We start from the raw sequence: 230,686 nt of genomic DNA, 5'->3' as shown, positions 1-230,686 counted from the left end.
GTTGGCCAGAGCGAGGCGTTCCACGTGGGCGACCTTCACGGACGCTATGTCGGACAGCTCGCGCTTGTCCGCGACCTCGCTGTACTCGCTGAACTCACCCTTGTCGGCGTCGGTCTTGCCTGCCGCCAGGTGGGTCGAGCTGATGAAGGTCTGACCGACGAAGTCGCCGTCCTCGTCGAAGGCGTTGACGACCACGGCGTAGTTGGCGGGTCCGTCGCCCTCGTTGCTGATCTTGTAGACGAACTCGTACGTCTCGTCCGTGTCCGCGTCGCAGTCGTTGAACGAGTAGACGTCGGTGTCGTCGCAGTACTCGTCGTCGCTTTCGTCCACGACGAGTTTACCGCCCGAGACTTCGACGTGGCCCATCGCGTCGTCGCCGTTGCCCAGAGCCCACCAGGTGACGCCGCCACCGGCGAGGAGCACCGCGACGGCTGCGGCGACTATCAGGGTGCGCTTGCCCGGACGGCGTCCTGTGGTGGTGGGTGCGGGCGGTGCCGTAGGAAGCGGGGGCGGGACGGGCGTGGCGGCCGGTCTCTCGGGCGGGTTGTCGGTCATGAGGCGCTCCGTTCGAGGGTGATGCGCACTGCGAGTGACGCAGGTCGGCGGTTGGTCAGAGGGATGTGGTGGTGTCCTTGCCGATGCGCAGGCCGGTTCCCGCCAGCAAGCACAATCCGGCGAGGACGGACACGACGCAGGCGGCTCTGAAGACGTCCGAGTGCTCGTCCGCGAACATGCCTGCGGCGGTGAGGCCGAGGAACACCCCGGAGGTCTGCCAGCCGGTTCCGGACGGCATAGGGCTTGCGGTACGCCAGCGGATGCGGGGCACCCACAGGCGCAGGAGCTCCGCGGTGGCTGCGAAGGCCACGAGACGGGACGTGATCATCAGGGAGAGGGAAGCTGTGTTGTCTCCGAGTTCGCCGACGCCGACGACGGCTGTGAGCGTGAAGTAGAGAATCGGGACCAACCAGGCGGGGTGCGCCCGGGTGCCGGGAACGGGGTGGGCCTCACTGGTCCGGTCGGTGACCTTGGTGAGGCTGACCGTGGCGGGAGCATCCCCCGCAGTGCGGGGGGACGGGATGCCGGAGAGCGGCGGTGCCTGGGGGATCGGCCGCAGGGCACGGTGCTGCGCGCGGCGGAGGCGGCGGCCGATATCGCCGTACGTGTCCATGTGAGCCGACAGTTGTGCTTGGAGGTCGAGCAGCTTCTCGGCCATGGCATCGAATTCAGCCCTGCGCACGGCAGCGAGCCGACTGGCCTCTTCTTCGACGGCGGTGAGTCGGCTGAGGCTTTCGGTCTGCAGTTGGGTGGCTTCCTTGCGCGCCTTGTCTGCTGCTCGCGGGGCCTCTGCCAGCTCCTTTCGCAGGCGGACGCGTTCGGCATCGATGATCTCGGCGATGCGGTGGCGTTCGTCCGGCGGCAACCGGTGTGGGGCGCGGGCCTCCGCGCGGGCAAGGACGGACTGACGCCACTCCAGGAGGGGACGGCCGCGGTGTTGGCCGATGCCGTTGATGTGGACCTTGGCGCCCTTGGTGCGGTGGATGTAGAGGACGTCGCCGCCCTTGCCGTTGGGTGCCTTGTCCCAGCTGACGCGCTCGAAGTCGGCGGCTGTACGGATGCCGTGGGCTGCGAGGTCGCGGATGAGTCCCTTGCCGATGCCGTTCACCTCGCTTGAGGTGAGGTACGTGCGGCTGAGCGTGCGCTCGATGGACTCACGGCGCAGGACTGCCAGGGCGCGCGTCTCCTGACTCTCACGCTTGCCGTCCAGGCCGTTGAGCTGTTGGTTGAGTGAGGCTTCCTGGCGTGTCTGTCGTTCGTGGATGCGCTGGAGGGCCTTGTCGTGGACCGCCTCGGCGCGGTTGCGGTCCCGTGCCTCGCGGTTCAGGCGTTGCTGGTCGGAGACCTCGAAGGCAGGTCGCTTGTCGAGGAGGCGGCGGAGGGCGCGGATGGACTCGATGAGTTGGCGGCGCTCTGCCCGGATCGCGGAGGGGGCGGGGACGGTGGCGGGCGGGACGGGGGTGGACCCGTCCCGCCGCATGGGCGTGCTGTCGATCAAGGGAGTGCTCTCAGCGGGCGGGGTGTCGAGGGCCGTGGCCCGGGGGCGGGGTGAGGGTGGAGGTGTAGTTTTCGCCGTCCACCAACGGGTTCTCCAGGGTGACGCCGGCTGCGGCCATGCGGTCGTATTCGGCGAGGATCAGTTCCTTGGTCCGGTAGGTGCCGTACTTGGTCTGGTCCTTGCGGCGGACGATGGGGAAGGTGTCGAGGAGGTAGTTCGCGTCCTCTCGGGAGATGCCGTAAAGGTGGAGGAAAAGGGCGTCCAGTTCGGCTCGGATCTGCTGGCGTCGATAGGCGTCCCAACGGAATGGTGTGTTTTCGTCACCAAGGTCGGCTGCGAAAGGCGCCATATCGGTCGCGGTGTGAGTCAATTCCAAGGCCCGAGGTGCAATGAAGAGGGCATGGGGCTCGACACTGGCTGGAGGCAGGACGGGCAGCTGTTGAGAGATGAAGAAGTTCAAGTGAGTTCCACCGACCTTTAGACGAGCGGTGAAATCGAAGGCCAAGGATGACACCATTGCTGTCACACAGGCGGCCAGGTTGCGGTTTTGAACGGTGAATGTGGATACAGGCAAATTATTGCCCACTGCTGTGCGGGGAAGGACAGCGACGATGGCGGTACGCTCATCAGTCGCACGGCAGATGTCTCGCCATCCGAGGAGCCAGCCGCGTGCACTCTGCTTGGCAGCAAGCTTGTCGTCCACTTCGTGCTTGGCCACCCAGTACCGCGGCAGCACCACAACGCCAGCGTTCTGCTTCTCCTCAAAGGACAAGTCCCGCGTAGAGCCGTCACTGTCATAGGTGGCCCAGCGGTGGTCGTAGTGGTGCAGCATCTTCGCCTCGTAAAGCGGGAGCATCTTCGCCCCCGCCCGTGTGAAGACGTTGCCCCTAAGCTGCCAACCCTCACCCTCCAACTCCTCGCGAGTCCGGAAGAGGTGCGAGTCGTTGGACATGTCGAACATACGCATGAACGACACGCCCCACGGGTTGCCGTTCGGGTCGTCTTCCTTGATGAGTACTGGGACGCGACGGTAGATACCGAGGGTGATCTCGGCGTCGCGGCGGGATCGGAAAACCGGGCAGGTGCCCGTGTTGGGGTTGAGGAGGGTGATCTCCTCGGGCGTGAGAGTGAACGCCTTATCTGCGGCGTCCAGTTCCGACGGGTCGTGGAGGAAGAAGGCGAATCGGGCGGCTCGTTCGCGCATGGCGCGCCCGGTGAGGGACAGGATGCTGAACTTGAACGAGCGATGCACACCGGGGAAGAGTGGTGCCGCGTTCTCGAAGTCGTACAGCGCCGCGATCGACCCGTTCTGAACCAGATCCTTGAAGAAGTATTGCGTCGTGGCATCCGTCGCGATGCCTGTCGGCACGATGACGCCCATGCGGCCGTGTGACCCCGTGATCGTGCGGTCCGTTTCGCTGAAGACGGCGTACGTGTTGATGTCACCCCGGCCGGTGAGCGGGTAACGCAGGGACAAGCGCAGGAATTGGCTCTCGCCCTCAGCTTGGCGCTTGGCTGCTGTGAACTCGGCGAACAGGTCAGGGTTCTTCCGCGGCAGGGCTGCGATGAGCCGTTTGCGGGCAGCGGCGTTCGGGGCGTTGGCGATCTCCGTGTCGCGCTGGGCGAAGAACTCCTGTTCCTGGAGCTTGATGCGCTCCCACGGCGGATTCCCCAGCACGCAGGAGAAGCCGCCGGCCCACCCCACGGATGGATCCACGTCGTCGCCCGCAGCCTTGGAGACCGCGAAGACCTCTGGGAACTCCAGGTACCAGTGGAAGAACTTGTGCTGCTCCGCGAGGCGAATGATCTCCTCGTTCGTGCTCACCGGGATGCCCGCGCCCGCGCTCTGGAGGTCACGGAAGACGCCCTCCGTGACCGGGGTCGGCGCGCCCTGGACCTTGGGCCACATGAAGGCTGAGCACCAGGCGTCGCCGATGTGCAGGGCGCGTAGGTATTCCGCGGACTGCTCCAGTTCGCGGAAGCGGCTCGACTGGAGGCGGACGTCGCGCAAAGTGTTGGCCCGAGTCGCAGTGATATCCCGCAAGCTCGCCGCGAAGGCCGCGTTGGAGACCCAGATGCGCTCCTCCGTATGGAAGCTCAGCTGGCCGCCGCGTTCCGCCGCGTTGCGCTTTTTGATGGCGGACGCGATCTTCTTGTCGTCGCCCTCGATCGGCTTGAAGGCATCGTCAGGGATGCCCTTCGCCAGCAGCGCCGGCGTGGCTCCAATCAGCGCGTTGCCGTGCTTGATGTGGGCGTCCAGGAAGCCCAGGGGCTTGCCCGGTTCCAGGGCCTCCAGCCACAGGGAGACCTTTGCCAGCTCGACCGCCATCGGGTTGAGGTCGACTCCGTAGATGCACCGCGCCACCACCTCGTGCAGGGCGTGCCGTACCGCGTCGATCGTCGGCTCCGGGTTCTGCTCCCGGACCGCAGCCACCCGCTTGGCGATCCGCCGAGCTGCAGCCACCAGGAAATGGCCCGAGCCGCAGGCCGGGTCGCAGACCGTCAGCGAAAGCAGTTCGCTCTCGATCGCATCGCGGGCGTCCGGCTCGCCCGAACGCGTCGCCCGGATCTCGCCCCGCTTCACCGCGTCGTCGATCACCGGGTCCAGCGCCGAGTCCAGCAGGCACTCGATCAGCGAGGACGGGGTGTAGTACGAACCCGTCGTCTTCCTCGCGTTGCCCGCCAGCTCGACCAGTTCGAAGGTGCGCTCCGTTGCGTTGTGCTGCGGGACCAGCTCAAGCAAGGACTCGTAGATGGAGCCCAGTTCCTCCGCGTCCAGGTGGCGGTAGTCGACCACCCGGTTGCGCTTGCTGGTGGTGTCCCGCACGATCGACAGCGCCCGTACCGCCTCCAGCAGGGGCTCGTTCGACAGGGACAGGCTGTGCAGGACCTTGTCCGCCTCCGTGTCGTCGAAGATGCCGCCGAGGCCCGGCAGGCCCAGCTCCGGCAGGCCGTCGTCGTTGCCCAGGCCCGACAGGACGAAGCGCAGCGCACGGTACAGGTCGCCGTGGGCCGTGCCCCGGCGGCGGTGAGCGTGCCGGCGTAGGCGGGCCGACGAGAAGTACGTCTTGTAGCGATCCTTCGCCGACTCCTCCGCCGACGGGGACAGCAGGACTTCCCGGTCCTCCGCGACGAACAGGAACAGCAGGCGGTAGACCATGCGCAGGAGGCCGTAGTGGAAGGTCTTGACGTCCACGGTCTCGCGCAGGTCGCGGTTGGCCGGGTGCTTCAGGAAGCCCGTGCCGAGGGTCGTGATCGCCCGCTGGACGCCCTTCCTGAGCTGGTCCAGGGCGCGCGTGCCCTGTGCGATCGCCTCCGTACGCCACTTCTCCAGCCAGCACGTCGACGGTGCCGCGTCCTCCGCGACCTCGAAGCGGGACACGTGCAGGAGCCGGTACAGCAAGACGAACTCGCTGAACAGCTCGCCGTCGAAGATCGCCTCCAGGTCGAACTCGACGTACGACGCCGTCGCCAGCGCGCTGGAGTCGCGCAGCAGGCGCACCTGGCGGCCGTTGGTCAGCAGGCCCCACAGGTGGGCCTCGGTCCGGTTCAGGCACTCCTGGAGCATCGACTGCGGCGGCACCGTGCCCGCGCCGCCGGGACGCTTGTCCAGGTTGGCGTTCCACGGGGTCTGGTGGATGAGCGCGTGCTGCCAGCGGTGCGAGACCTGGAAGTGCTTCTCCGTGTCCGAGTCGGCCGTGATGCCCTCCGCGCCGATCGGCGTCAGGCGGCCGAAGCCCAGTTCCCGCCACAGCGGGGCCAGCCAGTCGGCGACCGCGCGGCCCGTGGGATCGCTGGCGGGCTGGCCCGTCACCCGGTCCTCGGGGAGGTGCTTGCGCAGGTCGCGCCAGAGGGGCTTCAGGTACTCCCAGCTGCGTTCCGCCTCGTCGCGGACCGAGCGGGACGACGGCAGGCCGTAATCAGCGGGCTTCGAGCCCGGGACGTCCTTGCCCTCGGAGATGCGCAGCAGCATGTCGGAGGGGAGTAGACCTCCGACCGTGTGGACTGCGGTGAACACCTGGTGGCGGGTCGTGGCGGACATCAGGCGGACGCTCCAGAGGCAGCAGCGGGGTTGGCGGGGAGGTAGAGGTACGCGCCCAGGACGTCGGCCGGCTTCTGGGCCGTCACCGACAGGCCGCGGACGATCTCGCCGGAGGCCTGGCGCACCCGGCGGTGCGAGGCGTCCAGCTCGGCGGCCAGTTCGTCGCCGTACGACTCCAGGTGGCCGGTCGTTTCGGGGAGCTGGTCGAGGACGCGCTTCATCATGCGTTCGCCGAAGTGCGGGTCCGTGTTCTCGGACGCCGTCGCGCCCAGCAGCGCCGCCGCGCGCTCCTGCGGCAGCCACACCGCGTTCTTCGGGGAGCCCTCGAAGGCGAGCAGGCGCGCGTCCTCCGCCACGAGCTGCTTCTCGCCGCTCCGCGACGGCAGCGTCAGGTGGAAGCGGTAGCGGACCAGCAGCAGTGTCGTACGGGTCGACACCGCGTCCGTCGTCACCACGCCGCAACGACGTGCCGGGCGGGCGCCGTCCGCCTCGGTGTCCAGGGCCGAGTTCAGGACGTGGGACGCCAACGCGCCCACCACCGGGTCTGTCCGTACCAGCGCGACCTCGCCCCGTGCCACGGCCGGATCGTTCCGGAACGGGATCGGACGGTCGCGCTCGATCACCTCCGCGCCCACGGCCGTCGCGAGGGCGTCCCTCAAGCCCGCCGGTGTGCCGCCCACCTGCGCGGTGAAGTCGGACGTCGTCTCACCGGCATCCCGCAGCACCGCGCCGAGAGCGCCCAGGGACTCGCGGACGAACGTCTCCACCTCTCCCGTACCGCCCAGCGCCTCCCGGACCGCCGCGACCTCGCGGGCCACCTCCTCCGGGTGGATCGAGCGCTGCGCGAACCGGGAACGGGAGGCCGTCTCGCGCTCCGCCGCCGAGTTCCAGTCGCTGTCCAGCTTGGCCGTGCTCACCTTGAACGCGTCCGCGCCGAACAGCGCGCCGTCGTCCTCACGGCCGCGCATGAGCAGCCACTCGACGATCGCGTCCGTCACACCCGTCGACAGCTCGTCGGGGACGGATACTGAGATGCCCAGGTCCTTTTTGATCTGACGGTGCTTCTTGATCAATACCTCGAGGACCTTGCCGTCGATGCCGTTGTCGTCGCCGTACAGGGTGATGACGCGGACCTCGTCACGGCGCTGGCCGTAGCGGTCGACGCGGCCCTCGCGCTGGTCGTGGCGGGTCGGGTTCCAGGCCAGGTCGTAGTGGATCACCGCGTCGAAGTGGTGCTGGAGGTTCACGCCCTCCGACAGGCAGTCAGTGGCGATCAGGACGCGGCGCGCGGCGGCCTCCTCGCCGGCTTCCCTTGCCAGCGCCTCGATGTTGTCGATGCGCTGCTGGGGCGAGAGTTCGCCCGTGACCGCCTTGACGACGGTCTTCGCTCCGAGCGGGCCGCGCTTCTTGGTCTCCGGGTCGTTCGCGAGCTGCTCGGCCAGGTACTTGGCCGTGGGAATGTAGCGGCAGAAGACGATCGGGTGGTAGCCGTCGGCCAGCAGCGACTTGAGGTGCTTGATGAGGGCCTTCAGCTTGAGGTCCCTCGCCGGGCCCTCCAGCTCTGCCGCCCGGTCGGCGAGCTCCGCCAGCCGCGAGCGCGTGTCGTCCTCCGCGGTCTCCGCACCCGGTGCGACGTCCATGCCCTCCATCGAGTCGCTGTCCGCCGCGTCGCTGTTGAGCGGGGCGCCGAGCTTGTCGGCCTCCTCCGCCGACGCCGCGACCGCCGCAGCCGACCGCGTCCGCAGGGTCTGCGACGCCGCCCTCGGCGACGACACCAGCGAGCGCAGCAGGGCGATCGCCGACCACCAGGCGATACGGGCCTCGCGGCGGCCCCGGCCGTCCGCCTCCTCCACACGCTCACTCGCGTACGCGATCGCGTCGTCCAGCAGGGCCCGGTACTCCGGGGACAGCTTGTACGTCTCGTCCTTGAAGTAGCGGTCCGAGGGGAACGCGGTGCGCTCGGCGAGCGAGTCGTCGGCCAGACCGTCCGCCCTGGTGAGGTACCGACGGACGTCCGCGCGCTTGCGGGCCACGAAGTGCTGGGCCAGCAGCTTCCTGCCCGCCTCCGACTCCAGGTCCACGGCGGCCAGTTCGGGCTTGACCAGGCCCAGCAGGTTGCGGAACGCGGACTCCTTGCCGCTGTGCGGGGTCGCCGTCACCAGGAGCAGGTGCCGGTCCGGGTCCTCGGCCACCCGGCGCAACAGCTCGTAGCGCAGCTGGTTCTGGGTGCCGGTCCTGGTGTCGTCGGCGGCCACGCAGGTGTGGGCTTCGTCGACGATCACCAGATCGGGACAGTGCCGTACGAAGTCGTCGCGGTGGCGGGTGGACTTGATGAAGTCCGTGGACACGATGACGTGCGGGTAGCGGTCGAAGAGGGACTGGCCCAGGTCGAGGCCCCGCTCGAGACGGGTGACCGTGGAGGACAGGACCAGTTCCGCGTCGATGCCGAACTTGCTGCGCAGTTCCTGCTGCCACTGCTCCGCCAGGGCGGGGGAGCACAGGACCGCCAGGCCCGTCGCCTCGCCCTGCGCGAGCAGTTCGCTCGCGATCAGACCCGACTCGACCGTCTTGCCGATGCCGACGTCGTCGGAGATCAGCATGCGGACCGTCTTCTGACGCAGCGCCATCAGCAGCGGCACCAGCTGGTACGCACGGGGTTCCACCGCGATTCCGGCCAGTGAGCGGAACGGGCCCGCGCCCGAGCGGAAGCCGACTCGCAGGGCGGTGCGGAGCAGGCCGGCGGCCCGCTGGTCGCCGAGGTCGGTCGGTTCGGGAGCGGCGAAACGGGCCTCCTCGACCGTCTCGAACACCGGGAAGACGGCGGCGACGTCGTCGTCCGAGCCGCCGAGGGGGCGCAACACGAGCAGGTCGGGCTTGCTTTCGGGGAGTACCACCCATTCGCGGCCGCGCGCCTTCACCAGGGAGCCGGCGGAATACGTGAGTGCCATGTGTGTCGTCAAGTCCTTCGGTGAAGGTGATCAGTTGGCGGCAGAGGTGCCGAAGTAGCGGGCGTTCGCGGCGGCGATGGCGTCCCAGTCGGCGTCGTGGGCGAAGCGGACGACGTCCCAACTGGCGTTGAAGAGGCGGTCCTCGGCGTCCTCGTCGCGCAGGGTGTCCTGCTCCTGGCCGGGAGCGTCGACGAAGACGGCCACGTTTCCGCCGGGCAGCCGGTATACGAAGTCGGGTCGCGCGTTCGCCTCGGTGAGGAACGGCGCGGCCTCGTCGGGCAGGTGCAGTCCCCGTGCCTTCGCCCAGCCCAGGAAGTCGCCCTGGGCGGCGAGATCGGCGGCGGTCGACGTCTCCACCGGGGTGGGTGCCGTCGGGGTCCGGTCGAGCAGGCGGCGGAACTGCTCCGACCGCGACTCGCCGCGTGCCTCGCGCCTCGCCGTCGCCGACGCGAAACGCACCAGCAGGTGCCGGGCGGCGTGGCGGTTGATCCGGGCGTGGTCGAGCTGGTTGCCGTACGTCAGCAGGCACTCGTAGCAGCCGAGTGCGCACGGCCGGTCCGGGTGCGGACCGCCCAGGTCGGTGCCGTCGTCGTCGAAGTGGCAGATCGACAGCGCGTACTGGGCTGCCTTGGCCAGCGCGTCCGGCTCCGCCTGGAGACGGCGGAGTACGCCCGCGCCGCCCTCGGCGGCCTCCATGAACAGGAACCGGCCCCGCGGCCCGCCGTCCGGCGGCAGCAGTTCGCTGGACAGTTCGGCGTCCTCCAGCTCGAACGCGGCCTCGATGCCCCTCTCCAGCGCGTACATGAGGGACAGTGCCTCCGGCTCGGGCAAGGCCTCGTCGAGGGTGAGGACGAGGATGTTGCGGCGGTCCTCCACGTACGGGATGACGCGCTTCTTGCGGCGCCGCTCCTTGCCGTCCTCCTCGACCATCGGCAGCTCGCTGGAGTCACCGGAGGCCTCGGCGGCGTCCTTGTCGTTCATCCAGCGGCCGTCGGCGAGGTCGAGCCAGTAGCCCGCCGGTTCGTCCTTCTTGGCGCGGACCCGGCCCAGGTTGGTGATCCGGACTGTTGCCGAGTCGCCGTACGCCAGGTCGGCCAGCGGGACGCCCCCGCTGTCGGTGACGGACGCGTTGAGGCGGCCCTTGCGGGCGCCGTGGTCCTGGAAGCGGTACGACGTCTCCATGCGGTAGCCGGCGCGGCGGCGTTCCTCCTCGTCGGAGGAGATCCGCTCCCGGCGCGTGGTGTACACGGTGTGCAGCTGGAGCAGACCGTGGGTCGCCGCGCCGAGGGGCTCGTCGCACATGTGGCAGCGGTCCTGGCGTTCGGCCGGGTCGTGGTGGTAGCCGCAGTGCGCGCAGCGGCGGGCCTCGCTGGTCGCCAGGTCCCCGGACGAGTCCGGCGGGAGCTGGATGCGGGTCACCTGGTAGCGCGCGCCCTCGTGGTAGATGAGCGCACCGGGGCCGAACTCGCGGATGGCCAGGAATCGCGGGCGCTGGAGGTAGTCGCCCTCGCCGCGGCGGCGGCCGACCGTCGGGATGTACGCGGCCAGCGGCAGACGGGGGAAGCTGTAACCGGGCAGGAAGCCCTCGGAGGCGAGGTAGCGGTAGGGATTGAAGTCCGAGAGCACCGACTTGCTGTCGACGCTCTCGTTCATCAGCAGGTTGAGCTGCGTCTCCGCCTCGCGGCGGCGGGCGTTGGCACGGTTGCGGTCGAGCTCCGTGAGGCTGTAGTCCAGGCGTCGCCTGTTCTGGATGTACTGGTCGTCGAGCGCGGCGCGGAACAGCTGTCGCCACCGGTCGAAGGCCTGGTCGAAACGCTGGGGAACCGTGCGGACCCGGTCCTGGATCCAGTCATCGTGCCACCACGTCGTGTCGGCCGCGAATGCCGGCAGCAGCGGGCCGAGCACCCGCAGTGCCGCGTCCACCGTGCGGTCCTGGGCGCTCTCGTCCAGGGAGGCGTCGAGGATGTCGGGCAGCAGTCCCAGGGCCGGATTCGGGCGGTCGCCGGTGTCCGGGTACGACACGTCCAGGATCTCGGGTATCGCGCGGCCCAGCTTCAGGCCGGCTTCCGCGATCCAGATGCCCTGCAGGTGCGAGAGGACCAGGTCCTCGTTGGCCAGGTCCAGACGGGGTGGGGCCACCGCGCCCGCCACCATCCGCTCCGAGCGGCGGAAGTAGTACTGGTCGTGGCTGTTGCCCGTCGCGCAGTACGTCGTCACCAGCGCCGGCTGACCGCTGCGGCCCGCTCGGCCGGAACGCTGGGCGTAGTTGGCCGGAGTGGGCGGGACGTTGCGCATCATCACCGCGTTGAGGGAGGAGATGTCGACGCCCAACTCCATGGTGGGGGAGCAGTACAGCAGCTTCAGCTCCGCCTTGCGGAACGCCTCCTCGCGTCGCTCCCGCTCCTCGGGCGCGACCTGTGCCGTGTGTTCGCGCGCGAACATGCCGGACAGCGCGCTCGCCGCCTCCTTGTACAGGTCGCGGAAGAACCTGTTCACCCGCGGGCCGTCACCGCTGGGGTAGGTCCGCGTCAACGGGTCGTGCGCGCCCGTCTCGCCCTTGCCGGGCCGCCAGACCAGCGACTGGGCCGCCACCCGGTATCCCGTCCGGGCCTCCGCGGTGGGCCGGCGGTAGCGGCCGCCCGCCCGCTGCGGGGCCTCGGACACCTCCTTTACCAGGCCGTTCGCCGCCAGAACCTTGAGCAGCTCGGCGATGACGAGTTGCAGGTCCTCGGGGGAGAGATTCCTGAACGACGGGTCGGCGCGCCTGAGGTACTTGCCGAACTTGCCGCGCGCGGAGAGGAACAGGCCGGAGCGGTTCAGCCCCCGGCCGGTCGACGGTTGCGGGTAGGCGGTGCCGACGTTCGGCCGGTCGGAGGCCGACAGCACCCACGGATCCACCAGCCGTTCCTCGCTGGCCCGCTGCAACGCGTCGAAGTCGTCGCGGAAGTAGGCCACGTCGATGGCGAGGGAGCGGCGCATCTCGTTCAGCAGCGCCTTGGTGATCTCCGCGCGCAGGGCCGGGTCGGCGTCCCGCAGGGCCGCGTGCGTGTGCGCCCAGCGGTCCTGCTTTTCCGCCACCCAGTGCAGGTCCGCGTAGTCGATCTCCAGCAGACCCGTCTGCTCCAGGTTCGGCATGGTGATGCGCCAGCCGCGTTCCAGGTCGAGGTACAGCCGGAACGCGACCACGTCGCGCAGGGTCTTGGCGGCGGCCTTGGCGAGGGTCGGGGGCTGGTCGGCGTCCCCGGCGTAGTCCGCGGGGCCGATCGCGAGCGCGTTCGTCACCGCCGAGGCCAGTTCCTCGTGGGTGAGGCCGTCCTCGCCCGCGTCCAGTGCCGCCCGGAACAGGGCTCCGCGCAACTGGGTGATCTGCACGAAGTCGTTGAAGTGCCCGGCCTGGAGGGAAGCGTCCTGACGGTTGTCGACGAAGGTGAGGAGCTTGCGTGCCTCCTTGTCCAGGGCCTCCTCGGGAACCGACTTCAGCGATCGCACCACGGAGGCGGAGATGAGGGAGGTCGCCGAAGAGCGGCCCTCCTGGTCCAACGTCGCGAGCTTGGCGAAGTCCCGGCCGCGGGTCTGCTCGTAGGCCACACCGCAGTGGAGGCAGAACAGGAAGGGTGACGGGATGAACGCGGCCTGCAGCTCGCCCCGGCCCTCGTAGCCCAGCGGGTCCACGGTGACGGCGCGCGGTACCCGGTCGCGGTACGTCTTCTTGAGGACCTCCTGGCCCCTCTCGTCCAGCTCCAGCCAGGACTCCGGCAGGCGGCGGTCGTCGACGGCGTACTGGACGCTGGACGGCCAGGCCCGCTCCGGGTCGATGAAGAGGTAGCCGTCGCCCTGCCGTCCACCGGTCGCCGAGGTGTCACGGCGGGCCTCGTAGCGGACCTCGCCGTCCTTCTCGTCACGCCAGACGGTCAGGTACTCCTGGCCGCACTCCCGGCAGAAGGCCAACGGCATCAGCAGCTTGCCGCCGCTGCCCGGCTGCTCCAGCTGATAGGAACGGGTCAGATGGCGGGAGAGCTTGTCCTCCAGGGTGACGTAGACGGTGTCCCCCTTGGAGAGGAACTGGTGCAGGCGGAAGGCGAACAGCGGCCGGTCGGTGACCGGGTGCCGGGCCTGCGAGCCGGCGTCGAGGGTCGCCTCGACAGCCCTCGCGCAGTCCTCTTTGGTGACCCCCGACTGCTCCGACAGCTCAGCAGCCGCCGCGTCCAGCGTGGTCGGCCGCCGGCGCACCAGGCGGCCCGTCACCTCGTCCGTGGCCAGGCCGAAGCGGGTCTCGATCCAGCGGGCCAAGGGGTCCCGCACGAGGTCGGCATACGCGCGCGGAGCGGCCGGTGAGGTCAGCCGCTCGGCGGGAACCGTTCCCGGTGCCCCGTCGGTGGCGCGGACCAGGGTCTCGCCGATGACGTGTTCAGGGTTGACCGGCGTGCCGAACAGCCTGCTCGCCATACCGGCGACGACCTTCTTCTGATCTTCGAGGGTGCCCTCGGTCGACATGGTGGCCGAGGTGCCGATGCACTGCACGCCGGGTGCCTGGCAGGCCTCGCGGACCCGGCGGATCAGCAGGGCCACGTCGGCGCCCTGTCGGCCGCGGTAGGTGTGCAGCTCGTCGAAGACCAGGAACTCCAGGCCCTTGGCCATCTTGATGAGGCTGGCCCGGTCGGCGGGCCGGGTCAGCATCAGCTCCAGCATCACGTAGTTGGTGAGCAGGATGTCGGGCGGGTTGTCCCGGATCTCCCGGCGCTTGGCGTCGTCCTCCTGGCCCGTGTAGCGGGCGAAGGTGACCGGCTCGCGGCCCTGGCCGTAGCCGTCGCGCAGGTACTTCTCCAGCTCTTTGAGCTGACTGTTCGCCAGCGCGTTCATCGGGTACACGATGATGGCGCGCACCCTCTTGACGGCCTTCGGCCCTTCGGCGTCCCGTTCGTGCAGCACCCGGTTCACGATCGGGACGATGTACGACAGCGACTTGCCGGAGCCGGTGCCGGTCGTCAGCACGTACGAAGCGCCGCGCGCGGCGGCGTCGACGGCCTCGCGCTGGTGGCGGTGGAGCGTGAGCGGCCGGCCGTCCGGGACCGTGCCGCCCTCCGTCTTGCCGGCCTGGAAGATGCGGGCACATTCTGGGTGGATGACCTGGTCGCCGACCAGTTCGGCAACGGTGCCGCCGCTCTGGAAGAACGGGTTGAGGGACAGCCACGGGTCCGGCCACTGCGACTTGTTGTCGAGGTCCTTCTCCACGAACGCCGCGACGCGGTCGTCCCGAATGACGGTGCCGCCCTCGGTGAAGTCGCGATAGTCCTTGATGAGGGAGCGGTGTACGCCGAAGACGTCCATCGCGGTGCCGGAGGCAGTGACCGGCACGGGCCGCGCGACAGGTGTGGCCGGGGCTGTGCGGGCGACCGCGCCACGGGCGGCAGCGACCGCCAGCGGGCGTGTCGGGTCGAGAGCGCTCCAGTGGGGGAGTTGCGCGGCGTCCCCGTCCCGCAGAGCCAGCGGGTGCAGGACGTCGCGGACCTCGGCCGCGGTCGCGGGACGGTCGGCCGGGTCCTTCGCCAGCAGCCTGCCCACGAGGCGGATGAGCTCGGAAGGGATTTCCGTACGGATGACGCCGAGGGGAGTCGGCTCGGCCTCGAGGTGCTTGCGGGCAAGCTCGAACGGCGACTCGCTGACGAAGGGCGGTACACCGACGAGCATTTCGTACAGCACACAGCCGAGCGCGTACAGGTCGGCGGCCTGGGTGACCTGGCGGGCCTCGAACTGCTCCGGTGCCATGTAGCGGGCCGTGCCCACGCTGACGCCGGTGCTGGTCAGCCGAGCCTCGTCCGGATCGTCGACGATGCGGCCCATGCCGAAGTCGAGGACTTTGACGGTTCCGCCACGGGTCAGCATCACGTTCGCGGGCTTCAGGTCGCGGTGCACCACGTCGGCGGCGTGGGCAGCGGAGAGACCGTCGGCGATCTGCGCGCCGATCGCGGCCACCCACGACAGGGGCAGCTGGTGCTCCTCCTCGACGAGATCGCGCAGCGTCTCACCGTCCAGGAACTCCATCACCAGGTACGGCAGTCCGCTGTCCCCGGCTACCCCGCCCGCGATGAGTCGTGTGAGGTTCGGGTGCTCGAGCCGACGCATGATGCGGACCTCGCGCGCGAAGCGCTCCACCGCCTTCGTGTCCGCGGCGGTGTCGATCAGGGCGCCCGTGCGGCTGCGCAGGATCGTCTTCACGGCGACCGAACGCCCGGAGGTGCCCTCCGGTATCTGAAGATCTTCGGCCCGGTGGACCTCCCCCATATTGCCCTTGCCGATGACCTGGCCGTTGCGGAATCTGCCGTCGATCAGCTCGTGGCCCATGGCCGCCCCCTCATTCTTGGGCCCGCTGTTCCCTTTGGAACCGACGTGCCCCCGAGACTTCGCGCCTCCCTGACGTCGTTTCAGGTGACGCGGCGTGTGAACATTACACGAGGATCAATGCGTTGATACTGTCAACGCATCGAAGTACACTCGCCTGTGTTCGCGGGTTGGGGTGGAGATTGTGAGGCGCCACATGGTCGAGGGGTCCGACGCGCCCGTGTCGACAGTCGTGCTGGGCGAGCTGCTCAAGCGGCTGCGACTCGTCGCGGTCGGCGGTGTGGTGCCGGAGGCCGAGTTCACCGAGGGTGTGCGCACGCTCGGGCTGAGCGACGGCGAACGGGCTCGGTTGCGTGCCGAGCTGGCCCGGGTGGGCCTCCTGGTGCGGGGGTTGCATATGCACGTGAAGGTCGACTCGAGTAGCAGTGAAAAGGTTGTAGGCGCCCGTGAAGAAAATGTGACCACACGTGTTCTGCTCGCTCGAGGGCTGCTCTCCCGGTATGAGGACGGCACCGGATACCTGTCGGCCCGAGCGGTCGAGGGCGTGGTGCGACTGGCAGGGCTTGACGCCCGCGAGGCCGAGGAGTTGCGGGCGGGGGTCACTGTGCGACCTGCTGCGGACGCCGGGACGGCGGGGAATGCGGAGGCGCCCGAAGAGCCCCGGGAGGCCGCAGCAGCGCCTGCGGCCGGCACCGCTGCCGTCGTGACGGGGAATGACCTGGACAGTGCACTGGCGGCCGCTCGGGCTGTGCTGGAATCCGACCGGTTCGAACGCAGTCCGCACAACCGCCTGCTGAGCGCCGAGGCCGAGGTGGGGCTGACCGCGCTCCTGCGGGGCGGGGCAGAGAGGATCGCCCAGGAACCCGACGAGGACGAACTCAAGGCGCTGCCACGCGACGACGTTCGAGTCCGGGCACGCGACTGTCTGGTCCTTCACAATCTGCGGCTCGTGCACTCCCTCGTGCGTTCGCATCTGAACCAGGGCCTCGACTACGAGGACCTCGTGCAGCACGGCGTACTCGGGTTGATGCGGGCCACGCGGAAGTTCGACCCGACCATGGGCAACAAGTTCTCCACCTACGCCACCTGGTGGATCCGGCAGGCCGTCACCCGGGCCATCGCGGACGAGGGCGCGTTGATCCGGATACCCGTGCACATGCACGAACAGATGCGCAAGGTGGCCAGGGCCGAGCGCAGTCTGGCCGCCGAGGGACGGTACGCGAGCACGGCCGACGTCGCCGTGCGGTGCGACATGACCCTGCAGAAGGTGGAGGAAATCCGCCGCCTGACCCGTCGCACCGACTCCCTGGACCGCGTCATCGGCGACGGTGCGACCCTGGGGGACTTCGTGGCGCGGACGCACCTCCTGCCGTCGGTCGACCGGCAGGTGATCGGTGCCCTGTTCGCCGAGGCCGTCATGGACGTGGTGGACACGTTCACCGAGCGCGAGGCGCGGATCCTCGTGCGGCGGCTCGGCCTGGACGGGGACGAGCCCACGACGCTGGATGACCTCGGACGCGAGTTCGGCGTCACACGGGAGCGGATCCGGCAGATCGAGGTCAAGACGCGTCCTCTGCTGCGGGAGCGGGTGCGCGCGGCAGGGCTCGTCGGTCTGGACGCCCTGTGCGAGGAGGCCGAGCGCGCCGCGGAGAAGGCGGCCGAGGCCAAGAGGGCGGCACGTTACGTCCGTGCCACCCACGCGGCCCGCACGGCCCGAGCTCGGTTCGCCCTCCGCAGGGCCAGGGCGGAACGCCTGGCCCAGGTCAGGCGGGAGCAGGAACGGCAGCAGGAACGGCTGGCGGACAACGAGCCCGTGGCGGAGGCCTTGCCGCAGATCCCGGTGGCGGGGGAGAGGGAGGAAGCCGCAGACGTGTCGACCGCATTCGCCGAGGGAACCGGCCGGGACGAGGCTGCCGCGGAGCTCGGGGAAGCCACGGAGCTCGGGGAAGTCGCGGAAGCCGGAGCTTCGACAGCGATCGCCGCCGACTGGGAACGGGCCTGTCGGATGGCGGGAGCACCCGTCGACCAGGTCTCGTGGCTCGCCGAGTACGTGCGAACGGCGTTGGGAGACGAGGGTCTGGCCGCGCTGTTGGGACAGTCGGCCGCCGACATGGTGGTGCGGGACGCCCCGGGGAACGGACGTCTTGCGCGTGACGTGCTCACCGCGCTGGAGGTGCTGCGCCGGGTGCTTGACACCCTGGTGGAAGCCGGGCAGCGACCGGACGACTTCTTCGAACGCCCCGCCGAATCCCTGCGAGGGGCGACCCCCCGCGGCTATCTCGCGGCCAGGCCGCTGGTGAACCGTGAGTCGCGACTGGCCGTGCGTGACAGCCTGCGGGAGCTGCTCGCCGCGGCGCCCTCCGGTGACCGGGCGCTGGAGGAGCCGGAACAGACACGCATCGGCGCTCAGGCTCAGGAATCGGTGAACGGAGCCGACAAGGCCGAGCCGGCGCCGGTCGTGGGGGAGAGCAACGCCCCGGCCGCGCCGCAGACGACCGCCGACTGGGACAAGGCCCTGACACTGACGCAGCCGCCGCTGGGCGGGGGAGTCTCCTGGCTCGCCGAGTACGCGCTGCTGGCTCTCGGGCATCTGCAGTTGACCGTACTGCTCGGGCCTTCCGTGACGGATGCCGTTGTGCGGTCCGCGCGGCAACGGGGGATGCTCGACCGGCCCGTGGTGGAGGCGCTTGAAGTCCTCAAGGCGGTTCTTGACGCGGTCAAAAACGCAGGTCTGCGACCCGAGCACTTCTTCGAGCGGCCTGTCGCCGCGCTGGCCGGGGCGACTCCCCGGACCTACCTGGCCTCGACGCCGCTGGTGCGGGCCGAGTCGCGAGCCGCCGTCCGTGAGGCCTTGCGGGAGTTCGTCGCCGGTCGTCCGGCAACCTTCTCCTCGGTAGGACCCGTTCCGGCCGAACAACCGCCGGCCGTTGTCGAGTCGTCACCTGCCGAAGCCGGAGCCGGAGCCGGAGCGAAGACCGGAACCAAACCCGACGCCGCCTTCGACGCAAGCCCCGACACCGACACCGTGACCAACGCCCGCGCTCGGCACGAGCGGGCCCTCGCGACGCTCGCGCAGGAACACGAGCGACGGCTGGGCGAGGTTCGCGACGCCGCCGACGAGCGGGTGGCGGTGGTCCGCGCGGAGGCCGAGAGACGGCTCGACGCGCTCGAAGAGGAACTGCTGCACCGCGCCGACCGGGCACGGGAACGGCAAGCGGCGCATGCGCGGCGCCAGGCGGAGGCGCACGTCGCGGAGCTGGAGGAACGGCATCGCGAGGCCTGCGCGGCGTTGGTGCGCAGGGCCGAACTCGCGGAGGAGGTGGCCCTTGACGCGTCGGACGGGGAGCAGCGGGCGCAGGAGCTGGAGCGGCGGCTGTACGACTACCGCGAGGGCGCGGAGGCCCGGATCAGGGAGCTGGAGTCCCGCCTGAGGGACGCCGAGACGGTCGCCGTGGAGCGGGAACGCACCGCCGGTGCCTGGGCCGCCGAGCTGGAGACCCGGCTCCAGGCGGCAGAGGGAGCCGCCGAACTGCGGGAGCGGGCCGCGAAGTCGGCACTGGAGGAGTACCGCCAGGGCGCGCAGTTGCGTGTCGCCGAGACCGAGGCGCGACTGCGGGACGCCGAGGCGGCGGTCGCTCAGCGGGACCTGTTCGTCCAGGCGGCCCGCCGGCGTGCCGAGGAAGCCGAGCGGGAGGCGGCCCAGCGGATCGCGCAGAGCGAGCACAACACCTGGCTGCGCGTCACCGATCTGGAGACACAACTCAGCGACCTGCAGGCCCAGCTCAGCGATCTGCAAACACAACTCGGCGACGCACGGGGCCAGCTGTCCGCGGCGCAGGAAGCGGCTGCGGGCCGCACCTCGATCCGGGACCGCTGGCGCCGCACCTGAGTCGTCACCGCCCCGTTCGGCGCCGCCTGCGCCCCGTCCGCCACTGACACCTTCGCCCGTCCGAGCACCTCACGGACTCGACACAGCCCCAGGAACGCCATGGACCCCCGACAGGAACTCGTCTCCTACCTCCGGCGGCAGCTCGTCGGCCCGGCCGAAGGCGAACACGAGACACTCGACGCCCCGCCCGACCGGCAGTACCTCATGGGAACCCTCTATCCGCAGGAAGCCGATCTCCAGCGTCAGTTGGAAGTGGCCGCAGAGGAACTGGAAGGTTCGGGTACGGAGACCCGGGCCGAGGACGCCGCGCCGGCCTCCGACCCTGTCCCCGAGTCCAACTCGTGGCTGCCCTCCTCCCTGGGGTTCAGCTTCTACACCGATGCGGACACCGTGGAGGTCGACTGCTCGGCCGCGCGTTACGAGACCCGGGCCGGCACGAGCGAGCGGGGCCGTAGCTGGCAGCGGGTCCCCCTGCCGGCCGAGACGCACCGGCTCACGCCCGAACGCGAACAGGTCACGGTCCTGGACGGCCGGGCCGAAATCCGCGTGCGGCACCGGACGTTCGGCACCGGCAACCTCATCACCGTCGCCCTGGTGAACTCCGCCCGCCACGAACCCGGACTCGGCAAGTCCGCCCACTGGGACCGGATGCTGTTCCAGGTGGAGCTGCGGGCCCGGCCCGTGGACGGCAGGGTGCTCCAGTATCCCAGCGTTCGACTGGCGAGCCGCGATGCGGAGGAGCAGGAGCTCCGCCTCCAGTACCGCCACGTCCGCACCCATGCCGTCGGCCACGGATGCGCTGTGGCGGAACGGCGCGACGACGCCGGGGAGCAGGTGACCGAACTGAGCGCAGCCGTCATGCCGGAGGCCGAGGTCACCGGCGTACGGGCCGCGGGGCTCAGCGGTTCGCCGGTGCTCGATCTTCTCCACCTCGCCGACCCGGCCGTATCGGTCGAGCAACTGCGAGAGGAGCTCGCCGAGTTCGCCGCGCACTACCGGGCCTGGTACGTGGGGCAGCTGAACGAGGACGTTCCCGAATGGGGACGCGCGGCCGCCTCCCGGGTCCTCGACCGTATCGGCGCGGCCGTGACCCGCATCGAGTCGGGTGTCCGCACCCTCTGCGACCCGCGCCGCCCCGAACTGCTGCACGCCTTCCGCACCGCCAACCGCGCCATGGCGCTGCAGATGCGCCACTCCGCCGCCGATCTCGCGGGTACCCGGCGCTCGCCCGGCGAGGCAGTGCCGCCGGCCCCGGAGCCGTACCAGGGGGCCACTTGGCGCCCGTTCCAGCTGGCGTTCTTCCTGCTCGCGGTGGACGGCACGGCCGATCCGCGGCACCCGGACCGGGCCGTGACCGACCTGATCTGGTTCCCGACCGGCGGTGGCAAGACCGAGGCGTACCTGCTGCTGGCCGCCTTCGCCATGGTGCTGCGGCGACGCGAACCGGGCGGCGGAGGCACGGCCGTACTCAGCCGCTACACGCTCAGCCTGCTCACCACCCAGCAGTTCCAGCGCGCCGCCACCACCGTCTGCGCTCTCGAGACGCTGCGCCGTGCCGAACCGGCGGCGTACGGAAGCGAACCGTTCTCCATCGGTCTGTGGGTGGGTGAGACCACCACCCCGAACACGTACGACAAGGCCCGCACCGCCTACGAGAACGCGCGCCAGGCCGCCCAGCCCGACGATGTCTTCATCCTCGACCGCTGCCCCTGGTGCGGTACGCGCATCCTGCCCGCGCACAAGTCACCCGACGCGGGCGACTACGGGGTGCGTGCGACGGCCGACTCCTTCGCCTTCTTCTGCCCGCGACGTGAGTGTGTCTTCCACGACGAACTGCCCGTCGCCGTCGTGGACGAGCACCTCTACGACCGGCCGCCGACGTTCGTCCTGGGGACCGTGGACAAGTTCGCCCGGCTGGCCTGGGAACCGCGGGCGGGCCGGCTGTTCGGTGCGCCGAGCGGCGACGGCGCGGGAAACCTGCCTCCTTCGCTCGTCATTCAGGACGAACTGCACCTGCTCACCGGCCCGCTGGGCACCACCGTCGGACTGTACGAGTCCGCCGTCCTCGGGCTGTGCGTCGGGCCCGACGGCACCGGTCCCAAGGTCGTCGCCTCCACCGCCACCATCCGCCGCTCCGGAGAGCAGGTACGCGCCCTGTACGGCGGGAGCGTCCAGCTCTTCCCGCCGGCCGGTCTCGACGCCCGCCACTCCTACTTCGCCGAACCCGACACCTCCAGGCCCGGCCGCCGCTACCTCGGCGTCATGGCCCAGGGACACACGGCCGGCCGTGCCGCCGTGGCCACCGCCGCCGCGCTGCTCCAAGGGGCGTGGGAACTGCCCCTGGAACACCGGGACGCCTACTGGACGCTGGTCGCCTACCACCACAGCCTGCGGGAACTCGGCCGCACGGTCACGGCCGCGGCCGACGACATCCCCGCCCAGCTCGCCGGACTCGACACCGGCAACGCGGTTCGGGCTCTGCCGGACCACCAGGTGCAGGAACTGACCAGCAACCTCCCGCGAGCCGAACAGCCCGTGCTGCTGGACCGGTTGGAGAAGGGCTGGGACGACCCGCAGTCGGTGTCCTTCCTGCCCTGCACGAACATGCTGTCCGTCGGCGTGGACGTCAAGAGGCTCGCGCTGATGCTGATGCAGGGGCAGCCGAAGACGACCGCCGAGTACATCCAGGCCACCAGCCGCGTGGGCCGGCACACCGTGCCCGGCCTCGTGGTGACGTTCTTCAACGCGACCCGCCCCCGGGACCGTTCGCACTATGAGACCTTCGACGTGTACCACCGGTCCTTGTACCGGCACGTGGAGCCCACCAGTGTCACCCCCTGGTCGGTGCCCTCCCGCCGACGGGCCCTGCACGCCGCACTGGTCGTCCTCGTCCGGCACCGGCTGGGCCTCGCCGCCGAAAACCAGGCCGGGCAGGTCCTGGAGCGCATCCCCGAGCTGGAAGCGCTCGCCGACGAGCTGACCGCGCGTGCCGTGGCCGTCGAACCCGGCGTCGGTGACGAGGTGCGGGCGGAGCTCGCGGGCCTGATCACCGACTGGGAGGACGCGGCCCGCCAGGCCCACAAGGACGGCCGCGAGCTGTACTACCGCAGCCAGGGCAAGGGCCAGTCCAACCTGATCAAGAGCTTCGAACAGAACTACGGCCTCTGGGAGACACCGAACTCCATGCGCAACGTGGACCGGGAGTGCCAGGTGACGGTGAAGGGAGCGGACCTGTGAGCCGCACACTGCGGGTACGGCAGTCGCAGACGGTGGTGCCGTTCGGCGTCGGAGCGGTCTTCGACATCCAGGGTGAGTCCTTCGTCGCCACCGGCATCGGAGACTGGCCCACCAGGGGGAGACAGCGGGTCGAGTCCGCCCGTCTCGCCTCCCGCCTGGGCGTCACCGGGTTCTACGCCGCCCCGGCGACCGCGAACGACCGCTTCGACGCCCCGGACGCGCCCGGAGCGCCGTACATCCGCTTCCCGTCCTGGCTGTTCTGCGGGTCCTGCCGGCGGATGAAGCGCTGGCGGATCGCCGACGAGAAGCCCGGTCAGCCGCCGCGCTGCCCCTCCTGCTCACCGGCCCGGACGCTGGCGCCCATGCGGTTCGTACAGATCTGCCAGGCCGGACACCTCAGCGACGTCGACTGGTGGTTCTGGGCCCACTCGCGGCGCGACGCCGGTGAACGTCGACGTTGTGAGGAGCGGGACCGGCTGAGGTTCCTGGTCTCGGAACGGGCCTCCGGCCTCGAGGCGCTGTCCGTGACCTGCACCGCCAAGGGCTGCGGTGCGTCCCGCGACCTGCTCGACATCCTCGGCACCCACGGCATGCGCTGCTCGGGACGCAACCCGTGGCAGCGGGCGAACGAACGGGTGGAATGCCCCCGACCGGTGCAAATCGTGCAACGCACGGCCGGTAATCTGTACTACCCGATCGTGCACTCGGCCCTCGACATCCCCGAGAGCGACGCACCGGCGGCCCACGGCGACGAGGCCGTCGTGGCCAAGGTGCGGGAGCACGACCTGTGGGTCCCCCTGTGCCGGGTGGCCGCGACACCGCGGGCTGCGGCGTTCCGCACGATGATCCAGGAGGACACCGGCGCCGACGACGCCCTCCTGGACGCACTGATAGCGGAGGAGACGGGGGAGGCACAACCTTCCCCCCAGGCGCAGTCGTCTGATCCGCAGACCGGCCCGGCTCGCCCCGACCTCAGCCGCGAGGAGTGGACCGCCTTCACCGCGCCGAGCCCGCCCGCGACCCGGGACTTCGCGTTGCGCGAGAGCACCCTCGGCCTGGCGGGGGAGAGCGCCGACCCCTGGGCCGCGCTCGCCCGTCGCTTCGGCAGGATCGTCCTCGCCGACCGACTCCGCGAGGTGCGGGCGCTGTCCGGCTTCACGAGGCTCTCCCCGGATGCCACGGTGGTACCGGCCGACACCGCCCGTCGGCTCAAGTGGCTGCCGGCCGTGGAGGTGTTCGGCGAAGGAATCTTCCTCAGCCTGAATCCGGCCGAACTCGCCGGCTGGGAGGCGGACCGGGAGGTACGCAAACGCGTCAGCGGTATGCGGGCGGACCTGGACCGCTCCTTCCAACGGGACCGCCTGGAAGCCCTCACGGGTCCCGAACTCGCCCCCCGATTCGTCCTCCTGCACACGCTCGCGCACCTCCTCATCCGCCAGCTCTCCTTCGAATCCGGCTACACCACCGCGAGCCTGCGCGAACGCGTCTACGCCCGCCCCGAACAGGACCAGTACGGCATCCTCGTCTACACCGCTGCGGGGGACGCCGAGGGAACACTCGGCGGACTCGTACGCCAGGGCGAGCCCCCACGGCTCGCGGAGACACTGCTGCGCATGACCGAGGCCGCCGCCTGGTGTTCCGCCGACCCACTGTGCTCCGAACACACGGGCCAGGGCTTCGGCAACCTCAACCGCGCGGCCTGCCACGCCTGCGCCCTGCTGCCGGAGACCAGTTGCGAGACCGGCAACACCCTTCTGGACCGGACCCTCGTCGTCGGCGGCGAGCACGTACACGGGTACCTGGAGCCGATCGTCACCGCCGCACGGGCCGCCGCGGCAGACGCGTTGGAGGAATCGTGACCCTCACCTACCTCGACCTCACCCCCGACCAGCGGGCCGGTCTCGACGCCCTGCCCTTCGACGGCAACCACCTGGTCAGCGGACCGCCGGGCAGCGGCAAGAGCCTCCTGGCGGCTCAACGGGCCGTCATGCTCAGCCTCACCGGTCCGCCTGTCGCCCTGCTCACCCGGTCCAACCTGCTGCGGCAGTCGCTGGCCGCGACGGTCCACGCACTGGCCCCCACCGACCGAGGTGTACGGGTCACCACGGCGCACGCCTGGCTCGCCCAGTGGTACGACGGCAAGGCTCCGACCACCGCGGACGGCTGGTACGACTGGAGCGCGCTGTTCGACCGGGCAGCCGACACCGGACCGGTGCCGGACCTCACCCTGGTTGTCGACGAGGGTCAGGACCTGCCGCCCGAGTTCTACCGGCTCTGCCGAATGCTCGGCGCCCGCGTCACGGTGTTCGCGGACGAATGCCAGCGCCTGACCGACACCCACTCCACCCTCGCTGAGATCGCCGGACGCCTCGGCCGCTGTGGCCGCCACGACCTGGACGGGAACCACCGCAACACGGAACAGATCGCGTCCTTCGCGGCTCATTTCCGCACAGGACCCGGTACGCCGCTCCTGCCCGACCGGCAGGGTCCGCCGCCACGGCTGCACCGGTTCCCCGAGCGAGGTGCGGCCGATCTACTGGCGCTGCTCGCCGAGCGGCGCCCCGGGGACGCCATCGGTGTGATCGTCAATTCCAAACACACCCAGTTCTCCTTGCTGGGCAGCCTGTCGCGCAGGGCACCACGGCTGAAGCCCCAGCTCTATACGTCGGAGGCCAAAGGAGGTCAGTACCGCAATCTCGACCTCGGCCGCCCCGGCATCGTCATCGTCCACCGGGCCAGCGCCAAGGGCCTGGGCTTCGACACCGTCGTTGTCCCGGACACTCACACCGACGCCGCCACCGACCCGACCTCGGCGGCTCTGCGCATGACGTACTACGTCCTCGCGACCCGGGCTCGGCGTGAACTCCATCTCGGCTACGAAGGGGCTGCGGAACCGCCGCTGCTTGCCCAGGTGGGAAGAGGAGACCTGATGAGGGGATGACGGTCGTCCCAGCAGGGGAGGGTGATCGCGTATTTCCAGTTAATGCGTACGATGTGCAAGTGCGCACCACCGACTACAGCATCAGGACAGCCGCTCCCGCCGACCTCGACGCCGCCCGAGCCGTCATGCTCGACACCGTCTACCGCGACTTCGGCAGCGGCTATGTCCCGCGCTGGCACGCCGATGTGATCGACCCGGCCGGGGCGTACCTGAGCCCCGCCCGGCACACGCTCCTCGTCGCTGTCGCCGCCGACGGCGAGGTCGTGGGTACCGGAGCCCTCGACTCCCGGGGGCCCGCGCACCCGCCGAACCCGGCGCACGTCGCCGAGCGGTTCCCCTCGGGAGTGACCGCGCAGCTGCGGCGGATCTACGTCCGGCCCGAGCACCGTCGGCGGGGGCTGGCGCGGAGGCTCGTCGACGAGCTGCTGGCGTTCGCCGTCGCCGACGGGGGATACCGGGCCGTCTATCTGCACACCGACCCCGCTGTCACCGGGGCCGAGCCCTTCTGGCGGTCGTTGGCCAAGGTGGTGCACGACGAGCGGGAGGATGCCGGGGGCGGGCAGGGGATCGTGCACTTCGAGGTGCCCATGGCGGGATGGCGCGGGGCCAGGTAGGCGTGAAAATCGTTTCCATGTAGGCTCCCCGTGCGCTGCCTCGCACGCGCCCGACGCCCGATGCCCGACGCCACAAAACCACGTGCCCGCACCTGACTTGATCGATCCGAGGACCATGCGCTCCCACCGCCGCCCCCGGCTGCTCGCCCCCTTCCTGCTCGTCCCGCTGATGGCCGGCTGCTTCGCCTCCGGAGGGGGCGACGACTCCGCGTCCGGTGACGGTGGCGACGGTCACGGCGCCCGTCTCCGCGTCGCCCTCGCCTTCCCGCCCGCCGAGAACCTGTCCCCGTACGGCGCCGACGCCACGCTGCTCAGCCGCCTCGGCGTCACCGAGGGGCTCACCGCGCTGGACGCCAACGGGTCCGCCGCGCCCGCGCTCGCCGAGTCCTGGCGCCGGGACGGCGACAAGACCTGGGAGTTCACGCTCCGCGACGCCACCTTCCAGGACGGCGGCGACGTGACCCCCGCCGCGGTCGCCGCATCCCTCACCCGCGCCACCGAGGCCGAGCCCGCGCCCGCCGCCCTCGCCGGTGTCACCCTCGATGCCGAGGCGGGCGGCGACCGGGTCGTCCGGATCACCACCGCCGAGCCCGACCCCGTGCTGCCGCTGCGGCTCTCCAGCCCCAGCCTCGCCGTCCTCTCCAAGGGCGCCTACGGGAAGGGCAGCCGTGTCGACCCCGTCGGTCACGCCACCGGGCCCTTCGAGCTGACCAAGGTCAACGGCGCCACCTCCGCCTCCCTCGACCGGTTCGACGACTACTGGGGCGGCCGCGCGCAGGCCTCCGGTATCGACGCCCGCTTCATCGCCGACGGCACCGCCCGTACCAACGCCCTGCGGACCGGGGAGCTGGACATCGCGGAGGCGGTTCCCGTCGCCCAGGCCGCCTCGCTGGACGAGAAGACCCGGCGTGACACCGCCACCACCCGGACCACGAGCCTGCTCCTCAACGCCTCGTCGGGAACCTTCAAGGACGCCGGGCTGCGGGCCGCCGCCCGCGCCGCCCTCGACACCTCCGTGTTCGCCAAGGACGTGTACGAGGGGTACGGCGATCCCGGTGCCGGTGTCTACGGGCCCGCGGTGACCTGGGCGGAAGGGAAGCGGACCGCGCCCGTCGGGCGGGCGGCGGCCAAGAAGCCCGGGGACGGGGACACCATCACCCTCGCCACCTACGACAACCGGCCCGAGCTGCCTGAGGTCGCCCAGGTGGTCGAGCAGCAGCTGGAGAAGGCAGGGTTCACCGTCAAGCTCACCGTGCGGGAGTACTCGCGGCTCGAAGGGGACGCCCTCGACGGGAAGTTCGACGCCTTCGTGCTTGCCCGTAACACGCTCCTCGACACCGGTGACCCCGTCGCCGTCCTCGCCAGCGACTACACCTGCGACGGCGGCTTCAACATCGCCCAGCTGTGCGACAAGGGCGTCGACCGTGCCGTCGCCGACGCCGAGAAGATCGCCGACACCGCGAAGCGCCAGGACGCCGCCATGGCCGCCGAGGCGCGCATCCTCGGCAGCGACGCCGTCGTGCCGCTCGTGCACCAGCGCATCATCACCGGCGTCGCCGACTCCGTACCGGGCGTCGTCCTCGATCCGTACGAGCGCGCGCTCGTCGGCACCGGCACCCGGCGCTGAACCATGTGGCAGCGGGTGGCCGGCGCCGGGTGGCGGATCCTCCTCGCGGTCGGGCTCGTGTGCGGGGTCGGGCTGCTGCCCTGGCTCACCCGTACCGATCCCGCGTACACCGTCCTCAAGGCGCGGTCCGCCGAGCGTGAGCCCACGCCCGAGGTGCTCGCCGACATCCGGCGGCAGCTCGGGGTCGACGGCGGGCCCCTGCACGTCCTCACCGGCTGGCTGGGCGGGCTCGTGCGCGGGGACGCCGGGCGGTCGTGGATCTCCGGCGCGGACGTCCTGCCCGACGTGACGCGGGCGCTCGGTGCCTCGCTGCTGCTCATGGGTGTCGCGCTGCTCGTCGCCGTGCTCACCGCCGGAGCGATCTGCGCACGCACCCTGCGGCTCGGGGCCCGGCGGCGGCTCGGTGGGCGGCGCGGGGGCGGGAGCCTGTCCGCCGTGCTCGCCTCGCTGCCCGAGTTCCTCGTCGCCTCCGTGCTCGCCACCGTCGTCGGGGTTCAACTGGGGTGGCTGCCCGCGCTGGGGTGGTACGGGCCGCAGTGGACCGTGCTGCCCGCGCTCGCCCTCGGGCTGCCCGCGGGCGCCGTGCTGGGGCGGCTGCTCGACGATCTGCTGCCCGGTGCCTTCGGCGAGCCGTGGGCGCTGGCCGCCGCGGCGCGTGGGCTGACCGGGAGGTCCGTCGCCCGTCAGGCCGTGCGGCGGTGTGTGCCCGCGCTGCTGCCCAACCTCGGGCTGTTCGTCGTCGGGTTGACCGGCGGGGCCGTCGCCGTCGAGCAGGTGTTCGACATTCCGGGGCTCGGTCGCACCACCCTTCAGGCCGCCCTCGCTCAGGACCTGCCCGTCCTCCAGGCCGGGACCCTCGCCCTCGTCCTGCTGGCCGCGCTCGCGACCGGCGCCACCCGCGTCGCCGCACGGCTGCTCACCGGGCCCGCGCTGCGCGACGGCGCCCTGTCCTCGCTGCACCGGCCCACCCCGCCCGCCGGGGGAGTGCTGCCGCTGCTCTACGGTGCCCTCCTGCTCGCCGTCGTCGGGTTCGGGCTCGCCCGTGATCCGCTCGCCCTCGACACGGGGCAGCGGCTGCGGGCGCCCTCCCTCGACCATCCCTTCGGCACCGACGCCCTCGGGCGCGACCTGCTCGCCCGCGTCGGCCACGGGGCGCTGGACACGCTGCTCCTCGCCGCCGCCATCAGCGCCGCCGCCCTGCTCGTGGCCGTACTGCTCGGGCTCGTGCCCCGGGTCTCCGCCCCCCTCGTCGACACCGTCAACGCCGTACCGCCCGTGCTCGTCGCGCTGCTCGTCACCGCCGTCGCCGGGAGCGGGACGGCCACCCCCGCGCTCGCCGTGGGAGCCGTCGCCTGGGCACCGCTCGCCGCGCACACCTCCTCCCTGCTGCGGCAGGAGCGCGCCACGCTGCACATCACCGCCACCAAGGGGCTGGGCGCGGGACGAGTCCATCTGCTGCGGCACGAGTTGTTGCCCGCCGTGGTGCCGCCGGTCCTCCGGCACGCCCTGCTGCGGCTGCCCGGTGTCGCCCTCGCGCTCGCCTCGCTCGGGTTCCTCGGACTCGGCGCCCAGCCGCCGTCCCCCGAGTGGGGGCTGCTCCTCGCCGAGAACCAGCCCTACGCCGAGCGCGCCCCCTGGGCCGTCCTCGCCCCCGCCGCCGTACTCGCCCTGCTCGGCGCGCTGGCCGTCAGCGCCGCGGGTGGGCTGCGCCGACGGCCCTCTGGATCGTCCCCTCGTAAGACCGAGGCGGCCGAGCGGCGGTCCGCGGTGGAGACGGAGCGGGAACCGGCCGGAGCCGGAGCCCGGTGACATGACCTCCACATCCGCCGCCGCCGGCGGGCGGTCCGGGAAGGTACCCGGCCGTCGTACCGCCCCCTTCGCCACGCTCTCCCCGCTGCTCCGGCTGCTCATCCTCACCCAGCTCGCCTTCAACGTCGGTTTCTTCGCCGTGCTGCCCTTCCTCGCCGAGCATCTCGGGCAGTCCGTGGGCATGGCGGGGTGGCTGGTCGGGTTCGTGCTCGGGCTGCGGACCTTCAGCCAGCAGGGGCTGTTCGTGGTCGGCGGGGCGCTCGCCGACCGGTACGGCATCCGGCCCGTCGTGCTCGCCGGGTGCGTGCTGCGGATCGCCGGCTTCGCCTGGCTCGGGTTCGCCGGGCGGACCTGGGCCGTCGTCGGTGCCGTACTGCTGATCGGGTTCGCCGCCGCGCTCTTCTCCCCGGCCGTCGAGTCCGAGGTCGCCCGGCAGGCCGTCGTGTGGGAGGAGGAAGGAGGCGGGGACCGGACGCGGGTGCTCGCGCTGTTCACCGTCGCCGGGCAGGCCGGTGCCTTCGTCGGGCCGCTGCTGGGGGCGCTGCTGCTCGCCGTCGACTTCCGTACGGCCTGCCTCGCCGGGGCCGGGGTCTTCGTGCTGGTCCTCGTCGGGCACGCGTGGCTGCTGCCGCAGCGCGTTCCCGGGCGGGCCCAGGTCCGGATGAAGGGCGGGGCCCGGCTCGTGCTGCGCAACCGGCGTTTCCTCGCGCTGTGCTGCGCCTACGGTGCCTACCTCCTCGCCTACAACCAGCTCTACCTGGCCCTGCCCGCCGAGGTGGAACGGGCCGCCGGTTCGCAGGCGCCGCTGGCCTGGCTGTTCGCGCTGTCGTCGCTGCTGGTGGTGACCGCGCAGTTGCCGGTGACCCGGTGGGCGGGGGAGCGGCTGGCGCGGCGCCGGTCGATGGTGGCGGGGCTGGTGCTGATCGCCGTCGGGTTCGCCGTCGTCGGCCTTGCACGGCCTGCCGGGTGGACGGGGACGGGTGGGCTGGTGCCCGCCGCCGGGTTCGTCGTCCTGCTCACCCTCGGGCAGATGCTCGTCGCGCCCGTCGCCCGCGCCTGGGTGCCGGACCTCGCCGAGGACGGGCGGCTCGGGCTCTACACCGGGGCGCTGTCCTCGGTCTCCGGGCTGATCGTGCTGGCCGGCAGCTCCGCGACCGGCCTCCTGCTGGACACCGGCCTGCCGGTCGCCGTGCCGTGGCTGGTGCTGGCCGCCGTACCGCTGGTGGCGGCGGGGACGCTGCCCCGGTGGCCGCACCGGGGTGCCATGGCCACCGCACCTGTCCCGTCCGCGGCCGGGTCGGGCCGGTCCTAGCGGCGCAGCGTCGCCACCGCCTCGTCGAAGAGGCGCTCGGGGTCCTCCTCGCCGCCGGAGCGGTACCACGCGTCGACGGCCGCGTCGAAGCAGGCCAGGGCGGCGGCGACGAAGGCCAGTGCCCGGGGGTCCGGGGCGGCCGTCGGGGGCAGACCGAGGCGGCGCTGGATGTCCGGGGCGAGCAGCTCCTGCCAGCGCAGGTGCTTCTCCAGGTGGCGGGCGCGCACGGAGGGCGCCTCGTGGTGGATGCGGGCGAGGGTGAGCTGCTCCTCCGGGGTCTTGTCCGCCGGACGGATGGTCAGGAAGGCCGCCCGGATGGCCGCCCAGGCCGACTCGTCGTCCGGGCGGGCCTCCAGCGCGGCCCGTACCGACTCGCCCAGCGCCTGGGTGTCGCCCAGGACGAGGTCCTCCTTGCTCCCGAAATAGTGGAAGAAGGAGCGGCGCGAGATGCCCACCGCGCTGGTGATCTGGTCGATCGTCGTCGCCTCGAAGCCGTTCTCCGCGAAGAGCTGCATGGCGGTGGCGGTGATCTCCGCGCGCGCGGCGCGGCGCGCGCGCTCTCGAAGCGTGGGGGTGTCGGCCATGCACTCAGCCTATAGCTTTGCATGGAGCGCGCAGATGTTCATGGTGCGCAAGGTCGTGCAGTGAAGGCATGACTTGCACTGAGTGTAAAGTGCTGCCTACAGTGCATGACATGACTGCAATCGACTTCTCCGGTCAGACCACGGTCGTCACCGGCGCCAGCTCCGGGATCGGCGTCGCGTTCGCCCGCGAACTCGCCCGTCGCGGCTCCGACCTCGTCCTCGTCGCACGGCGGCTCGACCGCCTGGAGGACCTCGCCCGTGAACTGCGGACCCGACACGGCGTACGGGCCACGGCGGTGCGGCTCGACCTGAGCGAGCCGGGCGCGGGCCGTCGGCTGGCCGCCGACCTGGCGGGGCGGGGCATCCGCGTCGACGGCCTGGTGAACAACGCCGGATTCGGCACCAACGGCGCCTTCCACGAGGAGGATCCCGACCGCCTCACCGACGAGATCAACGTCGACGTGGCCAACCTCGTCGACCTGACCCGGGCGTTCATCGAGCCGCTCCGCGACTCCGGCCGGGGCATCCTCGTCAACGTCGCGAGCGCGGCCGCCTACACGCCCAGCCCCGAACTGGCGGTGTACGCCGCCTGCAAGGCCTTCGTGCTCAGCTTCACCGAGGCCCTGTGGTACGAGTCCCGCGGCACCGGCCTGCGGGTTCTCTCGCTCGCGCCGGGGCTCACCCGCACCGAGTTCTTCGACGGTTTCGAGGGCGGTGCCTACCAGGGCAGCTACCAGACCCCCGAGCAGGTGGTCGCGACCGCGATGCGCACCCTGGACCGCGGACGGCGGCCGAGCGTGCAGTCGGGGCGTCTGAACGCCCTCATGGTCTCGTTGCCCCGTCTCTTCACCCGCCGCCGGTCCGTCCTGATCAGCGGACGGATCTCGGCGCGCTCCTCGGGATCGGCGCGCTCCGCGGGGTCGGTGGTGGGCGAGGCGGCCTAGGAGGACGGGCTCACTGCGCGACGAGTTCCCGCACAGCCGCGGCAGGCGCCGCGGCAACCCGCGACCTCCGCCGCAGCCACCGTACGTCCCGCCCGAACGACCACACCAACAGGCCCAGTGCCACCGCCACCACCCCGGCGTTCCCCGGGCGCGGCAGCAACTCCGCGCCGGCGAGGAGCAGCAGGACGCCCTGGAGCGCGGCCACCGTCTTGCGGGCCGTGCTCGGCGGCAGCGGGGCGGTCAGCCACGGCCACACCCGGGCCGCGGCCACGAACACGTACCGCATGCCGCCGATCAGCAGTACCCACGGGCCCAGGTCCAGCGCGACGTACACGCTGAGCACCAGGATGAGGAACGCGTCGACCTCCATGTCGAAGCGTGCGCCCAGCGGTGTGGACGTGCCGGTGCGACGGGCGACCTTGCCGTCCACGCCGTCCAGGATCAGGGCCACGGCCGTCAGTCCGACGAGGAGGGAGACGGGCGGCGCGCTGCGGAAGGAGTCCGCGACCAGGGCGGTGACCCCGCCGACCAGGGTGGCCCGGCCGAGGGTGACCCGGTTGGCCGGGCCGAACGACGGCAGGCGGGAGCGGTGCAGGGCCCGGGAGAGCACCGCCCAGCTCGCGAACGCGAACGCCAGGCCGGTCAGCCAGCCCGCCGTGCCCATGCCGATCGCGGTGCCGAGCAACGCCAGGAGCAGGAGCTGCGCGCCCGCACCCGCCGCCGTCTCCTGCTGGACGGACCTCGCGGCACATACGTCGTACGCGTCGAAGGCGCCGTCCGTGTCGTCCGTGTGGTTCAGGTTGATCAGGGCCACCGAACATCCTCCGGCCGTGTGACAGAGTCGATCAACGCCGCTACCTTGTGCGCGGCTTGTGCATCCCTCGGTACGTGAGTGGCTTCCCGATCGTTCAGGAGGACTTCCGATGACCCGCATGGCACGTGCGTTCTGGCTCGAAGCGCCGGGGCGGGGCGCGATCCGCGAGGTGGAGCTGCCGGTACCGGGCGCGGACGAGGTGCTCGTGCGCGCCCTCTTCAGCGGGGTCAGCCGTGGCACCGAGACCCTGGTCTTCGGCGGCCGGGTGCCGGAGAACCAGTACACGGCGATGCGCGCGCCGTTCCAGGAGGGCGACTTCCCCGGACCGGTGAAGTACGGCTACCTCGGCGTCGGCGTGGTGGAGGAGGGGCCCGAGCCTCTCGTCGGGCGCACCGTGTTCTGTCTCCACCCGCACCAGACCCGGTACGTCGTCCCCGCCGCGGCCGTGACGCCGGTGCCGTCCTCGGTCCCCGCCGGGCGGGCCGTGCTCACCGGCACCGTCGAGACCGCCGTCAACGCCCTGTGGGACGCGGCGCCGCTGATCGGCGACCGGGTCAGCGTGGTCGGCGGCGGCATGATCGGCTGCTCGGTCGCCGCCCTGCTGGCCCGATTCCCGGGCGTACGCGTGGAGTTGGTCGACGCCGACCCGGCCCGCGCGGAAGTCGCCGAGGCGCTCGGTGCCGGTTTCGCGTCCCCGGAGGACGCCGCCGGTGACCGCGACCTCGTCGTGCACGCCAGCGCGACGGAAGCCGGGCTCGCCCGGTCGCTGGAACTGCTGCGGCCCGAGGGCACCGTCGTCGAACTGAGCTGGTACGGCGACCGGCGCGTCGCCCTGCCGCTGGGCGAGGCCTTCCACTCCCGGCGCCTGACCCTGCGCGGCAGCCAGGTCGGCACCGTCTCCCCGGCCCGCGCCGCCACCCGCACCTACGCCGACCGGCTCGCCCTCGCCCTCGAACTGCTCGCCGACCCGGCGCTCGACGCGCTCGTCACCGGTGAGTCCGCCTTCGCCGAACTGCCGGAGCTGATGCCCCGGCTGGCCTCGGGAGAGATACCCGCACTGTGCCACCGGGTCCGCTACGACGAGGAGGACACCGGCGCCTGACCTTGAGGCGCCTGACCTTGAGGAAAGACGTAAGACCCACTGAACAGGGGAAGACATCCAGCCGTAATAGACGGCACCCGCGCAGCGATCGGCGGGGGACCAGACGCGCCACACCTGGAGGGTCGTCCGTTGTTCAGCATCACCGTCCGCGATCACATCATGATCGCCCACAGCTTCCGCGGCGACGTCTTCGGGCCCGCGCAACGCCTGCACGGAGCGACGTTCCTGGTGGACGCCACCTTCCGGCGCGAGCAGCTGGACGAGGACAACATCGTCGTCGACATCGGCCTGGCCACCCAGGAGCTGGGTGCCGTCGTGGGCGCTCTGAACTACCGCAACCTCGACAACGAACCCGACTTCGCCGGCGTCAACACCTCCACCGAGTTCCTGGCCAAGGTGATCGCCGACCGGCTCGCCGAGCGCGTGCACAGGGGCGCGCTCGGCGAGGGCGCCAGGGGCCTGGCCGGGCTCACCGTCACCCTGCACGAGTCGCACGTCGCCTGGGCGAGTTACGAGCGCGCGCTGTGACCGGCACGACCGCCGCCGGGCGGACCCGGCTCGCCCACGTCCCCGCACAGACGTCCGCGACCCAGCAGTCCGGGCCGCCCCTGGTCACCGGCCCGAGGAACGGCGGCATCGTCCCCATGTCCCTGCGATCCGTGCACTTCGTCATGCCGGGCGGCGTCGACGACCCGGCCGCGCCGAGTGGCGGCAACGCCTACGACCGTCGGGTCCGGCTCGACCTGCCCGGCTTCGGCTGGCGGGTACGGGGGCTGCCCGTGCCCGGCGACTGGCCCCGGCCGGACGACGCGGCCCGCGCGGAACTCGCCCGCGTTCTGCGGCGGTTGCCGGACGGCGCGGTCGTCCTCCTCGACGGCCTGGTGGCCTGCGGGGTGCCGGAGGTCGTCGTTCCGGAGGCCGAGCGACTGCGCATGGCCGTCCTCGTCCACCTCCCGCTCGGCGACGAGACCGGCCTCGACCCCGCCGTGGCGGCCGACCTGGACGCCCGCGAGCGCACGGTGCTGCGTGCCGTCCCGGCCGTCGTGGCCACCAGTGACTGGGCGGTGCGCCGCCTCGTCTCCCACCACGGCCTCGACCCGGGCCGGGTCCACGTCGCCGCCCCCGGCGCCGACATCGCGCCCCTCGCGCCCGGCACCGACGGCGTCTCGCGGCTGGTGTGCGTCGCCGCGGTCACCCCGCGCAAGGGCCAGCACCGGCTGGTGGAGGCGCTGGCGGCCGTGGCCGACCTGCCGTGGAGCTGTGTGTGCGTCGGCGGGCTCGCACAGGACCCGGAGTACGTCGGCCGGCTGCGGTCGCTGATCGCACGGCACGGCCTGGCGGAGCGGCTGGTGCTCGCCGGGCCGCGGGCCGGTGCCGACCTGGACGCCGCCTACGCCACCGCCGACCTGATGGTCCTCACCTCGTACGCCGAGACGTACGGCATGGCGGTGACCGAGGCCCTCGCGCGCGGCATCCCCGTGCTGGCCACGGACGTCGGCGGCCTGCCGGAGGCGGTCGGACGCGCGCCCGACGGAGGCGTGCCCGGCATCCTCGTCCCGCCGGAGGACCCCGCCGCCCTCGCCGCGGAGCTGCGCGGCTGGTTCGGCGAGCCGGACGTACGACGACGGCTCAAGGCCGCCGCCCGTGGCCGCCGCGCCGCCCTGAACGGCTGGGCGAGCACGGCCCAGAGCCTGGCCGGCGTACTGCACCGGCTGCCGGGCGAACCGAGGAGGGCCGCATGAGCACGAGCAAGCCCGCCGCACCGGCCGACCGCACCGCCTCGGCACCGCTCGAGAGCGCCGTTCCGGCACCGGCCGAACGCACCGCCTCGGCACCGATCGAGAGCGCCGTTCCGGCACCGGCCGAACGCACCGCCCCGGCACCGGCCGAACGCACCGCCCCGGCACCGACCGAAAGCGTCGTCCCGGCACCGACCGGAGACGCCGGCCCGGTCCGGCTCGGCCCGTCGGACCCCACCGGCTCCCGGAACCCCGTCGTCCCCGTCTCGGGCCCGGCCCGCCCGGACGCCGGACGCCCTGTGGAGCGGCTCGCCTCCGGCCCCGGGGACGGTCCGGGCGAGGACTGGGCGGTCTCGTCCGTCGACCGGTCCGAAGGGGACCCGGCCCGCCCCGCGACCCCACGGCCGGACGGCGCCGCCGAGCGGACGGAGGACCGCGCCGAGCGGCCCTCCACCGGGCGGGTCGCCAACGGGCGGGGGCGGTTCGGCGCCGGGCGGTCCGCTGCCGGGCCGGTCGCCGACAAGGAGGGGCGGTCTGCCGCCGGGAGGTTCTCCGTCGGGCCGGTCGCCGACGGCCTCAAGCAGTCCGCGGCCGAGCGTGCCACCGTCCGCCTGCGCGGAGCGCCGGTGCGTGAGCACCCCGAGGAGCCCCCGCGCTACGCCCCCGAGTGGCTGCGACTGCGCGAGCCCGCCGATGCCGCCGCGCGGGCGCACGACCTGCTCGACCCGTTGCGGATCAGGCTCGCCAACCTGCCCGGGCGGGCGGACGGGCTGGTGGTGCACGACCTGGGCTGCGGCACCGGGTCGATGGGGCGCTGGCTGGCCCCGCTGCTCGACGGTGCCCAGCACTGGGTGCTGCACGACCGGGATCCCTACCTCCTGCACTTCGCCGCCGTCGCCGCCCCGCGCACCGCCGCCGACGGCAGCCGGGTCACCGTGGAGACGCGGCGCGGGGACCTCGCCCGCCTCACCCCGGAGGCCCTGTCCGGCGCCGCACTGGTGACGGCGTCCGCGCTGCTCGACGTCCTCACCACCGAGGAGGTCGGCAAGCTCGCCGCCGCCTGTACCGCGGCAGGCTGCCCGGCGCTGCTGACCCTCTCCGTCGCCGGACGCGTCGACCTCACCCCGGGCCACCCCCTGGACGCCGAGATCACCGAGGCCTTCAACGACCACCAGCGGCGCACCGGCATGCTCGGTCCGGACGCGGTCACCGCCGCCGCCGAGGCCTTCGCCGGGCACGGCGCCACCGTACGGGAGCAGCCCAGTGACTGGCGGCTGGGACCCGACGAAACCCAGCTCACCGCCCAGTGGCTGCGGGGCTGGGTCGGTGCGGCCGTCGAACAGCGCCCCGAACTGCGGGCGCGGGCGGACCGGTACCTCGAGGAACGCCTCGCGGCCTGCGCGGCCGGGGAGTTGCGGGTCGTCGTCCACCACACCGACCTGCTGGCGCTGTGCCGGCCGACGGGCGGAGCCCCGTGAGCGCACCGACGCTGCCGACGGCAGTACGCCCGTACGCCCGCACCGGCGTTGCGGCTCCCCGCCGCCGCGCCCTGCGCGCCCACCTCGGCACGCTCGCCGGCACCGCCGTCCTCGCCGTGCTCCTGTGGCGGCTGGGGACCGGCGCCTTCCTGGACGGGCTGCGCCGGATCGACGGGCCCACCGTGCTGGCGGCTCTCGGGATCGGGCTGGTCACCACGGTGTTCAGTGCCTGGCGTTGGGCCCTGGTCGCCCGGGGGCTGCGCATCCGGCTGCCGCTCGGGGCGGCCGTCGCCGACTACTACCGCGCTCTGTTCCTCAACGCAGCCCTGCCCGGCGGCGTCCTCGGCGACGTGCACCGCGCGGTGCGGCACGGACGGAGCACCGGAGACCTGGGGCGGGGCGTGCGGGCCGTCGTCCTCGAACGGGTCGCGGGACAGCTCGCGTTGACCGGTGTCGGGGTCGCGGTACTGCTCACGATGCCCTCCCCGGTGCTCGACGAGGTGCGGCACCTCGCACCCCTGGTGGCCCTGGCCCTGGCCGGCGCGCTCGCCGTCGTCCTCGCCCTGCGCATGAACCGGGCCCCCGCACGCCGGGGCCGGGCCGTGCGCACGGCGCTCGGTGAGGCACGGGACGGGCTGCTGTCCCGGCGGAACCTGCCCGGCATCGCCCTCTCCTCCGTCGTCGTGCTCGCCGGCCACCTCACGATGTTCGTGCTCGCCGCCCGGGTCGCCGGCAGCGCGGCCTCCGTCGCCGCGCTCATGCCGCTGGCCGTGCTGGCGCTGCTCGCCATGGGGCTGCCCCTGAACGTGGGCGGCTGGGGACCCCGGGAGGGCGTCACCGCGTGGGCGTTCGGCGCGGCGGGGCTCGGCGCGGGCACCGGGCTGGGCGTCGCGGTGGTGTACGGCGTGCTCAGCCTCGTGGCGAGCCTGCCCGGCGCCGTCGTCCTCGTCGTACGTCGGCACGCCGTGCGCTATCCGCGCTCGCCGTCGGAGCCGTCGGAGTCGTCGGACGCCGTCACCGTCTCCGCCGTCAGCAGTGCGAAGTATTCGCCGAAGGAATCCGCCAGGCTTGCCAGCAGTTCCTTCCCCTTTTCCGCCGAGCCCAGTGAAGGACGCCCGATGACACCGGAATCGGTGTAGGCGGACATACCGAGGGAGAGCAGATGACGCCGGTCGTCCGCGACGAAATCGGCGGCCTCGTAACCGGGCCTGACCAATTCGGGATGCTTGTGCAGAAGAATGGAGGTCTCGATTTCCCCCGCGTGCATGTCGGTGAGCAGCGAGGTGACCACACCCGCCCGCCGGCGCGCCGTCTCCCAGTCCTCCGCGGCCGGGAACAGCGCCATCCGCTCACCGCGTGCCGAGGACTCCTGAACGACGTTGCCCAGTACGTAGTTGCCGCCGTGTCCGTTGACCACGACCAGGGTCTCGACACCCGAGCGGCGCAGGGAGTCCGCTATGTCGCGCACCACCGCGTGCAGGGTCACGGCGGAGATGCTGACGGTCCCCGGCCAGTGCGCGTGCTCGTGCGAGCAGCCGATCGTCACCGGCGGCAGCAGGTGCACCGGATACGCCTCGGCCACCGCCCGGGCGACGGCGCAGGCGACGAGGGTGTCGGTCGCCAGCGGCAGGTGCGGGCCGTGCTGCTCGAAACTCCCGACCGGCAGCACCGCGACCTGTCGCGGAAGTCCCGAGCCCCGTTCGCGCACGTCTTCGCTCGTGTCCGCCGGCACCAGTGAAACATCCATTCCCGCACGGCCTTTCATCTCGGTTGAGCAAACTGTTGAGGAACGCGAGAATCATGACAGAAAAAATCGGTGTACTCGGCAAGAAGGCAGCACAGCGCACGGACGTGGAGCGGGTCGTCGTGACACCGCTTCCCACCGTGTACGGGGAATTCCGGGCGTTCGGCTATTTCGACCACGAACGCGGCGACGAGCAAGTGGCCCTCGTGCACGGCGACCTCGGCACCGAAGGCGTGCTCACCCGGCTCCACTCGGAGTGCCTGACCGGCGACGCCTTCGGCTCCCAGCACTGCGAGTGCGGCGCCCAACTCGCCTCGGCGCTCCGGCAGGTGGCCGACGCGGGCAGTGGCGTGGTGGTCTACCTGCGCGGGCACGAGGGGCGCGGCATCGGTCTGCTCGCCAAGCTGCGCGCGATGGCGTTGCAGGCGGAGGGCCTGGACACGGTGGAGGCGAACCTCGCCCTCGGCCTGCCCGTGGACGCCCGGGACTACGGTGTCGCGGCCCGGATCCTCGACGACCTCGGGGTGCGGTCGGTGCGGCTGATGTCCAACAACCCGCGCAAGCGCGAGGCGTTGGTGCGGCACGGCATCCAGGTCGCCGAGCAGGTGCCGCTGCTGATACCGCCGTGCGCGTCGAACATCACCTACCTGCGCACCAAGCGGGAGCGGCTCGACCACCACCTGCCGCACCTGGACGCGATGGCGCACGTCTCGTCCTGACCGCGGGGAGCCGGATTCCGCCGGGCCGGATCAGTCCGTGAGGGCCTCGTGCACGAGCCGCTTCAGGTCCGGGTAGACCGTGTGCGAGGACCTCGGCCGCACCTGGGTCATGAACTGCACCGTCAGATCACGGCCCGGGTCGACCCAGAAGGTGGTCGTCGCCACTCCGCTCCAGCCGTACGTGCCCAGCCCGGAGGGCGACCGGGTGCGGCCCGGGTCGGTCACCACGGAGAGGCCGAGGCCGAAGCCGACGCCGTCGTTGCCGGGTTCGTCGTGCGCCGGGCGGCTGCCGAAGGACCGCAGGTCGGCGCCGCCCGGGAGGTGGTTGCGGGTCATCAGGTCCACCGTCGCCGGGGCGAGCAGCCGTAGCCCGTCGAGTTCGCCGCGACGCCGCAGCAGTTCCGCGAACCGGTGCACGTCGTAGGCGGACGAGGCCAGGCCGCCGCTGCCCGACAGGAACCGCGGCCGGCCCCGCAGCGGCAGCCCGGGGACCGGCACGATGCCGCCGTCCTCCGTCTCGCCGTACAGCTCGGCCAGGCGGCCCGCCTGGGCGTCGGTGACGTGGAATCCGGTGTCCGCCATACCCAGCGGTCCGAAGATCCGCTCGGCGCAGAACACGTCGAGGGGCTGCCCGGACACCACTTCCACCAGCCGCCCCAGTACGTTGCTGGCCACCGAGTAGTTCCACTCGGTGCCCGGTTCGAACTGCAGGGGCAGGCTTGCGTACAGGTCGACCGTATCGGCCAGGTCGGCACCCGGCCGTACCGAGGACTCCACACCGGCCGCCCGGTACAGCGCGTCGACGGGGTGGGTGCGGTAGAAGCCGAAGGTCAGCCCCGCGGTGTGGGTCATCAGGTGCCGGACCCGCACCGGACCGGCGGCCGGGCGGGTGACGACGTCCGCCCCGCTCCCCTCGACGTACACGCGCGGCTCGGCGAAGGCCGGCAGATACCGGTCCACGGGGTCGTCCAGCGACAGCCGGCCCTCCTCCACCAGGGTCAGCACGGCCACGGACGTGACCGGCTTGGTCATGGAGTAGATCCGCCACAGCGTGTCGGCCGTCACCGGGAGTCCGGCCGCGACGTCCCGCAGTCCGTGCACGGTCAGATGGGCGACGCGGCCGCCGCGCGCGACGGCCACCAGGAACCCGGGCAGCCGGCCCTCGTCGACCTGCCGGGCGAAGTGCAGGTCGAGCCGGGCCAGCGCCCCGGGGTCCAGCCCGGCCGCACCCGCGTCGACCTCCTGCCGCAGGGGTGGCATCGCCATCGCCCTCCTTGATCGTTCGTTCGGGACGCGTCCGGCATACCCCGTACACGCCCGCTCGGAACTCCTGGCCCCCTTGCGGCGATCCTCACTGGCGGCTGACGGTGCGGGTCAGGCCGGTGATCACGGTCGTGGCCAGGATCCAGCCGGTGATGATCAGGACGTAGGAGAGCGTCTGGTACCCGCCCTCGGGCGAGAACGCGTTCTCCTGGCCGAAGGAGATCACCGGCAGCAGCAGGTCCAGCGTGTAGAAGACCGGGTTGAAACCGGGGGCCTCCTGAGGCTTGAGCGGCGGCGGGTGGTGCAGGCCGTAGGCGACCGAGCCGACCGCCAGCAGGGAGAGCAGCCAGCCGCCCGCGCGCAGCGGACGGAAGCCGTACCCGACCGCGATGTCCTGGAGGTGTCCCCACAGCCGGCCGTACCAGGGCAGGGTGCGCCGGCGCCGCCGCTGCTTGGCGAGCTGGACGAGGCGGGCCGCGTCGTCGTCACCGATCCGCCGGTAGGCCGCGGTCAGCTGCTCGTAGGTGAAGGGGAGGTAGCTGTCGCCCTTCTCCAGCATCGGCAGCCGCCGCTCGGCGGGCTCGTGCGGGATGAGCGACGTGTACGTGAGGTCGTTGAGCTGGACCCGGTCCGGCACCACCTCCGGTTGGAGGAACAGCACGTCCACCTGGGCACGGCGCAGATTGAGCGTCCCCTGTACCGGCGGGCCCTCCCGCAGCCAGAGTTCGCCGATCACGCAGCTGCTGGCGCGCAGCGCGGTGTCCCCGGCGTTTGCCAGCCGGGCGTCCGACAGGTCCAGCCGGCCGGGTATCCGGGCGCCGCGCAGCTCCAGCCGGCCCCGGACGTCCGCGCGCCGCATCAGCACGTCTGCCTCGGCGGCGAGCGTCTCGGCCTGGACCGCGGTGCCGCCCGGCCGGTCCAGCACCGCGTCGTTGAGGTTGACCGTGCCGGCCACCCGGGCGCCGTTGAGCCGGACCTCGCCGCCCGCGCGCAGCCCCGGTGCCCACAGGTCGGCGCCCAGCACCGCCTGGTTCAGCTGGAGCACCGGCCCGTCGGTGTCCGGCGCTTCGATGCGGGTGCTCTCCAGGTACAGGCTGCCGGTGACCTCCGCCCCCGCCAGCCGCACCATCCCGCCGAACCGGGCCCGGGTCAGCCGCAGTACGCCCTCCACCCGGACCGCGTGCGAGATCAGCCCGGGCAACACGGACTCGCTCAGGTTCAGCTCGCGCAGCCTCGCCCCGTAGAACCTCGGTGCCTCGTCGAAGTGACAGTGCCGCAGCCGCACGGGGTGGTCGACCGTCGCGTACTGCAGGTCCAACTGCCCGGTGACGCGGGCTCCGGCCAGGCTGAGCGCGGCGACCCGGCCCTCCTCCCGGGGGCCGTCCAGGAGGAGGGACCGCAGCACGCTCGCCCGCACGGTCCGTTCGGGCCCCCAGGTGCCGCCGTGAGCGGGGTCGTCGGAGTCCGCGCTGGGAGGGTCCGCGGCGGGGGAGCCCGGGGCGGAAGGGGCCGCGGCACGGAAGTCCACGTCGGTGCCCGAGGCGAACGCCCGCCAAAGACGCGACTCGGCCGGTGTCAGGTCGTTGATCTCCATCAGGGAGGGACTCTGACCCGAACCGGCCGAGCACGTCAACGCGCTTTCCGGACCGCCCGCTTTCCCGGACCGCCCGCTTTCCGGGCGGCTACTTCTTGGCCGACTCCACGGCGTGGCCGCCGAACTGGTTGCGCAGCGCGGCGACCATCTTCATCTGCGGCGAGTCCTCCTGCCGGGACGCGAACCGCGCGAAGAGGGAGGCGGTGATCGCGGGCAGCGGCACGGCGTTGTCGATCGCCGCCTCCACGGTCCAGCGGCCCTCGCCGGAGTCGTCGGCGTAGCCGCGCAGCTTGTCCAGGTGGTGGTCGTCGTCGAGGGCGTTGACGGCCAGGTCCAGGAGCCAGGACCGGATGACGGTGCCCTCCTGCCAGGAGCGGAAGACCTCGCGGACGTTGTCCACGGAGTCGACCTTCTCCAGCAGTTCCCAGCCCTCGGCGTAGGCCTGCATCATGGCGTACTCGATGCCGTTGTGGACCATCTTGGAGAAGTGCCCGGCGCCGACCCTGCCCGCGTGGACGTAGCCGTAGGGGCCGTCGGGCTTGAGCGCGTCGAAGATCGGCTTGAGGTCGTCGACGGTCTCCTTGTCGCCGCCGACCATCAGGGCGTAGCCGTTCTCCAGGCCCCACACGCCGCCCGACACACCGGCGTCGACGAAGTTGATGCCGCGCTTGCCGAGGTCCTCGGCGTGCCGCTCGTCGTCCGTCCAGCGGGAGTTGCCGCCGTCGATGACGGTGTCACCGGGCTTGAGCAGCGTCGCCAGCTGGTCGATGACGTGCTGGGTGGCGCCGCCGGCCGGGACCATCACCCAGACCGCGCGCGGCCGCTCCAACCGGTCCACCAGCTCGACCAGGCTGTCGACGTCGGCCCGGTCGGGATTGGTGTCGTATCCGACGACGGTGTGGCCGGCGCTGCGCAGACGCTCGCGCATGTTGCCGCCCATCTTGCCGAGACCAACGAGACCGATCTCCATGTCAGTGCACTTCCTTCAGTTCACGGTAGGCGGCCACCAGCGCGGCCGTGGACGGGTCGAGGCCGGGCACGTCCGCGCCCTCGGTGAGGGCGGGTTCGACGCGCTTGGCGAGCACCTTGCCGAGTTCGACGCCCCACTGGTCGAAGGAGTCGATGTTCCAGACCGCGCCCTGCACGAACACCTTGTGCTCGTAGAGCGCGATGAGCTGGCCGAGGACGGAGGGGGTCAGCTCGGCGGCCAGGACGGTCGTGGTGGGGTGGTTGCCGCGGAAGGTCTTGTGCGGGACCAGTTCCTCGGGCACTCCCTCGGCGCGCACCTCGTCCGGGGTCTTGCCGAAGGCGAGGGCCTGGGTCTGTGCGAAGAAGTTGGCCATCAGCAGGTCGTGCTGGGCCTTGAGTTCGTCGCTCAGCTCGGCCACGGGCCGCGCGAAGCCGATGAAGTCCGCCGGGATCAGCTTCGTGCCCTGGTGGATCAGCTGGTAGTAGGCGTGCTGCCCGTTGGTGCCCGGCGTGCCCCACACCACCGGCCCGGTCTGCCACTGAACGGGATTGCCCTCGCGGTCGACGGACTTGCCGTTGGACTCCATGTCCAACTGCTGGAGATACGCGGTGAACTTCGACAGATAGTGCGAGTACGGCAGGACCGCGTGCGACTGCGCGCCCAGGAAGTCGCCGTACCAGACGCCGAGCAGACCGAGGAGCAGCGGCGCGTTGGCCGGGGCCTCGGCGTTGCGGAAGTGTTCGTCGACGATGCGGAAGCCGTCGAGCATCTCCCGGAAGCGGTCCGGGCCGATGGCGATCATCAGGGAGAGTCCGATGGCCGAGTCGAAGGAGTACCGGCCGCCGACCCAGTCCCAGAACTCGAACATGTTGGCCGTGTCGATGCCGAAGTCCGCGACCTTCCCGGCGTTCGTCGACAGCGCCACGAAGTGCTTCGCGACCGCCTTCTCGTCGCCCCCGAGGCCGTCCAGCAGCCAGGAGCGGGCCGAGGTGGCGTTGGTGATCGTCTCGATGGTGGTGAACGTCTTGGAGGCGATGATGAACAGCGTCTCGGCCGGGTCCAGGTCCCGGACCGCCTCGTGCAGGTCGGCGCCGTCCACGTTGGACACGAAGCGGAGGGTGAGCGAGCGGTCGGTGAAGGCCCGCAGCGCCTCGTAGGCCATCGCCGGACCGAGGTCGGAGCCGCCGATACCGATGTTGACGACGTTGCGGATGCGCCTGCCGGTGTGACCGGTCCACTCGCCGGAGCGGACCCGGTCGGCGAAGCCGGCCATCTTGTCGAGCACGGCGTGGACCTTGGGGACGACGTTCTCGCCGTCGACCTCGATCACCGCGTCCCGCGGGGCGCGCAGCGCGGTGTGCAGCACCGCCCGGTCCTCGGTGATGTTGATGCGCTCACCGCGGAACATGGCGTCGCGCAGCCCGAACACGTCGGTGGCGGCGGCCAGCTCCTGGAGCAGGGCCAGCGTCTCGTCGGTGACCAGGTGCTTCGAGTAGTCGATGCGCAGGTCGCCGACGCGCACGACGTACCGCTCCGCCCGCCCGGGGTCCTGGGCGAACAGCTCGCGCAGGTCCGGGTGGGGCAGCGTGCCCTTGGCGTGGTCCGCGAGCGCGGTCCACTCGGGCCGCTGGTTGAGCTTCGGGGTGTCAGACATGGACAGGGGTCTCCTTGCCGGCCTCGCCGCGCAGGGCGACGGCGTACATCTCGTCGGCGTCGAGGCGCCTGAGCTCCTCGGCGATGAGTTCGGAGGTGGGGCGCACCTTCAGGGCGACGGAGCGCGAGGGCTGACCGGGCAGGGTCATCGTGGCGAGCGGGCCCTCCGGCCGGTCGACGACGATCTCGCCGTTCGCCGTGCCGAGGCGTACGGCCGTCACGACCGGGCCGTCGGTGACCACGCGGTCCACGCGGACGCCGAGGCGGGCCTCCATCCAGCGGGCCAGCAGCTCGGCGGCCGGGTTGTCCGCCTCGGCCTCCACGACCGCGGAGGTCACCGGCACCCGGGCCTGGTCCAGGGCCGCGGCGAGCATCGAGCGCCACAGCGTCAGCCGGGTCCAGGCCAGGTCGGTGTCGCCGGGGGCGTAGGCGCGGACCCGGCGCTCCAGGACCTCCATCGGCCGCTCGACCGTGTAGAGGTCGGTGATCCGGCGCTGGGCCAGCGCGCCCAGCGGGTCCTTGGCCGGGTTGTCCGGTGCCTCCACCGGCCACCACACGACGACGGGGGCGTCCGGCAGCAGCAGCGGCAGCACCACCGAGTCGGCGTGCTCGGACACCTCCCCGTACATGCGCAGGACGACGGTCTCGCCGGTGCCGGCCTCGGAGCCGACCCGGACCTCGGCGTCGAGGTGCGAGCGGGTGCGGTCGCGCAGGTTGCGGGGGTGGCGCTTGATGACGACCAGGGTGCGCGAGGGGTGCTCGTGCGAGGCCTCCTCGGCGGCCTTGATCGCGTCGTAGGCGTTCTCCTCGTCCGTGACGATGACCAGCGTGAGCACCATGCCCACGGCCGGGGTGCCGATGGCCCGGCGGCCCTGCACCAGCGCCTTGTTGATCTTGCTTGCCGTGGTGTCGGTCAGGTCGATCCTCATGGCCTGCGCCAGCTCCGTCCGTCTCGTGCGAGCATCTCGTCCGCTTCCCGCGGTCCCCAGCCGCCCGACGCGTACTGCGCGGGCTTGTCGTGCGAGGCCCAGTACTCCTCGATCGGGTCGAGGATCCGCCAGGACTCTTCCACCTCCTGGTGGCGCGGGAACAGGTTGGCGTCCCCCAGAAGGACGTCCAGGATCAGCCGTTCGTACGCCTCGGGGCTGGACTCGGTGAAGGACTCGCCGTAGGCGAAGTCCATCGACACGTCCCGGATCTCCATCGACGTGCCCGGCACCTTGGAGCCGAACCGCACCGTCATGCCCTCGTCGGGCTGGACGCGGATCACGATGGCGTTCTCGCCCAGCTCCTCCGTGGCGGTGGAGTCGAAGGGGGAGTGCGGAGCCCGCTGGAAGACGACCGCGATCTCGGTGACCCGGCGGCCCAGCCGCTTGCCGGTGCGCAGGTAGAAGGGCACCCCGGCCCAGCGGCGGTTGTCGATGCCCAGCTTGATCGCGGCGTAGGTGTCGGTGGTGGAGGCCGGGTCGATGCCGTCCTCCTCCAGGTAGCCGGGCACCTGCGCGCCGCCCTGCCAGCCGCCCGCGTACTGCCCGCGCACCGTGTGCTCGCCGAGGTCGTCCGGCAGCCGCACGGCCCGCAGCACCTTCAGCTTCTCGGTGAGCAGCGACCGCGCGTCGAAGGCGGCCGGCTCCTCCATGGCGGTCAGCGCCATCAGCTGGAGCAGGTGGTTCTGGATGACGTCGCGGGCGGCGCCGATGCCGTCGTAGTAGCCGGCCCGGCCGCCGATGCCGATGTCCTCGGCCATCGTGATCTGCACGTGGTCCACGTAGGAGCGGTTCCAGATCGGCTCGTACATCTGGTTGGCGAAGCGCAGCGCCAGGATGTTCTGGACCGTCTCCTTGCCCAGGTAGTGGTCGATGCGGAAGACCTGCTCCGGGTCGAAGACCTCGTGCACCAGCGCGTTCAGGTCGCGGGCGCTGTCCAGGTCGTGGCCGAAGGGCTTCTCGATGACCGCACGGCGCCAGGAACCCTCCGGTGCGTCGGTCAGCCCGTGCTTCTTGAGCTGCTGGACGACCTTCGGGAAGAACTTCGGCGGCACGGAGAGGTAGAAGGCGTAGTTGCCGCTGGTGCCGCGGGACGCGTCCAGCTCCTCGACGGCCTTGCGCAGCTGTTCGAACGCGTGGTCGTCGTCGAAGTCGCCGGGGATGAAGCGCATGCCCTCGGAGAGCTGCTGCCAGACCTCCTCGCGGAACGGCGTGCGCGCGTGCTCCCTGACCGCGTCGTGCACCACCTCGGCGAAGTCCTGGTCCTCCCAGTCCCGGCGGGCGAAGCCGACCAGGGAGAAGCCCGGCGGCAGCAGGCCGCGGTTGGCCAGGTCGTACACGGCGGGCATCAGCTTCTTGCGGGAGAGGTCACCGGTGACGCCGAAGATGACCAGCCCGGACGGGCCCGCGATGCGGGGCAGACGGCGGTCCTGCGGATCGCGCAGCGGGTTGCTCCAGTCGAGCGGTGTCACCGGCTCCACGGCCCGGTCGGCCGCACCCTTGCCCTTCGCCGCCTTGGCGGTGCGGGCCGGCCCGGTCTTCTTCGCGCTCCGGGAGGACCCGGACGCGCCGGCGGTCTTCGCCGCCCCGGCGACGCGGGCCTCCTCGGCCTCCTCGGCGAGCGGCGGTCCGGCCGCCTCCTGCGCCGTCCGGGCCTCCTTGGCTTCCTTCGTCGCCTTGGTCTCCCGGACCGTCGTAGCGGGAAGCTCCTCGCTCATTCCCCGTCAACTCCCTTGCTGTCGAGGGACTTCGTCACGGCGGCGAGCAGGTCCTGCCAGGCCGCCTCGAACTTCGCCACGCCCTCCTGCTCCAACTGCTCCACCACCTCGTCGTACGACACGCCGAGCCGCTCCACGGCCGCGAGGTCGGCCCGGGCCTGGGCGTACCCGCCGGTGACCGTGTCGCCCCGTACGTCGCCGTGATCGGCGGCGGCGTCCAGGGTGGCCTCCGGCATCGTGTTCACGGTGCCGGGGGCGACCAGCTCCTCCACGTACAGGGTGTCCCGGAATGCCGGGTCCTTCACACCGGTGGACGCCCACAGGGGGCGCTGGGGGTTGGCGCGGGCCCCCGCGAGGGCGGTGAAGCGGTCGCCCGCGAAGACGTTCTCGTACGCCTCGTAGGCCAGTCGCGCGTTGGCCAGTGCCGCCCGCCCGCGCAGGCCGAGCGCCTCGTCGGTGCCCAGCAGCGACAGGCGCTTGTCGATCTCGCTGTCGACGCGGGAGACGAAGAACGACGCGACCGAGTGGATGCCGGCCAGGTCGGTCCCGGCCGCCTGCGCCTTCTCCAGTCCGGCGAGGTAGGCGTCCATGACCTCGCGGTAGCGCTCCAGGGAGAAGATCAGCGTGACGTTCACGCTGATGCCGGCGCCGATGACCTCGGTGATCGCCGGGAGACCGGCCTTCGTCGCCGGGATCTTGATCATCACGTTGGGGCGGTCGACCAGCCAGGCCAGCTGACGCGCCTCGGCGACGGTGGCCCGGGTGTCGTGGGCGAGCCGTGGATCGACCTCGATGGAGACCCGGCCGTCGCGCCCGCCGGTGGCGTCGTACACCCCGCGCAGCACGTCGGCGGCGGCGCGGACGTCGGCGGTGGTCATCATGCGGACCGCCTCGTCGACGGTGACGCCCCGGGTCGCCAGGTCGGCGAGCTGCTCCTCGTAGCCCTCGCCGGAGCCTATGGCGGCCTGGAAGATCGACGGGTTGGTGGTGACACCGACGACGTTCTTCGTCCTGATCAGCTCGGCGAGGTTGCCGGACTCGATCCGCCGCCGCGACAGGTCGTCGAGCCAGACGGACACGCCCTGGTCGGCCAGGCGCTGCAGTGCTCCCGCGGTGGCGGTTGCTTCGGTCACAGTGATCATCTTCTCTTTCTGCCCTCGGATCGAGGTCGAAACGGGTCCGGACCGGGATGGGATCCGGTGGGATCAGCCGCGGGCGGCGGCCAGGGATTCCCGGGCGGCGGCGGCCACGTGCCCGGCGGTGAAGCCGAACTCGGTGAACAGGGTCGTGGCGTCGGCGGAGGCGCCGAAGTGCTCCAGGGAGACGATGCGGCCCGCGTCCCCGACGTACCGGTGCCACGTCAGGCCGATCCCGGCCTCCACGGCCACCCGGGCCCGCACGGACGGCGGCAGCACGCTCTCGCGGTACGCGCGGGGCTGCTCCTCGAACCACTCCACGGACGGCATCGACACCACCCGCGTGGCGGTGCCCTCGGCCTCCAGCGCCTCCCGCGCGGCCATCGCCAGCTGCACCTCGGAGCCGGTGGCGATCAGGACGACGTCCGGGGCGCCGGTGGACGCGTCGGCGAGGACGTACCCGCCGCGCGCCGCGTCCGGGTTCGGGGCGTAGGTCGGTACGCCCTGGCGGGTGAGGGCGAGGCCGTGCGGCGCCGGGTGGGTGGAGTGGCGCCGGAGGATCTCGGCCCACACCGTCGCGGTCTCGTTGGCGTCGGCGGGGCGGACGACGTTGAGGCCGGGGATCGCGCGCAGCGCGGCCAGGTGTTCGACCGGCTGGTGGGTGGGGCCGTCCTCGCCGAGGCCGATGGAGTCGTGCGTCCACACGTAGGTCACCGGCAACTGCATCAGCGCGGACATGCGCACCGCGTTGCGCATGTAGTCGGAGAAGACCAGGAAGGTGCCGCCGTAGATCCGGGTGTTGCCGTGCAGGGCGATGCCGTTCATCTCCGCGGCCATGGAGAACTCGCGGATGCCGAAGTGCACGGTGCGGCCGTACGAGTCGGCCCCGGGGAGCGGGTTGCCGGTCGGGAGGAAGGACGACGTCTTGTCGATGGTGGTGTTGTTGGAGCCGGCCAGGTCGGCGGAGCCGCCCCACAGTTCGGGCAGCACCGGGCCGAGCGCCTGGAGGACCTTGCCGGAGGCGGCCCGGGTGGCGACCGACTTGCCGGTCTCGAACACCGGCAGGGACTCCTCCCAGCCCTCGGGCAGCCGGCCCGCGACCACGCGGTCGAACAGCGCCGCGCGCTCGGGGGCGGCGTCGCGCCAGGCGGCGATCCGCTTGTCCCAGGCGGCGTGCGCCTCTGCGCCCCGGTCCAGGGCCCGGCGGGTGTGGGCGAGGACCTCGCCGGCGACCTCGAAGGACTGCTCCGGGTCGAAGCCGAGGACGCGCTTGGTGGCGGCGACCTCGTCCGCGCCGAGGGCGGAGCCGTGGGAGGCCTCGGTGTTCCGGGCGTTCGGGGCGGGCCAGGCGATGATCGTGCGCATCGCGATGATGGACGGGCGCCCGGTCTCGGCCTTCGCCGCCGTCAGCGCCGCGTGCAGCGCGTGCACGTCCACGTCGCCGCTCTCGGCGGGCTCGACGCGCTGGGTGTGCCAGCCGTACGCCTCGTAGCGCTTCAGCACGTCCTCGGAGAACGCGGTCACGGTGTCGCCCTCGATCGAGATGTGGTTGTCGTCGTAGAGGAAGACCAGATTGCCGAGCTTTTGGTGACCGGCGAGCGACGACGCCTCGGCGGAGACGCCCTCCTGGAGGTCGCCGTCGCTGACGATCGCCCAGATGGTGTGGTCGAAGGGCGACTCGCCCTCGGGGGCGCCGGGGTCGAACAGGCCGCGCTCGTAGCGGGCCGCCATCGCCATGCCCACCGCGTTGGCCACCCCCTGGCCCAGCGGTCCCGTGGTGGTCTCCACGCCCGCCGTGTGCCCGTACTCGGGGTGGCCCGGCGTCCTGGAGCCGTGCGTGCGGAAGGCCTTGAGGTCGTCCAGCTCCACCTCGTACCCGGCGAGGAAGAGCTGGGTGTAGAGGGTCAGCGAGGTGTGGCCGGGGGAGAGGACGAAGCGGTCACGGCCGGTCCACTCGGGATCGGCGGGGTCGTGCCGCATCACCTTCTGAAAGATCGTGTATGCGGCCGGGGCGAGGGCCATCGCCGTGCCCGGGTGACCGTTGCCCACCTTCTGCACGGCGTCGGCCGCCAGGATGCGGGCGGTGTCGACGGCACGCCGGTCGAGTTCGGTCCATTCGAAGCGGTCCGCGCTGTCCACTGTCTGCTTGCTCGACTGCGTGCTCATCTTCAAGAAATCCTCGATCGGAGCGTAGTAGCTGGTCTGACGCGTTCAAACTTAAAAGTCTGACTTTTGGGAGTGAAGGTCGTGGTGTGCCAGCCTGTGGTGAAACTGGGACAGGCCCCGGTCGCGGGGCGCACGGGCGGGACGGTACGAGACGGACATGGCGGACGAAAGACGGCAAGGCGGCGGCGACGGGATCAGAACGTTCCCCTTCCCGGTCGATCTCAGCCTCCTCGGAGTGGGCATGCAGGTCGGTCCCATGGGCGCCGGCCGCACCTGGCACGCGCAGGCCCCGCTGCACCGCGTGCACCGCATCGACTTCCACATCGTCATGCTTTTCACCGGCGGACCGGTCCGTCACATGATCGACTTCGCCGAGTACGAGGCATCGGCCGGTGATCTGCTGTGGATCCGTCCCGGCCAGGTCCACCGCTTCGCGCCCGAGGGCGAGTACCGCGGAACGGTGCTCACCATGCAGCCCGGCTTCCTGCCCCGCGCCACCGTGGAGGCCACCGGCCTCTACCGCTACGACCTGCCGCCCCTGCTCCACCCCGACGAGGCGCGGCTCGCCGGACTGACGGCGGCGCTCGACCAGTTGCGGCGCGAGTACGAGGACGCGACCACGCTGCCGCTGAGCCTGCACACCGCCGTACTGCGCCACACGCTCTCCGCGTTCCTGCTGCGCCTCGCCCATCTCGCGGCCGGTTCCGCGAGGGCGGCGCGTCAGGGGCGGGCGGAGGTGCCGCAGGACAGCACCTTCGTCCTCTTCCGGGACGCGGTCGAGCGGGGCTTCGCCACCAACCACAGCGTCAGCGCCTACGCCGACGCGCTCGGTTACTCCCGCCGCACCCTGGTGCGCGCGGTACGCGCCGCCACCGGTGAGACGCCCAAGGGCTTCATCGACAAGCGCGTCGTCCTGGAGGCCAAGCGGCTGCTCGCCCACACCGAGATGCCGATCGGACGGGTCGGCGCGGCGGTCGGCTTCCCGGACGCGGCGAACTTCTCCAAGTTCTTCCAGCAGCACACCGACCAGACACCGGCGGCCTTCCGGGCGGAGCTGCGTTGAGCAACTCCGCCCGGCACGACGAAGGGGCCCCACGACGCGTGGAGCCCCTTCGCCCTCCTGCGGGGGGCCGGTTGCCGCTCAGCGGCCGAAGCTGAACCAGTTCACGTTCACGAAGTCGGCGGGCTGCCCACTGGTGAAGGTCAGGTACACGTCGTGGGTGCCGGTCACCGAGGCGATGTTCGCCGGGATCGTCCGCCACGACTGCCACCCGCCCGTGTTGCCCACGGCGAAGCTGCCGACCGGCGTGCCGGTACGGCTGTCCAGGCGCACCTCGACCAGACCGCTGACCCCGGCGGCCGCACCGCTGGCCACCCGCGCCTTGAACTGGGTCGCCGCGCTCGAACCGAACTCGACGCCCTTGTACTGGACCCAGTCGCCGTTCGCGAGGGCGCCGAGGTTGCCACCGCCGCCCGAGTCCGAGGTGCCCTCGGTCATCGTGCCGGACTGGGCGTCGTACGACTCCGCCTCGATGGTGCCGTACGCGTCGCGGTCACCGCCGGTCGGCGGCGGCGTGGTACCGCTCCCACCGGCCGACAGCACCTGGACGTAGTCCACGAGCATGGAGTGCCCGGGCTGGGTGCCGCCGTCCGGGCCGCCGCCGAAGGCGTCCGGGAAGCCGCCGCCCATGGCGACGTTCAGGATGATGAAGTAGCCGTGGTTGGTGGCGTTCGCCCAGGTCGTCGCGTCGACCTGGTTGGCGCGGACGGTGTGGAAGTTGTTGCCGTCGACGTAGAAGCGGATCTCCTCGACGCTCGTCGAGCGGTCCCACTCCACCCGGTAGGTGTGGAAGCCCGCCTGGCAGGTGGCGCCGGGACACGGGGTGTTGCCGCCGATGCCGCTGGTCTCGTTGCAGGGGCCGCCGGGCGAGGTGCCGCAGTGCAGCGTGGACCAGACCGTGTTGAGGCCCTGGGTGTTCTCCATGATGTCGATTTCGCCGACACCGGGCCAGTTCCAGTAGTTGCCGCGGTAGGGCGCGCCGAGCATCCAGAACGCCGGCCAGTAGCCCTTGGCGGCGGCCCCGGTGACGTTCGGGACCTGGATACGGGCCTCCACGCGCAGCTTGCCGCCGGCCGGGGGCTCGAAGTCGGCGCGCTTGGTCTCGATGCGGCCCGAGGTCCAGTTGCCGGCGCCGTCGCGCTGCGGGGTGATCCGGAGGTTCCCGCCGCCGTCCAGCGAGACGTTGCTCGGGGAGGAGGTCATCGTCTCGATCTCGCCGGTGCCCCAGTTGGCGGGGCCGCCGGGGTACGAGGTGCCGGTGTCGTACTGCCAGTTCGAGGTGTTCACGCCGGAGCCGGCCGCGCCGTCGAAGTCGTCGGCGAAGACCTGCGTCCAGCCGGACGGGGGCGGCGGAACGGCCGCGCCCGCCGACGGGCCCGTGACGGTCGTCGCCGCAGCGGCGAGGCCGAGCGTGCCGACGACGGCCACCAGCGCCCGGCGCAGTGACCGGCGTCTGGACGGGTTGCCGGATGTCTCTCTCATGTGGGGGTCGCCTCTCGAAACGCGGGAGTGGGAAGCGGTACGCCCCGAGCGCGCTCCGCGGGGAGACGTGTGAGAGCGCTCTCAGAGTGCGGCCAATGTGCTCCGGGTCGCCGCCGCCGTCAAGAGGTGAAGTCGAGAAAGTCATTGCGGGGCCGGGGAGTTCAGCCCGTGAACGCCGTGAACGTCACGAAAGTGCCGGGCGTGGACGGGCGTCCGGCCCGCGCGCCTCGGCCGCGGTCCTCCCCACCCCCGTCGGGGAGGACCGCGGCCGGCCCGTGCGCCCGGCGTCTCAGCGCGCCGCGGGCTGCGGCGGAGCCGGAGCGGGGTCGGGGCCCTCCTCGCGCACCCCGAACCTCTCGTGCGCCCGGCGCAGCGGCTTCGGGGCCCACCAGGCGCGACGGCCCAGCAGCGCCATCGTGGCCGGCACCAGCAGCATTCGGACGACCGTGGCGTCGATCAGCACCGCCAGGGTCAGGCCGAGCCCGATCTGCAAAATCGGCGAGAAGCCGCCCGTCATGAAGGCGCCGAACACCACCGCGAGGAGCAGCGCGGCACAGGTCACCACCCGGCCGGACCGGCGCAGTCCGGTCACCACGGCCTCCCGGTCGTCGCCGGTCCGCTCCCGGGCCTCGTGCATCCGGGCCAGGATGAACAACTCGTAGTCCATGGCCAGTCCGAAGGCGATGGCGATGATCAGCGGTGGCGCCGTCAGGCTCAGCGCGCCCAGCCCCTCGGCACCGATCAGCCCGGCCAGATGGCCGTCCTGGAACACCCAGACCACCGCACCCAGCGCGGCTCCGAGACTGAGCAGTGTGGTCGCGACGGTGCGCAGCGGCAGCAGCACCGACCCGGTGAACGCGAACAGCAGCACGAAGATCCCGGCCAGCACGGTCAGCGCCGCCCAGGGCGCCCGGTCGGCGAGCATCTGCCGGAAGTCGACCAACTGGGCCGCGCTGCCGGTGACCTGGACGGGCGCGTCGCCGCGCAGGTCCCGGACCCGCTCGACCAGTTCGGTGGCCGCCGGACCGTCGGCCGCTCCGCCCGGCGGCAGTTCGAGCACGGTGGTGCCACCGGACAGATCGCGCGCGACCGTGCCCGGAGCGAGCGCGCGGATCCGGTCGGCGGTCGCGGCGTCGGTGCCGGGCCGCAGGACCACCGTGACCGGTGAGACGCCGGTGCCCGGCGGGAAGTGCGCCTCGATCGCGTCGTACAACTGCCGTGCCTCGGTGCTCTTCGGAAGCTGCCTCGCGTCCCCGAGGTTGATGGTCATGCCGGTGACGGGCAGCGCCAGCACCAGCAGGGCCGGGACGGCCACCGCCAGGACGGCCACCCGCCGCCGGGCGGCGAAGCGGGCGAGGCGGGCGAAGAGCCGGCCCTCCTCCTCCGGCCGTCCCTTCGCCGGGGGGATCCGGCCGCCGAACCGGGCCAGCAGCGCGGGCAGCAGCGTCAGTGCCGCGAGCATGTCGACGACGACCACCGCGGCCACCGCGAGCCCCATGCTGCGCAGGAACGTGCTCGGGAAGACCAGCAGCCCGGCCAGGCTCACGGCCACCGTCAGCCCGGAGAACAGCACGGTCCGCCCGGCCGCCGCGACCGTCCGGTGCACGGCCTCCACCACGTCCGGGGTGTGCCGCCGCTCCTCGCGGAAGCGGACCAGCATCAGCAGGGCGTAGTCCACGGCGAGGCCGAGCCCCAGCATCGTCGTGACCTGGATCGCGTACACGGAGATGTCGGTGAACCGGCTGAAGCCGAACAGCGCCAGGAACGCGCCCGCGATCCCCGCGACCGCCACCAGCAGCGGCAGCCCGGCCGCACGCAGGCCCCCGAACACGACCAGCAGCAGGACCAGTACGACCGGCATCGAGATCAACTCCGCGTTCTTCACGTCCTCCTGGGCACGCTCACCGAGCTGCTGTCCCAGCAGCGGTCCGCCGCTGACGTGGACCCCGGACACCTCGCTCCCGTCGATCCCGTGCAGCCGGTCGGCCGCGTCGTCCACCGCCGCCTCCTCGGCGTCGTCGTCGAGACCGCCCTCCAGGACGACGGAGACGACCAGGGCCCGTCCGTCCTCGGCGACCAGCCCGGGCGTGGCGTAGGGGTCGGGCACCTCGGCGACGCCCGCGACCTCCCGCAGGTCGGTCACGGCCTGCCGCACCTCGGCCCGCACCGCGGGGTCCGCGACGGCGGCCTCGACCACACCGGTGATCGAGTCCCCCGCCGGGTCGAGGCCGTCCAGGTGTTCGGCGGCGACCTGCGACTCGGTGCCCGGGACGTCGGGCACGTCGTCGGAGAGCTTCCCGAAGACGCCCGTGCCGAGGCCGAAGCCGAGCAGCAGGAACAGGCCCCACAGGAGCATCACGGTCAGAGGGCGGCGGGTCGCCGCCCGGGCGAGTGTGGACAGCACGGTCCCTCCCGGCGATCGGACTCGGTCTGGTGTCGTCGCCACCCAGAGTCGGGGCCGCCGGGGGTCTGCCGGATCGCCCAAGAGAGCGGTTCGCCCACTCGCCCGCACGGGGGATAGCGGCCGTCGCCTCACTCGGCAGGGGGAGCGTCACGGAGAGCCCGGAGCCACCAGACCGCTCTCGTACGCGCAGATCACCGCCTGCACCCGGTCCCTGAGACCGAGCTTGCCCAGCACGTTGCTGACATGCGTCTTGACGGTGTGCTCGCTCACGAACAGGGTCGTGGCGATCTCGGAGTTGGACAGCCCCCGCGCCAGCAGCCGCAGCGTCTCCACCTCGCGCGCGGTCAGCACCTCCAGGCGCCGGGGGGTGACGTCGGCCGCGGCCTCCTCGCGCCGGCGTCGCACGATGTCCGCGACCAGCCGGCGCGTCACCGCCGGGGCCAGCAGCGAGTCACCGGCCGCGACCACCCGCACCGCGTGCACCAGGTCGTCCCGGCGCACGTCCTTGAGCAGGAAGCCGCTGGCACCCGCGTACAGCGCCTCGTACACGTACTCGTCCAGGTCGAAGGTGGTCAGCATCACCACCTTGCAGGCGGAGCGCGCGCACACCCGACGGGCCGCGTCCAGGCCGTCCATGACCGGCATGCGGATGTCCAGGAGCAGGACGTCCGGAGCGTACCGCTCGACCGCGGCGACCGCCTCCGCGCCGTCCCCGGCCTCCGCGACCACCTCGATGTCCGGCTGCGCCTGAAGGATCATGCTGAACCCGCTGCGCACCAGCTCCTGGTCGTCGGCGACCACCACCCGGACGCTCACCCGAGCCCCGTCCGCCGGACGGCCGCGACGGGCAGGCGTACGACGACCCGGAAGCCGCCGTCCGGTCCGCCGCCGGTGAACGCCTCGCCCCCGCAGGCGGTGGCCCGCTCCCGGATGCCGATCAGGCCGTGCCCGCCGTCGCCCGCCCCGTCACCCGGGGCCGCCGGGCCACGCCCGTCGTCCGTCACCGTCAGGGTCACCGCGTCCTCCGCCCAGTCGAGTCCGACCGCCGCGCAGGAAGCGTACGCGTGCTTGACCGTGTTGGTGAGGGCCTCCTGCACGATGCGGTAGGCGGCCACCTCGGTGTCCGGGGGCAGCGCACACGGTTCGCCCGTCGTCCTCAACTCCACCCGCAGGCCGGCCGATTCGCCGACCCGGCGGACCAGCCCGGGCAGCGCGGTCAGGCCCGGCTGGGGCTGCCGCCGCGGACCCTGCTCCCGCTCCTCCTCCTTCAGCACCCCGAGAATGCGCCGCAGTTGGGTCATCGCGTCCCGCCCGGCCGTCGCGATCGCGTCGAACGCGGCCTCCGCGCGCGCCGGATCGCTGCGCACGACGACCGGTCCGGCCTCGGCCTGCACCACCATCAGGCTGACCGCGTGCGCCAGGATGTCGTGCATGTCGCGTGCGATGCGGGCGCGTTCCTGCGCCGTGGCCCGCGCGGTGTCGGCCGCCCGCTCGCGCTCCAGCCGCCGCGCCCGGTCCTCCAGTTCGGCGGTGTAGGCGCGCTGGGTCCGGGTGAGCGAGCCGAGGGCGTACGCGCACACGATGCTCGACAGCTGGAAGGCGTACTCGAAGGGCTCGGCGTCCTCCTTGTGGCTGATGGTGGCGGCGACCCCGATCAGCCAGCCCGCCAGCATCACCCGCCGCTGCCAGGGCCGGGCGAGGGCGGCCAGCGTGTAGAGGACGACGAAGCCGCCGTACATCAGGTCGGGCGGCGGCGCGTGGTGCACCGCCTGGGCCGGGGTGGCCACGGACACGGCACAGGCGGTCGCGAACGGCGCCGCACGCCGCCACACCAGCGGCACGGCGGTCGCGGCCCCGAGCAGCCAGCCCCGCCAGGACAGCGGGTCGTCCCCCTCGTCGGGGAACAGCCACTGCAACGAGACGGCGAACAGCACCAGCGCGGCGACGGCGGCGTCCACCGTGTACGGGCTGGCCGTACGCAGCCGGGCGAGGACGGGGGCGAGCGGGGAGGACAGCGGGGACCGGGCGGACATGGCGGCTCCTGGGGCACGGGCCGTCCCAGTATCAGGAGGAGTACGGGGGCCCGTCCTCACCGGTGCGAGGGATATTCGGGCGCCAGCCCAGCGCCCGGGAGATGCCGCGGGCCGCCAGCCGGACCGCCGGGACCAGCACCGGGACCTGCGCGTCGGCGTGCGGCACGACGACCGACACGGCCGCGGTCACGGTGCCGTCCGGGCCGTGCACCGGCGCGGCCACCGAGAGGGCGTCGTCGGTGATCTGCCGGTCGCTCACCGCCGCCCCGGTGCGCCGCACCTCGGCCAGCACCCGGCGCAGCCGTGCCGGGTCGGTGATCGTGAACGCGGTGAAGGAGGCGAGCGGGCCGGTGCGGTACGCCTCCTGGAACTCCGGTTCGCCGTGGGCGAGCAGGGCGAGCCCGACCCCGGTGGCGTGCAGCGGCCAGCGGGCGCCGACGCGGATGTGCACGCCGACGGACGAACGCGCCGCCAGCCACTCGATGTAGACGACCTCGCCGCCGTCCCGCACCGCCAGCTGCACGTTCTCGTGGGTCGCCTCGTACAGGTCCTCCAGGTACGGCCACGCGACCTGCCGCAGCGCGAGACCGCGCGGGGCGAGCGCGGCGATCTCCCACAGCCGCAGGCCCACGTGGTACACGCCCGCGCCGTCCCGCTCCAGTGCACCCCACCGGGCCAGGGCACCCACCAGCCGGTGCGCCGTGGTCAGGCTCAGCCCGGCCCGGCGGCTGATGTCCGTCAGGGACAGGGCCGGGTGCGCGTGGTCGAACGCGGCGAGCACGGCGAGCAGCCGGTCGGGGGCGGTGGGGGTGGCGGGGTCGGTCACCGGGCCGAGGGTAGGTGCCCGCACGCCCCCTGGACAGAGGAAAGGGGAGGCGCACGCGCGGGCGGCACCGGCCGTGCCATGATCGGCGCCGGACGGAAGTGCGGCCGGGCGACGGAAGGGTGCCAACGTGAGGCTGACGATGCTGGGCGGCGGCGGATTCCGCGTACCGCTCGTGTACGGGGCGCTTCTCGGGGACCGCGGCGAGGGACGCGTGACCGACGTCGTCCTGCACGACCTGGACCCGGCCCGGCTGACGGCGGTGACCCGGGTGCTGGCCGAACAGGCGGCCGGGGTGTCCGACGCGCCGGCGGTGACCGCGACGACCGACCTCGACGAGGCGCTGCGCGGCGCCGACTTCGTGTTCTCCGCGATCCGCGTCGGCGGCCTCCAGGGACGCGCCGACGACGAACGGGTGGCGCTCGCCGAGGGCGTCCTCGGCCAGGAGACGGTCGGCGCGGGCGGCATCGCCTACGGACTGCGGACCGTCCCGGTCGCCGTCGACATCGCCCGCCGCGTGGCCCGGCTGGCACCGGACGCCTGGGTCATCAACTTCACCAACCCGGCGGGCCTGGTCACCGAGGCCATGTCCCGGCACCTCGGCGACCGGGTCATCGGCATCTGCGACTCGCCGGTCGGCCTCGGCCGCCGCGTCGCCCGCGTGCTGGGCGCCGACCCGGACCGCGCCTTCGTCGACTACGTCGGCCTCAACCACCTCGGCTGGCTGCGCGGCCTGCGCGTCGGCGGACGCGACGAACTGCCGCGGCTGCTGGCCGACCCGGCGCTGCTCGGCTCCTTCGAGGAGGGCCGGCTCTTCGGCGCCGAATGGCTGCGCTCCCTCGGCGCGGTCCCCAACGAGTACCTGCACTACTACTACTTCAACCGGGAGACCGTCCGCGCCTACCAGGAGGCCGACCTCACCCGCGGCGCGTTCCTGCGCGACCAGCAGGCCCGCTTCTACGACGAGATGCGCCGCCCCGACGCCCCGGCCCTGGCCACCTGGGACCGCACCCGCGCCGAACGCGAGGCCACCTACATGGCCGAGAACCGCGAGACGGCGGGAGCGGGCGACCGCGAGGCCGAGGACCTGTCCGGCGGCTACGAGAAGGTGGCGCTGGCGCTGATGCGCGCCGTCGCCCGTGACGAACGCGCCACCCTGATCCTCAACGTCCGCAACCGCGGCACGCTCTCCGTCCTCGACCCCGACGCGGTGATCGAGGTCCCCTGCCTGGTCGACGCGAACGGCGCCCACCCGATGGCGGTCGACCCGCTGCCGGACCACGCCACCGGTCTGGTCCGCGCGGTCAAGGGCGTCGAGCGCGACGTGCTGGCCGCGGCCGGGACCGGATCCCGCGCGGCCGCGGTCCGCGCCTTCGCCCTGCACCCCCTCGTCGACTCGGTCGACGTCGCCCGCCGCCTCGTCGACGGCTACCGGGCGGTGCACCCGGGACTGGCCTACCTCAGGTGAGCCCCATGGGGGCGGACGACGCCGGTGCCGCCGCCCTCTCTGCCGCTGCCGCTGCCGCTGCCGGTGCGGGTGCCGGTGCCGGTGCCGGTGCCGCGGCGGCCGGAAGGTCCGCGCGCTGGTGCGGCAAGGTCACCGGGCGCAGCGGACGCGGTCCCGCCACCACCGCGTAGTCCTGACCCAGGAACGGCGGCTCCAGCTCGCCCGGGTCGTCGCCGAGGGCCAGCCGGACCGCCGCCCACGGCACGTTGACGCCGCACAGCGCCAACTGGTGCAGTCCGCCCGCCGGGCGGGTGTTGACGTCCATCAGGACGGGCCGGTCGCCGTACATCCGGAACTGCACGTTGGACAGGTGGTGCAGTCCGAACGTCTCGGCGATCCGCCGTGCCGGTGCCAGCCACTGCTCGTGCAGGGTGAACCCGCGGCGGCGGCCGTTCTTGGTGCGGCCCACGGCCAGCCGGACCCGGTTGTCGGGCCCGGTGAGGCAGTCCACCGACACCTCCGGCTGCTCCAGGCGCGGCATCACCAGCCAGTCCACGGGCTCGTCGGCCGCCCGCAGCGCCTCGACGACCAGGGGCAGCGGCACGGACGGGCTCGGGAAGCCGTTCAGGTGGGCGAGGGAGAAGGGGTCGCGGGTGACCGTCCGGAAGCCCACGCCGCCCGCGCCGGAGGCCGGCTTGAAGCACGCCCGGTGGCCGCCCGCCTCCAGTTCCTCCACCGCGAGGACGAGTTCGTCGGCCGTGCGCACCCGCCACCACGGCGGCACCGGCACGCCGACGGCCCGGACCGCCTCGTAGGCGATCACCTTGTCCCGGAAGACGGCCACCGCCTCGGGCGGCGGCGCCAGCAGCGCCGTACCCACCGCCTCGAAATCGGCGCGGTGGGCCACGATCGCCGACTGGTGCAGGCGCGGCACGAACACGTCGATGCCGCGCCGCGCGCACTGGGCCAGGGCGTACTCGACGTAACCGGCCGGGGAGAGCCCCTCGGGCTCCAGCTCCGCGGTGTCCGCGGCGGCCAGCACCGGGGAGTCCGGGTCGCCGTGCGTGGCATGGATCTCGACGGCCCGGTCGGCGGGGTTTCTCCGCAGCTGATCCATGAAGAAGACGTTCTCCGCGTACGTGCGGTTGAGCCAGACGCGTACGGGAGAAGCCATGCAAGCCGCCTTCCAGGGTTCGCGGGCAGGGCGAAGCGGGCCGTGCCCGGCCAGGGGTTTGGAGGGACACCGAGCCGCTCTGCGCGAAAGGAGAGTCGTGGCGGTGGTGTTGGGGCGATCATAGGGGTACGCGCGGCCCCGAGCGCAACGAGCGTCACACGGATGCCTCGGACCGGCCGGACGGCGCCCTGCAGGGGACTGCCGGGGCGCGGCCGGGTCGCCTTGTGACCCGGGCGGCGATGTGATCTCGTGGCGTCGAACGTGCGTCTGGAAGGGGTGGGGGATGACGACGAGGGCCGGCGCTCCGGGGAAGCTGTGGGCCATCAGCGATCTGCACATCGGATACGAGGAGAACCGGGCCCTGGTCGAGCGGACGCACCCCGAGTCCGACGACGACTGGCTCCTGGTGGCCGGCGACGTGGCGGAGACCGTCGCCGACATCCGCTGGGCCCTCGGCGTCCTCGCGGACCGCTTCCGCCGGGTCGTCTGGGTCCCCGGCAACCACGAACTGTGGACGCACCCCAAGGACGCGGTCGACCTGCGCGGCGTCGCCCGCTACGAGCACCTCGTCGAGATGTGCCGGGAACTGGGCGTGACCACCCCCGAGGACCCGTACCCGGTGTGGGAGGGCGCGGGCGGCCCGGCGGTCGTCGCGCCGCTCTTCCTGCTCTACGACTACTCGTTCCTGCCCGCGGGGTGCGCGACCAAGGCCGAGGGACTGGAGTACGCCCAGGGCACCGGCGTCGTGTGCAGCGACGAGTACCTGCTGCACCCCGACCCCTACCCCAGCCGCGAGGCCTGGTGCCGGGCGCGGGTCGCCGAGACCGAGCGCAGGCTCGCCGGAATCCCCGCGGACCTGCCCACGATCCCCGTCAACCACTACCCGCTGCACCGGCACCCCACCGACGTCCTGTGGTACCCCGAGTTCGCCATGTGGTGCGGCACCTCGCTGACCGCCGACTGGCACCGCAGGTTCCGGGTGGAGACCATGGTCTACGGGCATCTGCACATCCCGCGCACCACCTGGCACGAGGGGGTCCGCTTCGAGGAGGTCTCGGTGGGCTATCCCCGCGAGTGGCGCAAGCGGCCCGGGCCGCCGGGGCAACTGCGCCGCATCCTGCCGTCGACGCAGGCGTCCACGGCGCCGTCGCGCCAGGAGGTGACCCGTTGATCGAGGAACTGCTGCCGGGCACGGTCGTGTCCGTGGAGGCCTTCGGTCAGGACGACGCCGGTCACCTGCCCCTCTACCCGGAGGAGGAGGCGATCGTCGCGCGGGCGGTCGCCAAGCGGCGCCGTGAGTTCACCGTGGTGCGGTCCTGCGCCCGCCGGGCCATGGAGAAGCTCGGCGTGCCGCCGCAGCCCGTGCTGACCGGCGAGCGTGGGGCCCCGCGGTGGCCGGACGGCCTCGCCGGCAGCATGACCCACTGCGACGGCTACTGCGCCGCCGCCCTGGTCCGCCTGACCGACCTGGCCTCCCTCGGCATCGACGCCGAGCCCGACGGGCCGCTCCCGGACGGCGTCCTGGAGACCATCGCCCTGCCCGCCGAGGCGGCCCGGCTGCGACGCCTGGGCGGGGCGCGGCCCGGCGTCCACTGGGACCGGTTGCTGTTCAGCGCCAAGGAGTCGGTCTACAAGGCGTGGTACCCGCTCACCGGGCAGTGGCTGGACTTCACCGAGGCGGACATCGAGATCCGCGTGGACCCGGTCGACCCGCGCCGCGGCACCCTGCACGCCGCCCTTCTGGTGCCGGGACCGACCGTGGACGGCCGGCGCCTGAGCCGCTTCGAGGGCCGCTGGAGCGCCCGGGAGGGCCTGGTCACCACGGCGGTCACGGTCCGGCGCACCTGAACCGCGGCCGGTCCGCCCGCCCGTCAGGTGGGCGGGCACCAGTCCCGCAGCAGCCGGAAGAACGCCTCCTCGTTCCCCGTCAGTCCCGCGGCCCGCAGGGCCTGCTCCGCCTCGGCCAGCACGGAGGGCGGCACGACGGGCGGGCGGGGAGAGGCGCCCGGGCCCGTCGCGGTGTCGAAACCGGCCCGCACGGTGTGCAGGAGGCGCAGGTAGGCCTGGACGGCGGTGCGTTCGCGGTCGGTCAGTACGGCGGTGGTCATCGGTCGGCTCTCCCCACAACGACGTCAGCGGTCACGCGCCCCCGCACGGCGGCGGCACCCTCCCAGCTTGCCGTCCACCACTGACAATCCCGTCCTCACGACTCCGGCCGCTTGACGCTTTCCAGGAGCATGTCCAGCCACTCGGCGACCTTGTCGCGGTGCTGGTCGGTGGGCAGTTGCGCGGCCCGCCAGGCGATGCCGCGCACACCGTGGTCCTGGAGCAGGCGCTCCAGCGGGTCGTCGGCGGGGGCCGCCGCCTCCCGCTCCCGGTCGGCGAGCTGCTGGAGCAGCTCCTGCTCGGTGCGCTGGAGGGCGCCCGCGAGCGCCTCGGGGTCCTCGGCGGTGAGGAAACCGGCGTGCACCCGGAAGAAGCGCTGGATGGCGTCGCAGTGCTCCATGGTGGGGCGCCGGTCGCCGTTGATGAGCGCGCCTGCCTGCTGCCGCGACATCCCGGCGCCGTCGGCTATCTCCTGCTGGGTGTACTTGCGGCCGTTCGGCTTCAGCCGGGTGCGGCGCAGCAGGTCCAGGCGCTGCACGAACCTGGTCTGCACATCGGGCTCGCCCGTGGGCCGGCCCCCGAGCAGGGCCCCGACGACGGACTCGGGGACGCCGGAGGCGGCGGACAGCCGGCCCACGTCGAAGACCTCGGCATGCGGCACGTCGAGCCGCTCCGCGAGGGCGCCGACCCGGGCGACGACGGCGGCCAGCGTGGTGGTCGGCTCGGCGCCCGGACCTTCGAAGCCACCCGTCACCGACAGCTCTCCTACGTCTCTCACAGGCCTCACAGGCTTCTCACAAGCAGTTGCCGTGAACTTCCGGGAGACTAGCCTGCCGCTCGAACTCACATCCAGGCATCGCCACAACTGTGGCCTATTTCAGCCGTCAACAGGCACGAAATGCCACGATAGTTGACACGCCTCGCGCCGGGACGACAGGATGCGGGACGCCGCGAGAAGGCCGCATAGGCAAGAGGGGTGACCTCCCGATGGCATTTCAGGCAGGAGGGCAGCGGTCGGCGCCGCGGCCCGCCCCCGCGACCCCCGAGGCCCAGGCCTATCTCCAGGACTACACCGCCCTCCTGGAGGCCGTCCCCTTCCCGTCTCTCGTCGTCGACCACCGCTGGGACGTGGTGCTGGCCAACGGCGCCTTCCGGACACTCTTCCAAGGCGCCGGACCGCATCCGACGGCCATGCCGGACGACAACTTCCTCCGGTTCGTCCTCTTCCACCCGGACGCCGCCGCGGTCCTCGGCGAGCACGAGTCGAGCTGGTGCCTGCCCATGCTGGCGCACTTCGCCGCGAGCCTGGAGCGGTACGGCCACGACCCGGGACTTCAGGCAGTCCGCCGGGACATCGCCCAGGACCCGATCATGGAGGCGGCCTACCGCCAGGGCCTGCCGCACTGGATCCGTGCCGTCGGAGCACGGGCCGTCGAACACGACGGTGCCGTACGGCCGCTGCACCACCCCGACCCGCGCCGGGGCACCACCGAGTGCCGGGTCGTGGTCGAAACACCGGCCTCGCTCCAGGAGCTGGGCTACACGCGGTTGACGCTGGTCCTGCGGGAGCCCCGCCGCGCCGCCCACCGGTCACCGCGCGCCCGTCACGCCTCCTCGCACCTGAGAGTCGTCCCCGCCGCCGAGTGACGGGTGGTCAGTGCGGCGGCGGGACGGCGGACACCGCGCGCTTCGCCGCCTGGATCTGCTCGTACACGTGGGTGCGCAGCTCCGCGAAGCGGGGAGCCACCCGGGTGTGCACCTGGTCCCGCCCGTCCGGCAGGTCGACCCGGAGCTGCTCCCGTACGACGGTGGGGGAGGCGGACAGCACGATCACCCGTTCGCCCAGGTAGACGGCCTCGTCGATGTCATGGGTGACGAACAGGACCGTGATGCCCCGCTCCCGCCACAGCGCCCGTACCAGGTCCTCGAGGTCGGCGCGGGTCTGCGCGTCGACCGCCGCGAAGGGTTCGTCCATCAGCAGCACCTCGGGTTCGTACGCCAGCGCCCGCGCGATGGCCACCCGCTGCTGCATGCCGCCGGACAACTGCCACGGGTAGGCTCCGGCGGCGTCCGCGAGCCCGACCGAGGCGAGCGCGTCCACGACCAGCGCCTTGCGCCGCCCCTTGGCCAGGTCCTTCTGTTTCAGGGGCAGTTCGACGTTCTCGCCGACCCGCATCCACGGGAACAGGCTGCGCCCGTACTCCTGGAAGACGAACGCCGTCCCGGGCGGCGGACCGGTCACCCTGCGGCCTGCCAGGAACACCTCGCCCGCCGTCGGTTCGAGCAGCCCGCCCACGCACTTCAGCAGCGTCGTCTTGCCGCAGCCCGACGGGCCGACCATGCAGACCAGTTCACCGGCCGCCACGGTGAAGGTCAGATCGCGCACCGCCTCGACGCGCCGCCCCGCACCCTCGTACACCTTCTTCAGGCCACGTACGTCGAGCATGGACCGCCCTTTCACGAGTCACTGGTCACGCGTCACGAATCACGAGTCACGAGGCGCGGGCTTCACCGGGACCGCCGGGCGGCGGCGCGCAGGCCGTGGTACCAGCCGAGCGCCCGCCGCTCGACCAGCTGGAAGAGGACCGACAGCACGAAGCCGAGCAGACCGAGCAGCAGGATGCCGGTCCACATGTCGGGGATCGCGAAGGAACGCTGGAACTGCACGACGGTGAAGCCCAGCCCGTTGCTGGCCGCGAACATCTCGCTGATCACCATCAGGATGATGCCGACGGACAGCGCCTGGCGCAGCCCCGCGAAGATCTGCGGGCTCGCCGAGGGCAGCACCACGTGCCGCAGCCGTGCCGCGCCCGTGATGCCGTAGGACCGGGCGGTCTCGGCCGTCACCGCGTCCACCGCCCGCACGCCCTCGACCGTGTTGAGCAGCACCGGCCAGACACACCCGGTGGCGATGACGGTGATCTTCATCGTGTCGCCGATGCCCGCGAACAGCATGATCACCGGCACCAGCACCGGCGGCGGTACGGCGCGCAGGAATTCCAGCACCGGCTCGCACACCGCCCGCACCCGCCGGTAGGAGCCGATCAGCGTGCCGAGCGCGACACCGGCGACGCCCGCCAGCGCGTAACCGGCGGCGAGCCGCAGCACGCTGGGCAGCACGTCACCGCGCCACCGCTCGCCGGTCCACACCTGCGGGAAGGTCTCGACGACCGTCCGCAGCGGCGGCCAGTACACGTCCTCGCTGCCCGACGAGGTCACCCACCAGACGGCCACGAGGACCGCCGGCAGCGCGAGCACGGACACCAGCCGCAGCAGCAGGCGCCTCACACCGCCACCTCCCCGCGCACCGACTGGTGCCAGGCCAGCGCCCGCCGCTCCACCGACCGTGCGCCGACGTTGATCAGCAGGCCCAGCAGACCGGTGACGACGATCAGCGCGTACATCTCCGGCACGGCCTGCGAGGTCTGCGCCACGGCGATCCGGGCACCAAGGCCCGGCGCCCCGATGACCAACTCGGCGGTGACCGCCAGGATCAGCGCGACGGCCGCCGCCAGCCGCACCCCGGTCATGACGTACGGCAGCGCGGTCGGCCACAGCACGTACCGGACCCGCGCCCAGATGCCCAGGCCGTACGAGCGTGCCGTCTCCTCGGCGACCGGGTCGACGTCCTGGACGCCGTACAGCACCTGGATCAGCACCTGCCAGAAGGCGGCGTACACCACCAGAAGCAGCACCGACCGCAGCTCGGTGCCGTACAGCAGCACCGCCAGCGGGATCAGCGCGACCGACGGGATCGGGCGCAGGAACTCGATCGTGGACGCCGTCGCCGCACGCAGGTACGGCACCACGGACAGCAGCACGCCCACGACGATCCCCGCGCCGACCGCGACGGCCAGGCCCAGCGCCCAGCCGGTGAGGGTGTCGCCGAGCGCGGTCCAGAAGGCGCCGTCCGCGACCTCCGTGCCGAGTGCGTCGGCGATCCGGCTGGTGGGCGGGAAGTAGTCCTCCTCGACCAGGCCGAGCCGCGGCACCGCCTCGCCCAGGACGAGGAAGACCGCGAGCCCGGCCGCACCCAGTGCGGCGTTGGCTCCCCTCACGGCAGCAGCTTGTCCAGGTCCGGCGTCCGCTTGAACAGCCCGTCCGCCTCGCCGAGCTTCGCCAGCTCCTCGATGGCGGCGCGATCGGGCTCGGCCGGCCACTTCGGCAGGGTCACCCGCGCCAGCACGTCCGCCGGGATCTTCGTGTAGGTGGTGACGACCTCGCGGACCTCGTCGGGGTGCGAGTCCGCGTACGCGAGGGACTCGGCGGTGGCCGCCTGGAACTTCTCCACCACCTCCGGGTGCTCCTGCGCGTACTTGGTGGAGGTGAAGTACATGGCGACCGTCAGCTTCGGGGCGACGTCGATCATGGGGGAGGCGATCTCCCGGCCGCCCTGGCTCTTGATCGTGGCCAGCGCCGGTTCCACCACCATCGCCGCGTCGATCCGCCCGGCGTCCAGCGCGGCCGGCATCTGGTCGAAGGCCAGCTCGACCAGCTCCACCTCGTCCGGGTCTCCGCCCGCCTTGCGCACCGAGGCCCGCACCGCCGTCTCGTTGATGTTCTTCAGCGTGTTGATGGCGACCTTCTTGCCCTCCAGCTCCTTCGGCGACTTGAGCGGGCTGTCGCCCTTCACGGTGAGCGCCTCGAAGTCCTTGCCCACCTCACCGGTCGAGGCGATGCCGTTGGCCACGGCCTTCACCGGCACGTTGTTCGACTGGGCGATCATCAGGGACGTCATGTTGCTGAAGCCGAACTGGAACTGGCCGCTGACCACACCCGGCACGATCGCCGCCCCGCCCTGCGCGCTGGAGAACGACAGCTTCAGCCCCTGCTTCTCGAAGAACCCCTTCTTCTGACCGAGGTACAGGGGTGCGACGTCCACGATGGGGATGAGGCCCACCTTCACGTCGGTGGTGCCCCCGGAGGAGCCGGACCCGTCCGACGCCCCGGAGTCGTCGGACGAGCCGCACGCGGTCGCGGCGGCCAGGACGGACACGGCCGTGAGGCCGACGAGCAGACGACGCATGACTCCCCCTGGAGGAACGTGCTCAGTGGGAACGTGCTCAGCGGGAACGTAGGGCCGGGGCGCGGCCCTGGTCAATGCCCGTGCCGAGATGGGCCGTTGAGGTTTCAACCGAGCATGCGCCGCCGTGGAGTCACAGGTCCAGCACGAGCCGTCGGCCCCGGCACCGCGACACACAGATGAGCATCGTCTCGCCGGCGGCCCGCTCCTCCTCGGTGAGCACCGAGTCCCGGTGGTCCGGCTCCCCGTCGACGACCTCCGTCTCACAGGTCCCGCAGGTCCCCTCCGTGCAGGAGTAGAGCACCTCGGCGCCCGCCTCGCGGACCGCGTCCAGGACCGAGACGCCGGGCGGGACGGCGACCGTACGGCCGCTGCGCGCGAGCACCACCTCGAACTCCGTCTCCGCCGCGGCCGGTACGTCGGCCTCCTTCGGACGGAAACGTTCCACGCGCAGGCTCCCGGCCGGGCAGCGCGCCTCGACGGCGTCCAGCAGCCCGCCGGGCCCGCAGCAGTAGACGAGGGTGCCCGGCGGGACGTCGTCGAGCACGGCGGCCAGGTCCAGCCGTCCCGACTCGTCCTCGGGGACGAGCGCCACCCGGTCCCCGTACCGGCGCAGTTCCCCGGTGAACGCCATACCCGAGCGGGTCCGACCGCCGTACAGCAGGCTCCACTCGGCGCCCGACTCCTCGGCGGCGGCCAGCATCGGCAGGATCGGGGTGATGCCGATGCCGCCGGCGACGAAGCGGTAGCGCGGCGCCCGCTCCAGCCGGAAGGTGTTGCGCGGGCCGCGCACCCGGACCTTGTCCCCGGCCCGCAACTCGCCGTGCACGTAGGCCGACCCGCCCCGGCCGTCGCTCTCACGCAGCACCGCGATCCGGTACACCGCCCGGTCGGCCGGGTCGCCGCACAACGAGTACTGCCGCTCCAGGCCCGGGCCGAGGACGACGTCGATGTGGGCGCCGGGCTCCCAGGGCGGCAGCGGTTCGTCCAGCGGGTGGCGCAGGGTGAGGACGAGCACGCCGGCGGCCGCGGTCTCCCGGCGGTCGACGACGAGTTCGGCCTCGTACCGGACTTCGTTCCGGGTCATGAGCCGTGCCCTCCACGGTCGTGCCCCTGCGGGTGGGCGAGCATCCAGTCCCACATCGCGACCGGGTCCTCGGCGCTGTGCTCGGCACCGCAGTGGCAGGTGCCGTGCAGGACGTCGGTGCCGGGCAGCCAGTCGACGCGGTAGACCTCGCCGGTGCGCCCGCTCACCGGGCCACCCGCGGCCCCGGCCCGGCGCCCTCCTCGGCCAGCCGGGCCAGGATGCGGCGGGCGGCCAGACCGCCGGTGTCGATGTTGATGCTCAGTTCCTGGTATCCGGTGCGCTCGCTGCCGAGCGTGCGCTGGAGCAGGTTGAGCGCGTCGACGTCCTGCATGACGACCGTGCGGTTGTTCTTGTACAGGAAGTCCGTGACCTCGGCGTCGTCCGTCGCCCAGTCCCGCGAGACCGCCCAGAAGTCGTACACCTTCCCGTCGCCGGACGGCGTGATGGCGTAGGTGATCTCGGTGTGGAAGCCGTCCGGGTCGCTGCCGTCGGGCGCGGGCACGGTGCCGGTCGGCGCGACCCTGCTGTGCAGCACGTACAGACAGGGCGCGTGGTACTCGATGTCCTGCCAGCGGTCGATGCGCCCGCTGATGCCCGTCGACCTGGCGTAGAACGGCGGGCACTCGGCGTCGTCCATGTGCCGGCTCACCCGGACGATCCCCGCGGCCTCGTCGACCTCGGTGGTGATCGGCGTCTCGGCGACCTCGGGCGTGCCGATGTAACCGCCGTGCAGGTACGTCTCGTGGGACAGGTCGAGGAGGTTGTCGACCAGCAGCCCGTAGTCCGCGTCGATCGGCTCCATACCCCGGACCGTCACCCAGCCCGGCGCGTCCAGGTGCCGGGCGCGCGGCACCGCACCGGGGTCGGCGTGCGCGGGGTCGCCGATCCACACCCACACCAGGGAGTCCTGTTCGGCCACCGGGTAGGAGGCGACGCGGGCGGTGCGCGGGACGCGCTTCTGGCCCGGCACGTACACACAGGTGCCGGTCGTGTCGTAGGTGAACCCGTGGTACCCGCACACGATCCGGTCCCCGTCCAGCCGCGTCGGCGCCTCGGACAGCGGATAGCGGCGGTGCACACAGCGGTCGTGCAGGACGACCGGGCTCCCGTCCTCCTCGGTGCGGTAGAGCACGAGCGGTTCGCCGAGGATCGTGCGCCCCAGCAACTCGCGCCCCACCTCATGACTGTAGGCGGCGACGTACCACTGGTTCCTGGCGAAGGCGGTCATGTGCGGCATGCGCGGCTCCCGTCGTCCTCGACGTCGTGTGGTCACACCATCGCCACGCCGTCCCACCCCGGCAACAGCACTTCCGTCACGCGGAATTCTCCCGCTCCAGGAGTCGCGCCGTCGCGAAGTTACCTGTGCGTTCCGCACCTCGGAGTGGTGACAGCGGCAACTGTCCGGGGCGGTACGACGCGTGACAGCGTCGTCTCCGTCAGCGACCGGTGGGAGGGACAAGGCGTGAACAAGGGCTACGCCGTGTACTGCGACGAGGACCCGTACTTCTACGACGCCCCGCACCGCACGGCCGACCGGACCGGAGGCGCGCGCTCCCGGTACGCCGCCGCGTCCTCGCCCGTACCGGAGGGGTGGCAGCGCCACGAGAGCGGCGACTGGCTCGCGCTGCGCCCGGCCGACGCCGACCTGCCCGCCCAGGGATGGAAGATCCATGTCTCCGCCTGCCTCGACAACGCGGAGTCGGTGCTCGACCGGGTGTGGCGGCACTGCGTCAGCGGCGGTACGGCCTTCAAGTTCGTGCCCAGCCGCTACCTGCTGCACCAGCGCAACGCCAAGTACGCGGACCGGGCCGGCAGCGGCAAGTTCGTCACCGTGTACCCGGCGGACGAGGCGGAGTTCGAACGGCTCGTGGGAGAGCTGTCCGAGCTGCTGGCCGGTGAGCCCGGACCGCACATCCTGAGCGACCTGCGGATCGGCGACGGGCCGGTGCACGTCCGCTACGGCGGCTTCACCCGCCGCGACTGCTACGACGCCGACGGGGAACTGCGGCCGGCCGTGACCGGTCCCGGCGGGGTGCTGGTGCCCGACCTGCGCGGTCCGGTCTTCCGCATCCCGGAGTGGGTCGATCCGCCCGCCTTCCTGCGCCCGCACCTCGACGCCCGCTCCGCGGTCACCGTGACCGGCATGCCCTACACCGTCGAGTCGGCGCTGCACTTCTCCAACGGCGGCGGTGTCTACCTCGCCCGCGACACCCGCACCGGCGCGCGGGTCGTCCTCAAGGAGGCCCGTCCGCACGCCGGGCTGGCGGCCGACGGCGCCGACGCGGTGACCCGGCTGCACCGTGAACGCCGGGCGCTGGAGCGGCTGTCGGGGCTCGACTGCACGCCGGAGGTGCTCGACCACCTCACGGTCGGGGAGCACCACTTCCTCGTCCTGGAGCACCTCGACGGCAAGCCGCTCAACACGTTCTTCGCCCGCCGGCACCCGCTCATCGAGGCCGACCCGGGCGAGCGGAGACTGGCCGAGTACACCGCCTGGGCCCTCGACGTCCACGCGCGGGTGGAACGCGCCGTCGCGGAGGTCCACGCCCGGGGTGTGGTCTTCAACGACCTGCATCTGTTCAACATCATGGTCCGGGAGGACGACAGCGTCGCCCTGCTGGACTTCGAGGCCGCCCACCACGTCGACGAGGCGGGACGGCAGACCGTGGCGAACCCGGGGTTCGTGGCGCCCCCCGACCGGCGTGGGGTGGCGGTGGACCGGTACGCGCTGGCGTGTCTGCGGCTCGCGCTGTTCCTGCCGCTCACCAGCCTGCTGGCCGTCGACCGGCGCAAGGCGGCGCACCTCGCGGAGGTGGTGGCGGAGCAGTTCCCGGTGGACCGCGCCTTCCTGGACGCGGCGGTCGACGAGATCACGCGCATCGACGGGATCACGCGCATCGACCAGGTCACAGCCATCGACAAGAGCACGCGCATCGACGACAGCACGCGCGTCCACGGGGCCCCGGCGGCGCGGCGGCCTGCCGGGCCGGTGGCGCCGGTCCGGCCGGACGACTGGCCGCGCAGCCGGGAATCCATGGCGGCGGCGATCCGCGCCTCCGCGACGCCCTCCCGCACGGACCGCCTCTTCCCCGGTGACATCGCGCAGTTCGCCACGGCGGGCGGCGGGCTGTCCTTCGCCCACGGTGCGGCCGGGGTGCTGTACGCCCTGGCCGAGAGCGGGGCCGGACGGGACGAGGCCGGCGAGCAGTGGCTGCTGGAACGGACCAAGCGGCCCCCGTCGGGCATGCCGCTCGGTTTCCACGACGGGCTCGCCGGACTCGCCTGGACCCTGGAGCGCCTCGGCCACCGCGACCGCGCCCTCGACCTCACCGAACTCCTCCTCGACCAGCCCTTCGACCACCTGGGCCCGGACCTGCACGGCGGCACCGCCGGTCTCGGCCTGGCCCTGGACTCGCTGGCCGCCACCACCGGTCAGGCCGCGCTCCACTCGGCGGCGCTGCACTGCGCCGAACTGACCGCCGACGGACTGACCGCCGACGGACTGACCGCCGACGGCCTGCCGGCCGACCGCGTGAGCCGCGGACGCGCCCGGGCTGGGCTGCTGTACGGCGGCGCGGGACGGGCACTGCTCTTCCTCCGGCTCTTCGAACGCACCCGGGACTCCGCCCTCCTCGACCTCGCCCGCGACGCCCTGCGCCAGGATCTCGCCCGCTGCGTCCGCGGCGCGGGCGGCGCGTTGCAGGTCGACGAGGGCTGGCGCACCATGCCCTACCTGGGCGCCGGCAGCGTGGGCATCGGCATGGTGCTGGACGACTACCTGGCGCACCGGGCGGACGAGGAGTTCGCACGGGCCGGGAACGAGATCGTGGCCGCGGCCCAGGCGATGTTCTACGCCCAGCCCGGGCTCTACCGGGGCGTGGCCGGAATGGTCCTGCACCTGGGCCGCACCACGGCCACGGCGCCCGGTACGGGGCCGCGGGCCGTGCGGCGCCAACTGGACGCCCTGTCCTGGCACGCCATGTCCTACCGCGACCGGCTCGCCTTCCCCGGCGAGCAGATGATGCGCCTGTCCATGGACCTCTCCACCGGAACGGCCGGATGCCTGCTGGCCGTCGCCTCCGTCCTCGGCGACACGCCCGCCGCACTGCCGTTCCTCCCGCCGCCGCGCCGAAGCGGCGGCGGCCCCTCGACTCGGCCCCACCAGGAGCCGTGAGAAAAGCACACCCCTCGCCGAACGAAAGGAATACGTCATGAACCTGTTCGACCTGCAGTCGATGGAGACCCCCAAGGAAGAGGCCATGGGGGACGTCGAGACCGGCAGCCGCGCGAGCCTCCTGCTCTGCGGCGACAGCAGCCTGAGCATCACCACCTGTAACTGACGCAGGAGTTGACGGCCACGGCGACGTGGTGAGCCATGTCGCCGGGCGCGGGCGCCCCGGGTTCCGGCCCGGGGCGCCGACGCCTGCCCGCGCACGACGTACGGAGGTCTTCGCCGGTGCGAACGAGCAGTCCCGTGACGCGGCAGGCGCCGGGGCGGGCGCTGGAAGCCCTGGTCCTGCTGTGCTCGGTCGCGGCGGCCGTGGCTGCGGTGGCCCAGCCCCTGGCCCTCGGCCGCACACTGGATCTGCTCCTGCGCGACGGCGACGCCGGATGGTGGCTCCCGCTGAGCGCCGGGCTGCTCCTGGGCGAACTGCTGCTGGACAGCGCGACCTCCCTGTTCACCGGCCGCTGCAACGCCACCTGGACGGCGTCCGTCCGCACCCGCGCCCTGCGCGGACTGCTGCGCACCGCACCCGACCGGGCGCGGCCGTATCCACCGGGTGACATCGGGACCCGCCTGACCCTCAACGCCGCGGACGCGGGCGGCGCTCCGGCGGCCCGCGCGGCGCTGGCCGCCGCACTGATCACCCCGCTGGGCGCCCTCGTGGCGCTGGCGCTCGTCGACGTGTGGGTGGCGCTCTGCGTGCTGACCGGTCTGCCCGCCCTGGCCCTGCTGCTGCGTTCCTTCGCCCGCGACACCGGCGCCACGGTCGCCGCCTACCAGCGCACCCAGTCCGTGATCGCCTCTCGGCTGCTCGAAGCCCTGGACGGCGCGGACACGATCGGCGCCGCGGGAACCGGCGAACGGGAGCGGGCCCGAGTCCTGGCCCCGCTGGCGGAACTGGCCGCCCAGGGCCGGCACATGTGGGCGCTGCACGGACGGGCGCTCGGCCTAAGCGGTGTCCTGGTCCCGCTGCTGACGCTGGCCGCCACCGCCGTCGGCGGGCTGCGGCTGGCGGGCGGCGAACTGAGCGTGGGGGACCTGCTCGCCGTCGGCCGGTACGCGCAGCTCACGGCCGGTGTCGGCGCGGCGGCGTCCCTGCTCGGGGCGATCGTCCGGGCCCGCGAGGCACGCCGCAGGACCGGGGAGCTGGAACGGATGCCCGCGACGGCGTACGGCACACGGCGGCTGCCTGTGGACGGTCCGGGAGAGCTGCGACTGTGCGGGGTGCGCGTGCTGCGCGGCGGCAGGGAGGTGCTGCGCGCCGACCACGTGCGGGTGCCGGGTGGCAGCACGGTCGCGGTGGTCGGCCGCAGCGGGGCGGGGAAGTCCCTCCTGGCGGCCGTGGCGGGACGCCTGATCGACCCCGACGAGGGACACGTACTGCTGGACGGCGTCCGGCTCGACCGCTTGACGCACGAGGCGCTGCGCACCGAGGTGGCGTACGCCTTCGAACGCCCCGTACTGGGGGAGGGCACGGTCGCGGAGGCGGTCGCGACCGGGGCACGGCGGTCGTCGCCCGAGCGGGTACGCCAGGCTGCCCGCGCGGCGGGCGCCGACGGCTTCGTACGCCGCTTGCCGCACGGTTACGACACCCCGCTGCCGCAGGCGCCCCTCTCGGGCGGGGAACACCAGCGGCTCGGACTGGCCCGGGCCTTCGCGCACGCCGGGCGGCTGCTGGTGCTGGACGACGCCACGTCCAGTCTGGACACCGCCACGGAGCACGAGGTGGACCTGGCGCTGCGTCGCTCGGTGCGGCCGGGGACCCGGCTCGTGGTCGCGCACCGCCCGTCCGTCGCGGCCCGGGCCGACCTGGTGCTCTGGCTGGAGGAGGGCGAGGTGCGCGCCGTCGGGACCCATCGCGAGCTGTGGCACACGGCGGGGTACCGGGAGGTCTTCGGCGTCGATGCCGGCGCCGACGCCAGTGCCGGTGCCAGTGCCGGTGCCGGTGCCGGCGGCAGTGGCCCGGGGGCCGTACGCCGTCCCGAGCCCGAAGAGGCGCGCCCGTGACGTCCGCCGGGGCCGGGGCGCTGCGCCGCCTCGCGCCGCCGGCCCGCCGCTTCCTCGCCCACCGCAAGGGCGTGCTGGTACGGCTCGCGCTCTGGTCGCTGGCCGAGTCGGGGCAGGCCTTCCTGGTGGGCCACGCGGTCGCACGCTCCGTCGACGAGGGGTTCCTCGCCGGTGATCCGCGCCGGGGGCTGCTGTGGCTCGGGGTCGCGCTGGTCGCCGTACTGTGCGGCGCCCGGGTCGTGCGGGGCGTGTTCGCGCAGCTCGCCGGGGTGACGGAGCCGCTGCGCGACGGTCTGGTGCGGCGTGCGGTGGACCGGTCCATGGCCCGGGCGGCGCCGGGCGGACCCGGCGGGACGGACCGCGCGGCCGTCTCGCGGCTCACGAACCAGGTCGAGATCGCCCGGGACAGCTTCGCCGGTCTCGTCCTCACCCTGCGGTCCTTCGTCTTCACCGCCGCCGGCGCGCTGCTCGGCCTGCTGTCCCTGCACCCGGCCCTGCTCGTGGTGGTCCTGCCCCCGCTGGCGGCCGGGCTGGGGCTGTTCCTGGTCACGCTGCGGCCCATGGCGGCCGCCCAGCGCCGTGCCCTGGCGGCCGACGAGGCGTTGGGCGACCACGCGGCTAGCGCACGTACGGCGTTGCGGGACCTCGCCGCCTGCGGGACCAGGCCCGGGGCGGAGCGGCGCGGCGCGGACCTGGTCGCCGACGCCGCCGCGGCGGCCCGGAGCCTGGCCGGATGGGCGGCGGTGCGCACGGCGGCGCTCGGCGTCGCGGGCCATCTGCCCGTGCTCGCACTGCTGGTGGCGGTGGAGTGGCTGCGCGGGCGCGGGGTGAGCGTGGGCGCGCTGCTGGGCGCGTTCACCTACCTCGTCCAGTCCCTGCTGCCCGCCCTGCACACCCTGATGACCGCGCTCGGCGCGGCCGGGTCCCGGCTGCTGGTCGTCCTCGACCGGATCCTCGGCCCGGAGCCGGACGCGGACGCGGAGCCGGAGCCGGACGCGGAGCCGGAGCCGGACCCAGTCCCGAGCACCACCAGCGCACCGAGGGCGGCGGCCTTCGCGGCGGGCACCGCCGCGGACCCGGCGGTGGAACTGCGCGCCGTCACCCTGTCCTACGGCGTCCGCGCCGAGCCCGTGCTCGACGCGCTCGACCTGCGCGTCGCACCGGGTGAACACCTCGCCGTCGTCGGACCGAGCGGCATCGGCAAGTCGACCCTCACCCGCCTCGTCGCGGGAACGCTCGCGCCGAGCCGCGGCGAGGTACGCGTGGCCGGCCGCGTGGTGACGGGACGCCCCGCCGCCGAACTCGCCACTCTCCGCGTGCTGGTCCCGCAGAACGCCTACGTGTTCTCCGGCACCGTCGGCGACAACCTCGCGTACCTGAGGACGGACGCGCGCCGGGCCGAACTCGACGCGGCGGTCGAGACGTTCGGTCTGGCGCCCCTGGTCGAGCGGCTCGGTGGGCTGGACGGCACGGTGCACCCCGCCGAACTCTCGCCGGGGGAGCGGCAACTGGTCGCGCTGGTCCGCGCGTACCTGTCGCCCGCCCCCCTGCTGCTGCTCGACGAGGCCACCTGCCATCTCGACCCGGCCTCCGAGGCCCGCGCCGAGGAGGCCCTCGCCGGGCGGCCCGGGACCCTGGTCGTGGTGGCGCACCGGCTGTCCTCGGCGGTCCGTGCCGACCGGACACTGGTGCTGGACGGCGTACGGGCGCAGTGCGGAACGCACGCCGAACTGCTGGACCGTTCGTCCCTCTACCGGGACCTGACGGGGCACTGGCACTCATGACGCGTCAGGTCCAGCCGGCGCTCTGGACGATGCGGATCGCGTCGACCCGGTTGCGGGCGCCCACCTTCCGGACCGCCGTGGCCATGTAGTTGCGGACCGTTCCCCGGGACAGGTGCAGACGCGCCGCGATCTCGGCGATCGGCGCCCCCTGGGAAGCCAGGGCCAGCACGCCCAGTTCCCTCGTGGTCAGCGGCATCTCCGCGCCCTTCAGCAGGGCCACGGTGAGCGTCTCGTCCAGGAAGCGTTCGCCCTGGGCGACCGTGTGCACGGCCGTGATCAGCCGGTGGGCCGGGGCGTTCTTGTCGACCAGCCCGAGGGCGCCCCCGTCGAACGCCCGGCGCAGCACTCCCGGCCGCTTGGCGGTCGTCAGGACGACGAGCCGGTCCCCGTACCGGGCCCGCAGGCGTCCGGCGCCCGCGTCTTCGGGCCCCGTCAGGCACTCTCCGTCCACGACGCAGACGTCGGCAGGCAACGCCGCACTCTGCTCCGGACCGTCGGCGTCGAGGCAGTGCGAGGACACGTCCAGCGTGTCGTCGGATCTGAGCAGTTGCACCAGTGCCGACCGCAGCAGTGTCTCGTCGTGCACCACGGCGATACGAACCATCTCCCCCACCCCTTGTCAGCGGCGGCCCCGTTCGGGCCGCCGGGCTCCGCGCGCCCCCGCGCCATCGGGCCATGTGCCCCCATCCGGGACGGCGGAACACGACGCGTACGCACGTGCGAACAGCATCGGAGGCAATTCGCCGTCGTCAGAGCCTTGTCGGGGGACGGCCGAGACGGGTGCGGCAGCGAAGAAGGGCGGATAACACACCAATCCGCGGACGGCTCCGGTCCCGGCGGGAACCGACGAGAGCCGGCCGTCTCCACGCCGCGGTCCCTGGCGTCCTGGCCAGGGCGGGTGCCGCTGCCCGGGGCCGGCCACGCCCGCTGCCGGGGCCCGACCGGCCCGCGGTCCGGGCGCTGCCGGGCCCGGCCGAAAACCGCCGCTGTCCAATCTGGCGCGAAAAGCACCGCGCGGTCGGCTCCCGTGGCTGTCGGTGGGTGCCCCTAGTCTTTGGCCAACGCCACAGCGGAGCGTGCCGATTCAGGGGGTCCGTGTGCTGTGCCGTGTGTTCCTGGTCGTGGGAGAGGCGAAGAGCTGATGGGTTGGCTGGCAGCGGGCGACACGTACGAAGTCGCTCTGGTGGAGGGCCGGGTGGTGGCGCGGTCCGCGTCGGCGAAGTCCCCGGCGGAGGGCAAGCGGGAACGAACGCTGCCCGCGGAGATACGGGACCGCCCGGAGGTGGTCGAACTCCAGCGCTTCGCCGAATGGCTGGACCGGCACGCCGCCGAGTGCGTGGCGCAGGTCGACAACTGGATGGTGTCCTCGCTCCCGGTGCCGACCGGGCTGCTCACCCGGGTCTGGCCCGACGAGGCGTGGCAGTCGGCCCTGCGGGACGTAGTCGTGGTCGGCGAGGGCCCCGACGAGGTCGGCTTCCTGCGCGACGCGGACGAGTCGGCCGGACTGCGGGTGGTGAACCTGGACGGCGAGACCGTCCGCCTGACCGCCCGCACCGTGACCATGCCCCACCCGGTCCTCCTCCCCGACCTGGAGGAACTGCGCGCCTTCGCCGCCGAGTCGGGGGTCGTTCAAGGGGTGGAGCAGATTCACCGGGCCACCTGGCCGGCTCCCGGGGAGTCCGACGTCGGCGACACCGACGTCGTCACCGAGTTCGCGGGCGCCGAGTACCGCTCGTGGTTCCACCTCTCCGCCCGCGCCACCTCCCTCGGCCACTCGATCTCCGGGAGCAGCATCGTCCACCGCGTCCGCGACGCCGGACGCGTCTTCACCGCCCGCGTCGGCATGAGCGACCCGTACACCGAGGAGAAGGCCTGGACCGGCGGCCTCACCTGGAGCCACGAGGACGACGCGTACCGGCGCCTTCCACTGCGCGAGGTCGGCCCCGTCGCCTGGTCCGAGGGCATGCGCATGGCCGCGGCCCTGCACGCCGGCCGCACCGCGCCAACGGACGCCCCCCGGTGAACGCCACAGCAGCGGTACGCACCACACCCACGAAAGGCACGCGATCATGAGTGACGGCACGACCCGGAGCGGGGCGGCGGCAGAGGTGGAGGAGCTGCTGCGCGCCGGCGCGGTACTGCCGCCGGGCACCACCGGGGGAGGCGACCGCGCCGTGCCCGTGTTCACCCGGGCCTACCGGCATCCGGGCCTGGACGACCGGATCGTCGTACGCCTGACGCCCGCCGACCCGTCCGGCACCGAACCCGTCGCGGGCGAGTCGGCGGGCGGGGAGCACGGCGGATTCCTCGGACTGCTGCCCCTGGGCGAGCCGGTCGAGGTCGGTGTCGGACAGCACCGGGCCATGGGCTTCCCCGTATGGGTGCTGGTCCGCCACCCCACCGACGGCCACCTCGCGATGTCCCTGGTCGAGGAGATGAACAAGGTCGCCAGGACGGTGCGCTCCCGGGCGAAGAGGGCCCGCGCCAGCTACGAGTCGATCGGCGCGCGCCTCGCGGGCTCCGTGCCGCACTTCCTGCCCACCTTCTACGAGGAGGCGGGCCGGGTCTTCCTGGCCGCCGGCGAGCGGGCGTACGCCTCCCAGATGTTCGTCAACGCGCGCAAGGCCGAGACGGCCCACGCCCTGCCGTTCGACGAGGCCCGCATGGACGCGGTGTTCCTGGAGTTCGCCCTCGCCGACGCCATGCCGACCAAGGTGCTGTCCAGCTACGCCAAGGGACTCTCCTCCCGGGTGCCTGCCGCCACCGCCTACCGGCACCTGCGCGGCCTCTTCGTCCGGCTCGCCGCGCACGGCGTGGCCCCGTCGAGCCCCGGCGCGGGCGATCTGCGCAGGCTGGCGAAGGCCGTCGCCGGCAGGAACGCCCTCGCCGAGGAGATGGCCTACCTGCGCGAGGTGCTGCCGCTGCCCGGCACCCTCAAGGCACCGCCCGGCTGGTGGAAGGCCCACCGGGCCGCCCTGGTGGAGCTGACCCGGCGCGAACCCGCCGCCCGCGGCACCCTGCTCGCACTGCTCCCCTCGGAGTGGGAGCACGAGGAGCTGGGGCAGTGGCTCGACCTGCTGGAGAAGACCGGCGCCACCGAGGGACTGTGCGACGCCACGCTGCCCGCCGAGGCCCGGTCCCCCGACGGCACCGCCGGCTGGACCCGCAGGTTCCTGGCCCTGTGCCGCACCCACGAGCGGCACATCGCGCCGTCCGAGCTGTACCCCCTCGTCGACCGCATGGCCGGTGCACTCCGCGCCGAACTGAACGACGAGGGCGGTACGTTGCCGCCCCCCGTCGGTGACGTCGACCTCCTCGACCAGCTCCTCGCCCTGGACGTCCCGGTCGGCGACCCCGAGGACCGCCCGTGGCTCAACCTCCAGGACTGGGCGGCGCGCGACGAACGGCGCGACCTCCTCGCCCTGGCGGCCGACACCCGCTTCCGGGAGGTGTTCCGGAGCGGCTGCCCCACCTACGAGCGCGAGGGCATCGACAAGCGCACCGTGACCCGGCTCGCCGAGTCGCCGGGCGGCCGCCCGATGCTCGCCGAGTGGGTGGCCGGGGTCAGCCGTGGATACCTCACCAGCGGGCTGGGCGACTTCGAGCGCAGGAGCGGTCCGTTCGAGACGCTGGGGTGGCTGCCGGGCGAGATCCTGGCGACCGCCGAGCAGGAGGTGCGGGACGCGCTGAGCACCGGCATGGCGCCCGTGCTCGGCCGCGCCCTGCGCAACGGGATCGTCGACGAACTGGGCTGGCCCGCCTGGGACGAGGCGATCGGCTCGGCCGCCTCCCCGGAGCAGGCCCGCACGGCACGCGTGGCCGAGGCCTGGCCGTACCTCGTCGTGCTTCAGGGCACGCACGCCCGGGTGCTCGACGCGCAGGGCACGGTCCTCAGTCACGAGCTGCGCCTCCCGGACGAGGGGGGTCCGGGCCGCCCCGACGTCCGGTACGTGGACGGCGCACTGCTCGTCTCCTGGTACGCCTCCGCCACGTCCACCTCGTACGGCTACTGGTACCACCCCGACACGGGCGTCTCACCGACCACGGAACTCGACGGCGACGTCCGCGACTCCTACGCCTGCCACGTGGACGGCAGCGGCGGGATGAACGGCATGCCGCCCGTCTCCCTCCCGGTCCCCGGGGGCGGCAGGACCACCGGCCGCGGCCTGCTGCGGCCCGGGGACACCCATGTCCCCTGGCGGCAGCGGGTGATCAGCGACGGCAGCTCGTACTGGGTCTGGGTCAACGACTGGTCCCGCGAGAAGAACAGCACCTGGCACGCCTACGACCCGGCCGGCGACACGGCGGGGGAGCGCGGCGGCCCGGACTGGTTCGCCGAAGGACTGCGCGCCGCACCGGAGGGCAGCACCCTCGGCGCCTCCTGGCTGCTGCCCGCCCCGTCCGCCGAACCGGGCCCGGCGTGCGCCCCGGTGGACGGGCTGCTCGGCTGGCGGGTGATCATCCGGCCCGACGGCTCGCGGCACGGACAGGACCTGGCCGGCCACTCGGTCGTCGTACCCTGGCGCGTGGGCGGGAACCCGGAGAACGTGCTGTTCTTCCCCGGCACCGACCGCGCCGTCAGCGTGATGCGATGGTCGGGCGACATCCAACTGCGGGACTCCGACCACGCGGTGCTCGCCCAGTTCCAGCGTGACCAGACGGCCGGCCCCTTCTCCGCGGGCACCCCCCTGCTGCCGCCCCTGCACTACTGGCACCTGCTCCGGCCCCGCGACCCGCAGGGCTCCGCGGCGCTCCGCCGGGTCGGCGACGACGTCGCGGCGGCGCTGCTGGCGGCCGCCGTTGCCGAGCCCACCGGGGACGAGGCGGGGGAGGCCGGGACGGCGGACCGGGATGCGGTGCTCGCACCCGTCCGCACCCTGTTCCCGGAGGTCGGCCACGAAGCCCTGCTCCGGGGCATCACCGGCGTGGCGCGCCACGCCGCCGAGCAGCAGCGCTTCCTGGAGGAGCTGCTCGCCCGGCTGGACTCGGCGGTCCGGGGCGTCACCCCGGAGGAACCGCGGCCCGCGCTCGGCGACCGCCTGCTCGCCTCCGCGCTGAACGGGGGCGGCGTGACCGAACGCGACGAGCGCTGGTACTACGACTTCCAGCACCACCTCTTCGAGCTGCCGCAACTCCTCGCCCGGTCGATGAAGGGCCTGGCCGAACCGTCCCCCGCAGGCATCTTCCACCTGTCGCTCGCCGCGCAGGGGCCGTTGGAGCACCTGAACGCGGTGGCCCTGCCCGAACTGCCCGCCGTACTGGCGCTGAGGGCCGCCTCGGAGGCCACCGTGGCGGAGCACCGCGAGGCCCTGGACACCTTCCTCGGTGAACTCGACACGCACGGGCTGACGGAGCTGGACCCCGCCCACTGGCGCCGGGTCCACCTGGCCTTCGACCCGGACACCTTCGACGGGCCGGGCGGCACGCACGGGTACCGGCGGGGGACCGTGCTCAACCTGGACGGCGGCGCGTTCCTCGTCTTCCCCGACGACTGGTACCAGTTCGTCCGCGAGTACGGACCCCACGAGGTCAAGGGCAAGCACTACGGCGCGGTCTACCACGACCCGTCGGGCCGCTTCGAGACGCCGGCCCCCTACACGCCGGTGTCCGAGGAGCCGTTCGTGCCGGAGCCGACGCGGGCCCCCGGCTGGGCCGCCGCCTTCCGCGCCGAGCTGGCCGAGCGCGGCCCCGCGCCCTGGCGCCCCGAGGCCGCCGAGGAGTTCGCCCGGCTCACCGGCGTCACCCCGACCACGGCCCGGCTGGTGCTCGTCGGCATGCCGCAGACCGACGACAAGCGTGCGCACGTGCCCTCCGCCACCCTGAAGGTCATCGGGGTGAAGTCGGCCGACGCCCGCGTGTCCAAGGACGAGCTGAGGTCCCTCGACAGCGCAGCCCTGCGGGCCGTGGTGGCGGCCCTGCTGCCCACCGAACCGTCCCGGCTCTGGACGCACGGCCCCGACACCGCCCGTGCGGCCGAGGTCTGGAACGAGCGGCTGGGCAGACGCACCCCGCTGCCCGAAGACGTGCTGCACGACGCCGTCCGCACCGTCGAACCCGTCGGCTGGGCACCCGCCGACGCCCTGCGGGGCTTCGTGGACCTGGCCACCGAGCCCCGCCTGACGACGGACCTGACCTGGAGCTTCGGCCACTACTACCTGGAGACCGCCGAGCGGACGCCCCGCTTCGACAGCTCGGTGCTCAAGGGGTCGGTGGCCCTGGCCGCGTGGCTCGCCCACCGGCTCCCGTCCGGCGACCCGCTCCGGGCCACCCTGCCCGGCGTCCTGACGGCACTGCGCGAGCGACTGGCCCACCCCGGCCTGCTGCTCGCCCTCGACCGGCGGGGGATCGACTGGGAGGCGTTCCGGCGGGCCGCCGGAGACCCCACGGAGACCGGCGACGACTTCGAACGCCACGGCGCGGTCGTCCTGGGCACCGAGCGGACGGAACCGCTCCCGGCCATCCGGACGGCCCTGCTGGACGCCGCCGGTCACGACCCCCACCTGGCGGCGCTGTACACCGGTGAGCGGCCGAACGCCCAGGAGACCGCGCTGCGCCTGGTCCACGACCGGCCGTTCGCCGAACTGCTCGCCGACCCCGGCAACCCCCTGGCGGGCGAGCGCGACGCGGACGGGCTGTGGTGGCCCCAGGACCCCGCCCGCTCGGTGCCCGACCTGGTCGGCGAGGCCGCCAAGCGGTACGGCGTCGGTGAGGACGCCGCCGTCCTCTACCTGATGCTGCTCGCCATGCCGGACCCCACCGACCGCAACACCGCCCGCTGGACCGGCTGGGGCGGGCAGCGCGGCGGAACGGCCCGGCTCCGCGCGGCCCGCGCCGAACTGGCCGCCACCGACCTCGTGGTCGAGGGCAGCCGGTCCAAGGCCGGACGCTCGCTGTTCCTGCCCGGCGGCTGGGCCCAGCCCCCGAACCCGCACCTCCCCCTGGAGCGGTGGAAGCTGCCGATGTACGACCTGCTGGAGGGCGAGGCGCCCGTCCTGGGCGTCGTCGTGCCCACCCGGCCCGTCGCCGCGGTGTACCGGGAGGCCTGGCAGCGCGTCCAGGACGGGGACGGTCCGCGCCTGGAGGAACTGGAGGTGCCGCGGCCGCGCAAGCGCCGCCGCTGACGACCATGACCGCACCCGAAGAGACCGTCACCGAGGGGGTGGCACCGGCGGCCCGTACGCAGCCGTACCTGATCGGCATACGTCACCACAGTCCCGCACTGGCCGTCGCCGTCCCCCGGTTGCTGGACGCCGCGGACGCCGAGGTCGTCTGCGTGGAACTGCCGGCCGACTTCCAGCCGTGGCTGCCGTACCTCGCCGACCCGCGGACCGTGGCGCCGGTGGCCCTGAGCGGTGCGTACGAGGACGGAGGACTGCACTTCCACCCGCTCGCCGACTTCTCGCCGGAACTGGCGGCGATCCGCTGGGCGCGGGAACGGGGCGCGGAGGTGGTCTGCTGCGATCTGCCGCTGGCCGCACCGGAGTGGGGGTCCCGGCTGCCGGGCGGCGTCAAGGGGACGCCCGCTGCGGACATCGACGAGCTGTGGGACCGCACCGTCGAGGCACTGGCGCCCGGCAGCGCTCCCGAGGCCGTGCGCCGCGCCGCCCTCGCCTTCGGGCGGGCGGTGCGCCGCGACGGTGCGGGCCGCGACGGCCTCTGGGACGGTGACCTCGCCCGCGAGGCACACATGCGCCGGGTCCTCGCCGCGCAGGGACAGCGCCGGGTCGCGGCGGTGGTCGGTGCCTTCCACGTGCCCGGGCTGACCCCGGAGGGCGCCCCGGGCACAGCGGCGCAGGGCAGGTCCGACGCGGGGCCGGGCTCCCCGGTCGTCACGTCCCTCGTGCCGTACGCCTTCGCCCTGCTGGACCCCGGCTCCGGGTACCCCGCCGGCATCCGCGCTCCGCGCTGGCGGCAGGCGGTGCTCGACGCCGGTGGCGACCCCGGCAGCGTCCGTGACGCCGCCGCCCGGTTCGTCACCGAACTGTGCCGGGAGATCCGGGCGTCCGGCGACACGGCGGGCACCGGTGAGGCCGTCGAGGCCCTGCGGCTGGCCTGCGACCTCGGCACCCTGCGCGGTCTGCCCGCACCGGGCCGCCGGGAACTGGTGGAGGCGGTGACGTCTGTACTCGGCCGGGGCCGGGCCCTCGACCGGGAGTTGGGCGCCGTCCTGGTCGGCACGGGACGCGGTCACCTCGCGCCCGGCACACCCCGCTCCGGTCTCGGACCCTGGGCGGAGGCCGAGCTGGCCGCGCTGCGGCTGCCCGGACCGGCCGACCCGGGCGGCCGGGACCTCCGGCTCACGCCGCTGCGCTCCGCGCTCGACGCCCGCCGCGAGATCCTGCTCCAGCGCCTGAGGGAATGCGGGGTGGGCTACGCGGAACCCGTCGAGGTGACCGCTTCCGGGGAGGGCGGCGCGCTCACCACCCGGTGGCGCGCCGCGTGGACCCCGTCGGTCGCCGCCCGTCTCGACCTCGTCGGCGTCCGCGGGGTGACCGCCGCCCAGGCGGCCGACGGCACCCTGAGGGAGAACCACCGCAGGGCGGCCGAGGCCGGCCGGGTCACTCCGGCCCGGGTCGTCGCCCTCCTGGGCGCCGCGGCCCGGTGCGCGCTCACGGACCTGCTCCAGGACGGCCTCACGGAGGCCGAGCGCGTCCTGCCGGGCGCCGCCGCTCTGCCCGAACTGCTCGACGCGCTGGACCTGTTGGATTCCATACGCCGACGGCATCTGCCCGGCATCACCGAACGCGTCCGGATCCGGGCGGCCCGGCTCGCCGGCCTCCTGCTGGACGCCGCCGTCCGCGTCCTGCCGGGCCTCGCGGGCAGCGACGACACCCGGGACGCCGTCGCGGTCGTCACCCTCGCCGTCCGCAGCGCCGAGGACCGGCTCGGCCTGCGGCTGGACGGCGAGTTGTCCGCGCTCTCCGGGACCGGCTCCCCGCTCCTCCAGGGTGCCGCCCAGGCAGCCCGGGTACTGCTGGACCTCGACGGCTCGGACCTGCTCGGGGCGAGGCTCGCCGGCTGGGTGGACACGGCGACCGGGCCCGGCGGACGGCGACGGCTGGAACGCCGGCTCACCGGGGTGCTCGTCGCGGCCGGATTCCTGATCGAGTCCGCGTCCACCGCCCTCGGCCCGCTGTTCGAGCGGGTGGAGACCATGAGCGACCGTGACTTCCGCGACCGGCTGTACGCCTTGCGCGGCGGCTTCCGGGCACTCACCCCGCAGGGGCGGACCCGTGTCCTCGCGGCCGTCTCCGACCGCCTGGGCGACCGGCCCGACCTGCGGCTCCCCGCGCCGCCCGAGCTGGTCGGGCGCTGGGCCGAGGCCGACGGGGAGGGCTTCGCCCTGCTGCGGGAGGTGGGCCTGGCGGACCTGGTGAGTGCGCCGGCGGCCAAGGGCGCCGCGGCGACGCCGGGTCCCGCGCCGCGGGCGGAGCGTCCCGCCGCCGAGGCCCCGCACGGAGCCGGCGCCCCACGGCTCGGCCCCGCGGACCGCTGGCGGCTGCTGCTCGGCCGCGACACCGCGAGCCTCCCCGCGGCCCTGTGGCCGTACGCCCGGGCACTCGACGAACTCTTCGGGCGGGAGGGCGAGGAAGCGGGCGAGGAGAGCGGGGAGACGAGAGAGGGCGGGGAGACGAGAGAGGGCGGGGACGGCGGCGAGCCGGGCCCCGGCGCGCGCGGCACCTCCCGAGGCACCGACGCCGACGACGACCGGACCGGTGGCCGGGCACGGAGTTACCCCAGCCTCCGGCACTGGGCCGAGGACCTCCGGACGCTGTTCGGCGCCAAGATCCGGGAGGAAGTCCTCGAACGTGCCGTCGCCGACGGCCGTACGGACGCCATCGCCCTGCTCGACCCGGCCGCCGTACGGCCCTCCGTGGAACTGCTGTCCGCCGTGCTGACGCTGGCCAGGGGGATGCCCGAGCAGCGGGTGGCGAGCCTGAGGCCCCTCGTGAAACGACTGGTGGAGGAACTCACCAAGGAACTCGCCACCCGCCTGCGCCCCACCCTGACCGGCCTGGCCACCCCGCGCCCCACCCGCCGACCCGGCGGCCCGCTCGACCTGCCCCGCACGCTGCGGGCCAACCTCGCGCACAGCCGCCGCCGGGAGGACGGACAGGTCGAGGTCGTCCCCGAGCGGCCGGTGTTCAGGACCCGTACCGCACGGCAGAACGACTGGCGGCTGATCCTGGTCGTCGACGTCTCCGCCTCCATGGAGAGCTCGGTCGTCTGGTCGGCGCTCACTGCCGCGATCCTGGGCGGAACACCCATGATCTCCACCCACTTCCTCACCTTCAGCACCCAGGTCGCCGACCTCACCGGCCTGGTCGCCGACCCCCTCTCGCTGCTGCTCGAGGTGGAGGTCGGCGGCGGTACGCACATCGCGGCCGGTCTCGCCCACGCCCGCTCCCTGGTGAAGGTGCCCGACCGGACCCTGGTGGCGGTCGTCAGCGACTTCGAGGAGGGTGCCGCGGTCGAGGAGCTGCTGGCCGAGGCCAGGGCCCTGGTCTCCTCGGGCGTCCGGCTGCTGGGCTGCGCCGCGCTGGACGGCGGGGGAACGCCCCGCTACTCCGTGCCCGTCACCCGCCGACTCGTCGCCGCCGGGATGCCGGTGGCCGCCCTCAGCCCGCTCTCGCTCGCCCGCTGGGTCGGCGGGCAGGTCCGTGGAGCCGCCCGGTGAGCCGTCCCCGCCCGGGCACCGCCCCCTCGCTCCCGCCGGTCGCGCCTGAGGTGTTCGCCGCCGCGGTGGAGGGCCTGTCCACCCGGTTGCGCCGCAGACTCGACGCGGCCGTCGAGTCACTGGCCGCCACCCCCGTCGACGCCGCCGAGGACGGCACGTACGGCATCCGCTGCGGCGAGGACGCGCGGGTCACCCTGACGCCCGGCCCGTCCGGCACGATCACCTCACCGGACCAGGCCAGCTGCACCTGCCTCCTGTCCCCGCGCTGCCTGCACCGCACCGCCGCCCTGGGCGCCGCCCCGGCCCAGCCCACCGAAACGACTGCGCCCACCGCAACGACTCCGTCCACCGAAACGGCCCCCTCCACCGGAGCGGCTCCGCCCACCGCACCGGCCGCCCCTCCCGCGCGCGGGCCCTCCGCCGGGCAGGTCGGCGCCGCCGAGGGCCTCTGGACGGCGGCCGCGGCCGTCCTGGCGGCCGGGGTCACCGCGGCGGGCGCGGTTCTCCAGGCCGAGTTGCTCCGGGCCGCGCACACCGCACGCCTGGCCGGCCTGCACCGTGCGGAGGGCGCTGCCCTCGACGTCGTCCGCCACCTGCGCGACGCGCGCGACCCGCAGGGTGCCCACCGAGTCCACCGGCCCGCCGAGTCGGTCGCCGCCCTGCGGGAACTCCTCCTCGTCACCCACCGCCTGAAGGCCGCCGACCCCGACCCCGGGCTGATCGGCGCCGTCCACCACAACCACCACCCCGACGGGCCGCTGCGCCTCTACGGCGTCTGCCGGGAACCGGTCGTCGGACCCGGCGCCCTGGGCGGTGTCCTCACCCATCTCGTCGACGACGCCGGCCGCTGGTACACCCTCCGCGACGTCGCGCCGGGGGGCGGGGAGCGGGCCCGCCGCGCCGGGACCGCACATGTCGCCGTCCGGTCCTTCCTGAGCGATCACGAGCGGCTGTCCCGCGGCGGTCTGGTCGTTACCGGGGCCGCCGTCGCCCCGGACGGCCGCCTGCTCGCGGAGTCCGGCGTCCGGGCCACGTTCGCCGCCGGACGCCCCTGGGCCGGGTTCCTGCCCGCGGCCGCCGCCGACGGGACGGGGCCCGCCCCGCCGCTGACCGGGTGCGACGTGGAGATCGTCGCCGCCGACGGCGAGGAGGTGCTGGCCCGGGTCCGCACCGACGACGGTCCGGGGCCGACGGTCAGGCTGGCGCCGGCCCACCGGCATCCCGCCCTCGCACACACCGCCAACCTCCGGCGACTGGGGGCGTGTCCGGGACTGCGGGTACGGCTGCTGGGCCGCGTCGACCCCGACCGGGTCACGACCCTGCGCCCACTGGCCGTCGGGCCGGTCCCCGGCGCCGGGGCGGCGACCCTGCGCCTCCCGGAGGAGTGGCGGGACCGCGCCGACCTCGGCTACGACCGGCTGTGCGACGCGCACTTCCCGGCAGCGGCTCCCGGTCCGGCCCCGCCACCGCCCCCGCTCGCCGCTGCCGACGCCCGTCCGGTCGACTCGCCGCTCCGGCGCGTGCGCGACCTGGTCGAACTGGCGGTCACGGGCGGACGGCGCGCCGCCGCGGAACCCGCGCGCGACAGCGACCGCGGCGCCCACGCCGCCGCGCTGCGCCGCGGCGGGTTCGCCACCGGCGCGGACCTGTTCGCCGCGCTCGGCGCGGTGGCCGCCCGCCGTCCCCGGGACGCCTTCGGCCGCCCGGCCGGGGACGACCGGGACCAGTACGCGGCCCAGTGGCTGGCCACCGCCGTCTACCTCACCGGCACGGAAGCGGCCCTGGGACGCGGCCTCTGGCGCCGATGAGCCGGAAGCCCGGCGGAAAGACCCGGAGGGAAGGCCCGGCGGAAAGACCCGGAGGGAAGGCCCGGCAGGAAGGCCCGGCGCGCGAGCCCGGCGCGAAGGCCCGGTGTCAGCGCCGCAGTTCCTTGTGCGCCGTCTCCGGCAGCCGCAGGTACACCAGCGAGGACAGCAGGCACAGCACGGCGACGTACCAGGGGAAGATCCCGGCGTGGCCCAGGTCCTTGAAGAGCGTGCCCACGTACGGTGCCGTGCCGCCGAACAGCGCCACCGTGAGCGAGTAGGGGAAGCCGATCCCGGCCGCCCGCACCCGGGGCGGGAAGACCTCGGCGTTGACGGCGGCGCTGATGGAGGTGAAGCCGGTCAGCAGGACCATCCCGGCGCACTGCACGAGCAGCAGCACGGCGAAGGAGTCGCGCAGGGAGTGCAGCAGCGGCACGCTCAGCAGCGCGAAGCCCACCCCGAAGAAGAGCAGCAGGGGACGCCGCCCGAACCGGTCGGAGAGCATCCCGCCGAGCGGCTGGAGCAGCCCGAAGAAGGCCAGCGAGATCGTGCCCGCGAGCAGCGCGTCCGACTTGGCCACGCCCGCGTTGAGTTCGGCGTACGTCGGCAGGTACGACGTCCAGGTGTAGTAGGCGATCGTGCCGCCCGCCGTGATGCCGCAGATCAGCAGGGACTCGCGCGGATGACGGCGCAGTGCCTCGAAGAGGGCCGGGCGCGGCGCCCGTTGCTGCTCGGCGCTGCGGGTCTCCTGAGCCCCCTGCCGGATCCAGAAGCCGACCAGGCTGAGGACGGCGCCGAACACGAAGGGGATCCGCCACCCCCAGCCGTTCATCCGGTCCTCGCTCAGCGTGTCCACCAGCAGCGTCGCGATCCCGGACGCCACCAGCTGCCCCGCCGTGGTCGAGACGTACTGGAAGCTGGAGAACAGGCCGCGCCGCCCCGGCCCCGCCGACTCCACCAGGAAGGTCGTCGAGGCCGCGAACTCGCCGCCCACGGAAAGCCCCTGGAGCAGCCGCGCGACCACGAGGACCACCGGGGCCAGCACACCGGCCGCCGCGTACGTCGGGGTCAGCCCGACCAGCAGACTGCTGCCGCCCATCAGCAGGATGGTGACGGTCAGCGCGGCGCGCCGCCCCCGCCGGTCCGCGATCGCGCCCATCAACAGCCCGCCGACGGGCCGCATGAAGAAGCCCACGGCGAAGACGGCGAACGTCGACAGCAGCGGCACCAGCGAGTTGTCCGCGCCCTTCGGGAAGACCTGGTCCGCGATGTAGGTCGCGAGGAAGGTGTAGGCGTACCAGTCGTACCACTCCACCGCGTTGCCCACCGAGGCGGCGAGGAGCTGGCGTACGGGCCGTCGGGTCGCGGGTGCCGGTGCTTCCGTGTCCATGCCTGTCATGATCGCGACCATCCCCGCACGGCGGGCCCGGCACACCTCGCGTACCGGTGACTTTCACACCAGCGCCACCGGACCCTTCCCTGACGTTTGCTGCTCCTGGAACACTCCTTTCGCGCGCAATCCGTCATCACCCGGCACCGTCCGGCCGGTTGAACCCCCCAAGGCGAGAGGTCCCTCACTCCCATGGCCGAAGTGAACCGGCGCAGATTCCTCCAACTCGCGGGCGCCACCACGGCGTTCAGTGCCCTGTCCGCGAGCATCGACCGGGCCGCGGCACTCCCGGCGAACCACCGCTCGGGGTCGATCGAGGACGTCGAGCACATCGTCGTGCTGATGCAGGAGAACCGTTCGTTCGACCACTACTTCGGCAGGCTGCGCGGGGTCCGCGGCTTCGGCGACCCGCACCCGGTGGCGCTGGACGGCGGCAGGTCGGTGTGGCACCAGCGCAAGGGCGACGGCACCGAGGTGCTGCCCTTCCACCCGCAGGCCGACGACCTCGGCATGCAGTTCCTCGAAGGGCTGCCGCACGGCTGGTCCGACGGACAGGACGCCTACCACAACGCCAAGTACGACCGCTGGCTGCCCGCCAAGGGCACCACCACCATGGCGTACCTGACCCGCGAGGACATCCCCTTCCACTACGCGCTCGCCGACACCTTCACCGTCTGCGACGCCTACCACTGCTCCTTCATCGGCTCCACCGACCCCAACCGCTACTACCTGTGGTCGGGACACACCGGCAACGACGGCGCGGGCGGCGGCCCGGTCCTCGGCAACGACGAGCTCGGCTACGACTGGACGACGTACCCGGAGCGCCTGGAGAAGGCCGGGATCTCCTGGAAGATCTACCAGGACATCGGCGACGGCCTGGACGCCGCCGGCTCCTGGGGCTGGATCGACGACGCCTACCGGGGCAACTACGGCGACAACTCCCTGCTGTACTTCAACAAGTACCGGGGCGCCAAGCCCGGCGACCCCCTGTACGACAAGGCCCGCACCGGCACCGACGCCAAGAGCGGCGAGGGCTACTTCGACCGGCTGCGCGCCGACGTCAAGGCGGGCAGGCTGCCGAAGATCTCCTGGATAGCCGCCCCGGAGGCCTTCTCCGAGCACTCCAACTGGCCCTCGAACTACGGCGCCTGGTACATCTCCCAGGTCCTGGACGCGCTCACCTCCAACCCGGAGGTGTGGGCGAAGACCGCCCTGTTCATCACCTACGACGAGAACGACGGCTTCTTCGACCACGTGGTGCCGCCGCTGCCGCCGAAGTCCGCCGCACAGGGCCGCTCCACCGTCGACGTCTCCCTGGACGTCTTCGAGGGCAGCGCCACCCACCGCGAGGGCTTCTACGGGCTCGGCCCGCGCGTGCCCATGCTGGTGGTCTCGCCGTGGAGCAAGGGCGGCTTCGTCTGCTCCGAGACCTTCGACCACACCTCGGTCATCCGCTTCATGGAGCGCCGCTTCGGCGTCCGCGAGCCGAACATCTCACCCTGGCGGCGTGCCGTCTGCGGCGACCTGACCTCCGCCTTCGACTTCTCCCGCACGGACAGCCGCCCGGCCCGGCTGCCGGACACCGATGCCTACGAGCCGCCGGACCGCGAACGCCACCCCGACTACCGTCCGACGCCGCCCGCGGACCCCGGCATGCCCCGGCAGGAACGCGGGACGCGCCCCACCCGCCCGCTGCGCTACGCCCCGTACGTGGACGGTGCCGTGGACACGGAGGCCGGGAAGTTCACCCTGGCCTTCGCCTCCGGGGCCCGGGCCGGAGCCGCCTTCCTCGTCACCTCCGGCAACCGCACCGACGGCCCCTGGACGTACACCACCGAGGCCGGCAAGACCCTCGCGGACACCTGGAACTCGGCCTACTCCGGCGGCTCCTACGACCTGACCGTGCACGGCCCGGCCGGCTTCCTGCGGGTCTTCCGGGGCGCCAACGGGGTCGCCGGACCCGCCGGGCCCGAGGTCACCGCGCGGCACGACGGCGACGACCTCCGGCTGACCGTCACCCACACCGGTACCGGCACGGCCCGGCTCCGGATCGCCGACGCCTACGACGGCCGCGCCCGGACCCTCACCGTGCGCCCCGGCGCCACCGTGCGCCACACCGTCGACCTCGCGCGCAGCCGACGCTGGTACGACGTGACGGTCACCTCCGAGACCGACCCGGCCTTCCTGCGGCGCTTCGCCGGGCACGTGGAGAACGGCCGGCCGGGGACCAGCGACCCGGCGATCATCACGGACTGAGGCGACGCCCCGACCGGCGGCTAGAGCCGCGTGAGGTGCCCCGGCCCCGGCTGCCGGGGCACCAGCCCGGGCCCCGCCGGCGCCGGTCCCTCCGGCTCCGTCTCCGGACCCGCGAGTACCGGACCCGCGAGCACCGGTGCGGCCGGCTCCGGCCGCTCGGGGGTCGCCCGGCTCAGCTGGAGCACTCCCCAGGCGGCCAGCGCCGCACCGGTCAGCGCGAGGAGCACGCCGCCCGCGCCGCCCCTGAGGCGTTCCCCGAGCAGGGAGAGCCCGATCACCGCGGCGGCCACCGGATTGGCCAGGGTCACCACCGCCAGCGGTGCCCCGAGACCGCCGCGGTACGCCGTCTGGGACAGCAGCAGTCCGCCGGTCGCGAAAGCGGCCACCAGCACGGCCACGCCGATCACCTGGACGCTCAGCAGCGGGCCCGAGCGGTCGGTGACGGCGACCGTGACGGTCTGGGTGAGTGCCGAGGCCACGCCGGACGCGATCCCGGACGCCGTCGCGTGCCGCAGTCCCGGCCGGGTGCCGGGCCGCGACAGCACGCCGATCAGCGCCGCCGTCGCGCCGGACACCGTCAGCGCCTCCGGCACGCTCAGCACGTCGTCCGGGGCGGGCCCCGAGGCGGTGAGCAGCAGCGCGCCGAGGCCCAGCAGTGTCAGCCCGGTGCCCCGCCACTCGATCGCGCTCACCCGCCGGCCCGCCAGCCGCGCACCCAGGGGCACCGCCGCGACCAGGGTGAGCGCACCCAGCGGCTGGACCACGGTGAGGGGGCCGTACTTGAGCGCCACCACGTGCAGCAGTGCCGCCGAGGCGTTGAGCGCGACCGCCCACCACCAGGCGCCGGAGGCCAGCATCCGCAGCGCACCGGCGCCGGAGGCGCGCGAGGCCAGCCGCTCCTGGGCGACGGCCGCCGCGGCGTAGGCGCAGGCGGAGACGAGCGACAGCAGTACGGCTACCAGGGCGGCGTTCATCGGCCCGCCCCGACCAGTTCGGGCCGCTCGGCGGACGACCGGCGCCGGATCTCGGGCCGCCGGTGGGGGAGGGCGCACCGCGGCCGGCGGGGCCGGTCGGGCAGCCGCAGTACGGCGAGCGCGAGGCCGAGCAGGGCCGTGGCCACGATCACGTCGAGCCAGTAGTGGTTCGCGGTGCCCACGATGACCAGCAGCGTCACCAGCGGGTGCAGCAGCCACAGCCAGTGCCACCGGGTCCGCGTCGCGACGATCAGACCGATCGCCAGCATCAGGGCCCAGCCGAAGTGCAGCGAAGGCATCGCCGCGAACTGGTTCGACAGCGTGTCGGTGCGCGGCGGCCCGTACACCGAGGGTCCGAAGAGCCGGGCCGTGTCGATCAGACCGGTGGCGGCCAGCATGCGCGGCGGGGCGAGCGGAAAGAGGAGGTGCAGCACCAGCGCGGCGCCGGTCACGGCGGCCAGCACCCGGCGGGCCCAGAGATAGTGCGCCGGCCGTCGCAGGTAGAGCCAGACCAGGAAGGCCACGGTGGCCGGGAAGTGGACGGCGGCATAGTAGGTGTTCGCGACGTGTACCAGCGTGTCGCCGTGCAGCAGCAGGGACTGGACCGCGCCCTCGTCGGGCAGCCGGAGCACCCGCTCCCAGTCCCACACGTGGTGGGCGTTGCGGAACGCCTCGGCGGTCTCTCCCGTCGCCAGTCGGCGGCCGAACTTGTACACGAGGAAGAGCCCGGCCACGAGCAGCAGCTCACGGACGAGCGGTGGGCGCGCGGGCGCGTCCGGCCCCGCTTGTGCAGGCTCGCTGCGGGCATTCATCCCCCGGCCCCTTCGCTGACGGTGGTGCGTGTGGCTCGTCGGGTACGGGGGCGTGTGACGGTTCTCATCGATACGACCTCGTTCCGATACGCCAGTGTACCGATACGGTGGTGTACCGGTACACTGGCGTATCGATAGACATAGGACACACCGGAAACGGGAAGGAACGGAGCCGATGACGTCGCAGGACGCGGACCGACCGGAAGCGGTCGGCACCTCGCGCCGCTCCAAGATCACGCCAGAGCGTGAGCAGGAGTTCTTCGACGCCGTGCTCGACCAGCTCCGCTCCTGCGGCTACGACGCCGTCACCATGGAGGGCATCGCCGCCAGCACCCGGTGCAGCAAGTCCACGCTCTACCGGCAGTGGAAGACCAAGCCCCAGTTCGTGGCGGCAGCCCTGCGCTCCAACCGCCGGGTGCGCTTCACCGACATCGACACCGGTTCGCTCGCCGGGGACCTCCGCCAGGCGGCCGCGGCCGCGGGCGAGGGGGCGGGCAAGGACACCGGGCTGCTCCAGGCGCTCGGCCACGCGGTCATGGAGGATCCGGAGCTCAAGTGCGCGCTGCGCGAGGCGCTCGTCGAGCCGGAGATCGCCGCGCTGCGGGCGATCCTCGCGCGCGGTGTGGCCCGGGGAGAGGTGCCGGCCGGCCACCCGGCGCTGGAGTACGTGCCCGCACAGCTCTTCGGCATGCTGCGGATGCGGCCCGTCCTGGAGGGCAAGCAGGCGGACGCGGCCTACCTCGTCCGGTTCGTGGAGGCCGTCGTACTGCCGGCGCTCGGCCTCCCCTGAGACTCAGGCCGCCGTCCACGGGATGACTGGACGGTGGCCTGCCCGCGCCGCACCGTGGGGACGGGGGCGGCGCGCACCCCCGGCCGGGTGGGGCACCCTTTGAGCGGAGGGCGCCCCACCCGGCCGACAGTTTCCCGGCGGTACCTGCGCGGGCACCGCCGGGCCGGTCAGACGTCCTGGCCGTCGCCCCCGCCGCCGCCCGAGGTGTCCACCTCGATGCCCTTGGTGATCTCGTCGATGACCGACTGCTTCTGGTCGGTGTCGACACCGAAGCGCACGACGACGATGCGCTCGGGGTCGGCGGGCGAGGGGAAGGCCAGCGACTCGACGAAGCCGTCGGAGCCCTTGGCGGTGACCGCCTTCCAGCGGACCAGGTAGCCCTTCTGCCCGGCGACCGTGACCGCCTTGGAGGCCAGCTCCTCGTGCGAGGTGATCCCGCCGTAGGACTTGCCGCCGTAGGACTCCTCGGCGTTCGCCTCGATGTCGGCCTTGGCGACCTCCTCCGCGGTGTCGCCCTCGGTCTTCAGGAGCATCGCGGGCGCCGAGTAGGCGCCGCCCTTCGTGCAGGAACTGGAGGTGTCCCCGGGGCACTTGTAGGCGTCGTCCGACGTTACCTGCGCGCCGACCTGCAACTCCTGTCCCGACCAGCCGTCCGGTATGGGCAGGCTGATCCCGCTGAACGCGTCCGTCACCGAGCCGCTGTCGATCGTGGGCGGCTCCGACCGGTCCGGGGAGTCCGGCGCGGGCGACCGGCCGTCCTCGCCACCGCCGTCGCCGCCCCCCGAGTCGCCGAAGGGGTCGTTCCGCTCGCCGGGGCCGCGCCGGTCCTGCTGCGAGGCGCCCGCGTCGTTGCCGCCCGAGCCGTCGTCGGTCAGCGCGTACACGCCGATCCCGATGCCGGCCAGCACCGCCACGGCCGCCGCCACGGCTATGCCGGCCCGCAGCCGCCGCCGTCGCGCGGACGGGGGCTGGACGGGTATGCCCGGATAGCCCGGGTGCACGGGGTACGGCACGGCCGCGGTGTCCTGCACCGGTGGCTGGACCGGCGGTTGCCCCGGCGGCTGCGCGGGGGGAGCCCATGCGGCGGCCTCTCCCGCGGGGCGCACCCGGTCGGTCCACGCCGTGCCGTCCCACCAGCGTTCGGTGGCGGGACCGTCATTCTTCTGTCCGGGGTCCGGGTACCACCCGGGAGGAGTCGCCTGCGTCATGTGCCCACCGTATGAGGCGTCGGTGAAAGCCGGATGAGAGGCCCGGCCGCATCCCGGCCGCACCCCGTCCTCCGGACGGCCCGGCGCCCCGCGCCCCCGTGAGGTTGACGGGCTCCCGGCCGCACCGCCGCTGATGACGGGCCCGGTGCGTCGTTCAGGCTTTACCGCATGTCACCCGTCACGGCAACTGGTCGGCGGAGCGCCCACCACTTGCGCGATCGGAGGGCTAGGCTCAGGCTCTGTACGTCATTCGAGCGACTCGGGGAGGTAGCGGGATGACGGAGGTACGGCGGGCGGGCGCCGTCCCGGCCTCCCTCTGGGAGCGCGACGAGGAAGTCGCCACCATCACGCGCGCGGTGGACACCCTGTGCGCGGACCGCTCGTCCCCCGGCACCCTGCTGGAGGCCCGCGGCGAGGCCGGGGTCGGCAAGACGGCGCTGCTCGCCGAGACCCGCCGGATCGCCGAGGCCCGGGGCTGCACCGTCTGGTCGGCACGCGGCGGCGAGACCCTCAGGTCCGTCCCCTTCAACGTGGTGCGCCAACTGCTCCAGCCCGCCCTGGTGTCCATGCTCCCCGAGGAGGCCCGCGAGTACCTCGGCGACTGGTACGACATCGCGGGTCCCGCCCTCGGCATAGCGGACCCCGGTGAGCGGCAGGCCGACCCGCAGGGCGTGTGCGACGGCCTGGTCGCCGCCGTACGCCGGCTCGCCCGCCGGGAGTGGCCGCTGGTGCTGCTGATCGACGACGCCCACTGGGCCGACCAGGAGACCCTGCGCTGGCTCGCCGCGCTCGCCGAACGGCTCGACGAGACCTCCGTCCTGGTCGTCATCGCCCGCCGCCCCGGCGACGTCAGCGGCGACAGCGCCCGTCACCTGGAGGCGGCCACCGCCGTCGGCCGGCCCCTCGCCCCGCTGAACGCCCTCACCCCGCAAGCGACGGCCGGACTCACCCGCGCCACGCTGGGCGCACACGCCGAGGCCGCGTTCTGCCGCGAGGTGTGGGCCGTCACCGGCGGCAACCCCTACGAGACCGTCGAACTCCTCGCGAAGGTCCAGGACAGCGAACTGCAACCCGTCGAGGCGGAGGCCGCCGAGCTGCGCGCCCTGAACCGCTCCGCCCGCGGCGGCGGTCTCGTCGCCCGCCTGGAGCAACTCGGCGTCGACTCCACCCGGTTCGCCTGGGCCGCGGCCATCCTCGGCGGCGGCATCACCGTCGACATGGTGGCCAGGCTCGCCACCCTGGACCGCGCCGAAGCCGTCCGCTGCGCCGAGTTGCTCCGGGGCGCCCGGATCCTGTCGGTACCCGACGCCACCGCCGGACAACCGGGCGCGGGCGACCTGGAGTTCGTCCACCCGCTGATCGCCACCGCCGTCTACAACTCGATCCCCGACGCGCTGCGCACGGCGATGCACGGCATAGCGGCCCAGCTGGTCGCCGACTCCGGGCTCGGTGCGGCGGCAGCCTCCCGCCACCTGCTCAAGGTGCACCCCGACGACGACCAGGAAGTCGTGGCCCAGCTGCGCGAGGCCGCCCGCGAGCACCTCGCCGTCGGAGCCCCGGACGCGGCCCGGCGCTGCCTCGAACGGGCCCTCCAGGAACCGCCGTTGCCCGAGTCCCACGCCCGCGTGCTGTTCGAACTGGGCTGCGCCACCCTCCTCACCGCTCCCGCCACCACCATCGGCCACCTGCGCACCGCGCTCGCCATGCCCGGCCTTGAGGGCGAGCAGCGGGTGGACGCCGTCTTCCGGCTCTCCCAGGCCCTGCTCCACAACGACCAGCTGGAGGAGGCGGTCCGCACCGTCGAGGCCGAGGCCGCCCGCAACCCCGACCCCTCCGCGCGCCTGCGGCTCCAGGCGGCCCAGTACATGTGGGAGGGCATCCACGCCGGCGAGACCTCCTCGCCGCACCGCTCCGCACGCCTGGCCGAACTCGCCGCCACCTGCACCGGCCGCGACAACGCCGAGCGCGCCCTGCTCATCCTGCGCGGCTTCGACGCCATGACCCACGGCGAGAGCGCCGAGGAGGTCGTCGAGCTGTGCGACCGCGCCCTCGTCAACGGCCGCCTGGCACCCGGACTCGGCTGGACCGACACCGAGTGGGGCCTGGAACTGCCGATGATGCTGGCCAGTTCCTACGCCTACGCCGACCGGCTCGACCGCGCCGAGGCACTGTTCACCGAGGCGCTGCGGGCCTACGAGAGCGCGGGCTGGAGCGGCGGCCACCTCGCCCTCGCGCACGCCTACGTCGGCCTCGGCCACCGCAGGAGGGGCCGCCTGAGGGAGGCCGAGCAGTCGCTGCGCGAGTCCCTGCGCATCGCCGAACGCGTGGGCCGCGGGCTGCCGCTGTACTGGTCGGCGACCTGCAACCTGGTCGACACCCTGCTCGCCCGCGGCCATGTCGAGGAGGCCAGGACCGTCGCCGACCAGTACGGCTTCGCCCCGCCGTATCCGTCGACGATCGTGCTGCCCGACCCCCGCCCGGTGCGCGGCCGCCTGCTCCTCGCCACCGGCCGTACCAAGGAGGGCGTCAACGAACTGGAGGCCGCCGAGAAGGCCGCCGCCGCGCGTGGCCGGCACAATCCCGTGGTCGTCCCCTGGGCGACCGAACTGGCCCGGGCGCTGGCCGGCGAGGACCCCGGCCGCGCTGCCCGACTGGCCACCGACGCCCGCCGCCAGGCCGAACGCTTCGGCACGGACACCGCGATAGGGGAGGCCCTGCGCTGTGCCGCCGCGCTGGAGACCGGCCAGCGCGCGGTCCGGCTCGCCGCCCAGGCCGTCGCGTACCTGGAGGCCTCGCCCTGCCAGTACGAGCACGCCGCCGCCCGCGTGGAGTACGGCCTCGCGGCCCGCTCGGCGGCCGAGCTGAACCGGGGACTGGCGCTGGCCGAGTCCTGCGGCGCCGACGGCCTCGCCGCCCGCGCCCGCGAGGCCCTGGCGGTGGTGGGCCAAGCGGGCTGAGGGTCGTCAGTCGGCGCCGAGGGGCTTCACTCCGCGGCGCCGTCCGCCTCCTCGGCCAGCACCCGCTGGGCCGTCGCGAACGCCGAGTTCGCCGCCGGGACCCCGCAGTACACCGCGGTCTGGAGCAGCACCGCGCCGATCTCGTCCGGCGTCAGCCCGTTGCGGCGCGCGGCCCGCACATGCATGGCCAGCTCCTCGTAGTGGCCGTGCGCGACCAGCGCCGTCAGTGTGACCATGCTCCGCTCGCGGCGCGAGAGCGTCTCGTCGGTCCAGATCTCGCCCCACGCGTAGCGCGAGATGAAGTCCTGGAAACGGGCGGTGAACGGCGACTGCCTCGACTGCGCCCGGTCCACGTGCGCGTCGCCCAGCACCTCGCGCCGCACCGCCATGCCCCGCCGGGCCCCGCCGTCGAAGTGGGCCCGCAGCGTCGTCAGCACCGCCTCGGGCCGCTCGGCCGGCGCCAGGTGCGAGGCACCCGGGATCTCCGTCAGCGTCGCGCCCGGCACCGCGTCGGCGATCTCCCGCAGGTGCGCGGGCGGCGTGGCCGGGTCCTCGCGCCCCGCGACCAGCAGGGTCGGCGCGGAGACCTCACCGAGCCGCTCCCGCAGGTCGAAGGCGGCCAGCGCGTCGCAACAGGCCGCGTACGCACCGGGATCGGCCTCCCGCTGGTCCCGGACCAGCCGCGGCACGGTGAACCCCGGCGTGAACCACCGCGCGTCCGCACTGTCCGCGAGCCGTGCCAGCCCCTCCTCGCGCACCTGCGCGGCCCGCTCCTCCCACGGCTCGGCTCCGTTGAAGTGCGCCGACGAGCAGACGACCGCCAGGGACGACACGCGCTCCGGGTGGTGCACGGCCAGATGCAGGCCCACCGCACCGCCCAGGGACACCCCGGCGTAGGCGAACCGCTCCACCCCGAGCGAGTCGGCGAGCGCCAGCACCAGATCGGCCAGGTCCCCGACGGTGGCGCCGGGCCCGATCAGGTCGGCCCGGGAACCTCCGTGCCCCGGCAGGTCCCAGCGGATCACCCGGTGCCGGACGGAGAGTTCCGGCGCCACCGCGTCCCACAGCGCGTACGAGGTGCCCAGCGAGGGACCGAGCAGCAGCGGGGGAGCGGAAGCGGGGCCTTCGGACAGGTGGTTGAGTATGGTCGTCAACGTCGCTCCAGAGCACGGTCGGTGAGGGCGGCAGCGGCGCCGGTGTAGCGAGCGGGGTCGGCCGGGCGGGCCAGGTCGAGGTCCCGCAACTCCGGTACCTCAGCCAGGAGTTCACCCAGCTCCCGGTCCTCGGCGTAGGCACGCGCCGCCAGTTCGGTGAGCAGTTCCTTCGCTCGGGCCCGCCCGAGCACCGGCGCCAGCTCGGCCGAGAGCCGCTCCGAGACGATCAGCCCGTGGGTGAGCCCGAGGTGCGCCCGCATCACGTCCGGGCGCACCCGCAGCCCCTCGGCCAGCTCCGCGGCGTCACGGGCGGCGCCGCCGGTCAGCCGCAGCAGGTCCCGCAGCGGCTCCCACTCGGCGTGCCAGGCCCCGGCCGGACGCTCGTCCTCGGCGGCCAGCGAGCCGTACAGCGTGGCCGCGAGCTGCGGTGCGCGCCGGGCGGCCGCCGCGATCAGCGTGGACCGCACCGGATTGACCTTGTGCGGCATCGCAGACGAGCCGCCCCCGCTGCCCTCGGCGACCTCGCCGATCTCGGTGCGCGACAGCGTCAGCACGTCCACGGCGAGCTTCCCGAGCGCCCCCGCGGCGAAGGCGAGCGCCCCGGCCAGGTCGGCGATCGGAGTGCGCAGCGTGTGCCAGGGCAGTACCGGTGCGCGCAGCCCGAGTTCACGGGCGTAGGCGGCGGGCAGCGAGGTCGGGTCCGTCGCGCCGTACGCCGCGAAGGCGGCCAGGGTGCCCGCCGCGCCGCCGAGCTGGGCGGGCAGCCCGTCCCGCACCGCCGTGATCCGGTCCCGCGCGTCCAGCACCAGCGCGCGCCATCCGGCCGCCTTGAGCCCGAAGGCCGTCGGCACGGCGTGCTGGGTGAGCGTCCGGCCCGGCATCGGCGTGTCCCGGTGCTCGACGGCCAGCCGGGCCAGCGCCCGTTCCGTGCGGGCGAGATCGGACAGCAGCAGGTCCAGGGTGCGGGCGGCGACCAGCATCGTCGCCGTGTCCAGGATGTCCTGGCTGGTCGCGCCCCGGTGCACATACGGCCCGTACGGGTCGCCGACCGCCTTCGTCAGGTCGGCCACCAGCGGGATGACCGGGTTCCCGCCGCCCCGGGCGCGCTCGGCGAGGGAGCGCGCGTCGAAGGCGGCCGGGTCGGCGGCGGCCGCGCTCACCGCGTCCGCCGCCTCGGCCGGGGCGAGCCCCAGCGCGGCCTGGGCACGGGTCAGCGCTACCTCCGCGTCGAGCAGGGCCCGCAGGTACGCGCGGTCACCGGTCGCGGAGGCGGCCGGCGAGCCGGCCCACCCGGGGGCGAGCAGGCCCGTGCCGGAGTCGGCGTCGGCGCGGTCGGCAGGTGGTGTCACTGAAACTCCAGGAAGACCGTCTCGCCCTCGCCCTGAAGGCGGATGTCGAAACGGTACGTCCCGTGGCCCTCGTCCGCGGCGATCAGCGTGTCGCGGCGTCCGGCGGGCACCCGGCACAGCAGCGGGTCGGCGGCCAGCACCGCCGCGTCGCCCGGCAGGTAGATCCGGGTGAACAGGTGCACCAGCAGCCCGCGCGCGAACACGCACACGCTGACGTACGGCGCGCTCCGCCCGCGCGCGCCCGGTCGCAGCGTCCGCGCGTACCAGTGGCCGTTCGCGTCCGTCTGGATGCGCCCGAAGCCGGTGAACTCCACGCCGTTGCGGCCCAGGAAGCCGCCGGAGGCGGGATCACGCCGCATCGAGCCGTCGGCGGTGGGGACATTGCCCTCGGGGTCCGGGCCCCACAGCTCCAGGAGGGCGTCGGGCAGCGGGTTGCCGTCCCCGTCGTACACGTACCCGTGCACGGTGACCGTGTCCGGGTGCCCGGCGGGCGCGATGTCCTCGCCGCCGCGGAAGGGCAGCGCGTACCCGTAGAAGGGGCCGACCGTGTGCGACGGCGTGGGCGGCACCTGCTCCGGGCCGCTGGTGTCGATCTTCGTCATGGCGGGTCAGCGTCCTTCTTCGATCCAGGTGGCGTTCGGGCCGTCGAGCACGATGTCCCAGTGGTAGCCGAGCGAGAACTCCGGCACGGACAGGCTGTGGTCGTAGGTCGCGATCAGCCGCTGCCGCGCGGCGTCGTCCGTCACCGACTGCAGGATCGGGTCGTACGGGAACAGCGGGTCGTTCGGGAAGTACATCTGCGTGACCAGGCGCTGGGTGAACGCCGAGCCGAAGACGGAGAAGTGGATGTGCGCGGGGCGCCAGGCGCCCACGTGGTTGCGCCACGGGTAGGGGCCGGGCTGGACGGTGGTGAAACGGTAGAAGCCGTCGTGATCGGAGAGGGTGCGGCCGACGCCGGTGAAGTTCGGGTCCAGCGGCGCGTCGTGCTGCTCGCGCTGGTGCGCGTAGCGCCCGGCCGAGTTGGCCTGCCAGATCTCCACGAGCTGCCCGCGGACCGGTTTCCCGTCGCGGTCCAGGAGGCGGCCGGAGACGGTGATGCGCTCGCCGACCGGCTCACCGGTGTGCTGCCGGGTCAGGTCGTTGTCGATGTCGGTGATGTCCCGCTCGCCGAAGGCGGGGGAGGCCAGCTCCACCAGCTCCGGGTCCTTGGTGACGTCGATGGCGATCGGCGGCTGCTTCGGGTGGCGCAGCACCGAGGAGCGGTACGGGGCGTAGTCGCGGCGCGGGTGGTGCTCGACGGGGCCGCCGTCGGCGACCCGCTTCCCGTAGGCGGCGTGCTCGGCCGCGATCTCCGCGTCGATGTCGTGCTGGGTGAGAGTCATGGGGGAGTCCCTGGGGTGACTAGCGGTCGAGGACCAGGGCGAGACCCTGGCCGACGCCGATGCAGAGGGTGGCGATGCCGGTGCCGCTCCCCTTGCGGGCGAGCTGGTGGGCGACGGTGCCGGCGAGGCGGGCGCCGGAGGCGCCGAGCGGGTGGCCGAGGGCGATGGCACCGCCCTGCGGGTTGAGGACGGCGGGGTCGAACTCGGGCCACTCGGCGACGCAGCCCAGCACCTGGGCGGCGAAGGCCTCGTTGAGTTCGAACACGTCCAGATCGGCGAAGCCGCGGCCGGCCCTGGCGAGCGCGCGGTTCACCGCCTCCACGGGGGCGAGACCGAAGTACTGCGGCTCGGTCGCCGAGACCCCGGTGGCCGAGACCCGGGCGAGCGGCTCGCGTCCGGTGGCGCGCAGGCCCTCCTCGTCGACCAGGAGCAGCGCGGCGGCACCGTCGTTGAGCGGTGAGGCGTTCCCGGCGGTCACGGTGCCGTCGGACTCGCGGAACGACGGCCTCAGCTTGGCCATCGCCTCCAGCGACGCGTCCGGGCGCACGCACTCGTCGGCGGCGAAGTCCACCGGGTCGCCCTTGCGGCGCGGTACGGGAACGGGTGCCAGCTCGGCGTCGAACAGGCCGTCGGCCTGGGCCCGGGCGGCCTTGTGGTGGGAGGCGAGGGCGTACGCGTCCTGCTGCTCGCGGGTGATCCCGTGCTTGTCCGCGATCAGTTCCGCCGATTCGCCGAGCGGGATCGTCCACTGCGGGTCCATCGCCGGGTTGACCATGCGCCAGCCCAGGGTGGTCGAGTACAGCTCGGTGTTCCCGGCGGGAAAGGGCCGGTCCGGTTTGGGCAGCACGTACGGCGCCCGGGTCATCGACTCCACGCCGCCCGCGAGCACGACCGACGCGTCGCCGACCGCGATCGCGCGGGCGGCCTGGATCACCGCTTCGAGGCCGGACGCGCACAGCCGGTTCACCGTGACGCCGGGGACGGTGGTGGGCAGGCCGGCCAGGAGGGCGGCCATGCGGGCGACGTTGCGGTTCTCCTCGCCGGCGCCGTTGGCGTTGCCGAAGTACACGTCGTCGATCCGGGACGGGTCCAGGTCAGGGGTGCGGCCGAGGAGTTCACGGATCGCGTGCGCGGCCAGGTCGTCCGGGCGTACGCCCGCCAGGCCCCCGTTGTACTTGCCGAACGGGGTGCGCACCGCGTCGACGATGTAGACGTCCCTCACTTCGCTCCCTCCGCGACGACGAGCTTGGCGTCCGTCCTGGCGACGACCTCGTCGACGCTCACGGCCGGGGCGGTCTCCACCAGCACCAGGCCGTCCTCGGTGACGTCGAGGACGCCGAGATCGGTGATGACGCGGTTCACGCAGGCCTTGCCGGTGAGCGGCAGGGCGCACTCCTCGAGGATCTTGGGGGAGCCGTCCTTGGCGGTGTGGGTCATGACCACGATGACGGTGCGGGCGCCGTGGACGAGGTCCATCGCGCCGCCGATCCCGGTGATCATCTTGCCGGGGACGGCCCAGTTCGCGAGGTCGCCGGAGGAGGAGACCTGCATCGCGCCGAGCACCGCCACGTCGATGTGCCCGCCCCGGATCATGCCGAAGGACAGGGCCGAGTCGAAGAAGGCGGCGCCCGGCCGGACCGTGACCGTCTCCTTGCCCGCGTTGATCAGGTCGGGGTCCACCTCGGCCTCGGTGGGGTACCTGCCGGTGCCCAGGATGCCGTTCTCCGACTCCAGGGTGACCTCGACGCCCTCGGGGAGGTAGTTCGGGATCAGGGTGGGCAGGCCGATGCCGAGGTTGACGTACTGGCCGTCGCGCAGCTCCAGCGCGGCCCGCGCGGCCATCTGTTCACGCGTCCAGGCCATCAGGAAGTCACCGTCCGCCGCTCGATCTTCTTGTCGTTGGCCTGCTCCGGGGTCAGCGCCACCACCCGCTGGACGAAGATCCCGGGCAGGTGCACCGCGTCCGGGTCGATCTCGCCGGGCTCGACCAGCTCCTCCACCTCGGCGATCGTCACCCGTCCGGCCATCGCGGCCAGCGGGTTGAAGTTCCGGGAGGACTTGGCGAAGACCAGGTTGCCGTGCCGGTCGCCCTTCGCGGCGCGGACCAGCGCGAAGTCGGTGCGGATGCCGCGCTCGAGGACGTACTGCGTCCCGTCGAACTCGCGGACCTCCTTCGGCGGCGAGGCCAGCGCGACCCCGCCCGACCCGTCGTACCGCCACGGCAGTCCGCCGTCGGCGACCTGGGTGCCGACCCCGGCGGGTGTGTAGAAGGCGGGGATCCCCGCGCCGCCGGCCCGCAGCCGCTCGGCCAGGGTGCCCTGGGGGATCATCTCCACCTCCAGCTCCCCGCCGAGGTACTGGCGCGCGAACTCCTTGTTCGCGCCGATGTAGGACCCGGTCACCCGGGCGATGCGCCCGGCGGCCAGCAGGACGGCCAGCCCGGACTCCATCGCCCCGCAGTTGTTGGAGACCACCGACAGCCCGCCGGTCCCGCGCTCGTACAGCGCCTGGATCAGCACGTTCGGCACACCGCTCAGCCCGAAGCCGCCCACCGCGAGCGACGCGCCATCGGGCACGTCGGCCACCGCCTCACCGGCCGTGGCCACCACCTTGTCCATCCGAGGAGCCCCATCTCTTCCGCGTGTCGCTTCCGCGTGCCCCGGGAGCAGATAGTCAGGGCACTGAGTATTTCAGCGAGGTTGTCCACACGCTGCCACCGGACGGCCGGGGCGTCAAGGCCCGCAAAGTGCGGGGTAGATCGTATGAGGCGGTTCCGGATGTCGGTACTCGATGCCGTGTATCGTCAGTGCACCTACGAAAGTGACCACGGGGAGCGCACATGGCAGCGGTCGATCTGGCCACCCACCCCGGCCATCTGGCCCGGCGGCTGCAGCAGGCGCACTACCTGCTGTGGAACACGATGGTCTCCGAGGAGACCACCTCGCCGCAGTACGCCGTCCTCAACGCCCTCGTCGCCGAGCCGGGGCTCGACCAGCGCACCGTGGGGGAGCGGGTGGGCCTGGACCGGTCCACCATCGCGGAGGTGGTCAGCAGGCTCGGCCGCCGCGGGCTGCTCGACAAGGTCCGCGACCCGCAGGACGGCCGCCGGTCCCTGCTCCGGCTCACCGACGAGGGACTGCGCGTCCACCGCAGGCTGGGCGTGCGGATCGCCCGGATGAACCAGGTGTTCCTGGCCCCGCTCGCCGCCGACGAGCAGGCGGTGTTCTTCGACCTGATCCGCCGGGTCGCGGACGCCGCGGAGGGGCTCCGCAACCCGGCCGAGCCGACGGTGGCACCGGGCTGACCGGGGACTTCGCCCGTCAGGAGTGCGCAGCTCGGTAGCGCCCGGTTCAGGAGCGCGCGGCTCAGGCTTCGCCGGGCTCAGGAGCGCCCGGCGAAGACCACCCAGACCTGGCCCTCGGCGAAGTTGAGCGGCTTGCCGTCCTCGGTGGTGAAGGTCGTGCCGTCCGCGGCGGCCCCGCGCTTCCAGGTCGCGTCGTACGCGCGCCCGTCGCGCAGCACCTCCGCCTCCCCCGAGCCCACCGACTCGACGTAGGGCGAGTTGCTGCCGCGGAAGTCGCGGAAGTCCGACTCGCGCACCTTCACGTGCTGCACGACGACCGTGGCCGGTGCCAGCCGCCCGCCGTCGGCCGTGCGGGCCGGGCTGCCGTCCATGGAGACCAGCCACCGGTCCCGGCTGTCGGACCAGGTGAAGGCGAAGCTCGCCGAGGGGTAGCGCACCGTGTGCGAGGACTCCGCCCGGCCGCCCGCGGGAGCCTTGCCGTAGGTGAACCCGGTGGTGAGGGCCGCGGCCCCGGACGGCTCCTGGAGCAGCCTGCCCGGCCGCAGGTAGAGGTTGTGCGGGGCCTGCCGGTCCTCGGCGCGGACGTAGGCGTCGGAGTCCTCGCCGGGCGGCTCCGCACGCAGCGGGGCCCGGTCGATGAGCGGCAGCAGCTTGCTCTGCGCGCCGGAGAACGCCAGCACCGGCCGGTCGAACTGGCCGAGCAGCTCCAGGTCGGACTCGCGGGCGCTGCGCACCGGCCCCACCGACTCGGGCAGCTCGGTGGCGTAGATCGCCATCAGCCGGCTCAGTCCCGCCTCCACCGGCTCGGCGTAGACGACGTCCGCGGCCTCCAGACCCGTCTGCGGGCGGGCCGCGCGCACGTTGTCGACCTTCACGGCGAGCACCGGTCCCAAGGCCGGGGCGGCGCTGTGCGAGCGCTCCGGTTCCGGCGCCCGCCCGTCCCCCTTCGCTCCGGGGCCCGCCGTGCAGCCCGCAGCGGCCAGCGAGACCGCCACCGCCGCCGTCAGCAGGGCGGCATACCGTCGCCTGCGTGTCCCTTGTCGCATCCCGGCCATCCGTCCACCCATCCCGTGTCATTGATTGTGCGCTTCTTGAAGCATTTAGTGCCATACCTGACTGAATCCGATACGGCACACGGAACGGGACAGATAATCCGCTGTTCGGCCGAAAAGACCGCCGGGTTCGGTGACGGGAGCCCCGGGGTACCCGGCCGCCACGCAGAACCGACGCGCACGGCGACGGAGGGAGCGCGGGGCGATGAAGGCAGTGACATGGCAGGGCAAGCGGGACGTCCGGGTCGAGGACGTGCCGGATCCCAGGATCGAGGAGCCGACCGACGCGGTCATCCGCGTCACCTCCTCCGGGCTGTGCGGCTCCGACCTGCACCTCTACGAAGTGCTCACACCGTTCATGACACCGGGCGACATCCTCGGCCACGAGCCGATGGGCATCGTGGAGGAGGTCGGTTCCGAGGTGACGAACCTGAAGCCGGGCGACCGGGTCGTGGTGCCGTTCCAGATCGCGTGCGGACACTGCTACATGTGCGACACCGGGCTGCCGACCCAGTGCGAGACCACCCAGGTGCACGGCGAGGGCATGGGCGCACCGCTGTTCGGCTACACCCGCCTCTACGGTGCGGTGCCCGGCGGCCAGGCCGAGTACCTGCGCGTGCCGCAGGCCCAGTACGGCCCGATCAAGGTGCCCGAGGGCCCGGCCGACGACCGCTTCGTCTACCTCTCCGACGTGCTGCCCACCGCCTGGCAGGCGGTCGAGTACGCGTCCGTCCCGCAGGGCGGCAGCCTCGCCGTACTGGGCCTCGGCCCGATCGGCGACATGGCGTGCCGGATCGCCCGGCTCAAGGGGGTCGACAAGGTGTTCGGCGTGGACCTCGTGCCCGAGCGGCTGGAGCGGGCCCGCGCACGGGGCGTGGAGACGTTCGACCTGCGGTCTTTCGACAACGAGAAGGAACTCGTCGCCGCGATCCAGGACCGGACGGACGGCCGCGGCCCCGACGCCGTGATCGACGCGGTCGGCACCGAGGCGCACGGCGGTGCCGTGGCCAAGCTGGTGCAGCAGACCGCCGCGGTGATGCCCCGGGCCATCGGCGGGCCCCTGGCGGAGCGGTTCAGCGTCGACCGGCTTGCCGCCCTCTACACCGCGATCGACCTGGTGCGCCGCGGCGGCACCATCTCGCTGTCCGGCGTGTACGGCGGCATGGCCGACCCGATGCCGATGCTCACCCTGTTCGACAAGCAGGTCCAGCTGCGGATGGGCCAGGCCAACGTACGCCGCTGGAGCGACGAGATCGTGCCGTACCTGACCGACCAGGACCCGCTCGGCGTCGACGGCTTCGCCACCCACCGGGTGCCGCTGGCGGACGCGCCGCACGCCTACGAGATGTTCCAGAAGAAGCAGGACGGCGCGGTCAAGGTCCTGATGAAGCCGTAGGCGGCTCCGGGCCCGCCGCGTCAGGGCCCGCCGAGGATCTCCGCCAGGTCGTAGCGGACCGGCTCCTCCAGCTGCGCGTAGGTGCAGCTCTCGGGGGTCCGGTCCGGGCGCCGGCGGCGGAAGCGGGCCGTGTGCCGGAAGCGCGCCCCGTTCTCCATGTGGTCGTACGCCACCTCGACGACCAGCTCGGGACGCAGCGGCACCCAGGACAGGTCCTTCTTGCCCGACCACCGGCTGGGCGCCCCGGGCAGCCGCGCCGACTCGTGCGCCGCCTCCTCGGCCCACGCGGCCCACGGATGCCCCCGGGCGTCGTCCATGCGCAGCGGCTCCAGCTCCTCCACCAGCTCGGCCCGGCGCTTCATCGTGAAGGCGGCGCACACCCCCACGTGCTGGAGCACCCCCCGGTCGTCGTACAGCCCGAGCAGCAGCGAGCCGACCACGGGCCCGCTCTTGTGGAAGCGGTACCCGGCGACGACCACGTCCGCCGTCCGCTCGTGCTTGATCTTGTACATGGCCCGCTCGTCCTGCCGGTAGCGCAGATCGAGCGGCTTGGCGACCACCCCGTCCAGACCGGCCCCCTCGTACTGCTCGAACCACTGCCGGGCCACCTCGATGTCGTCCGTCGCCGGCGCCACGTGCACCGGCGGCGTCACCCCGGACAGCGCCCGCACCAGCAGCGCCCGCCGGTCGGCCAGCCCCACGTCGAGCAGGGACGCGTCGTCCAGCGCCAGCAGGTCGAAGGCCACCAGTGAGGCCGGAGTGCGCTCCGCCAGCGTCCGCACCCGGGAGTCCGCCGGATGGATCCGCTCGGTCAGCGCGTCGAAGTCCAGGTGCCCGTCCCGCGCGATGACGATCTCCCCGTCCACCACGCACCGCTCGGGCAACCGCTCGCGCACCGCTACCACCAGCTCCGGAAAATACCTGGTCAACGGCTTGCCCGTCCGACTCCCCAGCTCCACCTCGTCCCCGTCGCGGTACACGATCGCCCGAAACCCGTCCCACTTCGCCTCGTAGTGCATCCCCGGCGGGATCTTCGCCACGGACTTGGCGAGCATCGGCTTCACGGGCGGCATGACGGGGAGGTCCATGCTCCGATTCTGTACGCCCTCGCCCGCCGTCGCCTGATGTGCGAAGGTCCGGCGCTGCGCCTACCGTGGCTCGCATGGCGGAAGCGGTGGAACTGGAGGCGGGTGGCCGGACCGTGCGGTTGTCCAGCCCGGGGAAGGTCTTCTTTCCGGAGTGCGGCTACACCAAGCTCGACGTGGCCCGCTACTACCAGGCCGTCGCCCCCGGCGTCCTGCGTGCCCTGCGCGACCGGCCCACCACGCTCCAGCGGTACCCGGACGGCATCACCGGCGAGTGGTTCTACCAGAAGCGCGCGCCCAAGGGCATGCCCGACTGGATCCCGACCGCGCACATCACCTTCCCCAGCGGGCGCAGCGCCGACGAGATGTGCCCCACCGAGGAGGCGGCCGTGCTGTGGGCCGCCCAGTACGGCACCCTCACCTTCCACCCCTGGCCGGTGCGCCGCGACGACGTCGACCACCCGGACGAACTGCGCATCGACCTCGACCCGCAGCCCGGCACCGACTACGACGACGCCGCCCGTGCCGCCCACGAACTGCGCGCGGTGCTGGAGGAGTTCGGCGGGCTGCGCGGCTGGCCCAAGACCTCGGGCGGGCGCGGCATCCACGTCTTCGTGCCGATCGAGCCGCGCTGGACCTTCACCCAGGTGCGGCGTGCCGCGATCGCCGTCGGCCGGGAGATGGAACGGCGGATGCCCGAGCGGGTCACCATCAAGTGGTGGAAGGAGGAGCGCGGCGAACGCATCTTCATCGACTACAACCAGACCGCCCGCGACCGCACCATCGCCTCCGCGTACTCCGTGCGGCCCCGCCCGAACGCCCCGGTCTCCGCCCCGCTGACCTGGGACGAGGTGGGCGTCGCGCACCCGCAGGACTTCGACATCACGACCATGCCCGCGCGCTTCGCCGAACTCGGCGACGTGCACGCGGGCATGGACGAGACGAGATACTCCCTCGACGCCCTGCTGGAGCTGGCGACGAAGGACGAGCACGACCACGGGCTCGGTGATCTGCCCTACCCGCCCGAGTATCCGAAGATGCCGGGCGAGCCGAGCCGGGTCCAGCCCAGCCGGGCCAGGAAGAAGACTCCCGGCCCGGACTGAGCCACGACGCGGACCCCTAGAGGTCCTTGATCCGGACGTCGCGGTACGAGATCACGTCCGACGTGCTGTGCACCTGGAGTCCGACGTAGCCGGAGGCGAACCGCCGCCCGTCCGTGCCCGGGTCGTCCGAGCGCTCGGGGTAGAAGGTCTGCCCGCCGAAGTTGTCGAACTCGTTGATCAGCACACCGTTGCGGTAGATCGAGTAGTGCTGGTCCACCACCCGGATCTCGTAGTCGTTCCAGGTGCCCTTCTCGGTGACGCCCGCGCCGGCCAGGCCGACCCGGTCGAAGCCGTAGACGGAACCGGACTTGTACATGTCGCCGGTCGGGCTGTCGAACGCCTGGATCTCGTGCCCGTACTTGATGGCGACCCACTCCGGACGCGACTCCTCCGGGTGGTCGTGCACCTGCGGGAAGCGCACGAAGACGCCGCCGTTGGTGTTCGCCGTACCCGCCGCGTCGTCACGCCACTGGAGCTTCAGCGAGAAGTCGCCGTACTTGCGCTCGGGGAACCACAGCATGCCCATGCCGGGCGTGCTGGTGCTGGACGTGATCGACCCGTCCGGGTTCAGCCCGAACGAACCGCCGCCCACCTGCTCCCACTTGGCGAAGGACTCCTGGCTGCCGTCGAGGATCGTGCGGTAGCCCTCGGTCTGGCCGGGCTGACCGATCTTCGACTGCTTGGCGGCCTTGTTGATCGCCCGGTACTCCCGCTTGTCGACGACGCCCTCGTCCAGGAGGCCGTCCATGACCTCACGGACGTGCTTGAGGAACAGCGCCTGGGACGTCCACTCCTTCTCGTCCTCGATCATCTCGTTGATCCGGCACCGGTTGTTGGTGACCCGGTTGGGCACCCCTGAGTCGACCGTGCCGACGATCACCGTGAGGCGCTCGTCGTACTCCGGGCAGGGCGGCGGCGGCACCTGGCCCGACACCACCGTGAAGTCCACGGTCAGCGGCTCGGAGGTGTTGCCGGCCTTGTCGCTCGCCCGGTACGCCACCGTGTGCCGGCCCACGCGGTCCACGACCACCGGGTCGGTGTACGCCAGGTAGGGCCCGGCGTCCAGGGAGTACTCCACACCGGCGACGCCGGAACCGCCCTCGTCCGCGGCGTTCACGGTCACCTTCGCGCTGCCGACGTAGGCGCCGTCGGAGTTCTTGGTGCCGTCCACGGTCGCGCCGGTCACCGGCGGGGTGGTGTCCTGCGGGGGAGCGGCGGCCACGGTGAAGGCGACGCTCTTCTCCGCGGCGACGTTGCCCGCCTTGTCGGTGGCCCGGTAGCGCACGGTGTGCTCGCCGACCTCGTGGACCATGACCGGCGCCGTGTACGCCGTCCAGGCGCCGTCGCCGACCGCGTACTCGATGGTGTTGACGCCGGAACCGGTGTCGGAGGCGGTGACGGTCACCGTCGCCATGTCGATGTAGGCACCATCCGGGTTCTTCTCGCCGCTGACCGTCGCCGAGGTCTCCGGCGCGGTCGTGTCGTCGGTGTCGGGCGCGGCCACCGCGAAGGTGACGCTCTTCTCCTCGGCGGCGTTGCCCGCCTTGTCGAACGCCCGGTAGCGCACCGTGTGTTCACCGACCTGGTCGACGACGACCGGCGTGGTGTACGGCTGCCAGGCACCGTCGGCACCGATCGCGTACTCGATGCGCTCCACGCCCGAGCCGCCCTCGTCGGTGGCGGCGATGCTCACGGTCGCGGAACCGACGTACGCGCCGTCGGCGTTCTGCGTGCCGCCCACGTCGGCCGAGGTGGCGGGCGCCGTGGTGTCCTCGCCGCCGCCGCCCTCGGTGACCACGAGCACGCCCGTCATCTGGCCGTGGCCCGGGATCGTGCAGTGGTACATGTACTTGCCGGGGGTGAGGGTGACCTCGGCGGTGTGCTTGCCGCCCTCGGCATCGAACGGGTTGGCCAGGATGTTGAGCTGGACGTCCTGGTTGTACGCGGGATCGCTGGTCATGAACGTCAGCGTGTGCGGCATGCCGGTGGTGTTGCCGGTGGCCTCACTGTTCTCGAAGACGATCGTGGCCGGACCGGCCACCGCCGTCTCGGGCGCCGACGTGTACTTGGTGATGTCGTCACCGGCCGTCCAGGTGAGCACCTGGTCGGCGGCGGCCGCGGCGGGTGCCTTCGCGGGCTGCCCGGAGGCGGACGTCGCCTGCAGTCCGAGCACCATCAGCAGGCCGGCCAGCAGCGCGGCCCACATTCTTCGTTGGCGTATCACTCGGTCCCCCTCGCCAGCTGTCCGGCGGCCGGCGTCGGGCCGCCGCCCTCGTAGGTGACCCGCCACAGGGCCGACTTGGAGTCCGAGGTGAAGAAGCCGCGGCCGTAGTCCAGGACGTACAGCGCGCCGTCCGGGCCGAACTTCCAGCCCATCAGGTTCTTGATGCCGTCGTTGCCGACGGGCACGATCTTCTTCAGGGACTCCGAGTGCACCGGCAGACCGCCGTCGCCCTGCGTCTTCGGGTCCATCAGCACCGCGTTGCGCGGCTGGTCGGCGTCGTAGAAGTCACCGACGAACCACTTGCCGTCCCAGTACGCGGGCCACTTGGTGTCACTCGTGCTGTCGGCGTCGTAGCGGTAGAGCGGGCCGTTCATCGCGGCCTGGCCGCCGCCCTTGAGCCAGGGCAGCCGGTAGGTGGCCTCGTCCTGCTCGTACGACGGGATGCCGTTCTCGTCGCGCGGGTAGTCGGGGCCGCCGCCCTGCGGCGAGTACCAGATGTTGTTGCCGGTCACCGGCGGCAGGTTCACCAGGCCGTCGTTGTTCGGCGACTCGTTCTTCGGGTGGTCGCAGTCGTACCAGCCCAGCGGCTTCGACGGGTCCGGCAGGTTCCGGTCCCGGTACGGCTGCTTGTTGCCCATGCAGTACGGCCAGCCGCGGTTGCTCGCCTTGGTGATGGTGGCGAACGTGTCGTACTTGGCCGGACCCCACGTCGGCGACGGAGCACCGGCGTCCGGGCCGACCCAGCCCGCGTACAGGGTGTCGGTCTTCTTGTCGACGGAGATGCGCGCCGGGTTGCGCACGCCCATCACGTAGATCTCGCCGCGCGTCTTGCCGCCGCCCTCGGCGGTCTCCTTGCCGGTGAAGAGGTTGCCCTCCGGGAGCGTGTACGTCCCGTCCGGCTCCGGGTGGATGCGCAGGATCTTGCCGTTGAGGTTGTTGGTGTTTCCGGCCGTGCGACGCGCGTCGGCGAAGGACACGCCCTTGAAGTTGGGCTCCGGGTTGTTGCCGGAGTAACCGTCGCTGAAACCACTGGAGTTGTTGTCACCGGTGGCGATGTACAGGTTCCCCTTGGAGTCCCAGGCCATCCCGCCGCCCGCGTGGCAGCAGCTGTGGATCTGCACCGGCCACTTGAGCAGCACCTTCTCGCTGCCCAGGTCCAGCTTGTTGGTGGCCTGGTCGAGGGTGAAGCGGGAGACCCGCCGCTCGGCCATGTGGGTGTCGCGGTTGATCTGGGAGTGCGGGGTGTAGTGCAGGTACACCCACCCGTTCTCCGCGAACTTCGGGTCCAGCTCGATGCCGAGCAGGCCCTCCTCGACCTTGGTCAGCTCGTCGCCGCCGCCCTTGTTGCCGAAGACGGTGAGCGCGCCCGCGAGGGTGACCTTGTCGGTCTTCGGGTCCCAGACGTGGATCTCGCCCGTGCCCTTGCCGACGTTGGGGTCGTTCCAGTCGGTCACCACGGGGTGCGAGGAGTCCGTGCCGCCGCGGCCGATGTAGAAGACGCGGCCGTCGGGGGCGGTGACCAGGCCGTGCGGTTCGCCGATCTGGTCGTTCTGGCCGGGCTGGTTGGGGTCGGTGAGCCGCTCGGCCTTGTAGTTGGCGTTGATGGTCGCCTTGCAGTCGGCCTGCGACAGCCGGGTCGTCCACATCAGGGCGCCGCGCAGATGGGTGCGGAAGTCGGTCTCGTCGTACGACGACACCGTGCCGCCCATGCCGGTGTAGAACGACCGGCCGCCGTCGTAGTCCCGGCACCAACTCACCGGGTGGTCGGCCCCGTTGGCGCTCGTCCCGGGCGCGTACGTCGACTCGCGCACCCGGGCCACGGTGTGGACCTCACCGGACGGGTTCTTCTGCCAGTTCAGCCACTCGTCGGGGCGCTTCCACTCCAGCGGCAGGTCCTTGGTGGCCGGATGCCGCCGGTCACCGACCTCGACCGTGGCCCGTTGGACCTTGGTGGGACTGCCCGCGGCCGGGCGGGCGCCGACCAGACCGGTGAACCAGTCCGAGTACGGCTCCGCGCGGGCCGCGTCGTGGACGCCGACGAACCCGCCGCCGGCCTCCATGTACGCCTCCAGGCCCGCTTCCTGAGCGGGCGTCAGGACGTCGCCGCCGCCGGTCAGGAACACGACCGCGTTGAAGCGGCCGAGCTTCTTCTCGTTGGTGAAGACGTTGGCGTTGTCCGTGGCCTCGACCTTGAACTGCTCCTTGGCAGGCCCGGAGAGACCGATCCGCTCGATGGCCGAGATACCGGCGTTCACGACCGGTGACTCGTCCCCGGCCGCGGCGGAACCGTAGAAGATCAGCACCCGTACGTTGGCGCCGCCCGGCGGCGACTTGATCGACATCGTTGTCAGGGATGGGTCCGGCGCCGGACGGGCGCTGGCGGCAGGGCCGGCCAGCAGTCCCGCGGCGACGAAAGCGGCGGTGGCGCACGCCGCCCAGCCTCTTCTTCTCGCGCTCAACCCTCTTAAGGGCATGGGCACCTCCTCGGTCACGGCAGCAGCGCCAAGGAAGCTAGACCTCTTTGCGTGATACGCCAATAGGTATGACCGGGATCGGACGAACTTTGTCCTGAGTGTGGATAAACGCGGCGGCAACCGGTACGGTCCCACAGGCTCATCACAGCCAATCAGGTCCTGGGTCTGCGCACATTCCGTATCGGCGTGGGGAGTTCGGCATGGACAGGCGAGGCTTCAACCGACGGGTACTGCTGGGCGGCGCGGCTGCCGCGACATCGTTGTCCATCGCTCCGGAGGTCGCGGGCGCCGCCCCCGCGGCCAAGGGGATCACCGCGAGGACGGCACCGGCCGGGGGCGAGGTGAGACACCTCAAGATGTACGCCGAGAAGCTGGCGGACGGTCAGATGGGCTACGGCTTCGAGAAGGGCAAGGCGACCGTCCCCGGCCCGCTCATCGAGGTCAACGAGGGCGACACGCTGCACATCGAGTTCACCAACACGATGGACGTGCGGGCCAGCCTGCACGTGCACGGCCTGGACTACGAGATCTCCAGCGACGGCACCGCGATGAACAAGAGCGACGTCGAGCCCGGCGGCACCCGCACCTACACCTGGCGCACCCACAAACCGGGTCGCCGCGACGACGGCACCTGGCGGCCGGGCAGCGCGGGCTACTGGCACTACCACGACCACGTGGTCGGCACCGAGCACGGCACCGGCGGCATCCGCAACGGCCTGTACGGCCCCGTGATCGTGCGCCGCAAGGGCGACGTGCTGCCGGACGCCACGCACACGATCGTCTTCAACGACATGACCATCAACAACCGCAAGCCGCACACCGGTCCCGACTTCGAGGCCACCGTGGGCGACCGCGTGGAGATCGTCATGATCACGCACGGCGAGTACTACCACACCTTCCACATGCACGGTCACCGCTGGGCGGACAACCGCACCGGCCTGCTCACCGGCCCCGACGACCCGTCCCGGGTCATCGACAACAAGATCACCGGACCGGCCGACTCGTTCGGCTTCCAGATCATCGCGGGGGAGGGAGTGGGCGCCGGGGCGTGGATGTACCACTGCCATGTCCAGAGCCACTCCGACATGGGCATGGTGGGGCTGTTCCTGGTGAAGAAGCCGGACGGCACGATCCCCGGGTACGAACCGCACGAGCACGGCGGGGCGACCGCGAAGAGCGGGGAGCCGACGGGCGAGGCACCCGCGCACGAACACGAGCACTGAGCCGACGTCGGCCGGCGCCGCCACCGGCGCCGCCGGTCAGCTGTCGTGGACCGTTCTTCTGTACATACGCCCATGCTGACGACCGAACCGGCTCCCGCACAAGAACGTTTTCGGTCCCCGGAGCGCCCCCTCCCGCGCCGCGGCCTGCCGCTATCCTGAGCCGCAGCCGCCGAGGAGGAGCCGCACGTGACCGAGACCGCGCCGCGCCCCACGCTGGAGGCCGTGGCCGAGCGCGCCGGGGTCTCGCGGGCCACCGTGTCCCGCGTGGTCAACGGCGCCCACGGGGTGCGGGACGAGCTGGCCGAGCGGGTGCGGCGCGCGGTGGAGGAACTCGGCTACGTGCCCAACCAGGCCGCCCGTTCCCTGGTGACCCGGCGGCACCAGGCCGTCGCCGTCGTCGCCGCGGAACCGGAGACCCGGGTGTTCGCCGACCCCTACTTCGCCCAGCAACTGCGCGGCATCAGCAAGGAGCTGACGGCCCACGACAACCAGCTCGTGCTGCTGCTCACCGAGGGCCGCGAGGACCACGCCCGGGTCGGACGCTACCTGGCCGGCGGGCACGTCGACGGTGCGCTCGTCTTCTCCCTGCACCTGCACGACCCGCTGCCCGGCCTGGTCCGCAGCGCCGGGGTGCCGACCGTGTTCGGCGGGCGCCCCGACTGGGACGACGGACGGGACGACGTGGTCTACGTGGACAGCGACAACCGCGGCGGTGCCCGGTCGGCCGTCCACCACCTGGCCGGGCTCGGCCGCACACACATCGCGCACATCACCGGCCCGCTCGACCAGACCTCGGCCGCCGACCGGCTCGCGGGCTTCCGCGACGTCCGCCCCGGCGCCGACCCGGGGCTGGTCGCGCGGGGGGACTTCACCTCGGGCGGCGGGGAGCGGGCCATGCGGGAACTGCTCGACCGGTGCCCCGGCCTGGACGCCGTGTTCGCGGCCAACGACCTCTCCGCGGCGGGCGCCCTGCGGGTGCTGCGCGAACGCGGGCGGCGGGTGCCGGACGACGTGGCCGTGGTGGGCTTCGACGACATGCTGCCCGTCGCCGAACAGACCGACCCGCCGCTGACCACCGTCCGCCAGGACATCGAGGGCATGGGCCGCCTGATGGCCCGCCTGCTCCTGCGCGGCCTGGACCGCGGGACCGCCGCCGACGCCGCCGCCGACGCCGCCGCCACCGACTCCGACGCCGCGCACACACCGACCGCCGCCCCGCCCGGCGTAATCCTGCCGACGACCCTGGTCCACCGATCCACGGCCTGAGCCGGTCCCGCACCCCGTGAGTCCGGACATCGGTCCCGCCCGGGTGCCGCACCGCCCTTCGCGAGCGGGGCAGCCGGGGCCCCCGGCGCCGTCCGCCAGGTGCGCGGGTCGTCCGCGTGCCACGGCTCACCGCGCCACCGCGTGAGCCCGGATGGTGGTCCGCTCGGGCGTGCACCTGCGCCTGCGCGAGCCGGGCGCCGTTGCGCGGGGGTGGCTGGCCATCCGGCGGGGTGCGGATGCGGGATGCGCCCGTGCCCGCACCGGTGCCGGGGTGTGTCGCGGCGGGCGGGGGCGGCCAGAGGCTCCCGGCGCTGTGCGTGGGCTCGGCCGCGTCGCCACGGCCCACCGCGTGGCCCGGACGGAAGGCCGAGCCCGGAAGGCAGGCCGGGACCGGGTGGCGGGTTGCCTGCCGGTGCCGGTGCCGGTGCCATGCCGCGCAGCCGGGTGCCGGGCCTCGACGGGACCGCGAGCGCCGGACGCGCCCCGTGCCCTAGCCCTGGCGCGGTGCCGGCCTGAGTACCGCGAACCGGGCGCCGTACGGGTCTGCGAGGCGGGCGACGCGGCCGACGCCCTCGATGTCCGTCGCGGGCATCCGCACCGTGCCGCCCAGCTCCGTGGTCCGGGCGACCGCGGTGTCCGCGTCGTCCACCGCGAAGTACGGCAGCCATCCGGCGTCCGTGTCCGTGTCCGCCGGATCCTCGGCGAGCGGGACGAGGCCGCCGAACATGGCGTCCTCGCCCTCTCCGGCCGGGTTGACGCAGGTGTAGGAGCCGCCGGGGAAGGAGACGCCGGAGGTCTCCAGGCCCAGCACCGCACGGTAGTACGCGGCGGCTGCCGCGATGTCCGCGGTGTGCAGCTCGACCCAGCACAGCGCGCCGGTCTCGCCGGCCACGTCCAGGCCGGCGCGCTGCCCCGGCTGCCAGATGCCGAACGGCACCCCGGCCCGGTCGGCGAGGATCGCCATGGTGCCCTGGTCCATGACGTCCATCGGCTGCACGAGGACACCGCCGTGCGCCTGACCCGAGGCCCGGGCGGTGGCATGGGCGTCCGGGGCCTGGAAGTACACGGTCCAGGACGGCGGGCCCTGCTCCTCGGTCGTGCCCATGCCGCCGGCCACGATCCGGCCGTCCAGCTCGAAGAAGCCGTAGCCCCCGGCCTCCGGCCCCGCCGACCGGAACCGCCAGCCGAAGAGGCCGCCGTAGAAGGACGTGGCGCCCTCGAGGTCGGAGGTGCCGACGTCGAGCCAGTTCGGAGCGCCGGTGACGAAACGGGTCGTGAGCATGATGCGCCCTCCTCGCAAGGGTCCCGTTGCCTGCACTGACGAGTCTTCCACCGACCACCGGTGAGCGCTTCCGCGCGCCGCCGTGCGCCGCCGTGCGCGGCGGAGGACCATCTGATCTGCTGGGGGCGCCGGACGCGCGGCGTTGATGCCGCGTTGATCGAACGTTTTTCGCCTCCCGGCAGGCTGCTGCCCATGCACATCGAGACGACCGCGGCGCCCGACCTCAGCTGGCAGGAGGAGGCGTTGTGCGCGCAGACCGGGGGAGACTTCTTCTTCCCCGAGCCCGGCAGCTCCGTACGGGACGCGAAGCGCATCTGCGCCCTGTGCCCGATCCGCTCCACCTGCCTGGAGTTCGCGCTGAGCAACGACGAGCGCTTCGGCGTCTGGGGCGGCCTGTCGGAGAAGGAACGGCTGGCCCTGCGGCGCACCGTCCCCTGAGCGCGGGCCCCGGTAATTCGCTGTGCCGCACCCGTCGCGCCGGGCAGAATCCCCGGCATGTCCCGAACCGCCGCACAGCACGAGGCAGACAGCCTGCTGCACGCCCTCGATCCGCTCGCCCACCCGCGGCGCATGCGGGAACTCGTGGCGCGCAGCCGGGAGTCGCCCGACCCGCGGCCCCTCCTCGTCGAGCTCGAACGGCACGGGGCGTACGGACGCCGGCTCGCCGTCGTCGCCGCGTCCGCCGTCCGCGACACCGAGTGGATCGCGGACCGGATCGCCGATCCCGACCCGTACGTGCGCGGCCACGCCCTGCGGGTGGCCGACACGCTGGGCGTGCCCGACGCCGCCTTCGAGGCGGGTCTCGCCGACGCCCCCGAGGCGGTCCGCCGGAGCCTGCTGCGCTCCGTCGCCGCCGGCGGACGCACCGCCCTCGCCGACCGGCTGGTGGACGGGGTGCGCCGCGACTGGGGCGACACCGAGGCGACCCGTCTGCTGCCGGGCTGCACCACACCGAAGGCCGCCCTGCTGCTGCCCGAGCTGCTGTACGCCGTCCGGTCCTGGAACCCGTTCGCCAAGCGGCACCGCGCGACGCTGTGCGCCGCGCTGGAGGCGGAGCTGGACGCCCAGCCCGAGGCCCTGCGCGACGACTGGTGGCGCCGGTACGCGCCCGCGGTGGCCACCCTCGCGCCCGTCGAGCCCGCCAGGGTGCTGCGGATGCTGGAGGAGCGGGGACCGAACGGCCTGCCGTACGAACTGCGCGGCCACCTTCCCGCGTTCGCCGGCGCCGACCCGCGACGCGTCCTGCGCCTGCTGCTCACCCCCGCCTGGACGTCCGCCGTCGGCGTCCACCGGCTGGGACGCACGGTGCTGTACCGGCTGACCCGCACCGACTCGCCCGAACTCGTCGCCTACGCCCGGGCCCTGCTGCCCCTCGGCGGCCTCCCGAGGCTGCTGAAGGCGCTCCCGCCCGCCCGGCGTCACGCCCTGTGGACGGCCGTGAACCAGGGCCGCGGAGCCGGCGGCACCGTCGGCGTCGACGAGGCGCTCCTCGAGGTGCTGCCGCGCCGCCACGCCGCGCACGAGGCCCGGGAGGCCGCCGCACGCGCGCGGGAGGCCGGTGCGGCCGAGCACACGGTCCTCGTCGCCGAGTCCTTCCTCCCGGTGGCCGAGGCGCACGACCGGCTGCTGGCGGCCACCCGGCGCCCGGACGCCGACGACCGCGCCCGGGCCTGGCCGCTGCTGATCCGCAACGCCGCCCGCTCCGGCGACCCGGCCGCCGTCACCGCCGTACTGGAGGACATGGCGCGACTGCGCAACGAGCAGGACCCGGTGCGGAGCGTCGCGCTGCGGGCGGCGTGCGACATCCCGGCCGCGCTGTTCACCGAGGAGGCCGCCGAGCCCCTGGCCCGCCTCGCCACCGACGCCGTCGAGGCGCGCGACTCGTCGCCCCAGACCCGCCGGGCGCTCGGCGAGCTGGCCCTGGCCGTGCTGTGCGAGCACGCGGCGGGCGGCGCCCGCACGCTGGTGAACTGGGCCCTGCGCACCCTCGTGCGGATATCCGGCACCACGGGCGGCGCCGACCTCGGCCGCCTCGACCGCACCCTGCGGCGCGGCCAGGAGCACCAAGTGTACGAGGCGCTGCGCCCGTGGATCGAGGCGGGCGCCGAGAAGGCCGACTACGGCCTCGCCTTCGCGCTCGCCCGCGCCGTGGGCCCGCGCGCCTCCGGCGTGCCGGAACTCCAGGACCAGCTGTGGCAGGCCGTCCGCTACGGCAACGACACCACCGCGCGCACCGCGATCGGCCTGTGGCTCGAACCGTCCGCCACCCGCGACGAACGGGCGGCCCGCGTCCTCGCCCGGGAACCCTCGGCGGCCGCGCTGGAGCCGGTGCGCGCGGTGGTCGTCGGGCGCCGCACCGACCTGCTCGACCCGCTGCTCGCCGAGCATCCGCCCTACGGTCGCTTCCTGACCAAGGGCACCCCCTGGTCCGTGCCCGTGACCGCGCACGAGGTGAGCCGGTGGGTGCCGCGCCAGCAGGCGGCGCTGCTGAGGCGGTGCGCCGCTCTGGCCGCCGACGCCGGACTGCCGCTGCACGCGCGCGCGAACGCCGTCACGCGGGCGGCCACCGTGCCCGACGGCGGCGCCGACCTCGTGCGCCGCTGGACCGGGTCGGCCGACGTCGTCCTCGCCGAGGCCGCGCTCGCCGCCCTGGCCCGCACCGACCGGGCCGCCGAGGCGCTGCCCGAGCTGCTGTCGCACGCCGGCGGCGACCGGGCCCGCGTCGCCGTGTACGCGGTCACCCAGGCCTCCCGGCAGGCGCCGCCGTCCCGCCTCGCGGGCGCCCTGCGGGACGTACTGGAGGCGCCGGACGCCAAGGTGACCAGCCGCAAGGAAGCGGTCCGGCTCGCCGCGGTCCGCCTTCCCGTGCCGGACGCGGCGGCCCTGGTCACCGAGGTCTGCGCCCGCCCGGGGACCCACCCCGACGTACGCGCCGCCTGTGTCGCCTTCGCCACCGGGCTGCTCGCCCGGGAGGAGGTCTGGGACCTGCTGCGGGACGCCGCCGGCGGTGCGCCGGTGCTGCGGGCCGCCCTGCTGCGGACGGTGCCGCGTGACCTGCCCGAGGCGCACCGAGGCCGGTATGCCCGCCTGGTCCGCGACGTGGCCGCCACCGACGACGACCCCGCCACCGCGCGCCTCGCCCTCCACGCCCTGGGCCGCTGGATCCCCTGGTCGGACGACGGCGCCCGGGTACTGGCCGGAGCCGTCACGGACCTGGCCAACCGCGCCACCTGGCACGCGGCGGCGAACGCGCTGATCGGCGCGGCGTCGAGCGCTCCGCGGGGCCGGTCCGGCCTGCTGGAGACCCTGCGTGCGCTGGCCGGGGCGGAAGCCGGTGAGGACGACGACGCGGGCGAGCGGCGGGACCGGCCGGCCCGGCAACGCGTCGAGTACCTCGTCGCCGGGCTCCGGGCGAGTGCCTTCCGCCCGGAGGCGGCGGTCCGCCCGGTCGCCCGTGCCGCAGCCGAACTGCTCCACGAGTACGACGCCCACGTGGCGCAGGCCGCCGACCTCGCGGCCGGTCACGTCGACCTGACCGCCGTACCGCCGTGCCTGGACCGGGTGGCCGCGCTGGTCGGCACCGACCGGCCGGCGCTCGCGGCGCGGATCGCGGACGAGATCGGCGAGCGCCTGCGCAGCCGGGAGCAGCCGGGCGACGCCACGGTGCTGCTCGCCGAGGCCAGGGCGCTGGCCGGGCACGGCGGACACGCCCAGGGGCTCATGGCCGTCGCCGTCACCGGAGCGCTCGGCGAGCGCGAGGACTGGCCCGCGCCGTGGCGGGAACTGCTGCGCGCCCTGCGCCGCCACCCGGTCCCCGACGTGCGCGACGCGGCACTGGAGGAGACGACGGTCCACGAGTGATGACGCCGGTCGGCGCGCGGGGCCGGGAGGCCGGGCCCGGGAGGCCGGGCCCGGGGGCGGTCAGCCCGCCGCGCGGGCCGCCATCCGGGCCTTGCGCGCCGCCAGCTTCTCGTCGAACTTGGCGGCCTCGGCGTCAAGACCGCCCATGTACAGCCCCAGTTCCTCCTGGGCCGCCTGCCCGTCGGGACCGAGGCCGTCGATCTCCATGACCTTCAGGAAGCGCAGCACGGGCTGGATCACGTCGTCGTGGTGGATGCGCAGGTTGTAGACCTCGCCGATCGCCATCTGCGCGGCGGCCCGCTCGAAGCCGGGCATGCCGTGACCGGGCATCCGGAAGTTGACGACCACGTCCCGGACCGCCTGCATCGTCAGGTCGGGCGCCAGTTCGAAGGCCGCCTTCAGCAGGTTCCGGTAGAAGACCATGTGCAGGTTCTCGTCGGTCGCGATGCGGGCCAGCATGCGGTCGCAGACCGGGTCGCCGGACTGGTGGCCCGTGTTGCGGTGCGAGATGCGGGTGGCCAGTTCCTGGAAGGCCACGTACGCCACCGAGTGCAGCATCGAGTGCCGGTTGTCCGACTCGAAGCCCTCACTCATGTGGGCCATGCGGAACTGCTCCAGCTTGTCCGGGTCGACCGCGCGCGAGGCGAGCAGGTAGTCGCGCATCACGATGCCGTGCCGCCCCTCCTCTGCGGTCCAGCGGTGCACCCAGGTGCCCCAGGCGCCGTCGCGGCCGAAGAGGCTGGCGATCTCGTGGTGGTAGCTGGGGAGGTTGTCCTCCGTCAGGAGGTTCACCACGAGGGCGATCCGGCCGATCTCGGTGACCTTGGACTGCTCCTTCTCCCAGGCCTCGCCGTCCTCGAAGATCCCCGGGAAGTTCCGCGCCTCGGTCCACGGCACGTACTCGTGCGGCATCCAGTCCTTGGCGACCTTCAGGTGCCGGTTCAGCTCCTGCTCGACCACTTCCTCCAGCGCGTACAGCAGCCGGGCGTCGGTCCATTCTGCGGAAGTGCCGAGGTGAGGGGAGACGATCGTCACGAATAACTCCATGGGGACGTACGACAGTGCGGTGCGGCCGGCGAGCGGTGCCGGGAACCTACGGGATCGTAGGCTACGAAACCGTAGGTTACGAGAGCGTAGGTTAAACGCACTGTAAAGGTCGCTGATCAGCCACCTTCCGGCGGTACCCGACAGGGCCCCGAGACCCGCAGGTCCGGGGCCGGGCGCACGTCCTGCGCGCCGTGCTCAGTCGTACAGCTCCCGCAGCCTGACCGAGAGGCACGTCACACAGCCCTCCAGCTTCTCGAACTCCCCGATGTCGACGAGCACCGGCTCGTGACCGAGATCGGCGAGCAGCTCCGCCGTCTTCGGCGCGCTCGCCGCCATCAGCAGCCTGCTCCCGCCGAGCAGCACCACGTGCGCCCCCGACTCCTCCGGCACCGGCAGGAAACGGGGGAACAGCGAGGGCACGTCCGTCATCGGGATGTGTCCGATCACCGTCCCGTCCGGCAGCGCGGTGACCGCCGACTTCAGGTGCAGCACCTTGCTCACGGGCACGGCGACGACCCGGGCGCCCAGCGGCTCGAACGCCGCCCGCAGCTGCTGGACACCGGCCGCGTTGGTCCGGCCGCCGCGTCCCACGTAGATCGTGTCGCCGATCTTCAGGACGTCGCCGCCGTCCAGGGTGCCCGGCTCCCACACCCAGTTCACCGAGCAGCCGAGCCGGGCCACGGCCTCCTCGACACCGGCCGTCTCCGCGCGCCGCGACTCGGCGCCGGGCCGCGTGATCAGCGCGACGTTGCGGAACATGACGACGGCGTCCTCGACGAAGACCGAGTCCGGACAGTCGTCGGCCGGGTCCACCTCCAGCGTCTCCCAGCCGTGCGCTCCGAGGGCCTCGACGTAGGCGTCCCACTGTTCGAGGGCGAGGCCGTGATCGACCTTCTCCCGCTCGACGTGTGTCACCAGTCCTTCGGCGAGCCTGGGGCTGGGGCGGCGGACGAGGGCCTTCTTGCTGGGCACGCGGGGCCTTTCGTGTCGGCGCGGATCGGCGGGTGTCGACGTCGGCTGCCCGGCGCGTGAGGCGGCGCCGGTTCGCGCCATCATGCAGCGGGGACCTGCGCCTACGGAACCCCCGTCAGCCCCTCGTAGCCCTCCTGAGATGCTCGGCGGTGCTGGAACCGCCGGCCGCGAGCAGCTCCCGCGGGGTGCCCTCGAAGATCACCCGGCCTCCGTCCCGCCCGCCGTCCGGGCCGAGGTCGATCACCCGGTCGGCGTGCGCCACCACGTCCAGGTTGTGCTCGACGACCACGACCGTGTTGCCGGCGTCCACGAGCCGGTCCAGCAGGGCGAGCAGCCCCTCGACGTCCGACATGTGCAGACCCGTGGTCGGCTCGTCCAGGACGTAGACCGCGCCGGTGCGGTGCAGCCGGGTCGCCAGCTTGATCCGCTGCCGCTCGCCGCCGGAGAGCGTGGACAGCGGCTGCCCGAGGGTGAGGTAGGTGAGGCCGACGTCGCGCAGGGCGCGCAGCCTGCGGCGTACGCCGGTGTCGGCGAAGAAGCCCAGGGCCTGGTCGGCGGTCATCGCGAGCACGTCGGCGACGGACCGTCCGTCCACCGTCAGCCGCAGCACCTCCTCCCGGAAGCGCCGTCCCTCGCAGTCCTGGCAGGTGGTCGTCACCGGATCCATGAAGGCGAGGTCGGTGTGGATGGTCCCGCGCCCCTCGCAGGTGCCGCAGGCGCCCGCCGAGTTGAAGCTGAAGAAGCCCGGCTCGGCACCGGTCTCCCGCGCGAAGATCTTCCGCACCGTGTCCATGATCCCGAGGTACGTCGCCGGGGTGGAGCGGGCCGAGATGCCGATGGCCGACTGGTCGACGACCACGGCGTCCGGGTGAGCGGCGGTCAGCTCCGCGACCAGCGTGCTCTTGCCCGACCCGGCGACCCCGGTGACCGCGGTGAGCACCCCGGTCGGGAACGCCACGGTCACCTCCCGCAGATTGTGCCGCTCGGCGCCCTTGACCCACAGCTCACCGGTGGCCGTCCGCACGGTCTCCTTCACCGCCGTACGCCGCCCCAGGCACCGCCCGGTGAGCGTGTCCGACGCGGCCAGCCCGGCCGGGGTCCCCTCGAACACCACCCGGCCGCCGTCGGCACCGGCCCGCGGGCCCATGTCGACGACGTGGTCGGCCAGCGCGATGACGTCCGGGTCGTGCTCGACCACCAGCACGGTGTTGCCCTTGTCGCGCAGCCGCAGCAGCAGGTCGCCGAGGCGCCCGACGTCCCGCGGGTGCAGTCCGACGCTCGGCTCGTCGAAGATGTACGTCAGCCCGGTCAGGCTGGAGCCGAGGTGCCGCACGGTCTTCAGCCGCTGCCCCTCGCCGCCGGACAGGGTGGCGGTCTCCCGGTCCAGGCCGAGATAGCCGAGGCCGATCGCCTCCACCCGCTCCAGCGCGGCCACCGCGGCGCCGGCGACGGGCAGGGCCACCGGATCGTCGATCTCCCTCAGTACGGAGATCAGGTCGGTGATCTGCATCCGCGAGCAGTCGGCGATGGAGTGCCCGTCGATCCGGGTCGCGAGCGCGGCCGCGTTCAGCCGGGCGCCGCCGCAGTCGGGGCAGCGGGCCTCGACCAGGAAGCCGCGCACGAGGTCCCGGGTCCGCTCGCTCATGCCGGACAGGTCCCGCTTGAGGTACAGCCGTTCGAACCGGTCGGCGAGTCCCTCGTACTCGGTGCTCCACGTCCCGCCCGAGCCGCTGACGGTGACCTTGCTGCCGGGCCGCCCACGCATCAGGAAGGCGCGCTCGGCCGCCGTGAACTCGCCGACCGGCTTGCCGGTGTCCAGCTCCTCGGTGTTGGTGTAGGTCTGCCCCTGCCAGGTCCCGGCCGCGAACGGCGGGAAGCGGACCGCCCCGTCCGCCAGCGACCTGGCCGGGTCCAGGATCCGGTCCCAGTCGGGCTGCACCCTGCGGCCCAGGCCGTCGCAGCCGGGGCACATGCCCGACGGGTCGTTGAACGAGTACGCCGTCGCCCCTCCGGCGCTCGGGGTGCCGTGCCGGGAGAACAGCACCCGCAGCACCGAGTGGATGTCGGTCATCGTGCCGACCGTGGAGCGGGAGTGGCCGCCGACCGGCCGCTGGTCGACGACGATCGCGGGGGTGAGGCCCTCCAGGGCGTCCGCGTGCGGCCGCTCGTACTTGGGCAGCCGGTTGCGGACGAACCAGGTGTACGTCTCGTTCAGCTGGCGCCGCGACTCCACCGCGATGGTGTCGAACACGACCGACGACTTCCCCGACCCCGAAACGCCGGTGAACACGGTCAGCCGGCCCTTCGGGATGCGGAGCGTGACGTCCTGGAGGTTGTTCTCCCTGGCCCCGGTGATGCTGATGTACTCGCTCATCCAGCGGACGCTAGGCGGAATACCCGACAGCTTCCGGCGTGATTTCCCTCAGTTCTCCCTCCTCCAGCAGCAGCCAGCGCGTGATGCCGAGCGACTCCAGGAACGGCAGGTCGTGGCTGGCCACCAGCAGCGCACCCTCGTACGCCTCCAGCGCGCCGGTGAGCTGCCGCACGCTCGCCATGTCCAGGTTGTTGGTCGGTTCGTCCAGCATCAGCAGCTGCGGCGCGGGCTCGGCCAGCATCAGCGCCGCCAGCGCCGCCCGGAAGCGTTCGCCGCCGGACAGCGTGGCCGCCTGCTGGTCGGCGCGGGCGCCCCGGAACAGGAAGCGCGCCAGCCGGGCCCGGATCCGGTTGTCGGTGGCGCCCGGCGCGAACCGGGCCACGTTCTCCGCGACGCTCAGCGCGTCGTCCAGGACGTCCAGACGCTGCGGCAGGAACCGCAGCGGCACGTGCGCAGTCGCCTCGCCCGCCACCGGCGCCAGCTCCCCGGCGACGGTGCGCAGCAGCGTGGTCTTGCCCGCGCCGTTGCGCCCCACCAGCGCGACTCGTTCCGGACCGTGCAGATCGAGACCGCCCGCCACCCGGGCGCCGTACGCCAGCTCCAGCGCCCGCAGGGTCAGCACGGTCCGGCCCGGCGGTACGGCCGTGTACGGCAGGTCGACGCGGATCTCGTCGTCGTCCCGCACGGCCTCCACCGCGTCGTCGAGCCGCTCCTTCGCCCCGGCGAGCTTCTCCTCGTGCATGATGCGGTACTTGCCCGCGGACTGCTGGGCCGTCCGCGCCCGTAGCTTCATCACGGCACGGGGCTCGCGCTTGGTGTCGTACATCTTCTGTCCGTAGCGCCTGCGCCGGGCCAGGACGACCTGGGCGTCGGCCAGTTCGCGCTTCTGCCTGCGCAGGTCCGACTCGGCGACCCGCACCATCCGCTCGGCCGCCTCCTGCTCCACGGCGAGCGCCTCCTCGTACGCGGTGAGGTTGCCGCCGTACCAGGTGACCGAGCCGGCCCGCAGGTCGGCGATCTGGTCGACCCGTTCCAGCAGCTCGCGGTCGTGGCTGACCACGACCATCACCCCCGGCCAGGACTCGACGGCCGCGTACAGCCGTCTGCGGGCGTACACGTCGAGGTTGTTGGTGGGCTCGTCCAGGAGCAGGACGTCGGGCCGGCGCAGCAGCAGCGCGGCCAGCCGCAGCAGCACCGACTCGCCGCCGGACACCTCGCCGACGGTGCGGTCCAGGCCGATGTGGCCCAGGCCCAGCTCGCCGAGCGTGGCCAGCGCGCGTTCCTCGACGTCCCAGTCGTCGCCGACGGTCTCGAAGTGCTCCTCGCTCACGTCACCCGCCTCGATGGCGTGCAGCGCGGCCCGCCGGCCGTCGATGCCGAGCGCCTCGTCCACCCGCAGCGCGGTGTCGAGCGTGACGTTCTGCGGCAGGTAACCCACCTCGCCGGTCACCCGGACGGTGCCGTCGGCCGGGGTGAGCCGCCCGGCGATCAGTTTCAACAGGGTGGATTTCCCGGCGCCGTTGAGGCCGACGAGGCCGGTCCTGCCGGGGCCGAAGGCGACGTCGAGTCCGTCGAAGACGGCCGTGCCGTCGGGCCAGGCGAAGGACAGGGACGTACAGGTGAGAGAAGTGGGGGAAGTAGACATACGGGTCTCCGCGGTTGCTCGAAGCGGTCAGGGGCAAACGCGTATCGAGACACCGGAAGCGGGCGGCCGCCGTCGGACGAGGGAGGGCAGGAAGGAAGCCCTGCTCCGTCAGGAGGCTGGGACGGCTCGAACGCCGAGGTCGCACGCTGCGTACACACGTGAGATACGTGTGACGCGGTGTCTCAGGACCTCAGACGAGCAACGTCCTTCTCCAATCGGCGGCAACAGAAGCGGTATCGAACCTAAAGAAGACCCGGTTGGCCTGTCAACGCATTTACGCGGACCCCGAGGAGGCCCCCGTGCCCAACGGCTCGCTCTCACTGCCGGCCCGGCTCTGCCTGCTGGCCTGGGACCCCGAGCGGTCCTCGGCGGCCGAGACCGCCCGCGTCCACCACGTGGTGCGCGCCGGTGCGCTCACCGAACTGGCCCAACGCGGTCTGCTCACCGACGACGAGGGCATCGCCACCCCCGCCGACCTGGACTCCCGCACCGGGGACGCCGTCCTCGACGGGCTCCTCGAACTCGTCCGCGAGTCGCTGCCGCACCGGTGGCGCACCTGGGTGCGGCTGCACGCCCGGGTCACCTTCGACGCCGTGCGGGAGCAGCTGGTGGCCGAGGGGTACCTGCGGGCCGAGAAGAAGCGCGTGCTCGGCGTGTTCCCGTCCGTGGAGTACGTGCTCGCGCGGGCCGCCGCGGCGCGGGCGCTGCGGGAGGAGGCGCGGCACCTGCTTCAGGGGCCGCTGCCGGCCGGGGAGGTCTCCGAGCGGGACGCGGCCCTGGCCGCGCTGGCGGCCGCCGCCGGACTGGGCGCGCCCGGGGGCACGGCGGGCGGGGCCCGCGGCCGGGACCGGATCGCGGAACTGACCCGGCGGTGCGCGAGCGCGGCCCCCGGCATGCGGAAGATCGTGGGCGAGGTGTGGGACGCGGTGAGCGACGAGACGGCCCGGGCACCGGTGTCCGCGCGCGGCTGAGCGCCGTCCGGCGCCGCGGGAGCGGGGAGGGGGTCACCAGCTCCCGCGCATCAGCTCCGCCAGGTCGTGGTCCAGGTCCAGCTGGAGGTGCTCGAGACCCACCGGCACCAGCTCGCCGGCGGCCTGAAGGAACCGGCGCAGCTCGCCCGAGCGGACATGGATCACGGCGGTGCCCTCGGGCGCGTGGAACTCCAGGACGGTGCGGTCGTACCCGTACGGGCGCACCCGGACGTCGCCGTGGCCGTTCGGCTCCTGCATCCCGGCGATGAGCAGCTCGCGGGAGAAGGTCCAGCAGACCTCCACGCCCTCGAGGGTGGCCGGGGCCGGGAAGGTCATGCGGACGGCGAACGGGTCGGCGCGGTCGTAGTGCAGGGTGGCGGGGATGTTCGGCATGCGCGGCGCGGCGGCGACGAGGCGCGCCTCGACGGGCTGATCGATGACGGTGGACAACGCCTTGCTCCCTCGTGACGGCTGGACGGGCTTCGCGGGTGGTGCGGGCCGGGCACTGGAAGAGACGTCGGAATCAGCCCATCCGTGCACACGACGAGCGAGTGACCTCTGTCACCGCGTTCATGCCCGGGAGCTCCCAGGAGTGACACGCCTCTCCTCCCGTGCCCCGAAGGGCACTTGCGGCACGCCCGCACCAGGCGCGCGAGCGGTCGCGGCCCTCTGGACGGCGCGCGGGCCGTGGGCTAGCTTCGCCCGCCATGAGGCGCTTGGGAAGCACGCGACGCACGGTACGGCCCGTTCGAGCCGGCGGCAGGCGTACGGGGCGGGTGGTGCTCGCCGGGGCGGTCTGCGCGGCGGCGCTGGCCGCGCTGACCGCCGTACCCGCCCAGGCGCACCAGCGGCCGCGGTGGGACGTGAAGGACACCGGTGTCGTTGACGTCCGGTTCCGGGGGCTCGCCGCCGTCAGCCGGCACACCGCCTGGGTGGCCGGTACCGGGGGGACGGTCCTGCGCACCGCCGACGGCGGCGACACCTGGCGCGACGTCTCCCCGCCGGGCGCCGGTGAGCTGGAGTTCCGGGACATCGAGGCCTTCGACGGCCGCCGGGCCGTGGTCCTGGCCATCGGCGAGGGCGAGGCGTCCCGCCTCTACCGCACCGACGACGGCGGGGCGACCTGGACCGAGTCCTTCCGCAACACCGACGCCCGGGCCTTCTACGACTGCCTGACCTTCTTCGACCGCCGCCACGGCCTCGCCATGAGCGACCCGGTGGACGGGAAGTTCCGCATCCTGTCGACCGGCGACGGCGGCCGCACCTGGAAGGTGCTGCCCGACGCGGGCATGCCGCCCGCGCAGGAGGGCGAGGCCGGGTTCGCGGCGAGCGGCCAGTGCCTGGTCTCCGCGGGGCCGCGGGACGTGTGGCTGGCCACCGGCGGGGCCGCACGCGCGCGCGTGCTGCACTCCGCCGACCGCGGGCGCACCTGGACCGCCACCGACGCCCCGATCCCGGCCGGCGACCCGGCCCGCGGCGTGTTCGCCCTCGCCTTCCGCGACCGCGCCCACGGCCTCGCCGTCGGCGGCGACTACCGCCCCGAGCAGGCCTCCCCGCGGGCCGCCGCCCGGACCTCCGACGCCGGCCGCACCTGGCGGCCCGCCGACCGGCCCCCGCCCGCCTACCGCTCCGGCGTCGCCTGGCTCCCGCACAGCCGCTCCGCCGCCCTCGCCGTCGGCCCCACCGGCACCGACCTCACCACGGACGGCGGCCACACCTGGCGCACGGTCGACACCGGGTCCTACGACACCGTGGACTGCACCCCGGACCTGGGCTGTTGGGCCGCGGGCGAGCAGGGCAGGGTCGCCCGGCTGGAGCGCTGACACGGGCGGACCGGGGTGTTTGTCCGTAACGTGGGTAACCGTTCGCTGAACGTGAGAGGAAGTGAGCGGACATGCCGAGCGGTTCGAGCCCCAAACGGGAGCGGCAGTACGAGCACATCAGGAAGAGCGCGAAGGACCGCGGCGAGAGCACCGGCCGCGCCAAGGAGATCGCGGCGCGGACGGTGAACAAGGAGCGGGCGCAGTCCGGCGAGTCCAAGACCGCCAGCCGCACCTCGACGCAGGACAAGTCGCCGAGCAAGCGCGGCGGCCAGCGGTCCGGTAACCGGCAGGGACCCCAGGGCCCCACCTACGACCAGCTGTACCAGGAGGCCAAGCGCCGTGACGTGCACGGCCGTTCGAACATGAACAAGGGCGAGCTGCGCCAGGCACTGGGCAAGTGAGCCGCGCCGCTACCCGAGTGTCTCCCGGTAGCGCTCCAGTGCGGGCGCCGTCTTCGTGGCGACGAACTCGGTGACGCGGTAGGCGCACACACCGCCTTTGACGAAGGGGTCGCCCGCGGTGATCTCCTCGATCCGCGCACGGTCCTCCGCGACGGCGAGGATCACCCCGCCCTCGCGGGGTTCCTTGCGCCCGGACGCCAGGAACACGCCCTGCTCGTACAGTCCGTCGAGCCAGGCCACGTGGTCGGGCAGCAGGGCGTCGACGGCTTCGAGCGGGGCGGTGTAGGACAGCTCCAGTACGAACATGATCGCGAGCCTACTCCGGGGCTCCCGTAGGCTTGCGGCCACCATGACGACCGTGAGCGTGCAGATCCCCGCCGGCTGGCCCACGACCGAGGAACGGGCCCGGGCGGTCCAGGACGAGCTGCGCGCCCGCGTGGTGCTCGACGAGCCCGGCCCGCCGCCCGGCACCGGCCGGGTGACCGGCGTGGACGTCGCCTACGACGACGAACGCGACGTCGTCGCGGCGGCGGCCGTCGTACTGGACGCCGGGACCCTTGCCGTCGTCGCCGAGGCCACGGCCGTCGGCCGGATCTCCTTCCCCTACGTGCCCGGCCTGCTCGCCTTCCGCGAGATCCCGACCGTGCTCGCCGCCCTGGACGCGCTGCCCTGCCCGCCCGGCCTGGTCGTGTGCGACGGGTACGGCCTGGCCCACCCGCGCCGCTTCGGTCTCGCGAGCCACCTGGGCGTCCTCACCGGCCTGCCCACCATCGGCGTGGCCAAGAACCCGTTCACCTTCACCCACGACGACCCCGACACCCCGCGCGGCAGCACGTCCCCGCTGCTCGCCGGTGCCGAGGAGGTCGGGCGTGCGGTGCGCACCCGGGACGGCGTGAAGCCGGTCTTCGTCTCCGTCGGGCACCGGGTGGACCTCGGCAACGCCTGCGCCCACACCCTGGCCCTGACGCCCGCCTACCGGCTGCCGGAGACCACCCGCAGGGCCGACGCCCTGTGCCGCGCGGCCCTGCGGGACGCCGCCTACCCGGCCTGATCCTCGACGCTCCAGCGGCCCACCTCCCGGTACGCCGAGTCGTAGATCCCGGAACCGTCGCCGGGCCGCAGTGCGTAGTGCTTCAGGTTGCCGCCCCAGTACCGCAGGATCCGCTGCAACTCGCCCGCGGGGTCCTCGGCGAGCGCGCCCTCGTCCATGGTGACTTCGAGAAGGAACTTCATGCCTTCAAGGGTTTCATTGAACTCCTTTTTGGTACTTCGCCGCGCACGGTGCCCGGTGGCAGGCAGAGCGGTGCCGTGAAAGTCTCAAATCGGCGGATCCGGGCGCCCAGAGGGGTCTGAGGGATCTGAGTATCCGTACGGATGTGCCACCGCCCGCGGCCCCGGCAGGGTGGAGGGCATGACGACACACCGCGCACCCAAGTACTCGGCCCGGTCCGGCCGCCCCGTCGAGCGGTCGGTGGTCGCGGGCCTGGTGCTGGCGGTGGTCGCGGGTCTGGCCTGGATCGGCGGGATGATCTACACGATCGCCGGGTGGTCCGGGTAGGCCCCGCCGCCGGAGCGCCGCACGGCTCCCGGGGGCGGGCCGGTCAGCGGGTCGCGGCCACCCGGAAGCCGATGCCCGCCGCCCGCAGCCGCTCGGTCAGCGCGTCGCCCATCGCCACGGCCGTGGTGACCTGCCCGGCCGTCGGCGGCAGGGCGTCGAGGGCGAGGCAGAGCGCCGCCTCGGCGAACATCTTGGCGGTCTCGTCGTACCCGGGGTCGCCGCCCGCGACCTCGGTGAACACCTTCCGGCCGCCGCCCTCGCCCACGAAGCGGACCGAGAACCAGCTCTTCGCCCGAAGCTCGGCGCTCGGTCCCTCGCCCGGCGCGAGCCTCCCCGACAGCCGGCGCCGTACGGGCGGTACCTGGGCCGCCGCCATCAGCGCGCCCACGGCCGCCACCCCGCCCACCGCGACGGGCAGCCGCCGTGCGGCCGCGTAGTGGCGGTAGCGGAAGTCCGGGCCGTAGCGGTCCAGGGCCTTCGCGGACCGGCGCACGATCTGCGCGTCCACGGTCGGCAGCGGCAGCGCCCACGCCCCCACCTCCCCGGCGAACCGCGGCGCCCCGACCGGCGTCGCCACGCGGCGGCCGACCAGGCGCGGCTCGTGCCGCCGGCGTTCCAGCGCCGCGGCCCGCAGTTCGCGACCGCGCGCGAACTGGCCCAGCGCGGAGGCGAACGTACCGCCCGAGAACGTGGCGCCGACCCGTACGAAGCCGTCCACGGTCAGCGGCACGCCCTCCGGCAGCTGCCGCACGGTGAAGTACACGCCGAGGTCGTGCGGGACCGAGTCGAAACCGCAGGCGTGCACCAGGCGGGCGCCGGTCTCCCGCGCGCGGGCGTCGTGGCGGACGTAGGCCAGGTCCACGAACTCGGGCTCCCCGGTGAGGTCGAGGTAGTCCGTGCCGGCGTCCGCGCAGGCGGCGACCAGCGCGTCGCCGTAACGGACGTAGGGGCCGACCGTCGTGGCCACCACGCGCGCGTGCCCGGCGAGTTCGCGCAGCGAGTCCGGATCGGACGCGTCCGCGAGCAGCACGCCGACGTCCGCCGCGGTGTCCGCCGCACCGGTCAGCCGCCCGCGCAGGCGGCGCAGTCGCTCCTCGTCGCGGCCCGCGATCGCCCAGCGCAGCCCGTCCGGCGCGTGTGCGGCGAGGTACTCCGCGGTCAGTTCGCCGACGAACCCCGTCGCTCCGAACAGCACGACGTCGTACGGCCGGTCCGCCGCGTTCAGCCTGTTCATGACATCCCTCCGTCACCCGTCGGCAACCCCTGGGTCCGCAGCACGCGCCGTTGCCGGTGGCTGAGGCTAGCGTGAGGATCGCGCGGCCCGGAGAGGAGCCTGCACCATAATTGGCTAAGCGCTTGCTCGTCCGGGTCTTGTGCCCAGTGGAACACGTTCTTAGCATCACTGGTGTTACATCGGTTGTGTCACAGAGCTGGGGGCTGGATGTCGGAAGCGAAGACGCCGACGCGGACGCCGGGCGCCGACGGCCCGCTCGCCGGTGTGCGCGTGGTCGAGCTGGCCGGTATCGGTCCCGGACCTTTCGCCGCCATGCTCCTGGCCGACCTGGGGGCCGACGTCGTGCGTGTCGACCGTCCCGGCGGGCCCGGCCTCGGGATCGACCCCGCCCACGACGTCACCAACCGCAACAAGCGCTCCGTGGTCGTCGACCTCAAGGCACCGGACGGCCCGGCCCGCGTCCTCGACCTCGCCGAACGCGCCGACGTCCTGATCGAGGGCTACCGCCCCGGCGTCGCCGAACGGCTCGGCGTCGGCCCCGGGGACTGCCACGCCCGCAACCCGCGCCTCGTCTACGGCCGCATGACCGGCTGGGGCCAGGAAGGCCCGCTCGCCCTGCGCGCCGGACACGACATCGGGTACATCGCGCTCACCGGCGCCCTCGGCATGACCGGCGCCCCCGACGAGCCCCCGGCGGCCCCCGCCAACCTCCTCGGCGACTACGCGGGCGGCTCCCTCTACCTGGTCGTCGGCATCCTCGCCGCCCTGCACCACGCGCGGGAGAACGGCACCGGGCAGGTCGTGGACGCCGCCATCGTCGACGGCACCGCCCACCTCTCCGCGATGATCCACGGCATGCTGGCCGCCGGCGCCTGGCAGGACCGGCGCGGCGCCAACCTCCTCGACGGCGGATGCCCCTTCTACGGCACCTACGAGACCGCCGACGGCCGGTACATGGCGGTCGGAGCCCTGGAGCCGCGGTTCTACGCCGAGTTCATGCGGCTGCTCGGCATCCCCGAGCTGGCACCGGCCCGCGACGACATGGCCCGCTGGCCCGAGCTGCGCGAGGCCGTCGCCGCCCGCTTCAAGTCCCGTACGCGCGACGAGTGGACGGCCGCCTTCGCCGGCTCCGACGCCTGTACGGCCCCCGTCCTGTCGCTGCGCGAGGCCCCGCACCACCCGCACCTCGCCGCCCGCTCCACCTTCACCGACCACGACGGCATCACCCAGCCCGCACCCGCGCCCCGCTTCTCCGCGACCCCCACCGCCGTACGCACCGGACCCGCCCTGCCCGGCGCGGACACCGATGCCGTGGTCCGCGACTGGGCGCTGCCCCCCGGCTGGGCTCCGGCCGCCCTCCCGAACCCCGCAGTGCACAACCCTCAGTGAAAGGCCTGCCAGTGAGCACCGAAGCGTACGTGTACGACGCGATCCGCACCCCGCGCGGACGCGGCAAGGCGAACGGCGCCCTGCACGGCACGAAGCCCGTCGACCTGGTCGTCGGCCTCATCCACGAGATCCGCGCCCGTTTCCCCGGCCTCGATCCGGCCGCCGTGGACGACATCGTGCTCGGTGTCGTCGGCCCGGTCGGCGACCAGGGCTCCGACATCGCCCGCATCGCGGCCATCGCCGCCGGGCTGCCGGACACGGTGGCCGGAGTGCAGGAGAACCGCTTCTGTGCCTCGGGCCTGGAGGCCGTCAACATGGCCGCCATGAAGGTGCGCTCCGGCTGGGAGGACCTGGTCCTCGCGGGTGGCGTCGAGTCCATGTCCCGCGTCCCGATGGCCTCGGACGGCGGCGCCTGGTTCAACGACCCGATGACCAACCTCGCCACCAACTTCGTCCCGCAGGGCATCGGCGCCGACCTGATCGCGACCATCGAGGGCTTCTCGCGCCGCGACGTGGACGAGTACGCGGCGCTCTCCCAGGAGCGCGCGGCCGCCGCCTGGAAGGAGGGGCGCTTCGAGCGCTCCGTCGTGCCGGTGAAGGACCGGGCCGGTCTCACCGTCCTCGACCACGACGAGCACCCGCGCCCCGGCACCACCGCCGACTCCCTCGCGGGGCTGAAGCCGTCCTTCGCCGACATCGGCGAGCTGGGCGGGTTCGACGCGGTGGCGCTGCAGAAGTACCACTGGGTGGAGAAGATCGACCACGTCCACCACGCGGGCAACTCCTCCGGCATCGTCGACGGCGCCTCCCTGGTCGCCATCGGCTCCAAGGAGGTCGGCGACCGCCACGGCCTCACCCCGCGCGCCCGGATCGTCTCCGCCGCCGTCTCCGGCTCCGAGCCCACCATCATGCTCACCGGCCCCGCACCGGCCACCCGCAAGGCGCTCGCCAAGGCGGGGCTGACCATCGACGACATCGACCTGGTCGAGATCAACGAGGCGTTCGCGGCGGTCGTCCTGCGCTTCGTGAAGGACATGGGCCTGTCGCTGGACAAGGTCAACGTCAACGGCGGCGCGATCGCGCTCGGCCACCCGCTGGGCGCCACCGGCGCGATGATCCTCGGCACCCTCGTCGACGAACTCGAGCGCCAGGACAAGCGCTACGGCCTCGCCACCCTGTGCGTGGGCGGCGGCATGGGCATCGCCACGATCGTCGAGCGCATCTGACCCCCCTCCCGACGGCCACGACGGCCACGACGGCCACGACGGCCACGACGGCCACGACGGATCACCTGGAGCACATCCTCATGAGCACCGAGCCCACCACCATCCGCTGGGAGCAGGACGACACCGGTGTCGTCACCCTCGTCCTCGACGACCCCGATCAGTCCGCGAACACCATGAACCAGGCGTTCCGCGACTCCCTGGCGGCGATCACCGACCGCCTGGAGGCCGAGAAGGACTCCGTCCGCGGCGTCATCGTCACCTCCGCCAAGAAGACCTTCTTCGCGGGCGGCGACCTGCGCGACCTCATCCGGGTCACCCCGGAGACCGCCCAGGACCTCTTCGACGGCGGCATGGCCATCAAGCGGAACCTGCGCCGCATCGAGACCCTCGGCAAGCCCGTCGTCGCCGCCATGAACGGCGCCGCGCTCGGCGGCGGCTACGAGATCGCGCTGGCATGCCACCACCGCGTCGCCCTCGACGCGCCCGGCTCCAAGATCGGCTGCCCCGAGGTCACCCTCGGCCTGCTCCCCGGGGGCGGCGGCGTCGTCCGCACCGTCCGGATGCTCGGCATCACCGACGCCCTGCTGAAGGTCCTCCTCCAGGGCACCCAGTACAACCCGCGCCGTGCTCAGGAGAACGGCCTGGTCGACGAGGTCGCCGACAGCCGCGAGGACATGCTCGCCAAGGCCCGCGCCTTCATCGACGCCCACCCGGAGTCCGCCCAGCCCTGGGACAAGCCCGGCTACCGCATCCCCGGCGGCACCCCGGCCCACCCCAAGTTCGCGGCCAACCTGCCCGCCTTCCCGGCCAACCTGCGCAAGCAGACGAACGGCGCCCCCTACCCGGCGCCGCGCAACATCATGGCCGCCGCGGTCGAGGGCTCCCAGGTCGACTTCGAGACCGCCCAGGTCATCGAGGCCCGCTACTTCGTCGAGCTGGCCGCCGGACAGACCTCGAAGAACATGATCCAGGCGTTCTTCTTCGATCTTCAGGCGGTCAACTCGGGCGCGAACCGTCCGCAGGGCGTCGGGTCCCGGAAGGTCAGCAAGGTCGCCGTGCTGGGTGCGGGGATGATGGGTGCCGGGATCGCCTACTCGTGCGCCCGCGCGGGCATCGAGGTCGTGCTCAAGGACGTCTCCCTGGAGTCTGCCGTCAAGGGGAAGGCGTACTCGGAGAAGCTGTGTGCGAAGGCCGTCGCGAAGGGCCGTACCAGTCAGGAGAAGGCGGACGCGCTGCTGGCCCGGATCACGCCCACCGCCGAGGCGGCCGACCTGGCGGGCTGTGACGCGGTGATCGAGGCGGTCTTCGAGGACACCTCGCTCAAGCACAAGGTGTTCCAGGAGATCGAGCACGTCGTCGCTCCGGATGCCCTGCTGTGTTCCAACACCTCGACGCTGCCGATCACGGCGCTGGCCGAGGGCGTCGAGCGGCAGGGCGACTTCATCGGGCTGCACTTCTTCTCGCCGGTGGACAGGATGCCGCTGGTGGAGATCATCAAGGGGGAGCGGACGGGGGAGGAGGCGCTGGCCCGCGCCTTCGACCTGGTCCGGCAGATCAGCAAGACGCCGATCGTGGTCAACGACTCGCGCGGCTTCTTCACCTCCCGGGTCATCGGTCACTTCATCAACGAGGGCGTCGCGATGGTCGGCGAGGGCATCGAGCCCGCCTCCGTCGAGCAGGCGGCGGCCCAGGCCGGTTACCCGGCCAAGGTGCTGTCCCTGATGGACGAACTGACCCTCACCCTCCCCCGCAAGATCCGCGAGGAGACGAAGCGGGCGGTGGAGGAGGCGGGCGGTACCTGGAGCGTGCATCCCGCGGAGGAGGTCGTCGACCGCATGGTCGACGAGTTCGGCCGCCCGGGACGTTCCGGCGGTGCCGGGTTCTACGAGTACGGGGACGACGGGAAGCGCGCCGGGCTGTGGCCGGGGCTGCGCGAGCACTTCACGAAGCCGGGGTATGAGATCCCGTTCGCGGACATGCAGGAGCGGATGCTCTTCTCGGAGGCGCTGGACACCGTCCGGCTCCTGGAGGAGGGCGTGCTGACGTCGGTGGCCGACGCCAACATCGGGTCGATCTTCGGCATCGGCTTCCCCGGCTGGACCGGCGGCGTCCTGCAGTACGTCAACGGCTACGAGGGCGGCCTGCCGGGCTTCGTCGCCCGCGCCCGCGAACTGGCCGACCGCTACGGCGAGCGCTTCACCCCGCCCGCCCTCCTGGTGGAGAAGGCGGACAAGGGGGAGGTCTTCACGGACGGCCGCTGAGCCGCCGGATCATTCACCGGCCTCCTTGTCGAGCCACTCCCGCAGCTCCTCGCGCAGCGACCGCTGGAAGGTGGTCAGCAGCGCCTGCACCACCAGCGGGTGCATGTGGGCGGACAGCGACCGCACCTCCGGCGCCTCCCGTTCGGCGACGGCGTCGCGCAGCAGCCGCGACAGGTCGCGCGCGGCGGCGCGGGAGTGCTCCAGGAGGGCGGTGCGGGCGGCGAGGACCGTCTCGGGGGAGAAGGGCACGTCGAGCAGCTCGACGCCGAGCCGGAGCAGCCCGGTGTCCACCCGGTAGGCGTCGCCGTCGGGCACCACGACGTCCATCGCCCCCAGCCGGTCCACCTCGTCGTCGGTGAGCGGCCGCCCCGCCCGCCTGCCCAGCTCCTCGCGGGTGACCCGCTCCACCGTCTCCGGCGCCCAGGAGGCCACCACCGCGCGGTGGAGCGCCAGGTCGTGGGGGCTCAGGTCGTCCGGCAGCCGTTTGAGATACCGCTCGATGGCGGCCAGCGTCATGCCCTGGTGCTGCAACTCCTCGATCAGCGCCAGTCGCGCCAGGTGCTCCCGGCCGTAGTGCCCCACCCGGCGGGGACCGAGCACCGGCGGCGGCAGCAGTCCTCTGGTGCCGTAGAAGCGGACAGTGCGCACCGTGACGCCGGCCCGCGCGGCCAGCTCGTCGATCGTGAGGGTCGGCTCCGCGGTGTCGGTCGTCTTCATGTGCAGCAGTATCGCTGTCTCACCAGTGCTGTGAAACCTCTCGCGCCCCTGTCGCACACCTCTTGCCCGACCTGTGCGGGCCATCGGCGGATCTTGTGAGAAGTCACGCTGTGTGACATGAACCACCGCATGCCCACGCAGCGTCGTGGGAAGGTGCCGTCTTGGTCTGTGCCGCGTCATTGGGTGGTGCGGGCCCGAGACACACGTACGGACGACTCGGGCGCACCCCGCCCGAGCGCACCAGAGAGTGGAACCACCCGTGAGCAAGGACGCCGTCGACACGGCACAGGTCGCCGCCCATCCCCAGGCGACCGGGACCATCCCCGCGGACGCGGGCGACGCCGGTTACAGCAAGGACCTCAAGGCCCGCCACGTCAACATGATCGCCATCGGCGGCGCGATCGGCACCGGCCTCTTCCTCGGCGCCGGCGGACGCCTGCGCGACGCCGGACCGGCGCTCGCCATCGCCTACCTCGTCGCCGGCGTCTTCGCCTTCTTCGTCGTCAAGGCACTCGGTGAGCTGGTGCTCTACCGGCCCTCCTCCGGATCCTTCGTGTCGTACGCGCGCGAGTTCCTCGGTGAGAAGGGCGCCTACGTCGCCGGCTGGATGTACTTCCTGAACTGGTCCACGACCGGTATCGCCGACATCACCGCGATCGCGCTGTACACGCACTACTGGAGCATGTTCACGACCATCCCCCAATGGGTGCTCGCGCTGATCGCCCTCGCGGTGGTCCTGGCCGTGAACCTCATCTCGGTGAAGATCTTCGGCGAGATGGAGTTCTGGTTCGCGATCGTCAAGGTCGCCACCCTCGTCGGCTTCATGCTGATCGGCATCTTCCTGCTCGCCACCCAGCACGAGGTGAGCGGGCAGACCCCGGGCATGGGCATGATCACCGACCACGGCGGCATCCTTCCGCACGGTGTGATGCCGGTGGTCCTCGTCATGCAGGGCGTGATCTTCTCCTACGCGGCCCTGGAGCTGGTCGGCGTCGCCGCCGGTGAGACCGCCGAGCCGCACAGGATCGTTCCCCGCGCGGTGAACTCGATCATGTGGCGGGTGGCCCTGTTCTACGTCGGCTCGGTCGTGCTCCTGGCCCTGCTGCTGCCGAGTTCGCTCTACTCGGGCGACGAGAGCCCCTTCGTCACGGTGCTGTCGGGGATCGGTGTGCCGGCCGCCGGTGACGTGATGAACCTCGTCGTCCTCACCGCCGCGATGTCGTCGCTGAACTCCGGTCTGTACTCCACCGGCCGCATCCTGCGTTCCATGGCGATGGCGGGCTCCGCGCCCAGGTTCACCGGCGTGATGAGCCGCAGCCAGGTTCCCTACGGCGGCATCCTGCTGACCTGCGCGGTCTGCGTCCTCGGTGTCGGGCTGAACTACCTAGTGCCGAACAAGGCCTTCGAGATCGTGCTGAACGTCGCCTCCCTGGGCATCATCAGCACGTGGGTGATCATCATGATCTGCCACCTGGTGTTCGTCCGCCGGGCGCGTGCGGGCCTGGTCGAGCGGCCGGGCTTCCGGCTGCCCGGCAGCCCCGTCACGGAGATCGTCACGATCGCCTTCCTGCTGGCGGTCATCGGCCTGATGTGGAACGACGAGGAGGTCGGCCGCAAGACCGTGCTGCTGGTGCCCGTGATCGCGGTGATGCTGGTGGCCGGCTGGTTCGGCGTCCGGCGCCGGGTGGCGCAGCAGGCCGAGCGGGAGCTGTCGAGGCCGAGGGAGTAGCGGCCCGGGGCCACTGTCAGTGGCACCCCCTACGGTGGCGTCATGTCGGAGATCAGCTATGTCCGGGGTGATGCCACCGCGCCGTCGGTCAAGGGCGTCAAGATGATCGCCCACGTCTGCAACGACCTCGGCGGCTGGGGCAAGGGCTTCGTCCTGGCCCTCTCCCGCCGGTGGCCCGGGCCGGAGGCGTCCTACCGCGCCTGGCACCGCGACCGCGCGGCCAACGACTTCGGCCTCGGCGCGGTCCAGTTCGTCCAGGTCGAGCCGTACGTGTGGGTGGCCAACATGATCGGCCAGCACGGCATGAGAACCGGCGGCAAGGGCGTCCCCGTGCGCTACGAGGCCATCGGCACCGCGCTCGGCCGCGTCGCCGACAGGGCGGCCGAGCTGGACGCGTCCGTGCACATGCCCCGCATAGGCTGCGGCCTGGCCGGCGGAAAGTGGTCCCGCGTGGAGCCGCTCGTATCCGACCGCCTCGCCCGGCGCGGCATCCCCGTGACCGTCTACGACCACGGGGACGCCGCCTAGGCCGTCCGCGGCTCAGTGCTCGTGCACGCCGTTCGTCGCGGCGATCTTCCGCCAGGAACGGGGCTGCACGGGCGCGGCGGGGGCCTTCGCGAGGGACCGGGCGCCCGCCGCCGGGGCGTCCGGCTTCGACGGCTGGAACAGCCACGTGTCGAACAGCGCCGCCAGCGGCTTGCCCGACACCTCCTCGGCGTACCGCTGGAAGTCGGCGACGGACGCGTTGCCGTGGGCGTACTTCGCGGGCCAGCCCTTCAGGACGGTGAAGAAGGCGTCGTCCCCGATCTCGTTGCGCAGCACCTGCACGGCCAGCGCGCCCCGGTCGTAGACGGCGCCGTCGAACTGGTTCTCCGGACCCGGGTCACCGGGCTTCACCGTCCAGAACGCGTCGTCGGCAGGGTGCGAGGCGTACGTGTAGTCGGCCAGTTCCTGCGCCGTGCCCTCGCCCTCGTGCTCGGACCACAGCCACTGGGCGTACCGTGCGAAGCCCTCGTTGATCCAGATGTCCTTCCAGCCGCGCACCGAGACCAGGTCGCCGTACCACTGGTGGGCCAGCTCGTGCACGACGACGGACACGTTCGACCCGTTCGCGAACTGCCGCGGGCTGTAGAACGGCCGGGTCTGCGTCTCCAGCGCGTACCCGGTGGTGGTGTTCGGCACGTAGCCGCCGAGCGCGTCGAACGGATACGGCCCGAAGTACTCGCTCAGCCAGTCCGCGACCTCCCCGGTCCGCTCCACGCTGGCCCGCGCCGCGCCGTCGTTCGCGCCCAGGTCCCTGCTGTAGGCGTTGACGACCGGGATGCCGCCCTCCGTGGTGCCGGTGGTGAGGTCGAACCTCCCCACCGCCAGCGTGGCGAGGTAGGTGGCCTGCGGCTGGTCCGAGCGCCAGTTCCAGCGCGTCCAGCCGAGCCGTGAACTCGTCGACTGGAGGGTGCCGTTGGAGATGGCCTGGGTGCCGTCCGGCACCTGCACCGACACGTCGTAGGTGGCCTTGTCCAACGGGTGGTCGTTGCTGGGGAACCACCAGGCCGCGGCCTCGGGCTCGTTCGCGGCGATGCCGCCGTCCGGGGTGCGGTGCCAGCTGGTGAAGCCGAACGCCTGCTTCGAGGACGGCACACCGCTGTAGCGGACGACGACGGTGAGGGGCGTGCCCTTGTCCAGCGGCTTCCTCGGGGTGATCTCCAGCTCCTGCTCGCCCGAGGTCGTGAACGAGGCCTTGGCGCCGTTCACCCGCACCTCGCCGACGTCCAGCAGGAAGTCCAGGTTGAACCGCGACAGGTCCGCGGTGGTGCGGGCCAGGATCGTCGCCGTCCCCTCCAGCCGGTCCGTGGCCGGCTGGTACTTCAGGCGCAGGTCGTAGTGCGAGACGTCGTATCCGCCGTTGCCGTAGGCCGGGTAGTAGGGGTCGCCGATGCCCGGAGCGCCGGGGGAGTGGGCCGCCGCCGACGCCGGGATCGCCAGCATGAGCAGGGCGGCGCCCAGTGCGCCCGGCACGATGAATCTGCGGTGCACGAAAGCTCCAAGTCGTAGGGACACGAGATCCGTTCGGAATCCGTTCGGAGCCTATTCAGCCCCTGGGCGAACCGTCATGTCCACGGCCACTCCTGTCACACGATCGCCATCCGGCCGTCATCGGCCACCCCCGGCCCTCTTATGCGCTGGAGTGGACCGATGTACCGTCCGCGCATGCCGATACGCATGCGCCTCACCTTCCGGAGACCGCTCGCGACGGCGGCCCCGGCCCACCTGTCCGCCGTGTGCGTCGACAAGGGCCTGGCCGGCCCCTGCGCCGACACGCCGACACCCACCTTGGGCCGCTCCCGCACGTCGGCCCGCGTACCGTTCGTCGGCGGCACCCCCGCGTTCACCAGGGCCGTCGCCGGTACGAGCAGTACCTGTCCGGCACCCGCGCCGCACCCCACGCACCGCGTCCCGAAGGGAGGCCGATGAACCGCCTGCGCACCCTCACCGCGACCACCGCGGCCCTCGCCGCGTCCCTCCTGGTCCCGTCCCCGCTCATCGCACCCGCCCACGCCGACGGCGCCGCATCCCACCCGCCCCGCACCGGCTTCGAGCGCACCCACGGCGCCCGCTGGACCACCCAGCCGGAGGAACAGGCCCTCCTGTCCGCCGTCGACCGGGCGAGCGACCGCGTCACCCTCGACCGCATCGGCACCACGAAGCAGAACCGTCCCCTTCGGCTCGTGACCATCGGCCGGCCCTCCGCCGCCAACAAGGTCCTCCTCGTGTGCAGCCAGCACGGCGACGAACCCTCCGGCCGCGAGGCCTGTCTGACCACCGTGCGGGACCTCGCGTACGCCACCGACCGCGCGACCCGGCGCTTCCTGGACCGCACCGCCGTGCTGGTGGTGCCCACCGCCAACCCCGACGGCCGGGCCGCCGACACCCGCGGCAACGGCGACGGCGTCGACGTCAACCGCGACCACCTCGCCCTCGCGACGGCCGAGGCCCGCGCCCTGGCCGCCGTCGTCCGCGACGAGCGCCCCGACGTCATCTACGACCTGCACGAGTACGGCGCCACACCGCCGTACTACGACAAGGACCTCTTCGACCTCTGGCCCCGCAACCTTAACACCGCCGCACCGGTGCACGACGAGGCCCGCACCCTGTCCGGCGCGTACGTCCGCCCCGCCGCCGAGGACGCCGGGTACTCGACGGGCACGTACGGCATCTGGACCGACCCCGAGACCGGCGACCCCGTCAAGCAGACCGCCGGCGACGGCCAGGAACGCATCCTGCGCAACATGTCCGGCGTGAAACACGCGGTCGGCCTGCTCATCGAGAGCCGTGTCGACGCCCTCACCGACGCCGAGCGCGAGGACCCGGCCCTCAACCACCGGCGCCGGGTGCACTCCCAGCTCGCCGCCCTGGACGGCATGTTCCGCTTCGCGGACGCACGGCGCGGACGCGTCGAGGCGGCCACGGACGCCGCCCGCCGGGCGGGCCTGTCCGATTCCGGACCCGTCTACCTGGGCGGCGCGGACAACGACCCGGCCGAGGCCTCCGAGGTGATCCAGGACCCGCCCTGCGGCTACCGGCTGACCCCCGCCCAGTACCGGGACGTCGGGGACGAACTCGCCCTGCACGGTGTACGGGCGCGCCCGACCGGGGAGAAGGGCGCCTACGTACCGCTGCGTCAGTCACAGCGTGCCCTGGTGCCGCTGCTCCTGGACGAGCGCGCGACGTACCACGTGACGGTGGGTGAACCGGACACCCGCTGCTGAGGAGGTGAGTTCCGCGTCTTACGTGGTAAGGGCGTAGCGGAGGACTATTTTCGGCCTGATCGACTTGAAAGGTGCCGCCTGTGACGCAGGACCGACCAAGCGACAAGGAAGAGCACGACAGAGGCGCGCTCCCGGGTTCGGAAGCGGGCCTGCCGGGGCGCGAGCACAGGCCCCGGACCGACCGCGTCGTCTTCGGCGTCACGGCCGTCCTGACCCTGGCGTTCGTCGTCTGGGGCGCCGCCGCCACCGACTCGCTGGAGGACGTCTCCAGCAGCATGCTCGGTGGACTGCTGCACAACGGCGGCTGGGCGTTCACGCTGGCCGCCTCCGGCTTCGTGGTCTTCGCCCTCTGGCTGGCGGCCAGCCGCTACGGCCGCATCCACCTGGGGGCCGAGGGCGAGGAACCCGAGTTCAAGACCGTGTCCTGGGTCGCCATGATGTTCAGCGCGGGCATGGGCATCGGTCTGATGTTCTACGGCGTGAGCGAGCCGCTGGCGCACTACACCACGCCCCCGCCCGGCACCAGCCCGGCCGACTCCGGCGACCGCATGGCCACGGCCATGGCCACCACCCTGTTCCACTGGACGCTCCACCCGTGGGCGATCTACGCCGTGGTCGGACTCGGCATCGCCTACAGCACCTTCCGCAGGCGCCGCAGGCAGACCATAAGCGCCGTGTTCACCCCGCTCATCGGCGAGAAGCACGCCAACGGCGCCGGCGGCCGGGTCATCGACATCCTGGCCATCATCGCGACGATCTTCGGCTCCGCGGCCTCACTCGGCCTCGGCGCCCTCCAGATCGGCTCCGGCATGGAGAAGCTCGACTGGATGGACAAGGTCAGCACCGGACTCCTCGTCGGCATCATCGCGGTGCTCACGGTGGCGTTCGTGGCCTCCGCGATCTCCGGCGTCGAGAAGGGCATCCAGTGGCTGTCCAACACCAACATGGTGCTGGCCCTGCTGCTCGCCGTCTTCGTGTTCATCGCGGGCCCGACCATCCTCATCCTCGACCTGCTGCCGACCTCGGTCTTCGCCTACCTCGGCGACCTGCCCCAGATGGCCGGCCGCACCGAGATCAGCGGCGGCAAGGGGGTCGCGGACTGGCTGGGCAGCTGGACCGTCTTCTACTGGGCGTGGTGGATCTCCTGGACGCCCTTCGTCGGCATGTTCATCGCCCGCATCAGCCGCGGCCGGACGATCCGTCAGTTCATCGGCGGCGTCATCCTGGTGCCCAGCACGGTCAGCCTGGTCTGGTTCGCCATCTTCGGCGGCTCGGCGATGCGGCTGCAGGAGCAGAACCGGCTGGGCGACGACTCGACCCCCGAGGGTCAGCTCTTCGGCGTGCTCCAGGAGTACCCCATCGCCACCGCCACCAGCCTGCTGGTGATGATCCTCGTCGGCATCTTCTTCGTCTCGGGCGCCGACGCGGCCTCCATCGTGATGGGCACGCTCTCGCAGAAGGGCGCACTCGAACCCAGCCGCTGGGTGGTGGTGGTCTGGGGTGTGGTGACCGGCGCGGTCGCGGCCATCATGCTGCTGATCGGCAGCGGCGAGGCGGACGCGCTCACCGGTCTGCAGAACCTCACGATCCTCGCGGCGGCGCCCTTCGTCATCGTGATGATCTTCATGTGCGTCGCCCTCATGCGCGACCTGCGCCGCGACCCGCTCATGGTGCGCGGCGAGATGGCCAACGAGGCCGTCGAACTGGCCGTCATCGAGGGCCACAAGCAGTACGAGGGCGAGTTCGAGATCCGGATCGGCCCCGGCCCCGGCACAGACGTGGAGGGCGACCCGATCGGCAAGCACCACAAGGACTGACCCCTTGCGGGCCTGCCGAACCACCACCGGCGCTCAGGAGGCGAGCCGGGCCGCCTCCTGAGCGCAGCCCCAGGCCACGGTGACGCCCGCGCCGCCGTGACCGTAGTTGTGCACGAGCCGCCGCCCGTCCGGCAGCGTGGCGCGCTCCAGCCGGACCGCGTCCCGGGCCGGCCGCAGCCCGACGAGGTGCGCGAGCACCCGTGCCCCGGCGATCTCGGGACGCAGGGCAGCGCACCGCCGCACGATGGCCTCTGCGACCGCCGGGTCCGGCTCGGTCGACCAGGCGTCGTCCTCGGCCGTACCGCCCAGCAGGAGCCGCCCCGGCTGCGGAAGGAAGTACGTCGTCTCCCCGGAGTCGGCGTCGGCCGAGACCAGCCAGTTGTGGATGCCGGGGTTCTCCACGACGACCAGCTGCCCGCGCACCGGCCGCACCGCCGGGTCCGGCACCAGCTCCCGGGCGCCCAGACCGGTGCAGTTGACCACCACCGGCGCGTCCGCCTCGGCCAGGTCGGACACCGCGCGGTCCTCCACCGTGCCGCCCGCGGCCACCAGCCGCTCCCGCAGCCACGGCAGATGGGTCGACATGTCGATCAGCGGCAGCCGCGCCCACAACCCCGTCCCGGCGTACTCGGCGGCGCTCGCCGCGCGCAGCCCCGGCAGCCGGGCCGAGGCCCACCCGTCCACCTCGTCCAGGCCGGTCTCGCCGAGCACCCCTTCGAGCATGCGTACGCCGGTCTGCTCGGGCCGGGCCGCCAGCTCCTCGTACACGTCCAGGGAACGCAGCGCCCAGGCCTGTGCCAGCGCGACCGGCTCGATCCGGTACGGCCACCACAGCCCGCCCGCGACCACCGAGGTGGTCCGCTCCGCGGGCTCCCGCGTCCACAGCCGCACCCGTCTGCCCCGCTCGGCGAGGACGACGGCCGTCGTCAGCCCGATCACCCCGCCGCCGACCACGACGACTTCGCCATCCCGCTCGTCATCCAGTTCGGTTTCCACACCAGGACGTTAACCGAACGCCCGGCGGCGTGCTCCAAGAGGCCCGGCCGAGGGAATACTCACCGCATGGCTGCCGAGTACGCGACCTTCGGTCTGGCCCCGGCGACGCGCGCCGGCCAGGTCCACGCCGACGGCGACTTCCAGGTCCACCGCGACTTCATGGACTTCGTCGTCGACGGACGCCCCCTCCTGTTCCGGCTCTCCGACCTGGACGCCGTCTCCCCGCTCGCCTCCGACGTACCGCCCGCCATCTTCACCGCACAGGTCCGCGGCCTGCTCCTGGAGGCCGACGCGCCCCTGCCCGGCGGCCGGTACGTCATCTACGGCTGCCCCGAGTGCGCCGACCTGGCCTGCGGCGCGGTGACCGCCGTGATCCTGCGGGACGGCGACGACTTCGTCTGGCGGGACTTCGCCTGGCAGACCGCCGAACACGCCGACCTGGAGCTGAACGCCTACCACGGCATCGGCCCCTACCGCTTCTCCGGCGCCGAGTACCGCGCGGCCCTCGCCACCCTGCTCGACGGCTCCGCGCACCCCCGCCGACGGGTCCTGCTCATCGGCGCCCGCGTGGCCCAGCTCGCCAGGCTCGCCGCGGCGCTGCGCACCATCGGTATCGGCGCCGACATCACCCAGGACGCCCGCGACGTGCCGGCCGACGAACTGCGGGCCTACGACGCCGTCGCCTTCGGCCGCGCGGTCACCGGGGAACAGCGCACGTCCGTAGGCCGCGCCTTCGCGGACGCCGGGGTGGACGTGGCCCACGTCGACGGCCTCGCCCCGATCGTCCCGGTGCTGGTCGCCCAGATCGAGCACGCCCTGGCCCGGGGCCCGGCCGAAGGCCGCCGCCTGACCCGCCTCACGGCGAGCGCCGCGGGCGCGGACGTCGAGGTCACCTCGCCCTGCCGGGTGCGACTCACCGCGTACCGCCTCGACCGCCTCCACCGCACGCACGTCCACGAGGTCTTCGACGGAGTACTCGAACCGGGCGCCCACCGCGTCGCCCTGGACGCGGGCGCGGTGAAGGGGGAGGCCTTCGTGGTGGCGCGGACGCCGGGAAGCGTGCTGGTGACGGCGGTGCACCGGGGCGCGCCGGGCCGCGGCTAAAATCTGCGGTCTGATGACTGCCACCCTCGTCGCCAAGAACCTCGCCGCCGGCCACGGCGACCGCTCCCTGTTCACCGGGCTCGACCTCGTCGTCGCACCCGGCGACGTCATCGGTCTCGTCGGAGCCAACGGCGCGGGGAAGTCCACCCTTCTGCGGATGCTCGCCGGGCTGACCGACCCGGAGGAGGGGGAGCTGCGCCTGTCCCCGCCCACCGCCACCGTCGGCCACCTCCCGCAGGAGCCGGAGCGCCGCCCCGGCGAGAGCGTGCGGGAGTTCCTGGCCCGCCGCACCGGTGTCACCGACGCCCAGCGTGCCATGGACGAGGCCACCCAGGCCCTGGTCGACGGCGTCCCGGGAGCCGACGACGCCTACGCCACCGCCCTGGAGCGCTGGCTGGGCCTCGGCGGCGCCGACCTCGACGACCGCGCGGAGGAGACCGCCGACGCGCTGGGCCTGACCGTCGACCTGGACCAGCCGATGACGTCCCTGTCCGGCGGACAGGCGGCCCGCGCCGGGCTCGCCTCCCTCCTCCTCTCCCGCTACGACGTCTTCCTGCTCGACGAGCCGACCAACGACCTCGACCTGGACGGCCTGGAGCGCCTCGAACGCTTCGTGACCGGCCTGCGCGCCGGCACCGTCGTCGTCAGCCACGACCGCGAGTTCCTCACCCGCACCGTCACCAAGGTCCTCGAACTCGACCTCGCCCAGCGGCAGATCAACCTCTACGGCGGCGGCTACGAGGCCTACCTGGAGGAACGCGAGGTGACCCGCCGGCACGCCCGCGACGAGTACGAGGAGTACGCCGACAAGCGGGCCTCCCTCCAGGACCGGGCCCAGACGCAGCGCGCCTGGATGGACAAGGGCGTCAAGAACGCCCGGCGCAAGGCGGGCAACGACAACGACAAGATCGGCCGCAAGTTCCGCAGCGAGGCCAGCGAGAAGCAGGCCGCCAAGGCCCGCCAGACCCAGCGCATGATCGAACGCCTGGACGTCGTCGAGGAACCGCGCAAGGAATGGGACCTGCGCATGGAGATCGCCTCGGCGCCCCGCTCCGGCGCGGTCGTCGCCACCCTGCGCGATGCCGAGGTCCGGCGCGGCGACTTCACGCTCGGCCCGGTCTCCCTCCAGATCGACTGGGCGGACCGGGTGGCGGTGACCGGAGCCAACGGCGCGGGCAAGTCCACGCTCCTCGGCGCCCTCCTGGGCCGCGTCCCCCTCGACGCGGGGCACGCGGCGCTCGGCTCCGGCGTCCTGCTCGGCGAGGTCGACCAGGCCCGCAAGCTGTTCCACGGCCCCGAGACGCTGCTCGACGCCTTCCGTGCGGCCGTCCCGGACGTGGAACCGGCGGAGATCCGCACGCTCCTGGCCAAGTTCGCCCTGAAGGCCGACCATGTCGTGCGCCCGGCGTCGACCCTCTCACCCGGCGAACGCACCAGGGCCGCCCTCGCCCTCCTCCAGGGCAGAGGCGTCAACCTCCTGGTCCTGGACGAGCCGACCAACCACCTCGACCTCCCGGCCATCGAACAGCTCGAGTCGGCCCTGGACGCCTACGAAGGCACCCTCCTCCTGATCACCCACGACCGCCGCATGCTCAACGCGGTCAGCATGACCCGCCGCCTGGAGGTAACGAACGGCAAGGTCGTGGAACGCACGTAGCCGCCCCCCGCCGCTGCGGGCAGTCGTGCCTCCCCCAGTGCCTGAACGGCCTGGGAGGTACCCCCAGGCGGCACGGGTGGGCGCAGCGGCACCCCGCAACGCCGGGCCGCGCACCCACCCCCCGCGGCAACCGCCGGACGGCCTACGCCAACCCGGCCCGCCGCAACGCGTCCGCCATCGCCCCGTTGGACGCCGCAGGCGCCGACGAAGGCCGCCCCTTACCGCCACCGCCGGAGGCACCCCGCTGCTGCCGCTGCCGAGGCGGCTTCCCACCCCGCTCCTTCTTCGGCTCCCCCTGCGGAGCAGCCTCGTCGTCCAACCGCAACGTCAACGAGATCCGCTTGCGCGGAATGTCGACGTCCATCACCTTCACCTTCACGATGTCCCCGGGCTTCACCACGTCCCGCGGATCCTTCACGAACGTCCTCGACATCGCGGACACGTGCACGAGCCCGTCCTGATGCACGCCGACGTCCACGAACGCCCCGAACGCGGCCACGTTCGTGACGACACCCTCCAGCACCATCCCGGACGACAGGTCGGAGATCTTCTCCACGCCCTCCTTGAAGGTGGCCGTCTTGAAGGCGGGCCGAGGGTCGCGCCCCGGCTTCTCCAGCTCCCGCAGAATGTCCGTGACCGTCGGCAGACCGAACGTCTCGTCCACGAACTGGTCCGGCCTCAGCGACCGCAGCACCGACGTGTTGCCGATCAGGCCGGTCACCTCCTGCCCGGCGGTCCTCACCATCCGACGCACCACGGGGTACGCCTCGGGGTGCACGCTCGACGCGTCCAGCGGGTCGTCGCCGCCGCGGATCCGCAGGAAGCCCGCGCACTGCTCGTACGCCTTGGGGCCGAGCCGGGACACCTTCTTCAGCGCGGTCCGCGAGGAGAACGGCCCGTTCGCGTCGCGGTGCGCCACGATGTTCTCCGCGAGCCCCGAGGTGATGCCGGAGACCCGGGCGAGCAGCGGCGCGGAGGCGGTGTTGACGTCCACCCCCACGCCGTTCACACAGTCCTCGACCACCGCGTCCAGCGAGCGGGACAGCTTCACCTCGGAGAGGTCGTGCTGGTACTGGCCGACGCCGATCGACTTCGGGTCGATCTTCACCAGCTCGGCCAGCGGGTCCTGGAGACGCCGGGCGATCGACACCGCGCCGCGCAGCGAGACGTCCATGTCCGGCAGTTCCTGGGAGGCGAAGGCCGAGGCCGAGTACACGGAGGCGCCCGCCTCGGACACCATCACCTTGGTGAGATTCAACTCGGGGTGCCTGGTGATGAGTTCACCGGCGAGCTTGTCGGTCTCGCGGGAGGCCGTGCCGTTGCCGATGGCGATCAGGTCGACCGTGTGCTCCTTCGCCAGCCGCGCGAGCTTGGCGATCGCCTCGTCCCACCGGTTGGCGGGGACGTGCGGGTGGATCACGTCCGTGGCCACGACCTTGCCGGTCGCGTCGACCACGGCGACCTTCACACCGGTACGGAAACCGGGGTCGAGGCCGAGCGTCGCCCGGGTGCCCGCCGGGGCGGCCAGCAGCAGGTCGCGCAGATTGGCGGCGAACACGTCGACCGCCTCGTCCTCCGCGGCGGTGCGCAGGCGCAGCCTGAGGTCGATGCCCAGGTGCACCAGGATGCGGGTGCGCCAGGCCCAGCGGACGGTGTCGCCCAGCCACTTGTCCGCGGGCCGGCCGCGGTCGGCGATCCCGAACCGGCTCGCGACGATCGCCTCGTACGAGGACGGGCCCTCGGTGGGCTCCTCGGGCTCCAGGACGAGGTCGAGCACATCCTCCTTCTCGCCGCGCAGCATCGCGAGGACGCGGTGCGAGGGCAGGTCGGTGAACGGCTCGGCGAAGTCGAAGTAGTCGGCGAACTTGGCGCCGGCCTCCTCCTTGCCGTCCTTGACCTTGGCGGCGAGCCGCCCGCGCGTCCACATCCGCTCGCGCAGCTCGCCGATCAGGTCGGCGTCCTCCGAGAACTTCTCCGTGAGGATGGAGCGCGCCCCGTCCAGGGCGGCCTGCGGATCGGCCACGCCCTTGCCGGCGTCGACGAACGCGGCCGCCGCGGCCTGCGGGTCCACCGACGCGTCGGCGAGCAGTCCCTCGGCCAGCGGCTCAAGACCCGCCTCGCGCGCGATCTGCGCCTTCGTCCGCCGCTTCGGCTTGAACGGCAGGTAGATGTCCTCAAGGCGCGCCTTGGTCTCCGCCGCGCGGATGCGCGCCTCAAGCTCCTCGGTGAGCTTGCCCTGCTCGCGCACCGAGTCGAGGATCGCCGCGCGCCGCTCCTCCAGCTCCCGCAGATAGCGCAGCCGCTCCTCGAGCGTGCGCAGCTGCGCGTCGTCGAGCATCTCGGTCGCTTCCTTGCGGTAGCGGGCGATGAAGGGCACCGTCGAGCCGCCGTCGAGCAGCTCGACCGCGGCCTTCACCTGCCGCTCCCGTACGCCGAGCTCGTCGGCGATCCTGCTTTCGATGGACCCTACGTCGGGTGTCGTCACGATCCCGTACCGCCTTCTCACTGAGGTTGCGCGGCAATTGTGGCAGGTGGCACCGACAATCGGGGATCAGGGCGCCGGCCGGGCCGGTCGCGCGACCGAGGAGAGGGGCCCGGATCAGACCCTGCGGCTCCGGGTGGAGGACGAGGCCCCGCCGAAGAGCCGGGCCAGGGCCCGGAAGGGAAGCGTCACCACGGTGGCGATCGCTCCACCGATCTGGCGCAGAACGTCTGCGATGGCACGGAACACGTGTAGCCCCTTTCGTTTCCCGGCCGACCCGGCCGGGGGACTTACGGGTACCTCGGTCGCGGCCTCGCATGCCTGTCCGTACACTTCGTCCGAGCCCGGGCGTGTCGTCAGCGCTTGGCGAGCAGGTCCGCCGGGAAGGCGCCCGCACCGAGCGCCGTTCGCGCGAAGACCGACGCGAGTTCCGTCAGGCGCGCCACACCCTCCGCGCCCAGGTGCGCGTAGGGGGCCGTGTCCAGCCGGTCGGTCTCCCGCTCGATCCCCTCGCGCAGGGCCGTGCCCGCCTCGGTCAGCTCGCCCGCCGCGTCGACCAGCCCCCGCTCGCGCAGTCGGCCGGTGGCAGAGTCCCACTCCTCCTGGGTCCAGCCCCGCGTGGTGAAGATCCACTTCGGTGCCATGCCCTTGCCGGTGGCGGTGTGCGTCACCAGCGCCTCCAGGCCGTCCAGACCCGCGGTCATCAGCGCGGCGAGATGGCCGTCTCCGCGGTGCTCGCGCAGCAGGGTCGCCGCGTGCCAGAGCGCCAGGTGCGGGGCGTCGGGCACGGGCAGGTCCGCGTGGGCCGAGTAGAGCGGCCGGGCGCCGCGCGTGCAGCCCTCGGTGGCGCGCAGCGCCAGTTCGGCCGCCTCCGCCATCCCGGCCGACACCACGGCCTCCTCGCCCAGGAGGCGGCGCAGCGTCGCGTCGACGGCGCGCAGTCGTGCCGCCAGGGCCTGCTCGGGGCTGACCTTCTCCCACACGGCGGGCACGTGCCGGGCGACGAGATCGTGCTTGTAGTTGTAGAACGCCGCCGTCACGGCACCGGCGCCGACCGGACCCAGCGCGGCGGCGCGCGCCGCGAAGTTGACGGCCGGGGCGTCGGTGACCCCGAGCGCGCCCAGTTCGCGGCCCAGGTCGGGGGAGAAGTAGTGCGTCGAGTGCAGTGAGTTGAGCGCGTTGTGGCAGCGGCGGCCCGCGCGTGCGTCGATGGCGGCAGTTGTCATGCCACGCACGTTACCAACCGCTCAGTACGCTGCTTCGGGCCTGTGGGACGCATGGCAGGAAAGGAGGGGTTCTCGTCATTGCGGCCGGACGACGGCCGGGCGAAGAATCGACGGCATGGCGCGACGAACCGGCCGAACGGGCCGAACCGTTCTGGTCCTCCTCTTCGACGGCGTACAGAGCCTTGACGTCACCGGCCCCGTGGAGGTCTTCGCGGGTGCCGAGCAGCACACGCCGGGTACGTACCGCATCCGCACGGCGTCGCTGGACGGTGCTCCCGTGCGCACCTCCAGCGGTCTGAACGTCGTACCGGACCAGGTACTCGGCGACGGGCCGCAGCCGGACACCCTGGTGGTCCCCGGCGGTCAGGGCACCCGGAACCCCGACCCGCGCCTGACCGACTGGCTGCGCGAGCACGGAACCGGCGCCCGGCGCCTGGTCTCCGTCTGCACCGGGGCGATCCTGCTGGCCCGGGCGGGACTGCTGGACGGCCGCCGCGTCACCACCCACTGGGCCTACAGCGACCGGCTCGCCCGCGACCACCCGGACGTGGAGGTGGACCCCGACCCGATCTACATCCGGGACGGGAACGTGGCCACGTCGGCCGGCGTCACCTCCGGCATCGACCTCGCCCTCGCGCTGGTGGAGGAGGACCTGGGCCGGGACGTGGCCCTGACCGTCGCCCGGCACCTGGTGGTGTTCCTGCGCCGGCCCGGGAACCAGGCCCAGTTCAGCGCCCAGCTCGCCGCCCAGACCGCCCGTCGCGAGCCGCTGCGTGAGCTCCAGCACTGGATCACCGAGCACCCCGGCGACGACCTGAGCGTCGAGTCCCTCGCCGCCCGCGCCAGCCTCTCCCCGCGCCACTTCGCCCGCGCCTTCCAGGCGGAGACCGGCACGACGCCGGGCCGCTACGTCGACCGGGTCCGGCTGGAGCACGCCCGCCGGCTCCTCGAGGACACCGGCGACGGAGTCGAGGAGGTCTCCCGCGCCAGCGGCTACGGCACGCCGGAGGCCATGCGCCGTGCCTTCGTCAAGGCTCTCGGCACCTCACCGGCGGAGTACCGCCGCCGGTTCCGGCCCGCGCCGGTCTCCTGACGCGCCGGTACGCCCACCCACCGCACCACCGAACCGAAAGAGGCAGTACGTGCGCACAGCCATCGTTCTCTTCGACCGCTTCACCGCCCTCGACGCCGTGGGCCCGTACGAGACCATGAGCCGCATTCCGGGCGCCGAGACCGTGTTCGTCGCCGAGCGGCCCGGCCCGGTCCGCAACGACACGGGGAGCCTGGCGCTCACCGCCGACCGGACCCTGGCGGACGTGCCGAACCCGGACGTCGTCGTCGTGCCGGGCGGCCCCGGCCAGGACGCGCAGATGGGCAACGCGACCCTGCTGGACTGGCTCCGCGCCGCCGACACCGCCAGTACCTGGACCACCTCGGTCTGCTCCGGCTCGCTGCTGCTCGCCGCCGCCGGACTGCTCGGCGGCCGCCGCGCCACCTCGCACTGGCTGGCCCTGGACCTGCTGAAGCAGTACGGCGCCGAGCCGACCGGGGAGCGGGTCGTCACCGACGGCAAGTACGTCACCGCGGCCGGCGTCTCCTCCGGCATCGACATGGGCCTCACCCTGGTCGGCCGGATCGCCGGCGACGAGCACGCCCAGGCGGTCCAGCTGCTCACCGAGTACGACCCGCAGCCGCCCTACGACGCCGGGTCCCCGGACAAGGCGCCCGCGTACCTCGTCGAGGAGTTCCGCACGAGGAACCGGTTCATCCTGAAGTAGGCCCGTTCCAGCTGAAACGCGGCTGTCTGCGCTCCAGGAAGGCGGCGACCCCCTCCGCGGTGTCGCCGCTGCCCCGCGCCTGCGCGGCCCAGTGGGCGTCCCGGTCCGTGCGTCCGGCGGCGAACTCCTTCGCCGCGGCCTGCGTCAGCAGGGAACGGGACACCAGCACCCGGGTGAACTCCGCCACCCGCTTGCCGAGCTCGCCCTCCGGCAGCACCTCGTCCACCAGGCCGGTGCGCAGCGCCCGCGCGGCGTCGATCAACTCGCCGCCGAACAGCAGGTACTTCGCCGTGGCGGGCCCCGTCAGCGCCACGAGGCGCCGGGTCGCGGACGCCGGATACACGACCCCCAGCTTGGCCGGGGTCACGCCGAACAGCGCCGTCTCCTCGGCGAACCGCAGGTCGCACGCCGCCGCCAACTGCGCCCCGCCGCCGACGCAGTGTCCGCGGACCGCCGCGAGCGTCGGCTTGGGAAACGCGGCGAGGGCCTCCTCGGCCCGTACCGCCAAGGCCTGCGCCTCCTCGGCCGACTCGCGCAGGGTGGAGATGTCGGCCCCGGCGCAGAAGGTCGCGCCCTCGCCGGTGAGCACCAGTGCCCGCACCCCGGGATCGGCGGCCAGGCCGTCGAGGAGCCCGGGCAGCGCCCGCCACATCGCGGTCGTCATGGCGTTGCGCTTGGCCGGGTGGTGGACGACGACGGTGGCGACCGAGTCGGCGACCCGGTGCAGCAGCTGCGGCTCCATGGACCGGATGCTATCCACCCGCCTCTCCGCCTCGAGCGGCCGGGCGGGCGGGACAGGAACGGTCGCGTCTCATGCGCCAACGGTCACAAACCGCTCGATACATGCTGACTTGTGTTCAGTCCGTGGGGGTGGCGCGGCGCGTTACCAACACTCAGGGGTGTGGTGACAATCGAGCCCAGGGGTGGCGACCGGACGATGGACGAGACCGGGCCCGCCGGGCCGCTGCCGTACGAAGGTGTCTGGCGGTTCACCGCCCCCGCCGTGGACGCCTCGGTCCCGCAGGCCCGGCACGCCGTGCGCGACCTGCTGGTGCGCCAGGGCGTGCCGGTCTCCGACGACGTGACGCAGGCCCTGCTGCTGATCGTCTCGGAACTGGTCACGAACGCGGTCCGGCACGCCGCGGTGCTCTCGCCGGTTCTCGCCGTGGAGGTCGCCGTCGGGCCCGAGTGGGTGCGGCTGGCCGTGGAGGACGACCACCCCTATCGCCCGACCGCCCTGGAGACCGACCACGGCCGCACCGGCGGGCGCGGCCTGCTCCTGGTCCGCGAGATGACCCGCGAGGCGGGCGGGGCCTGCGACGTGGCCCACACCGCGAGCGGCGGCAAGGTGATCTGGGCGGCCCTGCCGCTCAAGCACGTCCCGCGCTAGCACGCGGACGCCCGGCGGGCCCGGCAGTGGGCGGCGGGCCCGGCGGCGGAACGCCCCTCACCAGCCCGCGGACGTGCCCGTCAGCTCCCGCACGGCCGGCCGGGCCGCGTCCAGCACCGTCATGAACCACGCCGAGAAGGTGTCCTTCGCGTGCCGCTCGGTCAGCTCCGCCGCGGACACGAAGGCCGTCCCCGCCACCTCCTCCGGGTCAGGACGCGGCTCGGCCTGCACCAGGCCGACGAAGAGGTGGTTGTACTCCTGCTCGACCAGCCCGGAGGCCGGGTCGGGATGGTTGTAGCGCACCGTGCCCGCCTCGGCGAGCAGGGAGGGCGACACCCCCAGCTCCTCGAACGTCCGCCGGGCCGCCGCGGCGAACGGCGCCTCACCGGGGTAGGGGTGACCGCAGCAGGTGTTGGACCACACGCCGGGGGAGTGGTACTTGCCCAGCGCCCGCTGCTGGATCAGCAGCCGCCCCCGCTCGTCGAAGAGGAACACGGAGAAGGCGCGGTGCAGCCGCCCCGGCGGCTGGTGCGCGGAGAGCTTCTCCGCGGTGCCGATCGTCACGCCGTTCTCGTCGACCAGTTCCAGCAAAATGGCTTCTGCGGTGCCGTTCGACGAGCTGGGCGTCGCGGTGGCAGGAGTGATCGGCATACCCATCCTTCACATCGGTCCTCGCGCCCCAAGTGTGCCGTACGAATCCGGCACTCTCGGCACTTCCCGGCACACCCGCATGTCCTGCGTGCCCGCGCGGGCACCGGGGGGCGGCCGGTCGGACACCGAGCAGGGGTCCGATGGATGATCGTTCCCGAGGGCGCGCCCCGGGAACCTTCCGGTCCGCGCCCCCTCCGGGGAGTGCCGTGGCGGACCGGAGGCGGACGGGGCGTTCACCGGCGCGTCCCGGAGCGTGCGCGCCCCCGGTCGTCCGCCGCGTCACCACGGCTCAGCGGCACAGCCGCGCCTCGTGCTCCGCGTGACCGCTGGGCTCCAGCTGGAACGTGCAGTGCTCGACGTCGAAGTGGTCGCCCAGGCAGCCCTGCAGCTCGTGGAGCATCTTCTCGTGGCCGATCGCATTCAGCGCCTCGCCGTCGACCACCACGTGCGCCGACAGCACCGGCATGCCGGAGGTGATGGTCCAGGCGTGCAGGTCGTGCACGTCCTCGACCCCGTCGAGGGCCAGTATGTGGGCGCGCACCTCGGCGATGTCCACGCCCTTGGGAGCCGCCTCGAGCAGCACGTCGAGGGTCTCGCGCAGCAGCCGCCAGGTCCGCGGCACGATCATCAGACCGATGAGCAGCGACGCGATCGGGTCGGCCGGCTGCCAGCCCGTGCCCAGGATCACCAGCGCCGAGACGATCACCGCCAGGGAACCCAGCGCGTCGGCCGCCACCTCGAGGAAGGCGCCCCGCACGTTCAGGCTCTCCTTCTGTCCGCGCATCAGCAGCGACAGCGACACCATGTTCGCCACCAGGCCGATCGCGCCGAAGACGACGGTCGCGCCGCCCGCGGTGTCGGCCGGCGTGACGAACCGGTCGATCGCCTCGTACAGGACGTAACCGCCGACCCCGAGCAGCAGCAGACAGTTGGCCAGGGCGGCAAGGATCTCGGCGCGGGCGTAGCCGAAGGTGCGGCGGTCGCTCGGCGGGCGGCTCGCGAAGTGGACGGCCAGCAGGGCCATGCCGAGCCCCAGGGCGTCGGTCGCCATGTGCGCGGCGTCGGCGATCAGCGCGAGGGAGTCGGCGACCAGACCGCCGACGATCTCCACGACCATGACGGTGAGGGTGATCGCCAGCGCCACCCGCAGCCTGCCCCGGTACGCGGCGGTCGCCGTCCCGCCGGCGTGCCCCCCGTGCGCGTGCCCGTGATCGTGCCCAGCCCCCATGAGAAAGCCGCCTCCCTGTGTGTACCGGCGTCCGGCGACCCGGCGCCCGGATGCCAGTCAACTACGGGTAGGGGGTATCGGGCAACGCGGCACTGAACACCGTTGTCATGTGCCCTGACCTGCGGAAACGTTCCGCAGGTCAGGACGTGTCCTGACCCTGTGCGAACAAGGGTGGACACTGTGCGATGTCCGCGATGCCCGGTCTGCGAGCGCGGTTTGTCGGGCGGGCCCCGAATCCACGATGATGATCGCGGCAAAGGCGGGAGCAAGTGGCGTCGACCGACCGTCAAACGGGCGGTGAACACGGCGTTCCCGGCATCCGATAACCTCTGCCGACATGCCGCCCGGGTGCCCCAGGCACGGGCGCCCCACCATGCACAGGCCCGGCGTCCAGGCGCCGGCACCAGGGAGTGAGTTCGGTTGCCGACCGCCATCCTCACCGGTCAGCCGGTCCCGGGTTCGTCGATCGAGAGCGAGCTGCGGTCCCTGGGCTTCGACGTGCACCTCGCCTCCGGTGCCGCCGAGACCGAGACCCTCCTCGCCCGGGTACCCGGCGAGGAGCGGGTCGCCGTCGTCGACGCCCGCTTGGTGGGCCACTTGCACGCCCTGCGCCTCGGCCTCACCGACCCCCGCTTCCCGCTCGCCGCGATCCCGGGTGCCGTGACCGCCCAGTCGGCCGCCCGCCAGACGCTGACCCGCGCGATGGCCCGCGAGAACTCCGCGGGCGGCGGCACCGCCGTGGACGTCGACAGCCTCGCCGACCGGATCACCGCCGCCCTCGACGCCGACGGCGCCGACGTGCACCGACCCGAACTCGGCAGCCTCGTCGCCGCCGTCCCCGCCGACCCGCAGGCCCGCAACGAGGCACGGCAGGCCGTCGCCGCCGTCGACGACGAGGCCGTACGCCTGAAGTCGGCGGTCAAGGCCCGCGACGGCTTCGTCACCACCCACTTCATCAGCCCCTACTCCCGCTACATCGCCCGCTGGTGCGCGCGCCGCGGCCTGACCCCCAACCAGGTCACCACCGCCTCGCTGATCACCGCGCTCATAGCGGCCGGCTGCGCGGCCACCGGTACCCGCGGCGGCTTCGTGGCCGCCGGCGTCCTGCTCATCGCCTCCTTCGTCCTCGACTGCACCGACGGACAGCTGGCCCGCTACTCCCTCCAGTACTCCACGCTCGGCGCCTGGCTCGACGCCACCTTCGACCGCGCCAAGGAGTACGCCTACTACGCGGGCCTCGCCCTCGGAGCAGCCCGCGGCGGCGACGACGTGTGGGCCCTGGCCCTCGGCGCGATGGTGCTCCAGACCTGCCGGCATGTCGTCGACTTCTCCTTCAACGAGGCCAATCACGACGCCTCGGCCAACACCAGTCCCACCGCCGCCCTCTCCGACAGGCTCGACAGCGTCGGCTGGACGGTGTGGCTGCGCCGCATGATCGTGCTGCCCATCGGCGAACGCTGGGCCATGATCGCCGTCCTGACCGCGCTCACCACGCCCCGGATCACCTTCTACGCGCTGCTGATCGGCTGCGCGTTCGCCGCGACGTACACCACCGCTGGCCGCGTCCTGCGCTCGCTGACCCGCAGGGCCACCCGCACCGACCGGGCGGCGAAGGCGCTGGCCGACCTCGCCGACTCTGGTCCGCTCGCCGAGGCCGGCGCCAAGGGCCTCGGCGCCGCCGCCCGCCGGCTGCCCGGCTTCACCGCCCCCGCCGTCGCCCTCCTCGGCGGTGCCGCCGTCGTCGCCACCGCCGCGCTCACCGACTTCGGCGGCCCCTGGCCGCTCGTCGCCGCGCTCGTGTACGTGCTGACCTCCGCGCTCGCCGTCGCCCGTCCCCTCAAGGGCGCCCTCGACTGGCTGGTCCCCCCGTTCTTCCGGGCCGCCGAGTACCTCACCGTCCTGTTCCTGGCCGCGAAAGCCGACGTGAACGGGGCCCTTCCGGCGGCTTTCGGGCTGGTGTCCGCGGTCGCCTACCATCACTACGACACGGTCTACCGCATCCGCGGCGACGCGGGCGCGCCGCCGCAGTGGCTGGTGCGGACGGTCGGGGGGCACGAGGGCCGCACGCTGGTGATCTGCGCGCTGGCCGTGCTGCTCACCGCCACACAGTTCAAGCTTGCGCTCACGGTGCTCGCCGTGGCCGTGGCACTCGTGGTGCTCGTCGAGAGCATCCGCTTCTGGGTCGCCGCCCACCAGGTCGGCGCACCCGCCGTACACGACGAAGGAGAAACCGCATGATCGGCCTCGTGCTGGCGGCCGGCGCCGGACGCCGTCTGCGCCCCTACACCGACACCCTGCCCAAGGCACTGGTCCCGGTCGGCCCCGAGGGCGCTCAGGACAGCATCACGGTCCTCGACCTGACGCTGGCGAACTTCGCCGAGGTCGGCCTGACGGAGGTCGGGATCATCGTCGGCTACCGCAAGGAGGCCGTGTACGACCGCCAGGCGGAGCTGGAGCAGAAGTACGGCGTCAAGCTCACCCTCATCGACAACGACAAGGCCGAGGAGTGGAACAACGCCTACTCCCTGTGGTGCGGCCGTGACGCCCTCAAGGACGGCGTGATCCTCGCCAACGGCGACACCGTGCACCCGGTCTCCGTCGAGAAGACGCTGCTCGCCGCCCGCGGCGACGGCAAGAAGATCATCCTCGCCCTCGACACGGTGAAGAACCTCGCCGACGAGGAGATGAAGGTCGTCGTCGACCCCGACAAGGGCGTTAGGCGCATCACCAAGCTGATGGACCCGGCCGAGGCGACCGGCGAGTACATCGGCGTCACCCTCATCGAGGGCGAGGCCGCCGCGGAGCTGGCCGACGCGCTGAAGACCACCTTCGAGCGCGACCCGCAGCTCTACTACGAGGACGGCTACCAGGAACTGGTCAACCGCGGCTTCAAGGTCGACGTGGCGCCGATCGGCGACGTCAAGTGGGTCGAGATCGACAACCACGACGACCTTGCCAAGGGCAGGGAGATCGCGTGCCAGTACTGACGAGGCTCATCCCGTCGCCGGTCGTCGTCGACATCCGCGCGGGTGCCCTCGACGACCTGGGGAGTGTGCTCGCCGACGAGCGCATCTCCCACTCGGGCAAGCTCGCCGTCGCCGTCAGCGGCGGCTCCGGCGCCCGGCTGCGCGACCGCGTCGCCCCGTCCCTGCCCGGCGCCGACTGGTACGAGGTCGGCGGCGGCACCCTGGACGACGCGATCAAGCTCGCCGGCGCCATGAAGGGCGGCCACTACGACGCGGTCGTCGGCCTCGGCGGCGGCAAGATCATCGACTGCGCCAAGTTCGCGGCGGCGCGCATCGGCCTCCCGCTGGTCGCCGTGCCGACCAACCTCGCGCACGACGGTCTGTGCTCCCCGGTCGCCACCCTCGACAACGACGCGGGCCGCGGCTCCTACGGTGTGCCGAACCCGATCGCCGTCGTCATCGACCTGGACGTCATCCGCGCGGCCCCGGCCCGCTTCGTGCGCGCCGGCATCGGCGACGCCGTCTCCAACGTCTCCGCGATCGCGGACTGGGAGCTGGCCAACCGCATCAAGGGCGAGCGGATCGACGGCCTGGCCGCCGCGATGGCCCGCCAGGCCGGCGAGGCCGTGCTGCGCCACCCCGGCGGCATCGGCGACAACGACTTCCTCCAGGTGCTGGCCGAGGCACTGGTGCTCAGCGGCATCGCCATGTCGGTCTCCGGCGACTCGCGGCCGTCCTCGGGCGCCTGCCACGAGATCAACCACGCCTTCGACCTGCTCTTCCCCGAGCGCGCGGCCGCCCACGGCGAGCAGTGCGGCCTGGGTGCGGCCTTCGCGATGTATCTGCGCGGGGCCCACGAGGAGTCCGCCCACATGGCCGAGGTCCTGCGGCGGCACGGGCTGCCGGTGCTGCCCGAGGAGATCGGGTTCACGCCCGAGGAGTTCTTCCGGGCCGTGGAGTTCGCCCCCCAGACGCGGCCCGGCCGCTACACGATCCTCGAGCACCTCGACCTCACCACCGACCAGATCAAGGACCTGTACGCCGACTATGTCAAGGCCATCGGTAGCTGAACTACGCCCGGTCGTCCATCCCGCGGGGGTCAAGGACCGGCGCAGCGGTGAGCACTGGGCGGGACGCCTCTACATGCGTGAGGTCTCGCTGCGGATCGACCGCTATCTGGTGAACACCAGGATCACGCCCAACCAGCTCACGTACCTGATGACCGTCTGCGGCGTGCTGGCGGCCCCGGCGCTGCTGGTGCCGGGCATCTGGGGCGCCGTGCTCGGCGTGGTCGCGGTCCAGCTGTACCTGCTGCTGGACTGCGTCGACGGCGAGATCGCGCGCTGGCGCAAGCAGTACTCGCTGGGCGGCGTCTACCTGGACCGGGTCGGCGCCTACCTGACCGACGCCGCGGTCCTGGTCGGCCTCGGCCTGCGCGCCGCCGACCTCTGGGGCACCGGACGCATCGACTGGCTGTGGGCCTTCCTCGGCACCCTGGCCGCGCTCGGCGCCATCCTGATCAAGGCCGAGACCGACCTGGTGGGCGTCGCCCGGCACCAGAACGGGATGCCCCCGGTCAAGGAGGCCGCCTCCGAGATCCGCTCCTCCGGCATGGCGCTGGCCCGCCGGGCCGCCGGCGCGCTCAAGTTCCACCGGCTGATCCTCGGCATCGAGGCGTCCCTGCTGATCCTGGTCCTCGCGATCGTCGACCAGGCGCGCGGCGACCTGTTCTTCACCCGCCTCGGCACCGCCGTGCTCGCCGGCATCGCGCTGCTCCAGACCCTGCTGCACCTGGTGTCCATCCTCGCCTCCAGCAGGCTGAAGTGAACGCGCCCGTGAAGGTCGGCGCCGTCGTCATCACGATGGGCAACCGTCCCGAGGAGCTGCGCGCCCTGCTCGACTCGGTGGCCAAGCAGGACGGCGACCCGGTCGAGGTGGTCGTGGTCGGCAACGGCTCGCCCGTCCCGGAGGTGCCCGAAGGCGTGCGCACCGTCGAGCTGCCCGAGAACCTGGGCATCCCCGGTGGCCGCAACGTCGGCATCGAGGCCTTCGGCCCCGGCGGCAGCGACGTCGACATCCTGCTCTTCCTCGACGACGACGGACTGCTCGCCCGCACCGACACCGCCGAGCTGTGCCGCGAGGCGTTCGCGGCCGACGACGAGCTGGGCATCATCAGCTTCCGCATCGCCGACCCGGACACCGGCGAGACCCAGCGCCGGCACGTCCCGCGGCTGCGCGCCTCCGACCCGATGCGCTCCTCCCGGGTCACCACCTTCCTCGGCGGCGCCAACGCGGTGCGCACCCGTGTCCTCACCCAGGTCGGCGGGCTGCCGGACGCCTTCTTCTACGCCCACGAGGAAACCGACCTGGCCTGGCGCGCCCTCGACGCGGGCTGGATGATCGACTACCGGTCCGACATGGTGCTCAACCACCCCACGACCGCGCCGTCCCGGCACGCGGTCTACCACCGCATGGTCGCCCGCAACCGCGTCTGGCTCGCCCGCCGCAACCTCCCCGCGCTGCTGGTCCCGGTCTACCTCGGCGTCTGGATGGCCCTCACCCTGCTGCGCCGGCCGTCGCGCCCCGCCCTGAAGGCCTGGTTCGGCGGCTTCCGCGAGGGCTGGGCCACCCCGTGCGGCCCCCGTCGCCCCATGCGGTGGCGTACGGTGTGGCGCCTGACCCGGCTGGGCCGCCCCCCGGTGATCTGACAAGCTCGTACCCGAGAGTGTTCCGGCCCCGAACGGGGCCACCAGGTCCATGCCAGGCCCGCGCGGCCGAGCATTTTCGAAGACGAAAGTTTCCACCAGTGAGTGAGACAACGCACGACGGCACGGTCGCCATGACCAAGCCCGTGTCGCCCGACGAGGGCCTCACACCGGCCCGCCTCGCCGCCAAGTACGGGCTGTCCGTGAGCGGCGCCCGACCAAGCCTCAAGGAGTACGTCCGTCAGCTCTGGGGGCGGCGGCACTTCATCCTCGCCTTCTCCCAGGCGAAGCTGACCGCACAGTACAGCCAGGCCAAGCTCGGCCAGCTGTGGCAGGTGGTCACGCCGCTGCTGAACGCGCTCGTCTACTTCCTGATCTTCGGCCTGATCCTCGACGCGGGCCGGGGCATGGAGAAGGACGTCTACATCCCGTTCCTGGTGACCGGTGTGTTCGTCTTCACCTTCACCCAGTCCTCGGCGATGGCGGGCGTGCGCGCCATCTCCGGCAACCTCGGGCTGGTGCGGGCGCTGCACTTCCCCCGGGCCTCGCTGCCCGTCTCCTTCGCGCTCCAGCAGCTCCAGCAGCTGCTGGCCTCGATGATCGTGCTGTTCCTGGTGGTCGTCGGCTTCGGCAGCTACCCCTCGTTGGCCTGGCTGCTGGTTTTCCCGGTGCTGGTCCTGCAGTTCCTCTTCAACGTGGGTCTCGCGCTGGTCGTGGCCCGGATGGGGGCGAAGACGCCGGACCTGGCCCAGCTGATGCCGTTCATCATGCGCACCTGGATGTACGCGTCGGGCGTGATGTTCTCCATCCCGATCATGCTGGAGGACAAGCCGGCCTGGATCGCCGACGTGCTCCAGTGGAACCCGAGCGCCGTCTACATGGACCTGATGCGCTTCGCGCTGATCGACGGGTACGGCTCCGAGAACCTGCCCCCGCACGTGTGGGCGGTCGCGCTCGGCTGGGCCGTGGTCCTCGCCGTGGGCGGCTTCGTGTACTTCTGGAAGGCGGAGGAGAGGTACGGCCGTGGCTGAACAGCAGCAGGACCAGCGGGTGCCGACGGTCATCGCGGACGAGGTGCACATCGTCTACCGCGTCAACGGCGCCAAGACCGGCAAGGGCAGCGCGACGGCCGCCCTGAGCCGCATGCTCAAGAGGGGCTCCGACGACGCGAAGCGTGGTGTGCGCAAGGTGCACGCCGTGCGCGGCGTCTCCTTCACCGCCTACCGGGGCGAGGCCATCGGCCTGATCGGCTCCAACGGCTCCGGCAAGTCGACCCTGCTGCGGGCCATCGCCGGGCTGCTGCCCGCCGAGCGCGGCAAGGTCTATACGGACGGCCAGCCCTCCCTGCTCGGTGTGAACGCGGCTCTGATGAACGACCTGACCGGCGAGCGGAACGTCATCCTCGGCGGACTGGCCATGGGCATGACCCGCGAGCAGATCAAGGAGCGCTACCAGGACATCGTCGACTTCTCCGGCATCAACGAGAAGGGCGACTTCATCACCCTGCCGATGCGCACGTACTCCTCCGGCATGGCCGCCCGGCTGCGCTTCTCCATCGCCGCCGCCAAGGACCACGACGTCCTGATGATCGACGAGGCCCTGGCCACCGGCGACCGCAAGTTCCAGACCCGCTCCGAGGAGCGCATCCGGGAACTGAAGAAGGAGGCCGGCACCGTCTTCCTGGTCAGCCACAACAACAAGTCCATCCGTGACACCTGCAACCGGGTGCTGTGGCTGGAGCGCGGCGAGCTGCGCATGGACGGCCCGACCGACGAGGTGCTCAAGGAGTACGAGAAGTTCACGGGCAAGTAGCCCGACACGCCGGGGCCCCGTCGGAACTGTTCCGGCGGGGCCCCGCGTCTGCAAAGGAAGCGTCAACTCCTGGCTTTCTCAGGAATCTTGAAGTCAATCGGTGTGTTGTTGTGATGCGCTGTGCACCCCGACGAACGCCCGTGAGTTGTACAACGTAAGCTGTACCGGTCCTGAAACGCGGCACATGGGGCGATAATGCCCGACACCCTGGAGCGGGCCTGCCGCGCGGGTGGCAGGGCGGCGTGTCCGAAATAGTGTGTATTGGGTCGGCAGTGTAGAACGGGAGATGTGACGGCAATGGCTACGGAAACTCCCCAGCTCCGCGAAGCGTGCGCCGTCCCCGCCCAGGGCAGCCCGCGATGACGGTCACCGACACGGCGCACGCCGTCGACCCGGAGCGCGGCACCCTGGCCAAGGCCGCGGACGAGAACTTCCCCGTCGCCCCGTTCTTCCTGCCCCGCGCCTGGCGCACCGACCTCATGGCCGTCTACGGCTTCGCCCGCCTCGTGGACGACATCGGCGACGGCGACCTCGCCCCGGGTGGAGCGGACGCCCGCCTGCTGGGCGTCCCCGACGACCGCGCCGACGACCGACTGCTGATGCTGGACGCCTTCGAGGCGGACCTGCGTCGTGTCTTCGACGGCTCCGACGGCCCGCCCCGCCACCCGCTGCTGCGCCGTCTGGCGCCCACCGTGCGGCGCCGCGCGCTGACCCCCGAGCCCTTCCTCGGCCTGATCGCCGCCAACCGCCAGGACCAGCTGGTCGCACGGTACGAGACCTACGACGACCTCCTCGCCTACTGCGAGCTGTCCGCCAACCCCGTCGGCCGTCTCGTCCTCGCCGTCACCGGCACCTCGACCCCCGAACGGATCCGCCGCTCCGACGAGATCTGCACCGCCCTGCAGATCGTCGAACACCTCCAGGACGTCGCCGAGGACCTGGGCCGGGACCGCATCTACCTGCCCGCCGAGGACATGAAACGTTTCCACGTCGAGGAGACGGACCTCGCCGCGCCCACCGCCAACGCGTCCGTACGCGCCCTGATCGCCTACGAGGCCGCCCGCGCCCGCGACCTGCTGAATGAAGGTGCCCCCCTGGTGGGTAGCGTCCACGGCAGGCTGCGACTGCTCCTCGCGGGCTTCGTGGCGGGCGGCAGGGCGGCGCTGAACGCGATCGCCGCGGCGGATCACGACGTACTTCCCGGCCCGCCCAAGTCAGGCAAGGTCCACTTGCTGCGCGAGGCGGGCGTGGTCCTGCGAGGAGAGGGGTGATCGGGTCCGTGGAGTCGACAGCGAACATGCCGGCGCCGGTGCTCGCCGCCTACAGCTACTGCGAGGCCGTCACCGGTCAGCAGGCACGCAACTTCGCCTACGGCATCCGGCTGCTGCCCACGCCCAAGCGGCGGGCGATGTCCGCGCTGTACGCGTTCTCGCGCCGGGTCGACGACATCGGCGACGGAGTGCTGGCGGACGACGTCAAGGTCGCCCGGCTGGACGAGACCCGGGCCGTGCTCGCCCGGATCCAGGACGGCGCGGTCGACGAGGACGACACCGACCCGGTCGCCGTCGCCCTCGCCGACGCGGCCCGGCGGTTCCCGATCCCGCTCGGCGGCCTCGACGAGCTGATCGACGGCGTCCAGATGGACCTGCGCGGCGAGACCTACGAGACCTGGGACGACCTGAAGGTCTACTGCCGCTGCGTGGCGGGCGCCATCGGACGCCTCTCGCTCGGCGTCTTCGGCACCGAACCGGGGGCGCGCGGCGCCGAGCGCGCGCCCGAGTACGCCGACACGCTCGGTCTCGCGCTCCAGCTCACCAACATCCTGCGCGACGTCCGGGAGGACGCCGAGGGCGGGCGCACCTACCTGCCCGCCGACGACCTGGCCAAGTTCGGCTGCTCGGCCGGGTTCAACGGGCCCACCCCACCCGAGGGCTCCGACTTCGCGGGCCTCGTGCACTTCGAAGTGCGTCGGGCCCGCGCCCTTTTCGCCGAGGGCTACCGGCTGCTGCCCATGCTCGACCGGCGCAGCGGCGCCTGCGTGGCCGCCATGGCCGGCATCTACCGCCGTCTTCTGGACCGCATCGAGCGCGACCCCGAGGCCGTACTGCGCGGCCGGGTCTCCCTGCCGGGACGCGAGAAGGCGTACGTCGCCGTGCGCGGCCTGTCCGGCCTCGACGCGCGGCACGTCACCCGGCGGACCGTCAGGAGGCGCGCCTGATGGGCACACCGGGCACACTCGACACCCGGGGCCCGCACAAAACGGGCGGCGGGCAGCGTCGGGCAACCCTGCGGTGGCGGTCGGCGTCCCTGACTGAGACGGTCAGCCGTACGCCGTTCAAACACCGCGGCGGCCGGACAGGGAAGGGCGCACCATGACGCAGGGCAAGGGCACGCGCGAGGGCGGAGTGCTCGCGGACGTCTCCGCCCTCGGCCCCGGCGGGCATGCCGTCGTGGTCGGCGGCGGACTCGCGGGGGTCACCACCGCGCTGGCGCTCGCGGACGCCGGGGTGCGCGTCACCCTGCTCGAAGGACGCCCCCGGCTGGGCGGGCTCGCCTTCTCCTTCCAGCGCGGCGACCTCACCGTCGACAACGGCCAGCACGTGTACCTGCGCTGCTGCACCGCCTACCGGTGGTTCCTCGACCGGATCGGCGGAGCCGCGCTCGCACCGGTGCAGGAACGTCTCGACGTGCCCGTGGTCGACCTGGCCAGGGCCGAGGGCAACCGGCTCGGCAGACTGCGGCGCGACGCGCTGCCCGTCCCCCTGCATCTGGGGCGCAGCCTGGCGGCCTACCCGCACCTCTCCCTCGCCGAACGCGCCTCGGTGGGACGCGCCGCGCTCGCGCTGAAGGGGCTCGACCTCGCCGATCCGAGCCTGGACACCCAGGACTTCGGCAGCTGGCTGACCGCGCACGGTCAGTCGGCGCGTGCCGTCGAGGCCCTGTGGGACCTGGTCGGGGTCGCCACCCTCAACGCGGTCGCGGGCGACGCCTCGCTGGGGCTCGCCGCGATGGTGTTCAAGACCGGTCTGCTGTCCGACCCGGGAGCGGCCGACATCGGGTGGGCCCGTGTCCCGCTGGGCGAACTGCACGACCGGCTGGCCCGCAAGGCGCTCGACTCCGCGGGCGTCCGTACCGAGGTCCGTACACGCGTCACCTCCGTCTCTGTAAACGAGAACGGCGGCTGGAGCGTTCAGGTTCCCGGCGAGACGCTCGAAGCGGACGCCGTCGTCCTCGCCGTACCCCAGCGCGAGGCCCACGACCTGCTGCCCGACGGTGCGCTGGACGCCCCGGAAAATCTTCTGCGGATCGGCACCGCGCCGATCCTCAACATCCACGTGATCTACGACCGCAAGGTGCTCGCCACACCGTTCCTCACGGCCCTCGGCACCCCGGTCCAGTGGGTGTTCGACCGCACCGAGGCCTCCGGGCTGAAGGAGGGTCAGTACCTGGCGCTGTCCCAGTCGACCGCGCAGAACGACATCGACGAGCCCGTGGCCGTGCTGCGCGAGCGGTACCTGCCCGAACTCGAGCGGCTGCTGCCGCGCACCCGGGGTGCCGAGGTGAAGGACTTCTTCGTGACCAGGGAGCGCACCGCCACGTTCGCCCCCGCCCCCGGCGTCGGGCGCCTGAGGCCCGGCGCCCGCACCAAGGCACCCGGCCTCTACCTGGCCGGAGCGTGGACCGCCACCGGGTGGCCCGCGACCATGGAGAGTGCGGTTCGCAGCGGTGTCGGGGCGGCGGCCGCCGCGCTCGGCGCCCTGGGCCGGTCCCGCGGCCTCCTCCCCGATTTCTTCGAGGAGGCGGCGTGAAAGCCGATCCGCGCGGGACCGGCTCCCGCACTCCCGGCACCGCAACTGGAGGAAAGACTGTGCCCACTGTGCCCCCGGCCCCGAAGGCCGATCGACGGACCACGGTGGACGTGACCGCGCTTCTGGAGCGCGGCCGGACCCTGGCCACGCCGGTCCTGCGGGCGGCGGTCGACCGCCTGGCCCCTCCCATGGACACCGTCGCCGCCTACCACTTCGGCTGGATCGACGCCCAGGGCAACCCCGCGGACGGCGACGGCGGCAAGGCCGTCCGCCCCGCGCTCGCCGTGCTCTCCGCCGAAGTCACCGGTGCCGCGCCCGAGGCCGGCGTGCCCGGCGCGGTGGCCGTGGAACTGGTGCACAACTTCTCCCTCCTGCACGACGACCTGATGGACGGCGACGAGCAGCGCCGCCACCGCGACACCGTCTGGAAGGTGCACGGCCCCGCCCAGGCCATCCTGGTCGGCGACGCCCTGTTCGCCCTGGCCAACGAGGTGCTGCTCGAACTGGGCACCGTCGAGGCCGGGCGGGCCACCCGCCGCCTGACCAAGGCCAGCCGGTCCCTGATCGACGGCCAGGCCCAGGACATCTCCTACGAACACCGCGACCGCGTCAGCGTCGAGGAGTGCCTGGAGATGGAGGGCAACAAGACCGGCGCCCTGCTCGCCTGCGCCAGCTCCATCGGAGCGGTGCTCGGCGGCGCCGCCGAACACACCGCCGACACCCTCGAGAAGTACGGCTACCACCTCGGTCTCGCCTTCCAGGCCGTCGACGACCTGCTCGGCATCTGGGGCGACCCGGGCGCCACCGGCAAGCAGACCTGGAGCGACCTGCGCCAGCGCAAGAAGTCGCTGCCGGTCGTCGCCGCCCTCGCGGCCGGCGGGCCCGCCTCCGAGCGGCTCGGCGAGATCCTCACGGCCGATGCCAAGGCCAGCGACTTCGCGAACTTCTCCGAGGAGGAGTTCGCGGCCCGCGCCGCCCTCATCGAGGAAGCGGGCGGGCGGGAGTGGACCGCCGACGAGGCGCGTCGCCAGCACACCATCGCCATCGAAGCCCTCGACGCCGTCGACATGCCCGACCGGGTGCGGGACCGGTTCACGGCACTCGCGGACTTCGTCGTCGTACGAAAGAGATGATCATTATCGGTCGAATAGCCCTCGCGTAGTCGCCGGCCGGTGTCGTGGAGACACGAGCACCGGCCGACGGCGGACCCAGCAGACGCACCACATGCACACTGCACGAAGGGGAAGCCATGACAGCGACGACCGACGGAAGCACCGGAGCCTCCCTGCGGCCCCTGGCAGCCTCGGCCAGCGACACCGACATCACGATCCCCGCCGCGGCGGCCGGGGTACCCGAAGCCGCCGCCCGCGCCACCCGGCGTGCCACCGACTTCCTGCTCGCCAAGCAGGACGCCGAGGGCTGGTGGAAGGGCGACCTCGAGACGAACGTCACGATGGACGCCGAAGACCTGCTCCTGCGTCAGTTCCTGGGCATCCAGGACGAGGAGACCACCCGCGCCGCCGCCCTGTTCATCCGCGGCGAGCAGCGCGAGGACGGCACCTGGGCCACCTTCTACGGCGGCCCCGGCGAACTGTCCACGACCATCGAGGCCTACGTCGCCCTCCGCCTGGCCGGCGACGCGCCCGACGCGCCCCACATGGCGCGGGCCGCCGAGTGGATCAGGTCCCGCGGCGGCATCGCCTCCGCCCGCGTCTTCACCCGGATCTGGCTGGCCCTGTTCGGCTGGTGGAAGTGGGACGACCTGCCCGAACTCCCGCCGGAGCTCATCTACTTCCCCACCTGGGTCCCGCTCAACATCTACGACTTCGGCTGCTGGGCCCGGCAGACCATCGTGCCGCTCACCATCGTCTCCGCGAAGCGGCCGGTGCGTCCCGCGCCCTTCCCGCTGGACGAACTGCACACCGACCCTGCCCGCCCCAACCCGCCGCGCCCGCTGGCCCCGGCGGCCAGCTGGGACGGCGCCTTCCAACGCATCGACAAGGCCCTGCACGCCTACCGCAAGGTCGCCCCGCGCCGCCTGCGCAAGGCCGCGATGAACAGCGCCGCCCGCTGGATCATCGAGCGGCAGGAGAACGACGGCTGCTGGGGCGGAATCCAGCCCCCCGCCGTCTACTCGGTCATCGCGCTCTACCTGCTCGGCTACGACCTCGAACACCCCGTGATGCGTGCGGGCCTGGAGTCGCTGGACCGTTTCGCCGTGTGGCGCGAGGACGGCGCCCGGATGATCGAGGCCTGCCAGTCCCCGGTGTGGGACACCTGCCTGGCCACCATCGCGCTGGCCGACGCGGGCGTGCCCGAGGACCACCCGCAGCTGGTGAAGGCCTCGGACTGGATGCTCGGCGAACAGATCGTGCGCCCCGGCGACTGGTCGGTGAAGCGCCCCGGACTCCCGCCAGGCGGCTGGGCGTTCGAGTTCCACAACGACAACTACCCCGACATCGACGACACGGCCGAGGTGGTCCTCGCCCTGCGCCGGGTCAGGCACCACGACCCGGAGCGGGTGGAGAAGGCGATCGGGCGCGGGGTGCGCTGGAACCTCGGCATGCAGTCGAAGAACGGCGCCTGGGGTGCCTTCGACGTCGACAACACCAGCGCCTTTCCCAACCGGCTGCCCTTCTGCGACTTCGGCGAGGTCATCGACCCGCCGTCCGCGGACGTCACCGCGCACGTCGTGGAGATGCTCGCCGTCGAGGGCCTCGCCCACGACCCGCGCACGCGCCGCGGCATCCAGTGGCTGCTCGACGCCCAGGAGGCGGACGGCTCGTGGTTCGGCCGCTGGGGCGTCAACTACGTCTACGGCACCGGTTCCGTGATCCCCGCGCTGACCGCGGCCGGACTGCCCACCTCGCACCCGGCCGTCCGCCGGGCGGTGCGCTGGCTGGAGTCCGTCCAGAACGAGGACGGCGGCTGGGGCGAGGACCTGCGCTCCTACCGCTACGTCCGGGAGTGGAGCGGCCGGGGCGCCTCGACCGCCTCGCAGACCGGCTGGGCGCTGATGGCCCTGCTGGCGGCGGGGGAGCGGGAGTCCAAGGCCGTGGAACGCGGCGTCGAATGGCTCGCGGCCACCCAGCGGGAGGACGGCTCCTGGGACGAGCCCTACTTCACGGGCACCGGCTTCCCGTGGGACTTCTCCATCAACTACAACCTCTACCGCCAGGTCTTCCCGCTCACCGCGCTCGGCCGGTACGTCCACGGGGATCCCTTCGCCAAGAAGCCCCGTGCGGCCGAGGCCCTCACCGAGTCCGCTCCGGCCGAGGTGAAGGGCAGCTGATGACCCCGCAGACCGGCCCGTCCCCGCTGCTGATCGCCTGCGCGCTCGGCATCGAACACCTCGCCCTGCGCACCGGCGACCGCGCCGGCGCCGGCGGGCCGGTCACCGTCCTGCGCACCGGCATGGGCCCCAAGGCGGCCGAACGCTCGGTCACCCGGGTCCTCGCCGACCCGGCGCTCGAGGGCGCCGCCGTGCTCGCCACGGGCTTCTGCGCCGGACTCTCGCCCGGCATGCACCCCGGCGACCTGGTCGTCGCCGAGGAGACCCGGGACCCGCGCTCCACCGTCCCCTGCGTCGCGACCGACCGGCTCGTCAAGGAACTCGCGCGAGCCGTCCCCGGGCGCACCGTCCACACCGGGCCGCTGACCGGCTCGGACCACGTCGTCCGCGGCCCCGAACGCGCCGACCTGCTCGCGACCGGCGCGATCGCCGTGGACATGGAGTCCGCGGCCACGCTCCTGAGCGCCGTCCGCACGGGCCCGCGCCCGGTTGCGGCCGTCCGGGTGGTCGTGGACGCTCCAGAACACGAACTCGTCCGGATCGGCACCGTGCGCGGTGGAATATCGGCTTTCCGCGTTCTTCGATCCGTTCTTCCCGCATTTTTCGAATGGCACCGTTCTTTGTTGCTCCCCCGGAGGTGAGCCCAGATGGCCATGCCCCTGCGCCAGTCCATCAAGGTCGCTACATACCTGGCCGAACAGAAGATTCGCCGACGGGACAAGTTCCCTCTCATCGTGGAGCTGGAACCGCTCTTCGCCTGCAACCTGGCGTGCGAGGGGTGCGGCAAGATCCAGCACCCCGCCGGTGTGCTCAAGCAGCGCATGCCGGTCGCGCAGGCCGTGGGGGCGGTGCTGGAATCGGGCGCGCCGATGGTCTCCATCGCCGGTGGCGAGCCCCTGATGCACCCGCAGATCGACGAGATCGTGCGGCAGTTGGTGGCCAAGCGGAAGTACGTATTCCTCTGCACCAACGCCATGCTCATGCGCAAGAAGATGGACAAGTTCAAGCCCTCGCCGTACTTCGCCTTCGCGGTGCACATCGACGGGCTGCGCGAGCGGCACGACGAGTCCGTGGCCAAGGAGGGCGTGTTCGACGAGGCCGTGGAGGCCATCAAGGAGGCCAAGCGGCGCGGCTTCCGGGTGACCACCAACTCGACCTTCTTCAACACCGACACCCCGCAGACCATCGTCGAGGTGCTCAACTTCCTCAACGACGACCTCAAGGTCGACGAGATGATGATCTCGCCCGCCTACGCCTACGAGAAGGCGCCCGACCAGGAGCACTTCCTGGGCGTGGAGCAGACCCGCGAGCTGTTCAAGAAGGCGTTCTCGGGCGGCAACCGGGCCCGCTGGCGGCTCAACCACTCCCCGCTCTTCCTCGACTTCCTCGAGGGCAAGGTCGACTTCCCCTGCACCGCCTGGGCGATCCCGAACTACTCCCTCTTCGGCTGGCAGCGCCCCTGCTACCTGATGAGCGACGGGTACGTCCCGACATACCGGGAGCTGATCGAGAAGACGGACTGGGACAAGTACGGCCGCGGCAAGGACCCGCGCTGCGACAACTGCATGGCGCACTGCGGCTACGAGCCCACCGCCGTCCTGGCCACCATGGGCTCGCTCAAGGAGTCCCTGCGCGCCATGCGGGAGACGGTCTCCGGAAACCGGGAGTGACGTCATGACCGCCATCCCCTTGGGGCTCCCCGAGGTACCGGTCCGGCCGATCGCCGAGCGGCGCGTGTCGCGGCGGATCCAGGTCGGGCCGGTGGCGGTCGGGGGCGGGGCCCCGGTGTCGGTGCAGTCGATGACGACGACCCGCACCTCCGACATCGGGGCGACGCTCCAGCAGATCGCCGAGCTGACGGCGTCCGGCTGCCAGATCGTCCGGGTGGCCTGCCCCACCCAGGACGACGCCGACGCGCTGCCCGTCATCGCGAGGAAGTCGCAGATCCCGGTGATCGCGGACATCCACTTCCAGCCCAAGTACGTCTTCGCCGCGATCGAGGCCGGCTGCGCCGCGGTCCGGGTGAACCCGGGCAACATCAAGCAGTTCGACGACAAGGTCAAGGAGATCGCCAAGGCGGCGAAGGACCACGGCACCCCGATCCGTATCGGCGTGAACGCCGGCTCCCTCGACCGCCGCCTGCTCCAGAAGTACGGCAAGGCGACCCCCGAGGCCCTCGCCGAGTCCGCGCTGTGGGAAGCCTCGCTCTTCGAGGAGCACGACTTCCGGGACATCAAGATCTCGGTCAAGCACAACGACCCGGTCGTGATGGTCGAGGCCTACCGCCAGCTCGCCGCCCAGTGCGACTACCCGCTGCACCTGGGGGTGACGGAGGCGGGCCCGGCGTTCCAGGGCACCATCAAGTCGGCGGTCGCCTTCGGCGCGCTGCTCTCCCAGGGCATCGGCGACACCATCCGCGTCTCCCTCTCCGCTCCGCCGGTCGAGGAGATCAAGGTCGGCATCCAGATCCTCCAGTCGCTGGGGCTCAGGGAACGCCGACTGGAGATCGTCTCCTGCCCGTCCTGCGGCCGGGCCCAGGTCGACGTCTACAAGCTGGCCGAGGAGGTCACCGCCGGCCTGGAGGGCATGGAGGTGCCGCTGCGCGTGGCCGTCATGGGCTGCGTCGTCAACGGGCCCGGTGAGGCGCGCGAGGCCGACCTCGGCGTCGCCTCCGGCAACGGCAAGGGGCAGATCTTCGTGAAGGGCGAGGTCGTCAAGACCGTCCCCGAGTCGAAGATCGTGGAGACCCTCATCGAGGAGGCGATGAGGATCGCGGAGCAGATGGAGAAGGACGGCGCCTCGGGGGAGCCGGCCGTCACCGTGAGCTGAAACGCGGACCGAAGGGGGCCCGAGCGTGACGATTCTGGAGAACATCCGGGGACCACGCGACCTGAAGGCGCTGTCCGAGGCGGAACTCGGTGAACTGTCCGACGAGATACGTGACTTCCTGGTGCACGCGGTCGCCCGCACCGGCGGTCACCTCGGACCCAATCTCGGCGTGGTGGAACTCACCGTCGCCCTGCACCGGGTCTTCGAGTCGCCGGACGACCGCATCCTGTGGGACACCGGCCACCAGAGCTATGTGCACAAACTCCTGACCGGGCGTCAGGACTTCTCCAAGCTGCGCAGCAAGGGCGGCCTGTCCGGCTATCCCTCGCGCGAGGAGTCCGAGCACGACGTCATCGAGAACAGCCACGCCTCCACCGTCCTCGGCTGGGCCGACGGCCTCGCCAAGGCCCGCCAGGTGCAGGGGGAGCGCAGCCACGTCGTCGCCGTGATCGGTGACGGCGCGCTCACCGGCGGCATGGCCTGGGAGGCGCTGAACAACATCGCGGCGGCCAGGGACCGGCCGCTGATCATCGTCGTCAACGACAACGAACGCTCGTACGCCCCGACCATCGGCGGCCTCGCCAACCACCTCGCGACCCTGCGCACCACCGACAGCTACGAGCGCGCCCTGGCCTGGGGCAAGGACGTGCTCCAGCGCACGCCCGTGGTCGGCAACACCGTCTACGAGGCCCTGCACGGCGCCAAGAAGGGCTTCAAGGACGCCTTCGCGCCGCAGGGCCTGTTCGAGGACCTGGGGCTGAAGTACCTGGGCCCGATCGACGGGCACGACATCGGCGCCGTCGAGTCGGCGCTGCGCCGTGCCAAACGCTTCCACGGCCCGGTACTGGTGCACTGCCTCACCGAGAAGGGCCGCGGCTACGAACCCGCCCTGCGCGACGAGGAGGACCACTTCCACACGGTCGGTGTGATGGACCCGCTGACCTGCGAGCCGCTCAGCCCGGCGGGCGGCCCGTCCTGGACCTCGGTGTTCGGTGAGGAGATCGTCCGGATCGGCGAGGAACGCGAGGACGTGGTGGCGATCACCGCGGCCATGCTGCACCCGGTCGGCCTCGCCCCCTTCGCCGAACGGTTCCCCGACCGGGTCTGGGACGTCGGCATCGCCGAGCAGCACGCGGCCGTGTCCGCCGCCGGGCTGGCCACCGGGGGACTGCACCCGGTCGTCGCCGTCTACGCCACTTTCCTCAACCGCGCCTTCGACCAGCTCCTGATGGACGTGGCCCTGCACCGCTGCGGCGTCACCTTCGTCCTGGACCGGGCCGGCGTCACCGGTGTCGACGGGGCCTCGCACAACGGCATGTGGGACATGTCCGTCCTCCAGGTCGTCCCCGGGCTGCGGATCGCCGCCCCGCGCGACGCCGACCAGCTGCGCGCCCAGCTGCGCGAGGCGGTCGCCGTGGACGACGCGCCGACGCTGCTGCGCTTCCCGAAGGAGTCCGTCGGACCCGCCGTACCCGCCGTCGACCGGATCGGCGGCCTGGACGTCCTGCACGCCGCGGACCGGCCCGAGGTGCTGCTCGTGGCGGTGGGCGTGATGGCGCCCGTCTGCCTCGGGGCCGCCGAACTCCTCGAGGCCCGCGGCATCGGCTGCACCGTCGTCGACCCGCGCTGGGTCAAGCCCGTCGACCCGGCCCTCGCACCCCTCGCGGCCCGGCACCGGCTGGTGGCCGTGGTCGAGGACAACAGCCGTGCTGCCGGGGTCGGTTCCGCGGTGGCGCTGGCGCTCGGCGACGCCGAGGTCGACGTCCCCGTGCGCCGCTTCGGCATTCCCGAGCAGTTCCTCGCGCACGCCAAGCGCGCCGAGGTGCTCGCGGACATCGGGCTCACCCCGGTCGACGTCGCCGGCCGGATCGCCGCGAGCCTGGCCCTCGCCGAACCGGCAGTGGAAGAGTCCGGCGACGGACGGATCGTCATGCCAGCGCAAGGAGAGAACTGAATGACCAAGGAGTTCGACCTCGCCGCACTCTTGGCCGAGCGCGGGGCCGAGCGGTACGAGCTGCACGCCAAGCACCTCAACCACCAGCTGCCGCGCATGCTGCACACCATCGGCTTCGACAAGGTCTACGAGCGTGCCGAGGGCGCGCACTTCTGGGACGCGGACGGCAACGACTACCTGGACATGCTCGCCGGGTTCGCGGTGATGGGCCTCGGCCGTCACCACCCGGTCGTCCGCAAGGCGCTGCACGACGTGCTCGACGCCTCGCTCGCCGACCTGACCCGCTTCGACTGCCCGCCGCTGCCGGGCCTGCTGGCCGAGAAGCTGCTCTCCTACAGCCCGCACCTGGACCGCGTCTTCTTCGGCAACAGCGGCACCGAGGCCGTCGAGACCGCGCTGAAGTTCGCCCGGTACGCGACCGGCAGGCAGCGGATCCTGTACTGCACGCACGCCTTCCACGGACTGACCGCCGGCTCGCTCTCCGTCAACGGCGAGGACGGCTTCCGCAAGGGCTTCGCGCCGCTGCTGCCCGACACCGCCGTCCCGCTCGGTGACCTGGACGCCCTGGCGCGGGAGCTGAAGAAGGGCGACGTGGCGGCCCTGATCGTGGAGCCGGTCCAGGGCAAGGGCGTGCACGAGGCCCCGCCCGGCTACCTGCTCGCCGCGCAGGAGCTGCTGCACCGGCACAAGGCGCTGCTGATCGCCGACGAGGTGCAGACGGGCCTCGGCCGGACCGGCAAGTTCTACGCCTACCAGCACTCGGACGGCGTCGAACCCGACCTGGTCTGCGTCGCCAAGGCGCTGTCCGGCGGATACGTGCCGGTGGGAGCCACCCTGGGCAAGGACTGGATCTTCCAGAAGGTGTACTCCTCGATGGACCGCGTGCAGGTCCACTCGGCGAGCTTCGGGTCCAACGCACAGGCCATGGCCGCCGGGCTCGCGGTGCTGTCGGTGATGGAGAACGAGGAGATCGTCGCGAACGCCGCCGCGGTGGGGGATCGGCTGAAGTCCCGGCTGTCGGAGCTGGTGGACCGCTACGAGCTGCTCGCCGACGTCCGGGGCCGCGGACTGATGATCGGCATCGAGTTCGGCCGGCCCAGGTCCCTGAAGCTGCGCAGCCGCTGGACGATGCTGCAGGCGGCGCGGAAGGGACTGTTCGCGCAGATGGTGGTCGTGCCGCTGCTGCAACGGCACCGGATCCTGACCCAGGTGTCCGGCGACCACCTCGAGGTGATCAAACTGATCCCGCCGCTGATCATCGACACCGACGACGCCGACCGGTTCGTCGACGCCTTCACGGAGGTGATGGAGGACGCGCACAATGGCGGTGGCCTGATGTGGGACTTCGGGAAGACCCTGGTCAAGCAGGCGGTGGCCAACCGCTGAGCGCACCCTGGTGTTTTTGCCTCTGAGGCAAAGAATTTGCCCGACGGGCAAAATTCGGGCTGAATGGAGGTATGAGCTCCTCCGAGACCGGCCCCGCCGAGGGGGCGGTCGCCGCCGTCGCGCCCCAGCTGCGGGAGCTGCGGCGGCGGGCCGCCCTCACCCTGGAGGCCGCGGCCCGTGCCGCGGGGCTGTCGCCCGCCCACCTCTCCCGCCTGGAGACAGGGCAGCGCCAGCCCGCGCTGCCGATGCTGCTGTCCCTCGCCCGGGTCTACGGTACGACCGTCGCCGAGCTGCTGGGCGAGACGGCCGCGGACCGGGACGCCGTCGTGCGCGCCGCCGACATGGAACCCACCGCCGCGGGCGGCTGGACGTACTGGCGGGCCGGAGCGCCGGGCCGCGGCATGCAGGCCCTGCGGGTCCAGGTGCCGTACGGCTCCCAGGGCGACGTCGTGCGGGTGCACCCCGGCGAGGAGTGGCTGCACGTCCTCCGGGGCCGGTTGCTCCTGCGCCTCGGGGACACCGAGCACCGGCTCACCGCGGGCGACAGTGCCCACTTCGACTCGATGACCCCGCACCGGATCGCCGCGCAGGACCTCGACGGGGTCGAGCTGCTGTTCGTCCACACCCTGCTGCAGAGCCCGACGGCCGCCCTGTGCCTCGGCCCGACCCCTGGAGAGACGCCATGAGTACCATGCAGGAGAAGTTCCCGCGCGCCCTGTGGGTGCGGCTGGTCGTCTACATCGCCCTGGGGCACGTCTTCGGCGGCTTCCTCTACCTGCTGTTCGAGGTGGGCGCCAAGTAGCGCCGTCCGCAGGCGGGTGGCTCAGTCCAGCATCCGCTCGCGCAGTCGCTCCCGGGTCGCGGGAGCGAGCCGCAGTCCCCGCTCCAGGTAGGCGTCGACGCCGCCCCACGTCTCCTCGACGGTCTCGAAGGCCGCCGCCAGGTACTCGGCGCGCGCGTCGAACAGGGGACTGAGCAGCTCCATGACCTCGGGGGAGTAGGCGGAGGCCGCGGAACCGCTGCGGCGCACCTTGTAGCGGCGGTGCGCGGCGTTCGACTTCAGGTAGTCCTCGACGACGGCCTCGCGCTCGACACCCAGGGCGAGCAAGGTGACGGCGATCGACAGGCCCGCGCGGTCCTTTCCGGCGGCGCAGTGCATCAGGGCCGGGACGCTGTCCTCGGCGAGCGCGTGCAGGATGCGGGAGTGCTCCGCGGTGCGCTCCGTGACGATCGAGCGGTAGGAGCCGATCATGCGGTCCGCGGCCTTGCCGTCGGCCAGGATCTCGCGCAGCTGGTCGAGGTCGCCGTCACGGACCATCTTCCAGAACTCGGCGCCGTCGGCCGGGTCACTCAGCGGCAGGTTGACGTTGCGCACGCCGGGCAGCTCGACGTCCGGGCCCTCGAGCTTCTGGTCGGCCGCGTTGCGGAAGTCGAAGATCGTGTGCAGGCCCAGCGAGGCCAGGAACGCGGCGTCCTCCCCGGTGGCGTGAGCCAGGTGACCGCTGCGGAACAGCACCCCCTGCCGCACCCGCCGCCCGTCCACGGTCGGCAGTCCGCCCACGTCCCGGAAGTTGCGCACGCCGGTCAGCTCGGGTTCGGTCGACGGGACCTGCTGCGTCACGGGGGCTCCTCCCACTCCGCCCCGCCGCCGCTGCTCGCCGACGGGCTTCACCCGACGATACGGCATCCCCTGTGCGCGAAATCGCACCCGGAGGCATATTCCGGGCAGATAAGAGCCTTCTGTCCGAATTGGCGCCTTGATAACAACTGGCCCTGAAATGGCGCAGGGTGAATGAGAGGCGCGTGAGCAGCGTCATATCCGTGACCGTGCGTTGCCCGTCATGTTCACGTAATTCAACTGTTTCTCAAGGGGCTTCAGGTAAAAGCGCGCGACGGAAATCGACGCAGGGTTACCGGATATCCCCGTAAAGGATCAATCGGAACACCTGTCGAGGGAACCCCTCGCTTGTCCCCTTGCGTCTTGGTCCCTTACGTTCACCACCGATCCGGACGGACGCCTAATCCTGCCGCCGACCGGAGCCCGCACTCATCGACCACCCGTACACGGCAGGAGCGGGGGACCCACAGGTAGAACTGCCTGTTCCGGTTCCCGGAACGGCTTGGGGTAAAGCCGCGTTCCGACGCGGCCGGGCATCTCCAGCCCGCACCCGACAGCTCACCTCGCAGGCGCCGGAGAGGAATTCGCCATGCCCGCGAAGGGTAAGCACCGCCGTACCAGGGCCATGCGCCTGACCCGCACCATCGCCGTCGCCGGAACCGGTGGCGCCGCGCTCGCGCTCCCGCTGATGGGTGCCGCCGCCGCCAACGCCGCTCCCGCGCACTCCGTTTCCGAGCAGGCCGTGCAGTCCGTTCCGACGTCGGCCAAGAAGGCCGCCGCCGAGAAGAACTCCGACTCGCGCACCTACACCGTGAAGAGCGGGGACTACCTCTCGAAGATCGCCGACGAGCAGGACGTCGACGGCGGCTGGAAGAAGCTCTACGCGGACAACCGCGAGGCCGTCGGTTCCGACCCGTCGCTGATCCACCCCGGGCTCAAGCTCTCGATCGACGGCCAGGCCGCCAAGCCGTCGGCGCCGTCCTCCGCGCAGTCGCACAAGCCCGCGCAGAAGTCCGCCGAGAAGCCCGCCGCCGCCAAGCCGGCCCAGAAGTCGACGGACGCCGAGAAGACCTCCTCCTCGGACACCGGCAGCCAGTCCACGGGCACCACCAGCGGCTACACCTCCCCCGTCGCGGGCGGCACTGTCGGTACCCCGTACCACCAGTCCGGCAGCATGTGGTCCAGCGGCTACCACACCGGCACCGACTTCGTCGTCCCGACCGGCACCTCCCTCAAGGCCGTCGGCGCGGGCACCGTCGTCTCCGCCGGCTGGGGCGGCGCGTACGGCAACCAGGTCGTCATCCAGCTCGCCGACGGCCACTACGCCCAGTACGCCCACCTCTCCTCGCTCTCCGTCTCCGCCGGTCAGTCGGTGACGGCGGGTCAGCAGGTCGGCCTCTCCGGTGCCACCGGCAACGTGACCGGCCCGCACCTGCACTTCGAGATCCGCACCACGCCGGACTACGGCTCGGACATCGACCCGCTGGCGTTCCTGCGCTCGCACGGCGTCTCCGTCTGACGACCGGTTCCGCGCGGCCCCCGCGCACCGAAGGCCGGACCCCGATCCCCGGGTCCGGCCTTCGGCGTGTCCGGACCACGGTGCACGCGCCGTACAAGGACCTCGCCGTATTCCGGAATTGACGAATACTTTAGGCGTGGCCTTTCTCACCGCCCGTCAATCCCTTCCTACGGTCGCGTAGGTCACATTCCAAGGTGAATCATGGGCCGATGTGGCAGACGATTCGAAGAGTGACAGCAGAGCAGTGATCGGGTCGTACGTGGCGGTGGGGGACAGCTTCACCGAGGGCGTCGGCGACCCCGGCCCCGACGGGGCGTTCGTCGGCTGGGCCGACCGGCTCGCCGTACTGCTCGCGGACCGGCGCCCCGAGGGCGACTTCACGTACACGAACCTCGCCGTGCGCGGCAGGCTCCTCGACCAGATCGTGGCGGAACAGCTCCCGCGGGTCGTCGGACTCGCGCCGGACCTGGTCTCGTTCGCGGCGGGCGGCAACGACATCATCCGGCCCGGCACCGATCCCGACGAGGTCGCCGAGCGGTTCGAGCTGGCGGTGGCCGCGCTGACCGCCGCGGCCGGGACCGTCCTGGTGACCACCGGGTTCGACACCCGCGGGGTGCCCGTCCTCAAGCACCTGCGCGGCAAGATCGCCACGTACAACGGGCACGTCCGCGCCATCGCGGACCGCTACGGCTGCCCGGTGCTCGACCTGTGGTCGCTCAGGAGCGTCCAGGACCGCAGGGCGTGGGACGCCGACCGGCTGCACCTGTCGCCGGAGGGCCACACCCGGGTGGCGCTGCGCGCGGGGCAGGCCCTGGGCCTGCGCGTCCCGGCCGACCCGGACCAGCCCTGGCCGCCCCTGCCGCCGCGCGGCACGCTCGACGTCCGGCGCGACGACGTGCACTGGGCGCGCGAGTACCTGGTGCCGTGGATCGGGCGCCGCCTGCGGGGCGAGTCGTCGGGCGACCACGTGACGGCCAAGGGGACGCTGTCGCCGGACGACATCAAGACGCGGATCGCCTCGGTGGCCTGACGCGGACACCGGTGGTGTCCCGGCGGGCCGGTGTCCCGGGGGCGCCGGCGGCTAGCGCGGCGGTGTCAACGCCGCCCGCTCCAGGCCCAGTTCCCGGGCCAGGGCCTCGTCCACCCACTCCTGCGCCCGGGTCCGCGACACCGTGCCCGTGTACGACGTGAGCTGCACCGCCAGCCCGTCCAGCAACGCCGTCAGCCGCAGGGCCGCGGCGTCCGGCTCGGGGCAGGAGAACTCACCGGCGGCCACGCCCTCGGCGATGACCTCGGCGATCGCCGCCTTCCACTGGCGGTCCAGCTCGCGCGTGACCTCCCGCAGCGCGGGCTCGCGCGGCGCCGCCGCCCATCCCTCGATCCACAGCCGCCAGCCCTTGGCCGGGCCGGTCGGCGCGTACCACCGCACGGCCGCCCGCAGACGGCGCAGCGCCGACGTACGACGGGCGAGCAGCCCCCGCAAGTGGGCGAGGTCGTCCTCGGCGGCATGGGTGAACGCGGCGGCGACCAGGCGCTCCTTCGTGGAGAAGTGGTAGAGCACCAGGGCGTTGCTGACGCCGAGCGCCGCGGCCACGTCGGCGATCCGCAACGCCGCCACGCCCCGCGCCGATATCTGCTCGATGGCGGCGCACAGCAGCTCCTCGCGCCGCTCCGCCACGCTCAACCGCACTCTCCCCACGCACGTCACCCTATACAGGCGCCGACGCCCTTCCCGGTCGCGGCGGACTGGGGAACACGGATGTGACATCCGTCGTTCGAGGTGACGTAGGACGAGACGACCATAATGAGAGCCTGAACCACTCCACCTGGAGGTACTGTGGCCGCTTTCCGTTCCCCGAGTCCCGGGCTCGGTGTGCCCCGGCCCGCGGCCTTCGGCGCGGACCCGAGCGGTGAGCGCATGGCGCGCATCCGCAGATCGCCGCACTTCCGCGACGGCGTCTTCCAGAATCCCGGGGGCACCGCCCGGACCCGGCCCTCCGGCTCGGCCGCCGAATTCGCCAAGATCTACTTCAACAAAGAGGCGCGGCTGCGCCGGTCCCCGCGGGGGCCCGTCCCGGTGCACGCCACCACCCTGGCCGACCTCGCCCGGCCCCCCGCCACGGGGCTCAGACTGACCTGGATGGGCCACTCCAGCGTGCTCGCCGAGATCGACGGGCAGCGCGTGCTCTTCGACCCGGTGTGGGGCGAGCGCTGCTCCCCGTTCCCCTTCGCCGGCCCCAAGCGCCTGCACCCGGTGCCGCTGCCGCTCGCCGCCCTGGGCCCGGTCGACGTCGTCGTCATCTCCCACGACCACTACGACCACCTGGACATGCCCACCATCAAGGCACTGGCCGGCACGGACACGGTCTTCGCCGTGCCGCTCGGCGTCGGCGCCCACCTCGAACACTGGGGCGTCTCGCCCGCCCGGCTGCGCGAGCTGGACTGGCACGAGTCGACGGGCGTCGGCGGCCTCACCCTCACCGCCACTCCGGCCCGGCACTTCTGCGGACGCGGGCTGCGCAACACCCAGCACACCCTCTGGGCGTCCTGGGTCGTCGCCGGTGCCGAGCACCGCGTGTACCACAGCGGGGACACCGGCTACTTCGACGGTTTCCGCGACATCGGCGCCGCGCACGGCCCGTTCGACGCCACGATGATCCAGCTCGGGGCGTACGCCGAGTTCTGGCCGGACATCCACATGACCCCCGAGGAGGGCGTCCGGGCCCACCTCGACCTCCAGGGCGGCCGCTCGCACGGCGCACTGCTGCCGATCCACTGGGGCACCTTCAACCTGGCGCCGCACGCGTGGGCGGAGCCGGGGGAGTGGACGAAGGACGCGGCCGAGGAGGTCGGGCAGGCGGTGGCGTTCCCGCGGCCGGGGGAGCCGTTCGAGCCGGCGGGGGAGCTGCCGGCGGAGGCGTGGTGGCGGGCGGTGTCCGGTCCGATCGCGCACCCGTGGCGCCGTCCCGGGATCGTCGAAGGCGTGGCGGGGACGAGCAGAAGCGATCTCGACCTCGCCGGGGAGAGGTGACGTCGGTCGGGGACGAGCTTGGGGGAGATGGTCCAGATGCCGGAGCGTCTCCCTGCCGACGAGCAGGGTCGTTTGCTGCGAGCCTTGGACGGAGTGTCCCGAGTGGAGGGTGAAGTCACTGCTCGGCGATTCAGACCCTTGCCATCTCTGGAAGGCCAGTCTCGGGTGGTGGTCCGAACGCGCGTCGTGCGGCGCTGAGTTCACAGGAAGGGGCCGACCGGGCAGCGCTCGGCCGGTGTCGGTGGCAGCGTCTGGGGTGCGGCGCATGTCTGCCTCGTCACCTTGGCTCGATGCCGAAACTCCCCTGTCACCGGTGCACCTCTTCAATGGGCCGGGGGAGCCGGGTCACCCTCTATGACGGGCCGGTTGCCGGACCGGTCGGGACTGAGGTGTCCGGGGTCGTCCAGTACGACTGCTCCCCGAAGCCCGGGATCCCATGGAGGCTGCATACCGAGGACTATGACCCCACCTCCACGGACAGGACCGAACTGATCCTGCCCGACCTCGGCTTCGAACTGCCAGTATCCGGCACGGACGCTGTGAGTGGCTGGTCCAAGGGCACTTCCTACGGAGACCCTGACGCTGCGCTCGATCGGGTCGTCGCCCACTGGTTCAACCTGCCCCGCTGGCACGGAAACGGCCACCTGGCAGCCCGTGCCGTCGACGGAATGCCGCTACTGGTGGCCGCCGGGCGCAGTGTGTACCGCCGCGACGGACGCAAGAGTTTCTCCTGGCGCGACTACCGGGACCTGCTGATCGCCGCCCACCAGCAACTCGGCGGCCCGATCGCGCTCATCTGGGACAACCTCAACGTCCACAAAGCCGCCGGCCTGCGGCAGTTCGCCGCCTCACGGGACTGGCTCACCATCCACTACCTGCCGCCCTACGCACCCGACCTCAACCCCGTCGAAGGCATCTGGTCCCCACTGCGACGCGGCTGGCTCTCCAACGTCGCCTTCTCCACACCCGAACACCTCGTCCAGCGCATCCGACGCGGCCTACGCCACATCCAGTACCGCAGCGACCTCGTAGACGGCTGCCTCGCCGAGACCTGCCCGGAACATACGGGAGAAGTGCGCCGGGGTGACGTGCGCGGGCCGGGCCAGAGCTGGGACGTCAGCAGGCGCGCGTAGTAGCGGTCCATCGCGTCCCGGGCCCGCAGCAGGCGGCGGTTGGGCTCCTGGGTGGCGCGGCTCATGCCGCCATCCCATCACGACCCGTCCCGGCGCGGGGCGGCCTGGCAGGCCCGGAACCCTTGAGTTCTAGCGGTTGTGGCAACACCCCAGTTTTCAGGGGTGTGCGATGGAGTTCGAGATCCGTCCGGACCGGACGAGGCCGCAGGGCAGGAAGGAGCTGACCCGTGAGCGGGCCGCATACTTCCAGCTCATGGCACTGGGCTACAGCAACAGAGAAGCCTGTCGGATCGTCGGTGTCGATGTCCGGACGGGAAAGAAGTGGCGCAACGGCAATCACGCGCCGGGCAAGGGCCGCAGGCCACTGCCTCCCACACGCAGGGAGACGGTGGCCTGCGGCCCCTCGCGGTACCTGCGTGAGGACGAACGCATCCACATCGCTGACCGGCTGCGGGAGAAGGCCGGCATCCGTCAGATAGCCGCGGAGCTGGGCCGAAGCCCCTCCACGATCAGCCGGGAGATCCGCCGTAACCGCACCGTGCTGCACGACTACGGCACCTGGTACTACCGGCCCCCACGCCGCCCAGGCCCGCGCCGATGCCCGTCGGCCACGCCCCAAGCTGACGAAGATCTCCCAGAGTCCCGTACTACGGCAGGCCGTGCAGGAAAGGCTCGACGAAAAGTGGAGCCCGGAACAGATCTGCCACGCTCTGCGCCGGCAGTTCCCCGACCGGCCGGAGATGCACGTGGTCCACGAGACGATCTACCAAGCCCTCTACGTCCAGGGCCGTGGCGCACTGCGCCGTGAACTTGCCGGATCCCTGCGCTCCGGACGGGCCCGTCGCAGACCCCGCCGCCAGGCCCAACAGCGACAGCCCCGTTACAGCCATCCCATGGTCATGATCAGCGACCGCCCCGCCGAGGCCGAGGACCGGGCAGTGCCCGGTCACTGGGAAGGCGACTTGATCATCGGGAAGAACAGCCGCTCCGCGATCGGCACCCTGGTGGAACGCTCCACCCGCTACGTCATGCTCCTGCACCTGCCCGCCGGCCACGGAGCCGAAGCCGTCCGGGACGCCCTGACGAGCACCGTCACCACGCTGCCAGCCCACTTGAGACGATCGCTGACCTGGGACCAAGGCAGCGAGATGGGCCGTCACCACGAGTTCACCCTTGCCACCGACATCCCGGTCTACTTCTGCGATCCGGCCAGCCCCTGGCAGCGCGGTTCCAACGAGAACACGAACGGTCTGCTGAGGCAGTACTTCCCGAAGGGCACAGACCTGACCGAGTACACCCCCGAACATCTGAGAGCCGTCGCGGACCAGCTCAACCGCCGCCCACGCAAAACGCTCGACTGGGAAACCCCAGCCGAGCGTCTCGCTAAGCTCCTGGCAACAGCAAGTTGATCAACCGTGTTGCAACGACCCCTGGAATCCGCCCCCCCCGGGGGGGTGCCTCTATGTCTTTCGTCAAGCGAGGCGTGGGGTTTTGGGTTCGTAGAAGGTGCCGTCGCGGAGCATCGCGAACAGCACGTTGATCCGTTGTCGGGCCAGGCGGAGAAGTGCCTGGGTGTGGGTCTTTCCGCGGGCCCGGCATCGGTCGTAGTAGGTGCGGGAGGCGGGATCGTGCAGCGCGGCGAACGCGGACAGGAACATCGCGCGTTTCAGGACGCGGTGGCCGCCGCGGGGTGCGTGTTCGCCGTGGATCGAGGTCCCGGACGACTTCGTGGTCGGCGCGAGGCCGGCGTAGGAGGCCAGGTGGGCGGCGGTGGGGAAGCTGGTTGCGTCGCCGACGGTGACCAGCAGGGTGGCGGCGGTCCTGACGCCGACGCCGGGCAGCGACGTCAGGACCTTGGAAAGAGGGTGTGCCTCCAACAGGGCGCTGATCTGGGCTTCTGTGGCCCGGCGTTGTTCGTGGACGGCGCTGAGGGAGCGGGCCAGGGAGGGAATGACGATGTCGAGGGTGCCTGTGCCCGGGACGACGATGGTCTGCTCGTCGAGTGCCTCGAAGACGTCGTCGATCAGCCGCGTGGCCATGCGCGGGGCCTTGGGGCGGATCACCTCGACGAGTTTGCGGCGTCCAGCTTTTCGCAGGGCGGCTGGGGATCCGTAGCGTTCGAGGAGCCAGGTGACGGCCTGGTGGTCGAGCCGGGGGCCGAGGACTCGTTCCAGGGACGGGTGGAACTGGGTGAGCAGGCCGCGGATCCGGTTGCTGGTGCGGGTGGCCTCGGCGGCCAGGTCCTGGTCGAAGCCGACGAGGACCGTGAGCTCAGCGGTGATCTCGTCGGTGAGTTCCAGCGAGCGCAGGGTGTGCGGCATGGTGCGGGCCGCGTCGGCGATGACGGCCGCGTCGCGGGCGTCGGTCTTCGCCTCGCCGGGGTAGAGGTCGGCGATCCGCCGCATCGACAGGCCGGGCAGGTAGGCGACCTTGCATCCAGCATCCCGGGCCACCGTCAGCGGCAGGGCGCCGATCGAGGCGGGCTGGTCCACGATCACCAGGACGGTGCCGAACTTGGTCTTCAGCTTCTCGAAGACGTCCCGCAGCTTCGGCTCGGTGTTCGGCAGCTGCTTGTCGAAGACCTTCTTGCCGCCCGAGGTGAGTCCGTGGCCGTGGTGGTGGCTCTTGCCGACTTCCAGGCCCAGGAAGACGCCTATCTCGTCGCTGTCGTTCAAGCCGTCCTCCGATACGGGGTTGTGCGGTGCTGGCCGGGGCGTTGGCGTCGTGCGCGCATCCACGTTATGCAGACCTGCCGCCTACGAAAGGCCGGGCGTTGCGCTCGGCCGGGCGGTAGTCGGACCTCTCATCAGCGTCTCCAACGGCGCCTCTCGGGCCCGGTGGCACCACCCCCCAGGTCATGCCCTCGACAGGGGGAACAGCCATGCCGGGCCCGGAGGCCAGCGATCCTTTTGCAGGACCGCGGAAAACATAACGGGGGGCGGACGAGGCTCCGAGACCTGGCGAGGGAAGGGCTTGTCCCCCGTGCGAGCTACGTCCGAAGTGGCTCTGGATGGTGACGACGGCGGCTCGTGGCGTCTGTAGCGTTTTCTCCGGCCGTTGTGCTCGGGGGGACGGCGGTCGCTGTCGGACGTGCCGTTCCCCTGCCGACCGGCAGGGTGCGGCAGAGGTTCGTGGGGCGGCGGCTATGCCAAGTCACCTTGAGGGAGCTCATGAGAACGAACGAAGTCCGGCATCGCAGGCCCGGAACAGAAGTCCTATGGCCTCACCTGGACTGACACCACCGGCGCGCCCCGTGCCTCCGCCGTCGCCGATGCAGAGCCCAGCGCTCAGCATCGGAAGGCTGCACTGGAGAGCATTGGCTGCACCAGCGTGGAGATCCTGGCCGTCAGGCCGGGGGAACTCCCCGAACCGCGAGGCTGAGGTACTGCTCGGCTCGCCGCCGAAGCGGCCGTGTGCGCCCAGCTGCTCGAAACCGTGGCCGCGGCGACAACCCCACCCTCGAAGACCAGCTCCGGGACTGGTCCGAGGAACCCGCAGCCGCTGACGACTCAGCCCGCCCACCCGATGTCACGGACCGCAACGAGCGCAAGGCCGAGGTCTTCCTCGCCTTCACCGTCACTGGTATTGAGGCTAGAGGCAGCATCCAGTGCACGGGCGCTCCGATCTTGGTCAGTGCAGGGCTCGTCATGGTCGCCTCGGGGGTGGCCAGCATGTTCGGGGTGAGGTCGAGGTGGACACTGTGGCCGGCGGCGTCTCCGTATTGGTCTCGTTGATCGCAGAGGGTTCGCACGGCTCGAAGGCCAGCTCCTGCTCGAAACCCGATTCGGTCCGACAATCACTCATCGTCTCCGGCTTCCCTTGGAAGAGAAAGGAATAAGCCAGGAATCCGCCGTTCAGTGGCATCATTTCGACGCGACGTGCACCGGTCGGCCGCGTCGGCGCAGGCGTGCATAAGTCGCGTTTCAGCAGTTCGCAGCGCGACTGATTGTTGGAGCGAGAAAGCGCCGTTGACAACGCGACGATCACACTTCTAGCATGATCACTGCAAGTTGACATTAGGCATGAGACCTCCTCGCGTGCATTGCACACGACAAGTGCTCACGCTGAACGACCTGCCCCTCATAAAGACAGGAGCGAAAAGTGCTCTCCAAGAAACTTCGAATCACCCTTCCGATGGCCGCGGCGGCCGTCATGACCGCCGTGATGCCAGTCGGAACGGCACATGCCATCGACCGCGTGAGCTGCGGACCGTCCGACTACCTGAAGGTTGACGTCCACTACGAGGGTCCGAGCGGCAGAGTCGACACCGCCTACTGCTTCGCGAACAGGGGCGTCCACGACTTCACACAAGAGTGGCCGACGCAAAAAGCCGTGTGGGTTGACAAGATCTCCACCGGAAACAACAGGGTAAAGTACTACGACAGCAATGGCGCAGTCGTCACCTACTCCAAGAACTTCATCATCACGTTCCCCAGCAGGCCGCCGCATGTCGACCGGATCGAAATCCTGTAAGAGGCTAACCTCGATCTTGCGTGACGGTCCGCCGACGGAGTCGCTGGACCGTTTCACTTCCGGGGCGGGTCTGTTAAACAAGCTTCGACGCCATAGGTGCTATCTGATACTCCAGCTGTCCAGTGGGTCTCATGGTCAGGCAGCGCTGTCCTGCCGGAGTATCACAGCGGCACGCTGAGGGGGCGCATCTCGTCTCAGCAGGGGCGGTATCTCGGGTTGAGTCCATGCGGTGGCCCTCTCGAGACTGAGGCCCAGAAGCTTCGAGAGGACCGCCGCCGGCAGTTGAGGGGAGAGCCCCATCCACGTTCAACCTGGCGTCGCACGCGTGGGCGGAGCCGGGGGAGTGGACGAAGGACGCGGCTGAGGAGACCGGTCAGGCGGTGGCGTTCCCGCGGCCGGGGGAGCCGTTCGAGCCGGCGGGGGAGCTGCCGGGGGAGGCGTGGTGGCGGGCGGTCTCCCAGCCGATCGCCCACCCGTGGCGGCGCCTCGAGACCGCTGGTAGCGGGCCGGGAAGAGCAGGGGGGAGCTTGGGCTCGCGGGCGAGGGCTGACGCCGGCCGGGGCGAGCTGGGGAGATGCTTCGGCGCCGGAGTGTCTCCCGGCCGAGGCGCGGGGCTGAGCGGCCCGACGCGATCCGACTCTACGAACGCGAGGGATACCGCCGAACCGATGGGTACCGCCCCTACAAGGGTCACCCCCATGGCCGTCTGCTTCGCCCGCGGCTGGCTTGACCGCGGGACGACGGCACCCGCAGCGGCAGCGGTCAAAGGCTCTTCAGCGCGGCGGCGGTGGGACTGCCGGCCTCTGCCGTGTACATCACCAGGGAGAAGTCCGATCCGGGCAGGGTGAGGGTGTGCCGGTCCATTCTCAGCTCGCCCAGTCCGGGGTGGTGCAGGATTTTGCGCACACTGGGTATGGGGCGCACAGCGTGGTTGCGCCAGCTGCTCGCGAAATCCGGATCGTGGCTCGCGAACTCGTTGATCAGCTCGGAGAGCACGCTGTCTGCGGGGTACCGGACGCTGGCTGCGCGCAAGTTGGCGGCTGCCTGTTGTGAGAAGTCGGTCTCTGCCCCGGGCGCGCCGGTGCACAGGGTTTCACGGAATCTCGACGAGATGCGCGTGAGGTTGCGCTCGTCAGGTGTGAGACGTGAGAAGTCCGTGATCAGAGCTGCGGCTGCCGTGTTCCAGGCGACGATGTCCTGCCGGTCGTTGAGGATGTAGGCAGGGATGCCCTCAAGTCTGCCGATGAGCTGTTGGGCGTCCTCGGGTACTTGCTCGGGCACGTGGCCGTTCTCGGCCGGCAGCACTTGTCCGGCCAGGCGGGCCAGATGGTCACGCTCTGCTCCAGTGAGCTGGAGAGCCGTCGCGAGCGCGGACAGTACCTGCGGTGAGGGCCGAGGTGCCCGTGCCTGTTCGAGCCGTTCGTAGTAGCTCAGCGACACCTGTGCCAGGTCGGCCACCTCTTCGCGGCGCAGTCCCGGCGTGCGCCGGGCGCGCCGGTGTGACGGACGCGACGCTTCGGCCGGTACCTCTTTTGGTTCCAGGTTTTCGCGGCGGCGGCGGAGAAAGTCCGCGAGCTCCTGACTACTCACTCCGCCATGTTGCCACAGGAGGGACAGCTGAGCCTCGCACAGTTGGTCCGGGGCTCAGCTGTCCGTTCCGCACCCACCGATTCGCCGTGCAGGGTGGTCTGGTCGATTTGTTGACCACTAGGAGAAGCAGTGTCCAGCACGCCCGAGGAAGTATTTCGCCGCACGACCGACCCGGTTCCGGCCAAAGAAGTGAAGGCCGTCGCGGATCTGTGGGCGATCGACTCGCTCAAGAGGGAGGCCGCCTGATGTCCGCGGTGGTCGTGACCGGAGGAACCGGCAAGACCGGCAAGACGCTGGTGCGAGTGCTTCGCAACGCAGGCGTGCGGGCTCGGGCCGCCAGCCGGAACCCGGCCGGAGCGGATCCTGATGCGATCCGCTTCGACTGGAATGACCCGACCACATTCGGACCCGCGCTCGACGGGATGGATGGGGCCTTCCTGCTTGCACCGGTGGAGAGTGTGGATCCGCTGCCGCTGGTCGAGCCCTTCCTGCGTGAAGCGCGGCGGGCCGGGGTCCGGCGCCTCGTGCTCCTCGGCTCCGCCATTGTGCTGCCGAACGCGCCCAGCGCTGTGGAGTTGGCCGCCAGGGTTCAGGCCCAGCCCGGAGGCGTCGTGCTCCGGGCATCCGGCTTCATGCAGAACTTCCTGCGCCCGCATCCGCTGGCCCAGCACATGCGTCGATGCGGTGAGATCCGTACCGCAGCCGGTGACGGCAAGCTGGGCTGGGTCGACGCGCGGGACATCGCGGGCAGTGCGGCCGCGCTGTTGACCGACCTGGAGAGGGACGCTCGACGCGACTACCTGATCACCGGGCCGCACGGTATGAGCTATCCGCAGGCGGCCCGGATCATCACGGCGAAGACCGGCAGAGAGATTCGAGTGAGGCGTATTACGGAGAAGGAACAAGCCGCCGCCTACCGCGCCTCCGGAATGCCGACGGAGTTCGCCGACGCCCTTGCGGCCGTCGAGCGTGGAATCGAGGAGGGCCGGGAGGATCGGGTCAGCACCGCGGTGCTCGAACTGACCGGCCGTCCACCGCGTGCCTTTGCCGAATTCGTCTCCGACCACGCGTACGAGTGGACGCAGTAGTGAACTCGCCTTGTCGCCCCCAGCGTTGCCGGGTCGGGATGGATCTGGTTGCCCACCTGGATCAGCCGCGGGGGAATGCGGCCCATTCGGTGATGGCGAAGCCGTCACCGTCCTGGCGGACTTCGGCGGCTCCGTGGCCGGGCCAGTGGGCCGGGATGACGAGTTCACGCAGCTCGGCAGCGCGGGAGAGGTAGGAGGTGCGGGTCTTGGCCGCGAGCTGGAGGTCGTCGCAGAAACAACTGTTCCATCGGGGTGCGAGGACTTGGACGGGGCTGTGCATCATGTCCCCGACGAAGACGGCGCGGTCCGTGCCCGATCGCAGCGTGACGACGGACGAACCCGGAGTGTGGCCCGGTGCGGCCTCCAGCCGCAGGTTGCCGTCGATGCGGTGGGTGTCCTCCCACAGCACCGCCTGTCCGGCCTGGTGGACGGGGGCGATGCTGTCGTTGTAGACGAGCTTGCTGCCCTCCCACCGGACGCGTTCGTGTTCGTCGCGTGGTGCCCGGCTGCGGTGGGTGCCTTCCGGGTCGAAGTACAGGTTGTCGGGGCGGGGTATCAGGTAGGTGGCGTTGGGGAAGGTGGGGACCCATTCGCCGTCGCGCGACTCGGTGTTCCAGCCGACGTGGTCGTAGTGGATGTGCGTGTTGACGACCACGTCGACGTCCTCGGGCGCGACGCCGACCGCGTTCAGGCGGGCGAGGAAGTCCGTCTTCAGCCCCGCGAACTGCGGAATCTGCGGGCGCTCCCGGTCGTTCCCGACGCCGGTGTCCACCAGAACGGTCTTGCCCTCGCTGCGCAGGACCCAGGTCTGGACGTGGCAGCGGTAGGCGTCGTCGGCCGGGGTCCAGAAATCCGGCTCGAGCCACTTCCGGTTGCGACGCCATGTCTCCTCGTCGCTGTCCGGAATGATGAAGCGGGCGGTGCGGATGGGGCCGGACCACTCGATGACGCGTGCGATCTCGACGTCGCCGAGGGTGATGGTGTCTGCGGTCATTGCGGGTCCTTGAGCGTGGGACGGGTCGGACGCGGAATCGGATACCGATGCGACGGTCGCGCGGCGGGCCGATCAGACAGGCCGCTCGGGCCCGTGCGCCGAGGGTGCGTAGCGGGCCAGGAAGGTGAGTACCGCTTCCTCGATCACCACCTCCGGCGGTGCCTGATCGACAACCTCCTCCTCGAAGGCCATGACCCTCGGCCAGACGAGGAACTCCTGGATGAGTCCCATGAACTGACGTGCCGCCAGATGTGTGTCCGGGCAGCGCAGGAGGCCTCTGCGGACCAGGCTGTCGAGACAGCCGGCGAACGTGACCGCGACCGGCCCCTTCCCCAGCCGGTAGAACTCGTCCGCGATCCACGGCAGGCGTGCGGACTCGGTCACCACAAGCTGGGCGAAACGGATCTGGTCGGTCTCGGTGGCGAAGCGTTGGAGTGACTGGGCGAACGCTCGCAGGACCTCCTCGGCGCTCGCGTCGGGGCCGCACTCGGTGACACCCCGGCCCGGGCCGGCGAACGCCGACCAATGGTGGCGGACCATCTCCCGGAAGACCGTCTCCTTCGAACCGAACCGGTTGTAGACGGTCTGACGTGAGACTCCGGCCCGCGCGGCGATCCGTTCCAGGTTGACGCCGTCGTAGCGGTCGGCCAGGAAGAGTTCCTTCGCCGCCGCGAGGATCTTCTCCTCGGAGACCGAGCCGCGGCCGCGGGGCTCCTTGCGCCGGGCCTTCGGCCGGTCCGCGTTCAACTGCTCGGACATGCCATCTCATCCCTCGCTCGTATCCACATCGCCGCGACCGGTCGCGGCGTCGTCGTATCGCCCTCGGGGCGTCCCGATGGACCCTCCACGAGAGACGTTAGACTTTACAGTACAGTCCAGTTGTGCGCTCGGCGAGCCAGGCCCCCGCCCCAGGGTGGTGCAGACGGCCCGGCGCCTCGGCGTCGTCCCGTCCTCGCTCCACTTCCATGTCGCAGGCCGGGCGAAGGCCACCGCTGCCGTGGAACCCTCGGTCACGCCCATTGCTCCCGCCTTGCCGCCTCGCTATGTTAATGAGAAATCACATTACTCGGCAGGTCTCGGAGTGTGGTGGTCACTCAACTGACGTGCGGAAACGAGTCAGTGAACCGTCTGACCTTCAGGGAAGCGGGTTAAGTCAATGGAGAATCTCAGCAGGCGAGGAGTCCTGTCGCTCGGTGTCGCGCTCGGGCTGGTGGGCGTGGCGGACGGCGCGAAGGCGTGGGCGTGGCCGTCGGCGGACTCGGTGGCCGGTACCGGCGCGGGCGCCGATCCGGAGTACGTGTGGGACAGCGCGACGGACCCCCTGATGGCCACGCTGCTCGAGAACGGCAGCGTTCCGTCGATCAACACCGCGATGGCCGGGTGGGTGAACAACGCCGACCCGCTGCCCGGCGGTTTCCCGGCCGAGCTCACGGCGCATCTGCGGCAGGTCAACCGGCTGCCGTCCTGGGCCGACCGGACCAAGCTGACCCGCGCGGCCGACTTCAACCGGCGCCGGGACACGTACCTGTTCATGCTGTACGGCCTCGGCAGCGGCATCATGAGCACCGTCATCCCGCGCGAGGCCAGGAGCGTCTACTGGTCGGCCGGTGGCGCCGACATGCAGGACCGGGCCGCGAAAACGTTCACGTTCGGCTACGACCTGTCCCAGCTGAAGGCGTTCGAGCCGTCGGGGCAGTTCGTCGTCACCGCCAACAAGACCCGGCTGGTGCACGCCGCGGTCCGGCACCTGCTGCCGCGGTCGCCGCACTGGACGTCCGGCGCGGACCAGGACATCCCGATCAGCGCCGCCGACATCCTGGTCACCTTCCACAGCTTGGGAACCTACGTACGCAGCAAGCTGATCGAGTGGAAGGTCCCGTTCCCGGCCGAGGACCAGGAGGCGTTCCTGCACTCCTGGCAGGTCGCCCTCCACCTGCTGGGGGTGCCGGACGAGTACATCCCCAAGACCTGGGCGGCCGCGGAGGCGCAGTCCGCGCAGGTGCTGACCCCGATCCTCGCCCCGACCACCGAGGGCATCAAGCTCGCCGAGGAACTGCTCGGGCTGACCGCGCAGATCGACCTCGGCGTCACCCGCGGGTTCCTCAACGAGTTCGTCCGCTACGTCCTCAGCGACGAGGTCGGCGACTGGCTGGGGCTGCGGCGCGACCCCGTGGCTGCGGCCCTGGTCCGCACCGCGTGGCCGGCGTACATCAAGTTCCGGGAGGGACTGTCGCCCATCATGCCCGGCACCTTCTACCTGGTCGACCAGTTCGTGCGCGCCCTGGCCATGCTGTTCCTCAACAAGGGCTCCTCGGGGACCACCACCCCGATCACCATCCCCACCGGGAACCGGCCGGGCGGCTGAACCCACCCCCGGTCCGCCCGGTTCCGCCGGCCGCTCACAGGCCCAGGGCCGCCACGACCAGCGCGGTCACGGTGTCACGGTGACCGGGGCCGTCCCGCCAGCGCAGCCTGCGGCCGGCCTCGACCACCACCCCGAACCCGGCGTGCACCAGCACCCGGGCCTGGCGCGGGTCGAGTTCCGGGCGGGCCAGCCGCAACTGCTGCTCCCAGACGGCGATGTGCTCCCGCTGGGCGTGGACCAGGGGCCGCCGCAGATCCGCGGGCAAACCGGCCAACTCGGCCTCCGCGACGCTGTTGAGCGCGGTGTACTCGAAGCTGTAGGCGACGTAGGTGGCCGCCAGCGCGACCACGGCCTCGTGCGGGCCGGGCACCTCGCGCAGGTTCTGCTCCACTCCCTGGGCCAGCAGGGCCGCCGCCTGGAGGCACGCCGCCGCGAGGATGTCGACCTTGCCGGGGTAGTGGCGGTAGAGCGCCGACGGGGCCAGCCCCACCTCCCGCGCGATCTGGCCGTTGGTGACGTTGGCGAATCCGTCCCGCGCGAACAGCGGGACGGCGGCGGCGAGGATCTCCGCGCGCCGGGTCCGCGGCACGGGCTGGGCGGGCAGCTCGACCGGGCGGACGCTCTCGCCCGCCGCGGCCGGGCCGGTGGCCGCAACGCGCAGCGCCGACGCCGCCAGCAGGCTCTCCGCCCGGCGCGCGGCGATCGAGGTGCGGTGCATCGTGACGGAACCGATCGCACCCAGGGCGGCCACGGCCCGCAGCCGCTCGTCGGCCGGCGGGTACTCCCGCCGCACCGCCTCGTCGACCCGCCCGACGACCCGCCCGAACTTCGCCCGCAGGCGCCTGCGGTCCTCACGGTTGAGGTAGCGGGCCTCCCACCGGTAGACGCCCCCCGACGCCCGGTACGCGACCGTGACCCCGGCGGCGGCGTCGAGCACGTCCGTCAGGGGCGCCCCGGGCGGCACCTCGTCGAGCACGGCGACCAGGCCCTGGGCCATGACGTCGGCGCACTCGGCGAAGAGCGCGTACTTGTTCGGGAAGTGCCGGTACAGGGCCGCGGCGGTGATGCCGACGCCCGCGGCGATCTCCTCCATGGACGCCCGGTGGTAGCCGCGTTCGCTGAAGACCCGGCCAGCCGCCTCGACGATGAGCTGCCTGCGGTTGCGGGGCCGGGCGGCCGTGGTCGGATCGGCGGTCACGGCCGGACGGGCGGATACGGGGGCGGGACCATGCGGTTCAGTCAACCACACCTCTCCCGGGCCGCCCCGGCCTTCTCGGCACCTGGTCCGCGGGTCCGCCGCGTCCCCCGGCGCCCGTCCTCCCGGTCCGGCGCGCCGCCCTTCAGACGAAGGTGAGGACCGGCTTCACCGCGCTTCCGTCGCGCATGGCGGCCACGGCGGCGCCGATCTCCTCGAAGGCGAACGTGGTGACCAACCGGTCCACCGGAAAGAGCCCGCGCCGGTGCAGGGCGATCAGCTCCGGGACGAAGCGGGCGGGGTCGGAATCGCCCTCCATCACCCCGTGGAGGCGGACCCCCTTGGTCATCAGGCGCATCATGTCGAACGTCACCTCGCCGCCGAGGCCGAGGAAGGCGAGCGCACCGCGCGGACGCAGCACCGCGACGGCCCGGTCGAGCATCTCGGGCCGGCCCGTGGTGTCCACGACGTGGTGCGCCCCGCCGTCGGTGAGCTCCCGCACCGCCGCGACGAGGGCGTCGTCCGGCGGCAGGGCGGCCCGGGCGCCGAGTGCGAGGGCCAGGTCACGCCGGGAGGTGACCGGGTCGACGGCCACCACCGGGTCGCAGCCCACGGCCACCGCGGCCATCAGCGCGCTCAGCCCCACCCCGCCGGCCCCCAGCACCACGAGCGAGGTCCCCGGCTCGGGACACAGCCGGTTGAGCACCGTCCCCGCCCCCGTCTGACCTCCGCAGCCCAGTGGCGCGGCGAGCGTCGCGGGCAGATCGGCGGGGACCTTGACGACTCCGCGCTCGTGGACCACGGCGTACGTGGCGAAGCTGGACTGTCCGAAGAAGCCGCCGTGCAGCGGGGCGCCGCCGAGGCGGAGCGGGGTGCTGCCGTCCCCGCGCCCGCCGGAGAGGTTGAGGTCCCGCGCCGCGTCGCAGTACGCCGGATGCCCCGCGGCGCACTGCCCGCACGCGCCGCAGCTGGCGAAGGTGAGGCAGACGGCGTCCCCCGGCACGACACCGGTCACCTCCGGGCCCACCGCCTCGACCCGGCCGGCGCCCTCGTGGCCGAAGACCATGGGGGTCAGCCGCCGGGGCCAGCCGGCCTGGATCCCCAGGTCCGTGTGGCAGACCCCGGCCGCGGTCATCCTGACCAGCACCTCGCGCGGACGCGGCTCCTCCACCTCCACCTCCCGGACGGTGAACGGGGCGCCCGGCTCCCGGACGACCGCCGCACGGGCACGCCTCACACGCGCTCCAGGAAGAAGTAGTAGTAAGGACCCTCGGCGGGCACACCCTTGGCGTTCATGATGCCCATGAGGGTGGTGTCGTCCACCCGTTTGAAGTGGTCGAGGACCGGCCGGCCGTCATAGACCATCGTGGCCGTGGACTCGCCGCGGAACTCCACCGTCCACAGGCTGGCCTCGCCCTTGCCCAGCTCCAGGTTGGAGTACAGCTCGCCCGCCGTGTCCCGGCACATCAGCGGCTTGGCGTCGTGCACCGAGGTGAAGGTCTTGCCGTACCAGCCCGCCTTCGCCAGCTCGCCGTTGAGCGGATGGCCGGTGTCGAACTCGCCGCCCTTCCACTCGCCGAGGATCTCCTCGGGCCGGACGGTCTCCAGTACGGCCCACACCTCGTCCAGTGCGGCAGCCTCCACCCGGCCCTTCGTCTCACGCAGCGCATGGAAGCGGGTACGGGCCTGGAGCGGTTCCATGAGGGCGTCCTCTCGTCGATGTCATCGGGAGCTGTACGGTGCCGGGTCCTGGAGGGCGTGGGAGGGCAGCGGGTGCCCCACGGTGCCGAGGCTCAGCAGGACGTGGCGTTCGGCGACCTGTTCGGCGGTGAGGGGCCCGTCGGGGCGGAACCAGTTGGCGACGCCCTGGCACATGATCAGGACCGCGCGGACGGCGTCGGCGGGGATCCCAGTGGTGAACACGCCCTCGGCGCGGCCGGCTTCGACCGTGTCGAGCAGCATGTGCTGGAGGTAGTCGCGCAGGGCCACGTAACGCGCCCGGTTGGCGGGCTCCAGACTGCGTATCTCGGTGTCCAGGAAAGCCAGCGACCTGCGGTGGGCCATGTAGAGCACGATCGACTCGACCATGCCGCAGAACCGCGCCAGCGGAGCGGGTCCCGCCTCCGCGGCCGCCGCCCGGCAACGGTCCAGGACGTCCTTGATGGACGTCTCCAGCAGGGTGGCCAGCAGGGCCTGCTTGTTCTCGTAGTGGTAGTACAGCGCGGGCACGGTGACGCCGACGCGGCCGGCGATGTTGCGGACCGAAGTGCCGTGATAGCCGTGCTCGTTGAAGGCCTCCATGGCGTGCACCAGGATCGGGTGCAGGTCCAGCGGCTCGTAGGAACGCCAGTGCCGCGCCGTGGCCGTGCTGTCCTGGCTCTGCTCGGTGCTCAACAACGTCTCCTCGGAATCAGTGCCTTCCTCGGGAGCTTAGCGATCGATAAGGGATCGCGGGAGAGGAACGGCGGATCCGCAGAGCAAGTGTGCGACTCCACCCCCTCGGGCCGTCAAGTGCCGCGGAAAGTCCCGCCGTTCAGGGCGTTGACCGATCGACCGGACGCTTCTACGTTCTTAGCGAACGCTCAGTAAGGTCCCGGTCGCGCGGCGGCGAGTCCCCCGTGCCCCGAGAGAGGAACCCATGAGCCACCACCCCCCTGATCCCTCCACCCGGGCCTGCGCCGGTCCGCTGGACGGCGTGCGCGTGGTCGAGCTGGCCGGCATCGGTCCCGGCCCGTTCGCCGCCATGCTGCTCGGCGACCTGGGCGCCGACGTGGTGCGCGTCGACCGTCCCACCCCCGGCCCGCTCGCCGGTGACCCCGCCCACGACGTGACCAACCGCAACAAGCGCTCGGTCCTGGTCGACCTCAAGGCCCCCGGCGGACCGGAGACCGTATGGGCCCTGGCCGCACGCGCCGACATCCTGGTGGAGGGATACCGCCCGGGGGTCGCGGAACGGCTCGGGGTCGGACCCGAGGAGTGCATGGCTGCCAACCCCGCCCTGGTGTACGGCCGGATGACGGGCTGGGGCCAGCGGGGCCCGCTCGCGCACCGGGCCGGACACGACATCGGCTACATCGCCACGGCAGGCGCCCTCTCCATGATCGGGGCACCGGACGGACCGCCCGCCGTCCCCGCCAACCTGCTCGGCGACTACGCGGGCGGCTCCCTCTACCTCACCACCGGCGTCCTGGCCGCGCTGCTCACCGCCCGCACCACCGGCCGCGGCCAGGTCGTGGACGCCGCGATCGTCGACGGCACGGCCCATCTCACCGCGCTCTTCTGGGGCATGCTCGCCGCGGGGACCTGGCGCGAGGCCCGCGGGGCCAACCTCCTCGACGGAGGCTCCCCGTACTACCGCGCGTACGAGACCGGCGACGGTGGCTGGATGGCGGTCGGCGCCCTGGAACCGCGCTTCTACACCACGTTCGTCACGCTGCTCGGCCTGACCGGGGACGATCTGCCGGACCGCTCGGACCCGCGCAACTGGCCGGAGCTCCAGGCCCTGTTCACCGCCCGTTTCAAGACCGCCTCCCGCGAGGAGTGGACGGCCGTCTTCGAGGGCACCGACGCCTGCGTCGCCCCCGTCCTCTCCCTGCGCGAGGCGGCGGACCATCCGCACCTGACCGGCCGCGGCACCTACACCGAGGCGCACGGCGTCACCCAGCCCGCACCCGCACCCCGGTTCTCCGCCACCCCCGGCACCCTGCGCCTGCCGCCCGCCGTCCCCGGCGCGCACACCGCCGACGTGGCCCGCGACTGGGACCTGCCCCACCTGCCCGAACCGCCGAAGGACCGCCGCTGATGGAAGTGTCCTCACCGCTGACGTACACGGGCGACCCGCGGGCGGCCGCGGACCGGGCCGCCGCCCTGGAGTCCGCCGGACTCGACGCCGTCTGGGTGGCCGAGGCGTACGGCTTCGACTCCCCGACGATCATGGGTTACCTGGCCGCCAGGACCGAGCGCATGCGCATCGGTTCGGCCATCCTGAACGTCTACTCGCGCAGCCCCGCCCTGATCGCCCAGACCGCCGCCGGACTCGACGCCCTCACCGGCGGCCGGGCCCTCCTCGGCATCGGCGCCTCCGGGCCGCAGGTCGTCGAGGGCTGGCACGGCCGCCGCTACGACCGCCCGCTGGGCCGCACCCGCGAGGTCATCGAGCTGTCGCGGCGGATCTGGCGGCGCGAGGTGATCGAGCACCACGGCATCACCGACCTGCCCCTGCCGCCCGAGAAGGGCGGCACCCTCGGCAAGCCCCTCAAGCTGCTCACCCACCCGGTGCGCGACACCATCCCCGTCCACGTCGCCGCGCTCGGCCCGGCCAACGTCCGGATGACCGCCGAACTGGCCGACGGCTGGCTGCCGTTCCTCTACGCCCCGGAACACGCCGCCAAGGTGTGGGGTCCGTCCCTGGCCGAGGGGGCCGCCAAGCGCGATCCCGCGCTCGGGCCGCTGGCGGTCGTCGCGGGCGGACTGCTCGCCATCGACGACGACGCCGAAGCGGTCCGCGACCTGATGCGCCCCACTGTCGCCCTGTACGTCGGCGGCATGGGCGCCCCGGGCCGCAACTTCTACCACGACCTGATCTGCTCCTACGGCTACGAGGCCGCCGCGGCCGCCATCCAGGAGCACTACCTCGCGGGCCGCAAGCGGGAGGCGGAGGCCGCCGTCCCCGCCGAACTGCTGGAGCAGATCTGCCTGGCGGGTCCCGAGGGCCACGTCCGCGAACGAGTCGAGGTGTTCCGCGAGTCGGGCGTGACGATGCTCGACGTCACGCCCGTCGGAGCGGATCCCGCCCGGCTGATCGAGCGAGTGAGGGGTTGGCTGTGACCTTCCGACGAGACCTGTACGGCCCCGAGCACGAGGCCTTCCGCGACACCGTGCGCGCCTTCCTCGCCAAGGAGGTGGCCCCGCACCACGAACGCTGGGAACGCAACGGCGCCGTCGACCGCGAGGTCTGGTACTCGGCGGGCCGCCAGGGCCTGCTGGGACCGGCCGTCGACGAGGAGTACGGCGGTGGTGGCAGCGAGGACTTCCGCTACAGCGCCGTCCTCATCGAGGAGTTCGCCCGCGCCGGAGCCTCCGGACTGGCTCTTAGCCTGCACAACGACATCGTCGGCCCGTACCTCACCCGGCTCGCCACCGAGGAGCAGAAGCGGCGCTGGCTGCCCGGCTTCGTCTCCGGCGACATCGTCACCGCCATCGCCATGACCGAACCCGGTGCCGGTTCCGACCTCCAGGGCATCCGCACCACGGCCACCGACCGGGGCGACCACTACCTGCTCAACGGCTCGAAGACCTTCATCTCCAACGGCATCCTCGCCGACCTCGTCGTCGTGGTCGCCCGCACCACGCCCGAGGGCGGCAGCGCCGGACAGAGCCTGCTCGTCGTCGAACGAGGCGCGGACGGCTTCGAACGAGGCCGCAACCTCGCGAAGATCGGCCAGAAGGCCCAGGACACCGCCGAACTGTTCTTCAACGACGTACGGGTCCCCAAGGAGAACCTGCTCGGCGAGGAGAACCGCGCCTTCACCTACCTGATGGGCAACCTCGCCCAGGAGCGGCTGGCCATCGCGGTCGGTGCCGCCGCGGCGGCCGAGGAGATCCTCGACATCACCACGCGCTACGTGAAGGAGCGCGAGGCCTTCGGCCGGCCGCTGGCCAGGCTCCAGCACGTCCGCTTCGAGATCGCCGAGATGGCCACCGAGGCGGCGGTCACCCGCACCTTCGTGGACCGCTGTGTCACCGAGCACGTCGCGGGGCGGCTCGACCCCGTGCACGCCTCGATGGCCAAGTGGTGGGCCACCGAACTCCAGAAGCGGGTCGTCGACCGCTGTCTGCAACTGCACGGCGGCTACGGCTACATGAGCGAGTACCGGGTGGCGCGGGCGTTCCTCGACGGGCGCATCCAGACCATCTACGGCGGCACCACCGAGATCATGAAGGAGATCATCGGCCGCTCCCTCCTGGGTTGAGCCGCCGACCGTTCCCGCCCTCGCCCGTGCGCTACCGCGGGCTGTCACACACCCACTGGGAGGACCCCCGAGGTGAGCACCGAAGCGTACGTGTACGACGCGATCCGCACCCCGCGCGGACGCGGCAAGGCGAACGGCGCCCTGCACGGCACGAAGCCCGTCGACCTGGTCGTCGGCCTCATCCACGAGATCCGCGCCCGTTTCCCCGGCCTCGATCCGGCCGCCGTGGACGACATCGTGCTCGGTGTCGTCGGACCGGTCGGCGACCAGGGCTCCGACATCGCCCGCATCGCGGCCATCGCCGCCGGGCTGCCGGACACGGTGGCCGGTGTGCAGGAGAACCGCTTCTGCGCCTCGGGCCTGGAGGCCGTCAACATGGCCGCCATGAAGGTGCGCTCCGGCTGGGAGGACCTGGTCCTCGCCGGCGGCGTCGAGTCCATGTCCCGCGTCCCGATGGGCAGCGACGGCGGGGCCTGGGCGCTGGACCCGCGCACGAACCACGACACCGGCTTCGTCCCGCAGGGCATCGGCGCCGACCTGATCGCGACCATCGAGGGCTTCTCGCGCCGCGACGTGGACGAGTACGCGGCACTGTCCCAGGAGCGGGCCGCCGTCGCCTGGAAGGACGGGCGTTTCGACCGGTCGGTCGTCCCCGTCGTGGACCGGAGCGGGCTGGTGGTCCTGGACCGGGACGAGCACATGCGGCCCGGCACCACCGCCCAGAGCCTGGCCGGGCTCAAGCCCTCGTTCGCGCTCCCCGGCGAGCTGGGCGGGTTCGACGCGGTGGCGCTGCAGAAGTACCACTGGGTGGAGAAGATCGACCACGTCCACCACGCGGGCAACTCCTCCGGCATCGTCGACGGCGCCTCCCTGGTTGTTGTCGGCAGCCGTGCCGCCGGTGAACGCAGCGGCCTCGTCCCTCGGGCCCGGATCGTCTCCGCCGCCGTATCGGGCGCCGATCCGACCATCATGCTCACCGGCCCCGCTCCCGCCTCCCGCAAGGCGCTGGCCAAGGCCGGGCTGACCATCGACGACATCGACCTGGTCGAGATCAACGAGGCGTTCGCGGCGGTCGTCCTGCGCTTCGTGAAGGACATGGGCCTGTCGCTGGACAAGGTCAACGTCAACGGCGGCGCGATCGCGCTCGGCCACCCGCTCGGCGCCACCGGCGCGATGATCCTCGGCACCCTCGTCGACGAACTCGAGCGCCGCGAGCTGCGGTACGGGCTGGCGACCCTGTGCGTGGGCGGCGGCATGGGCATCGCCACCGTCGTCGAGCGCGTCTGAACCCCGCGCGGCCGCCGCCGCCCGAGACCTTCTTGGAGACCACAGCCATGGACACCACCGCACGGCCCTCCACCATCCGCTGGGAGGAGTCCGGGGACCGCGTCGTCACCCTCGTCCTGGACGATCCGAGCCAGTCCGCCAACACCATGAACGCCGCGTTCATCGACTCGCTCGACGCCGTCGCGCAGCGGCTCGTGGACCGCCGTGACGACATCCGCGGCGTCGTCGTCACCTCGGCCAAGCAGAGCTTCTTCGCCGGCGGCGACCTGCGCGACCTGATCTCCGTCACCCAGGCGACCGCACAGCAGTCCTTCGAGGCGGGCATGCGCGTCAAGCGCTCGCTGCGCGCCCTGGAGACCCTGGGCAGGCCCGTCGTCGCGGCGATCAACGGCGCGGCGCTCGGTGGCGGTTACGAGATCGCGCTGGCCTGCCACCACCGCGTGGTCCTCGACACCCCGGCCGCCCGGGTGGGGCTCCCCGAAGTCACCCTGGGCCTGTTGCCGGGCGGCGGGGGAGTGACCCGCACCGTCCGGATGTTCGGCGTCGTGGACGCCCTGCGGACCGTTCTCCTGGAAGGCGCCCAGTACGGGCCGGCCGACGCCCTGGCAGCGGGACTGGTCGACGAGATCGCCGCCGACCGCGACGAACTCCTCGCCAGGGCGCGGGCGTTCGTGGACGCCCATCCGGAGTCCGCCCAGCCCTGGGACAAGCCCGGCCACCGCATCCCCGGCGGCACGCCCTCGCACCCGAAGCTAGCGGCCCAGCTCTCCGCCCTTCCCGCGCTGCTCAGGAAGCGGACCGGCGGCGCCCCGAGCCCGGCCCCGCGCAACATCCTCGCCGCCGCTGTGGAGACGGCCCAGGTCGACCTGGACACGGCCTTCGTCGTGGAGGCCCGGTACCTGACGGAACTCCTCACCGGTCAGATCACCAAAAACATGATCCAGGCGTTCTTCTTCGATCTTCAGGCGGTCAACTCGGGCGCGAACCGTCCGAAGGGTGTCGGGTCCCGGAAGGTGTCCAAGGTGGCTGTGCTGGGGGCGGGGATGATGGGCGCGGGCATCGCCTACTCCTGTGCCCGTGCGGGCATCGACGTCGTACTCAAGGACGTCTCGCTCGAGTCGGCGCTCAAGGGGAAGGCGTACTCGGAGAAGCTGTGTGCGAAGGCCGTGGCGAAGGGGCGTACGAGCCGGGAGAAGGCGGATGCTCTGCTGGCGCGGATCACGCCGACCGCGGAGGTCGGGGATCTGGCGGGGTGTGACGCGGTGATCGAGGCGGTGTTCGAGGACACCTCGCTGAAGCAGAAGGTGTTCCAGGAGATCGAGCACGTCGTGGTCCCCGACGCGTTGCTGTGTTCCAACACCTCGACGCTGCCGATCACGGCGCTGGCCGAGGGTGTCGAGCGGCAGGGCGACTTCATCGGGCTGCACTTCTTCTCGCCGGTGGACAGGATGCCGCTGGTGGAGATCATCAAGGGGGCGCGGACCGGCGACGGGGCGCTGGCCCGCGCTTTCGACCTGGTCCGGCAGATCGGCAAGACGCCGATCGTGGTCAACGATGCGCGGGGCTTCTTCACCTCCCGGGTCATCGGGCACTTCATCAACGAGGGTGTCGCGATGGTGGGGGAGGGTGTCGAGCCCGCGTCGGTGGAGCAGGCGGCGGCGCAGGCGGGTTACCCGGCCAAGGTGCTGTCCCTGATGGACGAACTGACCCTCACCCTTCCCCGCAAGATCCGTGAGGAGACGAAGCGGGCGGTGGAGGAGGCGGGCGGTGCCTGGAGCGCGCATCCCGCGGAGGCGGTCGTCGACCGCATGGTCGACGAGTTCGGCCGCCCGGGACGTTCCGGCGGTGCCGGGTTCTACGAGTACGGGGACGACGGGAAGCGCGCCGGGCTGTGGCCGGGGCTGCGTGAGCACTTCACGAAGCCGGGGTATGAGATCCCGTTCGCGGACATGCAGGAGCGGATGCTCTTCTCGGAGGCGCTGGACACCGTCCGGCTCCTGGAGGAGGGGGTGCTGACGTCGGTGGCCGACGCCAACATCGGCTCGGTCTTCGGCATCGGCTTCCCCGGCTGGACCGGCGGCGTCCTGCAGTACGTCAACGGCTACGAGGGTGGCCTGCCGGGCTTCGTGGCCCGTGCCCGCGAACTGGCCGACCGCTACGGCGAGCGCTTCACCCCGCCCCCGCTGCTGCTGCGCACGGCGGAACACGGCGAAACCTTCACGGACCTCTGACTCCGGCGTTTCCCAACCACCCGCAAGGAGGCCCCGATGACTCCAGAGCCCCGCACCGCCGGCGAACCACCCGACCCCCCGGCCCGGCGCACCCTGCCTCGGCTGCTGGCCCGCAACGCCCGTGACTACCCGCGACTCCCCGGTCTGTCCTGGCAGCCGCCGCAGGGAGACGGGAACGGCGACTGGACGACGCTCACCTGGGCGGAGATCCACGAGTACACCGAGCGCCTGGCCGCCGGTTACGCGGGACTCGGCGTCGGCCGCGGCGACCACGTGCTGATGATGATGGCCAACCGGCCCGAGCACTGGCTGTCCGACTTGGCGCTGGTCCGCCTCGGCGCCGTCCCGGTCAGCGTCTACGGCACCGCGGCCCCTGAGCAGGTCACCCACATCGCGCGCAACTGCCGGGCCCGCCTCGCCGTGGTGGAGGGTGCGGCACAGGTGGAGGCGTGGGAGCCGCTCCTGACCGACGCCGATACGCCGCTGGAGCGGCTCGTGGTCGCCGAGCCCGGCGCCGAGGGCGGCCACGTCCCGTACGCCGCCCTCCTGCGGGACCCGGCACCGGAGCGGTTCGCCAAGGAGCTGGACGCCGCGAGCCCGGAGGACCCTCTGACCGTCGTCTACACTTCCGGCACCACGGGCGAGCCCAAGGGCGTCGTCCTGACCCACCGCCAGGTGCTGGCCAACGCCCTCGCGCTGGACGCCGTGGTGGAGCTGCCGCCGCACGTGGAGCACATCTGCTATCTGCCGTTCGCCCACATCGCGGAGCGGATGCTCGGCATCTACCTGCCCTGTCACCGGGCTTCGCACGTCTACCTCTGCGCCGATCCGGCCGCCGTGGGCACGGTCGTGCGCAAGGTGCGTCCCGCGCAGTTCTTCGGCGTGCCGCGCATCTGGGAGAAGCTGTGCGCCGCCGTGCGGGCCGTCCTCTCCCTGATGCCGGCCGAGCAGCGCGCGGTCATCGACGCCGCCTCCGCGGTGGCCCGTGAGCACGTCGGGTACCGCGAGCGGGGCGAGTCGCCGCCCGCCGAGCTGGACGAGCGCTACACCCGCGCCCGCGAGGAGATCCTGCTGCCGCTGCTGGCGGCGGGCGGGCTCGACCGGGTGACCTGGGCGGCGAGCGCGTCGGCGCCGATGCCGGTCGACGTGGTCGACTTCTGGGCCGGGTTCGGTGTCGTGATCATGGATGCCTGGGGGCTGACCGAGACCACCGGCGTGGCCACCACCAACAGCCCGCGGACCGGGTTCCGGATCGGCTCGGTGGGACGCCCCGTGGACTCGGTGGAGGTCCGGCTCGCCCCGGACGGCGAGATCGAGGTGCGGGGCGAGTCCGTCTTCTCCGGCTACCTCCTGCCGGACGGATCGGTGCGCTCCGCCCTGGACGCCGACGGCTGGCTGGCCACCGGCGACATCGGACGGACGGACGAGGACGGCTACCTCTGGCTCACCGACCGGAAGAAGGAGATGATCATCACCTCGACCGGCAAGAACGTCTCTCCGGCCCTGGTGGAGAACGCGCTCAAGGAACACCCGCTGATCGGTCAGGCCCTGGTCCATGGCGACCGTCGCTCCTACCTGGTCGCCCTGCTGGTGCTGGACGCGGAGGCCGCCCCGGCCTGGGCCGCGGCCCACGGCGTCGAGGCGGACGGCACGGTGGCCGGGCTCGTGGCCCACCCGGCCGTGCGGGCCGAGGTGGACCGGGCGGTGGCCGCCGCCAACTCCCGGCTCAGCCGTACCGAGCAGGTGAAGCGGTACGAGCTGCTGGCCGGGGAATGGGGTCCGGCGACCGGCGAGCTGACGCCCTCGCTGAAGATGCGGCGCCGGGTCATCCGGGACAAGTACGCCGAGGCGCTGGCCGGGCTGTACGGGGACTGAGCACGGACTCGGCAGCCGGACCGACGGCGCCGCCCGCCTCCGGCCGGGGGAACGGGCGGCGCCGTCGGTCCGGCAACCGGCTCAGAGCCCGTACGTCTTGCCGATCACGTCCCGCTGGATCTCGCTGGTTCCGCCGTAGACCGTGGAGACGACCGCGGCCCGCAGGTGGCGCTCCATGTCGAACTCGGTCGTGTAGCCGTAGCCGCCCATCATCTGCATGCCCTCCAGGGCCGCCCGCTTGGCGACCTCCGTGGCCTTCAGCTTGGCCATCGACGCCTCCCTCGGGAACAGCCGGTCCGGCTCGGCGTCGCAGTCCAGGGCCACCTCGCGCACCAGCAGCCGGGTGCACTCGATCTCGGTGGCGAGGTCGGCCACCCGGTGCCGCAGCGCCTGGAAGGACCCGACGGGACGGCCGAACTGCTCGCGCTCGCGGACGTAGCCGAGCGCGTCGTCGAAGGCGCGGCGGGCCAGGCCCAGCATGGTCGAGGCCAGGAAGAGCCGCTCGTAGTTGAGTCCGGCCATCAACTGCCGCCAGCCGTCGTCGACCTGTCCCACCACGGCGTCGGCGGGCAGCCGGACGCCGGTGAGGAAGACGTCGTTGACCTCCCGGCCGCCCATGGTCTCGATACCCCGCACCTCCACGCCCGGGGTGTCGGCCGGCAGGTGGAACATGGTCAGTCCGCCGTGCTTGTCCTCGCCGGTGCGGGCCACCAGCAGGATGCTCCGTGCGCAGTGGGCGTTGGATATCCAGGTCTTCTGCCCGTCGATCAGCCACGTCCCGCCGGCCGCCCGCCGGGCCCGGCAGCGCAGCGCGCCGACGTCCGAACCGGCTTCCGGCTCGGACATGGCGATGGACAGGACGTCGCCGCGCACGGCACCGGACAGCACCTCGTGCCGCTGCTTCTCGGTGCCGAACCGCTCGTAGGCCTTGGCGGCGATGACAGTGGTGATGAATCCGCCGGCCGGGACCATCCCGTAGGAGGTCTCCTCCAGGAAGAGGCAGGCGTCGGCCAGTCCGCCGCCGGCACCCCCGTACTCCTCGGGCAGGCACACCCCGAGCCAGCCCAGTCCGGCGAGCCTGCCGTACAGCCCGGGGTGGTGCGCCCCGCGGCCCTCGCCCGTCAGCGTGTCGCGCTGCTGCCGGGTGCCGCACTCGCGCTTGGCGAAGTCTCTGACGGCCGCGACGAACGCGGACTGTTCTTCGGTGAGACGACTTCCCATCAGGTCCTCCAGGACTCGTGTGACAAAGTGGTGGTAGTTGTTTCTCGACCGCCCGGGACGGAGGTGCCGCTTCGTGACCACGGCCGCGAAGACCGAGACGGAGGACCCGACGGCGCGACGCATCCTCGACGCGGCGCTGGAGCAGTTCACCGTCTTCGGTCTGCGCCGTTCCTCCATGGACGACGTCGCCAAACGGGCCGGTGTCTCCCGCGTCACCGTCTACCGGCGCTTCGGGACCAAGGACACGCTGGTCGAGCAGACCCTGCTGCGCGAGAACAGCCGGTTCTTCCAACGACTGGACCAAGCGGTGGCCGCGCTGCCGACCATGGAGGAACGGGTCGTCGAGGGGTTCGTGGTCGCCCTGCGCCACACCCGCGCCCACCCCCTCTTCGGAGGCCTGCTGCGGCTGGAGCCCGAGGTGGTGCTGCCGTACCTGACCGTGCACGGCGGTTCCTCGCTCGCCGCCACCGTGGACTACCTGACGGGCCACCTGCGCCGGGCGCAGCAGGCCGAGGGCCGGCCCGGCGACGATCCGCGGCCCGTCGCCGAACTCATGGTGCGGGTGGCCGTCTCCTTCCTGCTCAACCCCGCCAGCTGCATCGAGATGGACGACGAGGGCCAGGCCCGCGCCTTCGCCCGTCGCTACCTGGCCCCGCTCCTCAACGCCTGAACGGCCGTGCCCCGAACGGCTGGTCAGTGCCGCAGGTGCAGCGCCCGGGCCAGCCGCACCGCGCGCTCCCGGGTGGCGGGCGGCACCTCGAAGGAGGTCAGCGCGATCGGCGGGGCGAACCGCTGCACGGTCGTCGACTGCACCGCCGTGAACGCCCGCAGCCCCTCCGCGCCGTGGATCCGCCCGAACCCGGAGTCCCGCGAGCCGCCGAATGGCAGCGCCGGCACGGCCGCGAAGCCCAGCACCGAGTTCACCGACACCGCCCCCGCGTGCAGCCGCGCCGCGATCGCGGCCCCGGTGCGCCGGCTGCCGCAGAACACCGCGGCCCCCAGGGCGTACCGGGAGTCGTTGGCGCGGGCCACCGCCTCGTCCACGTCGGCCACCGCGTCGACGGCGACGACCGGGCCGAAGGTCTCCTCCGTCATCGCCGCCGAGTCCGCCGGCGCACCGGTCAGGACGACGGACGCGACGTAGGGTGCCCGGACCGACTCGGGGCCGCCCAGCAGGGCCCGCGCGCCCGACGACACCGCCTCGGTCACGTGCCGCTCCACGGTCTCGATCTGGCCCGGCAGGGTCATCGGACCGTAGTGCGCGTCCCCGTCGGAGCCCGGCCGCAGCACGTCGGCCCGCCGCACCACCCGTTCGCACAGCGCCTCGTGGATCTCGCGCACGGCGTAGACGCGCTCCACTCCCGCACAGGTCTGCCCGGCGTTGCCGAACGCGCCCCACACGATCGCGTCGGCGGCGGCGTCCAGGTCCGCGTCCGCGGTGACGATCACCGCGTCCTTGCCGCCGCACTCGGCGAGGAACGGCGTCAGCGTCTCGGCGCAGACCGCCATCACCTCGCGCGCGGTCCCGGGCGACCCGGTGAACGCCAGCTTGTCGACCCCGGAGCGGGCCAGCGCCGCCCCGGTGGCGGCGGCGCCGGTGACGGCGGTGAGCAGCCCGGCGTGCGCGGGCACGGCCTCGTCGAAGACTGCGGCGAGCAGGACGCCGGTGCCCGGGGTCAGTTCGGACGGCTTGAGGACCACCGCGTTCCCCGCCGCCAGGGCGTACCCGACGGAACCCATCGGCGTGTAGCAGGGGTAGTTCCACGGGCCGATCACGCCCACCACCCCCAGCGGCCGGTGCACCAGCGAGGCCCGTTGGTGGACCGTGAACAGCCCGGTGCGCACCCGCCGCCGGCGCAGCACGCGGTCGGCGTTGCGCGCGGCCCACGCCAGGTGCTCCAGCGTGAGGACGACCTCCAGCTCGGCGTCACCGGCCGGCTTGCCGGTCTCCTCGGCGACGGTCCGGGCGACGGTGCCCAGCTCGCGGGCGAGCACCCGTTTCCAGCGCAGTAGTTGCTCCCGGCGACGGGCCGCGGGCAGCGCGGCCCACCCCGCCTGCGCCCGCCGGGCCCGCGCCACGGCCCGGGCGACCTCCTCGGGGCCGTCGACCGGATGCTCGGCCAGCGGCGCGCCGGTCGCCGGGGCGCGGGTGGTGAACGTCGTGGCACGGGGTGCGGCGTCCGGGGCGGTATCGGTCATCGGTCCCCCAGTGGGTCGAAGATACAAAATCCATATACTTGTTTCACGGGGGCGTGAGGGCGTCAATGGGTTCGTCGATACTCGCCGGGGACCGATGACCGACACCGCCACGGTCGGCGCGCAGGACGAACCGGCCGCCGTCCGTGCGCTCCGGCCGCTCCGGCATGTACCCGCGGGCGGGCTTGCCACCGACCGTGCGAACCACGGCACTTGGTGAGTCGGCGGCCCCGCGTCACGGCGTCAGGTCTGGGCGTCGAAGGCCAGGGAAGGCGGCAGGGGTTGCCCAGCCGCGCAGTACGGCGTCAATCGTTGACCGGAACGCGGTCTCGGCTGCGGTGCCATCGAGGCCGCCGGCCAGTTCGAGGGTCACGAGCCCGTGCAGGGCGACCCACAGCGAGACGGCGATCAGTGTGGTGTCGCCCGCGAGGATCCGGTCCGCCACGGCACGGTCGATCGCCGCGACAAGCGGTCGCACCGGGTCTCGGTCGCCGACCCGGGCCGACGGTACGAAGGACTGTGCGCCACCGAACAACACCGCGTACAGGTGCCGGTGTTCGCGTCCCCAATGGCGATACGCCACGGCCAACGCGTACAGATCCTCCAGGGCGGCCTCCGATCCGGGAACGGCCGTCAGGTCCTGGAACAGGCCGGCGACCGCCTGGTCACGGACCTCGCGGATCAGTCCGTCCTTGCCCTGGAACAGGGTGTACACCGCCGCCGTCGATGTTCCGGCGGCGGCGGCCAGCGCGCGGACTGTGACCGACTCCTGGGGGCGGGTGGCGAACATCTCGGTCGCGCATGCGACGAGCCGTTCTCTGACGGCGGCATCGTTCGTTCTCGGCCTTCCCATGGGGAGCAGTTTACCTATGCTGATAACATCGTTTCAAAACGACGTTCCAAAACCTTGGGGGCTCGCCATGTCACCGTCCGCCATACGTCCCTTGCGCGTGGTCGGCCGCCTGCTGACGGCAATCGCCGTGATGGTCGGGCTCGTCGCCCTCTTCCTGGCGCTGATCGTCGCCACCGACGGCGCGGGCTCGGGATTCGTCGCATGGTCGGCGACTGCCGGCATCGCGGTTCTCGCAGGGCTGTGGCGGGGCCGCCGCCGCTCGTGGCGGGGCCGGCTGGTGCCGTTCCTGCCGGTGCTCGTCGCATCGGCCCTGACGCTGTCGGTGTGCGTCCCTACTGTCCCCACGACGCGCCACTACCCGCCCGCCCCGCCGTTCGTGACCACCGAGCACTGGCGCCTGTCCACCGGCAGCCAGGTGGCCGTCTACCACTACCCGCCCACCGGCAACAGCCCTCGGCATCGCGTCCCGCTCGTCTACCTCAACGGCGGCCCGGTGCGCGGCATCTCCGTGCTCGACCACCGCTTCCTGCGGCGGCTCGCGGGACAGGGCTACGACGTGTACGCCTACGAACAGGCCGGTGGTGGACGCAGCGACCTGCTGCCCATGGACCAGTACTCGATCACCAGGTCCGTCCATGACCTCGGCGCCTTCGTCAGTGAACTCGGCAAGGGCCGCGCCGACGTACTGGGATTCTCCTCAGGCGCGGTCGTGCTCACCCGCGCGCTGGCCGACCCGGCCATCGCCGATCACCTGCGCCGGGCAGTCATCGCCGAGCCTGGCCCGATGGACGGCCCCACCGCCCGGATGGCCGGGCAGAAGGGCCGGCCGTCGGCCCGCGACCTCGCGCCGGCCATGACCGGACCGCGCTCCACACATGTCCCGCGGTACGCGGTCGCGTTCGGCCTCATGCGGCTCGGACTGCTCAGCCCGGACAACGGGCTGGTAGGACAGGCGGAGGGCGACAATGCCTTCACCGCTGCCGATCTCGGCAGCGACACCGCGTCCGCCTACTGTGCGCGGGACGCGCACCGCATCCCGGTCGAGGACACTGCGGAGAACTTCTCCTTCAGCGCCGCCGCCAGCCTCCGAATCCAGCAAACGATCAAAGACTCCCCCTCCATCGCCCCGCAGCTCAGGCGCTCCCGCACCCCCGCGATGCTGATGATCGCCGAGTGCTCCTCCCAGGTCCGACAGTGGCAAACAACCATCCTCGCGGACAACCCCGCCATCCGGCGCACCCAGTACATGCCCGGCGTCGGTCACCACATGTGGAACGGCCTGGGTGACAACGACCAACGAGCAGCCGCTGCCATCACCGCGTTCCTCCAGGACAAGCCCGCACCGCTGCCCGACTACCCGACCCGAGCCGACATCCCGGCCTTCCTCCGGGGCCACAAGTAGGCGCGCAGACCCATGGCATCACCTCCAAGGTGCAGGGAGGAGTTGGCGGGTTCCGGCCGTCCCGTGATTGCTCGGTGCGTGACACAGCATGCCGTTCGGGGTCAGTGCCACGAGCCGGTCCGCCTGCTCGGGGGTGCATGGGCTCGCGGGTTCAGGCGGCGGCGTTCATCAGGGCGAGGATGTCGGCGCCGGTCGCGAACGTCACCCGGTTCGGCTCCGCTCGGGCTCCGTGACCCTGTGGCGACACCAGGACGACCTGCGCACCTTCGTGGCGAGCCCCGAGCGCCGGCGGATCGTGCCTACCGCCACCGGGGCACCCTCGCACGATGGGGTACCTCCGGCTCCCCGTCGGCCGTCACCGACAGTGACCGTTTCTGATCGAGTCCGACCGGTTCTCCGTCATGCCGGAACGGTTGCGTATCCGGCTTATCGGTCTGTCGTACGAGGCCTCATACCAGAGCGGGACGTTGTCCGAGGGACTTTGGCAACTGCCCACCGCACATGAGGGGCAGCCGACTACTGTCAGTGTCCGTCGGGCGACGTAGGGCCGACGGACCAGTACACGGACCAGTACGAGGACACCGATGTCTCACCTCCGCGCCCCGGCCGCGCGAGCAGACCGCCGCGAGGGCGGACGGCACGGCCGGCCGGCCCCACGTACCACCGCCGCGCTGCCCGAGACCCACATACGGCCCCAACTCCTGAGGCTCGCCGTCCTGCCGCCGGTCGCGGTCGCCCTCAGCGCCTGCGCGGTCGTCCTGTTCACCGTCCGCTCCACCGGCACCCGGCCCGGGCCCGTCCTGTGGGCCGTTCTCGCCGGGGCGGTCTCGGTGACGGTCGCGGCCGTCGTGATCGCGGCCGTCGCCGCCGATCGCGCGGCGCGGTCCGTGCACGACCGCGTCGGCGCACTGCGCCGCAGCACCGCGCGCCAGGAGGGCGACCTGCGCGCCGTCGTGGAGGCGTTGCGCCGGGGCGAGTCGCCGACCCCGCGCACCCCGCGCGGCGGACCGCCGGACGACGCCGACGACTTCGACCTGCTCGCCGCGGACCTCTCCCGCGCCCACGACGGCGCCGTCACCGCCGTCGTCCGCGCCGCCCAGCTCTCCAGCCAGGCGGGCAGCGAACAGAAGCTGGAGGTCTTCGTCAACCTCGCACGGCGCCTGCAGTCCCTGGTGCACCGGGAGATCTCCATCCTGGACGAGCTGGAGAACGAGATCGAGGACCCCGACCTCCTCAAGGGCCTCTTCCACGTCGACCACCTCGCCACCCGCATCCGGCGCCACGCCGAGAACCTCGCCGTGCTCGGCGGTGCCGTCTCCCGTCGCCAGTGGAGCAACCCGGTCGACATGACCGAGGTGCTGCGCTCGGCCATCGCCGAGGTCGAGCAGTACTCCCGGGTCCGGCTGGTCCCGCCGATCGACGGCACCCTGCGCGGCCACGCCGTCGCCGACGTCATCCACCTGCTGGCCGAACTCGTCGAGAACGCCACCCTGTTCTCCGCCCCGCAGACCCAGGTGCTGATGCGGGCCAACCTCGTCACCTCGGGCCTCGCCGTCGAGGTCGAGGACCGGGGACTGGGCATGCCCGTCGGTGAGCAGGACCGGATGAACGCCCTGCTCGCCGACCCCGACCAGGTCAACGTCGCCCGCCTGCTCGCGGACGGGCGCATCGGACTGTTCGTCGTCTCCCAGCTCGCCAAGCGGCACGGCATCACCGTCCGGTTGCAGACCAACATCTACGGCGGGGTCCAGGCCGTCCTGGTCGTGCCGCAGGCCCTGCTGGGCACGGAGCCGGGCGCGCTCCCCGGGGGTGGCGCCCACCCGGACCGGCTCACCGGTGCCGGACCGGTGAGCGTGGCGTCGCCCCGGCAGCAGCCGCGGGCCGTGCCGCCCGCGGTGCCGCAGGCTCCGGACGTGTCCGCCACGGCGCACGTACCGTCCCCGAACGTGTCCGCCACGGCGTACGTACCGTCCCCGGACGCGCAGGTCTTCGGCGCACCGCACTTCGACACACCCGCTCCGGCCGCTTCTGCCGCACCGGGGCCGGTGCTCCCGGCCCCCGTCCCGCCCGCGCCCGTTCCCGTCCCCGCTTCCGAGGCGCCCGGTCCGGTCGAGGCCCGCGGGACCGCGGGCGAACCCGTGCCGCTGCCCGTGCGCGGCACGCACCGGACCCGTCCCACCCCGGCCGCCGCCGTGCCCGGAGTGCGGCCCGAGGACCGGGGCGTCCTCGCCGAACACGCGACCACCCCGCCCGTGCCGCGGCACAGCGCGGTGCGCGGCACCATGGGGAAGCCCCAACTGCCGCGCCGCCGTGCCCAGGAGCACCTCGTGCCCCAGTTGCGCGGCGGCCCCGCGCCCCGCCAGGAACCCGAGCAGTACACCGGGCACGACCCGGGCCTGATGGCGGCCTTCCAGCGCGGCGTCGGCCTCGCGGAGGCCCAGCAGCACACTGAACCCGCGCCACTGGCACCGACCCGGGGCGATCCGGGTGCGGCACCCGAATGACCCTTGGCACGACCACCTCCACCTTGCCCTCCACCCGGACGACCACCCCCGCCCCCATGACCACCCCCATGACCACCCCCATGACCACCCCCACCCCCACCCCCGCCCCCACGACCCGCGCTCCCGCAGACCTTCGTACCCCAAGGAGTCGATCCACCATGGCGAGCGATGCGCCGACCGGCCAAGTGTCCGACCTCGACTGGCTGATGAGCGGCCTCGTCCAGCGCGTTCCGCACACCAGCACCGCGGTGCTCCTGTCCGCCGACGGGCTCGTGAAGTCCGTCCACGGCCTCGACGCCGACAGCGCCGACCACATGGCGGCCCTGGCCTCCGGCCTGTACTCCCTCGGCCGCAGCGCCGGCGTCCGCTTCGGCGACGGCGGGGACGTGCGGCAGGTAGTCGTCGAACTCGACTCGACCCTGCTCTTCGTCACCACCGCGGGCTCCGGCACCTGCCTCGCCGTGCTGGCCGGCCGCGAGGCCGACGCGGCCGTCCTCGGCTACGAGATGGCGATGCTGGTCAAGAGCGTCCGCCCCTACCTGGTCACCGCGCCCCGGCAGCACTCCGTCGAACCCCCGGCGATGAGGCCTTGACGGTGGCCGCGGCCGGCGACGGGCCCTGGCTCGACGACGCCGCCGGACGGCTGGTGCGCCCTTTCACCGTCAGCAACGGCCGTACCCGGCCCACCGTCGCGCTCGACCTGATGTCCCAGGTCATGGCCACCGGGGCGACCCCCCTCGGCTACCTCGGACCCGAGCACACGCAGGCACTCGACCTGTGCCGGGCGCCCCTCCCGGTCGCCGAACTCGCCGCCCACCTGCGGCTTCCGGTGGCGGTCACCAAGGTGCTGCTCTCGGACCTCGTCGACTGCGGCGCGCTGACCACCAAACCCCCCGCCGCGTTCCACCACCACCCCACGGACCGGGCCCTTCTGGAGGCAGTGCTCGATGGACTACGACGACAGCTCTGACCACACACACGGCGAAGGCGCCGACCCGTTCCCCACCGCCCTGAAGATCCTCGTGGCGGGCGGATTCGGCGTCGGCAAGACGACCTTCGTCGGCGCGGTCAGCGAGATCGCGCCGCTGAGCACGGAGGAACTGCTCACCACGGTCAGCGCCGCGACCGACAACCTCGACGGAATCGAGAACAAACTCGAAACGACCGTGGCCATGGACTTCGGCCGCCTCACCCTCGACCCCGAACACGTCCTGTACCTGTTCGGGACACCCGGCCAGGAACGCTTCTGGTTCATGTGGGACGAACTGTGCGAGGGAGCGCTCGGGGCGGTGATCATCGCCGACACCCGACGCCTGGAGGAGTCCTTCGCCGCCGTCGACTTCTTCGAGGAACGCGGACTCGGCTTCGTCGTCGCGATCAACGAGTTCGACGGCTCCTACCGCTACGACCCCGAGGAGGTGCGCGCGGCCATGGACCTGCACCCCGAGATCCCGATCGTGCGCTGCGACGCCCGGATCTCCAGCTCCGGCGTACAGACGCTGCTCACCCTCGTCCGCCACCTCATCGCCCACACCCCGGCCCCGACGTCGGGGTTCGGCGCCGGAGTCCGCCCATGAGCTACGACCCGCCGCGCCCGGCCGGACGTCTGCTGCTCACCCCCGAGGACCGGGAGGCCCCCACCCGGGTACGGCGGCTGCGCCGGCTCGGCCTGGCGGAACGCGCCGACCCGGCCCTCGACGCCTTCGCCGCCCACCTCGCCCACCTCGCCGAGGCGCCGTACGCGATGGTCAACTTCCTGGTGGAGGGCGGGCAGTTCTTCGCCGGACTGCGGGTGCCGGAGGTCCCGCCGGTGACGCGGGGCGACGGGACCAGCCCCGAGTTCGGCCGGGTCCAGCCCCGGGACCACGGCTTCTGCCCCCACGTGGTGGTCCGGCGCAAGGCGCTGGTCCTGGAGGACGTGCGCGACTACCCGCGCTTCGCGGGCAACCCCGTCGTCGACGCGTTCGGCATCCGCTCCTACCTGGGCGCCCCGCTCATCGACAGCACCGGGACGGTGCTGGGCACCGTGTCCGCCGCGGACGTCCAGCCCCGGACCTGGGGGACCGCGGGCCTGGCCACGATCAAGACGACGGCGGCCGACCTCGTACGGCGCATCGAACGCAGCGCGGAGGACGGGCTCCCCCTGTGAGCGGCGGCAGGCCCTCGCCGGGCGCACGCGGGCCCTCGCCGGGCGCGTGAAGGAAAGCTGCGGCCAGGCTTAAGAAAGGCTCGATGGACCGGGGACGGTGTCGTACGGCAGATTGCTGTGCGATTCCCCTCCCCTCCCCGGACGCGGGCCGCTTCGGCATGCCCACCGCCGGGACCTCTCACCCCCGTCAGGAGCCGTAGCGTTGAAGGCGCTGGTCAAGGAGAAGGCGGAGCCCGGGCTGTGGCTCGCGGACGTCCCGGAGCCCACCATCGGGTCCGGTGACGTCCTCATCAAGGTGCTGCGCACCGGCATCTGCGGCACCGACCTGCACATCCGGGCCTGGGACGGCTGGGCGCAGCAGGCCATCCGCACCCCGCTCGTCGTCGGCCACGAGTTCGTCGGCGAGGTCGTCGGCACTGGGCGCGACGTCACCGACATCAAGACCGGCGACCGCGTCAGCGGCGAGGGCCACCTGGTCTGCGGCAAGTGCCGCAACTGCCTGGCCGGACGGCGCCACCTGTGCCGCGCGACCGTCGGGCTCGGCGTCGGCCGGGACGGGGCGTTCGCCGAGTACGTGGCCCTGCCCGCGTCCAACGTCTGGGTGCACCGGGTCCCCGTCGACCTCGACGTCGCCGCGATCTTCGATCCGTTCGGCAACGCCGTGCACACCGCGCTGTCCTTCCCGCTGGTCGGCGAGGACGTCCTCATCACCGGCGCCGGACCGATCGGCCTGATGGCCGCCGCCGTGGCCCGGCACGCCGGCGCCCGCAACGTCGTCATCACCGACGTGAGCGAGGAGCGGCTGGAACTGGCCCGCAAGGTCGGCGTCAGCCTCGCCCTGAACGTCTCGGCCGCCACCATCGCCGACGGACAGCGCGAGCTGGGCCTGCGCGAGGGCTTCGACATCGGCCTGGAGATGTCGGGCCGCCCCGAGGCCATGCGCGACATGATCGCCAACATGACGCACGGCGGCCGGATCGCCATGCTCGGCCTGCCCGCCGAGGAGTTCCCGGTCGACTGGGCCCGGATCGTCACCTCCATGATCACCGTCAAGGGCATCTACGGCCGCGAGATGTTCGAGACCTGGTACGCCATGTCCGTGCTGCTCGAAGGCGGCCTCGACCTCGCCCCGGTGATCACCGGCCGGTACTCCCACCGCGACTTCGAGGCCGCGTTCGCCGACGCCGCGAGCGGCCGCGGCGGCAAGGTCATCCTCGACTGGACCGCGTGAGCCACCCCCGCAACTTCCGTATCCCCAGGAGCTTCTGAGATGTTCGACTCCGTGCGCGACGACCTGCGCGCCACCCTCGACGAGATCCGCGCCGCCGGCCTGCACAAGCCCGAGCGCGTCATCGGCACCCCGCAGTCCGCGACCGTCAACGTCACCGCGGGCGGCCGCCCCGGCGAGGTCCTCAACTTCTGCGCCAACAACTACCTCGGCCTCGCCGACCACCCCGAGGTCGTCGCCGCCGCCCACGAGGCGCTGGACCGCTGGGGCTACGGCATGGCCTCCGTGCGCTTCATCTGCGGCACCCAGGAGGTGCACAAGGAACTGGAGGCCCGGCTCTCCGCGTTCCTCGGCCAGGAGGACACGATCCTCTACTCCTCCTGCTTCGACGCCAACGGCGGCGTCTTCGAGACCCTGCTGGGCCCCGAGGACGCGGTGATCTCCGACGCCCTCAACCACGCCTCGATCATCGACGGCATCCGGCTGTCCAAGGCCAAGCGGCTGCGCTACGCCAACCGCGACATGGCCGACCTGGAGGCGCAGCTCAAGGCCGCCGGCGAGGCCCGCCGCAAGCTGATCGTCACCGACGGCGTCTTCTCCATGGACGGCTACGTCGCCCCGCTCGACGAGATCTGCGACCTCGCCGACCGCTACGACGCCATGGTCATGGTCGACGACTCGCACGCCGTGGGCTTCGTCGGCCCGGGCGGCCGCGGCACCCCCGAGCTGCACGGCGTCATGGACCGCGTCGACATCATCACCGGCACCCTCGGCAAGGCGCTGGGCGGCGCCTCCGGCGGCTACGTCGCCGCCCGCGCCGAGATCGTCGCCCTGCTGCGCCAGCGCTCGCGTCCCTACCTCTTCTCCAACACCCTCGCCCCGGTGATCGCCGCCGCCTCCCTCAAGGTGCTCGACCTGCTGGAGTCGGCCGACGACCTGCGCGTACGGCTCGCCGAGAACACCGCCCTGTTCCGCCGCCGGATGACCGAGGAGGGCTTCGACATCCTCCCCGGCGACCACGCCATCGCGCCCGTCATGATCGGCGACGCGACGGAGGCGGGCCGCATGGCCGAGCTGCTCCTGGAGCGCGGCGTGTACGTGATCGGCTTCTCCTACCCGGTCGTCCCGCAGGACAAGGCCCGTATCCGCGTCCAGCTCTCCGCCGCCCACTCCACGGACGACGTGAACCGCGCGGTGGACGCCTTCGTCGCGGCCCGGGAGCAGCTGGCGGCCTGAGAGACCCCCGGTGACCTGAGAGAATCGATCCCATGATCGAGGCACGGCGGCTGCACATCCTGCGCGCGGTGGCGGACCACCGCACCGTGACGGCGGCGGCCGCCGCGCTGTACCTCACCCCGTCGGCGGTCTCCCAGCAGCTCGCCGCGCTGGAGCAGGAGACCGGGCACCGCCTGGTCGAGCGCGGCGCCAAGGGCGTGCGGCTGACCCCCGCCGGGGAGATCCTGCTCAGTCACACCAACGCCGTGCTCGCCCAGCTGGAGCGGGCGGAGGCCGAGCTGGCCGCGTACAGCTCGGGCGAGGCCGGGACGATCACGGTCGCCTCCTTCGCGACGGGCATCGCCCTCGTCGTCGCGCCCGCCCTGGCCCGCCTCGCCGACTCGGCGCCCGGCATCCGGGTCCGCGTCCAGGACGCCGAGGGCGACGCCAGCCTGCCGATGGTCCTGGACCGGCAGGTCGACGTCGCGGTCGCCGTCGAGTACCGCGGGGCGCCGGCCGCCGACGACCCGCGCCTGACCCATGTCCCGCTGTACGCCGAGCCCTTCGACGCGGTCGTCCCGGTCGCCCACCGCCTCGCCGGTGCCGACGAGGTGCCGCTCGCCGAGCTGGCCAAGGACACCTGGATCGGCCCCTACCCGGGCAACCCGTGCCACGACGTGGTCGTGCTGGCCTGCGAGAGCGCCGGGTTCCAGCCCCGCCTCGAACACTCCTCGGACGACTTCCGCGCCGTGGTGTCCCTCGCCGCGGCCGACGCCGGGGTGGCACTCGTCCCGCGCTCGGCGCTGCTCGGCACCGACCTGACCGGCGTGGTCGTCCGCCCGGTCGACGGGGTGGCGCCCACCCGCCGGGTCTTCGCGGCCGTACGGCGGGGAGCGGAGGGGCACCCGCTGATCCGCCCGGTCCTCGACGCACTCGGCGACGCGGCCCGGGCGTGAGCCTTCCGTAAACATGGACGTCTCGCCAGCGGGATAGCGTCCCGGATATGAGAGAAGACGACGTCGTCGCGGATCCGGTGGACGCCCGGCTCGCCGCCCGGCTGGCCGAACTGCGGGCCGAACGCGGGTGGTCGCTGGGGGAGCTGGCGGAGCGCAGCGGGGTGAGCCGGTCTTCGCTGTCCAGGGCCGAGCGGGCCGAGACCAGCCCCACCGCCGCCGTACTGAACCGCCTGTGCGCGGTCTACGGAAGGACCATGTCCCGGCTGCTCAGCGAGGTCGAGGCGGAACCCGCGCTGCTGGTACGGGCCGCCGAGCAACCCGTGTGGGAGGACCGCCCGGCCGGGTTCGTACGCCGCTCGGTGTCCCCGCCGCACGCGGGACTGCGCGGCGAGCTCGTCGAGGGACGGCTCGCGGCGGGCGCCGACATCGCCTACGACCGGCCGCCGGTGCCCGGCCTGGAGCAGCACGTCTGGCTCCTGGAAGGGACCCTGGAGATCACGGCGCAGGACGTGGAGCACCAGCTCGCCGCCGGTGACTGCCTGCGGATGCGGGTGTGGGGGCCCACGCGGTTCCGGTGTCCCGGACCCGAGGGCGCCCGTTACGCGCTGGCGGTGGTGCTGCCGTGAACGTGGAACGGGTCGACGAGCACGGGGTGACGGCGCTGCTGGACGGCTTGGCCGCGCTGCTCACCGAAACCGTCGCGGGCGGCGCCTCCGTCGGCTTCCTCGCCCCGCTCACTCACGCGGAGGCCGAGCACTGGTGGCGGGGGCGGGCCGCCGCGGTCGCCGCCGGTCGACTCGCCGTCTGGGTGGCACGGGACGGGCACCGGGTGACCGGGACCGTGAGCCTTGCCCTGCCGGACAAGCCCAACAGCCGCCACCGCGCGGAGCTGGTCAAGCTCATGGTGTCCCGCGGCGCCCGCGGCCGGGGGCTGGGCCGCCGGCTGCTGGCCACCGCCGAGGGGGCGGCCGCGGCGGCCGGAATCACCCTCCTCCACCTGGACACCGAGACCGGCAGCCCCGCCGAGCACCTGTACCGGTCCGCCGGGTGGACCCGGGCGGGCACGATCCCCGACTACGCGGCGGACCCGAGGGGGGAACTGCGGCCGACGACGCTCTACTTCAAGCAGGTCGGCGTGCGGCTGGGCGCATCCGCCGTCGCCGGGTGATTGTCGGTGGCGGCGGATACCGTGCCTGTCATGCCGGACGCAGAAGACGTACGCCGTATCGCCCTGTCCCTGCCGGACACGACGGAGAAGACCGCCTGGAGCATGCCCACCTTCCGGGTCGCGGGCAAGATGTTCGCGACGCTGCCCGAGGACGAGACCTCCCTCGCGGTGCGCTGCCCGAAGGAGGAGCGCGACGAACTGGTGCTGGCCGAGCCGGAGAAGTTCTGGATCGCCGGACACGAGGCCCAGTTCGCCTGGGTGCGGGCCCGGCTCGCCGCCCTGGAGGGCGAGGACGAGCTGCGCGACATCCTCGCCGACTCCTGGCGCCAGGCGGCCCCGACACGGCTGCTGGAGGCCCACCCCCGGCTGGGGCTGCCGGCCGGGGGCTGAAAACCCCTCGGGCGTTGTCAGTGCCCCGTGGCATGCTCCGAAGACGTGCGTGACAGCCGGGGCCGGAGGGGGGTCCCGGCTGTCGGACGTACGGTGCCGCGGGAGGGCAAGGGGAGCGCGGGGTAAGCGCAGGGAAGCGCACGGGGAGGGGAGAGCACGGGATGGCCGGTACGTCATCACGGCCGACGGCGGGGCGAGCCGTCTGGTCGCGGGACTTCGCGCTGTTCTTCGCCGCCCGGGCCGTGGCTCGCCTCGGCGACACCATGCTGCCCGTGGCGCTCGCCGCCGGCCTGCTCCAGCACGGGTACGGGGCGGGCGCGGTCGGCCTGGCCATGGCCGCGACGGCCGCCGCCTTCGCCGGTCTGGTCGTCTTCGGCGGAGTCCTCGCCGACCGCTTCAGCACCCGCAAGCTGATGATCGGCGCCGATCTGGTACGGCTCGGCACCCAGGCACTGGCCGCCGCGCTCTTCTTCTCCGGACACGTCGTGCTCTGGCAGATCTGCGCCATCGGCTTCGCCAACGGTGTCGCGGGCGCCGTCTTCCAGCCCGGCGTCGCCAGCACCGTGCCCCGGCTCGCCTCCGACGTCCAGGGAGCCAACGGCGCGATACGCGTGGCCGAGTCCGCCGCCCAGCTCGCCGGCCCCGCCGTGGCCGGTCTCCTGGTCGGCTTCGCCTCACCGGGCGGGGTCTTCGCCGCCCACGCCACCACCTACGCGATCAGCGCCCTGTGCCTCCTGCTGCTCCGGCTGCCCCCGCCCGCACCGGGGAGCCGTGCGGTGTCCGGCCGCGGGAGCAAGGCCTTCCGCGCCGACCTCGTCCAGGGGTGGCGCGAGTTCCGTTCGCGCCGGTGGCTGTGGAGCGTCATAGCCGTCTGGTGCGTCTACATGATCGCCGTCTGGGGCCCGACCGTCCCCCTGGTCGCCACCGAGGTGGTGCAGGAGCACGGCCCGCGCGCCTACGGGCTGGTCAACTCCGCCCTGGGCGCGGGAACCGTCGTGGGCGGTCTCCTCGCCCTGCGGCTGCGGCCGCTGCGCATGCTCCGAGCCGGTGCGATCGCCCTCGTCGGCTTCGCCGCCTTTCCCGCGAGCGTCGGCGCCGGGCTCGGCGTCCCCGCCATGGCGGCCGGAGCCGCCGTCGCCGGGGCCGGCATGTCCTTCTGGGGCGTGATGTGGGCGACCAGCGTGCAGACCCAGGTTCCGCCGGACGTCCTCAACCGCATCCACGCCTACGACGTGGCGGGCTCCCTCGCGATGATGCCGGTCGGCCAGGCCCTCGCGGGTCCGGCCGCCGCGGCCCTCGGCGCCGACCACGTACTGCTCGTCGCGGGTGCGACCAGCTTCGCCGTGTGCGCCGCCCTGCTCCTGATACCGGCGGTGCGCGGACTGGTGCGGGTGGACCCGGCCGGGGCGGGCTCGAGCGGGACCGCGGCCGCCGCGGGCGAGCCGTCCCGCACCCAGAAGTGCTGACGCCGCCGGACCGCGCCCAGGAAAAGCGGTGCGCGACCACCGGCCCGAGTGCGGTATGGTTTTCCTGCGCGTTCGACCGGGGGAAAGCCCAGGTCAGGCGGGCAACGGGACGTGGCGCAGCTTGGTAGCGCACTTGACTGGGGGTCAAGGGGTCGCAGGTTCAAATCCTGTCGTCCCGACTGGAGACAGTCGTTGACCGAGGGGCGGGTTGGGGGGGATACCCAAACCCCCCCCCCTTGTTGTACCAGCGGCGGGCCGGGGCGCGCCGGC

At 72.5% G+C, this 230,686-nt stretch carries 179 protein-coding genes, 1 tRNA gene, 4 pseudogenes and 1 riboswitch (1 of these 185 cut by a window edge); of the genes and pseudogenes, 106 read left to right on the top strand and 78 right to left on the bottom strand.

What is annotated here, in order from left to right; all coding sequences use genetic code 11:
* The 5 genes in view from ACFYZ3_RS13730 to ACFYZ3_RS13710 are tightly spaced (at most 55 nt apart) and all read right to left on the bottom strand, a layout consistent with a single transcriptional unit that may run on beyond the window.
* Window positions 1–555: the 5' portion of a hypothetical protein gene (locus ACFYZ3_RS13730; RefSeq protein ID WP_388516285.1), read on the bottom strand. 3 nt of this gene lie to the left of the window's left edge; only the first 555 of its 558 coding nucleotides appear in the window; the start codon lies at window positions 553–555; its stop codon lies beyond the left edge, outside the window.
* 55 nt (window positions 556–610) lie between these two features.
* Window positions 611–2,053 carry a hypothetical protein gene (locus ACFYZ3_RS13725; RefSeq protein WP_388516283.1) on the bottom strand — a complete coding sequence of 481 codons (1,443 nt, stop codon included), beginning with the start codon at window positions 2,051–2,053 and terminating at the stop codon, window positions 611–613.
* A 10-nt stretch (window positions 2,054–2,063) separates the two neighbouring features.
* Window positions 2,064–6,095, bottom strand: a complete 4,032-nt coding sequence (locus tag ACFYZ3_RS13720) for an Eco57I restriction-modification methylase domain-containing protein (RefSeq protein ID WP_388516281.1) — start codon at window positions 6,093–6,095, stop codon at window positions 2,064–2,066.
* A complete protein-coding gene (locus ACFYZ3_RS13715; protein WP_388516279.1) occupies window positions 6,095–9,043 on the bottom strand; it encodes a helicase-related protein in 2,949 nt (982 codons plus the stop codon). Before ACFYZ3_RS13715 ends, ACFYZ3_RS13720 begins: the two co-directional genes overlap by 1 nt.
* 30 nt (window positions 9,044–9,073) lie before the next feature.
* The gene (locus tag ACFYZ3_RS13710) at window positions 9,074–15,385 is read right to left on the bottom strand and encodes a protein kinase (protein ID WP_388516277.1); all 6,312 of its coding nucleotides are present in this window, start codon (window positions 15,383–15,385) and stop codon (window positions 9,074–9,076) included.
* A gap of 217 nt (window positions 15,386–15,602) precedes the next feature.
* Here ACFYZ3_RS13710 and ACFYZ3_RS13705 point away from each other — a divergent pair, with 217 nt between their 5' ends.
* The 8 genes from ACFYZ3_RS13705 to ACFYZ3_RS13670 all read left to right on the top strand — a co-directional run bounded on the left by ACFYZ3_RS13705 (window position 15,603) and on the right by ACFYZ3_RS13670 (window position 30,811).
* Window positions 15,603–19,271: a sigma-70 family RNA polymerase sigma factor gene (locus tag ACFYZ3_RS13705; protein WP_388516275.1), complete on the top strand. Its 3,669-nt coding sequence runs from the start codon at window positions 15,603–15,605 to the stop codon at window positions 19,269–19,271.
* 99 nt (window positions 19,272–19,370) lie between these two features.
* Window positions 19,371–22,508: a helicase-related protein gene (locus tag ACFYZ3_RS13700; RefSeq protein ID WP_388516273.1), complete on the top strand. Its 3,138-nt coding sequence runs from the start codon at window positions 19,371–19,373 to the stop codon at window positions 22,506–22,508.
* Window positions 22,505–24,367, top strand: a complete 1,863-nt coding sequence (gene drmB, locus ACFYZ3_RS13695) for a DrmB family protein (protein WP_388516271.1) — start codon at window positions 22,505–22,507, stop codon at window positions 24,365–24,367. Before ACFYZ3_RS13700 ends, drmB begins: the two co-directional genes overlap by 4 nt.
* Window positions 24,364–25,449 (top strand): DNA helicase, encoded by a 1,086-nt coding sequence (locus tag ACFYZ3_RS13690; RefSeq protein ID WP_388516270.1) that lies wholly within the window; start codon window positions 24,364–24,366, stop codon window positions 25,447–25,449. Before drmB ends, ACFYZ3_RS13690 begins: the two co-directional genes overlap by 4 nt.
* Window positions 25,450–25,508: 59 nt before the next feature.
* Window positions 25,509–26,063 carry a GNAT family N-acetyltransferase gene (locus ACFYZ3_RS13685; protein ID WP_388516268.1) on the top strand — a complete coding sequence of 185 codons (555 nt, stop codon included), beginning with the start codon at window positions 25,509–25,511 and terminating at the stop codon, window positions 26,061–26,063.
* Between the two features lie 115 nt (window positions 26,064–26,178).
* Window positions 26,179–27,690 (top strand): ABC transporter substrate-binding protein, encoded by a 1,512-nt coding sequence (locus ACFYZ3_RS13680; protein ID WP_388516266.1) that lies wholly within the window; start codon window positions 26,179–26,181, stop codon window positions 27,688–27,690.
* A 3-nt stretch (window positions 27,691–27,693) separates the two neighbouring features.
* The gene (locus ACFYZ3_RS13675) at window positions 27,694–29,499 is read left to right on the top strand and encodes an ABC transporter permease subunit (RefSeq protein ID WP_388516264.1); all 1,806 of its coding nucleotides are present in this window, start codon (window positions 27,694–27,696) and stop codon (window positions 29,497–29,499) included.
* Window position 29,500: 1 nt separating this feature from the next.
* A complete protein-coding gene (locus ACFYZ3_RS13670) occupies window positions 29,501–30,811 on the top strand; it encodes an MDR family MFS transporter (RefSeq protein WP_388516262.1) in 1,311 nt (436 codons plus the stop codon).
* Here ACFYZ3_RS13670 and ACFYZ3_RS13665 read toward each other — a convergent pair.
* The gene (locus ACFYZ3_RS13665; RefSeq protein WP_388516260.1) at window positions 30,808–31,395 is read right to left on the bottom strand and encodes a TetR/AcrR family transcriptional regulator; all 588 of its coding nucleotides are present in this window, start codon (window positions 31,393–31,395) and stop codon (window positions 30,808–30,810) included. The two genes, ACFYZ3_RS13670 and ACFYZ3_RS13665, sit on opposite strands and share 4 nt — an antisense overlap.
* Window positions 31,396–31,505: 110 nt before the next feature.
* On the opposite strand from ACFYZ3_RS13665, the gene ACFYZ3_RS13660 reads away from it, so the two are divergent.
* Window positions 31,506–32,339, top strand: coding sequence for an SDR family NAD(P)-dependent oxidoreductase (locus ACFYZ3_RS13660; protein WP_388516258.1), 834 nt, complete (start codon window positions 31,506–31,508; stop codon window positions 32,337–32,339).
* Window positions 32,340–32,349: 10 nt separating this feature from the next.
* Here ACFYZ3_RS13660 and ACFYZ3_RS13655 read toward each other — a convergent pair whose 3' ends face one another.
* Window positions 32,350–33,144, bottom strand: a complete 795-nt coding sequence (locus ACFYZ3_RS13655) for a CDP-alcohol phosphatidyltransferase family protein (protein ID WP_388516858.1) — start codon at window positions 33,142–33,144, stop codon at window positions 32,350–32,352.
* A gap of 118 nt (window positions 33,145–33,262) precedes the next feature.
* Here ACFYZ3_RS13655 and ACFYZ3_RS13650 point away from each other — a divergent pair, with 118 nt between their 5' ends.
* The 5 genes and pseudogenes from ACFYZ3_RS13650 to ACFYZ3_RS13630 form a co-directional block, all read left to right on the top strand.
* The gene (locus ACFYZ3_RS13650) at window positions 33,263–34,255 is read left to right on the top strand and encodes a zinc-binding alcohol dehydrogenase (RefSeq protein ID WP_388516256.1); all 993 of its coding nucleotides are present in this window, start codon (window positions 33,263–33,265) and stop codon (window positions 34,253–34,255) included.
* Window positions 34,256–34,384: 129 nt separating this feature from the next.
* A complete protein-coding gene (locus ACFYZ3_RS13645; protein WP_226030108.1) occupies window positions 34,385–34,783 on the top strand; it encodes a 6-carboxytetrahydropterin synthase in 399 nt (132 codons plus the stop codon).
* Window positions 34,780–35,997 carry a glycosyltransferase family 4 protein gene (locus ACFYZ3_RS13640; RefSeq protein ID WP_388516254.1) on the top strand — a complete coding sequence of 406 codons (1,218 nt, stop codon included), beginning with the start codon at window positions 34,780–34,782 and terminating at the stop codon, window positions 35,995–35,997. Before ACFYZ3_RS13645 ends, ACFYZ3_RS13640 begins: the two co-directional genes overlap by 4 nt.
* Before the next feature lie 491 nt (window positions 35,998–36,488).
* A pseudogene (locus ACFYZ3_RS13635) lies at window positions 36,489–37,472 on the top strand (hypothetical protein); the annotation flags it as partial.
* Window positions 37,445–38,347 (top strand): annotated as a pseudogene (locus ACFYZ3_RS13630) (lysylphosphatidylglycerol synthase transmembrane domain-containing protein); the annotation flags it as partial. The pseudogenes ACFYZ3_RS13635 and ACFYZ3_RS13630, both read left to right, overlap by 28 nt.
* A 95-nt stretch (window positions 38,348–38,442) precedes the next feature.
* Here ACFYZ3_RS13630 and ACFYZ3_RS13625 read toward each other — a convergent pair.
* Window positions 38,443–39,219, bottom strand: coding sequence for a creatininase family protein (locus ACFYZ3_RS13625; RefSeq protein ID WP_388516252.1), 777 nt, complete (start codon window positions 39,217–39,219; stop codon window positions 38,443–38,445).
* A 53-nt stretch (window positions 39,220–39,272) separates the two neighbouring features.
* On the opposite strand from ACFYZ3_RS13625, the gene ribA reads away from it, so the two are divergent.
* The gene (ribA, locus tag ACFYZ3_RS13620) at window positions 39,273–39,935 is read left to right on the top strand and encodes a GTP cyclohydrolase II (RefSeq protein ID WP_388516250.1); all 663 of its coding nucleotides are present in this window, start codon (window positions 39,273–39,275) and stop codon (window positions 39,933–39,935) included.
* A gap of 30 nt (window positions 39,936–39,965) precedes the next feature.
* On the opposite strand, the gene ACFYZ3_RS13615 is transcribed toward ribA, so the two are convergent.
* The 8 genes from ACFYZ3_RS13615 to tkt all read right to left on the bottom strand — a co-directional run bounded on the left by ACFYZ3_RS13615 (window position 39,966) and on the right by tkt (window position 51,421).
* Window positions 39,966–41,195, bottom strand: coding sequence for a serine hydrolase domain-containing protein (locus ACFYZ3_RS13615; RefSeq protein WP_388516856.1), 1,230 nt, complete (start codon window positions 41,193–41,195; stop codon window positions 39,966–39,968).
* A 91-nt stretch (window positions 41,196–41,286) separates the two neighbouring features.
* Window positions 41,287–42,792, bottom strand: coding sequence for a membrane-associated oxidoreductase (locus tag ACFYZ3_RS13610; RefSeq protein WP_388516248.1), 1,506 nt, complete (start codon window positions 42,790–42,792; stop codon window positions 41,287–41,289).
* Between the two features lie 88 nt (window positions 42,793–42,880).
* Complete coding sequence (gene gnd / locus ACFYZ3_RS13605; protein ID WP_388516246.1) at window positions 42,881–43,762, bottom strand: phosphogluconate dehydrogenase (NAD(+)-dependent, decarboxylating); 882 nt, start codon at window positions 43,760–43,762, stop codon at window positions 42,881–42,883.
* Window position 43,763: 1 nt separating this feature from the next.
* Window positions 43,764–45,416 (bottom strand): glucose-6-phosphate isomerase, encoded by a 1,653-nt coding sequence (gene pgi, locus ACFYZ3_RS13600; RefSeq protein ID WP_388516244.1) that lies wholly within the window; start codon window positions 45,414–45,416, stop codon window positions 43,764–43,766.
* Window positions 45,409–46,344, bottom strand: coding sequence for a glucose-6-phosphate dehydrogenase assembly protein OpcA (opcA, locus tag ACFYZ3_RS13595; RefSeq protein ID WP_356861909.1), 936 nt, complete (start codon window positions 46,342–46,344; stop codon window positions 45,409–45,411). The genes pgi and opcA overlap by 8 nt, the downstream gene beginning before the upstream one ends.
* Window positions 46,341–48,119: a glucose-6-phosphate dehydrogenase gene (zwf, locus tag ACFYZ3_RS13590; protein ID WP_388516242.1), complete on the bottom strand. Its 1,779-nt coding sequence runs from the start codon at window positions 48,117–48,119 to the stop codon at window positions 46,341–46,343. Before zwf ends, opcA begins: the two co-directional genes overlap by 4 nt.
* Window positions 48,116–49,261 (bottom strand): transaldolase, encoded by a 1,146-nt coding sequence (gene tal, locus ACFYZ3_RS13585; RefSeq protein WP_115745288.1) that lies wholly within the window; start codon window positions 49,259–49,261, stop codon window positions 48,116–48,118. The genes zwf and tal overlap by 4 nt, the downstream gene beginning before the upstream one ends.
* Before the next feature lie 63 nt (window positions 49,262–49,324).
* Entirely contained in the window at window positions 49,325–51,421 is a 2,097-nt protein-coding gene (gene tkt, locus ACFYZ3_RS13580) for a transketolase (RefSeq protein WP_388516240.1), read from the bottom strand.
* Between the two features lie 157 nt (window positions 51,422–51,578).
* Between tkt and ACFYZ3_RS13575 the strand changes: the two genes are divergently transcribed.
* Complete coding sequence (locus tag ACFYZ3_RS13575; RefSeq protein ID WP_388516238.1) at window positions 51,579–52,484, top strand: AraC family transcriptional regulator; 906 nt, start codon at window positions 51,579–51,581, stop codon at window positions 52,482–52,484.
* Window positions 52,485–52,562: 78 nt separating this feature from the next.
* Here the strand turns inward: ACFYZ3_RS13575 and ACFYZ3_RS13570 are convergent, their stop codons facing one another.
* The 5 genes from ACFYZ3_RS13570 to ACFYZ3_RS13550 all read right to left on the bottom strand — a co-directional run bounded on the left by ACFYZ3_RS13570 (window position 52,563) and on the right by ACFYZ3_RS13550 (window position 59,226).
* Window positions 52,563–53,963: a glycoside hydrolase family 16 protein gene (locus ACFYZ3_RS13570; protein WP_388516236.1), complete on the bottom strand. Its 1,401-nt coding sequence runs from the start codon at window positions 53,961–53,963 to the stop codon at window positions 52,563–52,565.
* 289 nt (window positions 53,964–54,252) lie between these two features.
* The gene (locus ACFYZ3_RS13565) at window positions 54,253–56,367 is read right to left on the bottom strand and encodes an MMPL family transporter (RefSeq protein ID WP_388516234.1); all 2,115 of its coding nucleotides are present in this window, start codon (window positions 56,365–56,367) and stop codon (window positions 54,253–54,255) included.
* Window positions 56,368–56,514: 147 nt separating this feature from the next.
* Complete coding sequence (locus tag ACFYZ3_RS13560) at window positions 56,515–57,183, bottom strand: response regulator (RefSeq protein ID WP_388516232.1); 669 nt, start codon at window positions 57,181–57,183, stop codon at window positions 56,515–56,517.
* Entirely contained in the window at window positions 57,180–58,400 is a 1,221-nt protein-coding gene (locus ACFYZ3_RS13555; protein WP_388516230.1) for a sensor histidine kinase, read from the bottom strand. The genes ACFYZ3_RS13560 and ACFYZ3_RS13555 overlap by 4 nt, the downstream gene beginning before the upstream one ends.
* Window positions 58,401–58,431: 31 nt before the next feature.
* A complete protein-coding gene (locus ACFYZ3_RS13550) occupies window positions 58,432–59,226 on the bottom strand; it encodes an IclR family transcriptional regulator (RefSeq protein ID WP_388516228.1) in 795 nt (264 codons plus the stop codon).
* A gap of 127 nt (window positions 59,227–59,353) precedes the next feature.
* Here ACFYZ3_RS13550 and ACFYZ3_RS13545 point away from each other — a divergent pair, with 127 nt between their 5' ends.
* On the top strand, window positions 59,354–60,691 hold the full coding sequence (locus ACFYZ3_RS13545) for a 6-phospho-beta-glucosidase (protein WP_388516226.1): 1,338 nt from the start codon (window positions 59,354–59,356) through the stop codon (window positions 60,689–60,691).
* Here the strand turns inward: ACFYZ3_RS13545 and ACFYZ3_RS13540 are convergent.
* Window positions 60,684–61,844, bottom strand: a complete 1,161-nt coding sequence (locus tag ACFYZ3_RS13540; RefSeq protein ID WP_388516224.1) for an ATP-grasp domain-containing protein — start codon at window positions 61,842–61,844, stop codon at window positions 60,684–60,686. The genes ACFYZ3_RS13545 and ACFYZ3_RS13540 overlap by 8 nt on opposite strands.
* Before the next feature lie 283 nt (window positions 61,845–62,127).
* On the opposite strand from ACFYZ3_RS13540, the gene ACFYZ3_RS13535 reads away from it, so the two are divergent.
* On the top strand, window positions 62,128–63,015 hold the full coding sequence (locus ACFYZ3_RS13535) for a metallophosphoesterase family protein (RefSeq protein ID WP_388516222.1): 888 nt from the start codon (window positions 62,128–62,130) through the stop codon (window positions 63,013–63,015).
* Entirely contained in the window at window positions 63,012–63,692 is a 681-nt protein-coding gene (locus ACFYZ3_RS13530) for a 4'-phosphopantetheinyl transferase (RefSeq protein WP_388516220.1), read from the top strand. The genes ACFYZ3_RS13535 and ACFYZ3_RS13530 overlap by 4 nt, the downstream gene beginning before the upstream one ends.
* Before the next feature lie 23 nt (window positions 63,693–63,715).
* Here the strand turns inward: ACFYZ3_RS13530 and ACFYZ3_RS13525 are convergent, their stop codons facing one another.
* Both ACFYZ3_RS13525 and ACFYZ3_RS13520 read right to left on the bottom strand, forming a co-directional pair.
* Entirely contained in the window at window positions 63,716–63,952 is a 237-nt protein-coding gene (locus tag ACFYZ3_RS13525) for a hypothetical protein (RefSeq protein WP_388516218.1), read from the bottom strand.
* Between the two features lie 95 nt (window positions 63,953–64,047).
* On the bottom strand, window positions 64,048–64,704 hold the full coding sequence (locus tag ACFYZ3_RS13520; protein WP_388516853.1) for a helix-turn-helix domain-containing protein: 657 nt from the start codon (window positions 64,702–64,704) through the stop codon (window positions 64,048–64,050).
* A 233-nt stretch (window positions 64,705–64,937) separates the two neighbouring features.
* On the opposite strand from ACFYZ3_RS13520, the gene ACFYZ3_RS13515 reads away from it, so the two are divergent.
* Window positions 64,938–65,597: a hypothetical protein gene (locus ACFYZ3_RS13515; RefSeq protein WP_388516216.1), complete on the top strand. Its 660-nt coding sequence runs from the start codon at window positions 64,938–64,940 to the stop codon at window positions 65,595–65,597.
* A gap of 7 nt (window positions 65,598–65,604) precedes the next feature.
* On the opposite strand, the gene ACFYZ3_RS13510 is transcribed toward ACFYZ3_RS13515, so the two are convergent.
* The 7 genes from ACFYZ3_RS13510 to ACFYZ3_RS13480 form a co-directional block, all read right to left on the bottom strand.
* Window positions 65,605–66,396 carry an ABC transporter ATP-binding protein gene (locus ACFYZ3_RS13510; RefSeq protein WP_388516214.1) on the bottom strand — a complete coding sequence of 264 codons (792 nt, stop codon included), beginning with the start codon at window positions 66,394–66,396 and terminating at the stop codon, window positions 65,605–65,607.
* Between the two features lie 62 nt (window positions 66,397–66,458).
* The gene (locus tag ACFYZ3_RS13505) at window positions 66,459–67,238 is read right to left on the bottom strand and encodes an ABC transporter permease (RefSeq protein WP_388516212.1); all 780 of its coding nucleotides are present in this window, start codon (window positions 67,236–67,238) and stop codon (window positions 66,459–66,461) included.
* Window positions 67,235–68,008 carry an ABC transporter permease gene (locus tag ACFYZ3_RS13500; RefSeq protein ID WP_388516210.1) on the bottom strand — a complete coding sequence of 258 codons (774 nt, stop codon included), beginning with the start codon at window positions 68,006–68,008 and terminating at the stop codon, window positions 67,235–67,237. Before ACFYZ3_RS13500 ends, ACFYZ3_RS13505 begins: the two co-directional genes overlap by 4 nt.
* Complete coding sequence (locus tag ACFYZ3_RS13495) at window positions 68,005–68,976, bottom strand: ABC transporter substrate-binding protein (protein WP_388516208.1); 972 nt, start codon at window positions 68,974–68,976, stop codon at window positions 68,005–68,007. The genes ACFYZ3_RS13500 and ACFYZ3_RS13495 overlap by 4 nt, the downstream gene beginning before the upstream one ends.
* A gap of 130 nt (window positions 68,977–69,106) precedes the next feature.
* Window positions 69,107–70,060: a PDR/VanB family oxidoreductase gene (locus ACFYZ3_RS13490; protein WP_388516206.1), complete on the bottom strand. Its 954-nt coding sequence runs from the start codon at window positions 70,058–70,060 to the stop codon at window positions 69,107–69,109.
* On the bottom strand, window positions 70,057–70,227 hold the full coding sequence (locus ACFYZ3_RS13485; RefSeq protein ID WP_388516204.1) for a hypothetical protein: 171 nt from the start codon (window positions 70,225–70,227) through the stop codon (window positions 70,057–70,059). The genes ACFYZ3_RS13490 and ACFYZ3_RS13485 overlap by 4 nt, the downstream gene beginning before the upstream one ends.
* Window positions 70,224–71,297 (bottom strand): Rieske 2Fe-2S domain-containing protein, encoded by a 1,074-nt coding sequence (locus ACFYZ3_RS13480; RefSeq protein WP_388516202.1) that lies wholly within the window; start codon window positions 71,295–71,297, stop codon window positions 70,224–70,226. Before ACFYZ3_RS13480 ends, ACFYZ3_RS13485 begins: the two co-directional genes overlap by 4 nt.
* Window positions 71,298–71,522: 225 nt before the next feature.
* Here ACFYZ3_RS13480 and lanKC point away from each other — a divergent pair, with 225 nt between their 5' ends.
* Genes lanKC through ACFYZ3_RS13460 form a run of 4 tightly spaced genes read left to right on the top strand, consistent with a single transcriptional unit; the run spans window position 71,523 to window position 78,076 of the window.
* Complete coding sequence (gene lanKC, locus ACFYZ3_RS13475; RefSeq protein ID WP_388516850.1) at window positions 71,523–74,234, top strand: class III lanthionine synthetase LanKC; 2,712 nt, start codon at window positions 71,523–71,525, stop codon at window positions 74,232–74,234.
* Window positions 74,235–74,271: 37 nt separating this feature from the next.
* A complete protein-coding gene (locus ACFYZ3_RS13470) occupies window positions 74,272–74,400 on the top strand; it encodes a SapB/AmfS family lanthipeptide (protein ID WP_003972313.1) in 129 nt (42 codons plus the stop codon).
* Window positions 74,401–74,435: 35 nt separating this feature from the next.
* The gene (locus tag ACFYZ3_RS13465; protein ID WP_388516200.1) at window positions 74,436–76,292 is read left to right on the top strand and encodes an ABC transporter ATP-binding protein; all 1,857 of its coding nucleotides are present in this window, start codon (window positions 74,436–74,438) and stop codon (window positions 76,290–76,292) included.
* The gene (locus ACFYZ3_RS13460; RefSeq protein ID WP_388516198.1) at window positions 76,289–78,076 is read left to right on the top strand and encodes an ATP-binding cassette domain-containing protein; all 1,788 of its coding nucleotides are present in this window, start codon (window positions 76,289–76,291) and stop codon (window positions 78,074–78,076) included. Before ACFYZ3_RS13465 ends, ACFYZ3_RS13460 begins: the two co-directional genes overlap by 4 nt.
* 4 nt (window positions 78,077–78,080) lie before the next feature.
* On the opposite strand, the gene ramR is transcribed toward ACFYZ3_RS13460, so the two are convergent.
* On the bottom strand, window positions 78,081–78,689 hold the full coding sequence (gene ramR / locus ACFYZ3_RS13455; RefSeq protein WP_388516196.1) for a two-component system response regulator RamR: 609 nt from the start codon (window positions 78,687–78,689) through the stop codon (window positions 78,081–78,083).
* Window positions 78,690–79,217: 528 nt separating this feature from the next.
* Between ramR and ACFYZ3_RS13450 the strand changes: the two genes are divergently transcribed.
* From ACFYZ3_RS13450 to ACFYZ3_RS13435, 4 genes are read left to right on the top strand one after another with little or no spacing between them, the layout of a single operon-like run.
* The gene (locus tag ACFYZ3_RS13450) at window positions 79,218–80,099 is read left to right on the top strand and encodes a DUF4132 domain-containing protein (RefSeq protein ID WP_388516194.1); all 882 of its coding nucleotides are present in this window, start codon (window positions 79,218–79,220) and stop codon (window positions 80,097–80,099) included.
* 46 nt (window positions 80,100–80,145) lie between these two features.
* On the top strand, window positions 80,146–85,197 hold the full coding sequence (locus ACFYZ3_RS13445; RefSeq protein ID WP_388516192.1) for a DNA-binding protein: 5,052 nt from the start codon (window positions 80,146–80,148) through the stop codon (window positions 85,195–85,197).
* A 5-nt stretch (window positions 85,198–85,202) separates the two neighbouring features.
* The gene (locus tag ACFYZ3_RS13440) at window positions 85,203–88,754 is read left to right on the top strand and encodes a DUF5682 family protein (protein ID WP_388516190.1); all 3,552 of its coding nucleotides are present in this window, start codon (window positions 85,203–85,205) and stop codon (window positions 88,752–88,754) included.
* Entirely contained in the window at window positions 88,751–90,562 is a 1,812-nt protein-coding gene (locus ACFYZ3_RS13435; protein WP_388516188.1) for a hypothetical protein, read from the top strand. The genes ACFYZ3_RS13440 and ACFYZ3_RS13435 overlap by 4 nt, the downstream gene beginning before the upstream one ends.
* 106 nt (window positions 90,563–90,668) lie before the next feature.
* On the opposite strand, the gene ACFYZ3_RS13430 is transcribed toward ACFYZ3_RS13435, so the two are convergent.
* Entirely contained in the window at window positions 90,669–91,970 is a 1,302-nt protein-coding gene (locus ACFYZ3_RS13430; RefSeq protein ID WP_388516186.1) for an MFS transporter, read from the bottom strand.
* Window positions 91,971–92,141: 171 nt separating this feature from the next.
* Here ACFYZ3_RS13430 and ACFYZ3_RS13425 point away from each other — a divergent pair, with 171 nt between their 5' ends.
* Window positions 92,142–94,205: a phosphocholine-specific phospholipase C gene (locus ACFYZ3_RS13425; protein WP_388516184.1), complete on the top strand. Its 2,064-nt coding sequence runs from the start codon at window positions 92,142–92,144 to the stop codon at window positions 94,203–94,205.
* Window positions 94,206–94,225: 20 nt separating this feature from the next.
* Here ACFYZ3_RS13425 and ACFYZ3_RS13420 read toward each other — a convergent pair whose 3' ends face one another.
* Together ACFYZ3_RS13420 and ACFYZ3_RS13415 are read right to left on the bottom strand one after the other, a co-directional pair.
* Window positions 94,226–95,179, bottom strand: coding sequence for a hypothetical protein (locus tag ACFYZ3_RS13420; protein WP_388516183.1), 954 nt, complete (start codon window positions 95,177–95,179; stop codon window positions 94,226–94,228).
* Window positions 95,176–95,991 (bottom strand): phosphatase PAP2 family protein, encoded by an 816-nt coding sequence (locus tag ACFYZ3_RS13415; protein ID WP_388516181.1) that lies wholly within the window; start codon window positions 95,989–95,991, stop codon window positions 95,176–95,178. The genes ACFYZ3_RS13420 and ACFYZ3_RS13415 overlap by 4 nt, the downstream gene beginning before the upstream one ends.
* Window positions 95,992–96,166: 175 nt before the next feature.
* Between ACFYZ3_RS13415 and ACFYZ3_RS13410 the strand changes: the two genes are divergently transcribed.
* Window positions 96,167–96,781 carry a TetR/AcrR family transcriptional regulator C-terminal ligand-binding domain-containing protein gene (locus ACFYZ3_RS13410; protein WP_388516179.1) on the top strand — a complete coding sequence of 205 codons (615 nt, stop codon included), beginning with the start codon at window positions 96,167–96,169 and terminating at the stop codon, window positions 96,779–96,781.
* A 167-nt stretch (window positions 96,782–96,948) separates the two neighbouring features.
* Here the strand turns inward: ACFYZ3_RS13410 and ACFYZ3_RS13405 are convergent, their stop codons facing one another.
* The gene (locus ACFYZ3_RS13405) at window positions 96,949–97,989 is read right to left on the bottom strand and encodes a DUF2510 domain-containing protein (protein WP_388516177.1); all 1,041 of its coding nucleotides are present in this window, start codon (window positions 97,987–97,989) and stop codon (window positions 96,949–96,951) included.
* Between the two features lie 275 nt (window positions 97,990–98,264).
* On the opposite strand from ACFYZ3_RS13405, the gene ACFYZ3_RS13400 reads away from it, so the two are divergent.
* Window positions 98,265–100,946: an ATP-binding protein gene (locus ACFYZ3_RS13400; protein ID WP_388516175.1), complete on the top strand. Its 2,682-nt coding sequence runs from the start codon at window positions 98,265–98,267 to the stop codon at window positions 100,944–100,946.
* Between the two features lie 26 nt (window positions 100,947–100,972).
* On the opposite strand, the gene pcaD is transcribed toward ACFYZ3_RS13400, so the two are convergent.
* The 7 genes from pcaD to ACFYZ3_RS13365 are packed head-to-tail and all read right to left on the bottom strand — an operon-like array spanning window position 100,973 to window position 107,449.
* The gene (gene pcaD / locus ACFYZ3_RS13395) at window positions 100,973–102,100 is read right to left on the bottom strand and encodes a 3-oxoadipate enol-lactonase (RefSeq protein ID WP_388516174.1); all 1,128 of its coding nucleotides are present in this window, start codon (window positions 102,098–102,100) and stop codon (window positions 100,973–100,975) included.
* A complete protein-coding gene (gene pcaB / locus ACFYZ3_RS13390; RefSeq protein WP_388516172.1) occupies window positions 102,097–103,449 on the bottom strand; it encodes a 3-carboxy-cis,cis-muconate cycloisomerase in 1,353 nt (450 codons plus the stop codon). The genes pcaD and pcaB overlap by 4 nt, the downstream gene beginning before the upstream one ends.
* The gene (pcaG, locus tag ACFYZ3_RS13385; protein WP_388516170.1) at window positions 103,446–104,051 is read right to left on the bottom strand and encodes a protocatechuate 3,4-dioxygenase subunit alpha; all 606 of its coding nucleotides are present in this window, start codon (window positions 104,049–104,051) and stop codon (window positions 103,446–103,448) included. The genes pcaB and pcaG overlap by 4 nt, the downstream gene beginning before the upstream one ends.
* Before the next feature lie 6 nt (window positions 104,052–104,057).
* Entirely contained in the window at window positions 104,058–104,831 is a 774-nt protein-coding gene (pcaH, locus tag ACFYZ3_RS13380; RefSeq protein WP_388516168.1) for a protocatechuate 3,4-dioxygenase subunit beta, read from the bottom strand.
* Between the two features lie 19 nt (window positions 104,832–104,850).
* Entirely contained in the window at window positions 104,851–106,053 is a 1,203-nt protein-coding gene (locus ACFYZ3_RS13375) for a thiolase family protein (RefSeq protein WP_388516166.1), read from the bottom strand.
* Window positions 106,050–106,694 carry a CoA transferase subunit B gene (locus tag ACFYZ3_RS13370; RefSeq protein ID WP_388516165.1) on the bottom strand — a complete coding sequence of 215 codons (645 nt, stop codon included), beginning with the start codon at window positions 106,692–106,694 and terminating at the stop codon, window positions 106,050–106,052. The genes ACFYZ3_RS13375 and ACFYZ3_RS13370 overlap by 4 nt, the downstream gene beginning before the upstream one ends.
* Window positions 106,694–107,449, bottom strand: a complete 756-nt coding sequence (locus tag ACFYZ3_RS13365) for a CoA transferase subunit A (protein WP_388516163.1) — start codon at window positions 107,447–107,449, stop codon at window positions 106,694–106,696. Before ACFYZ3_RS13365 ends, ACFYZ3_RS13370 begins: the two co-directional genes overlap by 1 nt.
* A gap of 221 nt (window positions 107,450–107,670) precedes the next feature.
* Here ACFYZ3_RS13365 and ACFYZ3_RS13360 point away from each other — a divergent pair, with 221 nt between their 5' ends.
* Window positions 107,671–108,135 carry a MarR family transcriptional regulator gene (locus ACFYZ3_RS13360; RefSeq protein ID WP_361004818.1) on the top strand — a complete coding sequence of 155 codons (465 nt, stop codon included), beginning with the start codon at window positions 107,671–107,673 and terminating at the stop codon, window positions 108,133–108,135.
* Between the two features lie 77 nt (window positions 108,136–108,212).
* On the opposite strand, the gene ACFYZ3_RS13355 is transcribed toward ACFYZ3_RS13360, so the two are convergent.
* The gene (locus ACFYZ3_RS13355; RefSeq protein WP_388516161.1) at window positions 108,213–109,181 is read right to left on the bottom strand and encodes a DUF3048 domain-containing protein; all 969 of its coding nucleotides are present in this window, start codon (window positions 109,179–109,181) and stop codon (window positions 108,213–108,215) included.
* A gap of 211 nt (window positions 109,182–109,392) precedes the next feature.
* On the opposite strand from ACFYZ3_RS13355, the gene ACFYZ3_RS13350 reads away from it, so the two are divergent.
* On the top strand, window positions 109,393–110,583 hold the full coding sequence (locus ACFYZ3_RS13350) for a zinc-dependent alcohol dehydrogenase (protein ID WP_388516159.1): 1,191 nt from the start codon (window positions 109,393–109,395) through the stop codon (window positions 110,581–110,583).
* A gap of 20 nt (window positions 110,584–110,603) precedes the next feature.
* On the opposite strand, the gene ACFYZ3_RS13345 is transcribed toward ACFYZ3_RS13350, so the two are convergent.
* The gene (locus ACFYZ3_RS13345) at window positions 110,604–111,671 is read right to left on the bottom strand and encodes an ATP-dependent DNA ligase (protein ID WP_388516157.1); all 1,068 of its coding nucleotides are present in this window, start codon (window positions 111,669–111,671) and stop codon (window positions 110,604–110,606) included.
* A gap of 74 nt (window positions 111,672–111,745) precedes the next feature.
* On the opposite strand from ACFYZ3_RS13345, the gene ligD reads away from it, so the two are divergent.
* Window positions 111,746–112,771 (top strand): non-homologous end-joining DNA ligase, encoded by a 1,026-nt coding sequence (ligD, locus tag ACFYZ3_RS13340; RefSeq protein WP_388516155.1) that lies wholly within the window; start codon window positions 111,746–111,748, stop codon window positions 112,769–112,771.
* A 16-nt stretch (window positions 112,772–112,787) separates the two neighbouring features.
* Here the strand turns inward: ligD and ACFYZ3_RS13335 are convergent, their stop codons facing one another.
* Complete coding sequence (locus ACFYZ3_RS13335; protein WP_388516847.1) at window positions 112,788–114,977, bottom strand: OmpL47-type beta-barrel domain-containing protein; 2,190 nt, start codon at window positions 114,975–114,977, stop codon at window positions 112,788–112,790.
* 14 nt (window positions 114,978–114,991) lie between these two features.
* Window positions 114,992–117,469, bottom strand: a complete 2,478-nt coding sequence (locus tag ACFYZ3_RS13330; RefSeq protein WP_388516153.1) for a ThuA domain-containing protein — start codon at window positions 117,467–117,469, stop codon at window positions 114,992–114,994.
* 200 nt (window positions 117,470–117,669) lie between these two features.
* Between ACFYZ3_RS13330 and ACFYZ3_RS13325 the strand changes: the two genes are divergently transcribed.
* Entirely contained in the window at window positions 117,670–118,692 is a 1,023-nt protein-coding gene (locus tag ACFYZ3_RS13325) for a multicopper oxidase domain-containing protein (RefSeq protein ID WP_388516151.1), read from the top strand.
* Window positions 118,693–118,878: 186 nt separating this feature from the next.
* Entirely contained in the window at window positions 118,879–119,958 is a 1,080-nt protein-coding gene (locus ACFYZ3_RS13320; RefSeq protein WP_388516150.1) for a LacI family DNA-binding transcriptional regulator, read from the top strand.
* Between the two features lie 490 nt (window positions 119,959–120,448).
* Here ACFYZ3_RS13320 and ACFYZ3_RS13315 read toward each other — a convergent pair whose 3' ends face one another.
* Window positions 120,449–121,240 carry a VOC family protein gene (locus tag ACFYZ3_RS13315; RefSeq protein WP_388516148.1) on the bottom strand — a complete coding sequence of 264 codons (792 nt, stop codon included), beginning with the start codon at window positions 121,238–121,240 and terminating at the stop codon, window positions 120,449–120,451.
* 192 nt (window positions 121,241–121,432) lie between these two features.
* Between ACFYZ3_RS13315 and ACFYZ3_RS13310 the strand changes: the two genes are divergently transcribed.
* Together ACFYZ3_RS13310 and ACFYZ3_RS13305 are read left to right on the top strand one after the other, a co-directional pair.
* Window positions 121,433–121,678 (top strand): WhiB family transcriptional regulator, encoded by a 246-nt coding sequence (locus ACFYZ3_RS13310; RefSeq protein ID WP_388516146.1) that lies wholly within the window; start codon window positions 121,433–121,435, stop codon window positions 121,676–121,678.
* Between the two features lie 57 nt (window positions 121,679–121,735).
* Entirely contained in the window at window positions 121,736–125,101 is a 3,366-nt protein-coding gene (locus ACFYZ3_RS13305; RefSeq protein ID WP_388516144.1) for a hypothetical protein, read from the top strand.
* Window positions 125,102–125,161: 60 nt separating this feature from the next.
* Here the strand turns inward: ACFYZ3_RS13305 and ACFYZ3_RS13300 are convergent, their stop codons facing one another.
* The 4 genes from ACFYZ3_RS13300 to ACFYZ3_RS13285 form a co-directional block, all read right to left on the bottom strand.
* A complete protein-coding gene (locus ACFYZ3_RS13300) occupies window positions 125,162–126,136 on the bottom strand; it encodes an acyl-ACP desaturase (RefSeq protein ID WP_388516142.1) in 975 nt (324 codons plus the stop codon).
* Between the two features lie 207 nt (window positions 126,137–126,343).
* Window positions 126,344–127,120 (bottom strand): dimethylargininase, encoded by a 777-nt coding sequence (gene ddaH, locus ACFYZ3_RS13295; protein ID WP_388516140.1) that lies wholly within the window; start codon window positions 127,118–127,120, stop codon window positions 126,344–126,346.
* Between the two features lie 115 nt (window positions 127,121–127,235).
* On the bottom strand, window positions 127,236–129,494 hold the full coding sequence (locus ACFYZ3_RS13290; RefSeq protein ID WP_388516139.1) for an ATP-binding cassette domain-containing protein: 2,259 nt from the start codon (window positions 129,492–129,494) through the stop codon (window positions 127,236–127,238).
* Window positions 129,495–129,504: 10 nt separating this feature from the next.
* Window positions 129,505–131,139 (bottom strand): ABC-F family ATP-binding cassette domain-containing protein, encoded by a 1,635-nt coding sequence (locus ACFYZ3_RS13285; RefSeq protein WP_388516137.1) that lies wholly within the window; start codon window positions 131,137–131,139, stop codon window positions 129,505–129,507.
* Window positions 131,140–131,438: 299 nt separating this feature from the next.
* On the opposite strand from ACFYZ3_RS13285, the gene ACFYZ3_RS13280 reads away from it, so the two are divergent.
* Complete coding sequence (locus tag ACFYZ3_RS13280) at window positions 131,439–132,110, top strand: GPP34 family phosphoprotein (RefSeq protein ID WP_388516135.1); 672 nt, start codon at window positions 131,439–131,441, stop codon at window positions 132,108–132,110.
* Window positions 132,111–132,143: 33 nt separating this feature from the next.
* Here the strand turns inward: ACFYZ3_RS13280 and ACFYZ3_RS13275 are convergent, their stop codons facing one another.
* Window positions 132,144–132,560: an SsgA family sporulation/cell division regulator gene (locus ACFYZ3_RS13275; RefSeq protein WP_388516134.1), complete on the bottom strand. Its 417-nt coding sequence runs from the start codon at window positions 132,558–132,560 to the stop codon at window positions 132,144–132,146.
* 326 nt (window positions 132,561–132,886) lie between these two features.
* Here ACFYZ3_RS13275 and ACFYZ3_RS13270 point away from each other — a divergent pair, with 326 nt between their 5' ends.
* Window positions 132,887–133,933, top strand: a complete 1,047-nt coding sequence (locus ACFYZ3_RS13270) for a WD40/YVTN/BNR-like repeat-containing protein (RefSeq protein ID WP_388516845.1) — start codon at window positions 132,887–132,889, stop codon at window positions 133,931–133,933.
* 71 nt (window positions 133,934–134,004) lie between these two features.
* Window positions 134,005–134,334 (top strand): plasmid stabilization protein, encoded by a 330-nt coding sequence (locus tag ACFYZ3_RS13265; protein WP_388516132.1) that lies wholly within the window; start codon window positions 134,005–134,007, stop codon window positions 134,332–134,334.
* Between the two features lie 9 nt (window positions 134,335–134,343).
* Here ACFYZ3_RS13265 and ACFYZ3_RS13260 read toward each other — a convergent pair whose 3' ends face one another.
* Window positions 134,344–134,640 carry a YciI family protein gene (locus ACFYZ3_RS13260; protein WP_388516130.1) on the bottom strand — a complete coding sequence of 99 codons (297 nt, stop codon included), beginning with the start codon at window positions 134,638–134,640 and terminating at the stop codon, window positions 134,344–134,346.
* A 43-nt stretch (window positions 134,641–134,683) separates the two neighbouring features.
* On the opposite strand from ACFYZ3_RS13260, the gene ACFYZ3_RS13255 reads away from it, so the two are divergent.
* Entirely contained in the window at window positions 134,684–135,385 is a 702-nt protein-coding gene (locus ACFYZ3_RS13255; RefSeq protein ID WP_361004764.1) for an endonuclease V, read from the top strand.
* Here ACFYZ3_RS13255 and ACFYZ3_RS13250 read toward each other — a convergent pair.
* A complete protein-coding gene (locus tag ACFYZ3_RS13250; protein ID WP_361004761.1) occupies window positions 135,373–135,567 on the bottom strand; it encodes a hypothetical protein in 195 nt (64 codons plus the stop codon). The genes ACFYZ3_RS13255 and ACFYZ3_RS13250 overlap by 13 nt on opposite strands.
* 178 nt (window positions 135,568–135,745) lie before the next feature.
* Here ACFYZ3_RS13250 and mmpA point away from each other — a divergent pair, with 178 nt between their 5' ends.
* The gene (mmpA, locus tag ACFYZ3_RS13245) at window positions 135,746–135,892 is read left to right on the top strand and encodes a morphogenic membrane protein MmpA (RefSeq protein WP_361004758.1); all 147 of its coding nucleotides are present in this window, start codon (window positions 135,746–135,748) and stop codon (window positions 135,890–135,892) included.
* A 43-nt stretch (window positions 135,893–135,935) separates the two neighbouring features.
* Here mmpA and ACFYZ3_RS13240 read toward each other — a convergent pair whose 3' ends face one another.
* Window positions 135,936–137,126, bottom strand: a complete 1,191-nt coding sequence (locus tag ACFYZ3_RS13240) for a saccharopine dehydrogenase family protein (RefSeq protein ID WP_388516127.1) — start codon at window positions 137,124–137,126, stop codon at window positions 135,936–135,938.
* A gap of 207 nt (window positions 137,127–137,333) precedes the next feature.
* Here ACFYZ3_RS13240 and ACFYZ3_RS13235 point away from each other — a divergent pair, with 207 nt between their 5' ends.
* The 3 genes from ACFYZ3_RS13235 (at window position 137,334) to ACFYZ3_RS13225 (ending at window position 142,002) form a co-directional block, all read left to right on the top strand.
* Complete coding sequence (locus ACFYZ3_RS13235; RefSeq protein WP_388516125.1) at window positions 137,334–138,515, top strand: CaiB/BaiF CoA transferase family protein; 1,182 nt, start codon at window positions 137,334–137,336, stop codon at window positions 138,513–138,515.
* A gap of 11 nt (window positions 138,516–138,526) precedes the next feature.
* The gene (locus ACFYZ3_RS13230) at window positions 138,527–139,741 is read left to right on the top strand and encodes an acetyl-CoA C-acetyltransferase (RefSeq protein WP_388516123.1); all 1,215 of its coding nucleotides are present in this window, start codon (window positions 138,527–138,529) and stop codon (window positions 139,739–139,741) included.
* Between the two features lie 80 nt (window positions 139,742–139,821).
* Complete coding sequence (locus ACFYZ3_RS13225; RefSeq protein WP_388516122.1) at window positions 139,822–142,002, top strand: 3-hydroxyacyl-CoA dehydrogenase NAD-binding domain-containing protein; 2,181 nt, start codon at window positions 139,822–139,824, stop codon at window positions 142,000–142,002.
* Between the two features lie 9 nt (window positions 142,003–142,011).
* Here ACFYZ3_RS13225 and ACFYZ3_RS13220 read toward each other — a convergent pair whose 3' ends face one another.
* Window positions 142,012–142,719 carry a MerR family transcriptional regulator gene (locus tag ACFYZ3_RS13220; protein ID WP_388516120.1) on the bottom strand — a complete coding sequence of 236 codons (708 nt, stop codon included), beginning with the start codon at window positions 142,717–142,719 and terminating at the stop codon, window positions 142,012–142,014.
* A gap of 259 nt (window positions 142,720–142,978) precedes the next feature.
* Here ACFYZ3_RS13220 and ACFYZ3_RS13215 point away from each other — a divergent pair, with 259 nt between their 5' ends.
* Together ACFYZ3_RS13215 and ACFYZ3_RS13210 are read left to right on the top strand one after the other, a co-directional pair.
* Window positions 142,979–144,448: an amino acid permease gene (locus ACFYZ3_RS13215; protein ID WP_388516118.1), complete on the top strand. Its 1,470-nt coding sequence runs from the start codon at window positions 142,979–142,981 to the stop codon at window positions 144,446–144,448.
* Between the two features lie 42 nt (window positions 144,449–144,490).
* Window positions 144,491–144,976, top strand: coding sequence for a macro domain-containing protein (locus ACFYZ3_RS13210; RefSeq protein WP_388516116.1), 486 nt, complete (start codon window positions 144,491–144,493; stop codon window positions 144,974–144,976).
* Window positions 144,977–144,988: 12 nt separating this feature from the next.
* On the opposite strand, the gene ACFYZ3_RS13205 is transcribed toward ACFYZ3_RS13210, so the two are convergent.
* Window positions 144,989–146,482: a M1 family metallopeptidase gene (locus ACFYZ3_RS13205; protein WP_388516114.1), complete on the bottom strand. Its 1,494-nt coding sequence runs from the start codon at window positions 146,480–146,482 to the stop codon at window positions 144,989–144,991.
* Between the two features lie 174 nt (window positions 146,483–146,656).
* On the opposite strand from ACFYZ3_RS13205, the gene ACFYZ3_RS13200 reads away from it, so the two are divergent.
* The 3 genes from ACFYZ3_RS13200 to ACFYZ3_RS13190 all read left to right on the top strand — a co-directional run bounded on the left by ACFYZ3_RS13200 (window position 146,657) and on the right by ACFYZ3_RS13190 (window position 150,032).
* The gene (locus tag ACFYZ3_RS13200) at window positions 146,657–146,920 is read left to right on the top strand and encodes a hypothetical protein (RefSeq protein ID WP_388516112.1); all 264 of its coding nucleotides are present in this window, start codon (window positions 146,657–146,659) and stop codon (window positions 146,918–146,920) included.
* Window positions 146,917–148,215: a M14 family zinc carboxypeptidase gene (locus tag ACFYZ3_RS13195; RefSeq protein ID WP_388516110.1), complete on the top strand. Its 1,299-nt coding sequence runs from the start codon at window positions 146,917–146,919 to the stop codon at window positions 148,213–148,215. Before ACFYZ3_RS13200 ends, ACFYZ3_RS13195 begins: the two co-directional genes overlap by 4 nt.
* Before the next feature lie 80 nt (window positions 148,216–148,295).
* Window positions 148,296–150,032 (top strand): BCCT family transporter, encoded by a 1,737-nt coding sequence (locus tag ACFYZ3_RS13190; protein WP_388516108.1) that lies wholly within the window; start codon window positions 148,296–148,298, stop codon window positions 150,030–150,032.
* A gap of 33 nt (window positions 150,033–150,065) precedes the next feature.
* On the opposite strand, the gene ACFYZ3_RS13185 is transcribed toward ACFYZ3_RS13190, so the two are convergent.
* Window positions 150,066–151,028, bottom strand: coding sequence for an FAD-dependent oxidoreductase (locus tag ACFYZ3_RS13185; protein ID WP_388516106.1), 963 nt, complete (start codon window positions 151,026–151,028; stop codon window positions 150,066–150,068).
* Between the two features lie 66 nt (window positions 151,029–151,094).
* Between ACFYZ3_RS13185 and ACFYZ3_RS13180 the strand changes: the two genes are divergently transcribed.
* A complete protein-coding gene (locus tag ACFYZ3_RS13180) occupies window positions 151,095–152,132 on the top strand; it encodes an oxidoreductase (protein ID WP_388516104.1) in 1,038 nt (345 codons plus the stop codon).
* 13 nt (window positions 152,133–152,145) lie between these two features.
* Window positions 152,146–153,789, top strand: coding sequence for an ABC-F family ATP-binding cassette domain-containing protein (locus ACFYZ3_RS13175; RefSeq protein WP_388516102.1), 1,644 nt, complete (start codon window positions 152,146–152,148; stop codon window positions 153,787–153,789).
* A gap of 142 nt (window positions 153,790–153,931) precedes the next feature.
* Here ACFYZ3_RS13175 and ACFYZ3_RS13170 read toward each other — a convergent pair whose 3' ends face one another.
* The 3 genes from ACFYZ3_RS13170 to ACFYZ3_RS13160 all read right to left on the bottom strand — a co-directional run bounded on the left by ACFYZ3_RS13170 (window position 153,932) and on the right by ACFYZ3_RS13160 (window position 157,497).
* Complete coding sequence (locus ACFYZ3_RS13170) at window positions 153,932–156,274, bottom strand: Tex family protein (RefSeq protein ID WP_388516100.1); 2,343 nt, start codon at window positions 156,272–156,274, stop codon at window positions 153,932–153,934.
* A 114-nt stretch (window positions 156,275–156,388) separates the two neighbouring features.
* Window positions 156,389–156,520, bottom strand: coding sequence for an LPFR motif small protein (locus ACFYZ3_RS13165; protein ID WP_010042827.1), 132 nt, complete (start codon window positions 156,518–156,520; stop codon window positions 156,389–156,391).
* A 107-nt stretch (window positions 156,521–156,627) separates the two neighbouring features.
* The gene (locus ACFYZ3_RS13160; protein ID WP_388516098.1) at window positions 156,628–157,497 is read right to left on the bottom strand and encodes a hypothetical protein; all 870 of its coding nucleotides are present in this window, start codon (window positions 157,495–157,497) and stop codon (window positions 156,628–156,630) included.
* Between the two features lie 115 nt (window positions 157,498–157,612).
* Between ACFYZ3_RS13160 and ACFYZ3_RS13155 the strand changes: the two genes are divergently transcribed.
* Window positions 157,613–158,590, top strand: coding sequence for a GlxA family transcriptional regulator (locus ACFYZ3_RS13155; protein WP_388516096.1), 978 nt, complete (start codon window positions 157,613–157,615; stop codon window positions 158,588–158,590).
* Between the two features lie 49 nt (window positions 158,591–158,639).
* The gene (locus tag ACFYZ3_RS13150; RefSeq protein ID WP_388516094.1) at window positions 158,640–159,275 is read left to right on the top strand and encodes a DJ-1/PfpI family protein; all 636 of its coding nucleotides are present in this window, start codon (window positions 158,640–158,642) and stop codon (window positions 159,273–159,275) included.
* Here ACFYZ3_RS13150 and ACFYZ3_RS13145 read toward each other — a convergent pair.
* Window positions 159,262–160,017, bottom strand: coding sequence for an enoyl-CoA hydratase/isomerase family protein (locus tag ACFYZ3_RS13145; RefSeq protein ID WP_388516093.1), 756 nt, complete (start codon window positions 160,015–160,017; stop codon window positions 159,262–159,264). The genes ACFYZ3_RS13150 and ACFYZ3_RS13145 overlap by 14 nt on opposite strands.
* A gap of 195 nt (window positions 160,018–160,212) precedes the next feature.
* Here ACFYZ3_RS13145 and ACFYZ3_RS13140 point away from each other — a divergent pair, with 195 nt between their 5' ends.
* Entirely contained in the window at window positions 160,213–160,665 is a 453-nt protein-coding gene (locus ACFYZ3_RS13140) for an ATP-binding protein (protein WP_388516842.1), read from the top strand.
* Between the two features lie 57 nt (window positions 160,666–160,722).
* Here ACFYZ3_RS13140 and idi read toward each other — a convergent pair whose 3' ends face one another.
* Both idi and ACFYZ3_RS13130 read right to left on the bottom strand, forming a co-directional pair.
* Entirely contained in the window at window positions 160,723–161,316 is a 594-nt protein-coding gene (idi, locus tag ACFYZ3_RS13135; protein WP_388516091.1) for an isopentenyl-diphosphate Delta-isomerase, read from the bottom strand.
* A gap of 289 nt (window positions 161,317–161,605) precedes the next feature.
* The gene (locus tag ACFYZ3_RS13130; protein WP_388516089.1) at window positions 161,606–162,544 is read right to left on the bottom strand and encodes a cation diffusion facilitator family transporter; all 939 of its coding nucleotides are present in this window, start codon (window positions 162,542–162,544) and stop codon (window positions 161,606–161,608) included.
* 420 nt (window positions 162,545–162,964) lie between these two features.
* Between ACFYZ3_RS13130 and ACFYZ3_RS13125 the strand changes: the two genes are divergently transcribed.
* The 20 genes from ACFYZ3_RS13125 (at window position 162,965) to ACFYZ3_RS13030 (ending at window position 184,099) form a co-directional block, all read left to right on the top strand.
* A complete protein-coding gene (locus tag ACFYZ3_RS13125) occupies window positions 162,965–164,782 on the top strand; it encodes a DUF5941 domain-containing protein (RefSeq protein ID WP_388516087.1) in 1,818 nt (605 codons plus the stop codon).
* Complete coding sequence (locus ACFYZ3_RS13120) at window positions 164,779–165,531, top strand: sugar phosphate nucleotidyltransferase (protein WP_388516085.1); 753 nt, start codon at window positions 164,779–164,781, stop codon at window positions 165,529–165,531. Before ACFYZ3_RS13125 ends, ACFYZ3_RS13120 begins: the two co-directional genes overlap by 4 nt.
* A complete protein-coding gene (locus ACFYZ3_RS13115) occupies window positions 165,519–166,580 on the top strand; it encodes an iron-containing alcohol dehydrogenase family protein (RefSeq protein ID WP_388516083.1) in 1,062 nt (353 codons plus the stop codon). The genes ACFYZ3_RS13120 and ACFYZ3_RS13115 overlap by 13 nt, the downstream gene beginning before the upstream one ends.
* On the top strand, window positions 166,558–167,337 hold the full coding sequence (locus ACFYZ3_RS13110; protein ID WP_198601752.1) for a CDP-alcohol phosphatidyltransferase family protein: 780 nt from the start codon (window positions 166,558–166,560) through the stop codon (window positions 167,335–167,337). Before ACFYZ3_RS13115 ends, ACFYZ3_RS13110 begins: the two co-directional genes overlap by 23 nt.
* 8 nt (window positions 167,338–167,345) lie before the next feature.
* Window positions 167,346–168,218: a glycosyltransferase gene (locus ACFYZ3_RS13105; RefSeq protein ID WP_361016013.1), complete on the top strand. Its 873-nt coding sequence runs from the start codon at window positions 167,346–167,348 to the stop codon at window positions 168,216–168,218.
* Window positions 168,219–168,316: 98 nt separating this feature from the next.
* The gene (locus ACFYZ3_RS13100) at window positions 168,317–169,246 is read left to right on the top strand and encodes an ABC transporter permease (protein WP_388516081.1); all 930 of its coding nucleotides are present in this window, start codon (window positions 168,317–168,319) and stop codon (window positions 169,244–169,246) included.
* Entirely contained in the window at window positions 169,239–170,027 is a 789-nt protein-coding gene (locus ACFYZ3_RS13095) for an ABC transporter ATP-binding protein (RefSeq protein WP_388516079.1), read from the top strand. The genes ACFYZ3_RS13100 and ACFYZ3_RS13095 overlap by 8 nt, the downstream gene beginning before the upstream one ends.
* A 359-nt stretch (window positions 170,028–170,386) precedes the next feature.
* Window positions 170,387–171,298, top strand: coding sequence for a squalene synthase HpnC (hpnC, locus tag ACFYZ3_RS13090; protein ID WP_388516078.1), 912 nt, complete (start codon window positions 170,387–170,389; stop codon window positions 171,296–171,298).
* A complete protein-coding gene (gene hpnD / locus ACFYZ3_RS13085; protein WP_388516077.1) occupies window positions 171,295–172,245 on the top strand; it encodes a presqualene diphosphate synthase HpnD in 951 nt (316 codons plus the stop codon). Before hpnC ends, hpnD begins: the two co-directional genes overlap by 4 nt.
* Complete coding sequence (locus ACFYZ3_RS13080; RefSeq protein ID WP_388516076.1) at window positions 172,245–172,403, top strand: DUF6380 family protein; 159 nt, start codon at window positions 172,245–172,247, stop codon at window positions 172,401–172,403. The genes hpnD and ACFYZ3_RS13080 overlap by 1 nt, the downstream gene beginning before the upstream one ends.
* The gene (gene hpnE / locus ACFYZ3_RS13075) at window positions 172,400–173,836 is read left to right on the top strand and encodes a hydroxysqualene dehydroxylase HpnE (RefSeq protein WP_388516075.1); all 1,437 of its coding nucleotides are present in this window, start codon (window positions 172,400–172,402) and stop codon (window positions 173,834–173,836) included. Before ACFYZ3_RS13080 ends, hpnE begins: the two co-directional genes overlap by 4 nt.
* Before the next feature lie 68 nt (window positions 173,837–173,904).
* Window positions 173,905–174,969, top strand: a complete 1,065-nt coding sequence (locus ACFYZ3_RS13070) for a polyprenyl synthetase family protein (RefSeq protein WP_388516839.1) — start codon at window positions 173,905–173,907, stop codon at window positions 174,967–174,969.
* 116 nt (window positions 174,970–175,085) lie between these two features.
* Window positions 175,086–177,128: a squalene--hopene cyclase gene (gene shc, locus ACFYZ3_RS13065; protein ID WP_388516074.1), complete on the top strand. Its 2,043-nt coding sequence runs from the start codon at window positions 175,086–175,088 to the stop codon at window positions 177,126–177,128.
* Window positions 177,128–177,769: a 1-hydroxy-2-methyl-2-butenyl 4-diphosphate reductase gene (locus tag ACFYZ3_RS13060; RefSeq protein WP_361015944.1), complete on the top strand. Its 642-nt coding sequence runs from the start codon at window positions 177,128–177,130 to the stop codon at window positions 177,767–177,769. The genes shc and ACFYZ3_RS13060 overlap by 1 nt, the downstream gene beginning before the upstream one ends.
* Before the next feature lie 6 nt (window positions 177,770–177,775).
* The gene (gene hpnH, locus ACFYZ3_RS13055; protein ID WP_003972231.1) at window positions 177,776–178,798 is read left to right on the top strand and encodes an adenosyl-hopene transferase HpnH; all 1,023 of its coding nucleotides are present in this window, start codon (window positions 177,776–177,778) and stop codon (window positions 178,796–178,798) included.
* A gap of 4 nt (window positions 178,799–178,802) precedes the next feature.
* A complete protein-coding gene (ispG, locus tag ACFYZ3_RS13050; protein WP_388516073.1) occupies window positions 178,803–179,957 on the top strand; it encodes a flavodoxin-dependent (E)-4-hydroxy-3-methylbut-2-enyl-diphosphate synthase in 1,155 nt (384 codons plus the stop codon).
* A 25-nt stretch (window positions 179,958–179,982) separates the two neighbouring features.
* On the top strand, window positions 179,983–181,911 hold the full coding sequence (dxs, locus tag ACFYZ3_RS13045; RefSeq protein WP_388516072.1) for a 1-deoxy-D-xylulose-5-phosphate synthase: 1,929 nt from the start codon (window positions 179,983–179,985) through the stop codon (window positions 181,909–181,911).
* Window positions 181,912–183,297, top strand: a complete 1,386-nt coding sequence (locus tag ACFYZ3_RS13040) for an aspartate aminotransferase family protein (protein WP_388516071.1) — start codon at window positions 181,912–181,914, stop codon at window positions 183,295–183,297.
* 71 nt (window positions 183,298–183,368) lie between these two features.
* The gene (locus tag ACFYZ3_RS13035; protein WP_388516070.1) at window positions 183,369–183,983 is read left to right on the top strand and encodes a helix-turn-helix domain-containing protein; all 615 of its coding nucleotides are present in this window, start codon (window positions 183,369–183,371) and stop codon (window positions 183,981–183,983) included.
* On the top strand, window positions 183,980–184,099 hold the full coding sequence (locus ACFYZ3_RS13030) for a DUF6126 family protein (RefSeq protein ID WP_115745381.1): 120 nt from the start codon (window positions 183,980–183,982) through the stop codon (window positions 184,097–184,099). Before ACFYZ3_RS13035 ends, ACFYZ3_RS13030 begins: the two co-directional genes overlap by 4 nt.
* A gap of 21 nt (window positions 184,100–184,120) precedes the next feature.
* On the opposite strand, the gene ACFYZ3_RS13025 is transcribed toward ACFYZ3_RS13030, so the two are convergent.
* Window positions 184,121–184,918: a tyrosine-protein phosphatase gene (locus ACFYZ3_RS13025; protein WP_388516069.1), complete on the bottom strand. Its 798-nt coding sequence runs from the start codon at window positions 184,916–184,918 to the stop codon at window positions 184,121–184,123.
* Window positions 184,919–185,342: 424 nt separating this feature from the next.
* Window positions 185,343–185,500, top strand: a riboswitch (cyclic di-AMP (ydaO/yuaA leader).
* A gap of 4 nt (window positions 185,501–185,504) precedes the next feature.
* On the opposite strand from ACFYZ3_RS13025, the gene ACFYZ3_RS13020 reads away from it, so the two are divergent.
* Complete coding sequence (locus ACFYZ3_RS13020; protein ID WP_388516067.1) at window positions 185,505–186,434, top strand: peptidoglycan DD-metalloendopeptidase family protein; 930 nt, start codon at window positions 185,505–185,507, stop codon at window positions 186,432–186,434.
* A gap of 244 nt (window positions 186,435–186,678) precedes the next feature.
* Entirely contained in the window at window positions 186,679–187,464 is a 786-nt protein-coding gene (locus ACFYZ3_RS13015; RefSeq protein ID WP_388516836.1) for an SGNH/GDSL hydrolase family protein, read from the top strand.
* A 51-nt stretch (window positions 187,465–187,515) separates the two neighbouring features.
* Here ACFYZ3_RS13015 and ACFYZ3_RS13010 read toward each other — a convergent pair whose 3' ends face one another.
* Window positions 187,516–188,133, bottom strand: coding sequence for a TetR/AcrR family transcriptional regulator (locus tag ACFYZ3_RS13010; protein ID WP_388516065.1), 618 nt, complete (start codon window positions 188,131–188,133; stop codon window positions 187,516–187,518).
* Between the two features lie 138 nt (window positions 188,134–188,271).
* Between ACFYZ3_RS13010 and ACFYZ3_RS13005 the strand changes: the two genes are divergently transcribed.
* The 3 genes and pseudogenes from ACFYZ3_RS13005 (at window position 188,272) to ACFYZ3_RS12995 (ending at window position 192,007) form a co-directional block, all read left to right on the top strand.
* Window positions 188,272–189,465 carry an MBL fold metallo-hydrolase gene (locus ACFYZ3_RS13005; RefSeq protein WP_388516064.1) on the top strand — a complete coding sequence of 398 codons (1,194 nt, stop codon included), beginning with the start codon at window positions 188,272–188,274 and terminating at the stop codon, window positions 189,463–189,465.
* Window positions 189,466–190,133: 668 nt separating this feature from the next.
* A complete protein-coding gene (locus ACFYZ3_RS13000) occupies window positions 190,134–190,598 on the top strand; it encodes a transposase (protein WP_388516062.1) in 465 nt (154 codons plus the stop codon).
* Between the two features lie 169 nt (window positions 190,599–190,767).
* A pseudogene (locus ACFYZ3_RS12995) lies at window positions 190,768–192,007 on the top strand (IS30 family transposase).
* A 63-nt stretch (window positions 192,008–192,070) separates the two neighbouring features.
* Here the strand turns inward: ACFYZ3_RS12995 and ACFYZ3_RS12990 are convergent.
* Window positions 192,071–193,273, bottom strand: coding sequence for an IS110 family transposase (locus tag ACFYZ3_RS12990; RefSeq protein WP_388516060.1), 1,203 nt, complete (start codon window positions 193,271–193,273; stop codon window positions 192,071–192,073).
* Window positions 193,274–194,699: 1,426 nt separating this feature from the next.
* Here ACFYZ3_RS12990 and ACFYZ3_RS12985 point away from each other — a divergent pair.
* Together ACFYZ3_RS12985 and ACFYZ3_RS12980 are read left to right on the top strand one after the other, a co-directional pair.
* On the top strand, window positions 194,700–195,071 hold the full coding sequence (locus ACFYZ3_RS12985) for a beta/gamma crystallin domain-containing protein (protein WP_388516059.1): 372 nt from the start codon (window positions 194,700–194,702) through the stop codon (window positions 195,069–195,071).
* Window positions 195,072–195,373: 302 nt separating this feature from the next.
* A pseudogene (locus tag ACFYZ3_RS12980) lies at window positions 195,374–195,621 on the top strand (MBL fold metallo-hydrolase); the annotation flags it as partial.
* Window positions 195,622–195,833: 212 nt separating this feature from the next.
* On the opposite strand, the gene ACFYZ3_RS12975 reads toward ACFYZ3_RS12980, so the two are convergent.
* On the bottom strand, window positions 195,834–196,661 hold the full coding sequence (locus ACFYZ3_RS12975) for a helix-turn-helix transcriptional regulator (protein ID WP_388516057.1): 828 nt from the start codon (window positions 196,659–196,661) through the stop codon (window positions 195,834–195,836).
* 245 nt (window positions 196,662–196,906) lie between these two features.
* Between ACFYZ3_RS12975 and ACFYZ3_RS12970 the strand changes: the two genes are divergently transcribed.
* Window positions 196,907–197,749, top strand: coding sequence for an NAD(P)H-binding protein (locus ACFYZ3_RS12970; protein WP_388516055.1), 843 nt, complete (start codon window positions 196,907–196,909; stop codon window positions 197,747–197,749).
* Window positions 197,750–197,810: 61 nt separating this feature from the next.
* On the opposite strand, the gene ACFYZ3_RS12965 is transcribed toward ACFYZ3_RS12970, so the two are convergent.
* Window positions 197,811–198,743, bottom strand: a complete 933-nt coding sequence (locus ACFYZ3_RS12965) for an MBL fold metallo-hydrolase (RefSeq protein WP_388516054.1) — start codon at window positions 198,741–198,743, stop codon at window positions 197,811–197,813.
* Between the two features lie 72 nt (window positions 198,744–198,815).
* Complete coding sequence (locus ACFYZ3_RS12960) at window positions 198,816–199,502, bottom strand: TetR/AcrR family transcriptional regulator (RefSeq protein WP_388516052.1); 687 nt, start codon at window positions 199,500–199,502, stop codon at window positions 198,816–198,818.
* A gap of 397 nt (window positions 199,503–199,899) precedes the next feature.
* Between ACFYZ3_RS12960 and ACFYZ3_RS12955 the strand changes: the two genes are divergently transcribed.
* Window positions 199,900–201,108, top strand: a complete 1,209-nt coding sequence (locus ACFYZ3_RS12955; RefSeq protein WP_388516050.1) for an oxygenase MpaB family protein — start codon at window positions 199,900–199,902, stop codon at window positions 201,106–201,108.
* Window positions 201,109–201,142: 34 nt separating this feature from the next.
* Here ACFYZ3_RS12955 and ACFYZ3_RS12950 read toward each other — a convergent pair whose 3' ends face one another.
* The 4 genes from ACFYZ3_RS12950 to ACFYZ3_RS12935 all read right to left on the bottom strand — a co-directional run bounded on the left by ACFYZ3_RS12950 (window position 201,143) and on the right by ACFYZ3_RS12935 (window position 204,697).
* Window positions 201,143–202,306 (bottom strand): TetR/AcrR family transcriptional regulator, encoded by a 1,164-nt coding sequence (locus ACFYZ3_RS12950; RefSeq protein WP_388516048.1) that lies wholly within the window; start codon window positions 202,304–202,306, stop codon window positions 201,143–201,145.
* Window positions 202,307–202,448: 142 nt separating this feature from the next.
* Window positions 202,449–203,540, bottom strand: coding sequence for an NAD(P)-dependent alcohol dehydrogenase (locus ACFYZ3_RS12945; protein WP_388516047.1), 1,092 nt, complete (start codon window positions 203,538–203,540; stop codon window positions 202,449–202,451).
* Window positions 203,537–204,004 carry a DUF4334 domain-containing protein gene (locus ACFYZ3_RS12940; RefSeq protein WP_388516045.1) on the bottom strand — a complete coding sequence of 156 codons (468 nt, stop codon included), beginning with the start codon at window positions 204,002–204,004 and terminating at the stop codon, window positions 203,537–203,539. The genes ACFYZ3_RS12945 and ACFYZ3_RS12940 overlap by 4 nt, the downstream gene beginning before the upstream one ends.
* Window positions 204,005–204,025: 21 nt before the next feature.
* Entirely contained in the window at window positions 204,026–204,697 is a 672-nt protein-coding gene (locus ACFYZ3_RS12935) for a TetR/AcrR family transcriptional regulator (protein WP_388516043.1), read from the bottom strand.
* Window positions 204,698–204,941: 244 nt separating this feature from the next.
* On the opposite strand from ACFYZ3_RS12935, the gene ACFYZ3_RS12930 reads away from it, so the two are divergent.
* From ACFYZ3_RS12930 to ACFYZ3_RS12905, 6 genes are all read left to right on the top strand, one after another.
* Entirely contained in the window at window positions 204,942–206,105 is a 1,164-nt protein-coding gene (locus ACFYZ3_RS12930; protein ID WP_388516041.1) for a CaiB/BaiF CoA transferase family protein, read from the top strand.
* A complete protein-coding gene (locus ACFYZ3_RS12925) occupies window positions 206,105–207,130 on the top strand; it encodes an LLM class F420-dependent oxidoreductase (protein WP_388516039.1) in 1,026 nt (341 codons plus the stop codon). Before ACFYZ3_RS12930 ends, ACFYZ3_RS12925 begins: the two co-directional genes overlap by 1 nt.
* Window positions 207,127–208,275 carry a long-chain specific acyl-CoA dehydrogenase gene (locus ACFYZ3_RS12920; RefSeq protein ID WP_388516037.1) on the top strand — a complete coding sequence of 383 codons (1,149 nt, stop codon included), beginning with the start codon at window positions 207,127–207,129 and terminating at the stop codon, window positions 208,273–208,275. Before ACFYZ3_RS12925 ends, ACFYZ3_RS12920 begins: the two co-directional genes overlap by 4 nt.
* Window positions 208,276–208,347: 72 nt before the next feature.
* The gene (locus ACFYZ3_RS12915) at window positions 208,348–209,562 is read left to right on the top strand and encodes an acetyl-CoA C-acetyltransferase (protein ID WP_388516035.1); all 1,215 of its coding nucleotides are present in this window, start codon (window positions 208,348–208,350) and stop codon (window positions 209,560–209,562) included.
* Between the two features lie 47 nt (window positions 209,563–209,609).
* On the top strand, window positions 209,610–211,793 hold the full coding sequence (locus ACFYZ3_RS12910; RefSeq protein ID WP_388516033.1) for a 3-hydroxyacyl-CoA dehydrogenase NAD-binding domain-containing protein: 2,184 nt from the start codon (window positions 209,610–209,612) through the stop codon (window positions 211,791–211,793).
* A 36-nt stretch (window positions 211,794–211,829) separates the two neighbouring features.
* Window positions 211,830–213,668 carry an AMP-dependent synthetase/ligase gene (locus ACFYZ3_RS12905; protein ID WP_388516031.1) on the top strand — a complete coding sequence of 613 codons (1,839 nt, stop codon included), beginning with the start codon at window positions 211,830–211,832 and terminating at the stop codon, window positions 213,666–213,668.
* Between the two features lie 81 nt (window positions 213,669–213,749).
* On the opposite strand, the gene ACFYZ3_RS12900 is transcribed toward ACFYZ3_RS12905, so the two are convergent.
* Window positions 213,750–214,889, bottom strand: coding sequence for an acyl-CoA dehydrogenase family protein (locus ACFYZ3_RS12900; protein WP_388516029.1), 1,140 nt, complete (start codon window positions 214,887–214,889; stop codon window positions 213,750–213,752).
* A 73-nt stretch (window positions 214,890–214,962) separates the two neighbouring features.
* Between ACFYZ3_RS12900 and ACFYZ3_RS12895 the strand changes: the two genes are divergently transcribed.
* Window positions 214,963–215,559, top strand: coding sequence for a TetR/AcrR family transcriptional regulator (locus tag ACFYZ3_RS12895; protein WP_388516027.1), 597 nt, complete (start codon window positions 214,963–214,965; stop codon window positions 215,557–215,559).
* A gap of 23 nt (window positions 215,560–215,582) precedes the next feature.
* Here the strand turns inward: ACFYZ3_RS12895 and ACFYZ3_RS12890 are convergent, their stop codons facing one another.
* On the bottom strand, window positions 215,583–217,088 hold the full coding sequence (locus ACFYZ3_RS12890; RefSeq protein WP_388516026.1) for an aldehyde dehydrogenase family protein: 1,506 nt from the start codon (window positions 217,086–217,088) through the stop codon (window positions 215,583–215,585).
* 232 nt (window positions 217,089–217,320) lie between these two features.
* Window positions 217,321–217,938, bottom strand: a complete 618-nt coding sequence (locus ACFYZ3_RS12885; RefSeq protein WP_388516025.1) for a TetR/AcrR family transcriptional regulator — start codon at window positions 217,936–217,938, stop codon at window positions 217,321–217,323.
* 67 nt (window positions 217,939–218,005) lie between these two features.
* Here ACFYZ3_RS12885 and ACFYZ3_RS12880 point away from each other — a divergent pair, with 67 nt between their 5' ends.
* From ACFYZ3_RS12880 to ACFYZ3_RS12815, 14 genes are all read left to right on the top strand, one after another.
* Complete coding sequence (locus ACFYZ3_RS12880) at window positions 218,006–219,340, top strand: alpha/beta fold hydrolase (RefSeq protein ID WP_388516023.1); 1,335 nt, start codon at window positions 218,006–218,008, stop codon at window positions 219,338–219,340.
* Between the two features lie 584 nt (window positions 219,341–219,924).
* On the top strand, window positions 219,925–221,844 hold the full coding sequence (locus tag ACFYZ3_RS12875; protein WP_388516022.1) for an ATP-binding protein: 1,920 nt from the start codon (window positions 219,925–219,927) through the stop codon (window positions 221,842–221,844).
* 158 nt (window positions 221,845–222,002) lie between these two features.
* A complete protein-coding gene (locus ACFYZ3_RS12870) occupies window positions 222,003–222,437 on the top strand; it encodes a roadblock/LC7 domain-containing protein (protein WP_388516020.1) in 435 nt (144 codons plus the stop codon).
* Window positions 222,438–222,439: 2 nt separating this feature from the next.
* Window positions 222,440–222,814, top strand: coding sequence for a DUF742 domain-containing protein (locus ACFYZ3_RS12865; protein WP_003972202.1), 375 nt, complete (start codon window positions 222,440–222,442; stop codon window positions 222,812–222,814).
* Window positions 222,792–223,421, top strand: coding sequence for an ATP/GTP-binding protein (locus ACFYZ3_RS12860; protein WP_174854956.1), 630 nt, complete (start codon window positions 222,792–222,794; stop codon window positions 223,419–223,421). Before ACFYZ3_RS12865 ends, ACFYZ3_RS12860 begins: the two co-directional genes overlap by 23 nt.
* Window positions 223,418–223,993 (top strand): GAF domain-containing protein, encoded by a 576-nt coding sequence (locus tag ACFYZ3_RS12855; protein WP_388516018.1) that lies wholly within the window; start codon window positions 223,418–223,420, stop codon window positions 223,991–223,993. The genes ACFYZ3_RS12860 and ACFYZ3_RS12855 overlap by 4 nt, the downstream gene beginning before the upstream one ends.
* A 202-nt stretch (window positions 223,994–224,195) precedes the next feature.
* A complete protein-coding gene (gene tdh, locus ACFYZ3_RS12850) occupies window positions 224,196–225,224 on the top strand; it encodes an L-threonine 3-dehydrogenase (protein WP_388516016.1) in 1,029 nt (342 codons plus the stop codon).
* A gap of 39 nt (window positions 225,225–225,263) precedes the next feature.
* The gene (locus ACFYZ3_RS12845) at window positions 225,264–226,457 is read left to right on the top strand and encodes a glycine C-acetyltransferase (RefSeq protein ID WP_388516014.1); all 1,194 of its coding nucleotides are present in this window, start codon (window positions 225,264–225,266) and stop codon (window positions 226,455–226,457) included.
* Window positions 226,458–226,489: 32 nt separating this feature from the next.
* On the top strand, window positions 226,490–227,392 hold the full coding sequence (locus ACFYZ3_RS12840) for a LysR family transcriptional regulator (RefSeq protein WP_388516012.1): 903 nt from the start codon (window positions 226,490–226,492) through the stop codon (window positions 227,390–227,392).
* A 47-nt stretch (window positions 227,393–227,439) separates the two neighbouring features.
* Window positions 227,440–228,018: a helix-turn-helix domain-containing protein gene (locus tag ACFYZ3_RS12835; RefSeq protein ID WP_388516010.1), complete on the top strand. Its 579-nt coding sequence runs from the start codon at window positions 227,440–227,442 to the stop codon at window positions 228,016–228,018.
* Complete coding sequence (locus ACFYZ3_RS12830) at window positions 228,015–228,560, top strand: GNAT family N-acetyltransferase (RefSeq protein ID WP_388516008.1); 546 nt, start codon at window positions 228,015–228,017, stop codon at window positions 228,558–228,560. Before ACFYZ3_RS12835 ends, ACFYZ3_RS12830 begins: the two co-directional genes overlap by 4 nt.
* Window positions 228,561–228,590: 30 nt before the next feature.
* Window positions 228,591–228,950 (top strand): MmcQ/YjbR family DNA-binding protein, encoded by a 360-nt coding sequence (locus ACFYZ3_RS12825; protein ID WP_388516006.1) that lies wholly within the window; start codon window positions 228,591–228,593, stop codon window positions 228,948–228,950.
* A 161-nt stretch (window positions 228,951–229,111) separates the two neighbouring features.
* The gene (locus ACFYZ3_RS12820) at window positions 229,112–230,416 is read left to right on the top strand and encodes an MFS transporter (protein ID WP_388516004.1); all 1,305 of its coding nucleotides are present in this window, start codon (window positions 229,112–229,114) and stop codon (window positions 230,414–230,416) included.
* Between the two features lie 105 nt (window positions 230,417–230,521).
* Window positions 230,522–230,595: transfer RNA gene (locus tag ACFYZ3_RS12815), tRNA-Pro, on the top strand.
* Window positions 230,596–230,686: the final 91 nt, after the last annotated feature.

Origin of the sequence: Streptomyces sp. NPDC001599 (assembly GCF_042893535.1) — a bacterium.
Classification (GTDB): domain Bacteria; phylum Actinomycetota; class Actinomycetes; order Streptomycetales; family Streptomycetaceae; genus Streptomyces.
The sequence above is the reverse complement of the archived record's forward strand: the minus strand, read 5'-3'. Positions and strand labels throughout refer to the sequence as shown.

Coding starts and splice junctions, on each gene's coding strand:
- ACFYZ3_RS13445 (WP_388516192.1), top strand. CDS start 80,146: ATGAGTGACGGCACGACCCGGAGCGGGGCGGCGGCAGAGGTGGAGGAG.
- ACFYZ3_RS13540 (WP_388516224.1), bottom strand. CDS start 61,844: ATGGCTTCTCCCGTACGCGTCTGGCTCAACCGCACGTACGCGGAGAAC.
- ACFYZ3_RS13415 (WP_388516181.1), bottom strand. CDS start 95,991: ATGAATGCCCGCAGCGAGCCTGCACAAGCGGGGCCGGACGCGCCCGCG.
- ACFYZ3_RS12870 (WP_388516020.1), top strand. CDS start 222,003: ATGGCGAGCGATGCGCCGACCGGCCAAGTGTCCGACCTCGACTGGCTG.
- ACFYZ3_RS13510 (WP_388516214.1), bottom strand. CDS start 66,396: ATGCTCGACGTACGTGGCCTGAAGAAGGTGTACGAGGGTGCGGGGCGG.
- pgi (WP_388516244.1), bottom strand. CDS start 45,416: ATGTCTGACACCCCGAAGCTCAACCAGCGGCCCGAGTGGACCGCGCTC.
- hpnH (WP_003972231.1), top strand. CDS start 177,776: ATGGCCATGCCCCTGCGCCAGTCCATCAAGGTCGCTACATACCTGGCC.
- tkt (WP_388516240.1), bottom strand. CDS start 51,421: ATGAGCACGCAGTCGAGCAAGCAGACAGTGGACAGCGCGGACCGCTTC.
- ACFYZ3_RS13535 (WP_388516222.1), top strand. CDS start 62,128: ATGACGACGAGGGCCGGCGCTCCGGGGAAGCTGTGGGCCATCAGCGAT.
- ACFYZ3_RS13040 (WP_388516071.1), top strand. CDS start 181,912: ATGACCAAGGAGTTCGACCTCGCCGCACTCTTGGCCGAGCGCGGGGCC.
- ACFYZ3_RS13180 (WP_388516104.1), top strand. CDS start 151,095: ATGGCTGCCGAGTACGCGACCTTCGGTCTGGCCCCGGCGACGCGCGCC.
- ACFYZ3_RS13425 (WP_388516184.1), top strand. CDS start 92,142: ATGGCCGAAGTGAACCGGCGCAGATTCCTCCAACTCGCGGGCGCCACC.
- ACFYZ3_RS13660 (WP_388516258.1), top strand. CDS start 31,506: ATGACTGCAATCGACTTCTCCGGTCAGACCACGGTCGTCACCGGCGCC.
- ACFYZ3_RS13615 (WP_388516856.1), bottom strand. CDS start 41,195: ATGCCACCCCTGCGGCAGGAGGTCGACGCGGGTGCGGCCGGGCTGGAC.
- ACFYZ3_RS12845 (WP_388516014.1), top strand. CDS start 225,264: ATGTTCGACTCCGTGCGCGACGACCTGCGCGCCACCCTCGACGAGATC.
- ACFYZ3_RS13305 (WP_388516144.1), top strand. CDS start 121,736: ATGTCCCGAACCGCCGCACAGCACGAGGCAGACAGCCTGCTGCACGCC.
- ACFYZ3_RS13665 (WP_388516260.1), bottom strand. CDS start 31,395: ATGGCCGACACCCCCACGCTTCGAGAGCGCGCGCGCCGCGCCGCGCGC.
- ACFYZ3_RS13080 (WP_388516076.1), top strand. CDS start 172,245: ATGGGCACACCGGGCACACTCGACACCCGGGGCCCGCACAAAACGGGC.
- ACFYZ3_RS13060 (WP_361015944.1), top strand. CDS start 177,128: ATGACCCCGCAGACCGGCCCGTCCCCGCTGCTGATCGCCTGCGCGCTC.
- ACFYZ3_RS12885 (WP_388516025.1), bottom strand. CDS start 217,938: ATGGGAAGGCCGAGAACGAACGATGCCGCCGTCAGAGAACGGCTCGTC.
- tal (WP_115745288.1), bottom strand. CDS start 49,261: ATGATCACTGTGACCGAAGCAACCGCCACCGCGGGAGCACTGCAGCGC.
- ispG (WP_388516073.1), top strand. CDS start 178,803: ATGACCGCCATCCCCTTGGGGCTCCCCGAGGTACCGGTCCGGCCGATC.
- ACFYZ3_RS13235 (WP_388516125.1), top strand. CDS start 137,334: ATGTCGGAAGCGAAGACGCCGACGCGGACGCCGGGCGCCGACGGCCCG.
- ACFYZ3_RS13525 (WP_388516218.1), bottom strand. CDS start 63,952: ATGACCACCGCCGTACTGACCGACCGCGAACGCACCGCCGTCCAGGCC.
- ACFYZ3_RS13470 (WP_003972313.1), top strand. CDS start 74,272: ATGAACCTGTTCGACCTGCAGTCGATGGAGACCCCCAAGGAAGAGGCC.
- ACFYZ3_RS12970 (WP_388516055.1), top strand. CDS start 196,907: ATGTCCGCGGTGGTCGTGACCGGAGGAACCGGCAAGACCGGCAAGACG.
- ACFYZ3_RS13405 (WP_388516177.1), bottom strand. CDS start 97,989: ATGACGCAGGCGACTCCTCCCGGGTGGTACCCGGACCCCGGACAGAAG.
- ACFYZ3_RS12880 (WP_388516023.1), top strand. CDS start 218,006: ATGTCACCGTCCGCCATACGTCCCTTGCGCGTGGTCGGCCGCCTGCTG.
- ACFYZ3_RS13155 (WP_388516096.1), top strand. CDS start 157,613: ATGGCGCGACGAACCGGCCGAACGGGCCGAACCGTTCTGGTCCTCCTC.
- hpnE (WP_388516075.1), top strand. CDS start 172,400: ATGACGCAGGGCAAGGGCACGCGCGAGGGCGGAGTGCTCGCGGACGTC.
- ACFYZ3_RS13210 (WP_388516116.1), top strand. CDS start 144,491: ATGTCGGAGATCAGCTATGTCCGGGGTGATGCCACCGCGCCGTCGGTC.
- gnd (WP_388516246.1), bottom strand. CDS start 43,762: ATGGAGATCGGTCTCGTTGGTCTCGGCAAGATGGGCGGCAACATGCGC.
- ACFYZ3_RS13720 (WP_388516281.1), bottom strand. CDS start 6,095: ATGTCCGCCACGACCCGCCACCAGGTGTTCACCGCAGTCCACACGGTC.
- zwf (WP_388516242.1), bottom strand. CDS start 48,119: ATGAGCGAGGAGCTTCCCGCTACGACGGTCCGGGAGACCAAGGCGACG.
- ACFYZ3_RS13200 (WP_388516112.1), top strand. CDS start 146,657: ATGCCGATACGCATGCGCCTCACCTTCCGGAGACCGCTCGCGACGGCG.
- ACFYZ3_RS13310 (WP_388516146.1), top strand. CDS start 121,433: ATGCACATCGAGACGACCGCGGCGCCCGACCTCAGCTGGCAGGAGGAG.
- ACFYZ3_RS13030 (WP_115745381.1), top strand. CDS start 183,980: ATGAGTACCATGCAGGAGAAGTTCCCGCGCGCCCTGTGGGTGCGGCTG.
- pcaG (WP_388516170.1), bottom strand. CDS start 104,051: ATGACGAAGATCGACACCAGCGGCCCGGAGCAGGTGCCGCCCACGCCG.
- ACFYZ3_RS13570 (WP_388516236.1), bottom strand. CDS start 53,963: ATGAGAGAGACATCCGGCAACCCGTCCAGACGCCGGTCACTGCGCCGG.
- mmpA (WP_361004758.1), top strand. CDS start 135,746: ATGACGACACACCGCGCACCCAAGTACTCGGCCCGGTCCGGCCGCCCC.
- ACFYZ3_RS13450 (WP_388516194.1), top strand. CDS start 79,218: ATGGGTTGGCTGGCAGCGGGCGACACGTACGAAGTCGCTCTGGTGGAG.
- ACFYZ3_RS13225 (WP_388516122.1), top strand. CDS start 139,822: ATGAGCACCGAGCCCACCACCATCCGCTGGGAGCAGGACGACACCGGT.
- ACFYZ3_RS12955 (WP_388516050.1), top strand. CDS start 199,900: ATGGAGAATCTCAGCAGGCGAGGAGTCCTGTCGCTCGGTGTCGCGCTC.
- hpnC (WP_388516078.1), top strand. CDS start 170,387: ATGACGGTCACCGACACGGCGCACGCCGTCGACCCGGAGCGCGGCACC.
- ACFYZ3_RS13480 (WP_388516202.1), bottom strand. CDS start 71,297: ATGCCGCACATGACCGCCTTCGCCAGGAACCAGTGGTACGTCGCCGCC.
- ACFYZ3_RS12930 (WP_388516041.1), top strand. CDS start 204,942: ATGAGCCACCACCCCCCTGATCCCTCCACCCGGGCCTGCGCCGGTCCG.
- ACFYZ3_RS13680 (WP_388516266.1), top strand. CDS start 26,179: ATGCGCTCCCACCGCCGCCCCCGGCTGCTCGCCCCCTTCCTGCTCGTC.
- ACFYZ3_RS13370 (WP_388516165.1), bottom strand. CDS start 106,694: ATGGCCTGGACGCGTGAACAGATGGCCGCGCGGGCCGCGCTGGAGCTG.
- ribA (WP_388516250.1), top strand. CDS start 39,273: ATGACAGAAAAAATCGGTGTACTCGGCAAGAAGGCAGCACAGCGCACG.
- ACFYZ3_RS13555 (WP_388516230.1), bottom strand. CDS start 58,400: ATGTCCGCCCGGTCCCCGCTGTCCTCCCCGCTCGCCCCCGTCCTCGCC.
- ACFYZ3_RS13035 (WP_388516070.1), top strand. CDS start 183,369: ATGAGCTCCTCCGAGACCGGCCCCGCCGAGGGGGCGGTCGCCGCCGTC.
- ACFYZ3_RS12890 (WP_388516026.1), bottom strand. CDS start 217,088: ATGACCGATACCGCCCCGGACGCCGCACCCCGTGCCACGACGTTCACC.
- ACFYZ3_RS12905 (WP_388516031.1), top strand. CDS start 211,830: ATGACTCCAGAGCCCCGCACCGCCGGCGAACCACCCGACCCCCCGGCC.
- ACFYZ3_RS13130 (WP_388516089.1), bottom strand. CDS start 162,544: ATGGGGGCTGGGCACGATCACGGGCACGCGCACGGGGGGCACGCCGGC.
- ACFYZ3_RS13260 (WP_388516130.1), bottom strand. CDS start 134,640: ATGTTCGTACTGGAGCTGTCCTACACCGCCCCGCTCGAAGCCGTCGAC.
- ACFYZ3_RS13670 (WP_388516262.1), top strand. CDS start 29,501: ATGACCTCCACATCCGCCGCCGCCGGCGGGCGGTCCGGGAAGGTACCC.
- ACFYZ3_RS13490 (WP_388516206.1), bottom strand. CDS start 70,060: ATGACCCGGAACGAAGTCCGGTACGAGGCCGAACTCGTCGTCGACCGC.
- ACFYZ3_RS13430 (WP_388516186.1), bottom strand. CDS start 91,970: ATGGTCGCGATCATGACAGGCATGGACACGGAAGCACCGGCACCCGCG.
- ACFYZ3_RS13700 (WP_388516273.1), top strand. CDS start 19,371: ATGGACCCCCGACAGGAACTCGTCTCCTACCTCCGGCGGCAGCTCGTC.
- ACFYZ3_RS12900 (WP_388516029.1), bottom strand. CDS start 214,889: ATGGGAAGTCGTCTCACCGAAGAACAGTCCGCGTTCGTCGCGGCCGTC.
- ACFYZ3_RS13265 (WP_388516132.1), top strand. CDS start 134,005: ATGCCGAGCGGTTCGAGCCCCAAACGGGAGCGGCAGTACGAGCACATC.
- ACFYZ3_RS12965 (WP_388516054.1), bottom strand. CDS start 198,743: ATGACCGCAGACACCATCACCCTCGGCGACGTCGAGATCGCACGCGTC.
- ACFYZ3_RS13145 (WP_388516093.1), bottom strand. CDS start 160,017: ATGGAGCCGCAGCTGCTGCACCGGGTCGCCGACTCGGTCGCCACCGTC.
- ACFYZ3_RS12825 (WP_388516006.1), top strand. CDS start 228,591: ATGCCGGACGCAGAAGACGTACGCCGTATCGCCCTGTCCCTGCCGGAC.
- ACFYZ3_RS13575 (WP_388516238.1), top strand. CDS start 51,579: ATGGCGGACGAAAGACGGCAAGGCGGCGGCGACGGGATCAGAACGTTC.
- ACFYZ3_RS13410 (WP_388516179.1), top strand. CDS start 96,167: ATGACGTCGCAGGACGCGGACCGACCGGAAGCGGTCGGCACCTCGCGC.
- ACFYZ3_RS12820 (WP_388516004.1), top strand. CDS start 229,112: ATGGCCGGTACGTCATCACGGCCGACGGCGGGGCGAGCCGTCTGGTCG.
- ACFYZ3_RS13350 (WP_388516159.1), top strand. CDS start 109,393: ATGAAGGCAGTGACATGGCAGGGCAAGCGGGACGTCCGGGTCGAGGAC.
- ACFYZ3_RS12960 (WP_388516052.1), bottom strand. CDS start 199,502: ATGTCCGAGCAGTTGAACGCGGACCGGCCGAAGGCCCGGCGCAAGGAG.
- ACFYZ3_RS13515 (WP_388516216.1), top strand. CDS start 64,938: ATGGCATTTCAGGCAGGAGGGCAGCGGTCGGCGCCGCGGCCCGCCCCC.
- ACFYZ3_RS13610 (WP_388516248.1), bottom strand. CDS start 42,792: ATGGAGATCAACGACCTGACACCGGCCGAGTCGCGTCTTTGGCGGGCG.
- pcaH (WP_388516168.1), bottom strand. CDS start 104,831: ATGACTCTCACCCAGCACGACATCGACGCGGAGATCGCGGCCGAGCAC.
- ACFYZ3_RS12835 (WP_388516010.1), top strand. CDS start 227,440: ATGAGAGAAGACGACGTCGTCGCGGATCCGGTGGACGCCCGGCTCGCC.
- ACFYZ3_RS13290 (WP_388516139.1), bottom strand. CDS start 129,494: ATGAGCGAGTACATCAGCATCACCGGGGCCAGGGAGAACAACCTCCAG.
- ACFYZ3_RS12925 (WP_388516039.1), top strand. CDS start 206,105: ATGGAAGTGTCCTCACCGCTGACGTACACGGGCGACCCGCGGGCGGCC.
- ACFYZ3_RS12875 (WP_388516022.1), top strand. CDS start 219,925: ATGTCTCACCTCCGCGCCCCGGCCGCGCGAGCAGACCGCCGCGAGGGC.
- ACFYZ3_RS13365 (WP_388516163.1), bottom strand. CDS start 107,449: ATGGACAAGGTGGTGGCCACGGCCGGTGAGGCGGTGGCCGACGTGCCC.
- shc (WP_388516074.1), top strand. CDS start 175,086: ATGACAGCGACGACCGACGGAAGCACCGGAGCCTCCCTGCGGCCCCTG.
- ACFYZ3_RS13420 (WP_388516183.1), bottom strand. CDS start 95,179: ATGAACGCCGCCCTGGTAGCCGTACTGCTGTCGCTCGTCTCCGCCTGC.
- ACFYZ3_RS13255 (WP_361004764.1), top strand. CDS start 134,684: ATGACGACCGTGAGCGTGCAGATCCCCGCCGGCTGGCCCACGACCGAG.
- ACFYZ3_RS13715 (WP_388516279.1), bottom strand. CDS start 9,043: ATGGCACTCACGTATTCCGCCGGCTCCCTGGTGAAGGCGCGCGGCCGC.
- ACFYZ3_RS13625 (WP_388516252.1), bottom strand. CDS start 39,219: ATGGATGTTTCACTGGTGCCGGCGGACACGAGCGAAGACGTGCGCGAA.
- ACFYZ3_RS13675 (WP_388516264.1), top strand. CDS start 27,694: ATGTGGCAGCGGGTGGCCGGCGCCGGGTGGCGGATCCTCCTCGCGGTC.
- ligD (WP_388516155.1), top strand. CDS start 111,746: ATGGCGGAAGCGGTGGAACTGGAGGCGGGTGGCCGGACCGTGCGGTTG.
- ACFYZ3_RS13160 (WP_388516098.1), bottom strand. CDS start 157,497: ATGACAACTGCCGCCATCGACGCACGCGCGGGCCGCCGCTGCCACAAC.
- ACFYZ3_RS13240 (WP_388516127.1), bottom strand. CDS start 137,126: ATGAACAGGCTGAACGCGGCGGACCGGCCGTACGACGTCGTGCTGTTC.
- ACFYZ3_RS13020 (WP_388516067.1), top strand. CDS start 185,505: ATGCCCGCGAAGGGTAAGCACCGCCGTACCAGGGCCATGCGCCTGACC.
- ACFYZ3_RS12910 (WP_388516033.1), top strand. CDS start 209,610: ATGGACACCACCGCACGGCCCTCCACCATCCGCTGGGAGGAGTCCGGG.
- ACFYZ3_RS13465 (WP_388516200.1), top strand. CDS start 74,436: ATGTCGCCGGGCGCGGGCGCCCCGGGTTCCGGCCCGGGGCGCCGACGC.
- ACFYZ3_RS13495 (WP_388516208.1), bottom strand. CDS start 68,976: ATGCGTCGTCTGCTCGTCGGCCTCACGGCCGTGTCCGTCCTGGCCGCC.
- ACFYZ3_RS13650 (WP_388516256.1), top strand. CDS start 33,263: ATGACCCGCATGGCACGTGCGTTCTGGCTCGAAGCGCCGGGGCGGGGC.
- ACFYZ3_RS13140 (WP_388516842.1), top strand. CDS start 160,213: ATGGACGAGACCGGGCCCGCCGGGCCGCTGCCGTACGAAGGTGTCTGG.
- ACFYZ3_RS13330 (WP_388516153.1), bottom strand. CDS start 117,469: ATGCCCTTAAGAGGGTTGAGCGCGAGAAGAAGAGGCTGGGCGGCGTGC.
- ACFYZ3_RS13335 (WP_388516847.1), bottom strand. CDS start 114,977: ATGTGGGCCGCGCTGCTGGCCGGCCTGCTGATGGTGCTCGGACTGCAG.
- opcA (WP_356861909.1), bottom strand. CDS start 46,344: ATGAGGATCGACCTGACCGACACCACGGCAAGCAAGATCAACAAGGCG.
- ACFYZ3_RS13315 (WP_388516148.1), bottom strand. CDS start 121,240: ATGCTCACGACCCGTTTCGTCACCGGCGCTCCGAACTGGCTCGACGTC.
- ACFYZ3_RS13110 (WP_198601752.1), top strand. CDS start 166,558: ATGTCAAGGCCATCGGTAGCTGAACTACGCCCGGTCGTCCATCCCGCG.
- ACFYZ3_RS13220 (WP_388516120.1), bottom strand. CDS start 142,719: ATGAAGACGACCGACACCGCGGAGCCGACCCTCACGATCGACGAGCTG.
- ACFYZ3_RS12855 (WP_388516018.1), top strand. CDS start 223,418: ATGAGCTACGACCCGCCGCGCCCGGCCGGACGTCTGCTGCTCACCCCC.
- ACFYZ3_RS13710 (WP_388516277.1), bottom strand. CDS start 15,385: ATGGGCCACGAGCTGATCGACGGCAGATTCCGCAACGGCCAGGTCATC.
- ACFYZ3_RS13120 (WP_388516085.1), top strand. CDS start 164,779: ATGATCGGCCTCGTGCTGGCGGCCGGCGCCGGACGCCGTCTGCGCCCC.
- ACFYZ3_RS12840 (WP_388516012.1), top strand. CDS start 226,490: ATGATCGAGGCACGGCGGCTGCACATCCTGCGCGCGGTGGCGGACCAC.
- ACFYZ3_RS13440 (WP_388516190.1), top strand. CDS start 85,203: ATGACCGCACCCGAAGAGACCGTCACCGAGGGGGTGGCACCGGCGGCC.
- ACFYZ3_RS13250 (WP_361004761.1), bottom strand. CDS start 135,567: ATGAAGTTCCTTCTCGAAGTCACCATGGACGAGGGCGCGCTCGCCGAG.
- ACFYZ3_RS13345 (WP_388516157.1), bottom strand. CDS start 111,671: ATGGACCTCCCCGTCATGCCGCCCGTGAAGCCGATGCTCGCCAAGTCC.
- ACFYZ3_RS13175 (WP_388516102.1), top strand. CDS start 152,146: ATGACTGCCACCCTCGTCGCCAAGAACCTCGCCGCCGGCCACGGCGAC.
- ACFYZ3_RS13360 (WP_361004818.1), top strand. CDS start 107,671: ATGGCAGCGGTCGATCTGGCCACCCACCCCGGCCATCTGGCCCGGCGG.
- ACFYZ3_RS12940 (WP_388516045.1), bottom strand. CDS start 204,004: ATGGAACCGCTCCAGGCCCGTACCCGCTTCCATGCGCTGCGTGAGACG.
- ACFYZ3_RS13195 (WP_388516110.1), top strand. CDS start 146,917: ATGAACCGCCTGCGCACCCTCACCGCGACCACCGCGGCCCTCGCCGCG.
- ACFYZ3_RS12860 (WP_174854956.1), top strand. CDS start 222,792: ATGGACTACGACGACAGCTCTGACCACACACACGGCGAAGGCGCCGAC.
- ACFYZ3_RS13400 (WP_388516175.1), top strand. CDS start 98,265: ATGACGGAGGTACGGCGGGCGGGCGCCGTCCCGGCCTCCCTCTGGGAG.
- idi (WP_388516091.1), bottom strand. CDS start 161,316: ATGCCGATCACTCCTGCCACCGCGACGCCCAGCTCGTCGAACGGCACC.
- ACFYZ3_RS13000 (WP_388516062.1), top strand. CDS start 190,134: ATGCCGCTACTGGTGGCCGCCGGGCGCAGTGTGTACCGCCGCGACGGA.
- ACFYZ3_RS13285 (WP_388516137.1), bottom strand. CDS start 131,139: ATGTCTACTTCCCCCACTTCTCTCACCTGTACGTCCCTGTCCTTCGCC.
- ACFYZ3_RS13325 (WP_388516151.1), top strand. CDS start 117,670: ATGGACAGGCGAGGCTTCAACCGACGGGTACTGCTGGGCGGCGCGGCT.
- ACFYZ3_RS13355 (WP_388516161.1), bottom strand. CDS start 109,181: ATGCGACAAGGGACACGCAGGCGACGGTATGCCGCCCTGCTGACGGCG.